The 230,686-nt window shown below is 42.2% G+C and carries 210 protein-coding genes, 3 tRNA genes and 10 pseudogenes (2 of these 223 running past the window's edge); 73 read left to right on the forward strand and 150 right to left on the reverse strand.

Going from position 1 to position 230,686, the window contains the following annotated elements:
• Positions 1 to 1,657, reverse strand: the 5' portion of a protein-coding gene (locus tag N8A86_RS09965; RefSeq protein WP_430682188.1) for a 1-deoxy-D-xylulose-5-phosphate synthase. It extends 122 nt beyond the left edge of the window; only the first 1,657 of its 1,779 coding nucleotides appear in the window; it begins with the start codon at positions 1,655 to 1,657; the stop codon falls past the left edge of the window.
• 153 nt (positions 1,658 to 1,810) lie between these two features.
• Between N8A86_RS09965 and N8A86_RS09970 the strand changes: the two genes are divergently transcribed.
• Positions 1,811 to 2,887, forward strand: a complete 1,077-nt coding sequence (locus tag N8A86_RS09970; RefSeq protein WP_273568934.1) for a hypothetical protein — start codon at positions 1,811 to 1,813, stop codon at positions 2,885 to 2,887.
• Positions 2,888 to 2,986: 99 nt separating this feature from the next.
• Positions 2,987 to 3,436, forward strand: coding sequence for a nucleoside deaminase (locus N8A86_RS09975; protein ID WP_273568935.1), 450 nt, complete (start codon positions 2,987 to 2,989; stop codon positions 3,434 to 3,436).
• 73 nt (positions 3,437 to 3,509) lie between these two features.
• On the opposite strand, the gene N8A86_RS09980 is transcribed toward N8A86_RS09975, so the two are convergent.
• The 13 genes and pseudogenes from N8A86_RS09980 to N8A86_RS10040 form a co-directional block, all read right to left on the reverse strand.
• Positions 3,510 to 3,704: a cold-shock protein gene (locus N8A86_RS09980; protein WP_273568936.1), complete on the reverse strand. Its 195-nt coding sequence runs from the start codon at positions 3,702 to 3,704 to the stop codon at positions 3,510 to 3,512.
• Positions 3,705 to 3,869: 165 nt separating this feature from the next.
• Positions 3,870 to 4,046: a hypothetical protein gene (locus N8A86_RS09985; protein ID WP_273568937.1), complete on the reverse strand. Its 177-nt coding sequence runs from the start codon at positions 4,044 to 4,046 to the stop codon at positions 3,870 to 3,872.
• A 163-nt stretch (positions 4,047 to 4,209) separates the two neighbouring features.
• Positions 4,210 to 5,992, reverse strand: a pseudogene (locus N8A86_RS09990) (chloride channel protein).
• A 29-nt stretch (positions 5,993 to 6,021) separates the two neighbouring features.
• Entirely contained in the window at positions 6,022 to 6,879 is an 858-nt protein-coding gene (locus N8A86_RS09995; RefSeq protein WP_273568938.1) for a tetratricopeptide repeat protein, read from the reverse strand.
• Positions 6,851 to 7,039, reverse strand: a complete 189-nt coding sequence (locus tag N8A86_RS10000) for a hypothetical protein (protein WP_273568939.1) — start codon at positions 7,037 to 7,039, stop codon at positions 6,851 to 6,853. The genes N8A86_RS09995 and N8A86_RS10000 overlap by 29 nt, the downstream gene beginning before the upstream one ends.
• A 155-nt stretch (positions 7,040 to 7,194) precedes the next feature.
• The gene (locus N8A86_RS10005; protein WP_273568940.1) at positions 7,195 to 7,404 is read right to left on the reverse strand and encodes a hypothetical protein; all 210 of its coding nucleotides are present in this window, start codon (positions 7,402 to 7,404) and stop codon (positions 7,195 to 7,197) included.
• An 83-nt stretch (positions 7,405 to 7,487) separates the two neighbouring features.
• A complete protein-coding gene (gene aspS, locus N8A86_RS10010) occupies positions 7,488 to 9,236 on the reverse strand; it encodes an aspartate--tRNA ligase (protein WP_273568941.1) in 1,749 nt (582 codons plus the stop codon).
• A 120-nt stretch (positions 9,237 to 9,356) separates the two neighbouring features.
• Positions 9,357 to 12,863 (reverse strand): efflux RND transporter permease subunit, encoded by a 3,507-nt coding sequence (locus tag N8A86_RS10015; protein WP_273568942.1) that lies wholly within the window; start codon positions 12,861 to 12,863, stop codon positions 9,357 to 9,359.
• Complete coding sequence (locus N8A86_RS10020; protein ID WP_273568943.1) at positions 12,856 to 14,040, reverse strand: efflux RND transporter periplasmic adaptor subunit; 1,185 nt, start codon at positions 14,038 to 14,040, stop codon at positions 12,856 to 12,858. The genes N8A86_RS10015 and N8A86_RS10020 overlap by 8 nt, the downstream gene beginning before the upstream one ends.
• 34 nt (positions 14,041 to 14,074) lie before the next feature.
• Positions 14,075 to 15,421: a TolC family protein gene (locus tag N8A86_RS10025; RefSeq protein WP_273568944.1), complete on the reverse strand. Its 1,347-nt coding sequence runs from the start codon at positions 15,419 to 15,421 to the stop codon at positions 14,075 to 14,077.
• The gene (locus N8A86_RS10030) at positions 15,421 to 16,026 is read right to left on the reverse strand and encodes a TetR/AcrR family transcriptional regulator (RefSeq protein WP_273568945.1); all 606 of its coding nucleotides are present in this window, start codon (positions 16,024 to 16,026) and stop codon (positions 15,421 to 15,423) included. Before N8A86_RS10030 ends, N8A86_RS10025 begins: the two co-directional genes overlap by 1 nt.
• Positions 16,027 to 16,396: 370 nt before the next feature.
• Entirely contained in the window at positions 16,397 to 16,702 is a 306-nt protein-coding gene (locus tag N8A86_RS10035) for a hypothetical protein (RefSeq protein WP_273568946.1), read from the reverse strand.
• A gap of 11 nt (positions 16,703 to 16,713) precedes the next feature.
• Complete coding sequence (locus tag N8A86_RS10040; protein WP_273568947.1) at positions 16,714 to 17,271, reverse strand: RNA polymerase sigma factor; 558 nt, start codon at positions 17,269 to 17,271, stop codon at positions 16,714 to 16,716.
• Positions 17,272 to 17,415: 144 nt separating this feature from the next.
• Between N8A86_RS10040 and N8A86_RS10045 the strand changes: the two genes are divergently transcribed.
• A complete protein-coding gene (locus tag N8A86_RS10045; RefSeq protein WP_273568948.1) occupies positions 17,416 to 18,390 on the forward strand; it encodes a polyprenyl synthetase family protein in 975 nt (324 codons plus the stop codon).
• Here the strand turns inward: N8A86_RS10045 and N8A86_RS10050 are convergent.
• On the reverse strand, positions 18,387 to 19,538 hold the full coding sequence (locus tag N8A86_RS10050) for a lycopene cyclase family protein (protein ID WP_273568949.1): 1,152 nt from the start codon (positions 19,536 to 19,538) through the stop codon (positions 18,387 to 18,389). The two genes, N8A86_RS10045 and N8A86_RS10050, sit on opposite strands and share 4 nt — an antisense overlap.
• 43 nt (positions 19,539 to 19,581) lie before the next feature.
• The gene (locus N8A86_RS10055; protein ID WP_430682199.1) at positions 19,582 to 21,861 is read right to left on the reverse strand and encodes a TonB-dependent receptor; all 2,280 of its coding nucleotides are present in this window, start codon (positions 21,859 to 21,861) and stop codon (positions 19,582 to 19,584) included.
• Between the two features lie 93 nt (positions 21,862 to 21,954).
• On the opposite strand from N8A86_RS10055, the gene N8A86_RS10060 reads away from it, so the two are divergent.
• From N8A86_RS10060 to N8A86_RS10080, 6 genes are all read left to right on the forward strand, one after another.
• Positions 21,955 to 22,611 (forward strand): metal-dependent transcriptional regulator, encoded by a 657-nt coding sequence (locus N8A86_RS10060; RefSeq protein WP_273568950.1) that lies wholly within the window; start codon positions 21,955 to 21,957, stop codon positions 22,609 to 22,611.
• A 2-nt stretch (positions 22,612 to 22,613) separates the two neighbouring features.
• The gene (locus tag N8A86_RS10065; protein WP_273568951.1) at positions 22,614 to 23,435 is read left to right on the forward strand and encodes a ZIP family metal transporter; all 822 of its coding nucleotides are present in this window, start codon (positions 22,614 to 22,616) and stop codon (positions 23,433 to 23,435) included.
• Positions 23,436 to 23,564: 129 nt separating this feature from the next.
• On the forward strand, positions 23,565 to 23,858 hold the full coding sequence (locus N8A86_RS21560) for a serine hydrolase (protein WP_337251789.1): 294 nt from the start codon (positions 23,565 to 23,567) through the stop codon (positions 23,856 to 23,858).
• Positions 23,809 to 24,666, forward strand: coding sequence for a serine hydrolase domain-containing protein (locus N8A86_RS10070; protein ID WP_337251790.1), 858 nt, complete (start codon positions 23,809 to 23,811; stop codon positions 24,664 to 24,666). Before N8A86_RS21560 ends, N8A86_RS10070 begins: the two co-directional genes overlap by 50 nt.
• A gap of 55 nt (positions 24,667 to 24,721) precedes the next feature.
• Positions 24,722 to 25,729 (forward strand): sensor histidine kinase, encoded by a 1,008-nt coding sequence (locus N8A86_RS10075; protein WP_273568952.1) that lies wholly within the window; start codon positions 24,722 to 24,724, stop codon positions 25,727 to 25,729.
• 9 nt (positions 25,730 to 25,738) lie between these two features.
• Positions 25,739 to 26,494: a LytR/AlgR family response regulator transcription factor gene (locus tag N8A86_RS10080; protein WP_273568953.1), complete on the forward strand. Its 756-nt coding sequence runs from the start codon at positions 25,739 to 25,741 to the stop codon at positions 26,492 to 26,494.
• A 79-nt stretch (positions 26,495 to 26,573) separates the two neighbouring features.
• On the opposite strand, the gene N8A86_RS10085 is transcribed toward N8A86_RS10080, so the two are convergent.
• Genes N8A86_RS10085 through N8A86_RS10095 form a run of 3 tightly spaced genes read right to left on the reverse strand, consistent with a single transcriptional unit; the run spans position 26,574 to position 29,163 of the window.
• A complete protein-coding gene (locus N8A86_RS10085; RefSeq protein WP_273568954.1) occupies positions 26,574 to 27,719 on the reverse strand; it encodes a hypothetical protein in 1,146 nt (381 codons plus the stop codon).
• Positions 27,716 to 27,943 (reverse strand): hypothetical protein, encoded by a 228-nt coding sequence (locus N8A86_RS10090; RefSeq protein WP_273568955.1) that lies wholly within the window; start codon positions 27,941 to 27,943, stop codon positions 27,716 to 27,718. The genes N8A86_RS10085 and N8A86_RS10090 overlap by 4 nt, the downstream gene beginning before the upstream one ends.
• 41 nt (positions 27,944 to 27,984) lie before the next feature.
• Positions 27,985 to 29,163, reverse strand: a complete 1,179-nt coding sequence (locus N8A86_RS10095; protein ID WP_273568956.1) for a hypothetical protein — start codon at positions 29,161 to 29,163, stop codon at positions 27,985 to 27,987.
• 173 nt (positions 29,164 to 29,336) lie between these two features.
• Between N8A86_RS10095 and N8A86_RS10100 the strand changes: the two genes are divergently transcribed.
• The 3 genes from N8A86_RS10100 (at position 29,337) to N8A86_RS10110 (ending at position 33,613) form a co-directional block, all read left to right on the forward strand.
• Positions 29,337 to 30,584: a hypothetical protein gene (locus N8A86_RS10100; RefSeq protein WP_273568957.1), complete on the forward strand. Its 1,248-nt coding sequence runs from the start codon at positions 29,337 to 29,339 to the stop codon at positions 30,582 to 30,584.
• A 560-nt stretch (positions 30,585 to 31,144) separates the two neighbouring features.
• Positions 31,145 to 31,789 carry a helix-turn-helix domain-containing protein gene (locus N8A86_RS10105; protein ID WP_273568958.1) on the forward strand — a complete coding sequence of 215 codons (645 nt, stop codon included), beginning with the start codon at positions 31,145 to 31,147 and terminating at the stop codon, positions 31,787 to 31,789.
• A gap of 105 nt (positions 31,790 to 31,894) precedes the next feature.
• Positions 31,895 to 33,613, forward strand: a complete 1,719-nt coding sequence (locus tag N8A86_RS10110) for a S41 family peptidase (RefSeq protein WP_273568959.1) — start codon at positions 31,895 to 31,897, stop codon at positions 33,611 to 33,613.
• Between the two features lie 211 nt (positions 33,614 to 33,824).
• On the opposite strand, the gene N8A86_RS10115 is transcribed toward N8A86_RS10110, so the two are convergent.
• The 8 genes and pseudogenes from N8A86_RS10115 to N8A86_RS10150 form a co-directional block, all read right to left on the reverse strand.
• Positions 33,825 to 35,132, reverse strand: coding sequence for a DUF3570 domain-containing protein (locus N8A86_RS10115; RefSeq protein ID WP_273569051.1), 1,308 nt, complete (start codon positions 35,130 to 35,132; stop codon positions 33,825 to 33,827).
• A 16-nt stretch (positions 35,133 to 35,148) separates the two neighbouring features.
• A complete protein-coding gene (locus N8A86_RS10120) occupies positions 35,149 to 35,361 on the reverse strand; it encodes a DUF4266 domain-containing protein (RefSeq protein ID WP_273568960.1) in 213 nt (70 codons plus the stop codon).
• Positions 35,358 to 36,313, reverse strand: a pseudogene (locus N8A86_RS10125) (FAD:protein FMN transferase). The gene N8A86_RS10120 and the pseudogene N8A86_RS10125 overlap by 4 nt, the downstream one beginning before the upstream one ends.
• A 25-nt stretch (positions 36,314 to 36,338) precedes the next feature.
• Positions 36,339 to 36,779: a thioredoxin family protein gene (locus N8A86_RS10130; RefSeq protein WP_273568961.1), complete on the reverse strand. Its 441-nt coding sequence runs from the start codon at positions 36,777 to 36,779 to the stop codon at positions 36,339 to 36,341.
• Positions 36,780 to 36,855: 76 nt separating this feature from the next.
• Positions 36,856 to 37,710 carry an efflux RND transporter periplasmic adaptor subunit gene (locus N8A86_RS10135; RefSeq protein ID WP_273568962.1) on the reverse strand — a complete coding sequence of 285 codons (855 nt, stop codon included), beginning with the start codon at positions 37,708 to 37,710 and terminating at the stop codon, positions 36,856 to 36,858.
• On the reverse strand, positions 37,707 to 38,000 hold the full coding sequence (locus N8A86_RS10140; RefSeq protein WP_273568963.1) for a hypothetical protein: 294 nt from the start codon (positions 37,998 to 38,000) through the stop codon (positions 37,707 to 37,709). The genes N8A86_RS10135 and N8A86_RS10140 overlap by 4 nt, the downstream gene beginning before the upstream one ends.
• A 10-nt stretch (positions 38,001 to 38,010) precedes the next feature.
• Positions 38,011 to 42,346, reverse strand: a pseudogene (locus tag N8A86_RS10145) (CusA/CzcA family heavy metal efflux RND transporter).
• A gap of 72 nt (positions 42,347 to 42,418) precedes the next feature.
• The gene (locus tag N8A86_RS10150; RefSeq protein ID WP_273568964.1) at positions 42,419 to 42,817 is read right to left on the reverse strand and encodes a hypothetical protein; all 399 of its coding nucleotides are present in this window, start codon (positions 42,815 to 42,817) and stop codon (positions 42,419 to 42,421) included.
• A 176-nt stretch (positions 42,818 to 42,993) separates the two neighbouring features.
• On the opposite strand from N8A86_RS10150, the gene N8A86_RS10155 reads away from it, so the two are divergent.
• The 4 genes from N8A86_RS10155 to N8A86_RS10170 all read left to right on the forward strand — a co-directional run bounded on the left by N8A86_RS10155 (position 42,994) and on the right by N8A86_RS10170 (position 44,905).
• Positions 42,994 to 43,437 (forward strand): hypothetical protein, encoded by a 444-nt coding sequence (locus N8A86_RS10155; RefSeq protein ID WP_273568965.1) that lies wholly within the window; start codon positions 42,994 to 42,996, stop codon positions 43,435 to 43,437.
• Positions 43,424 to 43,861: a DUF2141 domain-containing protein gene (locus tag N8A86_RS10160; RefSeq protein ID WP_273568966.1), complete on the forward strand. Its 438-nt coding sequence runs from the start codon at positions 43,424 to 43,426 to the stop codon at positions 43,859 to 43,861. Before N8A86_RS10155 ends, N8A86_RS10160 begins: the two co-directional genes overlap by 14 nt.
• 96 nt (positions 43,862 to 43,957) lie before the next feature.
• Positions 43,958 to 44,326, forward strand: a complete 369-nt coding sequence (locus tag N8A86_RS10165) for a nuclear transport factor 2 family protein (RefSeq protein ID WP_273568967.1) — start codon at positions 43,958 to 43,960, stop codon at positions 44,324 to 44,326.
• Positions 44,327 to 44,518: 192 nt separating this feature from the next.
• Entirely contained in the window at positions 44,519 to 44,905 is a 387-nt protein-coding gene (locus tag N8A86_RS10170) for a DUF423 domain-containing protein (RefSeq protein ID WP_273568968.1), read from the forward strand.
• A gap of 90 nt (positions 44,906 to 44,995) precedes the next feature.
• Here N8A86_RS10170 and N8A86_RS10175 read toward each other — a convergent pair whose 3' ends face one another.
• The 9 genes from N8A86_RS10175 to N8A86_RS10215 all read right to left on the reverse strand — a co-directional run bounded on the left by N8A86_RS10175 (position 44,996) and on the right by N8A86_RS10215 (position 53,223).
• Positions 44,996 to 45,706, reverse strand: a complete 711-nt coding sequence (locus N8A86_RS10175; protein WP_273568969.1) for a DUF4097 family beta strand repeat-containing protein — start codon at positions 45,704 to 45,706, stop codon at positions 44,996 to 44,998.
• Positions 45,707 to 45,732: 26 nt separating this feature from the next.
• Positions 45,733 to 46,119 carry a DUF4097 family beta strand repeat-containing protein gene (locus N8A86_RS10180; protein ID WP_337251805.1) on the reverse strand — a complete coding sequence of 129 codons (387 nt, stop codon included), beginning with the start codon at positions 46,117 to 46,119 and terminating at the stop codon, positions 45,733 to 45,735.
• On the reverse strand, positions 46,110 to 46,487 hold the full coding sequence (locus N8A86_RS10185; RefSeq protein ID WP_273568970.1) for a hypothetical protein: 378 nt from the start codon (positions 46,485 to 46,487) through the stop codon (positions 46,110 to 46,112). Before N8A86_RS10185 ends, N8A86_RS10180 begins: the two co-directional genes overlap by 10 nt.
• A gap of 110 nt (positions 46,488 to 46,597) precedes the next feature.
• The gene (locus tag N8A86_RS10190; RefSeq protein ID WP_273568971.1) at positions 46,598 to 47,401 is read right to left on the reverse strand and encodes a HEAT repeat domain-containing protein; all 804 of its coding nucleotides are present in this window, start codon (positions 47,399 to 47,401) and stop codon (positions 46,598 to 46,600) included.
• The gene (locus N8A86_RS10195; protein WP_273568972.1) at positions 47,398 to 47,922 is read right to left on the reverse strand and encodes an RNA polymerase sigma factor; all 525 of its coding nucleotides are present in this window, start codon (positions 47,920 to 47,922) and stop codon (positions 47,398 to 47,400) included. Before N8A86_RS10195 ends, N8A86_RS10190 begins: the two co-directional genes overlap by 4 nt.
• A 136-nt stretch (positions 47,923 to 48,058) precedes the next feature.
• Positions 48,059 to 49,594: a carboxypeptidase-like regulatory domain-containing protein gene (locus tag N8A86_RS10200; RefSeq protein ID WP_273568973.1), complete on the reverse strand. Its 1,536-nt coding sequence runs from the start codon at positions 49,592 to 49,594 to the stop codon at positions 48,059 to 48,061.
• Between the two features lie 345 nt (positions 49,595 to 49,939).
• On the reverse strand, positions 49,940 to 52,183 hold the full coding sequence (gene feoB / locus N8A86_RS10205) for a ferrous iron transport protein B (RefSeq protein ID WP_273568974.1): 2,244 nt from the start codon (positions 52,181 to 52,183) through the stop codon (positions 49,940 to 49,942).
• Entirely contained in the window at positions 52,180 to 52,425 is a 246-nt protein-coding gene (locus N8A86_RS10210; RefSeq protein ID WP_273568975.1) for a FeoA family protein, read from the reverse strand. The genes feoB and N8A86_RS10210 overlap by 4 nt, the downstream gene beginning before the upstream one ends.
• Before the next feature lie 123 nt (positions 52,426 to 52,548).
• On the reverse strand, positions 52,549 to 53,223 hold the full coding sequence (locus N8A86_RS10215) for an SCO family protein (RefSeq protein WP_273568976.1): 675 nt from the start codon (positions 53,221 to 53,223) through the stop codon (positions 52,549 to 52,551).
• A 162-nt stretch (positions 53,224 to 53,385) separates the two neighbouring features.
• On the opposite strand from N8A86_RS10215, the gene rseP reads away from it, so the two are divergent.
• The 3 genes from rseP (at position 53,386) to N8A86_RS10230 (ending at position 56,589) form a co-directional block, all read left to right on the forward strand.
• Entirely contained in the window at positions 53,386 to 54,702 is a 1,317-nt protein-coding gene (gene rseP / locus N8A86_RS10220; protein ID WP_273568977.1) for an RIP metalloprotease RseP, read from the forward strand.
• Between the two features lie 107 nt (positions 54,703 to 54,809).
• Positions 54,810 to 54,883 (forward strand) — tRNA-Asn (locus N8A86_RS10225).
• Between the two features lie 341 nt (positions 54,884 to 55,224).
• Positions 55,225 to 56,589, forward strand: coding sequence for an aldehyde dehydrogenase (locus N8A86_RS10230; RefSeq protein ID WP_273568978.1), 1,365 nt, complete (start codon positions 55,225 to 55,227; stop codon positions 56,587 to 56,589).
• A 71-nt stretch (positions 56,590 to 56,660) separates the two neighbouring features.
• Here N8A86_RS10230 and N8A86_RS10235 read toward each other — a convergent pair whose 3' ends face one another.
• A complete protein-coding gene (locus N8A86_RS10235) occupies positions 56,661 to 57,314 on the reverse strand; it encodes a 3-keto-disaccharide hydrolase (RefSeq protein WP_273568979.1) in 654 nt (217 codons plus the stop codon).
• Between the two features lie 151 nt (positions 57,315 to 57,465).
• On the opposite strand from N8A86_RS10235, the gene N8A86_RS10240 reads away from it, so the two are divergent.
• The 6 genes from N8A86_RS10240 to N8A86_RS10265 all read left to right on the forward strand — a co-directional run bounded on the left by N8A86_RS10240 (position 57,466) and on the right by N8A86_RS10265 (position 63,694).
• A complete protein-coding gene (locus N8A86_RS10240; protein WP_273568980.1) occupies positions 57,466 to 58,956 on the forward strand; it encodes a glycoside 3-dehydrogenase in 1,491 nt (496 codons plus the stop codon).
• A gap of 105 nt (positions 58,957 to 59,061) precedes the next feature.
• Positions 59,062 to 60,714 (forward strand): UxaA family hydrolase, encoded by a 1,653-nt coding sequence (locus N8A86_RS10245; protein WP_273568981.1) that lies wholly within the window; start codon positions 59,062 to 59,064, stop codon positions 60,712 to 60,714.
• A gap of 45 nt (positions 60,715 to 60,759) precedes the next feature.
• Positions 60,760 to 61,593, forward strand: a complete 834-nt coding sequence (locus N8A86_RS10250) for an amidohydrolase family protein (protein ID WP_273568982.1) — start codon at positions 60,760 to 60,762, stop codon at positions 61,591 to 61,593.
• A 48-nt stretch (positions 61,594 to 61,641) separates the two neighbouring features.
• Positions 61,642 to 62,934, forward strand: coding sequence for an amidohydrolase/deacetylase family metallohydrolase (locus N8A86_RS10255; RefSeq protein WP_273568983.1), 1,293 nt, complete (start codon positions 61,642 to 61,644; stop codon positions 62,932 to 62,934).
• A gap of 41 nt (positions 62,935 to 62,975) precedes the next feature.
• Positions 62,976 to 63,557: a RidA family protein gene (locus tag N8A86_RS10260; RefSeq protein ID WP_273568984.1), complete on the forward strand. Its 582-nt coding sequence runs from the start codon at positions 62,976 to 62,978 to the stop codon at positions 63,555 to 63,557.
• A gap of 65 nt (positions 63,558 to 63,622) precedes the next feature.
• Positions 63,623 to 63,694: transfer RNA gene (locus N8A86_RS10265), tRNA-Arg, on the forward strand.
• Here the strand turns inward: N8A86_RS10265 and N8A86_RS22005 are convergent.
• The 12 genes and pseudogenes from N8A86_RS22005 to N8A86_RS10320 all read right to left on the reverse strand — a co-directional run bounded on the left by N8A86_RS22005 (position 63,664) and on the right by N8A86_RS10320 (position 76,556).
• On the reverse strand, positions 63,664 to 64,011 hold the full coding sequence (locus N8A86_RS22005; RefSeq protein ID WP_430682200.1) for a leucine-rich repeat domain-containing protein: 348 nt from the start codon (positions 64,009 to 64,011) through the stop codon (positions 63,664 to 63,666). The genes N8A86_RS10265 and N8A86_RS22005 overlap by 31 nt on opposite strands.
• A 141-nt stretch (positions 64,012 to 64,152) precedes the next feature.
• The gene (locus tag N8A86_RS10270) at positions 64,153 to 64,917 is read right to left on the reverse strand and encodes a glucosamine-6-phosphate deaminase (protein WP_273568985.1); all 765 of its coding nucleotides are present in this window, start codon (positions 64,915 to 64,917) and stop codon (positions 64,153 to 64,155) included.
• A 10-nt stretch (positions 64,918 to 64,927) separates the two neighbouring features.
• Positions 64,928 to 66,168 (reverse strand): annotated as a pseudogene (locus N8A86_RS10275) (Nramp family divalent metal transporter).
• Between the two features lie 4 nt (positions 66,169 to 66,172).
• Positions 66,173 to 66,457, reverse strand: coding sequence for an amidohydrolase family protein (locus N8A86_RS10280; RefSeq protein WP_273568986.1), 285 nt, complete (start codon positions 66,455 to 66,457; stop codon positions 66,173 to 66,175).
• Positions 66,387 to 67,382, reverse strand: a complete 996-nt coding sequence (locus N8A86_RS10285) for an N-acetylglucosamine-6-phosphate deacetylase (RefSeq protein WP_273568987.1) — start codon at positions 67,380 to 67,382, stop codon at positions 66,387 to 66,389. The genes N8A86_RS10280 and N8A86_RS10285 overlap by 71 nt, the downstream gene beginning before the upstream one ends.
• A gap of 17 nt (positions 67,383 to 67,399) precedes the next feature.
• On the reverse strand, positions 67,400 to 67,525 hold the full coding sequence (locus N8A86_RS10290; RefSeq protein ID WP_273568988.1) for a hypothetical protein: 126 nt from the start codon (positions 67,523 to 67,525) through the stop codon (positions 67,400 to 67,402).
• A 24-nt stretch (positions 67,526 to 67,549) separates the two neighbouring features.
• Positions 67,550 to 68,269 carry a Gfo/Idh/MocA family protein gene (locus N8A86_RS10295; protein WP_273568989.1) on the reverse strand — a complete coding sequence of 240 codons (720 nt, stop codon included), beginning with the start codon at positions 68,267 to 68,269 and terminating at the stop codon, positions 67,550 to 67,552.
• 124 nt (positions 68,270 to 68,393) lie between these two features.
• Complete coding sequence (locus N8A86_RS10300; protein WP_273568990.1) at positions 68,394 to 69,737, reverse strand: Gfo/Idh/MocA family protein; 1,344 nt, start codon at positions 69,735 to 69,737, stop codon at positions 68,394 to 68,396.
• A 96-nt stretch (positions 69,738 to 69,833) separates the two neighbouring features.
• Positions 69,834 to 71,255 carry a c-type cytochrome domain-containing protein gene (locus N8A86_RS10305; RefSeq protein ID WP_273565304.1) on the reverse strand — a complete coding sequence of 474 codons (1,422 nt, stop codon included), beginning with the start codon at positions 71,253 to 71,255 and terminating at the stop codon, positions 69,834 to 69,836.
• Between the two features lie 6 nt (positions 71,256 to 71,261).
• Entirely contained in the window at positions 71,262 to 72,179 is a 918-nt protein-coding gene (locus N8A86_RS10310; RefSeq protein WP_273565305.1) for a beta-propeller domain-containing protein, read from the reverse strand.
• Positions 72,180 to 72,189: 10 nt separating this feature from the next.
• A complete protein-coding gene (locus N8A86_RS10315; protein ID WP_273565306.1) occupies positions 72,190 to 73,614 on the reverse strand; it encodes a DUF1501 domain-containing protein in 1,425 nt (474 codons plus the stop codon).
• A 20-nt stretch (positions 73,615 to 73,634) separates the two neighbouring features.
• Positions 73,635 to 76,556, reverse strand: coding sequence for a PSD1 and planctomycete cytochrome C domain-containing protein (locus N8A86_RS10320; protein WP_273565307.1), 2,922 nt, complete (start codon positions 76,554 to 76,556; stop codon positions 73,635 to 73,637).
• Positions 76,557 to 76,676: 120 nt separating this feature from the next.
• On the opposite strand from N8A86_RS10320, the gene iolG reads away from it, so the two are divergent.
• Together iolG and N8A86_RS22010 are read left to right on the forward strand one after the other, a co-directional pair.
• On the forward strand, positions 76,677 to 77,447 hold the full coding sequence (gene iolG, locus N8A86_RS10325) for an inositol 2-dehydrogenase (protein WP_273565308.1): 771 nt from the start codon (positions 76,677 to 76,679) through the stop codon (positions 77,445 to 77,447).
• An 8-nt stretch (positions 77,448 to 77,455) separates the two neighbouring features.
• On the forward strand, positions 77,456 to 77,677 hold the full coding sequence (locus N8A86_RS22010) for a Gfo/Idh/MocA family oxidoreductase (protein WP_430682144.1): 222 nt from the start codon (positions 77,456 to 77,458) through the stop codon (positions 77,675 to 77,677).
• Positions 77,678 to 77,715: 38 nt separating this feature from the next.
• On the opposite strand, the gene N8A86_RS10330 is transcribed toward N8A86_RS22010, so the two are convergent.
• Positions 77,716 to 78,450, reverse strand: coding sequence for a hypothetical protein (locus N8A86_RS10330; protein WP_273565309.1), 735 nt, complete (start codon positions 78,448 to 78,450; stop codon positions 77,716 to 77,718).
• 296 nt (positions 78,451 to 78,746) lie between these two features.
• Here N8A86_RS10330 and N8A86_RS10335 point away from each other — a divergent pair, with 296 nt between their 5' ends.
• The 7 genes from N8A86_RS10335 (at position 78,747) to rimK (ending at position 85,889) form a co-directional block, all read left to right on the forward strand.
• The gene (locus tag N8A86_RS10335) at positions 78,747 to 80,147 is read left to right on the forward strand and encodes a type III PLP-dependent enzyme domain-containing protein (protein ID WP_273565310.1); all 1,401 of its coding nucleotides are present in this window, start codon (positions 78,747 to 78,749) and stop codon (positions 80,145 to 80,147) included.
• Entirely contained in the window at positions 80,134 to 81,075 is a 942-nt protein-coding gene (gene speB / locus N8A86_RS10340) for an agmatinase (RefSeq protein WP_273565311.1), read from the forward strand. The genes N8A86_RS10335 and speB overlap by 14 nt, the downstream gene beginning before the upstream one ends.
• Positions 81,062 to 82,039, forward strand: coding sequence for a deoxyhypusine synthase family protein (locus tag N8A86_RS10345; RefSeq protein ID WP_273565312.1), 978 nt, complete (start codon positions 81,062 to 81,064; stop codon positions 82,037 to 82,039). The genes speB and N8A86_RS10345 overlap by 14 nt, the downstream gene beginning before the upstream one ends.
• Positions 82,036 to 82,368, forward strand: coding sequence for a hypothetical protein (locus tag N8A86_RS10350; protein ID WP_273565313.1), 333 nt, complete (start codon positions 82,036 to 82,038; stop codon positions 82,366 to 82,368). Before N8A86_RS10345 ends, N8A86_RS10350 begins: the two co-directional genes overlap by 4 nt.
• A gap of 104 nt (positions 82,369 to 82,472) precedes the next feature.
• Complete coding sequence (locus N8A86_RS10355; protein ID WP_273569053.1) at positions 82,473 to 83,999, forward strand: bifunctional GNAT family N-acetyltransferase/carbon-nitrogen hydrolase family protein; 1,527 nt, start codon at positions 82,473 to 82,475, stop codon at positions 83,997 to 83,999.
• A gap of 29 nt (positions 84,000 to 84,028) precedes the next feature.
• Positions 84,029 to 84,445, forward strand: coding sequence for a VOC family protein (locus N8A86_RS10360; protein WP_273565314.1), 417 nt, complete (start codon positions 84,029 to 84,031; stop codon positions 84,443 to 84,445).
• Between the two features lie 73 nt (positions 84,446 to 84,518).
• Positions 84,519 to 85,889: a 30S ribosomal protein S6--L-glutamate ligase gene (gene rimK, locus N8A86_RS10365; RefSeq protein ID WP_273569054.1), complete on the forward strand. Its 1,371-nt coding sequence runs from the start codon at positions 84,519 to 84,521 to the stop codon at positions 85,887 to 85,889.
• A 7-nt stretch (positions 85,890 to 85,896) separates the two neighbouring features.
• Here rimK and N8A86_RS10370 read toward each other — a convergent pair.
• A pseudogene (locus tag N8A86_RS10370) lies at positions 85,897 to 86,834 on the reverse strand (NAD-dependent epimerase/dehydratase family protein).
• 62 nt (positions 86,835 to 86,896) lie between these two features.
• Here N8A86_RS10370 and N8A86_RS10375 point away from each other — a divergent pair.
• Complete coding sequence (locus tag N8A86_RS10375) at positions 86,897 to 87,250, forward strand: hypothetical protein (protein ID WP_273565315.1); 354 nt, start codon at positions 86,897 to 86,899, stop codon at positions 87,248 to 87,250.
• Positions 87,247 to 87,390: a hypothetical protein gene (locus N8A86_RS10380; RefSeq protein WP_273565316.1), complete on the forward strand. Its 144-nt coding sequence runs from the start codon at positions 87,247 to 87,249 to the stop codon at positions 87,388 to 87,390. Before N8A86_RS10375 ends, N8A86_RS10380 begins: the two co-directional genes overlap by 4 nt.
• Positions 87,391 to 87,658: 268 nt before the next feature.
• Here the strand turns inward: N8A86_RS10380 and N8A86_RS10385 are convergent, their stop codons facing one another.
• The 3 genes from N8A86_RS10385 to N8A86_RS10395 all read right to left on the reverse strand — a co-directional run bounded on the left by N8A86_RS10385 (position 87,659) and on the right by N8A86_RS10395 (position 89,800).
• Positions 87,659 to 88,363: a tetratricopeptide repeat protein gene (locus N8A86_RS10385; RefSeq protein ID WP_273565317.1), complete on the reverse strand. Its 705-nt coding sequence runs from the start codon at positions 88,361 to 88,363 to the stop codon at positions 87,659 to 87,661.
• A gap of 244 nt (positions 88,364 to 88,607) precedes the next feature.
• Positions 88,608 to 88,868: a hypothetical protein gene (locus tag N8A86_RS10390; protein ID WP_273565318.1), complete on the reverse strand. Its 261-nt coding sequence runs from the start codon at positions 88,866 to 88,868 to the stop codon at positions 88,608 to 88,610.
• 122 nt (positions 88,869 to 88,990) lie between these two features.
• Positions 88,991 to 89,800 (reverse strand): SDR family oxidoreductase, encoded by an 810-nt coding sequence (locus N8A86_RS10395; protein WP_273565319.1) that lies wholly within the window; start codon positions 89,798 to 89,800, stop codon positions 88,991 to 88,993.
• A gap of 301 nt (positions 89,801 to 90,101) precedes the next feature.
• Between N8A86_RS10395 and N8A86_RS10400 the strand changes: the two genes are divergently transcribed.
• Positions 90,102 to 90,566: a CBS domain-containing protein gene (locus N8A86_RS10400; RefSeq protein ID WP_273565320.1), complete on the forward strand. Its 465-nt coding sequence runs from the start codon at positions 90,102 to 90,104 to the stop codon at positions 90,564 to 90,566.
• A gap of 111 nt (positions 90,567 to 90,677) precedes the next feature.
• Here N8A86_RS10400 and N8A86_RS10405 read toward each other — a convergent pair whose 3' ends face one another.
• From N8A86_RS10405 to flxA, 44 genes and pseudogenes are all read right to left on the reverse strand, one after another.
• Positions 90,678 to 91,034 (reverse strand): hypothetical protein, encoded by a 357-nt coding sequence (locus tag N8A86_RS10405; RefSeq protein WP_273565321.1) that lies wholly within the window; start codon positions 91,032 to 91,034, stop codon positions 90,678 to 90,680.
• On the reverse strand, positions 91,031 to 91,522 hold the full coding sequence (locus tag N8A86_RS10410) for a DUF6265 family protein (RefSeq protein ID WP_273565322.1): 492 nt from the start codon (positions 91,520 to 91,522) through the stop codon (positions 91,031 to 91,033). The genes N8A86_RS10405 and N8A86_RS10410 overlap by 4 nt, the downstream gene beginning before the upstream one ends.
• A gap of 104 nt (positions 91,523 to 91,626) precedes the next feature.
• Positions 91,627 to 92,193 (reverse strand): pentapeptide repeat-containing protein, encoded by a 567-nt coding sequence (locus N8A86_RS10415; RefSeq protein ID WP_273565323.1) that lies wholly within the window; start codon positions 92,191 to 92,193, stop codon positions 91,627 to 91,629.
• A 181-nt stretch (positions 92,194 to 92,374) separates the two neighbouring features.
• Positions 92,375 to 95,524 (reverse strand): VPS10 domain-containing protein, encoded by a 3,150-nt coding sequence (locus N8A86_RS10420; protein WP_273565324.1) that lies wholly within the window; start codon positions 95,522 to 95,524, stop codon positions 92,375 to 92,377.
• Between the two features lie 24 nt (positions 95,525 to 95,548).
• On the reverse strand, positions 95,549 to 96,838 hold the full coding sequence (locus N8A86_RS10425) for a Zn-dependent hydrolase (RefSeq protein WP_273565325.1): 1,290 nt from the start codon (positions 96,836 to 96,838) through the stop codon (positions 95,549 to 95,551).
• Positions 96,839 to 96,848: 10 nt separating this feature from the next.
• Positions 96,849 to 97,844, reverse strand: coding sequence for an aromatic ring-hydroxylating oxygenase subunit alpha (locus tag N8A86_RS10430; protein ID WP_273565326.1), 996 nt, complete (start codon positions 97,842 to 97,844; stop codon positions 96,849 to 96,851).
• 10 nt (positions 97,845 to 97,854) lie between these two features.
• A complete protein-coding gene (locus tag N8A86_RS10435) occupies positions 97,855 to 99,333 on the reverse strand; it encodes an amidohydrolase family protein (RefSeq protein WP_273565327.1) in 1,479 nt (492 codons plus the stop codon).
• A gap of 11 nt (positions 99,334 to 99,344) precedes the next feature.
• A complete protein-coding gene (locus N8A86_RS10440) occupies positions 99,345 to 100,898 on the reverse strand; it encodes a M20/M25/M40 family metallo-hydrolase (protein WP_273565328.1) in 1,554 nt (517 codons plus the stop codon).
• A 101-nt stretch (positions 100,899 to 100,999) separates the two neighbouring features.
• Positions 101,000 to 101,488: a hypothetical protein gene (locus N8A86_RS10445; RefSeq protein ID WP_273565329.1), complete on the reverse strand. Its 489-nt coding sequence runs from the start codon at positions 101,486 to 101,488 to the stop codon at positions 101,000 to 101,002.
• A gap of 9 nt (positions 101,489 to 101,497) precedes the next feature.
• Positions 101,498 to 102,790, reverse strand: a complete 1,293-nt coding sequence (gene flxY / locus N8A86_RS10450) for a flexirubin biosynthesis putative acyl-CoA ligase FlxY (RefSeq protein WP_273565330.1) — start codon at positions 102,788 to 102,790, stop codon at positions 101,498 to 101,500.
• Positions 102,790 to 103,389 carry a hypothetical protein gene (locus N8A86_RS21565; RefSeq protein WP_337251581.1) on the reverse strand — a complete coding sequence of 200 codons (600 nt, stop codon included), beginning with the start codon at positions 103,387 to 103,389 and terminating at the stop codon, positions 102,790 to 102,792. The genes flxY and N8A86_RS21565 overlap by 1 nt, the downstream gene beginning before the upstream one ends.
• A complete protein-coding gene (locus N8A86_RS10455; RefSeq protein WP_337251582.1) occupies positions 103,356 to 104,471 on the reverse strand; it encodes a C45 family autoproteolytic acyltransferase/hydrolase in 1,116 nt (371 codons plus the stop codon). The genes N8A86_RS21565 and N8A86_RS10455 overlap by 34 nt, the downstream gene beginning before the upstream one ends.
• A gap of 75 nt (positions 104,472 to 104,546) precedes the next feature.
• A complete protein-coding gene (locus N8A86_RS10460) occupies positions 104,547 to 106,085 on the reverse strand; it encodes a phytoene desaturase family protein (protein ID WP_273565331.1) in 1,539 nt (512 codons plus the stop codon).
• A complete protein-coding gene (locus tag N8A86_RS10465) occupies positions 106,082 to 106,531 on the reverse strand; it encodes a hypothetical protein (protein ID WP_273565332.1) in 450 nt (149 codons plus the stop codon). Before N8A86_RS10465 ends, N8A86_RS10460 begins: the two co-directional genes overlap by 4 nt.
• Positions 106,532 to 106,535: 4 nt before the next feature.
• Positions 106,536 to 108,482, reverse strand: a complete 1,947-nt coding sequence (locus N8A86_RS10470; RefSeq protein WP_273565333.1) for a 1-acyl-sn-glycerol-3-phosphate acyltransferase — start codon at positions 108,480 to 108,482, stop codon at positions 106,536 to 106,538.
• Complete coding sequence (locus N8A86_RS10475) at positions 108,466 to 110,220, reverse strand: MMPL family transporter (RefSeq protein WP_273565334.1); 1,755 nt, start codon at positions 110,218 to 110,220, stop codon at positions 108,466 to 108,468. Before N8A86_RS10475 ends, N8A86_RS10470 begins: the two co-directional genes overlap by 17 nt.
• Positions 110,213 to 111,379: a DUF2062 domain-containing protein gene (locus tag N8A86_RS10480; protein ID WP_273569055.1), complete on the reverse strand. Its 1,167-nt coding sequence runs from the start codon at positions 111,377 to 111,379 to the stop codon at positions 110,213 to 110,215. Before N8A86_RS10480 ends, N8A86_RS10475 begins: the two co-directional genes overlap by 8 nt.
• A gap of 219 nt (positions 111,380 to 111,598) precedes the next feature.
• Positions 111,599 to 112,087 (reverse strand): hypothetical protein, encoded by a 489-nt coding sequence (locus N8A86_RS10485; RefSeq protein WP_273565335.1) that lies wholly within the window; start codon positions 112,085 to 112,087, stop codon positions 111,599 to 111,601.
• Positions 112,088 to 112,456: an ApeI family dehydratase gene (locus tag N8A86_RS10490; protein WP_273565336.1), complete on the reverse strand. Its 369-nt coding sequence runs from the start codon at positions 112,454 to 112,456 to the stop codon at positions 112,088 to 112,090.
• 4 nt (positions 112,457 to 112,460) lie between these two features.
• Positions 112,461 to 113,048 (reverse strand): porin family protein, encoded by a 588-nt coding sequence (locus N8A86_RS10495; protein ID WP_273565337.1) that lies wholly within the window; start codon positions 113,046 to 113,048, stop codon positions 112,461 to 112,463.
• Complete coding sequence (gene lolB2 / locus N8A86_RS10500) at positions 113,048 to 113,656, reverse strand: flexirubin biosynthesis protein LolB2 (RefSeq protein ID WP_273565338.1); 609 nt, start codon at positions 113,654 to 113,656, stop codon at positions 113,048 to 113,050. Before lolB2 ends, N8A86_RS10495 begins: the two co-directional genes overlap by 1 nt.
• Positions 113,637 to 114,218: a flexirubin biosynthesis/transport protein LolA2 gene (lolA2, locus tag N8A86_RS10505; protein WP_488226205.1), complete on the reverse strand. Its 582-nt coding sequence runs from the start codon at positions 114,216 to 114,218 to the stop codon at positions 113,637 to 113,639. The genes lolB2 and lolA2 overlap by 20 nt, the downstream gene beginning before the upstream one ends.
• 76 nt (positions 114,219 to 114,294) lie before the next feature.
• A complete protein-coding gene (locus N8A86_RS10510) occupies positions 114,295 to 115,071 on the reverse strand; it encodes a polysaccharide deacetylase family protein (protein WP_273565340.1) in 777 nt (258 codons plus the stop codon).
• Positions 115,065 to 116,138, reverse strand: a complete 1,074-nt coding sequence (locus tag N8A86_RS10515) for a beta-ketoacyl synthase N-terminal-like domain-containing protein (protein WP_273565341.1) — start codon at positions 116,136 to 116,138, stop codon at positions 115,065 to 115,067. Before N8A86_RS10515 ends, N8A86_RS10510 begins: the two co-directional genes overlap by 7 nt.
• Complete coding sequence (locus N8A86_RS10520) at positions 116,135 to 117,334, reverse strand: beta-ketoacyl-[acyl-carrier-protein] synthase family protein (protein WP_273565342.1); 1,200 nt, start codon at positions 117,332 to 117,334, stop codon at positions 116,135 to 116,137. The genes N8A86_RS10515 and N8A86_RS10520 overlap by 4 nt, the downstream gene beginning before the upstream one ends.
• 35 nt (positions 117,335 to 117,369) lie before the next feature.
• On the reverse strand, positions 117,370 to 117,627 hold the full coding sequence (locus N8A86_RS10525) for a phosphopantetheine-binding protein (protein ID WP_273565343.1): 258 nt from the start codon (positions 117,625 to 117,627) through the stop codon (positions 117,370 to 117,372).
• Positions 117,627 to 118,241: a 3-oxoacyl-ACP synthase gene (locus tag N8A86_RS10530; protein WP_273565344.1), complete on the reverse strand. Its 615-nt coding sequence runs from the start codon at positions 118,239 to 118,241 to the stop codon at positions 117,627 to 117,629. The genes N8A86_RS10525 and N8A86_RS10530 overlap by 1 nt, the downstream gene beginning before the upstream one ends.
• A 49-nt stretch (positions 118,242 to 118,290) precedes the next feature.
• Positions 118,291 to 119,361: a methyltransferase gene (locus N8A86_RS10535; protein ID WP_273565345.1), complete on the reverse strand. Its 1,071-nt coding sequence runs from the start codon at positions 119,359 to 119,361 to the stop codon at positions 118,291 to 118,293.
• 128 nt (positions 119,362 to 119,489) lie between these two features.
• On the reverse strand, positions 119,490 to 120,641 hold the full coding sequence (locus N8A86_RS10540; RefSeq protein ID WP_273565346.1) for a beta-ketoacyl synthase N-terminal-like domain-containing protein: 1,152 nt from the start codon (positions 120,639 to 120,641) through the stop codon (positions 119,490 to 119,492).
• A complete protein-coding gene (locus tag N8A86_RS10545) occupies positions 120,634 to 121,083 on the reverse strand; it encodes an acyl-CoA thioesterase (RefSeq protein WP_273565347.1) in 450 nt (149 codons plus the stop codon). The genes N8A86_RS10540 and N8A86_RS10545 overlap by 8 nt, the downstream gene beginning before the upstream one ends.
• A complete protein-coding gene (locus N8A86_RS10550) occupies positions 121,061 to 122,329 on the reverse strand; it encodes an ABC transporter permease (RefSeq protein ID WP_273565348.1) in 1,269 nt (422 codons plus the stop codon). Before N8A86_RS10550 ends, N8A86_RS10545 begins: the two co-directional genes overlap by 23 nt.
• A complete protein-coding gene (locus N8A86_RS10555) occupies positions 122,322 to 123,065 on the reverse strand; it encodes an ABC transporter ATP-binding protein (protein ID WP_273565349.1) in 744 nt (247 codons plus the stop codon). Before N8A86_RS10555 ends, N8A86_RS10550 begins: the two co-directional genes overlap by 8 nt.
• 164 nt (positions 123,066 to 123,229) lie before the next feature.
• Positions 123,230 to 124,237: a BtrH-related acyltransferase DarH gene (gene darH, locus N8A86_RS10560; protein WP_273565350.1), complete on the reverse strand. Its 1,008-nt coding sequence runs from the start codon at positions 124,235 to 124,237 to the stop codon at positions 123,230 to 123,232.
• A complete protein-coding gene (DarG, locus tag N8A86_RS10565) occupies positions 124,227 to 124,631 on the reverse strand; it encodes a flexirubin biosynthesis protein DarG (protein ID WP_273565351.1) in 405 nt (134 codons plus the stop codon). The genes darH and DarG overlap by 11 nt, the downstream gene beginning before the upstream one ends.
• Positions 124,628 to 125,089, reverse strand: coding sequence for a hotdog family protein (locus N8A86_RS10570; protein ID WP_273565352.1), 462 nt, complete (start codon positions 125,087 to 125,089; stop codon positions 124,628 to 124,630). Before N8A86_RS10570 ends, DarG begins: the two co-directional genes overlap by 4 nt.
• 114 nt (positions 125,090 to 125,203) lie before the next feature.
• Positions 125,204 to 125,641 (reverse strand): hotdog family protein, encoded by a 438-nt coding sequence (locus N8A86_RS10575; protein ID WP_273565353.1) that lies wholly within the window; start codon positions 125,639 to 125,641, stop codon positions 125,204 to 125,206.
• A complete protein-coding gene (gene darB / locus N8A86_RS10580) occupies positions 125,641 to 126,774 on the reverse strand; it encodes a dialkylresorcinol biosynthesis protein DarB (RefSeq protein ID WP_273565354.1) in 1,134 nt (377 codons plus the stop codon). Before darB ends, N8A86_RS10575 begins: the two co-directional genes overlap by 1 nt.
• Entirely contained in the window at positions 126,774 to 127,700 is a 927-nt protein-coding gene (locus N8A86_RS10585) for a dialkylrecorsinol condensing enzyme DarA (RefSeq protein ID WP_273565355.1), read from the reverse strand. The genes darB and N8A86_RS10585 overlap by 1 nt, the downstream gene beginning before the upstream one ends.
• 126 nt (positions 127,701 to 127,826) lie before the next feature.
• Positions 127,827 to 128,744 (reverse strand): lysophospholipid acyltransferase family protein, encoded by a 918-nt coding sequence (locus tag N8A86_RS10590; RefSeq protein ID WP_273565356.1) that lies wholly within the window; start codon positions 128,742 to 128,744, stop codon positions 127,827 to 127,829.
• Positions 128,745 to 128,764: 20 nt separating this feature from the next.
• Positions 128,765 to 129,007 (reverse strand): phosphopantetheine-binding protein, encoded by a 243-nt coding sequence (locus tag N8A86_RS10595; RefSeq protein ID WP_273569056.1) that lies wholly within the window; start codon positions 129,005 to 129,007, stop codon positions 128,765 to 128,767.
• On the reverse strand, positions 128,985 to 130,235 hold the full coding sequence (locus N8A86_RS10600; protein WP_273565357.1) for a beta-ketoacyl-[acyl-carrier-protein] synthase family protein: 1,251 nt from the start codon (positions 130,233 to 130,235) through the stop codon (positions 128,985 to 128,987). The genes N8A86_RS10595 and N8A86_RS10600 overlap by 23 nt, the downstream gene beginning before the upstream one ends.
• Before the next feature lie 141 nt (positions 130,236 to 130,376).
• Positions 130,377 to 131,129 carry a flexirubin biosynthesis SDR family reductase FlxB gene (gene flxB / locus N8A86_RS10605; RefSeq protein ID WP_273565358.1) on the reverse strand — a complete coding sequence of 251 codons (753 nt, stop codon included), beginning with the start codon at positions 131,127 to 131,129 and terminating at the stop codon, positions 130,377 to 130,379.
• Between the two features lie 24 nt (positions 131,130 to 131,153).
• Positions 131,154 to 132,284 carry a WG repeat-containing protein gene (locus N8A86_RS10610; protein ID WP_273565359.1) on the reverse strand — a complete coding sequence of 377 codons (1,131 nt, stop codon included), beginning with the start codon at positions 132,282 to 132,284 and terminating at the stop codon, positions 131,154 to 131,156.
• Positions 132,285 to 132,392: 108 nt separating this feature from the next.
• Positions 132,393 to 133,924 (reverse strand): annotated as a pseudogene (gene flxA / locus N8A86_RS10615) (flexirubin biosynthesis tyrosine ammonia-lyase FlxA).
• Positions 133,925 to 134,115: 191 nt separating this feature from the next.
• Here flxA and N8A86_RS10620 point away from each other — a divergent pair.
• Entirely contained in the window at positions 134,116 to 135,354 is a 1,239-nt protein-coding gene (locus tag N8A86_RS10620; RefSeq protein WP_273565360.1) for an NAD(P)/FAD-dependent oxidoreductase, read from the forward strand.
• 128 nt (positions 135,355 to 135,482) lie between these two features.
• On the opposite strand, the gene N8A86_RS10625 is transcribed toward N8A86_RS10620, so the two are convergent.
• From N8A86_RS10625 to N8A86_RS10635, 3 genes are all read right to left on the reverse strand, one after another.
• Positions 135,483 to 136,088, reverse strand: coding sequence for a hypothetical protein (locus N8A86_RS10625; RefSeq protein WP_273565361.1), 606 nt, complete (start codon positions 136,086 to 136,088; stop codon positions 135,483 to 135,485).
• A 197-nt stretch (positions 136,089 to 136,285) separates the two neighbouring features.
• Entirely contained in the window at positions 136,286 to 137,578 is a 1,293-nt protein-coding gene (locus N8A86_RS10630) for a serine hydrolase domain-containing protein (protein WP_273565362.1), read from the reverse strand.
• Positions 137,579 to 137,599: 21 nt separating this feature from the next.
• A complete protein-coding gene (locus N8A86_RS10635) occupies positions 137,600 to 138,130 on the reverse strand; it encodes a hypothetical protein (RefSeq protein WP_273565363.1) in 531 nt (176 codons plus the stop codon).
• Positions 138,131 to 138,365: 235 nt separating this feature from the next.
• Here N8A86_RS10635 and N8A86_RS10640 point away from each other — a divergent pair, with 235 nt between their 5' ends.
• The 4 genes from N8A86_RS10640 to recQ all read left to right on the forward strand — a co-directional run bounded on the left by N8A86_RS10640 (position 138,366) and on the right by recQ (position 141,432).
• Positions 138,366 to 138,698 (forward strand): single-stranded DNA-binding protein, encoded by a 333-nt coding sequence (locus N8A86_RS10640; protein ID WP_273565364.1) that lies wholly within the window; start codon positions 138,366 to 138,368, stop codon positions 138,696 to 138,698.
• Positions 138,699 to 138,767: 69 nt separating this feature from the next.
• A complete protein-coding gene (locus N8A86_RS10645; RefSeq protein ID WP_273565365.1) occupies positions 138,768 to 138,917 on the forward strand; it encodes an ORF6N domain-containing protein in 150 nt (49 codons plus the stop codon).
• Between the two features lie 28 nt (positions 138,918 to 138,945).
• Positions 138,946 to 139,299, forward strand: a complete 354-nt coding sequence (locus tag N8A86_RS10650) for an ORF6N domain-containing protein (protein WP_273565366.1) — start codon at positions 138,946 to 138,948, stop codon at positions 139,297 to 139,299.
• Positions 139,300 to 139,323: 24 nt separating this feature from the next.
• Positions 139,324 to 141,432, forward strand: coding sequence for a DNA helicase RecQ (gene recQ / locus N8A86_RS10655; RefSeq protein ID WP_273565367.1), 2,109 nt, complete (start codon positions 139,324 to 139,326; stop codon positions 141,430 to 141,432).
• A gap of 155 nt (positions 141,433 to 141,587) precedes the next feature.
• Here the strand turns inward: recQ and N8A86_RS10660 are convergent, their stop codons facing one another.
• Positions 141,588 to 142,604: a GntR family transcriptional regulator gene (locus N8A86_RS10660; protein WP_273565368.1), complete on the reverse strand. Its 1,017-nt coding sequence runs from the start codon at positions 142,602 to 142,604 to the stop codon at positions 141,588 to 141,590.
• A 329-nt stretch (positions 142,605 to 142,933) separates the two neighbouring features.
• Here N8A86_RS10660 and N8A86_RS10665 point away from each other — a divergent pair, with 329 nt between their 5' ends.
• From N8A86_RS10665 to N8A86_RS10685, 5 genes are all read left to right on the forward strand, one after another.
• On the forward strand, positions 142,934 to 146,110 hold the full coding sequence (locus tag N8A86_RS10665; protein ID WP_273565369.1) for a SusC/RagA family TonB-linked outer membrane protein: 3,177 nt from the start codon (positions 142,934 to 142,936) through the stop codon (positions 146,108 to 146,110).
• A 9-nt stretch (positions 146,111 to 146,119) separates the two neighbouring features.
• A complete protein-coding gene (locus tag N8A86_RS10670; RefSeq protein WP_273565370.1) occupies positions 146,120 to 147,997 on the forward strand; it encodes a RagB/SusD family nutrient uptake outer membrane protein in 1,878 nt (625 codons plus the stop codon).
• Positions 147,998 to 148,097: 100 nt separating this feature from the next.
• Positions 148,098 to 148,358 (forward strand): hypothetical protein, encoded by a 261-nt coding sequence (locus N8A86_RS10675; RefSeq protein WP_273565371.1) that lies wholly within the window; start codon positions 148,098 to 148,100, stop codon positions 148,356 to 148,358.
• A 2-nt stretch (positions 148,359 to 148,360) separates the two neighbouring features.
• A complete protein-coding gene (locus N8A86_RS10680; RefSeq protein WP_273565372.1) occupies positions 148,361 to 151,147 on the forward strand; it encodes a CRTAC1 family protein in 2,787 nt (928 codons plus the stop codon).
• Positions 151,114 to 151,416: a hypothetical protein gene (locus tag N8A86_RS10685; RefSeq protein ID WP_273565373.1), complete on the forward strand. Its 303-nt coding sequence runs from the start codon at positions 151,114 to 151,116 to the stop codon at positions 151,414 to 151,416. Before N8A86_RS10680 ends, N8A86_RS10685 begins: the two co-directional genes overlap by 34 nt.
• Before the next feature lie 6 nt (positions 151,417 to 151,422).
• On the opposite strand, the gene N8A86_RS10690 is transcribed toward N8A86_RS10685, so the two are convergent.
• Positions 151,423 to 152,613 carry a multiheme c-type cytochrome gene (locus N8A86_RS10690; RefSeq protein WP_273565374.1) on the reverse strand — a complete coding sequence of 397 codons (1,191 nt, stop codon included), beginning with the start codon at positions 152,611 to 152,613 and terminating at the stop codon, positions 151,423 to 151,425.
• A 427-nt stretch (positions 152,614 to 153,040) separates the two neighbouring features.
• On the opposite strand from N8A86_RS10690, the gene N8A86_RS10695 reads away from it, so the two are divergent.
• Genes N8A86_RS10695 through N8A86_RS10705 form a run of 3 tightly spaced genes read left to right on the forward strand, consistent with a single transcriptional unit; the run spans position 153,041 to position 157,055 of the window.
• Positions 153,041 to 154,816 carry a glycoside hydrolase family 36 protein gene (locus tag N8A86_RS10695; RefSeq protein ID WP_273565375.1) on the forward strand — a complete coding sequence of 592 codons (1,776 nt, stop codon included), beginning with the start codon at positions 153,041 to 153,043 and terminating at the stop codon, positions 154,814 to 154,816.
• Positions 154,816 to 155,373: a sugar O-acetyltransferase gene (locus N8A86_RS10700; protein ID WP_337251583.1), complete on the forward strand. Its 558-nt coding sequence runs from the start codon at positions 154,816 to 154,818 to the stop codon at positions 155,371 to 155,373. The genes N8A86_RS10695 and N8A86_RS10700 overlap by 1 nt, the downstream gene beginning before the upstream one ends.
• Before the next feature lie 26 nt (positions 155,374 to 155,399).
• Entirely contained in the window at positions 155,400 to 157,055 is a 1,656-nt protein-coding gene (locus N8A86_RS10705) for a solute:sodium symporter family transporter (protein ID WP_273565377.1), read from the forward strand.
• On the opposite strand, the gene N8A86_RS10710 is transcribed toward N8A86_RS10705, so the two are convergent.
• The 6 genes from N8A86_RS10710 to N8A86_RS10735 form a co-directional block, all read right to left on the reverse strand.
• Positions 157,052 to 157,891, reverse strand: coding sequence for a phosphatase PAP2 family protein (locus N8A86_RS10710; protein WP_273565378.1), 840 nt, complete (start codon positions 157,889 to 157,891; stop codon positions 157,052 to 157,054). The genes N8A86_RS10705 and N8A86_RS10710 overlap by 4 nt on opposite strands.
• 89 nt (positions 157,892 to 157,980) lie before the next feature.
• A complete protein-coding gene (locus tag N8A86_RS10715; protein ID WP_273565379.1) occupies positions 157,981 to 159,039 on the reverse strand; it encodes a nucleoside hydrolase in 1,059 nt (352 codons plus the stop codon).
• A 77-nt stretch (positions 159,040 to 159,116) separates the two neighbouring features.
• Positions 159,117 to 160,019 (reverse strand): histone deacetylase family protein, encoded by a 903-nt coding sequence (locus N8A86_RS10720; RefSeq protein WP_273565380.1) that lies wholly within the window; start codon positions 160,017 to 160,019, stop codon positions 159,117 to 159,119.
• A 5-nt stretch (positions 160,020 to 160,024) separates the two neighbouring features.
• Positions 160,025 to 162,124 (reverse strand): methionine--tRNA ligase, encoded by a 2,100-nt coding sequence (gene metG / locus N8A86_RS10725; protein WP_273565381.1) that lies wholly within the window; start codon positions 162,122 to 162,124, stop codon positions 160,025 to 160,027.
• Between the two features lie 314 nt (positions 162,125 to 162,438).
• Positions 162,439 to 164,145, reverse strand: coding sequence for a DUF1501 domain-containing protein (locus N8A86_RS10730; RefSeq protein ID WP_273565382.1), 1,707 nt, complete (start codon positions 164,143 to 164,145; stop codon positions 162,439 to 162,441).
• An 11-nt stretch (positions 164,146 to 164,156) separates the two neighbouring features.
• Positions 164,157 to 165,692, reverse strand: coding sequence for a DUF1800 domain-containing protein (locus N8A86_RS10735; protein WP_273565383.1), 1,536 nt, complete (start codon positions 165,690 to 165,692; stop codon positions 164,157 to 164,159).
• A gap of 194 nt (positions 165,693 to 165,886) precedes the next feature.
• Between N8A86_RS10735 and N8A86_RS10740 the strand changes: the two genes are divergently transcribed.
• Together N8A86_RS10740 and N8A86_RS10745 are read left to right on the forward strand one after the other, a co-directional pair.
• Positions 165,887 to 166,246, forward strand: a complete 360-nt coding sequence (locus N8A86_RS10740) for a YraN family protein (RefSeq protein ID WP_273565384.1) — start codon at positions 165,887 to 165,889, stop codon at positions 166,244 to 166,246.
• A gap of 83 nt (positions 166,247 to 166,329) precedes the next feature.
• Entirely contained in the window at positions 166,330 to 166,989 is a 660-nt protein-coding gene (locus N8A86_RS10745) for an aspartate kinase (RefSeq protein WP_273565385.1), read from the forward strand.
• Positions 166,990 to 167,113: 124 nt separating this feature from the next.
• Here the strand turns inward: N8A86_RS10745 and N8A86_RS10750 are convergent, their stop codons facing one another.
• From N8A86_RS10750 to N8A86_RS10760, 3 genes are all read right to left on the reverse strand, one after another.
• Entirely contained in the window at positions 167,114 to 168,439 is a 1,326-nt protein-coding gene (locus N8A86_RS10750) for a TlpA disulfide reductase family protein (protein ID WP_273565386.1), read from the reverse strand.
• Between the two features lie 59 nt (positions 168,440 to 168,498).
• The gene (locus N8A86_RS10755) at positions 168,499 to 169,797 is read right to left on the reverse strand and encodes a serine hydrolase domain-containing protein (protein WP_273565387.1); all 1,299 of its coding nucleotides are present in this window, start codon (positions 169,795 to 169,797) and stop codon (positions 168,499 to 168,501) included.
• A gap of 210 nt (positions 169,798 to 170,007) precedes the next feature.
• The gene (locus tag N8A86_RS10760; protein ID WP_273565388.1) at positions 170,008 to 171,297 is read right to left on the reverse strand and encodes a Gfo/Idh/MocA family protein; all 1,290 of its coding nucleotides are present in this window, start codon (positions 171,295 to 171,297) and stop codon (positions 170,008 to 170,010) included.
• 147 nt (positions 171,298 to 171,444) lie between these two features.
• On the opposite strand from N8A86_RS10760, the gene N8A86_RS10765 reads away from it, so the two are divergent.
• Positions 171,445 to 172,368, forward strand: coding sequence for an aldo/keto reductase (locus tag N8A86_RS10765; RefSeq protein ID WP_273565389.1), 924 nt, complete (start codon positions 171,445 to 171,447; stop codon positions 172,366 to 172,368).
• Between the two features lie 122 nt (positions 172,369 to 172,490).
• Here the strand turns inward: N8A86_RS10765 and N8A86_RS10770 are convergent, their stop codons facing one another.
• From N8A86_RS10770 to N8A86_RS21575, 6 genes are all read right to left on the reverse strand, one after another.
• Entirely contained in the window at positions 172,491 to 172,838 is a 348-nt protein-coding gene (locus tag N8A86_RS10770) for a tellurite resistance TerB family protein (protein ID WP_273565390.1), read from the reverse strand.
• 145 nt (positions 172,839 to 172,983) lie between these two features.
• Positions 172,984 to 173,760, reverse strand: a complete 777-nt coding sequence (locus N8A86_RS22015) for a TRCF domain-containing protein (protein WP_430682146.1) — start codon at positions 173,758 to 173,760, stop codon at positions 172,984 to 172,986.
• A complete protein-coding gene (gene mfd / locus N8A86_RS10775) occupies positions 173,730 to 176,396 on the reverse strand; it encodes a transcription-repair coupling factor (protein ID WP_430682147.1) in 2,667 nt (888 codons plus the stop codon). The genes N8A86_RS22015 and mfd overlap by 31 nt, the downstream gene beginning before the upstream one ends.
• An 87-nt stretch (positions 176,397 to 176,483) precedes the next feature.
• Positions 176,484 to 177,269 (reverse strand): tryptophan-rich sensory protein, encoded by a 786-nt coding sequence (locus N8A86_RS10780; RefSeq protein ID WP_273565391.1) that lies wholly within the window; start codon positions 177,267 to 177,269, stop codon positions 176,484 to 176,486.
• Between the two features lie 50 nt (positions 177,270 to 177,319).
• Positions 177,320 to 177,472, reverse strand: coding sequence for a hypothetical protein (locus tag N8A86_RS21570; protein WP_337251584.1), 153 nt, complete (start codon positions 177,470 to 177,472; stop codon positions 177,320 to 177,322).
• Between the two features lie 56 nt (positions 177,473 to 177,528).
• Positions 177,529 to 177,960 carry a metallophosphoesterase gene (locus N8A86_RS21575; RefSeq protein ID WP_337251585.1) on the reverse strand — a complete coding sequence of 144 codons (432 nt, stop codon included), beginning with the start codon at positions 177,958 to 177,960 and terminating at the stop codon, positions 177,529 to 177,531.
• A 122-nt stretch (positions 177,961 to 178,082) separates the two neighbouring features.
• Between N8A86_RS21575 and rbsK the strand changes: the two genes are divergently transcribed.
• Both rbsK and N8A86_RS10795 read left to right on the forward strand, forming a co-directional pair.
• Complete coding sequence (rbsK, locus tag N8A86_RS10790; RefSeq protein WP_273565392.1) at positions 178,083 to 178,991, forward strand: ribokinase; 909 nt, start codon at positions 178,083 to 178,085, stop codon at positions 178,989 to 178,991.
• Position 178,992: 1 nt separating this feature from the next.
• Positions 178,993 to 179,988 (forward strand): GRP family sugar transporter, encoded by a 996-nt coding sequence (locus tag N8A86_RS10795; protein WP_273565393.1) that lies wholly within the window; start codon positions 178,993 to 178,995, stop codon positions 179,986 to 179,988.
• 2 nt (positions 179,989 to 179,990) lie between these two features.
• On the opposite strand, the gene N8A86_RS10800 is transcribed toward N8A86_RS10795, so the two are convergent.
• Genes N8A86_RS10800 through N8A86_RS10810 form a run of 3 tightly spaced genes read right to left on the reverse strand, consistent with a single transcriptional unit; the run spans position 179,991 to position 185,178 of the window.
• Positions 179,991 to 182,459 (reverse strand): ligase-associated DNA damage response DEXH box helicase, encoded by a 2,469-nt coding sequence (locus N8A86_RS10800; protein ID WP_273565394.1) that lies wholly within the window; start codon positions 182,457 to 182,459, stop codon positions 179,991 to 179,993.
• A 9-nt stretch (positions 182,460 to 182,468) separates the two neighbouring features.
• Positions 182,469 to 184,103, reverse strand: a complete 1,635-nt coding sequence (locus N8A86_RS10805; protein ID WP_273565395.1) for an ATP-dependent DNA ligase — start codon at positions 184,101 to 184,103, stop codon at positions 182,469 to 182,471.
• A gap of 46 nt (positions 184,104 to 184,149) precedes the next feature.
• Positions 184,150 to 185,178, reverse strand: a complete 1,029-nt coding sequence (locus N8A86_RS10810; RefSeq protein ID WP_273565396.1) for a ligase-associated DNA damage response exonuclease — start codon at positions 185,176 to 185,178, stop codon at positions 184,150 to 184,152.
• Between the two features lie 99 nt (positions 185,179 to 185,277).
• Between N8A86_RS10810 and N8A86_RS10815 the strand changes: the two genes are divergently transcribed.
• Positions 185,278 to 185,625, forward strand: a complete 348-nt coding sequence (locus N8A86_RS10815; RefSeq protein ID WP_273565397.1) for a tellurite resistance TerB family protein — start codon at positions 185,278 to 185,280, stop codon at positions 185,623 to 185,625.
• Positions 185,626 to 185,753: 128 nt separating this feature from the next.
• Here N8A86_RS10815 and fbp read toward each other — a convergent pair whose 3' ends face one another.
• Positions 185,754 to 186,761 carry a class 1 fructose-bisphosphatase gene (gene fbp, locus N8A86_RS10820; RefSeq protein ID WP_273569057.1) on the reverse strand — a complete coding sequence of 336 codons (1,008 nt, stop codon included), beginning with the start codon at positions 186,759 to 186,761 and terminating at the stop codon, positions 185,754 to 185,756.
• Positions 186,762 to 186,871: 110 nt separating this feature from the next.
• Between fbp and N8A86_RS10825 the strand changes: the two genes are divergently transcribed.
• The 3 genes from N8A86_RS10825 (at position 186,872) to N8A86_RS10835 (ending at position 190,498) form a co-directional block, all read left to right on the forward strand.
• Complete coding sequence (locus N8A86_RS10825; RefSeq protein ID WP_430682148.1) at positions 186,872 to 187,354, forward strand: GNAT family N-acetyltransferase; 483 nt, start codon at positions 186,872 to 186,874, stop codon at positions 187,352 to 187,354.
• Positions 187,351 to 188,601, forward strand: a complete 1,251-nt coding sequence (locus tag N8A86_RS10830) for an aspartate kinase (protein ID WP_273565398.1) — start codon at positions 187,351 to 187,353, stop codon at positions 188,599 to 188,601. The genes N8A86_RS10825 and N8A86_RS10830 overlap by 4 nt, the downstream gene beginning before the upstream one ends.
• 79 nt (positions 188,602 to 188,680) lie before the next feature.
• Complete coding sequence (locus tag N8A86_RS10835) at positions 188,681 to 190,498, forward strand: lysophospholipid acyltransferase family protein (protein ID WP_273565399.1); 1,818 nt, start codon at positions 188,681 to 188,683, stop codon at positions 190,496 to 190,498.
• A gap of 57 nt (positions 190,499 to 190,555) precedes the next feature.
• Here the strand turns inward: N8A86_RS10835 and N8A86_RS10840 are convergent, their stop codons facing one another.
• From N8A86_RS10840 to N8A86_RS10940, 21 genes and pseudogenes are all read right to left on the reverse strand, one after another.
• Positions 190,556 to 190,915: an arsenate reductase ArsC gene (locus N8A86_RS10840; RefSeq protein ID WP_337251586.1), complete on the reverse strand. Its 360-nt coding sequence runs from the start codon at positions 190,913 to 190,915 to the stop codon at positions 190,556 to 190,558.
• A 28-nt stretch (positions 190,916 to 190,943) separates the two neighbouring features.
• Positions 190,944 to 191,438: a GNAT family N-acetyltransferase gene (locus tag N8A86_RS10845; protein WP_273565400.1), complete on the reverse strand. Its 495-nt coding sequence runs from the start codon at positions 191,436 to 191,438 to the stop codon at positions 190,944 to 190,946.
• A 13-nt stretch (positions 191,439 to 191,451) separates the two neighbouring features.
• Positions 191,452 to 192,024, reverse strand: coding sequence for a hypothetical protein (locus N8A86_RS10850; protein ID WP_273565401.1), 573 nt, complete (start codon positions 192,022 to 192,024; stop codon positions 191,452 to 191,454).
• 12 nt (positions 192,025 to 192,036) lie between these two features.
• Positions 192,037 to 192,528 (reverse strand): DUF6428 family protein, encoded by a 492-nt coding sequence (locus N8A86_RS10855; protein WP_273565402.1) that lies wholly within the window; start codon positions 192,526 to 192,528, stop codon positions 192,037 to 192,039.
• An 11-nt stretch (positions 192,529 to 192,539) separates the two neighbouring features.
• On the reverse strand, positions 192,540 to 192,863 hold the full coding sequence (locus N8A86_RS10860; RefSeq protein WP_273565403.1) for an ArsR/SmtB family transcription factor: 324 nt from the start codon (positions 192,861 to 192,863) through the stop codon (positions 192,540 to 192,542).
• Between the two features lie 199 nt (positions 192,864 to 193,062).
• Positions 193,063 to 193,533, reverse strand: a complete 471-nt coding sequence (locus N8A86_RS21580) for an NINE protein (protein ID WP_337251587.1) — start codon at positions 193,531 to 193,533, stop codon at positions 193,063 to 193,065.
• Positions 193,534 to 193,588: 55 nt separating this feature from the next.
• The gene (locus N8A86_RS10870) at positions 193,589 to 193,975 is read right to left on the reverse strand and encodes a VOC family protein (RefSeq protein WP_273565404.1); all 387 of its coding nucleotides are present in this window, start codon (positions 193,973 to 193,975) and stop codon (positions 193,589 to 193,591) included.
• 99 nt (positions 193,976 to 194,074) lie between these two features.
• Positions 194,075 to 194,527: a DUF1801 domain-containing protein gene (locus tag N8A86_RS10875; protein WP_273565405.1), complete on the reverse strand. Its 453-nt coding sequence runs from the start codon at positions 194,525 to 194,527 to the stop codon at positions 194,075 to 194,077.
• Between the two features lie 5 nt (positions 194,528 to 194,532).
• Positions 194,533 to 195,039 carry a DUF4199 domain-containing protein gene (locus N8A86_RS10880; RefSeq protein WP_273565406.1) on the reverse strand — a complete coding sequence of 169 codons (507 nt, stop codon included), beginning with the start codon at positions 195,037 to 195,039 and terminating at the stop codon, positions 194,533 to 194,535.
• Positions 195,040 to 195,139: 100 nt separating this feature from the next.
• Entirely contained in the window at positions 195,140 to 195,550 is a 411-nt protein-coding gene (locus N8A86_RS10885; RefSeq protein WP_273565407.1) for a response regulator transcription factor, read from the reverse strand.
• 9 nt (positions 195,551 to 195,559) lie between these two features.
• A complete protein-coding gene (locus tag N8A86_RS10890; protein WP_273565408.1) occupies positions 195,560 to 196,501 on the reverse strand; it encodes a 2-hydroxyacid dehydrogenase in 942 nt (313 codons plus the stop codon).
• A gap of 2 nt (positions 196,502 to 196,503) precedes the next feature.
• The gene (locus N8A86_RS10895) at positions 196,504 to 196,869 is read right to left on the reverse strand and encodes a cupin domain-containing protein (protein ID WP_273565409.1); all 366 of its coding nucleotides are present in this window, start codon (positions 196,867 to 196,869) and stop codon (positions 196,504 to 196,506) included.
• Between the two features lie 10 nt (positions 196,870 to 196,879).
• Complete coding sequence (locus tag N8A86_RS10900) at positions 196,880 to 197,800, reverse strand: carbon-nitrogen hydrolase family protein (RefSeq protein ID WP_273565410.1); 921 nt, start codon at positions 197,798 to 197,800, stop codon at positions 196,880 to 196,882.
• A gap of 79 nt (positions 197,801 to 197,879) precedes the next feature.
• Positions 197,880 to 199,232: a magnesium transporter gene (gene mgtE / locus N8A86_RS10905; RefSeq protein ID WP_273565411.1), complete on the reverse strand. Its 1,353-nt coding sequence runs from the start codon at positions 199,230 to 199,232 to the stop codon at positions 197,880 to 197,882.
• On the reverse strand, positions 199,219 to 200,082 hold the full coding sequence (gene rsmA / locus N8A86_RS10910) for a 16S rRNA (adenine(1518)-N(6)/adenine(1519)-N(6))-dimethyltransferase RsmA (RefSeq protein ID WP_273565412.1): 864 nt from the start codon (positions 200,080 to 200,082) through the stop codon (positions 199,219 to 199,221). The genes mgtE and rsmA overlap by 14 nt, the downstream gene beginning before the upstream one ends.
• Before the next feature lie 90 nt (positions 200,083 to 200,172).
• The gene (locus N8A86_RS10915) at positions 200,173 to 200,538 is read right to left on the reverse strand and encodes a gamma-glutamylcyclotransferase family protein (protein ID WP_273569059.1); all 366 of its coding nucleotides are present in this window, start codon (positions 200,536 to 200,538) and stop codon (positions 200,173 to 200,175) included.
• Positions 200,518 to 200,826: pseudogene (locus N8A86_RS10920) on the reverse strand (DUF4286 family protein); the annotation flags it as partial. The pseudogene N8A86_RS10920 and the gene N8A86_RS10915, both read right to left, overlap by 21 nt.
• Positions 200,827 to 200,905: 79 nt before the next feature.
• Positions 200,906 to 202,693 (reverse strand): annotated as a pseudogene (locus tag N8A86_RS10925) (tetratricopeptide repeat protein).
• A 45-nt stretch (positions 202,694 to 202,738) separates the two neighbouring features.
• Positions 202,739 to 204,010 carry a serine--tRNA ligase gene (gene serS, locus N8A86_RS10930; RefSeq protein ID WP_273565413.1) on the reverse strand — a complete coding sequence of 424 codons (1,272 nt, stop codon included), beginning with the start codon at positions 204,008 to 204,010 and terminating at the stop codon, positions 202,739 to 202,741.
• Between the two features lie 70 nt (positions 204,011 to 204,080).
• Positions 204,081 to 205,412, reverse strand: coding sequence for an HTTM domain-containing protein (locus N8A86_RS10935; protein WP_273565414.1), 1,332 nt, complete (start codon positions 205,410 to 205,412; stop codon positions 204,081 to 204,083).
• Complete coding sequence (locus N8A86_RS10940; RefSeq protein WP_273565415.1) at positions 205,412 to 206,338, reverse strand: bifunctional riboflavin kinase/FAD synthetase; 927 nt, start codon at positions 206,336 to 206,338, stop codon at positions 205,412 to 205,414. Before N8A86_RS10940 ends, N8A86_RS10935 begins: the two co-directional genes overlap by 1 nt.
• A gap of 53 nt (positions 206,339 to 206,391) precedes the next feature.
• On the opposite strand from N8A86_RS10940, the gene N8A86_RS10945 reads away from it, so the two are divergent.
• Together N8A86_RS10945 and N8A86_RS10950 are read left to right on the forward strand one after the other, a co-directional pair.
• A complete protein-coding gene (locus N8A86_RS10945) occupies positions 206,392 to 210,171 on the forward strand; it encodes a reprolysin-like metallopeptidase (RefSeq protein ID WP_273565416.1) in 3,780 nt (1,259 codons plus the stop codon).
• Positions 210,168 to 210,848, forward strand: coding sequence for a hypothetical protein (locus tag N8A86_RS10950; protein WP_273565417.1), 681 nt, complete (start codon positions 210,168 to 210,170; stop codon positions 210,846 to 210,848). The genes N8A86_RS10945 and N8A86_RS10950 overlap by 4 nt, the downstream gene beginning before the upstream one ends.
• A gap of 2 nt (positions 210,849 to 210,850) precedes the next feature.
• On the opposite strand, the gene pth is transcribed toward N8A86_RS10950, so the two are convergent.
• The 3 genes from pth to N8A86_RS10965 form a co-directional block, all read right to left on the reverse strand.
• On the reverse strand, positions 210,851 to 211,480 hold the full coding sequence (gene pth, locus N8A86_RS10955) for an aminoacyl-tRNA hydrolase (RefSeq protein ID WP_273565418.1): 630 nt from the start codon (positions 211,478 to 211,480) through the stop codon (positions 210,851 to 210,853).
• 77 nt (positions 211,481 to 211,557) lie between these two features.
• On the reverse strand, positions 211,558 to 212,241 hold the full coding sequence (locus N8A86_RS10960) for a 50S ribosomal protein L25/general stress protein Ctc (protein WP_273565419.1): 684 nt from the start codon (positions 212,239 to 212,241) through the stop codon (positions 211,558 to 211,560).
• A 79-nt stretch (positions 212,242 to 212,320) separates the two neighbouring features.
• A complete protein-coding gene (locus N8A86_RS10965; protein ID WP_273565420.1) occupies positions 212,321 to 213,262 on the reverse strand; it encodes a ribose-phosphate pyrophosphokinase in 942 nt (313 codons plus the stop codon).
• A gap of 148 nt (positions 213,263 to 213,410) precedes the next feature.
• On the opposite strand from N8A86_RS10965, the gene N8A86_RS10970 reads away from it, so the two are divergent.
• From N8A86_RS10970 to N8A86_RS10985, 4 genes are all read left to right on the forward strand, one after another.
• A tRNA-Leu gene (locus tag N8A86_RS10970) sits at positions 213,411 to 213,491 on the forward strand.
• Between the two features lie 105 nt (positions 213,492 to 213,596).
• Positions 213,597 to 214,706, forward strand: coding sequence for a Gfo/Idh/MocA family protein (locus N8A86_RS10975; protein WP_273565421.1), 1,110 nt, complete (start codon positions 213,597 to 213,599; stop codon positions 214,704 to 214,706).
• A 19-nt stretch (positions 214,707 to 214,725) separates the two neighbouring features.
• Positions 214,726 to 215,667, forward strand: coding sequence for a pyridoxal-phosphate dependent enzyme (locus N8A86_RS10980; protein WP_273565422.1), 942 nt, complete (start codon positions 214,726 to 214,728; stop codon positions 215,665 to 215,667).
• A 13-nt stretch (positions 215,668 to 215,680) separates the two neighbouring features.
• Entirely contained in the window at positions 215,681 to 217,084 is a 1,404-nt protein-coding gene (locus N8A86_RS10985; RefSeq protein WP_273565423.1) for an ADP-ribosylglycohydrolase family protein, read from the forward strand.
• Positions 217,085 to 217,105: 21 nt separating this feature from the next.
• On the opposite strand, the gene N8A86_RS10990 is transcribed toward N8A86_RS10985, so the two are convergent.
• Positions 217,106 to 217,741 carry a response regulator gene (locus N8A86_RS10990; RefSeq protein WP_273565424.1) on the reverse strand — a complete coding sequence of 212 codons (636 nt, stop codon included), beginning with the start codon at positions 217,739 to 217,741 and terminating at the stop codon, positions 217,106 to 217,108.
• Positions 217,731 to 219,746: a tetratricopeptide repeat-containing sensor histidine kinase gene (locus tag N8A86_RS10995; protein WP_273565425.1), complete on the reverse strand. Its 2,016-nt coding sequence runs from the start codon at positions 219,744 to 219,746 to the stop codon at positions 217,731 to 217,733. Before N8A86_RS10995 ends, N8A86_RS10990 begins: the two co-directional genes overlap by 11 nt.
• Positions 219,747 to 219,939: 193 nt before the next feature.
• Here N8A86_RS10995 and N8A86_RS11000 point away from each other — a divergent pair, with 193 nt between their 5' ends.
• The 6 genes from N8A86_RS11000 to N8A86_RS11025 all read left to right on the forward strand — a co-directional run bounded on the left by N8A86_RS11000 (position 219,940) and on the right by N8A86_RS11025 (position 227,922).
• Positions 219,940 to 220,563, forward strand: a complete 624-nt coding sequence (locus N8A86_RS11000) for a porin family protein (protein WP_273565426.1) — start codon at positions 219,940 to 219,942, stop codon at positions 220,561 to 220,563.
• Between the two features lie 119 nt (positions 220,564 to 220,682).
• Entirely contained in the window at positions 220,683 to 221,114 is a 432-nt protein-coding gene (locus N8A86_RS11005) for a hypothetical protein (protein ID WP_273565427.1), read from the forward strand.
• Between the two features lie 44 nt (positions 221,115 to 221,158).
• Positions 221,159 to 225,106 carry a M4 family metallopeptidase gene (locus N8A86_RS11010; RefSeq protein ID WP_273565428.1) on the forward strand — a complete coding sequence of 1,316 codons (3,948 nt, stop codon included), beginning with the start codon at positions 221,159 to 221,161 and terminating at the stop codon, positions 225,104 to 225,106.
• Positions 225,103 to 225,822, forward strand: coding sequence for a hypothetical protein (locus N8A86_RS11015; RefSeq protein ID WP_273565429.1), 720 nt, complete (start codon positions 225,103 to 225,105; stop codon positions 225,820 to 225,822). The genes N8A86_RS11010 and N8A86_RS11015 overlap by 4 nt, the downstream gene beginning before the upstream one ends.
• A gap of 359 nt (positions 225,823 to 226,181) precedes the next feature.
• Positions 226,182 to 226,349 carry a DUF6747 family protein gene (locus N8A86_RS11020; RefSeq protein ID WP_273565430.1) on the forward strand — a complete coding sequence of 56 codons (168 nt, stop codon included), beginning with the start codon at positions 226,182 to 226,184 and terminating at the stop codon, positions 226,347 to 226,349.
• Between the two features lie 115 nt (positions 226,350 to 226,464).
• Positions 226,465 to 227,922: a sodium:solute symporter family protein gene (locus N8A86_RS11025; protein WP_273565431.1), complete on the forward strand. Its 1,458-nt coding sequence runs from the start codon at positions 226,465 to 226,467 to the stop codon at positions 227,920 to 227,922.
• 30 nt (positions 227,923 to 227,952) lie between these two features.
• Here the strand turns inward: N8A86_RS11025 and N8A86_RS11030 are convergent, their stop codons facing one another.
• Together N8A86_RS11030 and N8A86_RS22020 are read right to left on the reverse strand one after the other, a co-directional pair.
• Positions 227,953 to 228,093, reverse strand: a complete 141-nt coding sequence (locus N8A86_RS11030; RefSeq protein ID WP_273565432.1) for a hypothetical protein — start codon at positions 228,091 to 228,093, stop codon at positions 227,953 to 227,955.
• A gap of 69 nt (positions 228,094 to 228,162) precedes the next feature.
• A pseudogene (locus N8A86_RS22020) lies at positions 228,163 to 228,986 on the reverse strand (SOS response-associated peptidase).
• Positions 228,987 to 229,113: 127 nt separating this feature from the next.
• Between N8A86_RS22020 and dinB the strand changes: the two are divergent.
• Together dinB and N8A86_RS11050 are read left to right on the forward strand one after the other, a co-directional pair.
• Positions 229,114 to 230,327, forward strand: a pseudogene (gene dinB / locus N8A86_RS11045) (DNA polymerase IV).
• A gap of 159 nt (positions 230,328 to 230,486) precedes the next feature.
• Positions 230,487 to 230,686, forward strand: the 5' portion of a protein-coding gene (locus N8A86_RS11050) for a DNA polymerase III subunit alpha (RefSeq protein WP_273569061.1). Its footprint extends 2,857 nt past the window's final position; only the first 200 of its 3,057 coding nucleotides appear in the window; the start codon lies at positions 230,487 to 230,489; its stop codon lies off the right edge, out of view.

Below are 230,686 nucleotides of genomic sequence, written 5' to 3' on the forward strand. Positions count from 1 at the left end.
TAATAGGTTTCTTTACACCGATTTTGTTGGCGAATTCTAGAACGGCACTTCCAAATCCACCGATTTCGCATCCATCTTCAATCGTTATGATATGCTCATATGTTATAAAAATATCTCGGAGAATTTTGGTGTCCAATGGTTTTACGAACCGCATATTATAATGACTGATTTGAATTTTATTTTTCCGTTTTTCCAATAATTCAGAAATCATATTGCCTATATGACCTACGGATAGAATGGCAATTTTAGATCCTTTTCTTACCAATTGTCCCTTGCCGATTTCTATTTCCTCAAAAGGTAATCTCCACTTTATGGTCGTTCCCCTCCCTCTCGGATATCGTATTGCAATCGGATGTTTCAGCCCCAATTGTGCGGTGTACATGATATTGCGGAGTTCAATTTCGTTTAAGGGCGCAAAAATAATAAGGTTGGGAATACAGCGCAAATAAGCCAGATCATAGACCCCATGATGGGTAGCACCATCTTGACCGACCAGTCCCGAACGGTCGAGGCAAAAAATAACGGGTAGGTCTTGCAGGGCTACGTCGTGTATGACCTGATCGTAGGCGCGTTGCAGAAAGGTAGAATAGATATTGCAAAAAGGAACGAGGCCCTCAACGGTCATTCCTGCGGCCATAGTGACCGCATGTTGTTCGGCGATACCCACATCGAATGCCCTTTCGGGAATTTCATCCATCATAAATTTTAAGGAACTTCCCGTTGGCATGGCCGGGGTAATACCTACGATTTTTTCGTTTTGAAGCGCAAGCTCGACTAGGGTATGGCCAAAGACATCTTGATATTTCGGGGGCTCGCTTAATGTAGGTTTTTTAACCAATTCTCCAGTGGCCTTGTCAAATTTCCCTGGGGCGTGATAGACCACTTGGTTCTCTTCCGCTTTTTTCAGTCCTTTTCCCTTGGTAGTAATTACGTGAAGTAATTTTGGACCTTTGACCGATTTCAATCTTTCGAGCTCCGTTACTAGGCTCAGCAGGTCATGACCGTCAACCGGCCCAGAATAATCAAAATTGAGGCACTCGAATATATTCTCGTCTTTTGCCGTTCCCTTTTTTACATTGGTCAAGTATTTTTTGAGGGCTCCCACGCTGGGATCGATTCCGATTGCATTGTCGTTTAATACTATTAGGACATTTGCATCCGTCACTCCCATATGGTTGAGGCCTTCAAAAGCCATTCCGCTAGCTATGGAAGCATCGCCTATAACGGCAATATGATGTTTGTCGTTTTCTCCGTTCAATTTCGATGCGATCGCCATTCCCAATATGGCGGAAATAGAAGTAGAACTATGGCCGGTTCCAAAAGGGTCATATTCACTTTCGCTTCGTTTAGGAAAACCACTAATACCGCCCAACTGTCGATTGGTATCAAAAATCTCTTTTCGACCGGTCAGTATTTTATGTCCGTAGGCTTGGTGACCGACATCCCAAATGAGTTTGTCGTTCGGGGTATCGAAAATATAATGTAATGCGATGGTCAGTTCGACCACACCGAGGCTCGCACCTAAATGTCCTTCTTTGGTCGCTACGATATCGATGATAAAGTCTCGGAGTTCTTGGGCAAGTTGGGGCAAATCGGCCAATTTAAGTGAGCGAAGGTCTTCGGGGAAATTGATATTTTCTAAGATGTTCTTTGACACCGAGAGAGATTTGAGCATACAAAGCTAAGGTTTTTCAGTGTTTGATAACAGTATTTTGGACGTTCACAACATACTCTCCTTAATATGTAATATCCGTGTGGAAATGGTCGTTTGAATTTCTCATTAAATAATCAATTTTAAATAACCACAAACATGAAAATTATTTTAAGAACAGCCGCCTTGGCGGCATTAATTATCGCCATTTCTTGTGGAAAAGACGATGCAGTAGTGCCAGATGGGAAAGCGGACGAAATAGCGGAGCAATTGGAGCAGACTCCTTTGGAAGCCAACACAGTGTCTGAAAATGTAGTCATCAAAGGGGGCGCCAAAAAAGAGGGGATGCCTCCAACACCCAATGAGGCCATCACCTTAGATGTTTCAAATACTTCGAAAATGGCATTGTTGGGCGAGGGCTTTGAAGTTTCGCTCAATTCAGATGCTGAGATAGTCGGAGCTTATATTCAATTTAAGTCAAATGATGGTACTATGGCCGATAGCTATTACGACATAGATTTGTTCGAAAATACTATTAGCGATAAGAAATCCATCAAAACCGATAAGAAGGGGCTGAGTAACTCCTTAACGGCCAAGGTAGATGCCGATGCCAACATAGATATAGATTTTAATACGCAGATTGAACCTGGAACTTTTTGTTACGATGTCTGCGTATATGATGCCGACGGAAATATTAGTCTACCTCAAGAAGTTTGCGTTACCGTCGAAAGTTGGGGAGGTAATAGCGCGTTGGTCGCCAAATGGAACTTGACCAAGGAAGAATATGATGAGAATGGCGAAATCGATGTGGATATTACAGGAGAAGAGGAATGTGCAACAGATACACAAGAATGTTCAGATGGAGGTTCTTTTGAGTATACGGAGTGTTATGTATCAGAGTTTGGTTATATCGAATTCAAACAAGACGGAACTTTTACTCTAGAATCTAAAGGAGGTGAAGAGTATCTTGATTATAATAATTCACTGGAAAATTGTGAGGCGACCTACAAGGAATATATTTATCATTTTACAGGTTCGGGTAATTGGGCATATAGTTCGGTCGACAAACAGTTGAGTCTCGTTCTATATAGTTCTGTGGATAAAGGAACTGACGGCGAAGGTACACAGACTAACGAACCGGGCGAAGGAGAGCTTATTTTCTCTGGAAAAGCGGAAATAAACGGCAATACACTTGTCATTATTGAAGAAGATTATACATCTTACTTTGAGAAGTAGATAAGTAAATTTTAAAATATAGACCCTCTAATAATTGTATTAGAGGGTTTTTTTGTTTCAAAAAGCTTTATTCGCTACTATTGCGAATCAAACTCTATTATGGTACTTCCTTTTGACGATGCATATTTTATGAAAAAAGCCCTACAGGAGGCCGAGACCGCTTTTGAAAAAGGCGAGGTGCCGATTGGCGCTATAGTCGTCGTTCAGGACCGCATCATTGCCCGATCCCATAATCTGACAGAGCAGTTGAACGACGTAACGGCCCACGCCGAGATGCAGGCCATTACGGCAGCGGCCAATTTTCTGGGGGGAAAGTACCTTAAAAATTGTACGTTGTACGTGACCTTAGAACCTTGTCAGATGTGTGCGGGAGCCTTATATTGGAGCCAAATTTCTAAAATAGTCTATGCGACCGAAGACCCTCAAAGGGGTTGTGGTGCGATGGGGTCAAAACTACACCCCAAGACCAAAATAGTGGGTGGGGTTTTGGAAGAAGAGGCTTCTCAGTTGTTAAAAAAGTTCTTCATACAAAAGCGAAACTTGAATTAAGCAAAATTTTTTCCAAATGAAAATCCCCGGCAATACACCGAGGATTTTGAACTCTTTCAAAATAAGATACTCTTTATCCGATTACCTGCACTTGGGCAGCTACGATCCCCTTTCGTCCTTCTTCTTCTGCGTATTCTACTTTGTCGCCTTCTTTAAGTTCAGTTCCGTTCAATGCAGTGGCATGTACGAAAATGTCCTTACCTGTGTCGTCGTTGGTAATGAACCCATAACCTTTGGATTCATTGAAAAATTTTACAGTTCCAGTCATTCCAATAAAAATTAAATATTAATTAGGTACTACTAATTTATAATTTTTTGTTGAAAATTGGTAAGAAAAGTAACAGGAAATACTATTGACTTCATTGATTTTCAGGCTTTTCGGTATTTTTTCCTTGCATTTTCCGAATATTTTCCTCGGTCATCATATAGTCCTTCATTTTCTTTCCTTTGCTGTATTTGAAGAGAAAAGTGGCATGGCCACCAAGAAAAGGCCGACTGTTCCTGCACCGATATATTTATCGGCAAGGGTCACTTTCGCTTCGGGTAGCGAGAATCCATATCCGATGGAGGCGAACGATCCGACGATTATGAGTAGTATGAGGTACTTCATAGGTTCAAAAATAGTAAACTGTTGACAGTAAACAGCATTTAGTGGGCAGTTGCGGTAAGCAGTATGTATTCGTGTTAAAAAAAGTTTATGGGCTTATTTGTTTATGAGTTTATATTGATTTTTTTAACCTGTCACACTGAGCTTGTCGAAGTACGAAACCGAACTATTTGGTAAAATTAATCAGCTCTCTCCGATAGGCGGTCAACAGTTTTGATTTGGAAACGAAACCGAGATATTTTCCATTTTTGATGACAGGAAGGTTCCAGGCGCCGCTACTCTGAAATTTTTGCATGACCTTTTGCATGCTATCCTGTCCATAGAGAATGACCTCTGGGGGTTGGTGCATAAAGGTTGAAACTGTAGTCGTGCCATAGAGCGCTGTATCGAACATGAATTCGCGGATGTCGTCCAATAAAACCACACCTACCAAAATATCATCTTGATTTACTACCGGATAGAGATTACGCGTAGATTTCGACACCGATTCATGCAACATTTCCCAAGAAACATTGTTGGGCGTACCGTTTTAAAATCTTGCTCTATGACGTCGTCGAGCTGCATCACCGTTAGCACATTTTTATCTTTGTCATGGGTCAACAAGGCTCCCTTTTCGGCAAGTTCACGGGTATAAATGGTATGGTCTATGGCATTTTTTGTAATCAGATATGATATGGCCGCCGTTATCATTAAAGGAACAAAAAGTTCATAGCCTCCGGTAATCTCAGCGATTAAAAATATAGCGGTTAAAGGAGCATGAAGCACACCCGCAATCAATCCGGCCATACCGATAAGCGTAAAATTGCTTTCTGAGACGGCAAAGCCCAACCCAGAATTGTTGATGACCTTGGCCACGACATTTCCCAAGGCACTGCCCATGACCATCGTGGGAATAAAGATTCCACCTGCTCCACCCGCGGCGAAGGTGGTGGTCATTGCCACCGCCTTGAAAATGGTCAATCCGAATAATAGAGCGATGACGACCCAAATATTGTCGATATAGGCGTCAAAAGGGGTTGTTCCTAGCGCTGCCGAGTGGTTTCCTTCCAATAAATTATTGATGAAACCGAACCCTTCCCCATACAAAGGCGGAATAAAGTAGAGCATGATTCCGATGGCAAGTCCGCCCACCAACAATCTATATTTCGGACTCTTTAAAGGCTCGAACAGTTTTAAGATTCCAAAGTACATCTTGGTAAAGTAGATGGAGGCAAAAGCAGTACCTACGCCCAATAGTACATAGAACAGCGTATCTTTTATCTCGAAGTTGTCCGCTAAGGAAAAATTAAAAAGTACTTCGTTCCCTAAAAAGAAATAAGAGGTAAGCACCCCCGATATCGAAGCCAGCAAAAGCGGTAGCATGGAAAGCATTGTAAAGTCCATACTAAATACCTCAACGGCAAAAATAATGGCTGCAATGGGCGATTGAAAAATGGATGCCACGGCACCCGCCGAAGCGCAGGCGATCAATAAAGAACGGGTTTTGGCATTAATATGTAAAAGTCTGCCCAAATTCGAACTGATGGCTGAACCGGATGCCACTGCCGGACCTAACAATCCAACCGAACCACCAAACCCAACAGTTAGGGGAGCCGTAATCAACGGAGTATATATTTTTTAAGGGGAATGATTCCTTTTTTCTTTGACAGCGCAAAGAGAATGGAAGATACAGCATGCTCCAACTTCTCTTTGTGAACGAATTTTACATAGAGGTACACGAGTGTAAGTCCGATAATCGGAAGTACGAAGTATAACTGGTTACTTGAGAAAACGATACCATCCTCCAAAGATGATTCGATAAAATAGGTCAGGTTCTTTAAAGTGACCGAGGCGAGACCGGCAAGCAACCCCACAACGACCGCCATAAGTTGGGTAAAGGTTTTGTTGGAGATGTTTTTATATCGCCATTTTACGAACTTGGTAAAAAGTATTTGTTGTCGGGTGGGCATTTTACGGGCAAATGATTGCCCAAAGGTATTTAATTCCCTTGAAGAATTTCTTTTTTTAGGTCTTCCAAATCCTCTAGGTAGATTTGACGCAGGGCTTCGACATAGTCTCGGTTGTTAAAAAAGCCTGCTTTGAAGTCGACCATGGCATCCTCGAGCATTCGTATTGCTTCTTCCGAATTTCCTTGTTCGTTTAAAATAAGTGCCTTGTAAAATTTGGCATCTGCTGTTTGTTTGAAATAGTGTATGGCTTTATCGAAGTCTTCCAAAGCTTTATCAAAATTTCCAGATTCGTAGTAGGCGATGCCCCGATACAGAAAAGCTTCGAGTTCGACCCAATCTTCACCACTTTCCTCGGTTTCCCGTTTTATGTGTTTATCCCAATAGGAAATGGAATTCTTATAATCCTTCAATCCCAAATAAGCGATACCCCGCCAAAAATCGACACTATGCCCTTGTGGATGGTCAATATAATCGGTCAAGGTGTCGGATGCATCGAAATCGGCGATGGCCTTTTTATAGTTGCGGTAGAATATGAGATACAGATAGCCCCGCATGGGCTGCCACGTTTTAGCATCGTGATAAACTGCTTTGTTTATTAAGGGTTTCCATTGATGCGGCATTCCGCGTTTGAGATAGGGAATCGAGATTTCCCGCCAAGCAGCTGCATTCGTCGTGTCGAGTTTCAAAATGGAATCCAACATGGTCATGGAAGCCGGACTACCCTGAATTGGTTTTAAGTGATCGTGTGTGCCAAACTCTTCTTTAAAAAGTTCTTCGGATAGTTGTTTGTTAGTTTCTAACCGGCCCGTTTCCAAAGATTTTTCGCAAGATGTAATTGAAACACATAACATGAATACACTAAGGCAATATTTCAGTAATCGCTCCATTTTCGATTTTATAGATTAAATACATATAAGTGTCTCTAGGCTCATCGAGATCCATTATATGCCAATGCTTTTTTTGTACGCTAAGGTCTATAATTTGATCTATTAGATTCGTATCCAATGTGGTGCGTTCGAAGTTCATATCGAGTTCGTTCACTTCCATATCGCCGATTTCCCGTTTACAGTTGATAAGGAAGCGAAGGTTTAAGAATCCTGTGTCGGAATAATTCTCATTTTTAAAATTATTTAGGATAAATTTTTGAAACGTTCTTTTACCGCCTTTATAGACGCCATATCTTGTAGCGCTATCGAAAAATCCTATTGGTTTTTTTCGCTACAGCGTTCGAAATTCTCGGAAAAGTCTTTGTTTTCTGGGGATAAGTGTCCAATTTGATGCGGAAATTTTTCTTTATCCACTTCATATCTTCCCCGGTATTGGTAATAGAAGTAACCGCCTATGGAACCTATTAGCAACAATAGGCAGAGTAATGTATAGAGGCTTATTTTACCTACTTTTTTCCAGTTCACTTGCTAAATTTAGGCATAAAATTAGTTGGTTGACCAACTTCTGATTTGCCGTACTGGACGGAATGACAAAAGTAGTATCCAAATCAAAGATCCAACTTCAAATGCAATTCCTTCAACTGCTCGTCATCAATCGGTGCAGGCGCATCGATCATCACATCGCGGCCGCTGTTGTTTTTTGGGAAGGCGATAAAATCACGGATTGTTTCTTGTCCGCCAAGAATGGCTACAAGTCTATCTAATCCGAAGGCGATTCCGCCATGGGGCGGCGCGCCGTATTGAAAAGCGTCCATCAAAAATCCGAATTGCGCTTTTGCTTCTTCGGGCGTAAAACCCAAATGTTTGAACATGGTGCTTTGCACTTCCTTATCATGTATACGAATAGAACCTCCGCCGATTTCATTGCCGTTCAGAACCAAATCGTAGGCGTTGGCACGAACAGCCCCTGGATCGGTTTCCAACAATTCCAATTGACCTGGTTTTGGAGATGTAAACGGGTGGTGCATGGCATGGTAGTTTCCGGTTTCTTCGTCCAACTCCAATAATGGAAAATCGACTACCCACAATGGCGCAAACTCATTTGACTTTCTCAGTCCGAGACGCGTGGCCATTTCCATACGGAGAGCACTAAGTTGCGTACGCACTTTATTGGTATCGCCGGAAAGCACGCATATTAAATCGCCTGTTTTGGCCCCGGTAACTTCCGCCCATTTTGCCAAATCGTCTTGGTCGTAGAATTTATCCACCGAAGATTTAAAACTCCCATCTTCATTGCAGCGACAATATACCATGCCCAGAGCGCCAACTTGTGGTCGTTTTACCCAATCGGTCAAGGCATCGATTTCTTTACGGGTATAGGAATTCGCTCCGGGAACGGCAATACCGACTACCAATTCGGCTGAATTAAAAACATTGAAATCTTTATGTTGGGCTACTTCGTTCATCTCGCCAAACTCCATTCCGAAACGGATGTCGGGCTTGTCGTTACCATATTTTTTCATGGCCTCGTCAAAGGTCATCCTTGGGAATTTTTCGATTTCCACACCATTGATTTCCTTCAAAAGATGTTTAGTCAAACCCTCGAAAGCATTCAGAATATCCTCTTGTTCGACAAAGGCCATTTCACAATCGATCTGTGTAAATTCGGGTTGTCTGTCGGCCCGTAGATCTTCATCACGAAAACATTTAACGATTTGAAAATATTTATCCAATCCACCGACCATCAATAACTGTTTAAAGGTTTGGGGGGATTGGGGCAGCGCATAAAACTGTCCTTCGTTCATGCGGCTTGGTACCACAAAATCACGGGCACCTTCAGGAGTCGATTTTATCAAATACGGAGTCTCCACTTCGATAAAGCCTTCCTCCGAAAGATATTTTCGAACGGCCATCGTAACCTTACTGCGAAAGATAAGGTTGTTTTTAACGGGATTTCTACGGATGTCCAAATAGCGATATTTCATGCGCAGGTCTTCGCCGCCATCGGTTTCGTTTTCGATGGTAAAAGGAGGCGTTTTCGATTCGTTCAAAATCGCCAGATTTTCAACCAAAACCTCGATATTCCCAGTGGGAATATTGGGGTTTTTAGAAGCTCTTTCGATAACGGTTCCTTCAATATGTATCACAAATTCTCGACCAAGATTTCTCGCCTGTTCCAACAATACGGAAGAAGATCTGTCTTCGTCAAAAACCAATTGCGTAATGCCGTAACGATCCCGGAGATCGACCCAAGTTACAAATCCTTTGTCACGGATCTTGTGCACCCAACCAGATAAGTTTACTTTTTGATCGATATGTGATTCGCGCAATTCGCCGCAAGTATGGCTTCTGTACATGATAGCTATTTAGAACCGCAAATTTAAGAAGTATTGGCAAGTACGGTACATTTTACGCGATATTTCAATAAAAAAGTCCTGACCGAACGGTTAGGACTTTCAGTTCATAAATTTTAATGATCATGCAGCGGTTTCCAAAACCTCTTGCTCTTCTTCTTTTGATTCTTTCTTTCTGCCCCTTCTGAACCAAATTTTCATCCGATACGTAATATTGAACAATACGGGAACGATGATCAAGGTCAAAAAGGTCGCCACGATCAGTCCGAAAATAACTGTCCAAGCCAATGGCCCCCAGAAAATCACATTGTCCCCGCCCATATAGATTTTTGGGTTGAATTCGGTAAATAACGAAAAGAAGTCGATGTTAAGTCCGATGGCCAAAGGAATCAAACCCAACACGGTGGTAATAGCGGTCAAGATTACAGGGCGTAACCTTGCTTTACCTGCTTTGGTAATCACTTCGGTGACCTGTGGCATAGTTAGTAGGTCTTTGTCGTCTTGGTTTAGGGCCACTTTTTTACGGTCGATCAATATTTGTGTATAATCAAGCAACACCACACCATTGTTCACCACGATTCCCGCTAACGAAATAATTCCCATCATGGTCATCATGATTACGAACGACCAGCCCGTTAGCATCAGCCCGCCAAATACCCCTATAAAGCTCAAGAAGATGGCGATCATTATGATAAAGGGTTTGGAGATGCCTCCGAATTGGAATATTAAAATCAAGAATATCAAACCAAGGCCGGAGAAAAATGCCCCGACCAAAAATTGCATTTGTTTGTTCTGTTCTTCGATTTGGCCTGTAAAGTCGATTTTTATGTCCGCCGGGAGGCCTTTGTATTCCTCCATTTCCTTTTGGATTTCAGAAACGATGGCACCGGCATCACTAAACCCGGGCTTCAGTTGCGAATAAACCGTAACCACTCTTTTTGCATCGCGATGTTTGATGGCGCTAAATCCTGACGAATTCTTTTGCGAGGCGACCGCCGAAACGGGTATCTCTTTTATCTTTCCGCTCGCTTGATCTCTAAAAATAATGTTCTGGTTGAACAACGCACTTTTGTTATAACGTATGTCTTCGTTGAAACGGATATTGATATCATAATCTTCGCCACCAACCTTATATACACCCGCTTTTTCTCCAAAAACGGATCGGCGCAATTGTTGCCCGACTTGACCTACGGACACGCCTAATTCGCCTGCTTTTTCACGATCTACGACCACTTGCATAGACGGCTTGCCTTTATTCACATCGATTTTCAACTCTTCGATACCCGCGATGTTTTTGGTATTGATAAAGTTTCGAATATCCTCGGCGGTGTTGATTAGTTCGGTATAATCTTTCCCCTCGAGTTCGATATTTATAGGATACCCCGCCGGAGGCCCATTTGCCTCTTTTTCAACGGAAATCGCCACTCCGGGATATATTCCGGTCAGTGCTTCTTGGATTTCGGCCCGAAGATCTTCAGTATCCAAATCATTTCTGTATTTGTACTCGCGCATCGATAGGGTGACTTTGCCACGATGCGGCATTTCGGCGGCCGAACCTCCATCGGTCATCGGGTTTCCTGCTCCTTCACCTACTTGTGATACGGCTGATTCAACAAGATAATTATGTTCTCCATTAGTGTATTTATCCTGATTGGCTACGGCATAAACCCTTTTTTCGATGGTCTCGGTAAGTTCATTGGTCTTTTCAATAGATGTGCCCTGAGGATATTCGATATAAGCGTAAATCTCGTTGGGTTTGTTATCGGGAAAGAACTCGATTTTTGTCCGACCGCTTCCGATCGACATTCCGAAGAGCATAAAAACTGCGATGAGCAAAGAGAATGTAATTCCGAAATACCAATAGACGTTGCTTCCCCTAAGCGCATGCTTGATTCGTTTTTCATACCAATTTTCAAAACGGACCATGGCATTGTTCTGAAAGCTTGTCGCCCATTTTTTTAAGGCATATTTATAAATCCAGAATAGTATCGTTGTTACTATCATGACCGAGCCCAATCCTTTCATGGCCCCACCGAAAATCAAGATAAAAATTCCGAAACCTCCGAGAATGATGCTCAAACGTATCAACTGCTTCTTGGTCAGTTCTTTTTCGCCGATTTCCATAAATTGGGAGACCAGCATGGAGTTCATAAAAATCGCTACAAAGAGCGAAGACCCCAATACTACAGAAAGTGTAATGGGAAAATATTTCATGAACTGACCAAAAATACCGGGCCAAAGTCCTAGAGGAACGAAGGCTGCTACAGTGGTAAGTGTCGAAATAATTATAGGAAATGCGATTTCCCCTATTCCTTTTTTTGCGGCCTCCGTTCTTGACATGCCCTCACTCATCAAGCGATACACATTTTCGACGACCACGATTCCGTTATCGACCAACATTCCGAGACCCATGATCATTCCGAACAGGATCATGGTATTTAAGGTGTATCCCAATAAGTTCAGGATCATAAACGACATGAACATTGACATGGGAATTGCAAAACCGACAAACAGCGCATTTCGAAATCCTAAAAAGAACATCAATACGGTAACCACGAGTATGATACCGAAGATAATGTTGTTGACCAGGTCATCGACTTGGTTCAACGTTCTTCCTGAAGAATCGTTGGCAATGGTAATATTGAGGTCGGCAGGGTAGTAGTTTTCTTGGGCTTCCTTTACCAATTCCCTAACCTTGGTCGTCGCCTCTATCATGTTCTTGCCCGATCGTTTTTTGATATCGAGCATGACCACACTTTCGCCAAATTCACGGGCGTAGGTCGTTTTTTCTTCTTCATCGAAGGTCACCTTGGCGATATCCTTCAGATATACCGCCCCATTTTCAGATTTGACCACAAAATCGTTGAGTTGCTTTGGGTCTTGGATTTCGCCCAAGACGCGAATGGTACGACGCTGTCCGCCTGATTCGATGTTGCCTGCCGACATGGTCATGTTGCCGTTGCTTATTGCACCTAGAACATCTTGAAAACTGACCTTGGCCGCCATCATTTTATAAACGTCTACGGCAACTTCGACTTCTTTTTCCTGGGCACCTCGAATGCTTACCTCCTTGATCTGTGATAGGTCTTCGATTTCATCTTGCATGTACTCTGCGTACTCCTTCAGTTTTTCCACAGGATAATCCCCCGTGAAATTCACGTTCATGATCGGGAAGGATTCCGAAAGGTTCAGGTCGAAAATGTTGGGCTCGACTTTGGCGTTGTTAAAAGTGGGCCAATCTTCGCTGGCTTTTTCACCATCGACTTCGTCCTTGACCTTTAATTTTGCCGATTCGACCGAGATTTCTTCGTCGAACTCCACTGTAATAATGGAGTAATCTTCTTGGGAGGTAGAAGTCACCTCGACCACGTTACTTACATTCTTTAGGCGTTCCTCCAAGGGGTCGGTAATCAATCGCTCAACGTCCTCAGCTGTGTTTCCGGGATAGGGAGTACTAATATATACTTTGGTTTCTACGATTTCGGGGAAATCTTCCCTTGGCATTGCTTGATATCCCTGAAAACCGATCCATAGAAAAATCGCGATCATCACATAAATGACCGAAGGGTTGTCTATCGCCCATGAGGATAGCCCAAATTCTTTATCAGCGTTTTTCTTTTGTCTACTCATTGGTCTTGTTGTTTAGAATTTGAACCTTCTGGCCATCTTTGACACTCCGTGCTCCTTCCTGAATCAATTCAGCGCCATCCGAAACACCTGTAAGTACTTCGACCATGCTACCTTGTGTCTTTCCTGTGGTTATAATCTGTCGGTTCACAACAGCTTCATTTTCTGCATCCGATTTGGTGGCAATGTAAACGTATTGCTCCCCGTCGGCGTTTTCGGAAATAATACTCTGTGGGATAACGATTGCCCCATCCTTGGAATAATCATTCAAGCTGACCTTGGCCGTTAGGTTCGGCTTGACATTTCCTTTTTTATTGGGAACCGGAATCTCGACAGTGAAGGCACGATTATCGGGATTGATAAAATTACCGGTCTGACGAATTTTTGTGTGAACCGTATCTCCCAAGACCGGAAAATATACGATAGCCTCTTTGCCCTTTTCTATTCCTCCTAAATAGGTTTCGGGAACGTCAACTTCTATATACATATCGGATAAATTCACAATCCGGAAAACCTCTGAACCTGGCCCTGGGGATACCACTGTACCCTGATCTTTTATGACATCATCGATGATTCCTGAAAACGGGGCCCTGATGGTAGATTTACCTAATTGGCTCTCTGCTTGCTTAACGGCACTTTCGGTTGCTTCATATTGGCTCTTCGTTTGTAGGTATTGAATCTCGGAACCTATTTTTTGTTCCCAAAGACGCTTCTGGCGTTCAAAAGTTGTCTTGGCTAAATCGGCCTGGGTTTTTAGTTGGGCCAACTGACTGCCCATTCCTCCATCGTCAATCGATGCCAGAAGTTGTCCTTTGCCAACCCGTTGACCTTCCTTTACGTAGACACGTTGCAAAGTCCCCGCCATCTCAGGATACACCAAAACATTCTGCTTGGTCTGTACATTGCCCTGCAGTTCCAAAAAGTGTTCAAATTTCTGTGACGAGGTAGTAATGGTGGTCACAAGGGGTAGTTTTTCGTCCCCTGACTTGGTGGCGATAGCAGAATCGAGCATTTTGATATCGACTTCGATAAGTTTTTGTTGCGCGGAAATTTCCGATTTTTTGGCGCGCAATGCTTCCAGGTCACCTTGTGCTACTAAGACTTCGACCGATTGTTCTTGCTTTCCTCCGCAAGAGAGAACCGCGAACGTAACGATTAAGAGGTAGATTATTTTTTTCATTTCGATAGTTTTATAGACTGCTGTTGTTTGTTGATTATTCATTATTAAGAATCGTTTCCAAATTCGTTTTCTTATTGATGACCTCCACCATCGATTGAAGGTATCCCTTTTGAGCATCATATAGTTGTGTCTGTGCTTGACGTAGTTCAAAACTACTAGCGATACCTTCTGAATATTTGATTTGGTTTTTGTTTTCAATACGTTCGGCCAGACCAAGATTCTCTTGGGAGGTTTGATACTGTTCTATGGCCAAAATATAGTCGCTTTTGGCACTCTCCAATTGCAGACGAATCTGCTCTTCAGCTTCCAATTTTTGAGTCTTGGCTTTTTCCAAGGCAATTTTGGCCCTGGCAGTACTGGCACTTCTTTTTCCTGAACTAAATATGGGAATGCTAAGGTCAAACCCCAAAATAGAGGAGTCGAACCATTGCTGGTCACTATTCAGAAAGTTAAAAGTGTCCGCAAAAGCGGAAGAGCCATAGTTGATGAAGGCATTTAAAGTTGGCAATGCCCTACTTTTTGCCAACTTATGTTCAAAGTAGCGTTGTTGGTTCAAATTCTCTACTAATTTAAAATCCACATTATTTTCAATATTGAATTCCGCTTCCAATAATTGAAGGTCAATCTGTTTTTGGGCCAAATCGTTCAAGTCTTCGGAAAGTTTTGTGGGTGAGTCAACCGAAATACCCATATTGAGGTTCAACATTTGTAGTGTAATATCTTGTAACCGAATTGCGTTTTTTAATTGATTTTCTATTGAAGACAGGGTAATCTGTAATTGTTCTACGCTTTCTTCATCGCCTAATCCGTTTTCATATATTTTTTCGGTCTCGAAAAGATTTTTCTCTAGATTGGCCTTGTTTTTTTCAAGTATAGCAACACTTTCTTGAGCCAGCAAAACATTACCGTATGATTCGGTTACGGCCTTGCGCACCTCAATATCAGTCTTTTCCTTATTGTTGGCGCTATATTGCAAAAATGCCTTTGTGGCCTGAACCCCAACAATATAAGAACCGTCAAAAATTTGCTGGCTCAATGTGGCCGTGGCGTTGACAGTTTGGGGTTGTCCGAATACCACCTCTACAAAAGTACCGGGTTCGCCCCCAAATATTTCTGCCGGAATCACACTTACAGGCTGTTTCAACTGGTTCTGATAACTGACAGATCCGTTTATTTGTGGTAGCCCTGTGGCAATGGTTTCCCATTTCTGCTTTTGGGCATCGACGATATCGCGATTGGCGTTGATGGCCTTATAGTTATTTTCAAGGGCAAAGGTTATGGCTTCATCTAAAGTGAAGCTTGAAGATTGGGCCATCTCTTCCTGGGAAAAGCCTAAGGCCACCATAAAAATCGCAACGAATGCTATGAAATGATTTCTCATTATTCTTGGTTTGAGTTGATAATCGAATTCAATATTTTTCTTCCTTTTGGGGTGACGATGCCCCTGAGGTGATATTCCAAATAATTGTCCATAAGTTCCGCCATGGGAAATTTATCGACAGGAAATAATGTATGGTCCTTTATACTGGTTACTCCCGTAAAATAAATCCTGCTGACAAAATCGATATCGAGATTTTCCCGATAAATACCCTGATCGATACCTTTTTTAATATTATCGACAACACAATCTTGCATCACTTCATATTGCCGTGCCCGCATTGAACCATATATTTTAGGATAATATTTCTGCAATTGATATTGAGGAGACGATTTTTCATCTTTCAAATGGACCATTACGAACTTTTTTATTTCATAAAGTTCTTCGATAGGGTTTTTGTTCAACGAACATATGTAGTCTATTCCGTCAGAAATGTTACAAAATAAATGTGATGTGCTTTCATCTACAAGATGGGTCTTGTTCTCGAAATGGGAATAGATCGTCTTCTTCGAAATACCCATCTCATTCGCAAGATCATCCATAGTGACACTCTTAAACCCCAGGTTTAAGAACATATCCGTCGCTTTTTCGAGTATTTTTTCTTTCATAATCGGGCGACAAATATAAATCGGAAACTTTAAAAACATAAAAAGTTTCCTAAGTTTTACATTTATTTAACATTGCTTATGACCAATGTCATTGTTTTTGTTCATGGTGTTAGACAGTATGAGCTACAAGCGCCTGTTCTCCTTTTTATCTTCACAATCTGGATCTTCAGATTTCTTGGTGACCGCACTATTTAAATTCCAGAAAAAAACCTTGTGATGATAATTATACTTTCGTTTAGAGATGCTTTTTTTGTTTTGGGCCATCAGTCTTCTTTTTTTGGTTCAATTTTTTCGAGATATTCTTTGTAGGCCTGCTCGCCTTCTTCTTTCCAAAATTGATCGTAGTGTTTCCAATCGGAGAAATCCTTTCTCATTGAGCCATATTTTTTTGACGAATCGGTTTTTTTGGATTTTGAGCTACCGCCAGGGCCGTCGCCACCACCAAAACCAAAAAGATCTTTGCCAAAATAAGTAGGCCTACGGCTTGCCAGTATCCAATTTCTTGTAGGCCAAAAAGTTCAGGCATTAACCAGTTCCATAATCGCATAACGATGTACCCTACTAAAAGGGCAATACCCAGCCCGAGTATGATAAAGAATATCACTTTGACCACTTTGGTTACGAAGTATTTCGTTTTTTGTTCCATCTGTCTTTCAATGTTTTCTGTATAGTCCATAATTTTGTTTTTTAGTTTTCTTTTTTTGTCGTGCCCGTTGGCGGGCCGGTTTCTAAGTTTTTCAGGAGTATTGACATGGCGCGGTGTCTTCGCGACATCAGGGTGCCTGCCGGTATTCCTGTTTCCTCGGCTATTTCCCTATAGGTATATCCTTCAAAATCTACCGCTAGTATGATGTCGCGATAGGCCGGTTTTAGTTCCATAATCGCTGTTTTTAGATTGTTCTTCAATTGATCCGGATACTCATCTGCCGTGCCATCGTAAAACATTTGGGTAAATTCCGTCCATAAGTGCTCTAAGGTTTTTTCATCGTATATCCGCTCCTTTTTTGTGCGCATCAGGTCAATAATTCTGTTTTTAATGGCATTGTAAACGAAACCTCCGATGTTTTTAATGGGTAATGCATCCGTAGGTCTTGACAATATCCGTAAGGCCACGTCTTGAATAATGTCTTCGGCATCACTCTCGGTAGTATGGGCGATTTTAGAACGCACATAACCTTTGAGCGAGCTATATTCTTCTTTGAAGAAAGTGTTTAAATTATTGTTCGGTTGTTTTTCTGAAACCATCAAAGGTTTTTCTAAGGGTCTTCATGATTAAAGACGAAGCTTTTCAAAGCTATTGCATTATTTGACATATTTTTTTTGCAATTGTTACCCTTTTGGGAAAAGCCGTTTGTTAAATAGGATGTATTTTTACCAAAAATTGCCCTTATGCATTCCATTGAAGCGTATCGCGAGGAGTTCATTTCCTATCTGGAATCAAAAACCGCGACCAAGGAGCCCAAAAACCTTTACGAACCCATTGCTTATATTTTAAGTCTTGGCGGAAAGCGTTTGCGACCCGTGCTGACTTTAATGGCGACGGATATTTTTGGAACCGATTATAAAAAAGCCCTAGATGCGGCCTTGGCCATAGAGGTATTTCACAACTTTTCTTTGGTACATGATGATATTATGGATGCCGCTCCGTTGCGAAGGGGCAAGGCAACCGTTCACGAAAAATGGGATATCAATACGGGAATTCTCTCCGGCGACGCCATGCTCATCAATGCATACCAACTATTCGAGAACTATAGAGGTGAAACGTTTCGTTACTTAGCTCAATTATTCAGCAAAACGGCCATCGAAGTATGCGAGGGGCAACAATACGATGTCGATTTCGAGACCCGTGATGATGTTACGATTCCCGAATATCTGAAAATGATAGAATACAAAACAGCAGTTCTGGTTGCCGCCGCATTGAAGATGGGCGGAATTATCGCCGGAGCATCTGAAAGCTCTCAAAATAATATTTACGATTTTGGATTAAATCTTGGTCTCGCCTTTCAATTGCAAGACGATTATCTCGATGCCTATGGTGATCCAATGACTTTTGGCAAACAGGTAGGAGGTGACATTATCGGCAACAAAAAAACCTTTTTATACCTTAAAGCGCTTGAGTTGGGAAATTCGGCCCAACGAAAAGAACTTCAAGATCTGTTTTCCATCCAACCTAAAAATCCTATCGATAAAATAGAAAGTATCAAGATGATTTTTAAAGAAAGTGGTGCCGCCGAACATACGCAGAAGGAAATCGAAAGTTATACCCAAAAAGCTTTTGAAGTTCTTAAAAATTTGGATGTTTCAGAGGATAAGAAAGAATTGCTCCAAAAATTCGGAGAGAACCTAATGCGGCGCAACGTTTAAAAAATCCTCTTGAGCAATGCCCTGATAAAGGGTATTTTTGGGCATCCCCAGATATATTTAATGTCTTCCAAAAATGAGGTTTGCTCATCCAAGAATTTAAAGATCAACTGTGGATTCCTGTTCTTAAACAGTGATTCGAATATTTGATGTCCGTCGGCATTATCTTTTTTCAGCACATCTAGAAACAATAAATCGTAAAACCAGAACTTGTTCTTGAAGTTAAGTTTGTTGAGGGGCTTTCCGGTTTTGATATAGTCCACAAGTACTGGCACTTTTTTAGAAGTACTCATAAACGTATAGCCCGTACTGGGTTTGGCCCAACCCCCAGCGGTACCGATATAGCGAATATTTGCAGTGTGGTGTTCTTGAAAATCATAACAGGTCATGGGTATGCTACCTTGTTCGGTTTCTAAAATCTCGAACTCGGTACAATTGAGGTCGTCTTTCAAATACCTTTTGATGGCGGTTTCATAGTCCTTTTTCGGGAGTAATTCTTCGGAAAACAAGGTACATTCCACCAAGGCCTCGGTTTCCGAATACGGCAGAACGTACATAAAACGTGTATTCCCTTTTTGGGGGATGGAGAAGTCCATATAAGTGGCCTGGTCGGTATCAAAAACAGGAGCCGAGGTTTTTACGACCCAGCCTACAAAATGCTGCTGCAATACCGGATATTCGGTCTGGTGGGTTGCCATGTGGTAGTGGAAGATGCTATTGAAAACCTGGGAAGCGGAATATTGGTTTTTATCCGTGGATACGATTACCGCTGTTCCATTATCTGTCACCTGCGAAACATTTGCCTGTCGAAACGAAATGTTGGGATAGGCTTTAATTCGTTCCAGATAGGAATCATAAAAGTCAATACCCCGAACCATCTTATAGGTATAGGGATGTATCTCAAAACGATTTGAAAATTGCTTCCCGCTAAAATAGATGTGGTTCCATTCTTTGTGGATGATTTTGTCAAATTTTCCTTGTCCTTTTTCCCAAAAGCACCAAGTGCGATCGTTGTTCTTTTTTGCATCCTTATCTAACAATAAAATAGATTTGTCCTTGAAAAAAGAATCTTTTCCCATGGTATCGGCTAGCATTAGGCCAGCGGCACCTGCGCCGATGATGATATAATCGAATTGAGAAGGATAGTCCAAAAAACGGGATTAAAATAACCCGTCAAAAATAAGTATTAAAAACTTAGTTCAATTGATAACGCACACCGAAGAATCCACGAATTCCTTGGTTGGGGCCGTAAACGTAGGAGGGGTCAAACGTCAGTGCATTTGGGTTGTTCGGAGTTGCCACCACATTTCCATCAGTATCAAAAGTGACATTCTTATCAAAAGGATCATTGGCTCGTGCTATAATAAACGGATTTCCACGATTGGGTGTCCAGTCCAATAGGTTTTTGATGCCTCCGTAGAATTCAAAATTGTCTAGCCCTTTATATGTGAATTGAATGTTTTGAATACTCCAAACAGGGGAGAAATCGCTTCTTGGGTCGTTTTCGCCTAGCGTGGGCAATCGCATAGGGCCATATAGGTTTCCGGTGTAATCGACCTTAAGTTTCAGGCGACGAAAGTTGTAGCCTACATTCCAGGTCCCGGTGTAGTTTTCGGTCAGTATTTGTCTTGATGAAACTCCATTTTCGGTTTGGCGTACATCTTGAAAAGTAGCTCCGACCAAAAATTTGAATCCCGAAGGAAAAACCACATCTATGTTGGCACTGACTCCTTGGGAAACTGATTTTCCATCTAAATTATCGTAGATAATCTGATTTGGATCGATATCATAGTCAGGAAGAATAGCATTGCTAAAGTTCGTGTAAAATAGGGACGCGTCAATAGTAGCAAAGGTGCCATTGTCGGTATAGATCTTTTTTTGATAATTCAGGTTTACGTTGAACGAACGCTCTGGTTCAAGCTCTTCGGTAACAATGACATTGCGTGCTCCGGTAAGGGCGGCATGTTCTTCGGTAAAGAGATTAACGACTCGAAAACCGGTGCCTGCATTAAGACGTAAAATATCATTGCCGGACATTTTCCATCGGTAGGCAGTTCTTGGCGTGAAGATATTACCATGCCTTTTATCATAATCATAGCGTATACCGAGCAAGAGCGAATGCTTCTTTGCCAAACTGATTTCGTCTTGAACGAACAAACTGGGTATAATCACCTCATCTGCTATAACGGTAGCCGTCGTGTTATCGTCGTAGTAATTATATCGCAATGCACTACCCAACAATACATCATGGTTTCCCACTTTTTTATCCCAGGTCAACTGTGTAAAACCGATACGTTGGTCGGCGATGTATGGAATATAACCGTAAGCCGAGTTCTGAGCGTGGTCGTTGTAAGAGAAAGACAGTAGTAACTTCTCTTTTACTGGAAGTTGGTACTTGCCCAAAACTTCCCAACGTCTCGTGTAAATACTTTCGCCATAAATTTCATCACCTCCTCGGAATTCGGGAGTCCATTGCAGTTCGCCACCCCATCTATCCTCATAAAAGAACCGTCCGGCCACTGAAAGAATACGCTCGTCCTTTCGTTGGAAATTCCATTTTTGGAAGACCGAAATTCGATCTTGAAGTGTTAAATCAGTGAAATTATCACCATTGTTATCAATGAGCTCATCGTAGTTGAAGTAGTTCACACCAAGTAATACATCAGTTTTTTCACTAATATAAATCTTGGCACCTATGTCTAGATTATATTCTCCCCAGCCCGTCAGAAATGCATCTGCGGCAAAATCGGGAGCTTCCAAAGTATTTTTCGTAATGATGTTTATGAGTCCGCCAACGGCCTCACTACCATATAAACTTGATGCGGGACCCTTGACAATTTCAATTTGTTCGATAAGGGAGTTCGGAATGCCCGATAATCCATAAACCGTTCCTAAACCACTGACGATGGGCATCCCGTCAATCAGTACTAGCGTGTACGGGCCTTCTAGGCCATTGATATGAATGTCGCCCGTATTACAAACATTACAATTGATTTGTGGCCGTACTCCGTTTACATTCTGGAGCGCCTCGAAAATACTGGCCGTGGGATTCTGTTTTAAAAAAGTCGGACTATAAACTTCGACCGGTACCGGACTTTCAGACCGTTTTACCGCTTTTAGGGTGCCAGTTACCACCGTTTCCTCCAATTGCTCTGTCGATACTACCAATCTGATAGTCAGTTTCATTGTTTCTGATGACCTGAGTTCTATGACTTTGGAAAAAGTCTTATACCCTATCATTGAAACCATCAAGTTATGCGAACCCATAGGAATATCTTGCAAAGAAAAAACCCCTTCTTTATCGCTGTAAGTCCCTAGTGTTGTGTTCTTTAAATAGATGTTCGCAAAGGGCACAGGTATTCCGTCATCGGTGACGATGCCTTCTAATTTAGCATATTGCGCATATCCATCGGCAAGGCTGAAAAACAGCAATAGCACCAAAAGCAAGCTAAAATGAGTACTAATGAATTTTATTTTTTTCAAATCTAAAAAATAATATTTAGACAAATCTAAAAATTTGTTTTTACATATAAAAATGTATTTTTGTATAGCTATAAATATTTTTGGATGACATTATCGGAAGAAGATTACATTAAGGCCATTTACCATTTAGGTAAGGGGGAGAGTACGGCCATATCCACGAATGCCATTTCCGAACAAATGGAGACGAAACCCTCATCGGTAACCGATATGGTACGTAAACTTTCTGACAAGGGTCTCATCAACTATAAAAAATACAAAGGGGTCTCCTTGACCGAAATCGGAAAAAAAACAGCTTTGGGCCTAGTGCGAAAACATCGATTGTGGGAAGTTTTTTTGGTAGATAAGCTTGATTTTTCATGGGACGAGGTGCACGAGGTGGCGGAGCAATTGGAGCACATCAAGAGCGAGAAGCTGATCGATCAGATGGACAAGCTCTTGGGATTTCCGCAGGTAGATCCGCACGGGGACCCTATTCCCTCTAAAAATGGGGAATTCAAAAAGGCCATAAAAAAATTGTTGAACGAAGTACCTGTTGGAACCCAGGGTATTTGTGTTGGTGTCAGGGATTCTTCGGCCCCTTTTCTGAAATTTTTAGATAAAAACAACATCGCCTTGGGCGATTCCATTTCGGTCATCGATAGGGAAGAATTTGATGGCTCGCTACATATCAAGATCAAGGAAAATGACATTCATATCTCCAATCAAATCGCTTCGAACCTCTATTTAACCATAACGGAATAACCATGCAACAAGTAATCGATTATTTCGAATCTATCGACCCAATTTTGGCCGCATTTTACGCCACACTATTCACATGGGGACTCACCGCCGCGGGAGCAGCACTGGTCTTTTTGTTCAAAAGCACGAATAGAGCCGTAATGGACGGAATGCTCGGCTTTACGGGAGGAGTCATGGTAGCCGCCAGTTTTTGGAGTTTATTGGCGCCTGGAATTGAAATGAGTCCTGGCGAGGGATTCGTAAAGGTAATTCCCGCTGCAACAGGTTTTTTATTGGGAGCACTTTTTCTCTTCGGATTGGATAAGGTACTGCCCCATTTACATATCAATTTCAAGGAAAGTGAGGCGGAAGGTGTGAAGACCCCGTGGCATAAAACCACACTCTTGACCTTGGCGATTACCATGCATAACATACCTGAAGGCTTGGCAGTTGGGGTGCTTTTTGGAGGTGTCGCGGCAGGTTTTGATGGCGCCACTATTGGTGGAGCCGTTGCGTTAGCATTGGGTATCGGTCTTCAAAATTTTCCAGAAGGTTTTGCGGTTTCCATGCCATTACGAAGACAAGGGCTTTCAAGAGGAAGAAGTTTTATGTATGGTCAGGCTTCGGCCTTGGTCGAGCCTATAGCGGCTGTTTTAGGTGCTTGGGCTGTTTTAACCTTTCAACCTATTTTGCCCTATGCGCTAGCTTTCGCCGCCGGTGCGATGATTTTTGTTGTGGTTGAAGAGGTAATTCCTGAAACACAGCAAGACAAACATTCCGATGTTGCCGTGATGGGGTTTATCGGAGGTTTTATCGTGATGATGACTTTGGACGTTGGTTTGGGCTAAGACTAGGTTGGTATCCTTGTCCCTTTTTTACACGTATTCGTCTGTGTAAAAACCCTTTTCTGCTTTTTCCTGTTTCCATACTGTTTTGATATGTGCATCTTCGTCATCAATAATCAAAAAACGAACAGTATGCTACTCATCACAAGAAAAATCATTCCAATTATTATCACTTTAGCTATGCAAATGTCATGCAAAACAATTGTAGGGCAGGATTCATCGCAAAGTAAAACAGTAACGAACCTAGTCGGGAAAGAAATAGCAACAGATTCGCTAAACATCTTTTTGAAAAACCAAATGAAAGCTTTGGAAGTGCCAGGAGTTTCAGTGGCCATAATCAATAATGGAAAAGTGGTTTACCATACGGCTAAAGGGTATGCCGATATTGAAGCAAAAAAAGAAAGTAACCGCCCAGACCATTTTTGAGGGTGCTTCATTATCAAAGCCTTTGTTCGCCTATTTTGTCATGGGATTCGTAGAAGAAGGCAAGCTGGATTTAGACAAACCACTCATTGAATACTTGGCCTATGAAGATATTGCATATGACGACCGCTACAAAAAAATCACGGCGAGAATGGTGCTTTCCCATACTACGGGATTTCCCAACTGGAGGTCAGACTTTGAAGATAAAAAATTGTTCATCAAATTTGAACCAGGTAGCTCCTTTGAGTACTCAGGGGAAGGATACCAATATTTGGCCAAGGTGTTGGCCCACATACTTAAAACAGATGATGCTGGGCTGGAAGCCATCTTTCAAGAGCGAATTGCTCGCCCTTTGAAGTTACATGTCACCAAATACCTTCAAGACAAAAGGAACATGAAGCATAAGGCAAAAGGGTATGTCGAGGGAGTCGCAGTAGAAGAAGACGATGACCCCTCTATTTTTGGATCCGCATTTTCAATACATTCGGAAGCGTTGGATTTTTCAAAATGGGTAATAGCCCTTATGAACAACAAAGGATTGTCAAAAGAAAGCTACGAAGAACTTTTTAAGTCACAGGTTGTGCTGCCCGAAGGTCACATTCAAAGACAAGAGGGAATCACGGATTGGACCTTAGGATTTGCAAAAGCTACACTTCCTTTTGGATCAGCCTATGGGCATGGCGGTAATAATCCCGGTTATGCCAGCATCTTTATAGTTTCCCCAGAAACCAAATGGGGATATGTGATGTTTACCAACGCCAATCAGTCCCAATTGCCCATGGTATTTTTACAATATTTGATGGCACCTTGAAACCCGATTATAAATTCAATTATCTTATACTAACTTGGTACATTAACTTCTTTGAATGAACGGTTTTAAATTCAACAAATCCGATTATAGGTTTATCCTAGTTTATTTTATTGGTGCCTCTATTTGGTTGTTGTATCGGTGGAATATTGAAGAATATTCTTTTTTTGAAATAATCACGGGTCTGTCAGGGTTCATTATCAAGAACCTGCTATTACTATTTATTTTTAGATGGTTGATAAACAAATACTTGGTTGTCAGGAAAAACTATGTAGTTTTTATTTTGTTGGCATTTATAGCTTGGGAAGCTGTTGGTTTTCTAGATATGTGGCGAGACTATTATACTGCGAACCATCCTTGGGAGTTACCTTCTGTCGGTGTAATGCTGGTTCAAAATTTTTACCGGGCCGCCACTGACTCGGTTATGTTGATTGGTCTGATACTCGGTAAAAAGTATTACGAAAACAAACTTGATTACGTCAAGCTACAAAGTGCTCAAAAAGAGTTGGAACTTAAAATTTTGCGTTCGCAATACGACCCACATTTTCTGTATAACAGTTTAAATACCATAGATGCGCTTGTTGACTATTCCCCCAAAGAAAAAGTCAAGCAGTACATCGCCCATCTCGCCGCCCTTTATCGGCATCTTATCCATACCAAAGACGAGGACATTGTGACCTTAAAGGACGAACTTGATTTGGCCGGTAATTATTTCTATTTAATCGAAACCCGTTTTGAGAATGATTATAGTTTTGAAATTGTCAATAACGTCGCACCCAAATTGAATTATTTACCTAATGGCGCCATCTTGACCGTCCTTGAAAATGTAGTCAAGCATAACAAAGCTTTAGATGGCAAAACGATTGAAACAAGAATCATCATCGAAGAGAAAGCGGTCTTGGTAACGAACACAAAAGCAACTGGTCGAACCAAAAATGAGTCGCTGGGTACGGGTTTGCAAAACCTATCCAAGAGATACCAGTTGTTGAGTGACCAAACCATTAAGGTTGAGGAAACCGAAAACACATTCACTATCCGATTACCTTTGTTAAGGGTTTTGGATTAAACAGAGATTATGCATGTTCTGATTTTGGAGGATGAAATTCCGGCGCACAAAAAATTGGTTTCCTACCTATCCGATTTTTTCATGGATTCTTTTACTATGGATAGTACAAGAACCGTAGCGGAAGGCAGGGTACTATTGCAACAAAACACCTATGATTTAATACTGTCGGACATCAAACTATTGGACGGTAGTTCTTTTGAAGTTTTTTCAAAAGTGGAAACGACGACTCCGATCATCTTTTGTACGGCATACGATGCTCATTTGTTGGAAGCCTTTCAAACCAATGGCATTGCCTATATTCTTAAACCCTACCTAAAGGAAGACTTTGACAAAGCGCTAAAAAAATTCCAGGCTCTTTTTGAGACAAAATCGTTGGAAAAGGATATTTTCAAAAAACTCAACAATGTACTTGATGCCCGTAATGAAAGCTATAAAAAACGATTTGCCATTAAAAAACGAGAAGGCATAAAATTGTTGGATGCATCGGAGATTTCCTTGATTCAAGCCAATGGAGATTTTTGTAAGATCATTGATTCCCAAGGCCAACTTCATGGTATTTCACAGAGTATAGGTTCACTGATCAAAGAGCTGAATCCCAAGAATTTCTATAAGATCAATCGAAGTCAAATTGTGAATATTGAACACATTGAGAAAATTGAATCGTATGCAAAGAACCGGCTCGCCCTAAAAATTCGAGGATTCAAGGAATATGCAATAACAAGCTCCACCGCAACCAAGGAGTTCCGAAATTGGTTGGAGCAATGATTTTTTTTGTTTGAACTTTTTGACCCGCATGGTAGGAGTGTTTATTTTGAGACAAAAACTATTGATTCAAGAATAAAACCTATTCAATGGTAATCCCATCCAAACTTTCTAATTGCGCAATAAACCCCCAATTGAATTTTTGACGATTATCTGCCGAAAGCATGAAAATCAATTGATTTTTGCCTTCCTTCAAATTCAGTTCAACACTTTCATCTTCTACAAAAACCCTTCCTTGTTCTCCTTTTCCAGCTGGAGATTCAAAGTTCATTCCCTCATCAAACAGAATCTCTGAATTCAAAAGCATTACTAGGTGATCGGCATAATCAAAATTCAATTTAACAGTTTTGTCAACTTCCGATTCAAGGGTACATCTTAAGGCAACGGTTTTGGTCATGTCATCATTGAAACGACTAATATCAAGTAAACCGTCATCATCGGCTTCGATGGATTTAAATACCGCCTTGTTGAGAAACAGTGAATCTATTTGTTCTTTAAAATTGACCGAATCTTTGGTAAACATTTCAGAAACTTCCCATTTGGTCAAATACTTATTCGATAACTTTTCTTTGGATGGTTTGCTTTTGAGTTCTTCTTGTTCTTCTTGCAATTGAGTAATCGAAACATCGGCGAAATATACGCCACCTCCATCGCCAATCAGACTTATCCCCCCTTCGACTGCATTGCGCTTTAAATTTTCGACGACAAGCACGGGTGTTTTCATGTCCTCGACATAAAATGAAGCACTATCCCCAACAACCTCGACCTTGATATGAATCCAGGTTCGAGGATCTAAAACCACTATTTCATCTTCGACTTCTTCGAAAAGCACTGCTTTCATTTCTTCTGGGTCGAAAATATAGCGCATGGTCTCATCCGCAATTGCCACTTCAGATTTTTCAGAAAAAGAAAAACCCTTCTCCGATAAAAAGTTCTTCAATTTTTCGCTTGCCTTTCCCTCAACTAAATCATCTTTTAAATCAGATATCAAAGTGGCTACTTTTTCTCTCGGAAACATGGCCTGCCCCTCATATTTCGGATAATTATACAATTGCCAAGGCAGATTGCCATTATGAATGGGCACGTATTGCATGGCATCTTTTTTACCACTCACACCCAGTCTAAGATATAGGTAATCGAAGTTTTTCTTGTCTTCTATCCGAAATCCAAATCCCGGGCCCGATAAGGCATTACAATAAAATTCAAGCACAAAATTTTTGAACTTCATTTCTGTAAATATGCTTTTTGATTGGCTTCCAGTTTTATTGACGATTTGCCTTTGAAGTCCAAAATTTTGATTTCAACTGCTGTCTCGTCCTCACTTTCGAGAGTCCAGTTTTCCGCAGTAAAAGGAAATTCTTGAGCCTCTTTATTTTCTTTGTTCGTTTGCCCACAAGCAAGTTGCAAAGCGAAAACACTTAAAACTAAAAATCTTCTAAAATTTATTGTCATGGTTAAATTATATTTCGGAGTGAATATCTCCATTTGTGATTTTAGTTAAATTTCAGGCCATCGGTATTTTCCAATCGAGCGATAATTCCCCATCCATAGAAATAATTGGTCAAACCTATTAAAATTTCATTTTCTCCTTTTTGCAAGGGTAGCTGAAATGAGGTATTCTCAATAGTGCATCTTCCGCGAGGTGATTTCATGCTAGGAGAACCATAATAGTTTCTATCGGTATGTAAAGGTTGTCCGTTTATAAATACCCAGACTTCATCGCTAAAGCCGAGATCAACCCTTTTCTCTTGATCTCTTTCTGAAGAAATAACAGTCTTTATCCACGCCAATTTTCGCGGACCGATATCTGATCCGCCATATTCTTTGGTCAGATTCACGAAAGCACGATGACCTGCTTTTATCGGTTTCCAAATGGCAGTGCTATCCAGATATGCAGGGTCTATAGCTACGCCGGGGTTACTTTGAATACCCATAAAAACATCCTTTCCAAATGGAAAATCCAAGGGTTGGGTCACTTCCCAATTGCGCAAATAGCGCGAATCACTATAAGTAGGGTCGTAGCCTTCTTCTGAGGGTAAGCCCTCTGTGACATTTGGACGGACTATAAAACTAGCATAGATTACATTTCCAGTTAATGAGATTCCACCGGATTTAGTGATGCCCTCCAAGGCAGGAACATGCAAAGCGGCACGTTGCGTATCATTCACATATACCTTCATTTGCCTTCCATGAATTACCAGTTTTACGTGGTTCCACTTTTCTTCATAAATGGTTGCTGCCGCTTGGTACTCATCGGTAACATCCCACATATTTACGCCATCTAAAACAGCCGCATATTGCAATGCTGTTCTCCTCAAGTTATCTGGAGTCCCAAAATAACGGATGTAGAATTTCTCCGAATTCAGCGTATCCTTGTCAACCCTAAAATCGATTCCGGGAAAGCCGCTTCCCTTGAACTCAACATCGAATTCGATAGTTCCATCGGTAAATTCAAAATCCCTGAGCATAATACCAATATCATTTTCGTTGGCACTTTGAACCGCGGGAACCGATTTGTAATTCAGGAATTCTACATTGTCCGTTACCGCATCCCAATGCTTTTCGTTCATCGGAAACTCGATAACCTTGTTTTTCTTTTGTTTCTTTTTTTGTCCGTGGGTCAGATTTACCACTAATAAAAGGGTAAGTCCTAGAAATACTTTTTTCATCATGATGTTCGATTTTGATACTATTCGTATATTAAAAACTAAATTTGATTAGCATTAAAATTACTCACGAGCGAAGGGATTTATCATACCCGACCTTGTTCAATCTTGTTTAATCCTGTTCAAAGTCGCTCGCGCGATATGCCCTTTTTACTTTTATGGACAAATCGACTTTATACATGAAAGACCATTTGGTACGATGTATCGAAACCAACTTAGGATGGGGTTCGGGGGATACATGGAGCAATAAAGATTTTGAGGAATTAAGCGAGCGCATTTTCAACACCACGAACAAAAGATTAAGTGTCACGACCCTAAAAAGAATTTGGGGCCGTGCGGAATGGGTTGCCAACCCCAGCGTGGCGACATTGGATATTCTATCGGAATTTTTAGGTCATAAAGATTGGAGGGAATTTGTGAGCGCTAATAAGCAAGAACTGCCAGAACAGAAAATTTCTAAAAAGTCAAAACCATCCAAAATTTGGATTCTAGTCTTATCCTTGGTACTAATAGGTTCTTTTTTCGCATTTTTTTGGAGGACTGATTCCAACGATGATAAGGAAGCCTCTGTTTATACGTCCGAAGACTTTGCCTTTAACGGCGAATCGGTCACTACCGGATTGCCAAATTCCGTAGTTTTTACATATGATGCCTCCGTTGCAAATGAAAAAGCCAAAATCGAGATACAACAAGATTGGGACGAACGAAAACGCGTGGTGGTTGATAAAGAAGATAGCGTTTCGACAAGTATTTACTATTGGCCCGGATACTTCAAGTCCAAATTAGTGGTTGACGATTCAATTGTCAAGGAAAAGGATCTTTTGATCCCTTCTCCTGATTGGTTGGGAACCATTGAAACGGATTCTTTGCCTATTTATCTGGATAAGGAAGACTACCGAAATGAAAATGGACTTACGATAGAATCCGAAGCACTAAAAAAATATGGTATTGACCCCCGTACCAAAAGAACTGCCGTTGGATTATATCAGGTCAGGGATTTTGGAGAATTGTACACCAACGATTTTGAAATGACCACCACTTTGCGAAACGATTTTAAATCAGGTAAAAGCCTTTGTCAAGTCGCCCAAGTGATGATAATGCATGAAGATGGCCCCGTTGTTTTAACGCTTGCGGATAAAGGTTGTATTTCGGATATTTCGCTCTATGCCTTTGAGAAATCTATTGATGGTAAAAAAACCGACTTATCGGGATTTGGAGTAGACTTTGCTGATTTTGTCAAATTGAAATGTGTTTCAAAAAATCAAAAGCTGGATATTTTAATAAATAACAAAGTCATCTTCTCGTTTGATGTGCCGAAGACTCCGAAAAAGATTATTGGAATAAATTTTCATTTTGAAGGTGGCGGTTCGGTTCAGAATGTTGAATTCAAAAATGATGGTGGAGTTGTCTATACTTCTGGATTTTAGAATTTCTTAATCCTAGTAAATTGTCCCGGACAATATTGGTTTAATGGAATACAAAGACTAAGACTTTATTAACCATATATTTATCTTGACTATGCGGGACATAGGTGATCAAACTAGCTCGGTTCTTAGCGAACGATTGTTATATTTGAGTTGTCAATCGATTTATGGGTTATACCGCTCAAATATTATTTTTCTTTGGCGCTATCGGTGTCTTCAACAGTATTTTGATAAGTCTGTATTTCATATTTTTCAATATTCCTGTACATTTTTCCAATAGGTTATTCGGGTTTTTCCTTCTATTCCTAAGTGAACGCGCATTGCGCTCATTGATTTACTTTTTTAGTGATACTACACCGAATGCGTATTCCACTTTTGGTCCGATAACTTTTATTTTCATAGGTCCCTTTTTGTTTTTTTATGTGATTTCGGTCCTTAGAAAAGATAGTAAGACTATTAGCTATTGGAAATATCATATCCTATTTTGGATTGTGATCGCCCTCGGAATTCACTTCATCTATCCTTTTAGGGCCGACCCTATATTTTGGAAAAGAAACATCTTGGTGGCTATTAATATTCAATGGTTATGTTATCTGTTGGCATCGATTTATGTATTGTTCAAAACCAAAGAAAGAGAAAAAGAGAAAACCGACTACTTTTCAGAAGTTAGATTATGGATTTTGTGCCTCCTTTCAGGTACCCTGATTCTATGGACGATATTCTTCTTTGTTGATTTATCCTTTTTCATAATTGGGTCGATTACTTTTTCGGTGCTGTTTTATTCTTTTTTCCTGTATTTCTTTTTTCGTAAAAAGCAGGTTTCATCGATATTTCAAAATGACATAAAATATGCGGATAAAAAGATTGACGACAACAAAGCAAATACTTTACTTGAACAGCTATATGTATACATGCGAGACCAAAAGCCTTATAGAAACCCGACATTAAAATCCTTGGATGTGGCAGCACAGCTTAATATCTCGACCCACCAACTATCACAAGTTTTAAACGATAATCTAGGGAAAAGCTTCACCTCTTTTGTCAACGAGTATAGAATCGAGGAGGCAAAACGAATTATTCGGGACGATACAAAATATACCCTGGAAGCAATAGGTAATGAATCAGGTTTTAACTCAAAATCAACCTTTTACACTACTTTCAAAAGGATGGTTGGCAAGACACCGGCCAAGTACAAAGAACAGTTTTAAGTTCATTTTTATAAATCCGAACCCAAACCCCCTTCATTCATGGGGACTTCTTTCAAAAAAGGATTTTCTTTACGCTAAACGCATTACATTAATTTTCTTTTCAGAATGAAAAAAAAGCTACTAATCTTGGTAGGGACGATTTTGACCTTGGCTTGCCAAAGTGCTAAAACCATTACAGGCAGCAAGTCCAAATCCGAACCTACCGCATCCGCAAGAAAGTCAATTGGGAATGTACTAATGGAAACGAAAAGTGATAGTATTGGTGAGACTATCAACTATTACCATCAACTTAAAAGAGAAAATCCTGAAACTTATAATTTCGATGACGAGAGTGAATTGAACGATTTCGGATACAAACTTTTAGAGGAGGATAAAATAAAGGATGCCATTAAGATTTTCGAACTATTGGTCTCGGAATTTCCAAACGCCGCAAATCCCTATGACAGCCTTGGTGAAGCGTATCATATCGATGGAAATGATTCTCTGGCGGTAAAATATTACGAAAAATCACTGGAGCTGGACCCTAAAAATATAAATGCCGAGGATTGGATCAACCGTATCAAGTATGCCGAATATGACAAATCAAGATTCAGCAAGGTCTATTCTGTCAAAGCGTATAAAGATGATTTGGATGAATTGGGAAATCGTCTTACGGAGGTAAATCCGAATGCTTATAAGTTTATATCCAAAGAAGATTTTTGGAAGGCTATCGAGGAGAAGAAAAACTTGATAAACGAACATACCACGTTTAGTGAGTTCATTTGGCTTTGTAGTGAAATTATCGCCAATATTAGTTGTAGCCATACTTCCATGGGGTATTTCTATCAAGAGCGTGAGATGATACCCATGGCTCTACGTTTTCCCATAGAAGCCCGATTGATAAATGGCACGTTCTATATTTTGGATCCATTGGTAAATAAAAATATCGTACGGGCCAAAGATGAGATTATCGCAATCAATGGTATACCCTTTGAAACCATTAAAAAAGAAATCTATAAACATATATCTTCCCAAGGCGATATTGAGACCTATAAAAAGAACTTTCTGAACGCCTTTACCACTGCTGTGATTCCTTATGCCATGGGTTTCCCAAAATCTTATGAGATTAGCGTGAAGGGTAGGGATAAACCCGTTCGTTTGCTGCCTTTGACCGAATATGAAAATAAGTTTCAGGAAGTTCCAAAATATTTGTGTGAAGAACCTCTATGCCTAGATTTCTTGGAAGACGGCAAGTCGGCAAAAATGACCATACGTACTTTCGCCTATTACGGTAATCGATTTCCAGAGTATAAAAAGTTCATAGATGAAAGTTTCAAGGAACTGGAGTCCAAGGAAATCAAGAATCTAATAATCGATATTCGTAGTAATGGTGGTGGCCCATCCGATGCGGGAATCTTTCTACTCAGGTATCTTACGAAAGAGCCATTTACCTATTTTTCAAACGCCCAGTTCGATGAGAGTGAGGAACCGGTAATTCCTTTCGACAATGCTTTCAATGGAAAGTTATATTTTATTATGGATGGTAATGGAGGTTCTACGACAGGTCATTTTATGTCAATCGTAAAAGACCTGAACTTGGCCGTTCTTATTGGGGAAGAGTTAGGTTCCAACCAATTTTGTACTGGTGGCCAAAAAAGATTAAGGCTACCCAATACGGATATTAATTATGCAGTAGGTAGAAATACCTATGTTACCACCGCCACTTCGTTGCCTGACAATAGGGGTATTATACCGGATCATGAAATAGTTCAAAATATCGATGACCATTTAAACGGGGTTGATACGATTATGGAATATACCTTGGGTATAATAGGAAAGGACTAGTATACTCTCCTTTAATTGGTATACTGAGGAGAGAGGAAGCTCCATAAAATGGCCTTTTCATAGAATAGTTTTTCTCGAATAAGAAGTTTTTTGAGGTGTCCCAAACACGGTCTCTTTTTGTAGTCCTGTTAATTGACCTTTTACGGCACTAAAATTGAATGGGATTAAGAGAGTTGCAGCTTTTCGGTTTCCTATGGTTTTTAATAGGCCCTCAGTCCATAACAAACTTAACCCCCAACGTAGCGATGTTATATTGCAACGAAGTATTTCGATTATAATGAAAGACCTTCAAATCGATACTTTTCATTCCGAATTTCCAAAGATGAAACTTGGTAAAGATGTCGGTATACGAAGCCCCGAACCCGAATTGGTTCGCCGAGTATTTTGACAAATCGAAATCTGAAGTGTAGAATATATTGGTCGATAAATGAACCTCGTAAGGCGCAAAATAATCCGCTGCGGTCTGGTTATAGAACCGGTAGGAGGGGTAAAGCGTAAATGTATCACTTAGCTTAACAGGAATCTCCAAACTGGCGGTATGTGAATTGATTCCCCAATCGTCAAAATAATAACGATAATAGGTTCTTAACGACAAACTTGCGTTTAGATACCAGTTCAGACGACCTCCGATGGCTATTTTAAATCTTGAATCGGGTAGTCGTTCTATGTCATCCGCCAATTGAAAATCGTCAATAAAGGAATCTATAATGTCACTAAAATATACTCTTTGGAAAGGAGTAGATAGAAGTCCCTTTTGGTTCACAAAATCCAGTGACAAAGATCCTTGAACATTTTTGTGCAGTATTTGCGAGAACCCGAGCCCCAAAGAATAGGAATTCCGCCCTTCGCTATCAAATTCCGTAAAATCGGGATTGTAATTGGTGTTGCCAGTTATTTCATCCGGCCTGAAAAATCCGATTCCACCAGTTCCGAATGGGCGAAGTTCAATGGGGTAGATGGCATTCCAAGTATCCAAATACACATTGGCATCGATACTCAGCTCGGTGTTCTTTTCGTTGAACAATTTGGCATAGCTGCCACCAAATCCGATGGAGAAATAATCATACTCGCTAGAAACCGAAAGTTTAGCCGACCAGATATCGTTCCGATCATCCGAACTATGGCTATAATTGCCTGTTAGGTTGACCCAAGTATCGGCCCTGGAAGCGCCCGAACTTGCCACAAAAGGATCCGCCGGCCCATCATCAAACGGATTCACATTGCTCGATGAGGCCGATGTATAGGCCGAAACCCCGGCGTCGATGGTCAGTACATCGTCATCGCTCATGGGAATGGAGATAACAAAAGTACCCGTAACATCGGTCAGTTCTTCGGTACCAAGCCCACCGCTCACGGCAGCATTCTCCCCATCCTGTACATAATAATTGCTCAAGAAATCGACTTCGGTGGTTTCCAAGACACGCTTTTTATAGGTGTTTTGGGCATCCTCGGTTTGGGCGAAACCAATCAAGCTTCCCAAAAAGAAAATAGAATAGAATGTATATTTAAATCCGTTCATTATAGATTCTAAGGCATCAGTTGCATCCACACCCTCCACCAGTTTTTCCGCCATTTGCGCCCACAGCAGCTTCCCGATAGGAATGGGCGATGGTCACATTTCGGTCGCACAATTTTTCCGAAAGCTCCATATCGGGGTCGTTCAGGTTCACTTTTTCGTATTCCTTGACGACCACACAGCTATTGAGAAAGCAGGCAATACCCAACAGCGTTAAAAATCGATTCCTCATATTTTGTTGATTTCAATGTTCTTTGAAGTCGTAATGTTTCCCGCTTCATCGATAATTATACATTCTATATTCGGTAATTGGTTAATCCTGTCCAATCCCGTTTCTTTACCCATGACAAAAACCGATGTGGCTAGTGCATCTGCCAATTCGGCTTTTGGCGCAAAAACCGTCACACTGATGATACCACTTGAAGGATATCCCGTTCTAGGATCTATAATATGGGAATACCGCCTTCCATTAAAATTGACGAATTTCTCGTAATTGCCGGATGTGACCACCGCCCCTTGTTCTATAGGAAGCAACGCAAAAGCCTTATTCTTGTCCATCGGGTTGGTAATTGCCACTTTCCACGGGTCGCCATTAGGTTGTTTCCCCATGTATTCATATCTCCGGAAGCATTGATAATGCCTGCCTCAACTCCATTTTTTATGAGCAATGCTTTTGCCTTGTCCGCCGCATAGCCCTTGCCAATGGCGCCGAAGCCTATTTTCATTCCTTCGAGTTTCAGAAATACAGTACTGTTTTCTATATCAAGAATAATATTTTGGTACCCTACTTTTTCCACGGAAGCTTTTATCGATTCTTCCGAGGGCATTTCGGTCATGCTGCCATCAAATTTCCAAATCTTGTCCATAGAGGCATAGCTGATATCAAAAGCACCATCGGTCAATTTAGAAATTCCGATGGCCCTTTCGATGAGCTGAAAGAGTTCAACATCAACCTTGACAGCTCGTATTCCTGCATTTTTATTTATTTCGGAAGTCTGGGAATTCGGGTCCCATGACGAAATCAAACGCTCGATACGCTCGATTTCTTTAATCGCGGTATCAATATGCGAATTAGCCGAGAAGGAATCTTTATCGACCACAGTAATCTCAAAACGACTGCCCATCAGCTTGAGCGTTCGTTTATGAGGCTGCTGCGAAAGGCAGAAAACCGACGTTATGAGCATTAAAAAGACCGTAATGTGTTTCAAACTATCCGCTAAATGAGGTTAATAATTTGATGTATTCTTCTGGTGTCGCTTTTTGATAACTGGTTTCACCCAAAACGTTTCCCTCTTTGTCCATAACGACCACAAAAGGAAAAATACCTCGTTTGTTATACTGTTCCGCCAGTTTTTTATTCGCGGCCTGCTGTTCTTCCGAGAGGTCGTTTTTCTTTTTTCGGGGAAAATCGGCCTGTACCATCACAAAGTGGTCTTTTGCATATTCTTTGAAGGTATTGGTACTCCATACTTCGCGATCCAATTTAATACAAGGCGCACACCAATCGGATCCTTGAAAGACCAAAACAATGGTCTTATCCTCTTCGGCCGCCAATTTTTTGGCGGTTGAAAAATCGGTTCGCCAATTCTGGGCCACTAGGCCAGTGGTGGTCATACATCCAAAAATCAGGGTCAAAATTAGTCTTTTCATATTCTGGTTCTTAGTCTATAATGATTACTATTACTATCAACGGGATAACACTTTTTATGTTATATGTATCCCGCATTTATTCGCCGATCAAATCGAACGCCCCCTTTACCAAAAATTGACTATTGGGTTGAAATTTGTCAGTTGGGTCAACGGCGGTAAATCCATCGAAAACAGTGCCGATCTTAACTTCTACCTGATTAAAGTACATGTTGCCATTTTCTTCCTTGTTCAATAAAAGCACATAAGCCCTATCATCAAGGGTTACCACAGCTTCAGAGGGTAAGGCTTTTGCTTGGGCCGATTCCGTTATGATTTCTGCATCGACGAACATTCCCGTCAAAAAATTATGCTTTGATTCGTCATGTAGGTGCCCATGGACTTTTATGGTCCGATTTTCTCCGATGGACGTACCAATCAGATGCACTTCGGCCTCATAGGTTTCATCAGAAGCTTCGGGAATCGTAAACCGGATGGGCTGTCCCTTCTTGATTTTCATGATATTCTTTTCAAAAACGGAAAGTTCGAGATGAATATGGTCGTTGTCGATGATTTCAAGGATAGGTGTAGCTGGCGAGACATAAGATCCCTTGCTAACGTTGACTTTGGTAATACTACCATTGATCGGGGCAAAGATGGTGGCGATGCTGCTAATGTTGCCTTTTTCAACTTCGGAAGGCGAGATATTGAGCATTTGCAATTGTTTTTTGAGTCCGTTATAGCGTGCGTTGGCCGTTTGGAATTCGCTTTCGGCTTTCAGGTAGTTTTTTTGGGAGGTTATGTTTTCGTCCATCAAGGTTTTTTGTCGGTCGTATTCCGATTTTAGGTAGCCGAGTTGTTGTTTGATTTCCATATATTCTTGTTGAAGGGTAACGAATTCAGGATTTTCTATAGTAACCAATAATTGACCTCTCTTGACAGCGTCGCCTATCAAAAGCGGAGTCCTTTAATATAGCCGCCCATAGTGGCGTTGACTACGGCTCTATTTTCTGGCGGCACGTCTATCATGCCATTGGTTTGGACCAGAATTGGAAAGGATTTTTCCGCTAAACCTCCCAAAAGCATACCGCTGTTGTCAAACTGTTCTTGGGTCACTTGAATCAGTTCATTGGTGGCTTCTGCTTCTCCAACACCTGCTTCTACAGTTTTGTTAGTGGCATCGCCACAGCTCCATAAGCCTAGAAGTGAAATAGCTGCAAAATAAATATATATTGAACGTTGCATAACGATGATTTTAAAGGGTTAGATAGTTGAGATTGATAACGGTCTGGTTGTATCGATAGAGATTATCCAAATAGTCAAGCTTGATTTCATAGGCATTTTGAAGGCTTTGGATGTATTGGAAAAAATCGATTTCCCCATTTTTAAAGCTGATAGTGGCGGTTTTCAGAATCTCTTCGGAAAGTTGGGTGCCCTCGGTTTCGTAATATGTCAAAGCTTTATCATATTTATCCAATTGTGCTTGTAGTTCCGAACGTCTGGCATTTAAACGCACTTCGTAATCCTTTGATTCTTCCTCAGCGATTTTTTCTGAAATTTTCGAGGCCTTTATCTGTGAAGCTTTCCCTCCGAACAACAGGGGAATTTTGAGTCCGGCCTGATAGCCGTACAAACTACCATCCAAGGCACTATTGGTGCCCTGAAAATAGTTCAAACTAAGATCCGGCAATAGCTTTTGCACCTCTAGTTGCCGTTTTGCTTTGGTCAAGAATTGGTTGTTTCTATAATATTGCATTTCAATGGATTCCTTAGTATTTATTACATCTATGAGAATTCGACCAATCGGTATATCAATAATATTTATACTGTCCGGTATCTGTGTTATTCTTACTATTTCGGTCTTCGCGATCGTAGCATCTTGTTTTGCCTGTTCCAAAGCGATCTGCACTTGCCTTTGTTTCGAGGAAGCGGTAATCTTTTCCAGATAATTGGTCTCGCCCAGTTCAAATCTGCGATTGGCCATATGCGCGAAGTTTTGATAAAGACTATCAAGATGGTCATAAATAGCTTCCTTTTGCTTCGTGTATTGGTATTGGTAAAAAGCGGCCGTAACATCACGTTCCAAAACCTTTTTTCGTATAGCGTATGCGCTGGAAGTCATTTCGTAGGTGGCTTTGTTAACCTTTCGCCCCGCAAAATATACGGTTGGGAAAAGAAAATCCTGTTGTACGCCCAATACGTTGAGCGGTAAGTTGCCAACGCTTAGGTTATTTTGGTCATAATGATAATATACCTGCGTTTTATCAAAATTGAAAGCACTACCTATCAAGGCATCGGACTGTTGCACATTCAAGTCCGCAGCTTTTAATCCTGCATTGTTTTCAAAAGCCATGGGAATCAGTTTTTCAAGGTCCAAAGGCTTTTCTTGTGCATTTCCAAGGGAGGAAAAGGATAGTGCAACAAGCACGAGGAGTACCGTCAAATTAGGGTTTGCCGTTTTTTTCCGCAACGAATCTTTTTTATCAAAGATCGAATACAATACCGGAAGTACTACCAATGTTAAAAGGGTAGCCGTAATTAAACCCCCGATAACTACCGTTGCCAAAGGGCGTTGTACCTCGGCCCCCGCATTCGTTGAGATGGCCATAGGCAAAAAGCCCAGTGCCGCTGCCGAAGCGGTCAACAAAACGGCCCGCAATCGGTCTTTTGTGCCCTGTTTGATAAGTGCTTCCATAGAGTCAAAAGATTGTTTTTTGAGTTCCTTAAAATGTTCGATCAGAACGATTCCGTTAAGTACGGCTATTCCGAAAAGTGCTATAAAGCCAACTCCGGCCGAAATGCTAAAAGGCATGCCACGAATCCATAACAATAAAACTCCGCCTATAGCTGCAAGGGGAATGGCCGAGTAGATCAAAAGGGCTTCCCGAACCGAATTAAAAGCGAAATATAAGAGGATAAAAATCAACAAAAGGGCAATCGGAACGGCCACCCATAATCGAGCTTTGGCACTTTGCAGATTTTCAAACTGGCCGCCATAGGTAATCGAATAGCCAATGGGCAGGTTAATGTTATCATTAATCAATTCTTGCACATCATCCACCACGGATTGCGAGATCTCGGTCACGTACATTGATGCCCACTACGATCCTTCGACGTGTATCGTCCCGCGCTATTTTGGCCGCCCCTTTTTGGTAGCTGATCTCGGCCAACTCGCTTAGCGGGATTTTTCCTCCCGAAGGAACGTCAACATATAGATTTTTAAGGTTGTCAATGTCCTTTCGATTTTTTTGGTCAAGTCGCACCACCAAATCGAAATGTTTTTCTCCTTCGTAAATACTTCCGACCGCTCGGCCCGAAAAACCCATAGAGACCATTTCGTTGAGGTCTTGAATGTTGAGTCCGTAGCGGGCGATTTTCGCTCGGTCGTATGTCACGTTCATTTGTGGTAGTCCCACAATCTTTTCGACCGTAACATCCGCTGCTCCTTTTATATTTTCTATAAGATTTTTGATCTCGTTTCCTTTTTTACTAAGAATATCGAGGTCTTCACCAAAAATCTTGATGGCAATATCGGCGCGAACGCCGGTAATCAGTTCATTAAATCGCATTTCAATGGGTTGTGTAAACTCGACTTCCATTCCAGGAATAATAGCAAGGGCTTCCTTGAATTTATTGGCGAGTTCATCTTTTGATTTAGCCGATACCCATTCTTTTTTTGGCGCCAGAATGATGATGACATCGCTCTCTTCCATCGACATGGGATCCGTGGGAACTTCCGCAGCGCCTATGCGGGTAACGACTTGTTTCACTTCAGGGAAATTATCCAACAAAATCTTTTCGATACGTGTTGTCGTCCCGATGGTCTTGCTGAGCGACGTTCCCGTTTTGAGCACGGGTTGGATTACGAAATCGCCTTCGTCGAGGGTGGGAACGAATTCTCCTCCCACGCGCGAAAATATGAACACCATAACCACCAAGAGCAGTACCGCTATACCCAAAACCGTTTTTTTGCTTTGCAGGGCCCAATGGATGGTAGGCTCGTAATGCTGATTCAGCCATCGCATCAATCGTACTGAAATATTATTTTTCGATACTTTTGCTGGTTTCAGGAATAGCGAAGCCGCCACAGGCACATACGTAAAGCAAAAGATCATAGCTCCGATCAACGCAAAGCTAAAAGTTAGTGCCATGGGCTTGAACATCTTGCCCTCCACACCGGTCAAAGAGAGAATCGGGATAAGAACGATCAAGATGATCAACTGCCCAAAAATGGCGGAATTCATCATTTTCGAGGCACTGTTCAGGGTAATGGTATCTTTTCTGTTCTGTAAATCGGTCTTCGAAAGCGAGACCAATTCAGCACTTTTTGCCGTAATCTGAAAGGCGATGAATTCTACGATGATAACCGCCCCGTCGATAATGATTCCGAAATCGATGGCTCCCAAACTCATTAAATTTGCATCTACGCCGAAGATATACATTAGTGAAAGTGCGAATAGCAGACATAATGGAATGACGGAGGCGACAACGAGACCTGAACGGAAATTCCCCAGTAACAAGACCACCACAAAAATCACGATCAAACAGCCCAAAATCAGGTTTTCGGCTACGGTAAAGGTCGTTTTGGCAATGAGTTCGCTGCGGTCTAAAAACGCATTTATGTAAACCCCTTCCGGAAGGGATTTTGAAATTTCGTCCACCCGAGTTTTAACAGCATCGATAACCTGCTTTGAGTTCGCATCTTTGAGCATCATGACCTGCCCGAGCACTTTTTCGCCCTCTCCGTTTCCGGTGATGGCTCCGAAGCGTGTTGCGCTTCCGTAGCCGACTTCGGCAACATCCTTTATCAAAACAGGAATACCATCATTAGTTTTTATGACGATATTTTCAATATCCTTCAAGTCTTCGACCAATCCTTCCCCACGGATAAAATAAGCCTGGTTCACTTTTTCGATATAGCCACCACCGGCTACGCTATTGTTCTTCTCCAAGGCCGTAAAAACATCTTGAGCCGTGATGTTCATGGCATTGAGCTTCCCTGTATTGATGGCGACTTCATATTGTTTTAGATAACCACCCCAAGTATTCACTTCGACCACGCCGGGAATACCCGATAACTGCCTTTTTACGATCCAATCTTGAATGGTGCGGAGTTCAGTCGCATCATACCGATCTTCGTAACCGGGTTTTACATCGAGTATGTATTGGTAGATTTCACCAAGACCTGTAGTTATTGGACCCATTGTAGGGACACCGAAACCTTCCGGTATTTTTTCGCTGGCGGACTTTATTTTTTCGGCAATCAATTGGCGCGGCAGATAAGTGCCGAGATCATCGTCGAAAACAATGGTAACGACCGATAGTCCGAATTTGGTTATAGAGCGGATTTCGACCACGCCAGGCAGATTGGCCATTTCGAGCTCTACAGGATAGGTAATGAACTGCTCCATATCCTGCGTCGAAAGGTTGCGCGAAGTGGTTATAACCTGCACCTGATTATTGGTCACATCGGGTACCGCCCCAATAGGAATTTGAGTAAGGGAGTACAAGCCGAAACCAATAATAAAGGCCGTAAACAAGAGTACGATAAACTTGTTACGAATGCTGAAATTGATGATATGTGATAGCATAATCCATAAATGAAAAGTGTCGCAAACTATCCGAAAACGGTTTGCCGAGAAATGATTAAAATCAGTAAGGGATTATACTAGCCGGGGTGGCTGAAAAAGGCCTTCTTGGGCCAAAGAATGATATGAAGCTTGATAAAAATAATTGGCATCATGATGAACAACCGTTTCAGGGGACAACGGATAGTCAGATATGTTGTTCAATACAAAAGCTGAAAGTGATGTCGACTGGTATTGGTGCTGAAAAGGAAGTTGTTCATGATCTTCTTTCTCTTCTTGATGTTGTTGATTGTGTTCTGCTTTTAACTCGCCATAATGTTTTGAAATGAACACAAAGAAATTATCCCCATATTCCTCTGAATGGAAGTTGGCATGCTCGATCAGCTCGTCCAACTCTACAATATCATCGAAATGGATGTTGAAGCTCTGCACGAGAATGAGCAAAGAAATCGCTATGGAAACCAGTTTTGTCATAAAAAATGTATCATAAAGATACGGTTTTTACAAAAACTTCCGTTACGACAGTAGAATCTTTAGCTTTGCGTCTATAAATTGGATGGATTAAAAGGGAACATGAGGCCTTGGGGTTCTTACATACTTTATAAACATTTTATGTAAAACGAGTTAAACATAATTTTTGAAGGATATACATGGCAGTTAAAAAACGGCATTGGTTTTGGAACCTAGTGGCGATTATTACGGTAATAGTATGCCTACTTGCGCTTTTGGCCCACTATAAAAATTGGACAAAAATTAAAGCGGATAGTATCCGTATTTTATCCGGCTTCTACTACAAGGATTTGAAATATTCTGATTTGGATAGTGTGCTTATGGTTGAACGGATTCCGCCTATGGAACGGTTGAATGGCTTCTCAGCTTTAGAAAAAGAGAAAGGTATTTTTAGGGAGTTCAAAGATTCGTTGACCGATAAAAAAGTCAATGTTTACGTAGATAATCTATCACAGCACAAAATCAAGATCGTCTATCAAGATTCATCGAAACTCTATTTTAATTATAAGGATAGTCTTGAAACCGAACAACTTTATACCCTACTACTAAATAAATTAAAGTCGAATGTCGATGTCCCGAACTAAATCGGAAATAGCCATGAAGAAAGTGTTCGCCTTGCTTTTATGGGTAACACCGCTATGGGCCATGTCACAAAACAAACTAACCGTTTCCGTAGTGGGTGTGCCAGCTTCGATAGGAAATGTAAGTGCAGGAGTCTACAATTCTGAAGTCGGATTTTTGAAAATAGATCATGTCATTGCTGGCAAGTTCGTTCAGGCTGTCAGAGGGACTACAAGGATAGAATTGGATAATCTGCCCAACGGTACCTATGCCGTTGCTATTTTCTATGACGAAAATGGAAATGAAAAGCTGGATACCAATTTTTTGGGAATTCCAAAAGAGAAAGTCGCATTCTCAAATGCGAAAATGAAAACGTTCGGGCCTCCCGGTTTTGATGAATGCTCATTCAAAGTTATAGGAGATCAAGAAATGAAGATTTCATTTTGATTTCCTCTTAAAATTTACGCTCCTTTTTTGTCAAGCAGTTGTATTTAAAATGCATAATTTGTATTTTGATTCACTAATCAATTAAAAACAACAATCATGGAAACAAATGAAATTGCCAACAAGTTGGTCGCATGGTGCAAACAAGGAGATTTTGAAAAGCCTTATCAAGAATTGTACAGCCCTAAAATCGTCAGTATAGAGAATGACGGAACAAGTGAAGGTGGGCGCGTAGAAGGTTTTGAAGGGATACAACAAAAAGGAGAGTGGTGGAAAGAGAATTTCGAGGTGCACGAAACAAGTGTATCGGACCCGATAGTCGCCGATAACTGGTTTTCGGTAAAATTTGATATGGACACGACCCACAAACCTTCAGGGCATCGTTCAACGATGTCCGAAATAGCTGTCTATGAAGTTAAGGATGGCAAAATCGTAAAAGAGCAGTTCTTTTATGATGAACAGAAATAGGTACTATTGCCGAACCTTTACGTCATTGAGAGGAGCATTTTAGCGACTAAGCAATCTGTTAAATCTTATCTACAAGTTTAACAGATTGTTTCGCTTTGTCTGCCAAAAAGGGGCACACAAGCTCGCAATGACATTTGGGTTTAACTTTTTTAGAGAAATTTTTTCCTGACCGATTTCCTGTATCTTAGGGGCATGGTTCTTTTAGCTCACGTTGTTGGTGCCTTGTTCGGTCTCTTGGCCATTATTTTAGGTGCATTCGGCGCACATGCCCTGAAAAAAAACTTTTCGGAAGCACAACTCAAAAGTTTCGAAACAGGCGTCAAATATCAAATGTACCATGCCATACTTTTGATCATACTGGGCTTCAACCTAAACTTGGAATCATTGCTCGAAAAAAATATGATTTACTGTTTTATAATCGGTACTTTTCTTTTCTCGTTCAGTATCTATGGCCTGACATTTAGGGCCTCCAAAGGAAAAAAATGGAAATTTCTTGGTCCGGTTACGCCTATTGGAGGATTGTTTCTGGTAGCAGGTTGGGCGATGCTACTCTATTCTTTCATCCGCAATCTGATTTAGTCTAAAGCAGGATGTTTCATGGAAAATATCTCCTTCAGTTAAGATACTTTTTCCCAACCAAAATAATTGGATATAAGAATTCTAAGAAGCTTACAGCCTCAAATACATATTTCCATTAATGGTATTCAATCGCAACCTATTTTTGCCGTCGGCGGTGCGCCCTGATATTTTTTGACCTACATGGCGATCTGTAGAATCGAATTTCAAATTTTCGTCAGCGTAAATATTACCATGGATAGTTTCAGCCACCAAGTCGGCGTTGATCATTTTCAGATCTATTTCGCCGTTAATGGTATTCAGGTCTAAATTGCCTGAATATTTTGAGATTGCAATATTGCCATTGATGAGATCCGCCGTAAAATTACCTTCTATGATTTCCGATTGTAGGCTTCCGTTGATACTACTGACTTTAACTCGTGAATTTTTTGGGACGTACAAGACATAATCGAATTCGTATTCATCGCCAGTGGAAAAATAACGCTTTCTTTTCCCGTACTTTTTTTCATAATCGTCCCAAATTTGTTTGAAGACTTTTTCAGAATTCGAACCAATACTTATTTGGTTGGTTCCCTGATCTATATCTAACTCAAACATATCCATATATTTTTCCTCTTCCATTGAAATAGCGGCCTTGATATAGATAGATGATTTGTCCCATGTCTTTATTTCGATATCCGAAGCAAATTTTAGCTCGATATCGATATATTGGTCGTTGTAAGGAATATCTTTTTCAATTACCTTTTGGGCGCTTAGTGAAAGGCTGATGAGGCCTACTATGAGAGTTGTTGCTAGATTCTTCATGACTGTTCGTTTTCTTTTATATATTTTTAATTCTTTCTTAAATAGATATTTCCATTGGTAGATTTTAACGTGATATCGACACCGCCACCATTTATAGCTCCTTTTATTTCCCTCCCAGAAATTGATTTGAGTCCATCTTTGTCGGGCCTGCTTAGGTCAAAATTGGTGTAGATATCACCGTTCCATGAACTTAATTCCAGGTTGGCCGATGTATTTCCAGGTAAGGTCACGTCTATCTCACCGTTCGTCGTCCGTAAAACAATCGGCGAATCTTGATTGATTTCCTTGAACTCCACACGTATGCCTTCATTCAATGAATAAGCTGTTACCGGCCCCGATAAGTTGGTCAATCTCAGACCACCGTTCAAATTGGCGTTGGCCTCTACTTCGCCCGTAAAACCTTCTATGTTAATATCTCCGTGCCATGAATTTGTAACGGAGACATTTTGTGATTTTGGAGAAGATAGATTTCGGCACCTCCCGACTTTCTTACGTCTTGTACGATCAAATTATTCCCTGTCTGCACCACATTAAAGCCAACATCTGTATTGTCTTCACCACCTACTCCGACTAGCTTGAGTCCTTTTGCCTTTTCGGGTACAGGTTCTAGATTGAATGCTTTTATCAATAATTCATTTTTGTCGTGTGTCTTTAGAATGATTTCTGATTTAGATTCGATTTTCACCCATTCGATTCCGTCTAGGGCCTTGGTGTAATCCGATTGTGAATGCAGGTTAGCGACAAGTGTGCATGTAAATAAGAATACTATTAGTTTTTTCATAATTGTTTGTTTTAAATGACTGTTCGTTTTTGATGATTTCTCGTTTATCGATACTTTGACAAACCTGTCTGCGGGCGTGCAGCCTTAGTGTGACAGCTAAGCATAGAGGTTTATGTTATATCGGGTAAAAATGATTTGATTTGTTCTTTTACAAAGGGTTGTGTATCTTCTTTTTCCATTAATTCTTGCATAGGTGCTGCAGCCTTTTTCTCTTGCATTTGCCCTAAAATTTGAATGATCGCAATTTGAATGCTAGGGTCTTTTTCTGTTCCCAAAGCTTTGATAAACGTATTTTTCACGGTTTCAGAGTCTCTAAAATCGGCCAATACATCAAGGGCCGCTGCCCGCACATTGGTATTTTCGTCATATAGCATTCGGTCTGTCAGTGCCTGTATTATTGACTCCTCAGGATTCGAAATTTCCTCCATATAATTGACGCCCCGAATACGCTTACTTGCCGATTCACTTTCCATCATGGATAGCATTGCTGTTTGTTTAATTTCCATTTTTTCAACGGTCAACGCGGCAATTTCCTTACTTGAATTTTCGTTGGAATAATATTTTCCGGCGAGAAAGGCCCCGACTAAGAGCAGAACACTAGCAGCAATTTTCAGGAAGTTGTTCGCCCATTGATTTCTTTCGTGGGATGTCTTCGAATCAATTTGAACGACCTTATTTAGCGATTTCTTCTCCTCTTCAAGCTGCTCAAGAAATTTCAGTTTTAGCGCAGGAGGAGGTGTCGCTTCTTCTTCTGAATCGATTGCTCGGAACAATTCCTCTAAATCCGATAATTCTTTAGCACATGCTACACATTGCGTCAAGTGTGCTTCTACCATTTTCTTCTGATTCCCATCTAAGAGATTATCCAGATAATCTGGAAGCAATTTACTGATATGTTTATCTTCTTTGTTCATATTTTTTCAAAATAAACTTTCCTTAATTTTTTTAGTGCACGACTCACTTTGGTCTTCACCGCGCCAGGGGTACTCCCTATAATTTCTGCCAGTTCTGCATATTTTATTTCTTGAAAACGATTCAAGATCAACAGTTCGCGGTCAGAAGCATCCAATTTGTTCAATGCGATTTGCAAATGCGAATAGTCCTCTTCCTTTTCATCATTGCTTTCCGTCAATTGATATTCCAGAATACCTAGATCATCATGGTCTGTTGCATTTCTTCTATAGTGGGTTTTCAGATTGTTCCTTGCGATAGTAAACATCCATGAAACAAAACTTCCGCCATTATATGAGTTTCTATATTTCATCAACTTGTAAAAAACGTCTTGTGCAATATCTTCGCTCAACATTTTATCCCTAGACATTTTATAAAGAAAGTTGTACACATGCACATGGTGCCTTTCGAACAGAACCTTGAGATTATCAAGATTTCCGTTGGAAACTTCCACCATAAGGCTTTCATCTGTGCGCTCTTTCAAAAAGGTATTTTTAGTCGGTGTTCAAAATTATATAGTCAGGAAATTACAAAAGGTTACACCAAGGATTAAAAAAAATCGCTTCAAAATGTTTTGAAGCGATTCCACTTTTGAACTATCTAATACTTAGGTGCCTGTTTCAATTATCAGGGTCAACCTGTGAAGTGAATTCTTTTATCGCGGTATTGGGTTCAATGATATTATACCCTTTCCAGAACTCGGGATCGTAGTTGGGCATATAGGTCGGCAATATCGTGTTATTTTCTTTGAACGCTTCGAAATCAGGATTGCTAATGGAGGAAGTCTCAAAGACCACTACTTCCTTTTTTTCAATATTTGTGAGTGCTAGATCCACTTTGCCCGAGAGTTCGTTCTGCTTGTTTCTACCCTTTACCCGTTTGTTCATTTCAATTATTTTTAGTGGTCTTTTAATTCCTATACGATTACCGCTTTCCGATTCAAAGTACCGAAGACTGTATGAATTATCGATTCCCCTAGAAAAGATTATTTTCCCCCTTGAGAGATGTTCGTTCATTGAAATGCCTAAAAGTTTAAAGGTTTTCAATGATTTTACATTTTCATAGTCAGCGCGAATCAATGCAAAATCATCTGAATTAATGTAAAGTGTGCCCTTGTAATCAGCCGATCGTTTGGGTTTAAAATCGATTACATAGACTGCATTTTCGCCTAAATAGGTAAAGTCTTGAAGTGTAAATTCATATTTGCGTGATTTAGATATGAAATTGAGGTCTGAGTCTTCATGTATGGGTAGGTAATTCAATATTGCACCTAACATTTTTCTTCGGTAGGTTGCAAAATTCTTTTTTTCCTCTTCTTCATTTTTCTTTTTTTCCTCAAGTTCTTTGTTCAGGGTTGCTACATCGGTAGAGTCCACTTCACTTTCAAAAAGTTCATCGGCATCGACTTTCGTACCGAATAGACCTGATTTGATTTTAAAATAAGAATCGGTCTTGACGTTTTCTTTGATAATTGTATTGAATTTTTCTTCTAATCTTTCAAAGTCAAGTTCCATGCTTTTGTCATAAAGCTTTGATGCCTTTATGAGATTCAGTTTTTGTTTTTCACTGTCGTAATTTCCATAAAGGTCCCCAAGCACCTCGGTATAATAGCTATTGGATTTTGGCACGGTTCGAATAATGCTATCTATGAATTTTTTATTGAAAGCTGCTATGGTAGACTTTTTAAGAGAATAGTTCAGTTTGTTCATGCGCTGAAAGGATGAATTTCTATAAAACAACCTTTTTTTGGTCAGGTTTGAACTATAGTTTTTTTCGAGATTGTCTTGCACAAGTTCAATAATTTCATCTGCCGAATATTGCTTGTTGGAAACAATGACGTTTTTGAGCTCAATGGCCTTAGGTCTTAAAACAATTGTCTTTTCGGTGAACTGACCCAAGGGCTTTCCAATAGATTCGTAACCGATACATGATATGAAGAGGGAGTCTGTCGCTGCGACACTTTTATCCAATAAAAAAGTAAACCTACCTTCTTCATTGGTAATCATTCCTTTATTTTTCAACTGCACGGTCACATAAGGAATCGGTTTTTGGGTGGCAGAATCAAGAATGACAGAGGTCAGCGTTTGAGCGTGGGATACACTCGAAAAAAAGAAATAAAGTAAATAGAGTTTGTAAAACTTTGAGCATATATGCAATGGTTAGTTCAAGGAAGCAAAAAAAGCAATAGTATTTAATCCAAGCTTTGCTTTTTTGTTTTTATTAATATCGATTTATCCTTTTTTTAACGAAAAATGGGCCTGGGGCAATTAGACTGAAGACGCCTTTATTGAGAAATTGTTACTTGACAGGCAGAAAACTATTCGGGTTGGGCCTAGAAATAAAAGAATTAATGGCACCCGCAGTCATCTTGGCCACAAGATCTGGAATTGCTCTTTTTCGTGGCGAAAAGTGAACGGGGCAAGAAAAATTTAAACACAATATAACCCACAGCTAGTGCTAAGGTCATATAGGCTAGAATAGGTTGTATTAGACTCACAGGATTATTTTAAGATCTGATAGGCAATCAATGACACAATATACGCAAAAAGGCTCATAAATACCAATTGTGCCGCAGGCCATTTCCAACTATTGGTTTCCCGTTTCACTATGGCGAGGGTGCTCATACATTGCATGGCGAAGGCATAGAACAATAAAAGTGATATGCCCGAGGCCAGGTTGAACAAAGGCTTTCCCGTTCGGGGATTTATCTCTGCTTCCATACGTTGTTTGATGGTGGTGGTATCCTCTTCATCGCTTCCCACACTATAAATGGTGGCCAAGGTGCCTACGAAAACCTCGCGAGCTGCAAAAGAAGTCAATACGGCTATACCTATTTTCCAGTCATATCCCAAAGGTCTGACAATGGGCTCTATTGCTTTTCCGATGTTGCCGATATACGAATTCTCTTTTTTATAACTCGATATTTCTTGGCTGGTCGCTTTTGCCGTAAGAGCGGCCCTTCGAAGACCAAGGGAATCATTTATTTCGGCCAGGTCGATATTGTACCTTTTTTTGGCGATACTATCTTGAAGGGCATTTTGGTACGCGCTAAGTTCTTCTGCTATACTGGTCTGGTTAAAGGTTGACAACCCTTCGGTCTCGATTCGTTTCTGAACTATATCTTCGGCATTCCTGAATTTTTCGGAATATCCGTTAGACCCCAAAAACCAGAGAACGACCGAAATGGCCAATATGATTTTTCCTGCCCCAAAAACGAAACTTTTGGTTTTTTCCCAAACGGTGTAGGCCACATTCTTAAAAAGCGGAAGCTTGTAATTTGGCATTTCCACAACGAAAAAGGTCCGGCTCTTTATTTTCAGAATTTTATTCAAAATCATGGCCGAAAGTATCGCCGCAGCAAAACCGATAAGGTACAATAGCATCAAGGTCAAGGCCTGGTACCCTAACCCTAGAAAACGACCTTCGGGAATGACCAATGAGATAATGATCAAATAAATGGGCAAGCGTGCCGAACAGGTGGTAAAGGGGGTTACCAGAATGGTAATCAGACGCTCCTTCCAATTTTCGATAGTCCGCGTTGCCATGACGGCAGGAATGGCACAGGCGGTACCTGAAATCAAGGGCACCACACTTTTTCCACTGAGTCCGAAGGGGCGCATCAACCGGTCCATCAAAAAGACCACGCGGCTCATATAGCCCGACTCTTCCAATAATGAGATGAAGAGGAACAAAAAGGCGATTTGCGGAATGAATATGACGATGCCGCTGATACCTGCTAGGATACCTTCCGCCAATAAATCCGTAAAAACCCCGGCAGGAAGCGTGTTCTTTACCCATTCGCTTGCCGATGCGAACATTTGGTCTATAAAGTCCATCGGATATTCACTCCAATCGTAAATGGCCTGAAAAATGGTCAACAAAATGACAAAGAAAATAAGATACCCAAAGACCTTATGGGTCAAGATTTTGTCGATCGATGCCCTAAACCCCTTGGCGGCATTCGAATCGACCTTATAGGTTTCCTTCAAGATACCGTTAATGAACTGATAGCGTAGAATGGTTTCTTTTTGTTGCAGCCGTTTGAGTTCCGACTTTGTCTTTGTGGCAAACGAAGACGCATCTTTTATAAGTTTTTTCTCGATGGGCATAAAATTGACGTCCTGCGTAATGACCAGCCAAAGTTTATAGAGGTCTTGCTTGGGAAAGGTGGTCTTCAGCCGTTCGAAATAGTTGGGTTCGATTACCGTGATATCAACATTCTGTGTGGAAGAAAGATTCTTATAATCTGCTATGAGCTCTTTTAATCTTTCGATTCCCGTTCCTTTTCGTGTACTTACCAGTGCGATCTTGGTGTTCAGTTTTTCTTCCAACAGGGGTATGTCCAAAGAAATTCCTTTTTTAGACATTCTATCGGCCATGTTGATGACCAGGATCGCAGGAATCTTCAAATCCTTTATCTGGGTAAATAGCAAAAGGTTTCGTTTGAGGTTTTCCACATCTGAAATGACCACCGCCACATCAGGATGATTCTTGTCGTTTTTGTTCAAAAGAAGTTCAACGGCGACACTCTCGTCCAACGAAGTGGTGTTGAGGCTATACGTACCGGGCAGATCTAGAATATGTGCCTTGACACCCCTATCCAACTTGCAGATACCTTCTTTTTTTTCTACGGTAATACCCGGGTAATTGCCAACTTTTTGTTTGAGACCGGTAAGTTGGTTGAAGACCGAGGTCTTTCCCGTGTTGGGGTTTCCTATGAGGGCCACATTGATCTGCTTGCTCATAGTCCGATAGGATCTTCAATTAGTTCCAATTCGATTTGAAGTGCGACCGCTCGTCGAATGGCGATATGTGAACCATTAACGTTAATATAGATGGGGTCGTTGAGCGGAGCGACTTGTATAAGTTCGATTTCGTTGCCAGGCAGACAGCCCAATTCCAACAATTTTATGGGAAGGATATCATCGACGAATTCCTTAATGATTCCTCTTTGACCTCTTCTTAATTGTGCAACGGTAACTATCAATTTTTATTTAGATTGATTCTAGGTAAGGACAAAAATAGGATAAAAAATCCTATAAATCCCAATAAATAAATACCAAATTCCAAATACGTCTGATTTGGAAATTGTTGCTTGGGTTTTGGAATTTTAGATTTTATAAGAAGCTTTCAGAATAGCAAGATCCTCCATCAACCTATCCATTTCTTCTTCTTTGGTACCGTCATAAAAGCCTCTGATACGTCTTTCTTTATCCACCAGAATAAAATTTTCGGTGTGGATCATATCGAACGGACCTCCATCTCCGTCATTCTTTACCGCCAAATATGATTTTCTCGCCAGCTCATAAATTTGTTTTTTATCGCCTGTGACCAAATTCCATTTCGAATCGTTTACACCTTTTTCAAGCGCATATTTTTTTAATTGGGCGACCGAATCGATTTCAGGAGTGACTGAGTGGGAAAGCAACATCACCTCTTCGTCGTTCAAAATATGACCTTGGATATCGGCCATGTTGTTTGTCATGATGGGGCATATTGTTGGACAAGTGGTAAAGAAAAAGTCGGCGATATAGATTTTATCCTGATAGTCTTTTTGAGTGATTTCCTTTCCGTTCTGGTTGGTCAAAGAAAAATCGCCGATGGAGTGGTATTTTCTTTTGAATTGTAGGGTACTATCGACCAATTCGGGGTTGACCATCGAGGGTTGATAGATAGGTAGCATTTTCTTGGGCTGCAAGGCATTATAAAATAGATAGATGATTACCGCCGAGAGCAGCAATAGCACCGCTAAGAACAATCGATATTTGGCAAAAAGTGTTTTCATGGTAGCTGATGCAAAGATACGGCGGTCTCGTGTGGCTTTCAAATAGTACGGCCCAGCATCGCTGCTAAAACTTTCATAAAAAAATAGGGGTGGCGATACTTTCTTTTTATAAGAGATGTTAAAGGTGTACTTTTGTGCGTTTTTAAAGCTTAAAAAGTCCAGATGACATTAACAATACAAATCGTTCAGTTTGTCGTTATCATATCCATTTTGGTAATACTGCACGAATTCGGCCATTTTTTACCGGCCAGATATTTTAAGACCAAGGTAGAGAAGTTCTACCTCTTTTTTGATTGGAAATTTTCATTGTTCAAAAAGAAGATCGGTGAGACCGAATACGGAATCGGATGGTTGCCCTTGGGCGGATATGTTAAAATTGCCGGTATGGTCGACGAAAGCATGGACACCGAGCAGTTGAGCAAACCGCCAGAGCCATGGGAGTTCAGAAGCAAGCCTGCATGGCAACGTCTTATTATTATGTTGGGCGGGGTGACCGTAAACTTTTTTCTGGCATGGATTATCTATTCTTTGATGCTTTTTAGCAATGGTGACACGTATATTCCGGCTGATAGTTTGAAATATGGCATCCTCGTAGATTCTGTCGGGCAACAATTAGGGTTGCAAACCGGGGATAAAATTTTAGCCGTAGATGGCAAGAAAACAAAAAAATTCTCCGATGCGGTACTACAGATGATATTGGGTGATGAGGTGACTGTAGAAAGAAACGGAGAACAAATCGTCGTTCCCTTATCCGATGAAGGTAAGAAGACAGTATTTGAACAGCAGGGAAGAAATTTTGTGAGTTATCGTTCAAAACCGATTATAGAGGAAGTGACAGAACAGACCGTTGCCAGTAAGGGGGGAATGCTCCCAGGCGATGAAATAGTAGGAGTAAACAATCAAAAAATTGAATATTGGGACGAGTTTCGGGAGAAAATCGGTAATTCGTCGGGAGAGAATATCGAGGTTAAAGTGTTGCGAAACGGGAAAATTGAAAATTTGTCAATGAAAGTTCCCGAAGAAGGCGCTATCGGTGTGAGGCTAAATGTCGAAGATTTAAGGGTGACCGATACCTACGGCTTTTTTGCTTCGATACCTGCAGGATTCAATAAAACAATTAAAGTACTTACTGATCAAGTACGTCAATTTAAAGTAATCTTTAACGCGAAAACCGAGGCCTACAAACAGGTCAAAGGCCCTATAGGTATCGTTGAGATGATGTCGCCTACATGGGACTGGACGTTCTTTTGGAATTTTCTGGCCATGTTCTCCGTTTGGTTGGCGTTCGTAAACTTGTTGCCAATTCCTGCACTTGACGGGGGGCATGTCATGTTCTTGTTATATGAAATAGTATCGGGCAGGCCGCCGAGTCAAAAGGTACTTGAAACAGGTCAGATAATCGGCTTTATCTTTTTGTTGGCGCTGATGGCCATAATATTCGGAAACGATATCTGGAATATTGTAAAAAGGTTTTTATAGACCTTGATAAGATTGGAATGAAGAAATCAAAACCACTTTTTTTTGTTGGGGGTTTTGAAAAAACATTTATATTTGCACCCGCTTTGGTAACGCAGAGCGGATTATTTTCCTCCTTAGCTCAGCTGGTTAGAGCATCTGACTGTTAATCAGAGGGTCCTTGGTTCGAGCCCAAGAGGGGGAGCTTTAAGAAGAGAAAACCTTGTCCGAAACGACAGGGTTTTTTATTTATTTCAAGTTTCTGGGCGAGAAGTTTATCCCGAGCGCAGTCGAAGGGAATCCAAGAGGTGGGCCTATATCTTAAGACTTCGGAGCCTTTTTCATTTGGGCAAAATTTGCGGGCAAATGGTTTTGACGATGGAACTAAGAAATTTTTAATCATTAGGGTTCTGTTGAATAAATGATTTTTTAAGTCCGAACAGCATTGGTTTTTATTTCATAGAAAGGAAACCATTGAAAGGCATTGCACAAATGCTTAAGTTTGGGAATCTTCTTTTGTAAATTGCCAATTTCAATTCTCTTGATATGGAATTATTAAAAAAGCAACGTGATTTTTTTGCAACAGGAAAGACCAAAGAAGTTTCCTTTCGAAAAAAAGCGCTGAAACGTTTGCAAAAAGAAATCATCTTGAAAGAAGATGCCATTTGTGATGCGATTTATACGGATTTTAAAAAGCCTCGCTTTGAAACCTTGGCCACGGAAACCCAATTTGTTTTGGCGGACATCAAGCATACGTTGAAAAAAATCAACTATTGGGCGCAGCCTGAGCGCGTTTCTTCGACTTTGATGAACTGGCCTTCTTCTGATTATATTTATAATGAACCCTATGGAACGGTATTGATCATCGCCCCATGGAACTACCCTTTTCAGCTCGCCATCGCCCCGATAATCGGTGCCATTTCAGCAGGAAATACGGCGATCATAAAACCCTCGGAGCTTACCCCGAATACCTCGAAAATAGTTGCTGAAATCATAAAAAAGGTCTTTGGACCTGAATACGTTTCCGTGGTCGAAGGCGGGGTGGAAATCGCTCAACAACTATTGTCCGAAAAATGGGATTATATATTTTTTACCGGAAGTACAAGAGTAGGTCAAATCGTTTATGAAAGTGCTGCCAAACATTTGACTCCCGTTACTTTGGAATTGGGGGGTAAGAATCCGTGTATCGTTGATGAAACGGCAGCTATCGAAATAGCTGCCAAAAGGATTGCTTGGGGAAAATTCTTGAATGCAGGGCAGACCTGTATCGCAACGGATTATATTTTGGTCCATAATTCCGTAAAGGAAAAACTGGTCGACGCACTAAAAGAAAGTATCACGAGTTTTTATGGCGAAAATGTGGAAAACTCGACAGATTATGCTAGAACAGTCAACAAAAAACACTATTCGGGATTAAAAGAAATGCTGAAAGGCGAGGAAATACTGTTCGGAGGCCAATACAACGACGCCGACAACTACCTCGCCCCCACCTTGGTTAACGAACCCAAAATGGATGGCAAGTTAATGGAGGGGGAAATATTTGGCCCGATACTTCCCATTATTTCCTACGGAAAGGAGGCCGATATAGATCGGCACATCAAGAACCATGGCAAGCCCTTGGCTACTTATGTTTTTTCAAAGCGAAAATCCTTCCAAAAAAACATCATCAACAAATACAGCTTTGGAGGTGGTGCCATTAACGATACTGTCATTCAGATTACGAACAAAAATTTACCTTTCGGAGGGGTAGGTGGCAGCGGTATTGGCGCCTACCATGGAAAAACCAGTTTTGAGCTTTTCTCGCACCAAAAAGCGATTATCAAAAAAGGCACCTGGTTCGACCCACCGCTAAGATATCCACCCTACAACTTGCCGATGAGGTTTGTAAAAATGGTAAAGAACCTTTTTTAAAAGGATGTGAATTTTTCCGAATTGACTCTTAGATCAGTTGAATGCTTGACCGCATTGTTATTGCAGGAAATTCACTTCAAGGGCTTTATCATTATATCTTTATAAAACACCGTACTCCCAGGGTCATGGCCTTGTAGGGCGAAAGTTCCTTCATTTAAGATTCTATCGCCTTCACCTTTTCCTCTTTGCGGATTGTCGGGCTCGGTGTAATCGACAACAACGATATCATTTATTTTCACAACGACCCGCTTACCTTCTACCTTAATATATTCGGTGTACCATTCATAATCTGATACATACGTTTCCCTAACGTTGACGATGTTATAGAGACTTCCGGTTCGTTTCCAGTCCTCTTGTGAATTGTTGACCTGGACCTCATACCCGTACTTTGGCCATCCGCCTTCTTGATATTGGGTGTGAAAATAGATGCCGGAATTAGACCCAGGTTTAGTCATTACCGAGGCTTTGAATTCAAAATTTGTAAAGGAGTGATTACCAACATCGCCATCATAGAATAAGTGTGCTACATTTCCATTGACCTTAATGGCGCCGTCCTCTATCGAAAAGGTTTCGGCATTTTTACCGACTTTCCAGCCTTCTAGATCTTTCCCATTGAATAATGAAACCCATCCGTCTTCGATAATCTCTGGGGACACTTGGCCAAAACTTGTTGTCAATAATAAACATCCTGTAATGAGTAGTAAACTATAAAGTATCCGTGCCATATAACTGTTTTTAAAATCCTAATACAATGTAAGCATTATTGCCCATTAATCGAGCAACTCCATTATCAAAATAGATCTGTGGAATTCTAACGCAATAGTGTTTTTTCATTATCTTTCTTTTCCCTAGTATTTATGCATTAAAGCTACAGTCATGACACCGAAGAACTCCCGAAGAAAATTTATAAAAAAAACTACTGCTGCGGGATTGGGAATATCTATCGTGCCGAGCAACGTAATTAGTGGTCTTGGCCACAAAGCGCCCAGTGATACCTTGAATATAGTTGGAATAGGTGTTGGCGGCAAAGGGTATCATAACCTCAATGCGATGAGTACCGAGAATATTATCGGGTTGTGCGACATTGATTGGAACTATAGCCAAAAGTGTTTTGATGCCTTCCCAAAAGCAAAAAAGTATTATGATTGGCGAAAAATGTTCGATGAACTGGCCGATACTATGGATGCCGTTATGGTGGCCACCGCAGATCACACGCACGCAGCGATAGCTGCCACTGCACTGACTATGGACAAACATGTGTATTGTCAAAAACCCTTGACGCACTCGGTTTACGAATCACGTCTGTTGACCAAGTTGGCAGAAAAACACAAAGGTGCCACTCAAATGGGAAACCAGGGAAATTCAGGGGATGGGGTACGCCAACTCTGCGAATGGGTCTGGAAAGGTGAAATAGGAGAGGTGGTAGAGGCCCATGCATGGACCGACCGACCTATCTGGCCCCAAGGTCTTGAACGGCCAAAAAACACGATGGAAATACCCAAGAATTTTGATTGGGATTTGTTCATCGGGCCCGCCCCAAAGCGTCCTTACCATGAAATGTACACACCATGGAATTGGCGCGGATTCTGGAATTTCGGTACCGGAGCTTTTGGCGATATGGCTTGCCATGTCATGGATCCAATTTATAGGGCGTTGCAATTAAAGTACCCTGAAGCTATTTCAGGAAGTTCGACTACCGCAAATACCGAAAGCGCCCCCAATGCCGAAAAGGTGCGTTTTGATTTTCCGGCAAGGGAGCCTATGGAAAAAGTGAAGATGCCACCTGTGCAGGTACATTGGTACGATGGAGGTTTTTTGCCTGACCGCCCCAAACTGCTCGAAGAAGGTGTTCCTCTAATAAAAGATGGCTTGGGAGGATGTTTATTAGTCGGCACCAAAGATACCTTGATCAGCGATTGCGGGGGGTTCAATCCGCGATTGCTTTCGGGAAGGGTGCCCGAAATAAAACCTCATTTGCGAAGAATACCGGGCGCTGTAGGCTATATCGATGGGCCGCATGAGCAAGATTGGATTCGTGCCTGCAAAGAATCCCCCGAGAATAGAATAAACGGTTCGGCTAGTTTTGATTATTCCGGTCCTTTTAATGAGACCGTTTTGTTGGGCGTATTGGCCGTCAGGCTTCAGGGATTGAACAAAATTTTAAAATGGGATGGTGAAAATATGGAGTTCACCAACATCGATGCGAATGAAATCATGAACGTGGTAGAAACCTTCGGATTCGAAATGATAAACGGTTCACCCACCTGGAATGTGGAACATAAGGAATTCAACGCCTTGCAATCTGCAAACGAATTCATAAAACATACGTATCAAAACGGATGGACATTACCGGATATGCCCTCTTGAGATTGGGATCATGCCTTTCTCAAAAATATTGGTAAAAGATAATTACTTTAGAGGCTCATTTTATACGGGCCAAAACCCCCAGAAACCTGGAATTCTATTTATCCTATGTCAAAAAATTTTTTACAGATACATCCCCAAGATAACGTTCTAGCCGCACTAAAGGATTTGCCAAAAGGTACGCCTATCGATTTCAACGGTTCGCATTTTGAGCTGTCCACAGCGGTAGCGGCCAAACACAAGTTCACGGTATCAGAGCTTTCCGAAGGTGATGAAATCATCATGTACGGTGCGTTGGTCGGCAAGGCCACGAAGCCGATAGACCAAGGGGAATCTTTGACCACTGAAAACGTGGTTCATGCTTCTTCTGAATATGCGGTTGGAAACCAAAATTCGAATTGGTCCGCCCCCGATATTACGCCATGGAAAGACAGAACGTTCAAGGGCTATCATAGAGCGGACGGCAGTGTGGGTACGGCCAACTACTGGCTTGTAATCCCCATGGTTTTTTGCGAGAACAGAAATGTCGAAGTGATGAAATCGGCCCTGTTGGATACTTTAGGTTATACCACGACCACCGATTTCGTGGTGGATACCGAGGCCTTGGTACGGCAGTATAAAAGCGGTTCTACAGAAGAAGAGTTGCTAAGTGCCAAGATTGTTCAAAGTCCGGAAGAGGTTAAGCAAAATAGGGTATTCTCCAATGTAGACGGCATAAAATTTTTGACCCATGAAGGCGGTTGTGGCGGTTTCCGTTTGGATTCGGAGACACTTTGCAATCTGCTCGCAGGTTATATTACCAACCCGAATGTCGCAGGGGCTACGGTTTTAAGTCTGGGATGTCAAAATGCCGAAGTAAAAAACTTGCTTTCCGGGATTAAAGAACGCGATTCCGATTTTTCAAAGCCGCTTTATATCCTCGAACAACAAAAAAGCGAGAGCGAACGCCATTTTATTGAAGATGCAGTAAAGCAGACCTTTTTAGGGTTGATTGAGGCGAATAAAATAAAAAGGGCGCCCGCACCCTTGCATCATTTGACCTTGGGACTTGAATGTGGCGGCTCCGATGGTTTCTCGGGAATTTCGGCAAACCCCGCTTTGGGATACGCCTCAGATTTATTGGTAGCCCTAGGCGGAACAACTATTTTATCGGAATTTCCCGAACTTAATGGTGTAGAACAAGAATTAATCAATCGCTGCAATACCGAAGAGGAGGCCAAAAAGTTCGCCGACCTCATGGATGCGTATTCTGCGCGAGCCGTGGCCTTGGGTTCTGCCTTTGCCAATAACCCCTCACCGGGAAACATAAAGGACGGACTGATTACCGATGCCATAAAATCCGCAGGAGCGGCGAAAAAAGGAGGTGCCTCTCCCGTCACGCAAGTGTTGGACTACACCGAAAAATCAACTCGGAAAGGACTAAATTTATTATGTACCCCGGGCAACGATGTCGAAAGCACCACAGGTCTTGCCGGTTCGGGATGTAATGTCATTGCCTTTACCACAGGCTTGGGCACACCCACGGGAAATCCAATAGCGCAGGTCATCAAGATTTCGAGCAACAACACCTTGGCGGAACGTATGAAAGATATTATCGACTTCAATACAGGAAGCATCATCACCGGCGAGGATACCATTGAGACCATGGGTGAACAATTGTTGGAATATATTATTCAGGTGGCAAGTGGAGAAGTGACCCCAGCGGCCGTACGCTTGGGACAGGAAGATTTTATTCCGTGGAAGAGGGGAATCTCATTATAATTATGTAAAATCTGCTACAAATGATTTTTTTAAATTAGGAACACAATGAAAATCGATTCGCACCAACATTTGTGGAATTATGAACCTAAAAAACATTCGTGGATTGATGACAACATGGCTGTGATTCGACGCGACTTTTTACCCTCCGACTTGAAAAAGGTCTATGAAGCAAACGATATCGATGGCTGCGTGGCCGTTCAAGCGGATCAGACCTTGGCTGAAACCGATTTCCTTCTAAAACTGGCCCATGAAAATGATTTTATTAAGGGAGTAGTTGGCTGGGCTGATTTACGCTCTCCGGGTGTCGATGAAGATTTGGAAGAATATTCTTCCAGGGAAAAATTAAAAGGTTGGCGCCACGTAGTTCAGGGTGAACCCGATCATAATTTTTTGATGCGACCCAACTTTTTAAGGGGAATTTCCTATTTGGAAAAATATGGATATACCTATGACATCCTCATATTTCCGCATCAATTGGGGGCGACTTTGGAATTCGTAAAGCAATTCCCCCATCAGAAATTTGTAATCGACCATATTGCCAAACCCTATATCAAAGATGGCTTTTTTGATGGCTGGGCGGTTTTGATGAAAGAAATTGCCAAGCATGAAAACGTATTTTGCAAAGTATCCGGTATGATCACAGAAGCCGATTATAATGTTTGGACCGCCCCACAGATTATCCCGTATATGGATTTGGTGTTCAATGCTTTCGGTCCGGAACGCATCATGTTCGGTTCTGATTGGCCTGTCTGTCTGGTCGCAGGAAATTATGCACAGGTAGAAAAATTGGTGACCGACTTTATCAGAACATTAAGCGATCATGAGCGAAAAGCAATTATGGGCCAGAACGCGATTGCATTTTATAATCTTAAAATCTAAAATTATTTCCATAAGTTGTACATTGAAAAACTATTGATTTTAGAATTCATGCCTCAAGCAACATTTCTTAGAATATTGAAACTCAAAGCCATTCCTTATATGTTTATTTCAAGAATAATTGTAATACTGACCCTATTGGCCACAACCTCGATATCGGCCCAAGAATATGACATGCTGATAAAAAACGGCCATCTGATAGATGCTAAGAATAGCATTGATAAACTCATGGATGTTGCGATAAAAGATGGAAAAGTCGCCGAAGTGGCTAGTAATATTCCATCAAAATCGGCCAAGACGCTTATCGATGCAAAAGGGTTATATGTCGTTCCTGGAATTATTGACATCCACAGCCATAATTTTTTCGGAACCGAACAAGATGCCTATTTGAGCAATAGTTTTGAAGCTGTTCCTCCTGACGCATTTAGTTTTCGTAGCGGAGTGACGACCTTGGTCGATGTTGGAGGCTCAGGATGGCGAAACTTCAAAACGTTCAAGGCACAGACCATTGACAATTCAAAAACAAGGGTGCTATCTTTTTTGAACGTTGTGGGTTCGGGTATGAAAGGCGGGGCCATAGAGCAGAATGTGAACGATATGGATGCCAAACTAACAGCGATGGTCGCCAAACAGTATCCTGAATATATCGTTGGTGTAAAATTGGCGCATTACGAAGGGTTCGATTGGACACCTGCCGAAAGGGCCGTTGAAGCGGGGAATATAGCTGATGTGCCTGTTATGATTGATTTTGGGGGTAGTGAACCAGAACTTTCCCTGGAAAAATTGTTTATGGAAATATTGCGACCTGGCGATATTTTTACCCATACCTATGCGCACGTCAATGGAAGAACACCCTTAGTAGATGAAAAGGGAAAAGTAGAAGATTTTGCATGGAAAGCCCAAAAAAGAGGAATCGTCTTCGATGTCGGCCATGGCGGTGGTAGCTTTCTATTTGCACAGGCAGTGCCCGCTATGCAACAAGGATTCAGACCCAATACCATAAGTACTGATTTACACACCGGAAGCATGAACAGTGGTATGAAGGATATTGTAAATGTGATGTCCAAATTTTTGAATATGGGAATGTCTGTTCAAGAAGTAGTACAAGCGACCACTTGGATTCCCGCCCAAACAATAAAACGAAAAGAATTGGGAAATTTATCCGTAGGCACTGTGGCCGATATCACGCTTTTGAACTTGCGCAATGGTGATTTCGGATTTATCGATACCGAAGGAAAAAGAATGAATGGCGATAAGAAGTTGGAATGTGAATTGACCCTTAGAAACGGGGAAGTGGTGTATGACCTAAACGGTTTGGCCGCTTCCGCTTGGGACGAGCGCTAAATCTTTAACTAATTTCAATAATCGAATCAAAAACTTTCAAAATGAGAAATATCGGGATAATACTTTTGGTAGTGATATTCAGTGCCTGTAACACCAACATTGATCGAGAAAAACAAGAAACGGCCGAGCCTGAGAAAAAGGAACAAATCGAGGCGGGCTATAATCCCGAATCCAATTTAGAAAAATTGGGCATTACTTTGAATACCCCGTCGGCACCTGTTGCAAACTATGTAAATGCCGTTCGTGTGGGGAATCTTATTTTTCTATCAGGGAAGGGTCCTCGAAAGGCGGATGGTGAAAACATTTCCGGCAAGCTAGGGGCCGACTTGACCATAGAACAGGGGTACGAAGCTGCTCGAATTGTAGGTATCAATCAACTGTCCGTGTTGAAGGCCGAGCTAGGAAATCTCAATAAGGTAAAACGATGTGTCAAGGTTTTGGGTATGGTCAATTCAACACCTGATTTTACAGACCAACCGAAGGTAATCAACGGGTATTCCGATTTAATGGTCGAGGTCTTCGGCGACCGCGGCAAACATGCGCGTGCTGCCGTGGGAATGGGATCTTTACCAAGTAATATAGCGGTTGAGGTCGAGATGATTGTTGAAGTTATTGGCGACTAGACAATCTTCTTCATTTGGCTTTAGTATAATCTAGCAAAACTATTTATTTTTGCCATCCTTACATTGGCCTCATAGTTCAACGGATAGAATAGAAGTTTCCTAAACTTTAGATCCAGGTTCGATTCCTGGTGAGGCTACTTTTTTTAATCGATAGGTTCTCTCCCTGAAGCTTGGCAACAATGGAGTCGTTGATTTTCGTTTCCCATAAAAAGACTTTTTGCAGTCGGCTAAGTTTTGGAATCACCTTCAACAATACCTCAGAAACATACGTGTTATAAAGATTTAGAGACTCCAAATTCGTCAACTTTTCAAGATGTTGAATTCTGATGTCGGAGATATCATTCTCGCTTAGGTCAAGTTTAACAAGGTTTTCGAGCTGGCCGATTTTTTCGAGATGTGCATTTTGTTGGCAACAACATTGACCCAACCGGACTGGGCGAACCGACTTTTCCACCCATTTTTGCCGCACTTGCCAATGTTATGTACCAAGCAACTGGCGAAAGGTATTATCATCAGCCTCTTCTTTCGAAAAAAGTGTAGTGGGTTAGTATGGTCTTAAGTCGAATGTGACAAAATAATTTGATTTATTGTATAACTAATTTTGAATTTTCAATGCTGAAGCTTGATCCAAAAATAACTTTGTTGAAGGGTGAGTTCTTAAAATAGTGGCCGGACAATGCGTGCTGATTTCTTTATATAAGGTTTCGTAAATGACATTCGCCTTTCGGGCATCGGGCACGACACAACTGATGGTTTTACAGCTCATTATGGCTGGTATCGTAAGTGACAAGGCCTGTTTTGGCACATCTTCAAGCGTGGGAAACCACCCTTCGCCTAATTGCTGTTTTCTACAATCCTCGTCCAAATCAACCACTTTTACCAGTTTAGGGTCATTAAAATCGGCGACCGGTGGGTCGTTGAACGCGATATGTCCGTTTTCCCCAATGCCGATACAGGCAATATCGATGGGATGTTTTTTCAGTTGTTCGGCGTAGTTGGTCATTACTTTTTCGAGGTCTTCGTCATCTCCGTTTAGGAAATAGATTTTTTTCGGAGCGACTTCATTCAATATTCTTTCTTTGAGATATTTTCTAAAGCTTGCAGGGTGCTGGTCTGAAATGCCCTTGTATTCATCTAAATGAAAAACGGTTATTTTTTGCCAGTCGATTTGCTTGTTTTTCAACGCTTCCAAAAATGTAAATTGAGAAGCTCCGGTGGCTAAAATGAGGTTGGCGGATCCTTTTTCTTCTATCGTTTTGTTCAGGGTTTCCGCTACAAAATCGGCCGCTGCCGTTCCCATGGATTTCGGGTTGTCGTAAACCGATATTTTTAGATGATCAACTTCTAGTGTTCGCGTCATGTATTTTGTTTTAGAGAAATTCTGAAATAGCCAGCCAAGTCGTTATCAAAGAAAACAGTATGACGGCCGCGATGCCCAAATTCAAGCTGTTGCTTGCTTTATATTTATGCATCAATTTTTTTCGATTGATTAGAATGAATATAGGAATGGCCACGGCTGGAAGAATACAGGCCTGAAAAGCTTGTGAAAAAATCATCAATGCGGGAGGCCGTTCTTCGAGAAAAACCGTTCCGAAGGCGAACAACAGGGCTAGGAATATCAACCAGCGCGATTGGGTAGAATGAATGTTTCGAACTGTTCCGCGATAGTCGGAAACCAACCAAGGCGCTATTAAAACTATTGGAAAAATAGTGGAGAGTCCTGCACCGGCAATGCCGATAATCAAGACAAATGCGGCCAACTTTCCACCGAGCGGTTCGAAAAGGTCGATCATTTCAACCGTATTGTCAAGTCTAAGACCTGAGACGTGAAGCGTTCCGGCAGCGACCGCCATGATAACCCCACTTAACAATAGCATCATCGTCGCGGAAACGAACGAATCTTTTTTTCGGTCTTTAGGTCATTGATGCCCCAACCCTTTTCAGCGACCACAGTACTTCGCATGATAAAAACCGCTGCGGAACAGGTGGTGCCGGCAATGGCGGCAATCAATCCGAATGCACCAGGAGTATTAGGAATACTGGGGACAATACCTTCCACCAAAGCCGAAAAACTAGGTTTTACCATAAAAAAGACCACCAAAAAAGATAATCCCATTACGATGACCAACACGGTCAATATTTTTTCGAATACTTGGTAGCGCCCAAACCAAAGTAGCGCATACAAAATGATACTAAAGAACAGGATGATCCAAAATGTTTGTACGACCAATCCGTCAAAAGCTAGGCGAATACCTTCTTGCACAAGGTCGGCGACAATGCCCATCACGCCCATCAGGGCGAGCAGTTCTCCTATGATCAGGGCGATGATGATGTAGAGTGAAAGAACCCAACCCCATTTGAATTCCGTTTTAATATTGAATAAGGCGGTTTTACCACTGACCAAAGTCACCTTTCCGTAAGCGACCATTAAAATGTAGGTAAAAATGCAAGAAAGCACCAATGCCCAAAAAAGCCCCATGCCATGTTCCGCTCCTGTTTTCGTCATGGTCGTGACGCTACCTGTGCCGATATTGTAACCGATTAGAAACAAACCGGGACCTACAGCACTTAATCCAATCAGTATTTTTTTATATAGGGACGTGTTTTTCATTGGGTTAATCCTGAGAGTGCACAAGCGACCCGTTCACGTAGGTTTTTAAAATGTTCATTCGATTGTTTTCCATCGTAAATTGAATCAAATCACCACGCTTACCAATTTCGATTTCGCCCAATTCGTTAAGCGAAAATAGTTTGGCCGGATTGGTACTCGCCATTCGGATGGCATTTTTGAGTCCACATTCGGTATACTCCATGACCACGCCCACGCATTTACTGATCGGAGAGGCGGCACCTGCCAGCACATTTTCTTTGGGAAGCTTTACGACATCGGGAGTTAGCAACAAAGTGCGTTCTCCACGGGTGTACTCGCCAGGGGAGTCCCGCCAGATCAAGCGCATCAGATACGAGTATTGTATTTTCAACACCTTTTGCCTTATAGAAGGTCTGGACTTCCTCACGGTTCAAATGAAAGCCATCGGCAATGATACTGGCCGTGATGGCATCGTTCGATAACTGCGGCCAAAGGGGATTGTTGTGGCGGTTGATTTCGTTGGCACAACCGTTGCCCAAGTGCGTCGCCATTTTAGCGCCCGCTTCTACCGCTGACTGCACATCAGTGGCAGATCCGTTATGGTGTCCTAACGAAACGGTAACCCCGCTAGCGACACATTTCTCGATAAACGGTATGGCACCTTCCAACTCGGGTGCCATGGTCAATAAAATGATTCCGTTGTTGGCAGCTTTTTGGAATTCCTGAAATTCTTTCCAATCTGGGGCTTTTATGTATTTTTCCAAATGCGCTCCACGAAATCCCGCTATGGGAGAAATATAAGGGCCTTCCAAATGGAATCCGGGAATGGATTTTCCTATTTCCGGGTCTTTTCTCGCCTCGGCCAAAATGGCGAAGTTCTTTTTGATAAGTTCGATATCGCTTGTAATAACAGTTGGAAAATAGGAAGTAACTCCAGCCTTCCAAAGTGCTTTTGTAGCTTTTTTAACTCCTTCGACCGTTAAATCTGGGCCTGAAAAATCGACGCCCATATAGCCGTTGATCTGTACGTCGATCAATCCTGGAGCAATATAAACTTCGGGGGTAGTTTGAGGTTTATTCGGCTTCTCAAGCTTCGAAATTTTTCCATTTTCTATGGTGATGGAAATAAAACCTTCATCCGAATAAAGCATGCCTTGGACACTATTTTTTTCGCTGGGTATGGATGTGGTTGAAAGAAGAATTATAGCCAATAGGATTCCAGTTAGTGTTTTCATAGGTTGTTTTTTTGTGGTTAGGAACGTACTTCTTCCCATTGACCGCTTGCCACTGATTTTTCAAGTGCTTCCAATACGGCCACACCGTGCAGTATGCTTTCGTGGCTTCTAGGTTCTTTGCCCGTTTTGAACATTTCCACCATATCGACATAGTTTTTATCGGGCTTTTATTCTTCCACTCTTGATTTTAGTGGAACAATACCTTCCTCAGTTTCGATATAGGTACTCCATCCATATTTCTTGGTGGTAAAAACTAAGGTTGCCAACATGCCATCCTTAAAAATAAGACTGGCACTGCTGTTCTTGCGGTTTTGGTGTACCTGCACCTTTTGAACGTTGTCTCCGAATAAATAGAGCAAGGGTTGAACGATATGTGCTCCGTAGAAAAAAATTCCGCCGTATTCCGATTCCAGATCTACAGGGCCATAGCGAACGACCTGGTTGATGTCCTTTACCTCTTTCAGTTGTTCTTTGATGTCAAAAGTTTCATGGCTATGTGCGATTGAACTAAAGGAAGTGACCGGTGTGCCATGCTTTCGGGCCAATTCTAGAAAAGCCTTGCCTTCTTCCGCCCGATAGCAGAAAGGTTTGTCGATGAAAGTTGGAATACCTGCTTCTATAAATGGAATAGCTGGTTCTAAATGGAACTTTCCATGGCGATGGTTAACGATCAGTCCGTCGATTTTGCCGAGCATATCATTTGAGTCTTTGACCATTTCAGGAATACTCCCTCTTTCCATGGCGGTTTTGGCGAATTCCTCGGTCTCTCCCCAAACATATTTTACTTCCATTCCCGGAAAGGCCTTGTTGATGTTGAACAACTTTCCAAAACCAGCGGTATGCGAATTCTCCGCTCCGATGATGCCGATTTTAAAGGGTTTTTCCATGCGCTTGGATTTTGCGGTTAACTGTGAAACTAAAGGAAAAGGGGTAGCCAAAGCCAAAGCCGATAATGCGGAGCCTTTGCCTACCTTATTTAAAAAGATCGTCTTGATTCCATAAACTTCTGCCTTATAATTTCATTTCCCAGTCCGACTCATAAGAGCGACTCCATAATTTTTGGGCATCGGCATTGTTCAAAATGTGTCCGTTCGATGCATCGATATCCAATGACTGACCGACTCGTTGGGCAATGTTACCCAGTTGAACGAGTAGTGTACTTTTATGTCCGGAATCCACTCCTGCATGTAAGTCACTTCCATTTCGAATGGCATCGAACATATTCTGTATGTGAAAAGCATCCAGTTTTTCTGCTGGATTTGATTTGTTGCGGGCGTCGATAACTTCGGTGTGTTTTACTTCTTTTACCACTTTACTTTCCAAATCGAACACGGTGTAACTATTTCCTCCGGGGATAAGCATACTGCCGTTTTCTCCATAAAAAACCACTCCGACCGAACTACCTTCGATATTCTTGCCGTTGCAGCTTCTGCCTTCCCAAGACATGGTCATGCCATTGTCGAAATCGAGATTGATAACCTGGGTATCAGGAGTTTCCCAATCATCTTGGTAGCGGTATCGACCTCCGTTCGAACTGACCTTGGTCGGATAATCTACCTCCATGCCCCAACGCAAAAGGTCGATCATGTGCGTGCCATTATTTAAAGCCTCGCCAGTACCCCAATGCCAATGCCAGTGCCAATTGTAATGAATGAGATTGTCCTTAAAATTTTTTCGGGGAGCCGGGCCCTGCCAGAGTTCCCAGTCCAACCAATCGGGTACTGCAGTTTCCTTGCCGATTCCGATTGATGGTCTGTTGTTCGAGTACCAACCCTTACCAAAATATACATTACCAATGGCTCCGTTTTTCAATGCCTCGATACCTTCAACGACATTCGGCCAAGACCGTCGTTGATTCCCCATTTGGACAATTTTTCCGTATTTCTCAGCTGCCTTGACCAGAATTTCGCCTTCGTTCGGGTTGTGGCTACAAGGTTTTTCGACGTATACATGTTTGCCCGCTTGCATGGCCAATAGTGAGGCAGGGGCGTGCCAATGGTCCGGAGCGGCTATGACCAGGGCATCGACATCTTTGCTTTCCAATGACTTTCGAAAATCGGGATATGCCTTCGCTTCTATGGTCTGACGGTTTTTTAGGTTGGTCAGGCATTTGGTAATTGCTCTCCTATCGACATCACAAATATGAATGACATCGCAATTGTCCTGGGCCGCAAAATTCTGGGCCAGGGCATCGCCACGACTGTTCACTCCCATGACGGATACCTGTATTCTTTCATTAGAACCAATGATACGAGCATAACTTTTTGCGCTGAAGTGGGGTAGAAGGCTTCCTGCAACAGCAGCCATTGTACCTTTTTTAATAAAATTTCTTCGGGAGTTGGCAGTCTTTTTCATTGGGTCGGCTATAGACGGGTTGTGTAACTACAATATAATGAATTAGTTAGTGCAATGGATAGCCCCGATAACTATCGGGACTTGCCGAGGCTACATTTATTGATCAATTGGTTCTTCTCGGTTGTAGTTAATCTTCAGCGATTTATTTTCTTCCTGGAGCCTGAGGGCAATGGAATCATTGATTTTTGTTTTCCAGAGATAAACTCTTTGAAGTCGCGTAAGTTTTGGGATTACGCGCAAAAGGCCATCCGAAACATTCGTTTGGTAAAGATTAAGGGATTCAAGGTTCGTCAACTTTTCGAGCTGTTGAATGCCATTGTCGGAAATGTCGTTTCCGTTGAGGTCAAGCTTGACGAGGTTTTCCAATTGCCCGATTTTTTCAAGATGTTCGTCTTTTACTCCTGAATTGCTGAGGTCGAGCCAAATCAATTGCTCTTTTAAGTTTTGAAGTAAAATTAAATCGGAATCTATTAGTTCCCTTTCGCTCAAGCTAAAATTTGCATCCAGAAAATAATTGTCTTTCATCAAGCGGTTGATGATAAAACCTTGATTGCGCAGTGAATCAATAATTGAAATATCTGGGGGAGGAATTTCTTTATTGAAAATATCGTTCTTGTCAAGTCCCAAATAATTGTTGACCACGGGGATTATCTTTTTCTCGGAATCCAATTCCGTAACACGGCCTTCAGAAGGGGCGCCGGAAGCGATCCACCATTCGATAATAGCAACTTCTTGTTCAGTCAACGGTCTTTTTCCTTCGGAAGGCATAAAGTCATCATGTTCCTCAGGCAAGGTTATGCGTCTGAAAAGTTCACTAGCCTCTATATCCCCAGGGATAATTACCTCTCCATTTTCGCCTCCTCTCAGCATATTTGAATAAGAGGTCAGCACTAAGTCCCCCTTCTTTTTTCCATCATTATGGCAGCTAGTACATTTGCTATGCATCATTAGCGAGATTAAATCAAGGTACACTTCGGCAGAATCTAAGACAGTCACTTTCGGTCGCGGTTCTGTTTTTGGGGGAAGTCCCGCCATACTTCTTACAGGATTAGGGGCGTACTCTAATAAATAGGTTTGGCCATGCGTAAGGTTTCCACCTAAATGCCCTGTATAAATCATGGTACCGGTTGCCAGAATTATGAGTGCCCATTTTGAAATATCGGAAGTATCAGGCCTCCTTTTTGAAATAAAATAACAGGCCGCTGAGAATATCAAAACGGCGCCGCCGCTCCATTTGTGCCAAAACAAAGTATTTGCGTCATAATCTCCCAAAAGAGATAAAAGATACCCAAACAAAACCGCCAAAGCCGCACTAATCGCTCCCAGGCCCCATAAATATTTTAGAAATGGTCTTAGGGGATGGAATTTGATTTTTCTGGTCGCCAATTGGGCAATGACCGCCAACAGCAAAAACCCAATCGGAAGATGCACGACCAAAGGATGAAATCGGCCCAAAAATTTTAAAAAGTCAGGAGGGTTATCCAAAAAACCGTTAGCAAGAAAAAAGGTCAACTCCATTTGGCATTATTTGAGGGGAGTCCCTTTTAGCGGTTTGCCGTTAGTAGTCAAGATTTGAAAGTGGTGTACGTTGTGCCCGGAATAACTCCAAACTATATTTTTATCACGATCAACTTCGAATAATTTGACACCCTCTTTTTGCCCGTAGCTAGCAATAACCGTGTTGTCATTTGGAAGTCTTTGTGCACCGCATGGATCTGCCAAAGGGTCTCCTTCAAAATCGGAATTTGAAATCATCCAAACGATATTTCCATCAGAATCCAACTCGACAACCCGATTGCCATTGGTAAGCGTTACCAAGGTATTTCCGCTTTCCAAACGTATTGCGGTAAAGGGCCACGTTTTGGCCTCACGTCCTCCAAAATCTTCAAAATCGGTGCTGAACGAATTAACAATTTTCCCTTCTGGAGTGTATTCCTTTACGGCAAAAGCCAACAAGTGCGGAACGAGATAATTACCGTTTTCGAGCTTGCGCGCCATACGAGTTTGCATATGAATATTATCAGTCTTGGGAACAAGAGGAATGCTTTTTACAACCTCTCCTTTCGTATCGACCTCCACGATTCTAGGTTCGGTGCCTGATTCGGTAATCATGGTATTTCCATTTTCCAAACGAACTGCTGTACCCAATTCCATGGATTCTTCGGCTCGTTTATAAGAGAAGATAATTTCCTTTTTCGAATCAAATTCCTTTGCCTCATCGGCCCAACAGATTAAAATGTTTCCGTTTTCTAGAACGTATCCATCCCTTGCTTTAGGTTTTCCGGAATCCCAAATTTCTTCTCCGGCTTCGCCGATGATTCCCGTAAATTGAGGTCCAGCGATAAAAAAGGAATGTTTTATTTCCGAGGTATCTTGTCCAAATAATGCAAATGGTAGAAACGTCAAAAGGCATATTTCCAGAACAATTAAATTCTTTTTCATACTATTTATTTCAAGCTAAAATATTCTTTACAACATGACCGTGCACATCGGTTAGCCGAATGTCTCTTCCCCCAAAACGGAAGGTCAATAATTCATGATTGATTCCCAAAAGGTGCATGATAGTAGCATGAAGGTCGTGAACGGTCACTTCGTTCTCAATAACGCGATAACCGTAGTCATCGGTGCGTCCAAAGATCGTTCCTCCTTTGATTCCTGCACCGGCCATCCACATGCTTGCGGCTGAAGGGTTATGATCACGTCCGTTGGTACCCTGGGCGAAAGGAGTTCTTCCGAATTCTCCTGTCCAAACAACTAAGGTTTCCTCTAACATTCCTCGCGATTTCAGATCTTTCAGCAATCCCGAAATCGGTTGATCAACCGCGTGGGCATTCGCTTCATGTCCTTCTTTGAGGTTATTATGTTGGTCCCAGCGATCGGCACCCACATTGGGGCAGGTCAATTCTATAAACCGAACTCCTCTCTCGACCAATCGCCTCGCCAACAAACATTGCGCAGCATAACCACGAGTGTGCGGGTCGTCTGAATCCATTCCATAAAGCTTTTTGGTCGCTTTTGATTCCTTGGAGAATTCACTTAGCTCAGGAATCGACGATTGCATCTTATACGCCAACTCGTAATTGGAAATGGCGGATTCCACAGCATCTACCTCACCCATTTTCCCCATAAGGCTATTGTCCATTTTTTTAATGAATCGCAATTTTTCCTCCTGTAGGTTTGCAATTCCTTCTCTTGGAGTAATGTTGGCGACAGGTTCTGCACCTGCCTTCAAGATGGATGCTTGATAGGAGGCCGGCAAAAATCCATTTTTGAAATTGTCTAGTCCGCCCGGGGGAATTAATCCACCATCCAAAACCACATAACCCGGAATGTTTTTGTTTTCACTACCCAATCCGTAGGTCATCCAAGAACCCATACTTGGCCGCCCTTGAATGCCACTACCTGTATGTAAAAAATAATTGGCATTCGTGTGTTCGGGAAATTTAGACGTTAACGAACGAATCAATGCAATATCGTCTACGCAAGTCGCAATATGTGGAAATAATTCACTGACGGGCATTCCGCATTCGCCATACTGTTTGAACTCCCAAGGACTTTTCAAAATCGTACCCACGTTATCGAACTGGGTGGCGTCGACCTTGAATTTTTTCCTGGGATCTTCGCCATTTTCTTTGGTGAGACGCGGTTTCGGGTCAAAAGAATCGACCTGAGATACCCCGCCATCCATATACAAGAAAATTACATTTTTAGCCTTTGGCAAATAATGTGGCCCCAGATACAAATCATTACCTGCTATAATATTTTTAGGACGATCACAGCTGAGAGGCAACGCTCCGAATAGGCTGGTAAAGGCAAGTGCCCCGAAACCACCTTTACAAATGCCAAGCATTTCCCGTCGTGACAGGGGTCGTCGCATAAAGTTGTGATATTTGCTCATCAGATTAGGTAAATAAATTCCTTTAAGTTAAAAATACTATGACAATATTGTTTCCAATGCTCCAATTCTTTGTGTGATTCATATTTGGAGGAAGTTTCCAAATTTTGAAGCATCGCCATAAATTCTTTGGCCTTCGTTAATTCTTCGGCCGTAGGGTTTCGTGCGAAAGACCGCATATAGATCCAAGATACTTTTTCGTCAAAAGACAGATTTTCAATGGATAAAAGTTTTTGTGCCATAATCTCCGCCTGCCGGGCGACAAAAGGATCGTTCATGATGATCAGCGATTGGGAAGGAACATTGGTCACATCACGTTTTCCAAACGTACTAAACGGAATAGGCCTATCAAAAGTGGTCATCATCGGTTCTAGAAAATTTCGGCGTACCTCCAAATAAATACTGCGACGTGCATTGCCATTGAGTGGTCCCGATTTTGAAGGACGGCCCCGGCCTTGCATAAAATCTGTCAAATAGGTATGTACGGGCGGCCCGTACAGACTGTCATTCAGACTTTCAGATGCGACCAAGATGCCATCTCGAATGGCTTCGGCCTCAAGTCGTCTGATCGGGAACGATGCCAAATAAATATTTGTGGGGTCGGATTCCAGAAGTTCGTCCCTTCTCGATGTACTTCTTTTAAAGGCCTCGGTCATTACGATCGAACGGACCATTTTTTTAATCGACCAGTTTTCGTTTTGAAATTTGATGGCCAAATAATCTAAAAGCTCGGGATGGCTGGGAAGTTTTCCTTGCAATCCAAAATTATCCACAGTTTCAACGATTCCACGACCAAATAAATGATGCCAAATACGATTGACCATAACACGAGCCGTAAGTGGATTTTCATTCGCTAAGACCGCCTCTGCAAATTCCATTCTGCCACTTCCTTTTGATTTAAAGGGAACTCCTCCCTTTGGCAAGGCTGATAAAAAACTACGTGGTACTTTTTCTTCGGAGAGTTCTTGATGATTACCCCGGATAAAGACCGGGCTATCAATTCCGAATCCATCAGCTACCCCATAGAAAATAGATTGGCTCGCCAAGTTTTTGGCGATTAGTAAACTACTATCAACAGCGGATTTCAGTTCAGGAAATTGTGATGTTAAATTGCCATTTTTAAGTTGGGCATTGCGTTGTTGGATTTTTTTGAAGGATTCATTTTGATCTTGCACTTCAGAAGGCCATTCCGAATTATACGCGAGGGCATATTTTGCTTCCACATAAGCATCTTCAGGAAGTTGGTATTTATGCCTTTGATATTCTCCAGGCAAAATTTCGATGTAAGCTTTATGACCTTTCCATGGACTAACGTCAACGATAAAATTGCCCCATTGCTCGTTGTCTACTTTCATTTCCAATTCTCCGTAAATCGGGTCTTGGATCAATTGAAAATTATCGATAACAATTCGGATGGTGCTGTTTTTACCTCTCGCCCGAACTCCTATAAAATCCTTTTCCAAGAGAAAATTCTGGGATTGTAGCGAACCGAAAATTCCGGTGCTGAAAAGCTTGCTTGAAGCTCGACCTTCATCCAATTTTATTAATCTTCCCGAAGACCTATCTATTATAGGGTCGCCTAAAGTAGTTCTTTGACCAAAGGCCGTTCCGATACTTTTCCATCCATCCAAATCCTTATTTCCGAAATCCCCGATCATGTGATATGTTGTGCCGCTTGAAACCCTTTTTTCGGATGGCATGTTGTCGGCAATAATTTTTTCATCCCATTTTTCGGATATCATTTTCCGCATATAGGTTTTGATATCTTCAATCTCCTTTGCTGACTTTTTCGTTTCGATGGATTGCTCAGCAATTACAAGCGTAAAGCGGGTACTTTCCATCATTCCATACATAGAATAATAATCGGCTGTTAAAATAGGATCAAATTTATGATCATGGCACCTTGCACAGGAAACTGTTAACCCTTGAAATGTTTTCGAAGTAACGTCGATTATGTTGTCGATGCGGTCCGCCTCGTCCTTTTTAAGGTCAACAGGACTGTGGGTGCCCTCCGCCATGGTAAAGAATGCGGTGCCGAGTTGTGACTCAGCAATTCCCAATTCATCATTATAGCGCATAGAATCTAATAGATCTCCCGCTATATGTTCCTTTACCAATTCGTCATAAGGTACGTCTTCGTTGAACGCCCTGATCAAATAATCACGATAATGCCAGGCTCCGACGATTTCGTAATCGAATTCATGACCTTTAGTCTCGGCATAACGCACAAGGTCCATCCAATGTCGTGCCCAGCGTTCGCCGTACGCCGAAGAATTCAAATACCCATCGACCATTTTTTCATAGGCTTCAGGAGAATCATCTGATATAAAATATTGGACGTCCGAAGGAGAAGGCGGAAGGCCTGTCAGCAAATATGATACCCTGCGAATGAGGGAATTTTTATTGGCTTCGGGAGATTTGGCTAATTGCTTTTGCTCAAGCTGCATATCTATCAGGGAATCAATGGCATTTGTATTTGTCGCCGAAATCGAAGTTTCCGGTTTGATAAAGGCCCAATGCGCTTTCCATTCCGCACCTTGGTCGACCCATTTTTCCAATAAGGCTTTTTCGCGTTCCGTCAATTTGTAATTTGATTCAGGGGGAGGCATGACTTGATCTTCTTCCTCATGGTAAATGCGATAAATCAGTTGGCTTTTAGAGGGCTTACCGGGTACTATGGCATGTCCACCTTCCTTTAAAGCGGCAGTTGCCCCTTCGTAGATGTCCAATCGCAATTCGGCCTTTCGTCCACTGGGATCAGGGCCATGGCATAAATAACAATTCTGCACCAAAATGGGCCTAACATGAAAATTGAAGTCCACCGTTTCAGGTAACGGTTCCGAGAAATTATGGTCGTTGCCACACGAATACGTTGCCGCCAACGCCACAGTCGAAAGGACAATATTTCTTAGTTTTTGAAACACTTCGTTGAAATTGGACAAGTATAAATATAAGGATTAATATTCGCGCATACTTCCTGTTTAAAAACTTCGATTAGCATATATGGTCTTGGAATAATGGACCGCGATAACTACATTTAGTAAATGAAGAAAATTAAGGCCGGAATCATTGGCATGGGCCGCATCGGAAAGATCCATTTGGAAAATTTATGCACAAAAATCGACGGGGTGGAAGTTGTAGCTGTTGTAAATCCCTCCATAAAAGGGCAGGAGTATGCCACTAAATTTGGGGTGCGACAATTGTCTGACGATGCAGATATTATTTTCAATAATCCGGAAATCGACGCCGTATTGATTTGTTCACCTAGTGATACCCATGCGGATTATGCGATAAGAGCAGCTGAATCGGGGAAGGCTTTATTTTGTGAAAAGCCCATCGATATGTCTTTGGAACGGGCTACAGAAGTCGTGACAAAGGTTAAAGAAAATAATGTGCCCATGATGGTTGCGTTCAATAGAAGGTTTGATCCTGATTTTGCGAAAGTCCGGAAATTACTTGCTGAAGGAAAAATAGGAACTATTCATAGTCTTCATATTATCAGTAGAGACCCAGGTCCGCCGCCCATTGATTACATCAAACAATCTGGTGGATTATTCAAAGACATGACCATTCACGATTTTGATATGGCCCGATTTATTATGGGATGCGAGGTAACGGAAGTTTTCGCGACCGGAAGTTGTCAGGTAGATAAAGAAATTGGCGAAGTGGGAGACATTGATACGGCCATGATTCTATTGCGCTTTGAAAATGGTGCAACAGCAGTGATCGAGAACAGCCGAAAAGCGGTTTACGGGTATGATCAACGGCTTGAGGTATTTGGTTCAAAAGGATTATTGAAAATCGAAAACCCCTAAAAACAAATGTGTCTTGCTCCGATGAAGACGGATCTCATTCGGATGTCAATCTGAACTTTTTTATTGATAGGTACGAGACATCTTATTTTTTGGAAATGCGAGCTTTCATTGATGCTCTGATCAATAAAATGGAAATGCCAGTGGGCGGCAAAGATGGAATAAATGCAGTTTTAATAGCCGATGCGGCTTATTCTTCTCTAAGAGAGAATCGTCCAATCAAGCTTGGGTAACTATGGTCGTGTTTTAAGTGTATGTCAAAGTGCAAAGTTTACATTTGACTACTGACCCGCCTCGCCCAAATCTCATACATTGGCTCGCCCTTGCTGTTCTTCCCTTTATGGTGCCAATCGCCTTTTTTGATTTGATAGGTAAAGTCTAAAGTTGCGCCGACTCGTGAATCGTCTCTCGAAAAATATTCGATATTTTCGGTATAGGTTCCGTTTTTCGACGTGAATGCACCACCTCCAGTGCCGAAAAATTCCATGGTATCGGTGTTGTAAGCGATCCATTGAAAGTGACCGTCCTGTAGAAATTTCAATGTCTTTCTGGTATTCTCGTCGCCACGACGCTCTTGGCCTTTGTCGGGGCCGCGGGTGGCAAAGAGCCATGTACCGTCCAAATCTTGTTGAAGAAATTCCTTTTTTACGAATTCGAGTTCTCCATCCATCGGTAAGGTCAATTTTTCATCCGCTATGATAATGGGAAGGGCCAGTTCTGTCAGACCGTTTGTTTCATGGGCAGAATTGAATTCCAGTTCAATTTTTAGGATGTTATTGTCCACGGTATAAAATCCACCAACGGTTTTAATGAATTTGGCAGGTGCTATTTGATACGCAGAATGCGTGATATAATTATCAGTAATCTTTAGCTCGTGACGTATGTTTTTGACATCCGTAATGTATACACCGGAATGAATTTGGGCATTGGATATTTCTACTTGTCCTGTAATAAACAAGAGACTTAACCATAACATAATGTGCGAACCATAGTTTTTAAAGGCCATATCAAAAAAATTTAGAACTAAAGATAGAAATTAATACGCTAAAAATGAACGGAGTATATACATTGTTAAGTTAAAAAGTAGATTGCAAAAACTTTTTTCTATGATTTAGCGTAATTTCCTTCCAAGGCCTTGTTTTTTAATAATTTTTGTTTTCATTTGTTCTATTAATAATAAGGGATTTTTAGCTTTTATCGTACCTCAAATATAATTAAGGGATTGGACCATTTTTTTATCATTTTTATCATGGGTTTTCGACAATCCTGTTCTATACTGCAACCTATCTTATACCTCATTAAATGAATACCAAATACATTGATCTCATTGATCAAACCTACTATTTTCCTCAAGAGGAATTTACCTTGGATGGAGAATATCTTCGATTTCACGGTATTGCCTTAAATGAATTGGTAGCCGAATATGGCAGCCCCTTAAAGTTTACGTACCTCCCCAAGATTTCCGAAAACATTGCCAGGGCAAAAAACTGGTTCGCCAATGCCATAGAAAAGCATGAATATAAGGGCAGATATCAATATTGCTATTGTACAAAAAGCTCTCACTTTCAGCATGTATTGGACGAGGCGTTGAAGAACGATATTCATATTGAGACTTCTTCCGCCTTTGATATCGATATTGTTGAAAAATTAAAGAAAAAAGGAAAGATTAAAGATGACACCTATGTACTTTGCAACGGTTTTAAACGAGACCAGTATATTGAAAATATCGCTCGTTTAATCAATCAAGGGCATCGCAACTGTATTCCTATCATAGATAATTATGAAGAAATAGAGTTGCTTTCAGACGCAATTGAAGATGACTTCGAGGTGGGTATACGCATCGCATCTGAAGAAGAGCCAAAGTTCGAGTTCTATACTTCAAGACTTGGGATCGGGTACAAAAACATTGTTCCGTTCTATGACAACCAAATCAAGGACAATGATAAGGTTACCTTGCGAATGCTCCATTTTTTTATCAATACGGGAATACGTGACAATGCCTATTATTGGAACGAACTGGTCAAATGTCTGAAAGTTTATGTACGACTGAAAAAAATCTGTCCTTCTTTAGATAGCCTTAACATCGGGGGAGGCTTTCCGATCAAGAATTCATTGGCGTTTGAATACGACTACCAGTATATGATCGATGAGATCATTAACCAGATTAATATCGCCTGTAAGGAAGCCGATGTGCCAGTGCCTCACATTTTTACGGAATTTGGTAGCTTTACTGTCGGTGAGAGCGGTGGCGCGATTTATGAGATTTTGTATCAAAAACAACAGAACGATCGTGAAAAATGGAATATGATCGATTCGTCTTTTATTACAACCTTACCAGATACATGGGCCATCAACAAACGTTTTATCATGTTGCCCGTGAACCGTTGGAACGATGAATACGAACGGGTGCTTTTGGGTGGTTTGACCTGCGACAGCGATGACTACTACAATAGCGAACAGAACATGAACGCCATTTATTTGCCCAAATATAGAAAGGACAAACCCCTTTACATTGGTTTCTTCAATACGGGAGCGTACCAAGAGACCATCGGTGGTTTTGGCGGTCTACAACACTGTTTGATTCCCCAGCCAAAGCATATCTTGATCGATAGGGATGCCCAGGGAAATATAACGACCGAACTTTTTAACGAACAACAAAAAGCAGAAGACCTTCTTAAAATTTTAGGATATGAGTACAACTAAGAATTATGCCGGTATACCGGATGAATTCGCACAATTGGAAACAGCGAAAGTAGTCTTGATTCCCGTGCCATATGATGGCACAAGTACTTGGGGGAAAGGAGCTGATAAAGGCCCCAAGGCATTTTTAGAGGCATCCGAAAATATGGAACTCTACGACATCGAGACCGGTACCGAAGTGTATGAACAGGGAATCTATTTAACGGAACCGATTACGGAGAATAAATCTCCTGAAGCTATGGTCGATGCCGTTCACAAGGTAACCAAGGAATATATCAAACGAAACAAGTTCGTCACCCTTTTTGGAGGAGAGCATTCTATATCGATAGGAACAATTCGAGCATTCAATGAATGTTTCGATAATTTAACGGTTTTGCACATCGATGCCCATGCAGACCTTCGAAAATCGTACGACGGTACGAAATACAATCATGCCTGCGCAGTACATGAGGCGAGTCAAACAACCAATTTGATTCAAGTAGGAATCCGATCAATGGATAGTATCGAAAGAACTTTTATGGATGACGATAAAACGTTTTTTGCTCATGACATGGTCAATGATGAATATTGGATGGACAAGGTTGTTGAATCCCTTACCGACAATGTGTTCATTACCTTTGATCTAGATGCTCTAGATCCTTCGATTTTACCGGCGACAGGCACACCCGAACCAGGCGGATTGTTCTATTATGAAACTTTAGAATTCTTGAAACAAATCTTTGAAGATAAGAACGTGGTCGGTTTCGATATCGTAGAGTTATGCCCGAACGAACATGATAAGTCTTCCGATTTTTTGGCCGCAAAGTTGTACTACAAGATGTTAAGTTATAAATTTAAGGGAGAGGCAGTTGATGAAGAGTACGACAATACCTATGATGTAGATTATAAAGCAGGCAATAATATTTCAAAATTCGAGGATGACGAAGACTAAAGGAAGCATTTCTAATTTTATAGAAAAGTATTATCTACATTTTAATGCCGCTGCATTGGTCGATGCCGCCAAAGGGTACGAAGACCAACTGAACAAGGGTGCAAAAATGTTGGTGTCTTTGGCTGGGGCCATGTCGACCGCGGAATTGGGCAAGATTTTTGCCGAGATCATTCGACAAGACAAGGTGCATATCGTTTCTTGCACCGGGGCCAATTTGGAGGAAGACATCATGAATCTAGTGGCGCATTCGCATTATAAACGTGTTCCCAATTACCGTGATTTGACACCCCAAGAAGAATGGGATTTGTTGGAAAAAGGGCTTAACCGCGTAACGGATACCTGCATACCAGAAGAGGAAGCCTTCCGTAGATTGCAAAAACATATTTTTAAAATCTGGAAAGATGCCGAAGAAAAGGGGGAGCGATACCTACCCCATGAATTTATGTACAAAATGTTACTTTCTGGTGTATTGGAAGAACATTATGAAATCGATTTGAAAGATTCGTGGATGTACGCCGCTGCCGAAAAGAACTTGCCGATCATTTGCCCTGGTTGGGAAGATAGTACCATGGGCAACATTTTTGCATCCTATGTATTAAAAGGTGAATTGAAGGCCAGCACCATGAAATCGGGTATTGAATACATGACCTTTCTTGCAGATTGGTACACCGACAATTCCGAAAAAGGTATTGGATTCTTTCAGATCGGTGGCGGCATTGCAGGCGATTTTCCGATTTGTGTCGTACCGATGCTCTATCAAGATATGGAACGTACTGACACCCCGTTTTGGAGCTATTTCTGCCAAATCAGTGATTCGACCACAAGCTACGGGTCGTATTCCGGAGCGGTGCCCAATGAGAAAATCACCTGGGGCAAGTTGGATATAGGCACCCCGAAGTATATCATCGAGAGTGATGCGACTATTGTCGCGCCCCTAATTTTTGCTTATCTTTTGGACTTATGAACAAAGACAACAACTCAAATCTAAAACGGGTCATTGTGGACTTCAAAAAACTGACTCCCGAAGTACTCAAACTTCTGGTGGAGCGATATCCCGATGGGTATGATGACCGAAATATTATTTCCTTCAGAAATGCACAAGGTGAGCGTATCGAAGCTGTTGAGGTCTTGACCGACGACACCAAATATTTGGTTAAGATCAGTGCTAAGTTGGAGTATACCATGGAAAATTACGACGAAGACGACTATGATGATTTTGACGACGATGATCCAACGGCTGTAGTAGAGCCAGATTCAGAAGATATGGCTGCCGAAAGTGAGGATGAAGACTAGTAGACGGTAAGTAGAGCTTGTCCCTTATCATGTAGCCTTCTACCACTTTCAATTCTTAAGAAAGTATGTCCCAACCGGGACAGCATCACTTTATTGATTTACCGATGAAAATAAAAGAAATAGAAAATATTGAATTAAAGTTCTTGGATCTTGAGGATTATAAGGAGCTTAAGGCGGCCATGCTTTCTTCGTATACGAACATGCCCGGATCCTATTGGAAAGAAGAACAGATCGAGAGTTTGGTGGACAAGTTTCCCGAAGGCCAGGTCGTGATAAAAATCAACGGCCAACTAGCAGGTTGTGCGCTATCCATTATTGTCGATTACGATGATTTTGAAGACAATCATACCTATGAGGAGATAACAGGAAAATATTCATTCGATACACATACTAACGATGGCGACGTGCTATATGGAATCGATGTCTTCATAAAGCCTGAATTCCGTGGATTGCGATTGGGGCGTAGGTTATATGACTACAGAAAGGAGCTTTGCGAGAAATTGAATTTGAAAAGTATTGTGTTTGGAGGTAGAATTCCCAATTTTCACAAATTTGCCGACAAACTGACCCCTAAAGAATACATAGCGAAAGTTCGCATAAAGGAAATTCATGATCCGGTGCTCAATTTTCAGATATCGAACGATTTTCATCCGGCGAAGGTTATGAAAGGATATCTTGAAGGTGACGAGGCTTCTAACGAGTTTGCGGTTTTGATGGAATGGGATAATATCTACTATCAAAAACCTTCCAAAAAAGCGGCTACAAAAAAAACCATCATCCGTTTGGGATTGATCCAATGGCAAATGCGCCCGTACAAAGACTTAGAAGAGCTTTTGCAACAAGCGGAGTATTTTATTGATGCCGTTTCGGGGTATCGATCGGATTTTGCATTGTTCCCAGAATTTTTCAATGCCCCATTGATGGCCAAAGATAATCATCTATCCACGCCAGAAGCCATTCGTGAACTGGCGAAACACACTTCGGCAATCGTTCAAAAGTTCTCCGAGTTTTCGATTTCATATAACATCAACATCATTACCGGAAGTTTTCCTGAAGTAATCGATGGCAGGTTGTATAACGTAGGATATCTCTGTAGAAGGGATGGGAGCATGGAGCGCTATGAAAAATTGCATGTTACTCCTGACGAAGCCAAGGTCTGGGGTATGCAGGGCGGTACCCAATTTAAGGCTTTCGATACGGATTGTGGTAAAATAGGCGTACTGATCTGCTACGATTCGGAATTTCCCGAACTGAGTCGACTTTTAGCAGATGAAGGTATGGATATCCTTTTCATTCCATTTTTGACGGACACCCAGAACGGGTATTCACGTGTACGCAATTGTGCTCAGGCACGAGCCATTGAGAACGAATGCTATGTGGCTATCGCGGGAAGTGTGGGCAATTTACCCAACGTACAGAATATGGATATTCAGTTTGCGCAATCCATGGTTTTTACACCTTGTGATTTTTCGTTCCCCACTAACGGCATAAAGGCCGAGGCGACTCCGAATACCGAAATGATACTGATTGCTGATGTGGACATTGACTTGCTTCGCGAATTGAACCAATTCGGAGCGGTCCGTAATTTAAAGGATCGAAGAACCGATATTTTTGAACTCCGTAAGAAATAGAATCTGAAATATCTTTAAATATACAACTCATGAAAAAAGCACCTTTTCATATGTCTTTGCCCTGTACCAGCATTTCAAAGACTGAAGATTTTTATGTTGGTGTGATTGGAGCCCGATTGGGTAGACATTCCTCAAGATGGTTGGACATCGACCTGTTTGGCAATCAGATAACCTTTACAAAATCAGGTGATTTTAATTTTGCCTACCGTTCGTACAAATTCGAGGATTCTGTTTTGCCTGCTTTTCATTTTGGGGTAATCGTAGATAGGGAAACATGGGGAACACTTTATAATCGATTAAGCGATTCAGAATACGAAATAACGACAGAGGTTACTTTTTTAAAAGGTAAGACAGGTGAACATGTCTCCTTCTTCATTCAAGACCCCAACGGTCATATGGCAGAATTCAAAAGTTTTCGAGATCAGAAAGAAATGTTTGGTCAGTAGTTATGACTTTCATTCCTTTGCCATCTTTTTAGATTAACTATAGCCCCATTTCACATTGGAAAAGAAAAAAAATTTGAACGACCTGAATATAATTGGCAGTGAAGAATGGTGTGTATTTGAAGAATTGGGCATTCCCGCGATAAAGGCAAGGGTCGATTCAGGGGCCAAAACATCATCGATTCAAGCGACGAACATTAAATTATATAATAGAGGGTCTCAAGAATGGGTCCGTTTTGAGGTAAACCCAATTCAGGAAAACCGTAGTATAGCTATTGAATGTAAGGCGAAGTTGGTCGATAGGCGCACCGTTAAAAGTTCGTCCGGTATTTCGGAAGAGCGTTTGGTGGTCAAAACACCGGTCAAACTCGGAGATTCAAGTTTTGACATTGAATTGACGCTCGCCAGTCGTGATACCATGGAGTTCAGAATGCTCTTGGGTCGAGAAGCATTGAGTGACCGCTACATTGTAAACCCGGCTCAGAGCTATAATATTCAAAGTTTCACAGACGAAGAGATCGCCAAGAAATTTGCTCCTTTTATCAAGGAAAAATCAGGTTTAAAAATTGCACTTTTGGCCAGTAATCCAGAATTGTACAGTAACAAAAGGTTGATGGAAGCCGCTACCGCCCGCGGTCATGAAATCGTTTTTTTGAATGTAGAACTGGCCTATATGAAGTTGGATGCGCATTCGCCTGAAATCAGGTATCGTGGAGGCAATATATTGAACGAGTTCGATGCAGTAATCCCTAGAATAAAACCTTCGGTGACTTTTTATGGCTGTGCACTAATTCGTCAATTTGATAATTTGGGTGTGTATTGCCAAAATTCGGCGGAGGCCATTGCGCAATCACGTGATAAGTTGTTCGCCTCACAATTGTTTTCAAAAAATGACATCCATATTCCAATCACGGGCTTTGCCAAATCTCCAATGGACACCAAAGATTTGATCCGTATGGTCAACGGAGCCCCTTTGATAATCAAACTTTTGGAAAGTACCCAAGGTAAAGGGGTTGTATTGGCGGAGACCAACAAAGCGGCCGAAAGCGTAATCAATGCTTTTAAAAGTGTCAATACCAACATTTTAGTACAAGAATTTATCAAGGAAGCCAATGGACAGGATATTCGTTGTTTCGTCGTAAATGGAAAAGTGGTGGCCTCGATGCAACGTCAGGCAGAAAAAGGAGAATTTCGCGCCAACATTCATCAAGGCGGTAAAGCTTCTATTATAAAAATCACCCCTGAAGAGAAAAGATTGGCATTAAAAGCGGCCAAAGTATTGAATCTTGCTGTTGCTGGGGTGGACATTATCCGCTCGAACAAAGGTCCTCTATTACTTGAAGTCAATTCCTCGCCTGGATTGGAAGGCATTGAAAATGCCACAGGAAAAGATATTGCCAATACCATGATTATGGCTGTTGAAAAGAAATTGCGGTTTAGTGTTTAAAGTAGCCTTATTTAAGATTTTTCAACATTTCGGCAGTAGTTCTTGTCAAATCAAACTCCGCTTTCCAGCCCCAATCTCCTCGTGCTTTTGAATCATCGATACTACTTGGCCATGAATCGGCAATGGCCTGACGAAAATCAGGTTCATAGTATATTTCGAAGTGGGGAATTTGCTTTTCAATACTTTTGGCAATTTCTTTTGGGGTAAAACTCATCGCCGCCAAATTATAGGAAGAACGTACTTTGATATTCGCTGAATCACTTTCCATAATGCTCAAAGTGGCACGAATGGCATCGTCCATAAACATCATGGGCAGTTTACTGTCCTCTTTTAAGAAACAAGAATATTTTTTATCAGATAGGGCTTTGTGATAGATTTCTACGGCATAATCGGTGGTTCCACCACCGGGAAGGGTTTTCCAACTTATGAGTCCAGGGTAGCGGATGCTCCGTACATCGACACCGAATTTTTTAAAATAATACTCGCACCAACGTTCTCCCGATTGTTTACTTATACCGTAAACGGTGCTGGGTTCCATAATTGTATTTTGAGGTGTGTTTTCCTTAGGGGTGTTCGGGCCAAAAACGGCGATGCTCGAAGGCCAGAAAATTTTACTGATTTTTTTCTCCTTCCCAAGATTTAAAACATTAAAGAGGAGTTTATATTCAAGTTCCACGCCCGCATGGGAAATTTCTCTGCCGTGGCACTTAGCATTGCCGCCATCAGATACACCTCATCGATTTCATAATGCATCACCACATCTTCAATGGCTCCGTAGTTCGTAGCATCCAAAATTTCGAAAGGTCCGGAAGCCATAATCTCTTCACTTCCTTCTCGAATATCACTGGCGACCACATTTTCACTTCCATATTTTTCCCGTAGTGCGAAAGTAAGTTCCGTGCCGATTTGGCCACAGGCACCTAAAATCAAGATAGATTTTTGCATTAAATAGCGTTAAAGAAATTGAAGGTAAATATACCGTTTCTAAAAATTTGTACATTCGTCAGATGAATAAATTCTTGTTTTCGGCCCTGCTTGCTTTGATGTTGGTGTCGTGCAACTCAAACAATGGCAACGGTCAACCGGAGGACACCTACGATAGTACGATTTCAACTGAAAAATGGCCTAAAAAAAACAGTATCGGTGCCAAGGCCTTGTCGATAATAAGTGATTGGCCCGAGTATGGTGCTATGGATATCAGTTTTGATGCGCTTTATACGGTTGAAAATCGAGAAGATTTGGCCTTGGTCGTTGAAGATTTGATAGAAAAGCAGAAACTTTTGGAAGCTTCTAAATATCCTGAGGCCTTCGATATACCACAAATAAAAAGCCGACAGAAGGTATTCAAGACCTTTTTTTGAAAATAAAAGGAAATCTCGAATACCGTCTGGATACGGAAGAACCCGTTCTTGAAACTATAACCGCGTATAATGCTTTAAGAGACCAGTTCAACAGTATTTCAAATAATACCTTGGATACCAAAATGATTTTTGAACAATAAAGAGACTCCTGCTTCAGTCTATTCACTACAAAACAAGTAACAATTTATTGAACGGAGCTTTGATACTGGTTTTGTAGATTCGGTAGATAACTATGTATTCATCAAATGAATGATTCTAAAGTCAACTACTTAGGGGCAAACCCGCGAGGTATTAAAAGGAAATAACCGTTCACTATTTCGAAGCAAACTTCGGGGTATTAAACCCACTGGTGGGAATAAAAATGCGGACCCATGGGTCCGCATTTTTAATATTGTTCATAATACACGTCTAATCTTTTTTCTCAGCTGCCGCAGGCGGATTCTTTCTTGCTTCAAGCGCCTGCTTGCTCAAACTGGCCAAATTGAAATTCGGGTCGATGGCCAAAGCCTCATCGATAAGAGCTATAGCCGCATCAAGATTGTCCTTGTCCTTGTTATATTGCACAAGAGCCTTTAAATGTACAAAAGCCGCCTTTAATGGAACTTCGTAGGGTTGTTGCCGCTCATAAAAAGCATATTTCATATCATCCTTGGCATTGGTAATGCCATATTCAATATTGCTTGCCGCCCCATCGTTATCACCGGTCTGAATTTTAAGGTCGGCCAGTTCGTAGGCGAGGTAGGCGGTAGGAGTTCTGGCGTATAATACTTCGAATTGTTCAAGGGCCCTTTTAGGTTGGTTCAATGCTTTTAGCGAAATAGCCTTTACTTGGACGGCCAAATCGGAATCCGTAGCAATTTTTTCAATTCCAATGGTATTCAAGGCCTGCAAGTGTTGCCCGTCATTGGCATAGATAAAGGCGAGTGTATCCCTGCGCTCTACAGAAGGGGTAATAACGTTCAAATGGGTCATGGCATTGATAACGCCGTCGACATCGCCTTGTAGTCGCATTTGCTTATAAAATGCCTCATAATGCTTTTGAAGGTCGGTATTTGTTTGAGCCATTCCTGCAAACCCAATGGTACAGACGAGTAAGAAAATGATTTTTTTCATTTTGTTGATTTTTGGTGCGCTAAACTATAAAAATTATTCTTAGCAAGCTGTTAAGGAAACCCTTAAAGATATGACCATAAAAAAAGGACGCTTTAGGCGTCCTTTGCATGTTTATATAAATCTTTTGGCTCAAACCACGGTTAATGGCACATCGCTCTTTGTGAACGAACGCAGGAGACCGGCATAAAAACCGATACTTTTCGCATCTTTTTCAATACAAGATTTCAAAAAGTCCTTCAAGTTCTTAAAAAGTAGATTTGCGTGCAAGGTAGGTATGTAGGTATTTACCTTTTTTTGGATTGTAATACGCATCGTCAATTACAATGTCCATTTCTACCCTTTTTCTATGATAATCAATGGTAATATCGGCCGCATTGTAATACTTTTTGAGTATCGCTTCATGCAGGGATTTAAATTGGTCGGTCGATTTTTGGTTGGTACAACTTTTGGAAATCAAGCTTTCGATTTCCGCCGTAATTTTCTTTTTTATTGTTGAATTTTCCATGGCAATCGATTTTAATTATTTACTTAAAGTTATGCATTTCATCGATAAATAGCTTAAAATCAACGATGTAATTAACAGAAATGTGCGGTATTTGTTGTGAAAACACTTTTACTTGTGGTGTATTAGCTAACTATAGAGGTCTTGAAATGGTATTTTTTAACATTTAAGAGGTTATATGGGCGCACAATCTTACCTTTTTTGAGACTTTCATTACCATAATCGGGCAAAGGAAGCCCTCTTTTCTGTGCTTCTTGGGAATAATATTGCCTTTTTAAAGGATACAATGGATAAACGGCATTAAAAATTTCGCCCCACCAATCATTTTCTATGATAGCCAGAATAATACCGATACAATCATCTTTATGAATGAGGTTTACTGGCGAATTACCGTTCGACAATCCGGTTTTACCGGATAACATCGAAATAGGATGTCTGTCGGCTCCTATGAGTCCTCCAAAGCGTAATATGGTAGTTTTCAATTCAGCATTATCGATAAAGATATGTTCAGAGGCCAATAATTGCTTGCCTGATTCCGTACTGGGCGCGGGAATCGCTTCTTCGGTAATTTCGCCCTCCATGTCACCATAAACCGAGGTGCTACTTACAAATATCAATTTTTGAACAGTTGATTTTTTAAGGGTCGCATGCAATAGTTCCATTTTCCCGATAAAGTTCTCCTTGGGGTTTCTCCGAAGTTTTGGGGGCACATTGATTACCAATGAATCTATGTTTTTAAGAAAATCCGTAATGTTGCCGTTTATGCTATTTTCTTGCAATTGAATTAAAAATGGAGCAATGCCCATATTTTCAAGCGTTCTCAGTTTTTCTTTGGATGTAGTACTGCCATGAACACGATATCCTTTTGCAATACATGATTTGGCTAGAGAAAATCCCAACCAACCGCAACCTAAGATGCCTATCGTTTTTTTCAAAGTACTTCGTTTTTAGAATGGGGTAAATGGCTATGGGCGAAGTTACGATAAGAATTATAACGAGCTATTGGAAGCTCAAAATCAAGATAAAGGATTAGAAATGTTAAAACTAGGTATGGCAATCGGTACGTATTTTCTCATGAATTCCAAGCTACCTTAAAGGTATAAAACTCCAAAAAGAAGCGGCATTTTGACTGAAAAATTTAGATAATTCCGCAGAAATGACTATATTTAAGATTGACTCTTCTCGTAATAACAGCCCCATTATCGAGAAGAGTTTCTAACCTAAAACTGAAATACTATGGGAATCAAGAGCTTTCAAGGCATTCGAAAGGCCTTTAAAAAAGAATTCGATGCTCCTATTTTGGTGTCTGATTATATGACTAAAAAGTTAGTCACCTTTTCTCCGGAACAATCCATTCTAGAGGTCATGGAACAATTTACGAAATACAACATTTCAGGTGGCCCGGTACTTAACGATGATGGCTTTTTAGTGGGAATCATCTCGGAAGCCGATTGCATGAAGCAGATTTCCGAAAGCCGGTATTTCAATCAGCCGATTTTGGATAAGAGCGTTGAGAAGTATATGACTAAAGAGGTTGAAACGATTCCCCATGACATCAGTATTTTCGATGCCGCAGGAATTTTCGATAAACATAACCGTCGTAGATTGCCCGTCATGAAAGATGGGCTTTTAGTAGGCCAGATTAGTAGAAAGGATATCGTGGTCGCTGCGCTGCGGCTCAGTGGACATAATTGGAAATAAAGCCTCTAGCCCCCGAAGGGGGAACTCTCGCACGAATGAAAAAATGAATGCTTTCCAGAGGAAAGCATTTTTTATGCGCAGAAGTAAAAGTTCTCCTTTTGATGGATGGCCCTATTCCCTTTTCACGATCATATAATAATCGTTGTCCAAAGGCAGATAACCCAAATCATAGACAAAGTAATACGTCGTACCTTTTTTGGTGGTATATAGATTTGTAATGTAGTCAAAGTCGAAATTTTTATCGAGGAGACGGGTTTTAGTGGTTCGGGTCTTGCCGTCGGTCAATTTAAAACTATCCAGCACTTTATAATTCTTTTTTAGACGATTGTTTATATTGCGGATGAGGTTCTTGCTTTCCGGTTTTACGCGGTTGTGATAGGCATTTCTACAACCGTCGGAACAGAATTTTTTATCGACTCGGCCCATGATTTCCGCACCGCATTCCAGACATTTTTTCTTTGTGCTCATTGGCGTTTGTAGTTGAAGGTTACTTCTTCGGAACTTCCATCTTCATTACCTATCAGTCCGTAAATATTGATTTCGTCATTACTGACGTTTTCGAAAGTGAATCCGTCGAAATAGGCACGATTTCCTTCTATCTTGATGAGCCTAAAGGCCTGTACCTCGTCTTTCTCTTCCCAACCTTTTAAGTCACCGCCAAAATGTTTCAGTTCGAAAACCAAGGATTCATCAAGTTCTCGAATATGACCAATTTCGTAAAAACTGACTTTGCCCTCGTTTACCAATTTAAATACGAACATCATGGAACCGCCCAACGGTGGACCCCAAATTTCTTCGGTAATTCCGCCAAAGGCTTCACCTTTCCAATGGCCTTCCATCCAAGCGACTTGCGATAGGTCTGCTTTGGGCGAAGTGCTTCCTTCTTCAAAGGATAACGTGTTTTGGGCTTTACAGTTAAAAGCTATCAGAAAAATCAAGAAGAATATTCTTTTCATTAAGATCGGTTTTAAGTAAAACAAGATACAAATTATCCGTTTACAAACGACTTATTATCCAAACCAGCCCCCAAAGGTCTCAAAGACCTTTGGGGGCTATCGTCCTATACAATAACAATATTATGTTTCTGTAAAAGCCCATGCAACCCATCCTTAGAAAACTTGGCTTTTTTTAACGGGTTTCGTTCGGGATCGATATTGAAGTGTATGGATGTTGTAAAATCAGCTTTTTCCAGATTGGTCTGGTCAAAAATGGCCCGGGCTAGATTGCAATGCTCAAAAATGGCATTGGTAAGATCAGCTTCGGTAAAATCGATTTCCACCAATTTACAGTCCCTGAAAATCATGTTCTTCAATTGCATTTGATGGAAAGAGGATAGGTTCAGCGTACAATGCTCGAACCGAAAGGCAATCAAAAAATCGTTCAAGTCCTCGAATTGTAGTCCCATCATCTTGCAATGTGAAAATGTAACCTCGTTAAAAATGGTGTGTTTCAAATTTGCATTGCTGAGGTTGCAATCGATGAATTCGCACTCCAAAAAATTCTGGTTATCGAGATAGCCGTTCGAGAAATCACAGCCTTCGAAAATACAGTTTTCGTATTCGCCTTTGGGTAGGCAGGTTTTGGTATAGTCTTGGGCTTTGAAGGTTTGGTCGGCTATGAAACTCATTTTTACTTTTGTTCTTTCTTGATTGTCATTGCGAGGAGCCAAGAACAATGTTTAGACATTTGTCAGGTTTCGGCGACGCGCCAATCCGTAAAACATTGCATAGAGTTGAACAGATTGCCACATCGCATTGACCTTAGTTACTATATGTCATCTTTCATGCTCCTCGCAATGACAGCAACAATTACTCCTTGGACAATATGATCGCCGGAAGCCCCAAAGCCTTATACGCCTCATTATATCCCTGCATCTTCGTATTCACAATGGCATCCCGCTCGGTTTCAAAAGTTGCCCACTGGTTTTTCAAATCTTGTAATCGCTCTTTGGCACCCTTGGTTACTTTGGGTTCTGCGGCATCGGCATAGTCTTTTAGTTCCATGAACTCGGCGTTCAACTGGTTGTGGTAATTGATGACGTCTTGAAAGGTTTTTTGTTTTGGCTGTATCAATTTTGCTTCCCAAGCGTCGATACGCTCAATAAGTGCCTCGCCCTTCTCTAGAAGATCTTTGGCTTGGTCATTATCCTTCAACAACTTGGCATAGGTTTCCAATTGTATTTTTGCGGAACGCATTTGGCTCACTGATTCATGAATTTCGGTAATGGCCCCTTCGACCACGCGCAGGAACTGCTGTTGTTCCGAATAGTCTTGGGCCGAAGCTTCCATATATGGATTTGGAAGCACGGTCACTTCGGACTCGGATACCTCATCATCCAAAGTCAATCGCAAGGTATACGTACCAGGCCCGACTCGTGAACCTTCATAACTGCCATAGGCAAACACCTTATCGACCGCCGGAAGTGTTTCACGTCTAAAATTCCAAGTGAAGCGATTATAGCCTTTTTTGGAAGGAATTACTTCTGGCTTTGATGGGCCACCTGGCCAAGACTTAAACTCTTTATCTTTTTTGTTGGTATAACTTCGAATGACCTGGCCGTTTTTGAGAACTTCCAATTTCAAGTCGAGGCTATCGGCATTCTTATCCAAATAATAATCCATGATGACGCCACTTTTTGGATTTTCGCCCAAGCCCGGAACCGGTTTATCGGTACTTCCCCCAAAAAAGAGATAGGTGTTCTTCGGCTTAAAGATTTCAACCAATTTCTTAGGATTTCCCAAACTCTGAACGGCACCGACATCATCCAGAATCCAAAAGGAACGTCCTGCCGTGGCCGCCACGAGATCATTGGTCTGAAATTTAAGATCGTTGATCGGTACCACCGGAAGATTCAGTTGAAAAGATTGCCAGTTCAGGCCATCATCCAAAGAAATAAAAAGTCCGGTCTCGGTACCCGCGTACAACAGACCCTTGCGTTTCGGGTCTTCACGCACCACGCGAACAAAGGTATGGTCGCCTGTGATGCCATTGACAATACTCGTCCATGTAGCACCATAATCGGAAGTCTTGAAAATATACGGCTTCAAATCCATCTGTTTGTAACGCATGACTGCTACATATGCCGTTGCGGGATCATGGGGAGAAACCTCGATACTGTTTACTATTCCCTCGGACAAATTTGGCGGCGTTACATTTCCCCAGTTTTGTCCTCCATCCTTCGTGATATGGATAAGTCCATCATCCGATCCGGCCCAGAGCACGCCCTTTTCATGGGGCGATTCTACCAAGTACATTAACGTATTATAATTTTCGCCTCCTGCGGCCTCATTGGTATAAGGGCCACCACCGGGGCCTTGTTTGCTTTTATCGTTTCGTGTCAGATCAGGACTGACCACCTCCCAACTATTTCCGGCATCGGTAGTCTTGAAAACAACATTGCCAGCGTGGTAGATTGTATTTCGGTCATGTGGAGAGCTGATAATGGGCGCGTTCCAATTAAACCGGAATTTAAAATCTTTGGGTACATTGCCCAATGCCAGTTCAGGATATTCTTTGATAGCTTTCCCAGATCGCGTCGCTCGCACCCATTTTTCGATGATACCTTGATAACATCCACCAAAAATAAATTCAGGATTATCGGGGTCAAAAGCGGCATAGGCACTCTCACAACCTGCGACTGAATACCAGTCTTTCCAATCGATACCGCGACCATTGGTTCGACTGGCAATGGCAATCGCTGAATTATCCTGTTGCCCGCCGTAAACATTATAAGGCACCAGATTGTCTGTATTTACACGATAGAACTGAGCCGTAGGCTGTTCTTGCTGTGAACTCCAGCTTTTCCCACTATTGTTCGATATGTTTGCCCCACCGTCATTCGAGTTTATCATTTTCTGATTATCGTGCGGATTGATCCATAAATGATGGTTGTCGCCATGTGGAACAGCCAAAGGGCCAAATGTCTTGCCTCCGTCAATCGATTTTGTCACCGGTGCGTTCAACACGTACACGATATTCTCGTTCTGTGGATCGGCGAAGATTTCCATATAGTACCAAGAACGGGTCACGTTTATGCGGTCTTTATTGACCTGTTTCCATTTTTTGCCCGCATCTTCGGAGCGGTACACTCCCGCTTTTTCTCCTTCCGCTTCGATTACGGCGAAAACTAGTTCGTTATTTGCTCTTGAAACGGAAATTCCCGCTTTACCAAATTCTTCGGGAAGGCCCTCTTTTAGTTTTTCCCAAGTAGTGCCACCATCCGATGATTTGTATAGCGCCGAACCCTTTCCGCCGGATTCCATCGTCCAAGGATACCGTTGATGTTCCCACATGGCCGCATAAAGGATCAATGGGTTTTTCATATCCATGGATAAGGCAGAGGCCCCGGTTTTTTCGTTTACAAAAAGCACTTTTTCCCAATTGGCGCCACCATCCGTTGAACGATAGATTCCACGTTCGGAAGTCGGGCCATATTGTGCACCTTGGACAGCCACAAAAAGGATATCTGGATTTGTTGGATGTATGATAACATCCGAAATATGTCTCGTATTATCCAATCCGATATGCTTCCAAGATTTTCCGGCATCAGTCGATTTATACACCCCATCGCCCATGGAAGTCATCACACCCCGTGCCGCATGCTCGCCCATTCCGGCTATCACGATATTCGGATTGCTTTCGGAAACGGCAATGGCACCTACGGTTCCGGTCTTCAGAAATCCATCGGAAACGTTTTTCCAAGTAATGCCGTCATCAACGGTTTTCCAGATACCACCGCCAGTAGAACCGAAGTAATACGTCATGGGTTGACCAACGACCCCCGAGGAAGCAACACTACGCCCTCCTCGAAACGGACCGATATTCCGCCATTTGAGTCCGTGGAACATCGAGTCTTGGACAATCGTTGTCGGTTGAGTATTTTTCTTTTTTCTTTTTTGGGATTGTGCTGCAAGGGGAATAATTAGCAACGCGATCAGTACAAGTCGGATGGTTTTCATTTTGTTGGTATTTATGTTATTATCTCAATCTAGTTTTTTGTCCAAGTTCAATATAGTATTCAACAGGACATTTGCTCCGTTCGCCATATCTTCGGCCGAGGTAAATTCTTTGGGCGAATGGCTGATACCGTCTTTGCTGGGCACGAAAATCATTCCCGTGGGAGCGATGGTTGCCATATCTTGAGCGTCATGACCAGCACCGCTGGGCATTTTATTAGTAGTCAACCCTAATTTTTCAGTAGATTTTTTGATTTCTTCCTGAATGGAAACATCCGTCAAGGCAGGTGCCGCAGTAGTATCCAAGGGTCGAAACTCGATCTGCACATCGGAAGTCTTTGCGATTTCCTCGCCTTTTTGCTTAATGGCCTGATAGACCTTTTCGATGACATCGGCGGATAGGTCACGAATTTCCAAACTGGTCACGACTTTTCCGGGAATGACATTGGGCGCACCCGGTTCGGCACTGATCCGTCCAACGGTTGCTACTTGGCTCCCATCAAAACTGTTGACGGTTTCATTGACGGTAACGATAAATTTGGCAGCGGCCAAAAGTGCATCTTGTCTTGCATCCATCGGAGTGGTGCCGGCGTGATTGGCGAAGCCCGTGAATTCCACATCCCACCATTTTAGGCCTACGATACCCTCGACGATTCCGATATCGAGATTTTCCTTATCAAGAATTTCGCCTTGTTCGATATGAAGCTCCAAGAAGGCGGTCATATCGCCTTTTTCGCGTTTCACTGCGGAGATTTTGGTCGTATCCCCGCCCAATCTCATAATACCCTCGCCCATAGTATAGCCAGTCGTATTGACCACTTCAAAAGCCTTTTCGGATAAATGTCCGCTCATGGCGCGACTTCCCATTACGCCACCTTCTTCATTCGAAAAGATGATCAACTCAATTGGATGTCTCGTTTTGATATTGTTCTCGTTCAAGGTCTGGATGATTTCCAAAGCGGCCATCGAGCCAACACAGCCATCATAATTACCACCATTCGGTACCCGGTCGATATGTGAACCAAAGGAAATCGGTTTCAGACCGGATTTCTTGCCCTCACGAATTCCTATAATATTTCCCGCAAAATCAATGGAAGTTTTCAGGCCCATTTTTTCCAGTTCGCCAATGACCCATTTTCGGGCTTCGATATCGGCATCGCTAAAGGCGACACGTTCTGTCTCGCCATTTTCCTGAATGCCGAATTTGGCCAAATCGAAAATTCGGGCTTCGAGACGATTTTGATTAACCTTTGTTTGCGAATTTGCGGCAATAACGAAAAAAATAAGTCCAGATAGTAGCAAATAGAAATTTTTCATAGTCATTATCTTAATAATCCAACCCCTGCTTTTTCATTGCCCGGCGATAATTCATTGCGACAGCATCGAATTTTAGATGCAGTTCTTCTGTAAAATCAAAGGGCACTTGTTCAGGTCGTTGCGATTCAACGATTCGTTTATCTTGATCAAAAATGACCTGTTCAAAGTTTTGAAGGATGGTATCAGGTTCGTTCAAGTTATAATTGCGTCCAATGATGCAAAAGCCTCTACATTTATTTTTGGAAATAGGCTGTGAGGCAAAAAAGTACACCATGCCCTTCTCGCCACCCCACCCGAGTCGTAAAACTATGGTATATGGTAAATGCAACCTATATGTACTTCGGCGTTCAGGTTTGACCACATCATCATTGGCGAATATGGGAAAATCATCGGTATTGCTGGCCTCAGGTCGTACGACGGAATAATGAAGAACAGCATCCTTAATTTCAACCTTACATTCGGGTACTTCAGGTCGTTCGGGATCACCTAAAAGGCCGGGATGCACCCAAGGGAAATGCCCAAAATCGGTAAAATTTTCGACTTGACGCGAACTATCACTTCTCCAATCGAAAGGGCCGGTATTTACCAATTTCCATGAACCATCTTCGTATTCGGGTATTTCCGGTAATGGATATACGGGATCTTTTAAGGCTACCCAGACCAATCCGAATTTTTCTTGACAGTGATAAACAGGTGTTTTTGCCTTAGCAGGTATTTGCGCCTCGGGCGCTTGGGGAATAAGTACACAATCTCCCTTTTTGTCATATTGCCAGGCATGATACGGGCAGACGAGACAATCATCCTTTATCCAGCCTAAAGAGAGTGCGGTTCCCCTATGGATACATAAATCACGCATGGCATGTACTTTCCCGTCTGATGTACGCCAGACAACCACGGATTGTTCCAGTAGAAAGGTCCCGTAGGGCTGATCTTTTATTTCATGCCCATAACCTACTGGATGCCAACAAGCATACAATTTCTCTGGAAATGTTTTTTGTTCAATCATTTTTGTGATTCTAAAAGGAATCTTTTTTGATTTCAGGATTTCTTGCGCATTGTAAAAGTTTGTCCAAAGCCTTTCTGTCCAAAAATTTTCCTTGCTTGATTACGGCACTTATTCGTCTTGTATTCGCAATATTTTCTAGGGGATTGGCATCTAGAACAACCATATCTGCCCACATATTTTCTTCTATATGCCCTATTTCATTGTCAAGGTCGAAGTATTTAGCGGGATTTATTGTGGCCGTTTTGATGGCTTCCAAAGGGGTCAATCCGACTTCCACTAATAACGCCAATTCTTGGTGAAGGCTTCGCCCAGGGGTCAAAAAGAAAATGGGGGAATCCGTACCTGCCATGATGGGTATATCGGCCTGGTGCATTTTGCCAACGATGTTCAAGAACCATTTAGAATATTGATGTCCTGAACTTGGCACTGGTTCTTTCATGATGATTCCAATCTCATTTTCCCAAGCCGTAGCAATGGTATCCGGCAGTGCGTTAAAACTTTCTTGCCAATCGGCATCGGCAAAATATCGCGTACTGTACGCTTTTGCCAAAGTAAGGGTCGGAATTTGCCAGGTGTCGTTTTTGGCTAATATTTCCAGCACTTCCGAGGCCTTCTTTTCATCGTAATTATCGATGGCCTTGATTCGTTGCATTTGATGAATCTGCGTCCGCAGTGCGGCACCTTCATAATGTTCTTCGTTTTCTAGAATTTTTCGTCTTTCAAGCAAGAGCTCATCAGCATTCGATGCAAATGAAAATTCGACATTGCGAATATGTTCCATGCTGTTCAACCCTGCATTCGAAGCACTTATGACATCCATGCTCAACGGAATGTGACCTGTAACTTTGAGCCCTTTTTCCTTTGCAAGGCGCATAATGGTCATAAACTGTTCAATACTCAGCATCTCGTAGGCCTTTAGAAAATCGATGCCTAGGCTGTCAAGTTCGTTTACCTTTTTTTCGATTTCCGATTCAGAACCCAACCGAACGGAAAGCGGTGGATGCCCAGGGTCCCTACCGTCATATACATTTGGTGTTCCGTCGAGAAGGGGTCCGGCTATCATAACGCGAGGAGCCTCTGTTGGATTTGCCAGTGACGCGTCCTTCCATTTTTTTACGAATTCCATTCGACCCCCAGTATCTCTTACACTGGTAATGCCATAGGCCAAAAATAGGTCGAACATGCTCGGTGCCAACGATTCGATATAGGCAAAATGCATGTGTGCATCCCAAAGACCGGGCATAAGAAATTTTCCGGTGCCATCGATGATTTCGTTCTCAGCAGAAAGTTGTATCTGATTTGATGGAACGACTTTATGAATTTTGCCTTCCTTGACAATCACCGTCTGATTCTCAATAAGGCCCTTTTCAGGGTCGATAATGGAAATGTTTTCGATACAGTAGGCTTCTTCAAAAACTTCTCCCTTAGGGTGACAACTAATAAATATAACAAATATCAAAAAGGTTGAAAGTAATCGGGAGGGCTCCATTGATATCTCGTTTAATTCTGTCCCCCATTACGTTCAGGACTGCGGGGTTCGGGCCAAGTACGCTGTTCCCCGGTTCTCGGATTAATGCCTAATACCGCCTTTTCGCGTGAAGTTTTATTCGGATCTTCGCTAGCCATATAGGCCAAGATTGCGGTCAAGATGGCATTGTTGCGAACATCGTCAAAAACGATTTTATCATAGGTGTCGAGGTTGGTGTGCCAAGTGTAGTTCCAATAACTCCAACTCAAGGAACTCAATGAAAAGCCTGGAGCACCTGCGGCAACGAAAGAAGCGTAGTCGGAACCTCCACCTCCTGGATTGCCCGGGAAATTGGTCTCGATATGTTGTGTAATATCTTTAGGAACTGCCTCAAGCCATTTTCCGACATAATCATAGGCGTGTAAAAATCCCTGACCTGAAATATTGACTACGCGGCCGGTACCATTATCCTGATTAAAAAGGGCTTGTAACCCTTCGACAATATCAGGATGATCTTCCACAAAAGCCCGTGAACCGTTTAATCCCTGTTCCTCACTGCCCCAGTGTCCGACTATGATAGTCCGCTTCGGATTCGGATATACTTTTTTCAGGATACGCGCCGCTTCGAGCATGGTAATGGTACCGGTACCATTATCGGTGGCTCCTGTGGCACCGTCCCATGAGTCGAAATGGGCGGATAGAATAATGTATTCGTTTGGTAGTTCTTTTCCCGGAATTGTCGCAATGGTGTTAAAAGTGGACACCGTACCCAACTCTTTTGATTCGGCCACTACCTTTATCTTCGGATTTTTTCCATGTTCGAGCAAACGATACAACATTCCATAATCTTCCAACGAAATGTCAACGGCAGGTATCTTTTTGGTACCTGCACTAAAGATCTTGTTGGCTCCGAAACCATTCGACCAACGTGATTGTACAATACCTATTGCACCAGCTTTTTCCAAGGCTTCATTAATGTTACGGCTGGTGTAGCCCATATTCCTGAAATTTTGACGCCATGCATCTTCCTTGACCTGTATGTCTTTCTTCATCTTTTCAAAAGATTCTTCGGTAGCGAATTCTTCCCAATTGTAATCGGGTCTTCCTGTGGGTTGTTCCATGGAAACCATAACGAACTTGCCTTTTACATTGGGCAACCATTTGACAAAAGCTAAAGAATCAGAAACGGTGGGCAGCGCAATCAAATTAGCGGTAATTCCTTTCGGACTGGTACCTGGGCTCCATGCCAATTGCATGCCGCTTAATGTTACCACTCTAGGTTCGATCATATCGATATGGGTAATACCACGCTGCCAACCGCGCCATTTGCCCCATTCTTCATTCTTGGCCTCGATGCCCCATTTTTTATAGGTCTCGACCGCCCAATCATTTGCCGCTTTCATTTGTGGCGTACCGACCAAACGTGGACCGACAACATCCATCAATTCGTGAGCAAGTTGTTCCAATTGGGAATTTTCATTGGCTTCTTTTTGGATGGCGGCCACGATTTCTTCAGTAGATTGTGCGGATAAAAATGTTCCACAGATAAAAAGCACGAAAAGCGCGGATAGTAGTTGTTTTTTCATTTTCCTAGAGTTATTTGAATAGCGAAAACTAATATAAGGATAAATAGGATTTTAGCCCCGTTGAGAACGAGGAAAGATGGGTACAAAGGTGAGATTAGTTACTACTGTTTTATCGCAGCGAATTCTTTGAGGCGTTTTTGATACATCGCGATTATCGATTCGGGTTCCCCCTCGTCGTTCTCGGTTTTGCCATGCCCCAAAGAAATATAAGTAGCCAGTTGGCCTTTTTCAAAATAGAATTCGCAGTTCCACGCTACTTGGGTAAAGGAGTCCATAGGCATAAAGTCTCTGGTTTCCTTGGCGTAACGCAGCTTTCCGTCTTCTTCGAAATAGACTTCTTGGTTAAAAGTTTGTTCAGAATGCGATTCGATTTGGAGGATGCGGTTTCCGTTTTCAAAGGTACAGACTTTCCAGAATTCTATTTTGCCATCGGAATTCGTAACGGCATTTTTTTGTTGGACGGAACATTCTTTTTGATTTTCCTGATAAAGGAGGTTGATATGGGTACGGAGTTCGTTTTCATTTTCTGGTGTTTGTGCGAGGGCGAAACCGAAAATGAACAAAATAGCAAGAAAAATTATTTTTTGCATTCGATTTATTTAGTTGTTGCGCATATCAATAACACTGACTGGTTTTCTACCCAATTTCGACATCCGTAGTTTATTTATTTCCTCTTTAGGGCGAAATTCCAGATTGGGTGTTACGCGAAGTTTTGATCTAAAGTGGTCTTTGATATCTTGTAGCAATTCCTCAGAAGGATTTTTGGAAGCTATTTTAATACGGATCTCATCGGTGCCGATGTCATTGTGATAAATTTCAATGACAAAACTATCCACCTCTGGAAAATCGTTCAAGGCATTGTGCATGGCGGGGGGATATAGCGTAGTGCCCTTATATTTGATCATTTGTTTTTTACGACCCACCACGGGACCGAGACGGAGTGTTTTCCTGCCACAGTTACAGGGAGTATCATAAGCAATGACTATATCGCCAGTCTTAAATCGCAACAGTGGCATGGCCTCAACACCTAAAGTAGTAATTACAAGCTCGCCCTCGGTGCCAATGGGAACGGGATTATTGTCGTCATCCAAAATTTCGGTAATGATCAATTCGGGGTGTTGATGTCCGCCTTGCTGTTCAGAACATTCGGTAAAAGCCGTGCTCATTTCCGTACTGGCGTAGGTGGAATAGAGTTCGATATCCCAAGCCGATTTGATCTTCTTTCCCAACGTATTTAACGCAAAGTCTTGATTGCGCAGTGATTCGCCAATACAAATGGCGCCCTTGATACCAGAAGCGTTTAAATCGATGTCATGCTGATGGGCATATTCGATTAATATCAAAAGGAAGGAAGGCACAACGATCAAGTACGTCGGATTGAATTTTTGAATAGTATCCCACTGCAGTTCAGGAATTCCGGCCCCAACTCTGATAATACCTGCGCACAATTTTCGTGCGCCGAGAAAATAAGCCAACCCGGCCATAAAACGGCGATCAATGGTGGTGGTCAATTGTAGAATATCTTCTTCGGTAACGTTGGCACAGGCAAAGGAAATCGATTCGTTATAGGCCAATCGATCGAGATCGGCGTCGGTCAATCCGATAGTTACGGGTTCGCCCAAGGTGCCCGAAGTGGTTACAAAATCGACGATTTTATTTTTCGGAACGCACAAAAAGTCGTCATTGTATTTTTGAAGCTCTTCTTTGGAGGTGGTCGGAATTTTGACCAGATCTTCTAAGGTTCGGAATGCGTCCGGACTTATTTTATGTTTTTTGAACAACCTGCTATAATAGGGTGAACTGGAATTCAAGTATTGAAAAAGTTCTTGGAGCTTTTCTTCTTGAAATGCTTTTATCTCTGCAATGGATGCCTTTTCGATTTCGGGAATCATCAATTCAATCTTCGTTTCAACTTACGAATATAACGCTCTACTTCTTCTTTGTTAGGGATAGTCGTGATTTCTTTGGAGGCGGCCTTTTCAAAAGCCTTCAATGCCACCGCGTCATATCCTTTGTTATAATTATATAGTCCGATTAGGTAATGCACTTCCCAAAATTCGGGATTGCTTTGTTCAAATTCATTGAGCACTTCATTGTCTAAATGTGTTTCTTGAGCAATTGCGTTGCTGACCATTTCTTCTAAATCACGATATTTTTCGTAGTTATGGTATGCTTCCGAATATAAAAAGGAATCTTCCTTGATATTTTGATTTGATTTTGAAAGCGATTTGCTTGTATCGATTTTTCGGTCTTCTGTAAAGATTTCTTTTAAATCGTAAGCGACGAATTCCCCCAATTGATATGGATTGCTAGAAACCCAGACCATCAAATCTTCCGGTTTAAAAACGATACCATGATGTGCCAATAGTTGGTTCAACGCCTTTTCGTTGCCATAGCCAATTTCTGTGTCGCCCAGGCCCTCTTTGTTTCTTAAGATATCGACCGCAATTTCTGGAGTTACTTTTGGACTTTCCTCCAGCAATTCTTCCATTTTTTCATAGCGATATTTTGAATGGCTTTCGAGAATGTGTTTTTGGTTTTTTTATCCCCATCATAGGCCGCACTTTGAAAATGGTTCGAGCAAATAAGCTGATTGGAATTTTCGACTTCATATACTCCGAAATTCTTTGGGGAAACTTCTATGATTGCCGCTCGTTTGTCTTTGGCACTTCCCACAAAAATGGATTCTGAGACAAAGACTTCCCGTTTTTTGGCGATGGCGATGGCCTCCTCAATAGTCGAGGCGTATTGCAATATTTCCCGTGTGACTAATGAAATAGGTGTTTTTGCAATTAAGGGAAAATTTGATTTGCCCGCATTGATGGTCACGGTCAGGCCTTGGTCGTTCATACCGGAGAGTACGCCAATGAATCCGCCCCACGTGACGGACATAAAATTGTGACCCTCCTGCGGTTTTATAAAAGCAATAATCTTATTCTTAGCGAATTCATCACCTGCATAAAAGTCGAAGTTACGGCCGATGATCAGTTTGCCGTCCTCTGTGTGACCTCCCCATGCTGCAAAGGAAGAACAACCGACCAACGCCAAGTCTTGCAATGCATGGCCGATATCGTGCGCCCCGTGAAAATACATGACCCTTGGGTAGGCTTCGGCAATATGATCGAAATCCTTTGAGGCGTATTGTGACATTCCCAAGATTTCTGCTTTATACTGCTCGTCTATGTTGAGATACATTTTACGATTGAACCAGGCCAAGAACTTCCGGAGCAAGTTCTGTTTTCCTTTGGAAGGAACTAGTTCATCGATTTTTTTGATAAAAATATGTTCTTGTTTATTGAAGAGTTCTTGGGTCAGACTTCCGGTCTTGAGTCCGAGTTCGTAGGGGTCGCCATCGACATACAATTCCCATTGGCCTTTACGATTTTTGGTTAGGAAGTTATCCTCTAAAACAAAAGTAGAATCGTTGAGTTTGGTGCGTTCGGGGATTTTGGATTTATAATGCGAGACGTCAGGCATATCGCGTAATGATTTTTTTACACCACAGGAAACCAGAACCAAAAGCAATCCCAATGAGAAAAGAATACTACTTATGCTATATGATTTGTTACGCATCTATTTATGAACGATTTCTATATTTTTCAGATTTCTTTTGTTATTCTTTGCTGCCTTAATAACCCGATAACTACATTAAGCCGTTTCGACCTTTTTATCCCCTTTGGTTATCTTATCCAACAAATATTCCGCACCCAAAATTTCCGAGCATGTAACTACCCCGCTAATAGTAACACCCAAAATACCATGCATGTTGAGACTTTGTCCTGTGAAATATAGGTTGTTGATTTTCGTCCTTGGCGAAATAAATGACTTCAAGGGATTTTGATAATCCTTGACATAACCATACATCGACCCACGATTGCACCCAATATAATCGCGATACGACAATGGTGTCGAGGTATATATCGATTGAACACATTCCCTAATATCTGGAAATTTCTTTTCAAGTTCGTTCAGGAAAATTTCGGTCTTTTTAGCTTTGAACTCCGCATAGGTCTCGCCCCTGTCATTTTTATTGGCGACCGTGTTGAACGTATCGGCCCAAGGGGAAACCTCATCATAGCGCATATAGGCGATGGCGGTTAATTGTTCGCCCCATTCGTCCTGATTTTTGCGTGCGCCCATGGAGACCATATAGCTCAAGGGCCAGTTTTCTTGGGTATAGTTATGACTATTCCAAACCGCATCAAGGTCTTTAGAATGGTAATAGTTGTGGTTCAGGTATTTGAAAGATTTCGGTTTTAAAACGATATGGATGCTAAAGGCCGAAACGGTACTTTCCATTTCTTCGATACGGTGTGTAAATGATTTTCTGAAATGATTCTCTCCGGTCAATTTTAAGGTCAGTTTCGGGTCGATATTCGAGATGAAAAGGTCTCCCTTGATTTCTTCCCCAGTTTTAGTGGTCACGGAAACTACTTTTTTATCCTCGATATTGATATGGACGACTTCTTGATGCTTAAAGGCATCGCAACTGTTTTCTTTTAACCTGCGGACAAGCAATTTGGTAATCTGGCTGCCGCCATCGGCACAGCGGTAAGCGCTTTCGATAAATGAATTGACCGAAAGGGCATGCACATAAAACGGCGTTTTTTCCGGCTCTCCGGCGTACAATAAATTGGAACCTGCCAGCACCGCGCGCAAGCGCTTATTTTTGGTCAAGGAATCTATATAGGATTTTGCACCAAGTTGGAACAAATCGGAATCTTGATGGTACGGTTTGCCCGCTTCCAGATTGTACAGCGGAAATTTTTGGCAAACCTCCTGTAATTTGGCGCAGTAGGTGCGAATCGCTTCCGCTTCCGCCGGAAATATTTGCACCAATGTTTTTTCAAAATTCTCATACCCCTGCGCATGTGGATATTCGGTATCGTCATCATCAAATGTGATGATATCAAAACCGTCTTCATCCAGCTTTTTAAAATGGAGTCCGTCGAGGATATCTAAATAATCGAAATAGCGATAAAGGTTTTGACCCTCTGTAAGTCCGCCTAAGTAATGTACCCCAGTGTCGAAAATGGTTTTTTCGCGTACAAAAGTCTGAAGGTTGCCGCCGAACTGGTTGTTCTTTTCTAGCACACAGACCGATTTCCCCTCGCGCGCCAGAATATTGGCCGCGACCAGGCCGCCCATTCCGCTGCCTATGATTACGATATCGTAATGGGGTTTCATCTTTGCTCTTTTTTAAATTCTTTACTGGTGGCGATCAATGGCAAACCAATTAAAATTAAGGCAACCAAATTAATAATAACAACATTGTGGATGGCGCCATAATACAAGGAGATTCCGGAATCGATTAAAAACCAAGACAATATTCCATACCACATGGCCTTATATGCCCAAAGTTCTTTCTTTTTAAAGGAATTTTCTGAAATCATGATCATTAAGATGTGAAAACCGACGATGGTTCCACCGATAATCCCGAAAAGCCAATTTTTGAAATCCAGTACATCAGACTGAAATTCATTTGATTGAAAGAATACCTCTCTGGTATAATCGTTATGAATATCGAAGAAAATGGAATTTCCCGCAAATGCAACTAGAAGCCCAACCACAACGGTCAAGACATTGGCATAAGTCAACCATTTTTGCCAGAACATGAATTTCTTATCGTCCACAAGTTTATTGATTTGAAGTCAATACTACAAAGTCATTATTTTGATTGTCGATTTTGAAACCATAGGCTTCAAAACTTGACATATCGGATTTGTATCCAGATTTTAACAATATCAAGATACCGATTTCCGCCAACTTTTCCTTTTTGGGGGAGGCCACATCAAAACCTTTCAAATTAACGATCAACACATTTGCATGAATCTCCAAAGCATCATCGGCTGAATCCATAACAGTAATCTTACTATAGTTATGTGTGAGATAATTGTTTTTAAGGATGGCCCTTGCTTCATCATCTTCCAAATAGGAATAAATTTTCCGGTCGTGGGAATCTAAGGCCAATAACAAATCTAATTGCCCAAAATCCTCAGAAAGATGGATGATTGTATCCTTTGCGCCGATGACTTCTAGGATGGTTTTATAGGGGTCTTGATTCGTTTTTAAATCCTTTTTGACCGCTTTATAGAAAGCATCGCCTTTATGTCGGTAATTTTCCAAAAGTAGTTTGTGCCAATAGGTTTTTCCTTCTATTTCGTTGCATAGCCGTCTGAATTCCGACCTAAAATAGTGGCCTATCTCTTTGGGCCGTTGGGCATAGTTTTTTGCAAAACGCGGATCATCAGGGGTAATTCTTGGTAAGATCTCAACGGTAATACTTCCATCGCGGATAATGAAACTGCCTTTGGGTGAAACTTCTGAAGACCCATGGATCAAAACCGGCAAGATGTCAAGACCGAGTTGTTCCGCCAAGTAAAAGGCACCTTTGTGAAAGCGTCTTATTTTATTCGTTTCGGAACGTGATCCTTCGGGGAAGGCGATGATCGAAAAGCCCTGGGCCATTTTTTGGCGCAGATAGGACTCGCCGTTTTCAACACCTCCAGAAACAGGATAGGCTCCGTGCAACCTCGCGGCATAGCCAATGGTCTTTGAATTGTATACATGATCCTTTACAAGATATATCAATTTCGGATGCAACATGCCCATCGCCAGAATATCCAAAAACGAGGCATGGTTGGCAATCAGAATGGCCGGCTTTTCGAAGGTTTCGTTATTGGGATTCCTGATTTCCTTGGTTAAAAAGGGATTGGTGTACAACACCGACTTCATAAACTTCGAGGTTGCTTTATGCAGTCCGGGTTGTGGTTTAAGTCTCGCCTTCGGATTCAATTTCATCACTAACCAAGAATACACGGAAAGCACCAATCCGCCTAAATCAAAATAGGCAAATGACAGAAGGGAATGCAACAAATACCTCGGAGTAATCGGTCTTTTGTTCGTGTCTCCGATAAAAAGCCGGAACAACAAAGGCTGGAGCGTAAACGCCACGAACATCGCGCAGCCAATACCGATTAACGATACGATTGAAATTGTATATAAAACGGGATGTTTGGCAAAAACCAAAACTCCAACACCTGCAATTGTGGTAATTACGGAGAGTATGATTGAGGTTTTATGCGTGACCAACATTTTTTCTCCGGTGCGATATTCGGTCAGCAATCCGTTGGTCGTAAAAATGCTGTAGTCCACCCCGAGGCCGAAAATAAAACTGCAGATGATGATGTTGAAGATGTTGAATTCGATATGAACAAGGCCCATGATACCGACCGTTAAAAACCAAGTCAAGAAAATGGGAATGCTGGTAATCAAGGTCAACGTAATACTTCGATAAAACAGGAACAGGATCAAAAGCACCACGATCAACGAGTAACCGAGCAAGCGGTTGAAATCATTTTTCAGACTTCCCAAAAAGGTCTCGTTGACGTTTTGGCGGTCGATGAAGAGGGTATTCGGAACATCCGCAAATTGTTCGCGGATTTGGGCCGCGTTCGCATCATCAATTTTGACCAGCGAAGTAATCGTGGTACCGTTTTCATCCGTTACCACATAATCGTCCAAAGAGAATGATTTTATTTCATCCAAATCGGATAGTTCCAAAGGCTTAAAATCGGCCTTCAAAAGGAATAGAACTGGGAAAAGGTATTCTCCTTAAACCCCAGTTCAGAACCACTTTCGATAAGGTTTTTTTCAGGGAATCGATTCGATCGGGATTCCAAAATTGCTTCCAAGCTCCGATTTTCTGTTGTTGTGTCCGTTCGGATTTTGCCAAAGTTCCGATAGACCCAAAACTAACAATTTTGACTTCTTCTTTTAGTTGTTCCAGTTGCCGGTGTAGGCTGTCGCTGCGTTGCAAGACATCCTCCAAATTTTCTCCATAGGTGGATAAATAGAGTGATTTTGAACCGATATCCGTCAGTTTTTCGAGGCGGTCGCGAGCATCGAGCAATGCCTGTGTCTCATAATTGAGTTTGGCGATATCCTGATTAAAGATCACTTTGCTATATGTAAAAATGCTGATGACAAAAAGGACGGAAAGTAAACCAATGGCCCATTTGCTTTTGTGCCATTCAAAACTGGCCCAACGGTCAAGAATCATTCTTTTGTCCGTTGAAACTTTTTTACTCTTGTAAACTTGGGGAATAAAAAGCAGCGCAAAAACAGAAGCCCCTAGCACACTTACGGCCGCGAAAATACCTAAATCTTGTAACGCTTGCGAATCCAGAAACAACAAACAAAGAAACGCTGACGCCGTGGTCAGACTGCTCATCAAAACCGCCGGAGCGACCTCTTTATAAAGATTTTTTATATCCTTGCCGTTGCGAATGTGCGTCAAGATATGCAATCCGTAATCCAAGGTTACGCCCAATAAAATTGCACCGATGCCCAAAGAAATCGCTGAGATCTTTTCCCGTATCAGACAGAGAAAGGCGATGGCCAACAAACCTCCAAAAACGGTTGGGGCGAAGAGAATGAATGGGAGAGCCAGTTTTCTGTAGAATACGATAAGTAAGACGATGAGTAGGGTCATCGCGATGCTCACGGTAAACTGAATATCGCGTTTGATCTGGGTCGCATTGGAAACTGCGCTCAACGCCGCGCCAAAATATTCGCTCTGAGCTTTTGCCTCATATTTGGTGTTGAGGGTATCCTGAATACGATATAAAGCCTCTGAGAAAGGTAGGTTTTTGTTCGTTTCTCCCGAGCCGAAGGTGGGGGTAATAAAGAGGAGAATATTTTCTTCCTGTTCATTGAGAACAAATCCTTTTTTGAGTTTAAAACCTTCCCCAAAACCCAGTTGTTGCAATTTTTTTAGAGCGATAAAGGATAGTCCTAATGGGTCTTTTACGATATTTTTTTTGGCGACGATTCCCGTCGGAGAGACCAGCGTCCTATAATTTTCAGCGGTTATTTTGGCAATACTGTCCCTGAAAAGTTTGCGTTGAATGGCCTCATAATCCGAAGCGTCCAGAAACAGCGGCAGGTTTTTATAAACAAGGTCTAAGGTTTTGGGTAAATCTTCGTCATCGATTTTTCCTTGAATGTTCTTTATGAATTCTCCTTGGCTCGCTTCAACGCTATCCAAAAATTCCATCGCATATTTTGTTAGGTCATCAACGGAACCTGTGTCCCCTTTTCGGATATTTACCACGATCTTATCCGTAAAGGCAATGGATTTTAATACTTTTTGTATTCGTTGTGTCTCTTCGTTGGCGGGAATCAAGGAAGAAATATCGTCGTCGAACTGGATTTGGCGCGATATTCCAAGTAGACCGGCAAGTAAAAGTAGCAGGGCCAGAAGTGCCAACCATTTTTTCGAGGCGATGGCCGTGTAGGCTCGAAAGAAAAAGCTACCCATTTTCAACGGCTATTTTTCGTTTGGCCATTTGGATCAGGTATATGTAACCGATGCATCCTGAAATGATGGAAACCGCACTTGCCAAAACAAGAGATCCGATGAAGTAGGTTTTTAGACTTTTTAGAGCCACGGCGACAGTCAGTTCGTCAAAGGAAATAGCTAGCTTTTCTCCGGTAATCCAGATGCCGACCTGAAGACCAAAAAAGAGGATAAATGGGATAAAAGGGGGCAGGCTGATGTTCGAGAACGCAAAGGTAATCGCTTTGTTCAGCTTGAACAATACCACGAGGCCGAACACCAACAAGGTATGCAATCCCCAAAACGGACTCAGCCCTATGAAGACACCCAGGGTAATGGAAAGTGCTTTTTTCTTGGGAGAATCATTGCTTCCCAAAACGTCTTCCATGAAGAATTTTTTTATTCCTTTTTTCTTGACCCTTCGAAAGAAATCTCGCGGTTTGATGTAGAAGACCGTAGCGATGACGAACAGGGTGTTCAACACGCTGATACGTGCAAAATCGGGTACCTTTCGAAAATGGGAAACCCTTTCCGGATCTTCATACGAAATCTTAACCGGAACGTTTTTGACCAAAGTTCCGTTCCAAGCGGCCTTGACGATAACCTCGATTTCGAACTCGAATTTTGGGGTGTACAGGTTCAGCTTTTCGATTTCTTTTAACGGATATAAACGAAACCCGCATTGGGTATCTTGTAACCAAGTGCCTGTCTCGAACCAAAACCAAAAGTTGGAGAAGCGGTTTCCGAAACTACTAGAACCGGGAACGTCGGACTGCCGCATGTTCCGCGAGCCGATATAGAGTACGTTTTTGGTTTCCTCTTTCTGCAATGCTTCCAGAAATACTGAAATGTCCTCGGGAAAATGCTGCCCGTCGGAGTCGATGGTAATCACAAAATCATAACCGAGCTTCAGGGCTTCCTTGAACCCGATTTTTAGGGCATTGCCTTTTCCCTTGTTTTTGGGAAGATGAATTTGATGGACTTGGGGATAGTCTTTTAAAATTTCGGTAGTGCCGTCCGTTGATCCGTCGTTGACGACGATGCTATTTTGAGTCTGTCGTAAAATGCCATCCAGCACCCGCCCCAAAGTCCCCGCATTATTATAGGTCGGAACCAGCACACAGCATTTGAGCTGTTGCATGGTTTCTTGGAGTTGTGGGGTAGGGGTCGGCACTTCTTAGTTCGTTTGAAGCGTACTGTCGGAAGGAACAGGTGTGTCACATTGAGCCTTTCGACTGTGCTCAAGACCGGCTAAAGTCGAAATGGTTTGGTATATGAAAGGTCTTCGACTACGCTCAGACTGACAATTCCGGTCTTCGGCACATACGCTATTGATTTACAAAGATAACGATTGCAAACCCTAAAACAATTGCTTTTCGGCATCTGAAAAGGCATCGGATTGTAGCGAATATCCCTTAACAAATTCCTTGGCACCGGTATCGGTCATGGAAGCGTAGTTATCTAAAATGAATTGTTTGTCCTCTACAATGTTCTTTTTGTAACCCACGATTTTCGGGGCATTTTCCTGAACGCTTAAACGGATACATCGGATTTCAACGCTTTCGGGAACTGTTTCGACGGCAAATTCCAAAAGTTCCCTACCGTCTTTGAAAAAGGTTTTTTTGTCCTTGATGCCTTCCGCATATTTTGACATCATCGTGGTTATGGCTCCTTTGTAGGCCACTAACACCGTTTCGTCATTTTTGCTTACGGAAATTAGGTTGTCGTGAAGTTTTTTGGTCATTTCCTCGCTATTCGAGGCTTCTCGATAATCTGTCCTCACTTTCGAAAGTTCGGGGGCTAAGCTCCAGAACACAGCAAAAAGCAGTAATGAGATCAAGGTTTTCATTTAGCTCATTTGTTTAAAACTTGCGTTCAACTTTAGTGCCAAGGTTTCATCAAAACTTACGGTGTTCTTCACTTTTATTTGGTTTTCGACTTCCGAAAAGTCCAATTTAAATTGAAGCGTTTCGTTATTTTCAGGATTGATGATGGCCATAAACTTGACATTGGAGACCACGGATAGAAATAGCTCTTTCTCAAAAGCTTTCTCCGTAAGTTCCTTGATAATCTGAATAGTACAGACACCGGGCAAAATAGGATTTCCGGGGAAGTGACCTTTGAACACCTCGTGATCTTTGTTTAGTTTTACGGATGCATGAACGCTGCTATCCTCTTGATTAAAATCGATTATGGAATACAGTCCTTCTATGAGCATTTTGTCAAAGTTTGAATTTATAGGCGGCCCCAATCTGAAAAACGCCATTTAGGTTGCTACCCGCTTCTTCATATAAATCGTCGGCACCGAAGAAATCAACGCTAATAGTGCCTTGTTTGTAGCGGGCCTCCAAGCTCAGTCCGAAATCGAATTCGTAGCCGATGCCTCCCATAGCGGCGATATCGATAGGTGATATTTCTCCGTCGATATTCCCGTTTGTAAAACTGACGAAATTATTTTCTAGATTAATATCAAGACAGGCACCGATCATAAAATGGAACCCACCGTTTTTGCTCACATAGAATTTGTTCGGAACGCCAATAGAGAGATAATTGATTTTTATATCTCCGTACTCAGTCGAATTCGAAGCACCACCCTGATTGGAATAAAGTAATTCGGGCTGCAACGCATAATAATCGCCAAAAGGAATTTTCACGAACGCACCTATGTAGAGCCCCGTTTTATTGTCGAGCCTTGTTTTGCTGATATTCGAGCTGTTAAGACCCATTTTGATGCCGGGCCTGGCTTGGGCCATCGCAATGGGTGAGAACGAAAGAAATAGTGCTAAAAATGCCACGATCGACCTTTTCATCAAAGTGCTTTTAAATTGATTTTAAGCTTAACGTTATTGTGCAAAATCTCAATTGCTTCTGCAATGTTATCATTTATTCCCGAAAACAGAAAAGTTACCTTTTCTTTTCCATTGCCCGTTCGTACTATTTTTTGCAAGGTGCCGTCTTCAAAAGTATAATAATGTTTTTTGGATAGTAGAACGGACTCGACCATCGTCTTTTCTTCATTAAAATAGGAATCCAAGCTTTTCGAATTTTTCCGGATTAAGACTAAAAAATCACGTTTTAACACATTTATGAGCAATTTTTTGTCCATTTCGGGCAAAATACGTTTGATTTTCAAACTTTCTCCTTTGAATTCAAAATCAAATATGGTGTTTCCCAATTCGGTCGTAAAAACGATGCGATGGTGTTCACTGGCTATTTTTTTGACGATTAAAATACCCCCAAACGACTTATCAAAAGCATCTATTTTGGTTTTGTACACATAATCTTTATCAGTATCTGAAAAATAGGGATTCAGTACTGTTTTTGGAACGGTTTCCAAGGGAACAAAACCTTGTTTTTTAGGATAGGAAGCACACCCCGCCCACAAAAACAGGCAGAGGCTACTGAGCAAAATCCGCATCGGAAAGGGGTTGGTTCGTTTTTCGATCGCTGAAAACAATATGGGTGTAATCACCTGAAGGTTCTATCATTTTTACTTCGATGACCTCCCCGACTGCATTAAAAGTTAAATGAAATGCCTTGATAAACTCCGCGAACTGGTCATCTTTCGGAAAAAAGTGAACCAAGCTGTTTTCATTGTTCTTAAAATACTCCATATTAAATTGCGCATCGTCGAACAGATCGCCACGAATGCTGGCCGTGATCAATTGGTTGAGCTGCGTAAAAAGTTTGTTTCCCCCGACATCCATATTGCTTTTGTTGCCATCGTCATTGATGTAAAGCGTTTGGCTTCTAAAAATGATGGAATAGGCATAAGGTTGTACATATTCCCATTTTACTAAATCTGGCGACTTAAAGGCCAGTTTCCCTTTTGATTCGATGTCGTTGGAAAGGAAATCCAAGTGTTTGTATTGCGTAAAATTACTGGTAATCGTGTTTGTGGTCTCTGCCTGTTCCTTGACCTTCGTTTTTAGGTGTTCCGCCTCGGCAGAGGTCATTTTGGTCTGGGCGGAGAGGGTCATGGCCCCAAAAAAAAGTAATATAAAGCTATAAAAGATTCCTGCTTTCGCTGAAATGAAAATAAAATGTTGTTTCAACTTACCCATATGCTTCAATTTCCAACAATCGCTCAACAGTAACCGATTCCAAGTTCTTCTCCTTCAAAAATACCAATAACCGTTCCAAAACGGCGACTGTTTTCTCGCTGGTGTCGTGTAGCAATATAATATCGCCCTTGGAAAGTTTCGAAGTTATTCGTTTGAATACCATTTCTTTGGAGCGGGGCGTGGTATCCAATGAACGGATGTTCCATCCGACGGAAGTAAGTCTCAGTTGTTTTACGGCTTTCTCGACCATAGGGTTGGTAACCCCGAATGCCGGACGGAAGAGGTTCATTTCCCGTCCGGTTAAATCTTTAGCAACGGATTTGGTTTTTAGCAATTCGGCTTTCACTTTTTCCAAACCAAAGAAGCCGAAGGTCTTGGAATGGGAATAGGTGTGATTTCCTATGGAATGGCCATTGGCAATTATTTCCTTTAGGATATTGGGGTTTTTTACAATGTTTTCCCCTATACAGAAAAATGTCGCTTGGGCCTCAAAGTGTTTTAGAAGGTCTAAAACTTTGGGAGTGAATGCATGATTCGGCCCATCGTCAAAAGTTATGGCTACCCAATTTTCAGAAATCTTTTTGTTGGAATGAAGGGAAGTCAAATGATAATTCCATCGAATAAAAAACGAACCGAAAAGAGTTGTCAAAAACCATAACAAAACAACAATGGAATAACCCCAAATAGGAATGGCAACGAAAAAATCAAGGGCGATCAACCCCAAAAAAATGAGGATGGCTACGGGATTGATTACCCTTCTTGTCAACATTTACGGAGGAGCGTGAGGCTATGGTTTTCCCCTCTATATTGGTTGTAGATCAATATGGTTTTCGGCGAAGTAGTTTCCACGGAATTCAAACGAACCGCCTTTGGAACGTACTGATGTTTCAATATCTGGTTGGCCAGCCAAAACCCGAATCCCGAGGCGGTATCGAACTCGCCCGACAAGTGTTTGAAATAGGCTTGGCAGGTATTTTTAAAAATTCCTTTCGCCAATTCGTTGTAATAGCCATCAAATTCAACATCGCCATTATTTCCCAAAATAACAACATCGACAGTATCGAGGGTAAACTTATTTTTCGATAGAAATAATGCTACTTTTTCTGAAACTTCATCTTGAGAAAGGGTATTATAAGTCTCCACTGCCAGTAATTCAGCATAGCAAGAAGGTCTTTTCTCGTTGGAAAGCACAAAAAAATGAGCGCCCTCTGAAAAAACAGCTCCTTGGGTGCCTGAAGACAGTACCGCCATCGTTTCGACCGCTTCCTGTTTTATATGTCCGATCAAGCGATGGGTATCCACATGATGGTCGACGAGCTCATCGACTCCACCGACCAGAATATGATTCGCCTCGTCGTTTTCCAGTTGCATTTTTGCATCCAAAACAGCGGATTCAAAGGAAATCACAGAATGCACATACGTAAAATTATGGCCCTTGCAGCCCATACCCAATGCGATTTGTCCCGCAACGGTATTGTGCGAGGACTGTATAAATCGGGTCGGGGTCAAAAATTGTTCGTCATTGTCGATAATATCGATGACGAATTTTTCGGAATCGCCGATACAGCCCAAACCTGTGCCGACAATGATGGCATCGATTTCGTTTTCTTCTAAAGCTGCTTCCGTCATGGCGGTCTTGGCACTGACCGTGCTCATTTTGATGCCTTTAGCCATTCTTCGCGCCGCCGCGGGCGGAATATATTCTCTGTAATCGGGTGCGATGATACTCAGAACCGTATCATTATGGTTAAAGATATCTTCCAAAAAATGTGAATTGTCAAATGTTTTCTGTGCAGAAACCGACCCAACGCTGTTGATATAGACCGATTTTTTCATGCTTCTTTGGAAAATATAAGCGTGGAACAATTCCCTCCAAAGCCAAAAGAATTCGACAAAACATTCCGCAAGGGTTTTTTGGTCACTTGAGTAATCGGAGTCAGATCGAATTCCTTCATTTGGGTTTTATAGTTCAGGTTTGGGAACATGATGTTGTTTTGGAGTGCTAAAACTGAATATACGGCCTCGACCCCTCCAGCGGCGGCCAACGTATGTCCGGTAAAGGCTTTTGTGGAACTGAATTCCGGTACCTTTTCATCGAATAAACGGATCAATGCCCTTCCTTCTGACAAGTCGTTGTTGGGCGTTGCCGTGCCATGAGCATTGACATAATCGATATCGGAAGATTGCATTCCCGCGACTTTCAACGCCTTTTCCATGGCCAGAACCGCACCGTCGCCGTGTTCCGAAGATGCCGTTTGATGATAGGCGTCGTTCGCATTTCCGTAGCCTTTTACATAGGCCAACACCTTTTTGTTTTCTTTCTTGACCATTTCATCCGATTCTAGAACAAGAAAGGCTGCGGCTTCTCCTAAATTAAGCCCCTTGCGATTATCATCAAAGGGTGCGCTATAGGTATCGGATAAAATCAATAGGGTCTTAAAACCGTTGATGGTAAATTTTGAAAGACAGTCCGTACCCCCGACGATGACCCGATCCAATTGACCGGATTTAATCATCCGCGCTCCTAACATAATGGCATTGGCCGCAGAGGAGCAGGCCGTACTGATGGTGGTTACGAAACTTTCTTCCAGACCAAGATGTTTGGCTATTTTTTTGGTGGAATCGCCTGCATGCAGTCCCGTAATATGCTGGCGGACTTCTGGGTGTTCAAAATAATCGTAGAAATACTGTTCGGATTTGTCCATACCGCCGACCGTGGTGCCTGAAATGAGTCCGGTTCGCACATCGTTTATTTTGGTGATTACCGCATTTTTAAGGGCTTCCTCAGCGGCTAGACAACCTATGAGAACCGTGCGGGACCATTGGTTTTCGGAAACATCAAGCCGTTTTTCCAAAACGGGATTGGTATCGGAGATCTCGCCGACCATGATTTCATCTTTATGAACGGTTTCGATTTGGAAAATTTTGGAAATTCCTTTTTTTCCACTGATAAGCGATGCGTAGTTTTCCGCCACATTGTTGCCAATGGCCGAAATGATGCCCATTCCCGTGATTGCTACGCCTTTGTTCATTTTTGAATTTATACGGAAGGGAACCGAGAAAAATGCTATCGACTTCTGTGTTCCGCGATATAGCCGGCCATGGTTTCGACCGACTCGAATATTTTTTTACCTTCCTTGGGATCGGCCAGCTTGATGCCATAGTCCTTATCGAGCATTACGATCAGTTCCAATGCGTCGATGGAATCTAGGCCCAACCCTTCCCCGAAAAGGGGGTCTGTATCCTTGATTTCCTCAATGGCAACATCTTCCAAGTTGAGTTGCTCTATGATTTTTTCCTTCAATTCTTGTTTCAATTCGCTCATCAGGTCAAATATAATCTGGTTATTTCTTCTTTGGTATGTAGATGGCTTCCTTGATGTGATACGATATATAAAAATGCTTCGTACCGACCTTCATCAAAATCGACCCATCCGCAGAGTACTTCGTCCGCTTTTTCCGTGTCCAATAAACTGTCACTATATTCCTTTATATAGTCAGCATTGAACGCATCAAAGATAAAAAAACTATTTTCGGAATGCAGTTTATGCCGTATGCTAATTTCGCCTATACAAATATTGGGCAGCGTGTAAACGAATACTGCCGGACTCGGATAAAAATTGTTTTCGTCCGCTATGGATTCTTGGTATTTTCTATCGGTATCAAGACTCGATGCCCTATTCGATAAAACTATCGCCATATTCCGTTCTTGTTCAGGGGAACTCTTTTCTTGCAAGAGTACCTCCGCTGCCATAAAAGCCAATTTACTCAGATTATCCATTTTGAAAAATTTGGAATAATCCGTCTCAAAATGATGATATGCCGATTTTATGAAGGAAGCGAAATCAGGGGAAATATTTTCATAAACCGCCTTTCCGTTCAATGAAACAATCCCTTCATTGATATGGCAATAGCTTTTTATGTGGTTATTTTTGTTCAAGGAAACTGTTTCAAGTTTTTAAGAATTCCGACCAACTACCGTCTAAAGTCTAACGACTACTATCTTTTCCGCACACGAACATGGTATGGAATTCCCCGACGGGAAGGTCTTCTTTTAAGATCAACCCCGCTTTTTCGATTAACTCCTGAAATTCGGTCGCTTTGTACATTTTGCTGTTTCCGTTTGCCAAGGCCGTGAAATATAAAGATGTCGCTTCCAACGTAAATCTGGCATTGTCGAATTTTTGACGATCGGTATAGGTTTCGATGATGATCAATTCTGCGGAATCATCCATCGACTGTACACAAATTTTCAGGATTTTCAGTATTTCTTCCTTCGAAAAGCAATCTAAAAATTGGCTCATCCAGATTGTGTCGGCACCTTCGTGAATCCTCGGATTTTCGGAAAGCCAGTCGATTTCCTGTCCTGAAATCCTATTTTCAAGTCCGTTCTCCTTGGCATTTTCGAGGGCTTTTGACAATTGCCCGGGAAGATCAAATATCGTTATCTCAACATCTGGATCATAGTTAGCGCAAAGTATGGCAAATTTGCCCGTGTTTCCGCCAATATCAAAAAGTGTTTTCGGTTGATGTCGGAATACCAACGGCAACGCTTCGCCAAAAATTTCATCGGAATAAAAATGGTCGAAAGCGAACCACGATTCTTGAATTTTTGAAGGAAGTTGTGACAACCCTTCATAAACCGTCGGCCATGGACCCAGTTCTTTCAACCCGGCCGGTTTTCCGGTCTGTATGGCCTCGTGCAAATGAAAAAGACCTTGATAGCAAACGTCTTGCGTAAAGTTCAGGTTGGCCTCGGTCATTTTGTTATAGTTCAAAAAATAACCGATTTTGGTCAGTTCATAGCCACTATCCTCATTTGTACTTACGATATCCGAACTTTCGGCGATTTCCAAAAGCACGCTAAGTCCGTATTCACTTATGGAAAGTGCTTTGGAGAGTTCCTCTAATGTAACACCACCATCGGAATCGTTTTCAAAAAGGTAGTCGAAAACGCCCAGTTTGCGCAACGAGACCGTAGTCTGGAATACAAAAGGAGCAAAAGCGATTTTTTGCGCTTCTTCAAGCGCCTTGATAGCTTTTATGGGTTTTTTGGCCATTATGAATTGAAAATCTTTGCAGCGGGCAAATTTAGGGAATGTAGCTTAATTAGGAAACCCGAAAGATAGCTATTCGCTTTGAGAGTCGAAATACTGGAAAAGGAGTATTTTTTGAATATTTTACAGCACTATATAAATTGAATTTTCCTAAAAACGGCTGCCGTATTACTCCCCCCAAACCCTGAAGCCGTTTTTAAAAACGTATGTATCTCTTTTGAAGTAGTTTGTTGGATGATTTTCAAAGGTTCGGAAACCCCCAATTCTCGAAATCCTTTGGACGCAAATAGGGTATTTCGATGTAATGCGTGCATGCCGATGATGGTCTCCAGAAGTCCCGATGCGCCAAGTGTATGGCCGAAATATCCTTTCAAACTGTTCAAAGGTATTTCGCCCAGACCGGCACGGTTAAATGCGATGGACTCCATTTCATCATTGAACATGGTGGCGGTACCATGGGCTGAAATATAATCGATGTTTTTGTGGGATAGACGAGTTTGTTCTAAAGCTTTGGTAACACTTCGGTACAATCCTTCACCTGTTCGGGAGGGTCCTGAAATATGGTTGGCATCGTTGCAGGAAGCTTCGCCCAAAATCTCGACCGATTCCGGCACCAATACATTTTTATCTTTCGTAACCAAAACGCTTGCCGCGACTTCCCCGATATTGATGCCCGAACGGGTTTTGCAATATGGGCGACAAGGTTCTTCGCTCAGTGCCTGAAAAGCGTTAAATCCTGAGATGATGAATTTTGTGACCAAATCTCCCGCTACGACAAAAACATGGTCGAATTTATCTTGATGAATGAGACGTTTTGCTACAGCTATCGCCAATATCCCAGAAACACAGGCATTGGAAAGCACCAAAGGTTCTGTCTTAAATCGAAAATGATTTTTTAGCCGTTGGGCCAATTCACTGAGATAGGCACGTTCTTTTGGAAAAGAGCTTTCTGAATCCAGCACATCGATATTGCCTTTGGTCGTCGAAATAATGAGTCCGACCCGGTCGGTCAATTCAAGTCCCGATGTGCTTAGGGTTTTATCGAGCGAAACTAGCATCATCTTTTCCAATCGTGTATGGCGTTCTTGAATGTCTAGTTTAGTAAACGCTTCTTGTAGGGCATCTGCCGGAATCATGGACGAATAGAAGGGGCGGTCTACTATTTTTGGGTCGTCGACCAATTGCAGTCCAGAGATTTCCTTTGAAATTTTATCTACGACAGTCTCGCTTTCAAAACCTAGTGACGAAATAATATTGTTATGTGAGAGATAGGTGCTATTCATTCAAAAGGCCTACTTTTTGCTTCCATTCTCTAAAAAAATCGGGAAGTACCAGAGACAGTTCCCCGTCCAGTTCGACAAATACCTGAACGGTCTCGCCGGTACAGACCACAGCCCCATCTGGATTCAAGATCTCGTATCTGAAAATCATTTTAGCGGCCGGCGAATCGATATAGGTGGTCTTTATTTTGGCTACATCGCCATAACGTAAAGGCAATTTATGCTCACATTTTGAGGAAACTATCGGTGTCGAAAAATTGTTCGCTTTTTGATCCAGATACGAGATGCCGTGATGGCGACCGAAGGTCTCGCGCCCATCCTCAAAAAACTGGATGTAATTGCCGTGCCAGACAATGCCCAACGGATCACACTCCGAAAAACGTACCCGGACTTCGCTCGTATGGCTGATTTCTTTTTTGATTTTAGACTGCGTTCTTTCGCTCATTATATATAATGGAGATTACTGTGGTTGCAACAAAGAACAAAAATAACAAAGCGATTTCGGGTAGCAGTTCTTTGAGCGCGACATTTCTTAGGAATACGTCGTAGAATGCATTCAAACCCCAATTCATAGGGGAAATATTAGAGAGTACTTGCATGAATTTAGGCATGGCAAACACTGGTACCCAGACCCCGCCCAAAGCGGCCAAAATAACTACAAAGGTTGCCCCGAAAGGAGCGGACTGTTCCTGTGTCTTGGCAATGGTGCCCAATAGAAGACCAAGACCGACCGCGGCCAACCCGGCAAAAAAAGCAACGAAAAAGAGAAGCGGTAGTTTGCCCGAAACATCCAGTTTTGGGAGTCCAATAAGAGGGAAAAGATAAACGCCGACAAGCAGCATCAATGCGAACTGTATCAATGCCACGCTCAAAAAAATGACTGTTTTTCCGCCCAAAACCGTCGTATAGGATACAGGATTCGTCCGTAGACGCACAAGAGTACCTTGGTTTTTCTCCTTGACCATATTGATGGACAATGGCAAAATGATGAAGAAAATGGCGAAGAGGGTCCATGCGGGAATATTATGTTGCGTGGAGTTCGGAATAACCTCTTTTTCAGCTTCCGAAGGCACTATTTCAGTAAAAGTCAAAAAGGGCTCGGTATCGAAAATTTCTTCTGACGGATCGTCGGTCAACTCTTCCTGAAAGGCTTTGTAAATGGTTTGGGTCTCAATTTTGGAGACCATTTGGTCGATGCCGCTTTTGATGGAATTCCGAAATGAGAATTGCGTTGCCGGATCAAAGTAGAGCTTGATTTCCTTGGGTTTCAGTTTTGATTTTACCAATGGGATATTTTCCTCTTTCGCACCGAATTTTTCGAGGATTCCTTCGACGTTTTCCGAGATTTTCAAATTCAGGTCGTTGGATAAGTTTTCAGGGATAATAATGGCCAACTGATACTTTCCCGTCTGCACCAAATTTTTTGCCTCGCCTTCATCGGATTTCAATATTATTTCAAAACGTTCGGAACCCTTTAGATTTTTTTGAATGTTTTCGGATACCTTTCCTTTGTCCTTATCCACCAACAAAATAGAAATCTTGGATTCTATTAGCGTCTTGAACGTACCATCTTGAATAGTGGTAATCGTGATGACCAAAAGTAACGGCATTAGAAACAAGATGGCCAATCCCCCCAAATCACGGGTCAACAACAGAAGTTCCTTGTATGTCGAGGCCCATAGTTTATGCATAGTCCCGTAATGCTTTTCCGGTTTGGGACAAAAAGATCTCTTCGAGATTTTTGGCTCCTTTTTGTTGGGCAATGAGTTCGGCAGGCTTTCCTTTACACACGATTTTTCCTAAATCGATGATGGCGACACGCGTGCAGAAATGTTCCGCTTCGTTTAGGTGGTGCGAAGTGTAGAGAATGGTCGTGCCATCAGTATTCAATTGTTTTAGATAATCGATGATTACGTTTTTCGACTGTACGTCAACGCCCACCGTAGGTTCGTCTAAAAACAACACTTTTGGCTTGTGAAGAATGCTGGCGATCAAATTGATACGCCGTTTCATGCCTCCCGAAAAGTTGGCTATTTTTTTGTGGGTGAACTGTGAGAGTCCCAATGTTTCGAGATGCTGTTGGATGTTTTCTTTCAAGGAATTCCCCTTTAAACCATACATGCTTCCAAAATAATGCAGGTTCTCATAGGCGGTCAACGAAGGATATAGTGCATATTCCTGTGGAACGATACCGATCAATTGTTTAAGTTGGGCATTGTTTTTATGATAGGTCAATCCGTCGATTGAAAAAGAACCTGAAGTGGGTTTGAGCAACGAACTTAACATCGAGATCAGTGTTGTCTTTCCTGCTCCGTTTGGCCCTAGTAATCCGAAAACCTCCTTTTCTTGAATCGCTAGATCTAAGTTATGTACCGAGTAGTCTTCGGCACCTTTGTATTTTTTGGAGAGTTGGGTTATTTGGATCATGGCCCCTTAGCCCCATATGGGGAATTTTACTCGATAATCGAGATTTAAATGCTCCGAGGCTTGCCCGCCTTCATGTTGCCATTTCGGCGGACGAAGGCCTCGAAATCAAAATGTCTTTTCCTTTAAATGCCTCGTGGGCTTTCCCCGAGGTATTTACATATGCATTAAACTGCTTTTTTCAACTTCTTAAAAAAAGCTTCCTCACGTCTGGCAATTTCATAGAGTTGGTCCGCGATTTTGTTATAGCCATCGCTTTCGCCGCTCCGGTTTTTGTAAATCCGGGAAGCATCCAAGGCAAAATCACGCCAAGCATCCCCGATTTCGGTCATTTCTTTGGAGAATTCCTTAAGATTTTCATTGTTCAATACGCCCGAAGCTTCCTGAAGAAATGCGGCATAGATATATCGGAAGCCACCTCCCCCCGTACCGATTTCCTCTTGCATACGTACGATCTGGCCCAAATAGTGATTGGCTTTTTTAGCGCCCAATTGTGCAGGCCATTTACGGATATTCTTTGCCACCCAGCGCATGGCCTTTACCCCGACAATGGGTACAGGGGCCGTCATATCCCTACAGGTGTGTTTTATGCCCTTGACAATCGCTTTTTCAAGTTCCAATTCTTCGGGAAACGAGGTAGGGTAATACATATGTCCTTTGGGTGCAAAGGCTCCTTTGGCAAAACGGACTTTCTCTAATTGTCGGTCCGTCAGCGTAGTAACGCTTTCCATTACGGGATCACTGATGAGATATTCATTTTCGGTCTTACCGTACACTACCATATTGTGCGCATTGAAATGGAACCGGTATTCATCGGGAAAATAAATTAGATTATAAACCCCGACCTGCAGCCCAACGGGGTTATCGTTTCTGAGATTCTCGTCCAGTCGAGCCTTTGCCGTTTTCGGATTGCTGAACTTTTCCCGTTTGATTTTGACCCCGACCCTTTTGGCGAAGCGGCTAAAGACAAGACCGGGAATCACACGATAGGTAAATACAGGTGCGTAATTTACTTTGATAAAGGGAAGGTAGCTGAACAAGAGCCCTGATCCTATACCGAAAACCATGGGTTCACTTACCTCGAATCCGTTATGGCGCATTAGATTGGAAACTACGCCGTTTTCACAATGGGCAGTTTGTTTGTGGGCAAAATCAATCTGTAAGCTATCCTTCATTGATGTTCTTTAGTTGGTCAATCGATATCTCGAAAACATCGGCGTATTTCTGTAGTGTTTTCCCGTTTATTTTTTTAAAGACCGAAGGCTTAAAATGTCGTTTAACACGACATTGCCAAAGTCCGACGTAACTCGCTAATATGGGTAGGTCCATTTTGGCCTTTTCCATATAATATTCTATGGGACTTGTTTCGTTTTTTAAGACACGTTGCCTTGCATCCTCGACCCGTTCCTCGATAACCTTGATGGCATTGTCCAAGGCGATGGTCTTGGGTTCCCAACCTGTGCTTAGTTCGGTCACGTATTCGCCGTTTTCGTCTACGGCATACACCATATCCTTGATTTTGGCCTTTTCAAGTTTGCTCTTGTCTTGCGGGACTTCCTTCTTTTTCATTCTACCTCGTGAATCAAAAAATTGAAAGTACAATCTACGATTAAATCATCATTTCTAAAAGTAGCAGCTTCCACGGTACACATGCTCATCGTACCCGTATCATAACGGGATATCAATTGGGCCTTGGTTACCAAAAGTTCGTTGACACCAGGAAGTTTACGGATTTCAGCTTTTTTAATAGCACTGATATATCCTACAATTTTATTGCTCGCCCCTTCAAGGTCTTCATCATCAAAATAACTTTGGCCTACGATGGCGGTACTTGCTTGGGCGGCATTTTCAATAAGTCCGGTTTCGGAGAGTTTTCCGCTTGAGTTCAAAAAGATACAATCCTCGGTTATTTCAAAATGGGTAACAACGGAATCCTCATCTAAATAGGGAGTCACTGTGGCCATCAACATCGGCTCGCGATGCGGCAGGAAGTTTTTGATGTTGATATTGTAGCGGGCTTTTTTCATTTATGTGGTTCAAAAATCAATTTTACAGTGCTTTTGATTGTCCTCTTTCCCGTTTCTCCCGTAGGAGAAATGAATATGGTCTGTAAAATTGATTTTTGAATATATCATAAAACATTATTGTGCCAAGGCAGTTTTCATTTCACTCGATGCGAGCGTGACTCCCTCACATTCCACTTTGGCCTGTACCAAGGTTACCCCCATGATATCATACAGTATTTCAACTGTGGTAACCAAGGTTTTGGATACTTCGGGCAATTGAAAGATTTCGGCTTTTTTAATAGCTCCGATATAACCCGTTGGTGCCGGTTTTTTTTTTAGATAGTATTTGTAGCCAGTATGCAACGCAACCGTTTGGGCCATGTTTTCAATGAGGCCCAGTGCCGAAAAATGATCTTTTGATACTAAAATATTGTCTTTTGGGATAGTGAAATTCGATACAATGTATTGTTCGGTATAATCGTTCAGGGTATCGACCATAACAAACGGATTTTTTTGGGGAATCAAGGTCTGGAGAAAATCTCCGTCGGCGATTATGTTTCCCGAATCGGTCATCAACAAACAGTCAAATAAGCATACATATAGGAGAAACGGGCACTTTCAGGAACATGAAAGAGAATCTTATCGCCCTTTTTTAGCTTTCCGGAGGCCACCAATTCTTCCAGCATCACATAAATGGAGGCCGCTCCGATATTGCCTACATTTTCAAGATTCAAAAACCATTTTTCCCATGGCATTTCCACACCTTGTTTTTTCATTTCGTCGTACAATCCCTGTTTGAAATAGTACGATGAAATATGCGGTAGATAATAATCCACATCATCAGGGCCGATGTTATGTTTTTGATAGACCTGTTTTAAACTGTCCACTCCTTTTTGAAGGATATTGTCTCCTAGAAGTCGGGTGTCCTGTTTCATGGCAAAAAGGGCTTTTTTGCCCCATTGTTCTGCAGGAAATTCGCTCCAGGGTCTTAAATGTCCATCGGCTTCCTTGTCGGCACCGGCGTACATACAGGTTTCCATTTCATGTGCATATGAATAGCCATCAATCCATTCTATTTTTAAAGGGGTTTCCCCTTTGGCTTCGTTTTCCAGTAAAAATGCACCGGCACCGTCGGAGAGCATCCAACGTAAAAATTCTTTGTTAAAGGCTAAAATTGGACTTTCCTCCAATTTCTTTAGGTGTTCCACTTCGTTTGAGAATACATCTGCCTTCATCCATGTAGAAGTGCGTTCAGAACCTGCACAGGCCGCATTTTTTGATTGGCCCGCCTTTACCGAAAGAAACCCATATTTTAATGCGTTCATGCCAGAACAACATGCCCCAGAGGCCGAATTGATTTCCATATTCCGGTTTTTTAGAAATCCGTGGACCATACTGGTATGGGAAGGTAAAATTTGATCGGGGCTAGAAGTGCCGCAAGATAACAGTTCGATATCTTGGGTGGTAAAATTGGCATCGCAAAGTGCTTCCACCGCTGCAGCGGTCAGTTGGGCATTATTGTGCGTGACCTTGCCGTTTTCGTCGATGGCGTAGTACCGGTTCTTTATTTTATTGTTACGCAAGACAATGCGCCGTGCTTTGGAAGCCTTCCCGTCAATAACACCGAGCTTTTCTTCCATCTGCTCGTTATCAACAGGTTTATTAGGCAAAAATTTGGCAATTCGTGTTATATAAACATCCTTCATCAATTCTCCTTTAACGACACCGAAGAATAGTACTTTTTCTCCCTATTCCGCTTCGGGGTCATGGGCAAATAAGTCAGCAAAAATACGATAAAAACTATTGGTGCTATGACCCAGATGGCAAATTGCAAATAATATTTGAAGAAACCAATCCATTTTACACGCTCCGGGTTTTGCGGACCGCCCTTTTTGATAATATGGTTGGCCCATTTCGAGAAGATGACGTTGCCCCTTTCATCGGTACGCACCAAAAATGGATTTACGCGCACGGCATCCAATTTTAGAAGGTTTTCCTGAAGGCTCGAAAAGTCGTCGGAAATGAGGGATTCTCTAATAGGAATGCCAAATTTGGAAGCCTCTTTGATGTCTTTATCGGAAACCCCGGGCTTGGGGAGAATGCCCAAATACCGTTCTTTTTTACCGGTCATCATCCAATAGTGAATGGTTAAGACGCTAATATGGTTGATGTTACGATCGACCAAGGAAATATGGCCGACAAGTCTCGCATCGATTGCCGCCAATATCCTCTTCATTTTTTCCTGTGCCTGGATCCACATATTACGGCACGCCACCACAGTTACTACGGGAGTATCTTTTAGGATTTTTTTTGCAAAGTCGGATTTTAGAAAGGAATTGATAGGAATAGATGGCGTCAAGAACCAGACCTGGTACCCTAAGATCACCAAATCATATTTTTTGTTCAGGAGGTCTTCCTCGGGAGGATGAAACCCCTGCGGAATCTGAAGGAAGCTTTCGGGAAACGAATCGTAAAAATTTTCGGGCTTCCAAGGAAATTCATAATCAGGGTCGGGAACGATTTCAAATCGTGAAATATTAATATTGTTACTAATTAAAGTACTGGCGATGTTATCGAGAATGGTTGTTAGCTGCCCGGTTTGGGAATAGTGTATGATCAGTATTTCCTTCATTTTCGTTTATTCACTTTTTCTCTGTGTGACTCTGTGGCCATCCGTGCAACTCTTTGGTATAGCTATTTCACGGAGTTTCACAGAAAAAAAGAGTTTCGCAGAGACAATATGGACCACGAATTAGTATTAATTTCCCTTCGTATTTCGTACCTCGTATTTCGTACTTCCCCTGTCTTTCCAAAAATCAAAATAATTGAACCATTGCAAGGGATATTTTTTTAGGATCCATTCCATGCTTTCGGTGTATTCTTTCAAAAGTCCCTGTGCGTCCCGGGCCTTGAATTCTGCTGTGCGGGCATAAAGGTCATAATGTCGTTTGGCACCCTTCATGAAATATACGAACAATACGGGCATGTTCAGTCGAGACGCTAACAGATAGGGCCCTATGGGAAAATCTGCTTCCTTGCCCAAAAATGTCTCGGTCAACGTTTTGGCGCCGGGCAGGTAGCGGTCTCCGGTAAAAACCACCAATCCGCCGTCATCGATGGCTTTGTGTATCTCGAAGATATGTGACATATCTTCTTTGACCACAATGAATTTCAGGTGTGATTTAACGGAAATTCGATCCATATACTCTTGAATGTTCTGGTGCTCGGCGTGGGTGGTAACCATACTAATTTTTGAGATGGAATACCGGTCTTCCAAAAAATAGTGTGAAATCTCGAAATTGCCCACATGGCCACTGATTAAAATACCACCTTGGTTCTTTTTGAGGAGGTTGTCGATATGCTCGATACCGTCATGGGTATAGGTGAACTTTTCACGGAGTCCGGTCGAAATAGCCACTTTGTCGGTCAATGTTTTTCCGAAGGTATAATAGCTTTTATAGACGTTCAAAAGGCTTTTTCCTTTGGAAAATCCTTGTCTTTTTCGAAAATAGGTGTAAATATCGCGATTGCTTTTTGGGGAAAATAACACGTAGTAGCAAATCACGAAAAGGAGGAGAAAGTAGGCCGCCCCGATGCCGAAATTCTTAAGAAAGAAAATGTAGATTTTATATCCTAAAAGGGTTCCCCTGGATTTTCCTTCCCATTCCGTGGCCATTTTTTTGATTTTGTAAGCGATTAGCCCAGCTTTCTTTCGATGAGGTCGTAAAAGTTCTGAAGGGTATGTACGTTTACGAAATCTTCGCCTACCAATTTTATACCGAAGTTGCTCTCGACCGCAACTACTAGGTCGACAAAATCCAAGCTGTCCAAATCCAAGGCATCCTTTAAATGGGCTTCTGGCAATAGTGCTTCTTCCTCTACCTCAAACTCGTCGATGAGAAAGGCATCGATTTTCTCAATAATAACCTCCTTTGTCATTATCATTTTCGCTAGCATTTTTTATGATCAAAGCGGAATTGGTTCCCCCAAACCCAAATGAATTGGACAAAAATACATCAATTTTTTTATTTAGGGTTTTTGCTACGAGGTTTAATTTTTGGGAATCTTCATCCGGATTTTCCAAGTTTATATTGGGCGCGATAAAGGAATGTTGCATCATCAATAGGGAATAAATGACCTCGCTAGCACCCGCCATCCAACACTCGTGGCCTGTCATCGATTTGGTCGAACTTACATAAGGATTAGTTTCCCCAAAAACCTCAAAAATGGCTTTGGCCTCGTTCGCATCGCCCACCGGGGTCGAAGTCGCATGGGCGTTCACGTATTCTATGGCCGAAGCGGGTAAATTGGCATCCTCCAAAGCACGTTTCATCGCCCGCGAAGGTCCCTCAACGTTAGGAGTAGAAATATGATCTCCGTTGGATGAAAACCCATAGCCCACGATTTCGCCCAAAATCGGTGCACCACGTTTTACGGCCGATTCATAACTTTCGATGATAAGACTAGCACCGCCACCGCTGGGTACGAGTCCGTTTCTATCCCTATCAAAAGGCCGAGAAGCTTTTTCTGGATGTTCGGGGTTCATGGCAAAAACACCAAGGCCGTCGAAACTGCCCATGGCCAGGTGGTTGATTTCTTGCGCGCCGCCGGCGATTATGCAATCTTGCAATCCGCTTTTGATCAAATGGTAGGCGAGGCCTATGGAATGCGAACCGCTCGCACAGGCTGCGCTTACGGTCAAATTGATACCCCGGAGTTTGAAGATGGTGGAAAGGTTCATCGTAACGGTGGAGTTCATCGCTTTAAAGATCGCTCCGGAACCTACCAAGGTCGTATCGCCTTTTTCGCGCATAATATCTACTGATTCCACGGTCGATTTCGCCGTGCTGTCATTTCCAAAAAGGATACCTACTTCATGGGCATCCAAAAAATCTTGATCTATTTTGGCATTTTCAAGGGCTTCGATAGTTGCCATATAGGCGTATTGCGCTTCTTCGCCCATACTGATCCGTTGCCGTCTTGACAATAGGGATTTAAGATCCGGTTCATCGACCCAGCCCGTTATAGGGGAGCGAAAACCGAATTCATCGCGTTTCGGGTCAAATACGATGCCCGATTTTCCTTCGTACAACGAATTTTTGACTTCCTCCAGATTCTTGCCGATGCACGAATAGATGCCCATGCCCGTTAGTACAACTCTCCTCATTCTCGCTTTGTAGGTTTTGGTGTGCTATCTAATATAATAAAGTTCTGGAAGCTAACGGTTCTTTGGATTGAAAATTGTGGATGATGGGAAGGCAGTTGACCATGATTGTATAAGAATCTAACACCTGAAACTACCAAGGGCCTAGGAATAAATACCCCCATTAATATTAATAACTTCCCCCGTAATGTAAGATGATTTGTTCGAGGCCAAAAAAGATACGATATGCGCCACTTCCTCTGCGGTACCGAAACGGTTAGCGGGAATCATTTTTTTCAGTTCCTGTTCGTTCAATTCCTCGGTCATATCGGTTTTGATAAAACCCGGTGCCACGGCGTTTACGGTTACATTTCTTTTGGCGACTTCTTGCGCCAGCGCCTTGGTCGCTCCGATGACCGCCCCTTTTGCAGCGGAATAGTTGGTCTGTCCGGGCGTACCTTTCAATCCCGATACGGAGACCATATTGATGATGCGTCCGTATTTGTTGACTAACAGTTTTTGAATCAGGGCGTTGGTTACGTTGTAAAACCCATTGAGGCTGGTGTCGATGACCGAGGACCAGTCTTCGGGCGGCATCCACATAAAAAGTCCGTCTTTGGTTATGCCTGCGTTGTTTATGATGACTTCTATTACGGCGTTCTTATGGTCTTCGTGCCACTTTTCGAAAACGGACTTGACCACTTCGGCATCGGTCACATTGAATTGGAGGAGTTCGCCTTTTCCGCCTTCGGCTTCCACCAATTTTAAGGTTTCTTCCGCGGCCTTTCGGTTGCCGTTATAATTGATCAGGATCTGGTAATCGAGGTCTTGGGCCAATTGTACACAAACTGCCCTGCCGATGCCGCGGGAACCACCTGTTACCAGAGCGTATTTTTGCTTCTCTATTTTCTCTTCCATTTTTTCCTTCCCAGGATAATTAACTTATTTGGTCGAGGCAAATGGTTCCGCATTCTCAAACCATTTATCACCCAACAATTTTCCGTTCTTATCCAAAAAACCCCAGCCTTGTTTGGTCTTTACCCTGGCAAGATCCCCGATAAATCCTTTAGAGTCTTTCCCTGATAGAAAAGCCAGTCCGGCAGTAATGTCGTATTCCATGGGGATGACCAATTTTCCGGAGGTATCAATAAAGCCCCACTGCTTTTCTTTTACAGGTGCCATCCCGTTTTCCGCAAAAACCTCGGCATCCCTAAATTGTGGTTCGATAACCATTTCGCCATTTTCGTTGATATAGCCCCATGTCTTTCCGCTAGAGACCGGTGCTAGGCCATTTGAAAATCCCCGTGCCTTATCGAACTGTGGTTCGATGACCCATTTGCCAGTACTATCTACAAAACCGATTTTTTTATTGCTGCGGGCATAGGTCAACCCTGAATCGCCATAAAAACCCCATACCTTATCGGCACCGTCGATGACATTGAAGGTGCCGTTATGAACGATACCGAAAGCACCGTCTTTCTTGCCCTCTACCCCGGCGGGATTATACTCATTGCCGATTTCTTCATATTCCACGGGAATGACCACTTTACCGGTATTGTCGATCATGCCCCAAAGTTCTCCTTGCCTTACTTTTGCATGTCTATCCTTGAATTTTTTGATTTCGTCGAAAGTCGGTTCCAATACCACTTTGCCATCGGTTCCCAGCAGGCCGATTTTGTCGTTTTGTTTGAAAAGGGCAACGCCATCCTCAAAATCATAGTATTTTTCGGCGGAGGGCACGTCCAAAACTTTTCCCGAAGTGTCGATGTAGTGCCATTGGTCATCTTTCAAGACCACGGCATAGCCCGAATCGAAATACTTAACTTTATCATATTGCGGTTCAATGGCCCATTTTCCTGAAGGGTCTATAAATCCCCATTTTTTGTCTTGCACGGCTGCGGCTAGGCCGTTAGAAAATGTTTTTGCGTTCTCGAACTGTGGTTCGATGACATAGTTCGCCGATTTATCGATATAGCCGAATTTACCGCCCTCGCGGACCAAGGCCAATTCTTGAGCGTAGGATGCCAGTACACCAAAGGTCAGCATCAGAAGTAGTGTAATCTTTGTTCTCATACTATTGAATTTTAGGTCTTAATAATTGGAAATAAGAGGCAAGAGTCAAGAATCAAGACCAAAATTAAGTGTCCTGTTTTTTGTTTCAACATTCTTACGTCCTATGTTTCACTTGTTCTTATGGTTCGTGATAAAATCTTTCACTTGGTTAACATACGGATACATAATAATATCCTCTTTGAACGGGGGACGATCTTTCGAACGGCATCGTACATGCTTTTGGTCTTGGAGGAAACTTTTTCTTGAACTCCTAGATATTCGATGGCCTGTACGACCGTAATCATCTCTATAGCAATAACCTCAAAGGCGTTTTCAATTACCTTTTTGGTGATCAGGGCGGCGTTGGTTCCCATGCTCACAATGTCTTGGTTGTCATTGTTATTGGGAATGCTGTGTACGTACATCGGGTTGCTCAGCATCTGGTTTTCGGCCGTTGTGGAAGTCGCAGTAAACTGTACCCCCTGCATGCCAAAATTGAGTCCCAATGTGCCTAAATTTACGAAAGGGGGAAGAATATCGTTCAATTTGGAATTCAAAAGATAGTTCAGTTGGCGTTCAGCGAGCATGCTCATTTTGGTAACGACGATTTTGAGTTTGTCCATTTCCAATGAAACGTAATCACCGTGAAAATTGCCACCGTGGTACACATTTTTCTTTTCTACATCGACAATGGGGTTATCATTGGCCGAGTTGACCTCTTCGATCAATATGCGCTCCACATCGTTCAACGTATCTAGTATCGGCCCGAGGATTTGTGGTACACATCGAATGGAATAATATTCCTGTACCTTTTCCTCAAAGACCGAGACGCCTCCGTTGGTATCGGTATATAAATGGTGCTCACGTTTTCGGGTCAAGGAGCTATCTTTTAAATGACTGCGCATCGAGCGCGCAATTTCCCGTTGGCCCATATGTTTTTTGGTCAGGTTAAGGGCTTCTGACAAATGATCGTCATAAGCCTGCATGATTTCATTGATGGCCGAGGAACAGGCAATCATCCATTCGAGCAATCGTCTGGTATAGATGGTGTTCACGACCCCGATTCCCGTCATGACCGAGGTGCCATTGATAAGGCCAAGCCCCTCACGAAGTTCTACCTGAATGGGTTTAATGCCTTCCTGTTCAAAAACTTCGGCCGTATTTTTTCGTTCTCCTTTATAAAAAACTTCGCCTTCCCCTATCAAGACTAAGGCCAAGTGCGCCAATTGCACCAAGTCGCCGCTTGCACCGACCCCTCCATGTTCATAAATCAATGGGGTAATATCTTTATTGATTAATGTGGTCATTGTTTCGATGACGGAAACATGCACGCCCGAATTACCCAAACTCAGGGTGTTCAGCCGAGCCAACATGGCCGATTTAACGTATTGTGGTGGAATCGGATTTCCGGTACCCGAGGCATGGCTTCGAATCAGATTGTATTGTAGTTGAACGGTCTGCGAATCCTTTATTTTGTACTGCGCCATGGGGCCAAAGCCCGTATTCACGCCATAGATGATCTTGTTCTTTGAAAATTCCTTTAGAAAATCGAAGCTATTCTGAACCGTATTGATGACTTCATCGGCTACCGAAATGTGCTTCCCGTCAAATAGTACGCTGTAAAACTCGGCTATTCCTAACTTTCCCTTTATTTCTGGCATTTGTGGTCGGTTCTATCGCAATGATTTCTGTAAACAGGGGGTAAAAATAGGGATTTTGAAGGGTAAATTAATAATAAATAGGGAAGGATTATCGTATTTTTACTTGGGATTAAAGGGAAGTACGAAACTTCGGATATTAATTTTTGTGGATTTCAGATACCTAAAGAATTCTGTTTTTTAAAATTGCTAGAATGGAAAATGAAAATGTAGACGTTCTGATTATCGGTGCCGGTCCATCGGGAGCGGTATCGGCCGCATATCTTCACAAACAGGGCTTAAAGGTTAAAGTGGTTGAAAAAAGCAAATTCCCTAGGTTCGTCATCGGAGAAAGTCTTTTGCCCCGCTGTATGGACCATTTTGAGGAAGTCGGGCTATTAGAAGCACTAAAAGCAAAAAACTTCGAGGTCAAAGGAGGTGCCCGATTTATGCGCGGCGAGAAAATCTGTAATTTCGATTTCAGCAAAAAATATACCGAAGGATGGGATTGGACCTGGCAAGTACCCCGTGCTGATTTCGATAAGACCTTAACGGATGAATTGACCAAATGGGGTGTCGATATCGCTTTTGAACAAGAAGTGGTTGCCGTTGAATTTGTGGGAAGCGATTCGACTACGACTATCAAGGATGCTGAGGGAAATCTTTCAACGGTTTCCGCAAAACACATCGTCGATTCTAGCGGTCATGGTAGGGTTTTGCCACGCTTGTTGGATTTGGACAAACCTTCTGAAATTCCCAAACATTCCTCCATCTTTACCCATGTAAAAGATACGAAACGGCCCGAAGGTCGAGAAGGTACTATCATAACCTTTGATATCGTTAGTCTTGAGACTTGGTTATGGGTCATTCCGTTTTCCAATGGATATACTAGTATCGGCTATGTTGGTCCCACAGAATATCTAGAATCGTTTGAGGGCAACAAAACCCAGAAGTTACAGGAAATGATGAAGTTGTCGGACTACTATTACAATCGCTTCGAAGGATTGGAATATGAATTCGAGCCCAAAATCATAAAAAACATCGCGAAATCCGTGAAAAAACTCTACGGAGACGGATTTGTTTTAACAGGAAATAGTGCGGAATTTCTCGACCCGGTTTTTTCATCGGGCGTAACCTTTGCGACGGAGTCTTCTTTGGTCGCCGCCAAATTGATTGCCAAGCAATTGAAAGGCGAAACGGTTGATTGGGAAAGCGATTATGCGAAACACATGAAAAAAGGTGTCGAAGTTTTTTCCACCTATGTAAAAGAATGGTATACCGGAAACCTACAGACTATCTTCTTCGATAGCAATGAGAACCCCGTCATAAAATCACAGATTTGTGCTGTTTTGGCCGGTTATGTTTGGGATCAATCAAACCCATTTGTAAAGAACCATCATCGCTTGGTCAAAACCGTGGCGCATATTGCCGAGATGGAGAAAGAGGGTAGTTAAAAAACGGCATTGTGAGCGAAGCGCGGCAATCTGTCAAACTTTTTCGGAATGTTCGGCAGATTACCGCGTCGCTATAAACTTTTCTATTTAATTGAGATTTTTCGTATGCTCCTCGCAATGACGTGTTCCTAAAAAGCCTTCTTCTCGATCAATTTTGCAAAAGACTTGCCGGTTTTGGCATAGCCTTCGCCCAAACGGTCTTCGTTACTAAAACTGCTTCCCCATTGGTCGCCCGGAGCGTTTGCACTAGTAACCTCCGCCAAAACGGTGTCACGGTTCGCGGTTTCCACGAATTTTAGATTGGTCGTAACTTTGGCAGGTTGCTTCATCACACCTGCATCCCATCCCGGATAGAGCCAAACGGTTTCAACAATCAACGTGTATTTCGCATCGGAAAGTCCTTCCTTAAAAGCCATACCATGGTCTTCGTAGAAATAGCGGTTCATCAGTTCCAAGAATTTGGGTTGCCGGATCAATTCACGTGCGGCGGCCCAGCTTTTTTTCCAAGTTTCGCCTTTTCCGGGGGACTTTTCTTCCATCTCGGCGGCGTGTTCTTCCACGTATTGCGCTTCGGGAAGGTTCTTTTTCAAGAGCTGCATATTGTCATACACAAATTCTACATTGACTTCTTTTTGACCTTTTAGGAAATCAAAACCGCCATCGACGATTTTCATTTTTTGGGCAAAAGTGGCTGTGCAAACAAAGAGCACAAGAAGGAAAATGTTTGTTTTCATTTTTTGGATTTTTAAAGGATTAGCGTCCATTTATGTTTTACGATGGGGAAAGTTAACACAAAAGTTTGGTTTTTGCTTCGTCATTGCGAGCGAAGCGCGGCAATCTGATAAACATTCTGAAGCGGTTCAACAGATTGCCGCGTCGCCTAATCCATTACTAAATATTGAATTTTTTGGGAAGGCTCCTCGCAAAGACGTTACTTATCAACAGCAGCAAAAACCATTTGGCGAAACTTCCATCCGGTCTGGTCATCGACATCGCCTTGGGTCTGCTTCATCAAGATGCCAATGATGTTTTCTTCTGGGTCGGCAAAGTATTGAGTGTTAAAATAACCGCCCCATTCAAAAGTTCCCATACTTCCTTCTCCACCCAAATCTTGGCCTCTTGAAGTAAGTATTCCAAAAGCCAGGCCGTAGTCTTTGGCATCGCCCCCGAACAAATCTCCTGATTGATTCCCCATAATGCTCCTCACAGTGGTACGACTCAGGATTCGCGTTCCATTGAGTTCGCCGTTGTTGAGGTACATCTGTAGAAAAGTTGCATAGTCTTTTGCGGTACTTGAAAGTCCTGCCCCGCCTGAGAAAAAACTTTTTGCCCCTTTGATGGGGTAGTCGGTATCATAGAAGGTAACAGGATATTTTTGCCATTTCCCATCGGTTTTTTGCTGAACCGAAACAAGTCTATCGTGTTTTTCTTTCGGAAGATAGAACCAAGTATCGTCCATACCCAAAGGACTAAAGATTCTAGTTCTTAGAAACTGATTGAAAGGCATTCCTGAGATAACTTCGATAAAATAACCGAGCACATCCAATCCTTCGCTATAGACATAAGCCGTGCCCGGGTCATGATGCAATGGAAGTTTTGCCAATTTCTTGACACTTTGCCCGATGGAAATACTTTCAGTTGTGTACAAATCAGTAATGCCTGCTTTCTTATAGATGTTCTGAAACCGCTCATCACCATCGATGACCCCGTATCCAAGTCCAGATGTATGGGTCAACAAATGCCGTATCGTAATCTCGTTTTCGGCGGGTTTAGTCGTATAAGTACCATCGGCCTCATTAAAAGCATCGAGAATTTGGGGATTCTCGAATTCGGGAATGTATTTCGAGATGGGGTCGTCGAGCTTGAATCTGCCTTCCTCCCAGAGCATCATCACAGCAGTTGATGTAATGGCCTTGGTCTGGCTGGCAATTCTAAAAATAGTATTCTTTTCCATTGTTTTTTTGGAGGCGTTATCTGACATGCCATAGGCATTATGAAAAACGATTTTGCCGTTTCTAGCGATTAGGGCAACGGCCCCGGGAAGCTTATCTTCTTGGATTGCCTTTTTGAACATGGCATCGATTTTTGCCAAGCGCTCGGGCGACATGCCAACGGACTCGGGTTGCGCTTCGGAAAGCGGGGGTGAGGTTTGGACTGATTTGGTTTGGGCGGTTGCCGAAAAGGTCAATAGGGTTAGGAGGAAGAGGGTTGTTAGGTTTTTCATTTTTATAGATTGAAATTTGTTTTACAGTTTAGATAAGTTGCCATTGACAATGGCATCAATTTTTTTATCAAATGAATGAAAGTCTTTAGAGCCCCAATTGGGATAATCACCATCTTCAAGTGTTGTGATGAATTCCTCAACCTGGTCTCCGCTAAATTCATCGGATAGAATAGGATTCTTCCCATTTTTAATGCCGAGCGCAAAAACTGCTTTTTCTTTTTTATGAAAAGCAAATTTGGTTTTTAGACTTGTGCCGTAAAAATTAGCACAAAATTTTCCATTTGGTTCCAACTCGACGGGAAATTTAAGAAACAACGAGCTGGAATAATAACAAAAATTTTGCTCTTCATTTGTTGTTATCCTTGGATAAATATTTTCTATTATCAAATGTCTATTTAGATTATTGGTAACTCCCAGTCTCACGCCTACATTTCTTACCACACTTCGAAACTCATCACAATCATATTCACCTTGACTAAATAGGTTTAGTTCGAGTTTAACACCGTCATCATTTGTGTCAATTTGATTCGGAATCTCTCGGATAGTTTTCATGATATAACACTATAATTGTTTAAAAATAGGTATTTAAATCTAAAAAAAGGACAAATTCAAATATTCATTAATATATTAATAATCAACACTATAAAAGTTTACAAACGAAAACAAACGTTTACAAACGAAAGTAATTATTTATCAACCGAATAAAATTTGGAGTCCGTTCTAAGTTTGCCCTGTCGAATGATAAGAGTTCGATAGTATTAACTGTTTAACGCAAAAATTAGAAATTATGAACACACTTAAAAACAAAGTACAGTTGATCGGTAACTTGGGCCAAGACCCAGAAATCGTAACCTTGGAAAATGGCAACAAGCTCGCCAAATTTTCCATCGCCACGAGCGATTCGTACAAGAACGCCCAAGGCGAAAAAGTAGAGGACACCCAATGGCACAATATCGTGGCCTGGGGCAAGCTTGCCGAGATCGTCGAGAGCTTTTTGGCCAAAGGCAAACAAGTGGCCGTAGAGGGCAAATTGACCCATCGCTCATACGAGACCAAGGAAGGAGAAAAAAGGTACGTCACCGAGGTTCGCTGCAACGAACTTTTGATGTTGGGGAAATAGATTTTTTGAAACCCCCGTCTCCCAAGACTGGGATTTTCATTTTACACTTTTACGATAACACCGACAAAAATGAACCAAGAAATCACAATTTCCGAAGAGATCAGCACGGATAAAATTTATCACATCAGAGGGCAAAAGACAATGCTCGATAGGGATCTGGCCCAACTTTACGGGGTTGCAACCAAAGCATTGAAACAGGCCCGTTCGAAGAAACCATAAAAGGTTTCCCGAAGACTTTATGTTCGAGATGTCCAAAGATGAACTTGAACATTGGAGGTCACAAATTGTGACCTCCAATTCAGACCGGATGGGTTTGCGGTATGCGCCGTTCTGTTTTACGGAACAGGGTGTGACCATGCTATCGTGCATTTTGAACAGCGATCGGGCCATAGCCATGAATATCCCGATTATTCGAGTCTTCACAAAAATGAGGGAAGTACTGAACGAAACAGTGAACCTAAAACTCGAAATCGAACAAATCAAAAAGAAGCTCTCTGATCATGGTAGAAACATCGAACTGGTCTTTGACTATTTGGATGAACTCATCCGAAAAAAGGAAAATAAAGAACCCAGAAAAAAGATTGGCTATAGAAAAGACTGAACACGAATCCTTATTTTTACAACTATGACACCCACCACCACCCAAGAACGACTTCTCTCTCTATTAAAAACCCATTTCGGCTATGACTCCTTTTTGCCGAACCAATTGGCGGTTATCAAAGATGTATTGGGAAAAAAGGATGTGCTGACCATCATGCCCACGGGAGGGGGAAAATCATTATGCTTTCAACTGCCAGCCTTGACGATGGAAGGTACGGCGATTGTCATTTCTCCGTTGATTGCGTTGATGAAAGACCAAGTGGATGTCTTGCGGGCCAACGGCATCGTCGCGGCCTATTACAACAGTTCGCAATCTCCCGAAACACAACAGGAAATTTTCCAACAGCTAAAACAGGGCGAGCTAAAACTCTTCTATGTCGCCCCGGAAAGTTTGGGTTCGTTCGGTAGCCTGTTCAACGATATTCAGATCAGCCTTTTCGCCATCGACGAGGCGCATTGTATCTCATCGTGGGGGCATGATTTCCGTCCCGCTTATACGCAATTGGGGAGTTTGAAAGGGCGATTTCCCGATGTGCCGGTAATGGCTTTAACCGCCACGGCGGACAAGACTACCCAAGATGATATTGTAGATCAATTGGTCGTTCCCGACGCGAAACGGCATTTGGCTTCGTTCAATCGGCCGAATTTGTTTTTGGAAGTCCGCCCGGCACAAAACCGCATCAAACAGATTTTGGATTTTATCGCCCAGCGTCCTGATGAAAGTGGTATCGTCTACTGCCTGAGCCGAAAAAGCACGGAAAAAATCGCGGAACGTTTACAAACTTCCGGATTCAAAGCCAAGGCATACCATGCGGGCATGTCAGCCCAAGAACGTTCCCAAACCCAAGAAGATTTTATCAACGATCGGGTACCGATCATCTGTGCTACGATCGCTTTTGGTATGGGCATCGATAAGAGCAACGTGCGTTGGGTGATCCATTATAACCTACCCAAGAACGTAGAGGGCTACTATCAGGAAATCGGCCGTAGCGGTCGCGACGGACTCCCTGCACATACGCTCCTTTTTTACAGTTTTGGAGATGTGGCACAGTTGCGAAAGTTTATTGCGGAAAGTGACAATGCAGAAGTCGAATATGCCAAATTGGAACGGATGCAACAATTCGCCGAGGCCCTAAGCTGCCGCCGTATTGCCTTGCTCAATTATTTCGGTGAACATTTGACCGAAAATTGTGGCAATTGTGATATTTGCAATCGTCCGCCCGAATATTTTGACGGTACGATGCTGACCCAAAAAATCTGTTCGGCCGTCGCGCGTATGAAAGAAAGTGAACCGATGGGCACTTTGGTCGATTTACTGCGCGGTGCACAAAATGCCAATATTTATGAAAAGGGACTCCAAAATCTCAAAACCTACGGAGCGGTCAAGGATGTTTCTTGGCAAGACCTGCAACAATATGTCATTCAACTGTTGAACCAAGGAGTATTGGAAATCAATTTTAGGGAAGGTGCCCGTATCGGCCTTACACCCCTGGCCAAACAAATATTGTTCGAAGGCAAAAAAGTACAGCTTGCCATTCTGGTCAAGGAAAAACCAAAGACCCGGAAAGAGCGTAGCGTTACTGCCGAGCCCACGGGACTTTTCGAAAAGCTCCGCTTACTCCGCCAGCAAATTGCTTCCGAAGAAGGTGTGCCCGCCTATATCGTTTTCAGCGATGCCAGTTTAAAGGATATGGAAGCAAAGCTTCCCACGAACGAAGAGAAATTTATGGAAGTTTCCGGGGTGGGGCAGGCGAAATTGGAAAAATATGCTACCATCTTCCTGAAAGCCATAGCGGAACATCAGGCTTCCTTAAAGCCAAAATTAGCGACGCAAGAGCTGACCTATAATTTGTTCAAGGAAGGATTGTCCATCGCAGAAATTGCCGAAAAACGAGAGCTGACAGAAAACACCATTTATTCCCATGTATTAAAAATGCATTCCGAAGGAAAGGATATCGATCTACATCAATTTATTACTTCCGAAGAAATCGAGAACATCAAAAAGGCGCAAAACGCTTTGCCTGAAGCCGAAGGGTTAAAACCGTATTTCGAGTATTTTGATGAAAAGGTTCCGTATTGGAAAATAAAAATGGGACTTTATTTTATTGAAAAAGGCATCATGGCTCAGGCTTAATGTAGTGATGTAAACAATGTCTATAGACCTCTTAGGTGATTGCATCATAGAAATCGTACAGGTTGATTCAGGGTTGAAATGACCAACGATTTTTAAGCAAATACCACAATGTGATAGCCACAAAATATGCAAAGAGCGGGGAGGGTCTGAATTATTTAAACCGAATTGCGTTTTATCAGCTTGACCGGAATTATAGTTTGACTCTTTAACCCATGCTTTACATGATTCGCTGCCATTTTGGCCATTTCGATAAAGTCCGTAGAAAGCGTTGAAATGCCGCCAAAGACTATTTGTTTGGCTATACTGTCGTCAAATGAAAGTATTCCGACATCTTGGCCAATCGCCAATTCTTTCTCCAAACAGTTTTTGAGAAAGGGCCACAAGGTTGAATCATCTTTAATAAAATATAACGTACCCTTTTTGACATCCTGTGGTACATATTCATTTAAAATAGTTCCCTCTATTTGATAGTCGGTCAAAAATTTTTGAAAGGCCTTTGAAATACCCTTTGGGGAATAATCGTCCTTTTCATTAAAGAACAATATAAATCTATCATACTTTTTGATGGATTCAAGTAGTTCGATCAACATGGCGTAAATCGATTTTTCGAATTCTTGGGAAATAAATGAATAGTCAGACCCTAAGTTTACGTATCGATCGACCAACAATAATTTTTGAGCAGGTATCACTTTTAACAATGGCAAAACGGAAGTATTTTGTATAGGGGCTACGACATACATGCCATACTTACCTTTTATATTCGATAATATGGTCTCGAAAATAGTAGTGTTGTTATGATGAAAAAAGACGTTGATCTGAAATCTGCTACCAAGCTCGTTCCTAAAAGTGTTGTAGAATTCTTCCTGAAAACTTTGAAAAGCGAATAATAATAAGGCGACTTTAAGGGTGATGTTGGTCTCTTCACTGATTACATAGAATCCTTTTAATCTTCTAGATTCTATAAGTCCTTTATGTTTTAGTTCCTCATAGGCTTTGACGATGGTCTTTCGCGCATAGCCTATTTCACTTGCCATTGCATTGATCGAAGGCAGTTTGTCACCAACTGTCAATGAACCATTCTCAATCGATGCTAGAACACCTTCTACAAGACGTTCGTGCTTTGATAGGTTGTGGTTTTTTTTTAGAACATTTACCTGCTCGATTAACGACATACAGCATTTTTTCAAAATATAATCGAACAATATACAATATAAAGAAGTATATCGGTGAACGGCTTAATAATGAAATCAACCACTGTGGTTCAAATGAGTTGCTTCCTGTTAATTTATCAATCATATTGTATGGTATTTGTGAAATACTTACATTTATCACTAATTTGTTTGTTATTTGACATCATATCATTATTTTTAACCCAAGTAGCATAGAGTATCATAGAATACGATATTCTCTGCCACCTTTAATAATTAACTAACAACCTAGAGCTATTATGAACAACCAACCGAATTTTAGAAGGAGCGGTGTGTTTCGAAAGAGCACCTGCATGATGTTTTTCTTACTTTTATGTGGAACGTTATGGTCCACGGCCATTGCACAGTCATCGGTCACCGGTACGGTCACCGATCAAACGGGCACTCCGTTGCCCGGGGTCAGTGTCGTTGTCGATGGCACTACGCAAGGGGTCTCGACCGATTTCGACGGAATTTACTCCATCGATGTAGAAAGTCCTGATGCGGTTCTGGTCTATTCCTATATTGGTTTTTTGACCCAAAAAATCGAAAGGAGCGGCAGAAATGCAATCGATGTACAGATGCAGGAAGATGTTCAAAATCTTGACGAAGTAGTGGTCGTAGGGTACGGTACCCAGAAGAAAGCGACTTTGACCGGTGCGGTATCTTCTGTCGGTGGCGATGATTTGGAACAGGCCAATTCGGCCAACCTTGGTGCCGCGCTTGGCGGTAGAGTTCCTGGTCTTTATATAGATACGGGCCAAGCGATTCCGGGCGCAGATACGCCTGCAATTCGAGTTCGGGGTACGAATACCTTCAACAATTCTGGAGCCCTGGTCGTTATCGATGGTATTCCGGATCGTGAGGGAGGTATTGCAAGAATCAATCCTGCCGATATAGAAAGTATTTCGGTATTGAAGGATGCTTCGGCGGCCATTTATGGGGCCAGAGCTGCGAATGGTGTTATTTTGGTAACTACGAAACGCGGTAAAGTAGGAGCGCCCACTGTAAAATTCACCTCCACGGTTGGTACCCAAACCTTTACCAGAACGCCGGAGATGCTCGATGGTGCGGAATATATGGATCTCGTTAATGTATTGAATGTATACAAATTACCCGTAGAAGAATGGGATACGGCCCACGCAGGTAGGGGCGCGCCATATACCCGAATAGATAATGGAGAGGTGGTAAACCCGACCTTTACAAACGACAGAATTGCCAATACGGCGGCAGGTAACGATCCTTGGTTATATCCCGATACGGATTGGTTCGATGCCATAACAACGACTGGAGCTATTATCTCACGCCAGAATTTACAAGTTTCCGGAGGTACCGAAAGTGTACGTTATTTGGCCTCTTTGGGATATTTGTCTCAAGATATCAACTTCAAAAACGCTCCTAAACCGTACCAGCAATTTGATTTGCGACTTAACTTAGATGCCAAAATCAGTGAATCTTTGAGTCTAGATGTAGGGCTTTATTCAAGACAAGAGAATCGATATAGCAATACACGTGGCGAAGCTGGAATTTTTGCCGATGCTATACGACAATACCCTTGGTTTCCAGCTTTTTGGCCCACTGGAGAGCTAGGACCGGATATTGAGAACGGTAATAACCCTGCGGTAAGGGTTACCGACGGACCAGGTTATAATGATGCGGCCAACAATTTTGTACAGAGTAATATCGGACTTACCTATAAGGTACCCTTTGTACAAGGTTTAGAATTTAAAGGGCTTATCTCCTATGATAAAGTGAATCGAGAGTTTAAACAATGGAACCGCCCTTGGACACTTTTTACTTGGGATGGGGTTAATAGAAATTCCTCAGGGCTAACAGCCGCACAAAGAGGGCCTGGGGATCCAAGTCTACGGCAACAGCACACGACGAAAACGGATTTTACCGCGACCTTGACCGGATCTTATGAAAAGGAATTCGGCGACCATAGTTTTAAACTGCTTGGAGGGGTCACCCGAGAAGAAAGTGAACAACAGTTTTTTGGGGCATTTCGAAGGTTCTTCCTTTCAAGTGAGTTGGCGCAGTTGGATTTAGGGGGCAACGAAGGCCAGAGTAGTGAGGGGCGTGGTTTTGAAGTCGCCCGTTTGAACTATTTCGGACGTTTGAATTATGATTTTAAGGACAAGTATCTGTTGGAATTTCTCTTCCGATATGACGGTTCTTACCTTTTTCCCGAAGAAAATCGCTTCGGTTTTTTCCCAGGGGTTTCTGCGGGCTGGATCTTAAGCGAAGAATCCTTTTTCAAAGAGGCCTTGCCGTTTTTCGATTACTTTAAGCTGCGTGGATCATATGGCGAATTGGGTAACGACCAAGTGGATGCCTTTCAGTATCTGAATGCCTATGAGCTATCCCAGACTGGCCTTGAGACAATCGTGACCACGGCCTACGAAAGCAATGTGGCGAACCCCGACATTACTTGGGAGACTGCAATTTCGCAAAATGTTGGTGTTGATTTGCGAATGTTGAACAATAAACTATCCCTTAGTTTCGATCTCTTTAAAAACTCAAGGGAAAATATTTTGACCGTACCGTTACTCACTTTGCCTGAATATAGCGGTATTAATGCCCCACCAATTAACATCGGTGAGTTTCAAAATACGGGTTATGAAATCACTTTTGGTCTTAATGGAGGCAACGATGATTTCAATTACAACGTGACCTTCAACTATAGTGCCACGAACAATAAATTGGTATTCTTTGACGAACCAAACTTAGAAGATCGCCCATGGCAGCGCCAAACAGGTGGTCAAATAGGGCGACCTTTGCTTTATAAATACGCAGGTGTTTTCCGCTCACAGTCCGAAATAGACTCCGAATCCTTGGATTATAGTGGTGTTACACCGCTGCTCAAGCCTGGGGATGCAAGGGTAGTCGATATTAGCGGTGATGGACGCATCGGACCTGAGGATAGAACGCGCACGGGGGGCAGCCCTTTTGCCGACACTCAATTTGGTTGGAACACGTCTATCAATTATAAGAACCTCGATTTTACTATGTATTGGATGGGTGCCGCTGGAGGGTACGGTCGATACGAATGGAGCTTTATGTCAGGTACCTTGGCGAACGTACAGCGTGATGTGCGTGACAGGGCTTGGTCTTTGGACAACCCGGATGCCTATGGTCCACGTTTGGCCGATAGGGGTGACCAGTGGTATTCCAACCAGACGGATGCTTATTTGATCACCAGGGACTTTTTCCGATTGAAAAATCTTGAAATCGGATATACCTTTGACAAAGGGATTATAGAACAATTAGGGGCCGAGAATTTGCGTATTTCATTGTCAGGTACTAACTTAATCACTTTTACGGATTACCCTTTTGACCCTGAAGTATTACAGATCAGTAATGACGACCTATCGAACAATGACCCGAATGATGATGATGGCGTAGTTGGTGTCAGTGGTGGCCGCCAGGTTAATGGGGGTATTTATCCCTTACTTACAACGTTTAATTTTGGATTGCAGATAACTTTTTAAAAATTAACTATGATGAGAAAAAAAGGATTAAAAATTGCAGTCTTGATGGCCTTTGGCCTCTTGATTGTAGGATGTAACGACGATTTTTTGGAGACCACTCCATTAAGTCAGGCTTCCGACCAAAGTGTATGGTCGGATAAAAAATTGGCTGAAGCAGCCGTTTTAGACCTGTACCAAGCCACATGGGCCGGTACTTTGACCCGTGAAGAAACCACCGATGCCTTTACGGATCAGGCGGTATTCACACACCCTGGGCGGGGCGTCGATGGCTATACCGAAGGTAAGATGAACCCCTCAGGCAGTTTTATGGATATGCAGTGGTTCAGTTGGCCACAGTTGTACCCGTTTATCCGTAATGCGAATATCGCCATTGTGAGATTACAGGAGAACGAGGCCGAATTAGATGAAGTAACCAAAAATCAATTATTGGGAGAGGCCTATTTCTTGAGAGCATACTACTATACGCAATTGATGCGTCAATTTGGTGGTGTTGTGTTGCTCACAGAACCTTTGGAGCTTGATAGCGAAGCGAACAACCCAAGGGGAACTTTTGAAGAAACGATAAACTTGATCGTATCCGACATTGACCAAGCGATCGTACTTTTGGAAGATGCCCCGGCCAGCAAGGCACGTGTTCACAAGATTACGGCTTTGGCCTTAAAATCGAGAGTGCTGACCCATGCGGCCAGCGACTTGTACGAGCCATCCAAGGCATCTAGTGTTCCTACGATTGCATCGTATAGTAATCCCGAGTTGATCGGGTATACCGGTGGTTCGCAAACTTCAAGATGGGAAGCTGCTAAAGCAGCTTCAAAAGCATTGTTGGATGCCACAACAGGATATAAATTGGACTATTCAGCTCCTGCTTCACAAGAAGAAGCCATTCAGAACTATGAGGATATTTGGTTGCAAGGTGGCGGTAACCAAGATTTCATTTGGGGAAGACTGGTCCAAGAATTCGGATTCGGTTCTAGAACATACCCTGGTGGCGATGGTTGGTCTCAAGGTCCCGGTATGGTGGCCTTATATCATGGCCCTAACGGATACCACGAATGGGCCGGAACGACTCCAACAGAAGCATTGGTAAGCAAGTACACTTTTGCCGATGGTACAGAATTTGATTGGAACAATCCTGTTCACGCGGCGGCACCCTATGAAAATCGAGAAGCTCGTTTTTATTCAACGTTTTTATTCGACGGGGCCCCATGGAAACCAAGAACAGATGATGTTGTCAAATTCGATAAGTACAATGAACTACAAACAGGTTTTTATACCTTTTCCGATGGAACGATTGTAAATGGTGTAGATACACGTCAAGGTCCTGTTGAGGATTGGAACGGTTCTAGAACAGGGTATTATTTCAGAAAATTTGCCGATCCCACTATACCAGCTTCATGGCCTAACAACCTTCAGAAAGTAGATGCCCCTTACATACGTTATACTGAAGTTTTATTGAATTATGTTGAAGCAAGTATCAATAGCGGAGATGAAGGCGAAGCTAGATCTTGGCTGAACAAGTTACGCTTTAGAAACGGTTTGCCGGCAGTTACTTCCGCAGGTTCCGAACTGCTTGAGATTTATAAGCGCGAACGGGATAAGGAGCTAGTAAACGAAGATGCACGTTTGTTCGACATGAAACGTTGGCTAGAAGGTCCGCAATCGTTGAACCAACAAGTGCAGCAGGTCGTAGTTCAGGCTACCCAAAAACCGGGTACTTCGGTAACACCGGAAGATTACAGAAAAGATACCGCACTGTTCGACTATACCTATACGCCGACAAATATCGTTTTTGAAAATAGAATATGGCAAGACCATGTATATTTCATGCCTATAAAACAGGAAGAAATCGATAAGGATCCTTCGCTTATACAAAATCCGGGATACTAGTATTTTATCTAGGTTTTAACACTTTATTTGAATAACCCTTAGCGCGAATGTGCGGGGTTATTCTTATTTTAGGCATGTTTTGATTTTGAATTCATTTGCTATGAATAAGTATATATTTTTTCTTTTTTTGATAGTGTTTTTCTTCTCATGTAAAAAAGAGCCCACGACCCTTTTTTCTAAGTTGGATTTCACTGATACGGGTATCTCTTTTAAAAATGAACTGACTGAGACCCATACCTATAATTATTTTACCTACCCGTATATGTATTTGGGCGGAGGGGTATCAACAGGGGACATCAACAATGATGGTCTAGAGGATATTTTTTTACCGGAAATATGGTGCCCAATAAACTGTATTTGAATATGGGCAATTTGGAATTTGAGGATATTTCACAAAGTGCAGGTATCGAAGGAGACGATCGATGGTATTCGGGCACGACTTTTGTCGATATCAACCAAGATGGATATTTGGATATCTACTGTTCGGTTAGTGGTAAAAACCCTCCCCACAATAATGTACTCTACATCAACAATCAAGACAATACCTTTTCTGAAAAAGCGGCCGAATATGGTATTGACTGTAACGGGTACAACATGCAATCTACTTTTTTCGACTATGACAAAGATGGGGATCTGGATTTATATGTTACCAACTATCCACCGACCAGTTTTGTGGCACCCGTCGCCTATTACAGTTATATGCTCGACAATCATGCCCCTGAAGATTCAGATAAATTGTATCGAAACGACAATGGTAAATTTACCGATGTAACGGAAGAAGCAGGTCTGCGCTCTTTTGGATTGAGCCTTGGCGTGGTCGCTTCCGATGTCAATAACGATGGGTATATTGATATTTTTGTTTCCAATGATTTTAATGCCCCCGATTTCCTGTTTATAAATAACCAAGACGGAACCTTTTCGAATCAAATCGATACCAGCCTACAACAGACATCGTTCTTCGGCATGGGTGCCGATATTGCCGATTTTAACAATGACGGCTATATGGATATTTTTCAGCTTGATATGTCGGCCGAAGATAATTTTCGTTCAAAAGCGAACATGTCAGCCATGGATCCGGCGGCTTTTTATGAATCAGTAGATTCTGGATTGCACCATCAATATATGCAAAATTCGTTGCAGTTGAACAATGGCAATGAATCGGATAAGTTGCCCGTATTTAGTAATGTAGCCCGTTTGGCAGGTGTTTCTTCCACAGATTGGAGCTGGGGCGGATTGCTTGCCGATTTCGATAACGATGGGTGGAAAGACCTTTTTGTTACCAACGGCATTCGCAGGGATGTCAACAATAAGGATTTTTACGGCAAGTACCGTGAGTTTTTCAATAAGATGGAAAACGATCCCAACTATAAGAACAAGGAAGAGGAAGTGGGGCTCTTGAAATACCTCGAGGAATTGCCTTCCGAGAAATTGAGTAACTATATGTTCAAGAACAATGGTGACCTGACCTTTTCCAAAAAAACCAAGGATTGGGGTTTTGAAGAAAAAACATTCTCCAATGGAGTAGCCTATTCCGACTTGGACAATGATGGCGATTTAGATCTGGTCATCAACAATTTGGAGGATATTGCAAGTGTCTACAGAAACAACACCACGAATAAAAACCAGTTGACCCTTGATTTGAAAGGCAAGGACAAAGTGCTTCCCAACGGAAGTAAGGTTGCCATCTATTCCCCTTCGGGAGCTCAGGTGCAAGAATACAATACCGTACGAGGATATTTATCCTCCGTATCTCCCCTACTTCATTTTGGTCTAGGAGACGAAAAACAAGCTGACAGTATATTGGTTACATGGCCCAATGGAAGGGTTACGAAGATGACCGATGTTAAGGGTGACCAGAGATTGACCATAGCCTATAACGAAAGCAAGACTTCGAACAAGAGTAGTTCGAAATCGATTGATGCCTTTAAAAAACGATTTCAGACGGTGGCATTGGATACTATCGGGCTGTTTAAGCACCAAGAGAATCCGTTTAACGATTTTGAGGTTGAAGTGCTATTGCCACATAAAAACTCAACATTGGGGCCGTCTTTGGCAGTAGGCGACCTGAATGGAGACGGCATCGATGATTACATTGTAGGAGCTGCCGTTGGGCAGCCCGCGGTGGCTTATGTTCAGAATGAGGCGGGTGATTTTGAGCAACTGCTCATACTAGATTTGGATGAGGACAAATACTATGAAGACCTTGGCATTCTTATTTTCGATGCCGATAAGGATGGCGACAACGATTTTTATATCGCTTCGGGGGGCAACGAATTCAAGCCCGGGTCTTTGGGATATGAGGATCGATTCTATGAAAATATGGGATCCAATACATTCAGAAGAAATAAAGAAGCCATTCCTGATACAAAGACAAGCGGCCAGAACGTGTCCGCGGCCGATTATGACCACGACGGAGACTTAGACCTGTTTGTGGGCGGAAGATTGATTCCGAAAAAATATCCATATCCTGCTGATTCTCAAATTTTGGAAAATATAAGTGATTCGTCCGGCCCCAAATTCGTTGAAGTGACACAAAAGATATTGCCAGATTTAAGTGCTTTGGGCTTGGTTACGGCATCTAGCTGGATAGATTTCGACAACGATGGTTGGGAAGACCTCGTGGTCGTAGGCGAATGGATGCCCATAAAATTTTTCAAGAACAAAGGCGGAACCTCCTTTGAGGATGTCTCTGAAAAAATGTTGCAGGGCAAGACTTCGGGTTGGTGGTTCGATATCCAAAAGGGAGATTTTGACAACGACGGTGACGAAGATTTGGTAGTAGGTAATCTGGGCAAGAACTACAAGTACCAAGCGAGTGAAAAATCACCGTTCAAGGTGTATCTCAACGATTTTGACAGTAATGAAACTTCCGATATTGTTTTGAGCTACAAAAAGGGGGAGACCGAGTTTCCGGTTCGCGGTCGGCAATGTTCATCGCAGCAAATGCCGGCGATAAAGGCAAAATTTCAGGATTATAATTCTTTTGCCAGTGCCTCATTGAAACAGATTTATACAACCGAAATGTTGGAGAATGCCTTAAGCTATGAAATCACTTCGTTCGCGAGTGTATATCTTGAAAACAATAATGGAACCTTTAAAGCAAAACCACTTCCCAAATGGCCCAAGTCTCGAGCATTAACAAATTCGTAGTTGAAGATTTTAATGATGATGGCAACCTCGATGTGGTCTTGGCCGGGAACCTTTATAATGCCGAAGTAGAAACGCCAAGAAACGATGCCAGTTTTGGCCTCTATTTGGAAGGGGATGGTTCAGGTGCTTTCGATGCCAAGACCATGATGGAATCAGGCCTCAAAATAGTGGGTGATGTTCGTGGTATGGAGCTAATTACGAAAAATGGAGCGCAACATATTCTAGTAGCCAAAAATGATGATTGGACACAACTCATAAAAGTTAATTGAGACCAACTACTCAGGGTAAACCCCGATTAGGTGTGTTCGTATGTAAAAAGAGGTTTCCAAACTATCTTTTTTCAGTTGAGCCATCATAGTTTTAGAAGGGGTTATTGGCATATGACAGGCTATGCAATTGTTGCCCATGGCTTGTACTTTTGAATTGTCCTCTGTACAGACCACCGTGTTAAGTGAGTGGCACCCTATGCATTTTTTATTGAAATAAGAGGCGTTGTCACGTTGGTTTTTATGGGGGTCGTGACAGGTCATGCAATCCATGTTCGCCGATTGCTTAAAACATTCGCTCTGGGTCAAAAGTCCGTACTGGTTACCATGCACATCTAGTGTAGCGTTGGTTTCTTCATTGACATTTCGTGAATATTCGTTAAGGTTCTCTCCAGGAAGAAACGAAAAAGATTTTCCTTTTATTAGCTCACTACGGAGCCCCGAATGGCATTGGGCACAAACGTCAAGTCGTTGTAGTCGTGAAAGGGTATCGAATTGCATCACGAATTTGGGGGTTTCGACCTTATTGTTCTTATGATAACTCACATGCTTCTCTAAAGGGCCATGACATTTTTCACAATCTACGCCGTATACGATTTGCTCCTTGCTATATTCGTTTCCCTGCCCTGAGAAATCTTTGTTTTCTGCGAAAGTCACATGACACTTTAAGCACGCATCGCGTATAGGTCTCTCCAAATAATACGATGGGTACCCGGGGCTGTTTATCCAATTGTCGCTGGGCGTATGGTATGAAGGTTGTAACTGAAAAAGCTTATCATCCTTCCAAGTTAGATAGGTTTGTCCACGTACGCCTGAACCGATGACAATATCGAATTTAGCAGGGGGTATTTGAACATTTCTATTCTTTATTGTGGTATGCTGGTATAAAGCCCCACTTTCTTGCACCATCTCAAAAATCACATCATTAAGGTCCAATGTATTTAATCCCTTTTCAAAACTACCTTTAACGGTTGCTGAGTCGGCAAGTGCCGATGTGTTGTAATGTGCCGTTTCGATATGGGTTTTATAAATGTCCGCATGACACTCGATGCAAGTGTTTGAACCCACAAACTGCGCTCCGTTATAATGCGTTGCCAATATGGGCGGACTGTAGTAATCAGCTTCCATATCGAAGTATTTGAAATACAAAATAAATGACACCACCAGCAGAACTGCTGAAAATACGATGCTTTTTACCAAGAATTTTTTTTCATTGTGGTATTACAAAGTCTTTTTGTTCAAAGATGCGTCTGATTTAATAGTATGATATATTGATAGCTCCGCGATAATGAGTTCCCATCAAAAATAAAGAATATTGGTCAACGGTCGGGACAATACAGATACAACCTCTATATACGCTGTTTTTAAAGTTTGATGATTCGCTTTAGTATTAGCTACTTGCGTAGTATATTTATGATTTTGCTTTTACATTTTACTCGATAATCGAGATTTAAATGCTCCGACGCTGGCCTGCCCGTCCGGCAGGCGGGGGTCGAAATCTAAATTTAAGTTTCCTTTCAATGCCTCGGGCTTGCCCCGAGGTAGTTTACTAGTACAGTTTCTTTCTATAGTATTTCAGGAAGAGCACATTGAGATTACAATGTTAGAAATCATCAAGAATTAATATATGGGAGGCAAAGCTAACAGACCAATACCCGAAGTTAATGTCTTTTGCAAAGAAGACTACGAATCTATGGCTTTTCAAGAGATTAGTTCCGTAGACGGTATCCACCTTCATGATTTTCAAATACGTTATTCGGAGGCAATCTTTCCTAAGTCCGTAAGCTTACAATGGAAAATACCCGCACATAATGTAAAAGGCATGTGGCAGCCCACTACTGACTTTAATAAACGCACGCATTATGATTGGGAACAAAGGTTCATGGAATCTCGAATTTCCATAGATGCCCCGGTCATTTGCCTTTTTGGCCATGATGACACAAATATTCTCACTTTCGCCTGTAGCGATGCGATAAGCACTACTTTATTTGACGCATGTATTCGAGAAGAAGACGACCATTATCATTGCCATATCACCTTTTTTACGGAGCAAGAAATGGCATTGACTCATTATGCGGCCCAATTGCGTATCGATACTCGGTCTGTCCATTTTTCCGAAAGCTTGAAGGATGTTTCATCATGGTGGGAAACTTTCGAAAATCTAAAACCGATACCCGTACCGGACATCGCCAAACATCCTGTGTATTCCACGTGGTACCAGTTTCATCAAAACCTGAATGAAGATGTGTTGTTGGCGGAGTGCAAAATAGCTTCTGAATTAGGATACAAATCGATTATCATCGATGATGGCTGGCAGACCCAAGATTCAAACCGGGGGTATGATTATACAGGAGATTGGCAGCCCGACCGTATTCCGAAAATGAGTCAATTTATATCGAAAATCCATGACGTGGGTATGAAAGCGGCCTTATGGTATTCGGTTCCGTTTTGTGGTAAAAAATCAAAAGCGTATCAAAAGTTCAAGGGCAAGTTCTTAACTGAAGACCATCGCTGGGCGCCTGTTTTTGACCCGAGATACCCAGAGGTTCGACAACATCTCATCGGTTTATATACAAGTGCTTTGCAGGATTGGAAACTCGACGGGTTCAAATTGGACTTTATAGATGATTTTCATTTATACAAAGACACTCCTCTAGGAAAAAAAGACGGTCGTGATTATGGTTCCATCAATGAGGCGGTGGATCGTTTGATGACTGATGTAATCAATGAATTGCGAGCTATAAATTCCGATGTATTTGTGGAATTCCGTCAAAAATATACAGGCCCGGCTATGCGTAAATATGGTAATATGTTCCGTGCTTTTGACTGTCCGGGCGATGCGACGATGAACCGGGTACGCATTGCGGATATTAAAATGTTGTGTGGAGAAACGGCCGTACATTCCGATATGATTACATGGCATTTTGACGAACGAGTTGAGGTGGCAGCCCTACAATTGATGAACACGATGTTCGGTGTGCCTCAATTATCGGTACTATTAAAAGATACGCCACCAGAGCATCTTGAGATGATTCGTTTCTATACGGATTACTGGAACCAAAATCAAGACGTACTCATGAACGGTAATTTCGTTCCCTCTAAACCGTTGGCGAATTATCCGATTCAGAAAGCAGTACAAGATCATTTTACGATTATCGGTGTACATGATGATTTTGTGATATCTCTGGATAGTGTTACTGAGAATCTACATATTTTAAATGCTCAACTTACTACCGAAATTGTAATCAAATCTTCTGATGACTTCGGAAGTTTTCAAGGAATTATTTTCGATTGTCAAGGAAATAGAGTTTCTAAAAGTGAAATAGAACTTTCTAAAGGAGCTACAGTAGTCGAAGTTCCACCTTGTGGAATGGTTCAGCTAAAGAACCTAAAAAGAGCGTGATGACAGAAAAGGAAAAGATGACCCAGGGTCTTCCGTATGATCCATTTGATAAGGAACTCATAGCGGGCAGATTAAGAGCCCGAAGGCTGGTCAAGGAAATTTCGGAAATCCCCATGGATAAAGAGAAACAACGCAGACATTTGTTCAAAGAACTCTTGGGAAGTACTGGAAAAGGATTTTATGTAGAAAATCCTTTCATATGCGATTATGGCTATAATATTCACTGGGGAGAAAACTCATATGCCAACTTCGGATGCATTATCTTGGATGCCGCACCTGTACATATCGGTAAAAATGTGATGCTGGCACCAGCGGTCAAAATCTTTACGGCGACACATCCGTTGGAATATGAAGCGCGCAATTCTGGCATCGAATCTGCTAAACCTGTCGTAATCGGAGATAATGTATGGATCGGTGGAGGTGCGATTCTCAATCCGGGTGTGAGCATCGGAAACAATTCTGTTATTGGATCTGGAAGCGTTGTTACAAAAGACATTCCTGAGAATGTGGTCGCGGCGGGCAATCCCTGCAAGGTGATAAAACCAATCGAAAACTAAACAATAAACCAAAAAAATACTACACAATGGGTTCTTTTTCAATTATATCATTCATAGGTTTCACGGCATTGGTAGCTTTTATCGCTTGGTGGGCCACGCGTGGCACAAATGAAAAATCGGCCGATGGGTTTTATTTAGGAGGGCGTACTTTGGGAGCGGTAACCATTGCTGGCTCTTTGCTGTTGACCAACCTCTCTGCAGAACAAATCGTAGGGCTCAATGGGCAAGCCTTTACCGAAGGTATTCTGGTCATGGCATGGGAAACCTTGGCCGCGATAGCTCTGGTATTGACCGCCGTAGTACTCTTGCCCAAATATATGAAGGGCGGTATTACAACGATCCCACAATTTATCGAAAGCAGGTTCGATGCCCAGACGAAGTCCATATTGTCCATTTTGTTTCTATTCGCCTATGGTCTGGTTTTGCTTCCGACCATTTTATATTCGGGATCGTTGGCCTTTAGTTCAATGTTCGATCTTCCAAGCCTCTTGGGGGTTAGTCAGCAGGCCACCATCTATTTATGTGTGTGGAGTATCGGTATCATCGGTTCCATTTATGCGATTTTCGGGGGATTAAAAGCCGTGGCGGTTTCGGATTTGATCAATGCGGTCGGCCTACTTGTCGGGGGTATATTGATTCCATATTTTGGATTGAAATTGGTCGGTGATGGAAGTATCGGGGAAGGGATTAATGTGTTATGGGAAAACCACCCGGATAAATTCGAATTACAGGGCGAGGTGGATTCCTCGATTCCGTTCGGGACCATTTTTACGGGTATGATATTGGCACAGGTGTACTATTGGGGCACCAATCAGTCCATTTTACAAAGGGTGTTCGGCGCCAAAAGCTTAAAGGAAGGCCAGAAAGGGGTTATGTTGGCGGCCTTGGTCAAATTCTTGATTCCGGTAATCGTTGTGCTTCCCGGAGTAATAGCCTGGCACGTTTTTAAAGGGGATCTGACAAATCCTGATTTGGCATATCCTGAACTAGTCCGCAAAGTGTTGCCACCCTCTTTATTGGGCTTTTTCGCCGCGGTCTTGTTCGGGGCGGTACTCAGCTCTTTCAATAGCCTACTGAACAGTAGTGCTACCTTGTTCGGTTTCGATTTGTACAAACAGTTTTTCAAAAAAGATGCGACGGAAGAGCAGACCGTAAAAGCAGGAAAGGCCTTTGGGTTGTGCCTTGCTCTGGTCTCCTTGTTAATAGCCCCTTTTATTGCCTCGGCACCGGACGGATTGTTCGCCTATATTCAAGAATCTTTAGGAAGTTTAAGTGTTCCTATTTTAGCGGTGGTGGTCATAGGAATCTATACGCGAAGAGTGCCCGCTTTTGCCGCAAAAATTGTATTGACCGTTGGTGTTCTTATGTATTTGGTAAGCCAGTTCGTAGTCAGTCCGATGATGGTCGACAGTGCATTGGCCGAAGCGGCGACAAACGGAATAACCGACCCTAAAGCTCTGAGTATCATCAAGGCCGAGGCATATCCGCATTTTCTTCATATTATGGGCATTCTATTTGTATTCAATGTTGGTTTTATGCTGCTGATGGGCAAACTAAAACCGCAAACACATGAATACAAAGAGCTTGTGACCGATGAAATCGATACCACACCATGGAAATATGCCTTGTTAACGGGTGCGATTATCACCGTAATGGTACTGAGCACATATTTTATATTTTAAAAATGGATAGCGATACCTAGGGTCCCCGGGCCAAAATTGAGGTTCCAGCTTACCTTTTTTTCAAGGGTATTATATTTCTCATCGTACTTTTTGTCGAGATAGCGGTCTATGGATTCTACCGTGGCCACACTAATAGCGATGGCGAATACGAAATCGCTCAACCAGTGCTGTCCGTCCCATATTCTTGAAATTCCGGGAATGGCCCCGATCGTATAAATTCCGGCTTTTATCCATGGACTTTTAAATTGCTTTCCTATGGCGTAGGCATTGGTAAAGGCCAAAAGCGCATGCCCAGAGGGAAAGGAGTGAAAATTACGGCTACTATTGAAAGGGTCAAAAGTGTCTTTACCAAGATTGGCCAAGGGTCTCGCACGACCCACCACCGATTTGAGTAACTGTTGTAGCACTCCCGCCGAAGTAGCCGAAGAGATTAGGAGTACTCCTGTTCGCCGTAATTTTTCGTTTTTTGTGATCAATCCCGCTAAATAGACTCCCGTCGTTGCCAAATAGTTGTTTTCGGGATTTCCGTACAGTTCCCCATAATCACGTATCCATTGTGGAACACTCTCTTGTTGTCTTCTGATAAATGCTGATGTATCGTCGTCGATGAGATAGATGGCCCCTGTTCCGGCGACAACGCCCCCGAATTGTGCCCATTGTTTTCTCTTCCAATGAAAAGGACGTATGTAAGAATATCCTACTCCCTTGAATATGTTGGCGGCATCATAAGTCAACATTTTCCAACGCGTATCAACAGAGTCGTTGGATATGTTTTGGGCTTTTGCCCCACAGGCCATTAAAAAAATAAGGATAGCAAAAGAAATACGGTACCGCATACAGGAATTTTTTAACGAATCTATATAAATAGCATCTGAAGCACGGATGGATCCCCGTTGAATTTTAACACAATCGAAAGGGAAAGGTGTCAGTGATTCGGAGAAATGGGTTTTGGGTTTTGCATCGTTCTATAGAAATCCTCTAGAATGTTTTCCCTATCGAAGTTTTCCCAAAGAATTATTTTACGGTCATTGGTCGGTCGTTCCGCCCATTGATTATTTATCAAAATCGGGCATGGAATTTCCCGGGTTTCTCCCCAATCGTCATTCTTTAAAATCGCAAGGGCCGCCATATCGAAAAGAGGTCTTGATGGTGTTACCTCCGAAGTGCCCATATGGTCGAAAATATGCTCAAAAAGATTTACGGCGTAATCGCCAAAAGTCTCGAAAGTGCCACCGTGGCGACCGACGATCGGTTCGGTAGCTTTAGGGCCGAGACCTGCCATTTTTTGATTAACCTCGGTTTTGGTTACAGCGACGGCATCGGTGCCTGAAGGTTTTCCATAACGAACCGTGACCATCTCGAAAGGAATTTTACTGTTCAGCACATAGTTCATCGCAATGGTATCGTTATCTTGATTATACTCACCAGGTTCGGGATAGTTGCTTCCCAGCCAAACAATTTTTGTACGCTCGGCGAAACTCGGGTCTTTCTTCAAGGCTAGGGCAATATTGGTCAGTTTGCCGACCGCAACTACGATTACGGAATCTTTTTTAGTTTCTTCCAAGATGAAATTGACACCATCTTGTCCGTCATAATTGGTAGGGTCGAAGTTTTCCGAAATTTCCTTGAAATTGCCCTCGGCCCCTTTTAAAAGTGGGGTTGCCCCTTTTAAGTTGCACAATTGCATGATTCGTTCTGCTTCGTCGTAGTGGCCTTGAACATCAGGGTCATTTCTTGTTGCGTTTACGGTAATTCCCTTTACATTGAACACATCCCCGTTGAATAACATATAGGCGATGGCGAATTGATCGTCAAGCTCGTTATTGGCATCGGTATCGAAAATTACTTTTAGTTTTTGGGAAGCATCTTTCACATCACTATTCCCAATCGGATTTTCTTTAGCCTGTTTTGCCTTTTCTTCTTTGCAGGAAGAAACTAAGAACAAAATAGGCGACAAGAGCAAGAGCATTATTTTCAATTTCATGGGTGGATGTTTTTAGTTGGAAACGGAAATTACGAAAAAATGGGATTGTCTTTGCGAGCGTAGCGAAGCAATGTAAATTAAAAGAAAATTTTTTGGGCCGCCCGAAACGTATTTGCATGTGCCTCAACGATAATTTTAATGTCAGGGGAATAACCACCACCCATGCTGCACTGAACAGGTATTTGATTTTTATGACAGGTTTCGAGCACAAATTCATCCCGTTGTTTGCAGCCGGTAATGGTCATTGACAATGTACCGAGTTTATCGGTTGCGATAACATCGACTCCAGAGAGGTAGAAGATAAAATCAGGACTTACGGTATCGATAAGTTTGGGAAGATTCTCTTTCAATATGGAAAGATATTCTGAATCTTTTGTTCCTTTTTTTAAAGGAATATCCAAATCGGATTGTTCTTTTTTAAAGGGATAATTTCCCTCCCCGTGTATGGAAAAGGTAAATACGGAAGCATCGTTTTGAAAGATTTCCGCTGTACCATTACCTTGGTGAACATCTAAATCTATAATCAAAACTTTCTTTGCCAAACCTATGGCCTGAAGATATCGTGCACCTATGGCCTGATCGTTTAGCATGCAAAAAGCTTCGCCCCGATCGGTATAGGCGTGATGTGTGCCTCCGGCAACATTCATGGCGACACCATGTTCCATGGCAAATTCACAGGCTTTTATCGTGCCATCGGCAATAATACGTTCACGTTCTACCAAAACCTCGGATAATGGAAAACCGATTTTTCGAGCCTCCTTTGGTGGAATTTTGATGTTCAATAAATCATAGTAGTACTCCGGATCATGGACCGCAACGATATACTTGTCATTGGGTATTTCAGGCTTGAAAAAATTGTCGGACTCACATGTGCCTTCATGGAGCAATTGCTTGGGCAACAACTCGTATTTCAACATCGGAAAGCGATGGCCCTCAGGCAATGGGTGTTTGTAAATGGGGTGGTAGGCTATTTTGAGCACCGTTATTAACTGATTATCCCCCCATCCCCAACACTATCCTCATCAGGGTTGACAAAAACCAATTTGCCATCTGCGCCTTCGGCCAATAAAATCATGCCCTGACTTTCCGTGCCGCGCAATTTTCTCGGGGCCAAATTGATAAGTACGGTAACTTTTCTACCAATCAGTTCTTCGGCTGTAAAGTGTTCGGCGATGCCCGAAACTATAGTTCGGGTATCCAGTCCCGTATCGACTTTCATGACCATCAACTTATCTGTTTTCGGCATTTTTTCGGCCTCTAAAATGGTACCGACGCGCATGTCGAGTTTAGAAAAGTCTTCGTAAGTAATCGTATCTTTTTGTGGCATAAGGGTTTTGCTTTCGTTCTCGCCTGTGCCGAGCGCAGCCGAAGTATTAGATTTTTTGGTGGCTTCTAGCTTATCGAGTTGGGCTTGAATTTCTTCATCCTCTACTTTTCTGAAAAGGAGTTCGGCCTTTCCGATTTGGTGGCTGGAGGGGAGGAGGGGTTCATTAGACGATACGTTCTCCCAAGAGGTCTCGACTGCGCTCGACCGGACAGCAAGCATTTTTTTCAGCTTGTCAGAGGTAAACGGCAAAAACGGTTCGCTCAAAACGGCAAGTGCGGTTGCGATTTGAAGGGCGACGAACATGATGGTCTTGACTCTTTCTTCGTCTTCTTTGATAACCTTCCAAGGTTCTTCGTCGGCGAGATATTTATTTCCCAAACGGGCCAAGTTCATCAGTTCTTGACTAGCTTCCCTGAATCGATACCGTTCAATGGAACTTGAGATAATTTCCGGGTATTTTCGTAATTGATCCAACGTCTCTTGGTCGACATCCGAAAATTTTCCAGGAATAGGCACCTTTCCATCATAATACTTATCGGTCAAAACGACCACCCGATTGATAAAGTTCCCGAAAATCGCTACGAGTTCATTGTTATTGCGTGCCTGAAAGTCCTTCCATGTAAAATCATTGTCCTTAGTCTCGGGTGCATTGGCGGTCAATGTGTATCGAAGAACATCCTGCATATCAGGGAATTCCTGTAAATATTCATGCAACCATACCGCCCAGTTTTTTGAGGTAGAGAGTTTGTTTCCCTCCAAATTCAAAAACTCATTGGCAGGTACGTTTTCCGGAAGAATAAAATCTCCGTGAGACTTCAAAATCGCAGGGAAAATAATACAATGGAAAACGATATTGTCCTTACCGATAAAATGGACCAGTTTGGTGTCCTTATCTTTCCAATAGGGTTCCCAATCCTTTCCTTCCCGTTCGGCCCATTCTTTGGTTGACGAAATATATCCGATGGGCGCATCGAACCAAACGTACAAAACTTTTCCTTCGCCGCCCTCCACCGGAACGGGTATGCCCCAATCCAAATCACGTGTTACGGCACGAGGTTCGAGGCCGCCATCGATCCATGATTTGCACTGGCCATAGACGTTGGGTTTCCAATCGTTTTTATGTCCTTCTAGAATCCATTCCCTAAGAAATTCTTCGTACCGATCTAAAGGCAGAAACCAATGCTTGGTCTCTTTTGTTGTGGGTACACTACCAGTAATGGTCGATTTTGGATTGATAAGATCCGTGGCATTCAGTGATGAGCCACAATTTTCACACTGATCGCCGTACGCTTCTTCGTGACCGCATTTCGGACATGTGCCTACTACAAAGCGGTCCGCTAAAAATTGTTTTGCTTCCTCGTCATATAACTGTGCGGTGGTCTCTTCGATAAAATCACCTTGGTCATATAATTTTATGAAAAAATCAGAAGCGGTTTTATGGTGAACTTCCCGTGAGGTACGCGAATAATTGTCAAAGGTAATCCCGAAATCTTGAAAGGACTTTCGTATGATACCGTCATATTTGTCGATGACCTCTTTTGGGGTAATGCCCTCCTTTTTGGCTTTCATAGAAATAGCGACCCCATGCTCATCGCTTCCGCAGACAAAGACGATATCGTTACCGGTCAGGCGCAAGTATCGTGCATAGATATCCGCAGGAACATAAACTCCCGCCAGATGTCCAATATGAATGGGGCCATTGGTATAGGGCAGAGCGGCAGTAATCGTGTATCGTTTCGGATTTGCTTCTTGAGGCATCGAGAATAAAATTAAGCCCCAAAAATACAGATTTTTGCGAGTGGAATACCTAGAAAACCCCAAGAATATAATCGTAACGGGACTTAGAGACTGTTTTGAAATATGTCGGTTATTTTGTTATGCCCCTTTTTGCGCCATTTTAGACAAAATTTTATACCGTAGCTATGGCTATGCTATAAAATTTTGTCTAAAATGGAATCAAAAATGACCTATAATAATTCTAATCACACATTTCAAAACAGTCTCTTAAAACACAAAACCCTCGGAGTGTCCGAAGACACCGCCGAAGGTTAAGTTACATAGTGGGGGTCTTGTTAAGCGACCATAACCGATTTACTCATTTTCTGGTCCTGCACCTGTATTCTATAAATATATTTACCGGCCGCGAGATGTTGTGGCATACGTTCGCGAATATTGATTTCGGTCGAACCTTCGGTCATCATCTCATTGAAGATGGTGCCTACCTGTTGCCCTAGAATATTGAACAACTTGATATCGACGTGTGCGGTAAAAGCCATTTCAAGATAAATATGGGGCATACTGTCCGTTGGATAAAATGGCTTGTGTACGATGGCATCAAGCAATGCAGGTGTTGGCTCCGTAGGTTCTTGTGATGGTATGGTAGGTTCACCATCGCTGTACGCAATATCCGGGAAATCGACACCACTACAATTGAACCCGAGATTTACCGGTGCGTATGTATGTTGCAACAAATGCTGTTCTACCAAAGGAATATCGACGCACAACCATTCGGCCAAGACCGTGGCATAGAGGTCTCTAAAATCCATAGTGAATTCAAGGTTTCCGCGTCCATCAGGATTTTCCAATGTAGGATGTTCGCCAACAAATGCACTCCCATTGAGTCCCGAACCGAAGAACAGGGTCGGGGCCGCCTTGCCATGATCCGTGCCATTGGAACCGTTCTCAAAAATTCGTCTACCGAATTCGGAGAAAGTCATACTCAAAACTTTTTCATCTTGTTGGGTACATGCCAAATCTTCATAGAAATTGTCAATCGCTATTGATAAATTGCTCATCAATCTTTCATGGGCCAAAGGCTGATTACCATGCGTATCGAAACCACCCATTGAAATCATGTATACCTTTGTACCTAAGTTTCCTTTTATCAAATTCGCCAGTAGCGCTAGTTGCTTAGCGAAGTTATTGTCTTGATATTCAACACCACATTGCAATTCTAAACCTCGCATGTATGCCGCATGTATTTTACCGGCATACTCATTCGTTACGTTCGAGACGCCTCGTAAATATTTGATTTGATCGCCATACATACAAGTGTCATCTACTTCGTCGACCGAATACGGAAAGCCTGTTTCGGCAATTTGCTGTAACTGCTCTACATTATTTGTCACGAAGGCATAATTGGTTTCCTCGCCTTCGAAGACCAAACTACCATAATTTCCTATTTGGATGGCAGCGGGTCCTTCGGGTCGACTACCCGGAAAATCAGATAGGTAATCGGGATACAGATGTTCGAAGTGTCGCCCCATCCATCCGGTATCAAGTCCTGAAAAACCAGTCGTCTGTAAATCGGTATTCGCGAAAATATCGGATCCCGTAAAATGCGATAGACTCTGATTTTGATAACCTACACCGTGAACGGCTTTGAACTTACCCTCGGCCCACATGGGCTGCAATGCATTCATATAGGAAGGGATACCGAATTCATCCGTCAATTTTAAGACTTTACTTTCGGGGATATAGATATTCGGCCTTGCGTTGGCATAGGCGTCATATTGTTCTATAGGTATAACGGTACTTAGACCGTCATTACCACCTGATAGCCGAATGAGAATCAAAATATTGTCAGTTTCAGCGGCGGCAATGGCCGAAGTTAAAGGAGAAGGTGCTGAAGCAGTCAAAAAATTACTGCCCAGCATCATCGATCCAGAACCGGCGATGCCCAAGGCCTGTAAAAAGGAACGTCGGCTCCAGTTTTTATGTTCGTCGTCGTGGCCATCATGTTGTAGGCCTTTATATGGGGTGTTGAGTTTATTGCACATAATCGTAGGTTTTATTTGAGTTGAAATTCTGGTTGTCTTGAGAGATGTTTTAACAATTCTCTCACCTGCATGGGTACGGCTTGGCTAACTGCAAGTATCCATTGGCTAGTACCATCCTGTATATAATCATCAGAATAATAGATTTCAGGGACCTCTTCTATCTTAAAGGCCGACATACAATTCTCGAACTCTTGTGGCGTGTACATGCCTTTGGGTGTAATTTTATTCACGATGGCCTGTACCACTATTTCTGGGTTACTAGTATTCATTTGAGCACTACCGACGGCAGCCAGTGCAAAGGCCCTAAACTGTTCGTCATCGGAATCATAGAATCCATCAATAAGAGTGACCATCGTCAACCAACGCCCAATTATAAAATTGGTATTGATCCATTGGCGGTCTCTTTGCCAACCGGCCACATCGACAGGATCAAATAGTTCTTGGCCCAACAAACCACTGTAATTGATCATAGTTTCGATCGTGGTATTGTTGTAGCTGAAATTAGTTTCCGTGAGAAAGTTGAAATAAATATCGTACGGACTCTTAATAATGACCCCAATAGCCTCATCATCAAAAAAGTGTTGGCTCTTAAAAAGTTGGGATAATACCGGTGCGATTTCAAAATTATTGGCCACAAAGGTATCTGCCAATCCGTTTATGATTGCCTGTGGATGTCCTGTTGGATAGGTGCCTCCGACATTGATATCTTCCTGTTTTGAATCGGGATGTACGAAGAACTCATAGAACTTGGTACAGATAAATCTTCCGATTTCAGTAGCACGTTGCTCAAAAAGTATATTGATAACATCATCATAACCCCAATTCCCGGTCTGGCCGAATATCGTCTTGGGGCCGGTATCATGTTTGGTCGGGTCAAAGGTAACGGCCTCACAGCCTAGTTCACCGCGTTCTACATATCCGGTAATGGCTTTGGCCGTTTCGATGATATCATTCTCATCATAACCGTTACCGTCACCTAACGTGAAAAGCTCATAGAGCTCACGGGCATAATTTTCATTGGGATTGTTGCCGTTGTTGAAAACACCATCTAAATAATACAGCATGGCATCTGTCAGACCGATTTCACTTACGAAAGTCTTAAAATTGGCAATGGCATTACGCTGAAGACAGTTGATGTATTTGTAAAGAAATGCATTACATTCATATACATCCAGTTCTGTCACAAAATGGTTGCTCCAGAAAAAGCTCAAGCGATCTCTAAGATTATTGGTGAACAGGTCGTTGCCGTAGGTCAGTTGCCACTCTGCACGTTGTTGGTTCCTCAGCTGGTTCGCCGCATCATCGTCTGCGGGGTAATTACTGTTGTTCCAATTCGCCCAGGCAGGTGCCGGAGAAGGGGCTTTCCCTACAGCTTCACTTATCAGCGCATCTACTAAGGCACCAGCTTGTCCATTTTCTGCGGAGTCGATGGTGCTTACAGAGGCACTAAAGCCAAGTCTTCTGTACAAATGCGCCGCCCTATATTTATCCAAAGGGGTTGTGTAAGGCGCTAATGTAGAGGTATTACAATTAACGAAATATTCCATAGTTTTAAGGTTAAGAACAGTTCATGTGCGTAGGGGGCAGTTTCTTAACGCTTCAATGGTTTGGATAGTATCTTAATCCAAGTTTTTTCGTTGAATGGTTTGCCAATTTATGAACTTACGAGAGAATATGCCGTTCAAGTACGCATATTTTCGATGAAATACACGTTTTTGATACACTAAAGCAAGTACTGGTAATGGGAAAACATAATGAGTTTGGCAAGGAGGGCGAACAGATTGCTGTTGATTATTTAATAAAAAAAGGTTATAAAATCAAATACCGGAATTACCGCTATCTGAAATCTGAAATCGATATCATCGCTCAAAAGGAAAATGTGCTTGCCATCGTTGAGGTACGGGCCAGGAGCAATGATCAAATTATAAACATCGCGGATACCATCACCCCGAAGAAAATCAAACTGCTGGTCATGGGCGCCGACCATTATGTCACCGGACAAAACTTGGATGTTGAGGTACGTTTTGATATCATCGCCATTCTAAAAAACAAGAGAATCTTCAAAATAGACCATTTAGAGAGTGCCTTCTATCATTTTTGAACATGTTCTAAATGGAATGATTTGTTTTATTTATAACATTTTGTTATTTTTGATTTGAATTCATCCAATCAAATCAGTGAAATATGAAAACTATTTCTTCTGTCGTCGAGCAGTACATTAAAAAGAAACCCTTTCTGCAAAGTGCTTTGGCACAAGGCATCATCAACCTTACGTCATTATCGCGCATTGTAAAGCCCGAAATTGAAAACGAATTGGGAAAGGATATTCGCAACGGGGCTATCGTTATGGCGTTGAAACGACTCTCCGACGATCTTGAATTTCGTGCGACCCATAAGATAATCAAGGTTCTGAAAAATATTGGCGAAATTACCGTACGTTCTTCCCTTACCGATTTTACCTTTCTGGTCTCCGATACCATTTTGGAAAACCAAACGCAACTGCTGAAAGAAGTAAATAAGAACAAAGATGTTTTTTATACCTCTTCACGTGGTGTGAACGAACTCAATATCGTAGTCAGTAACATTTTAGATCGCACGGTAGAAGCACTTTTTGAAAATGAGCGATGCACCCAAAAAGCTGAAGAATTATCGTCTATCACCGTGAAACTTCCTGCGGAGAATGTTTCCGTACCCGGAATTTATTATTTCATTTTTCAACGTCTGGCTTGGGAAGGTATTGTATTGTACGAAGTCATTTCAACCACTAACGAGTTTACGATTCTGGTCGATGACAATCAGGTCGATATTGCCTTCAAGACCATTAAGGATTTAAAGACGCTTTAATATACGCATTCGCGATCTCGATTTATCGGGAGAAGCGATCTGTTGAATTTTATCGGAGGATTCAATTGTCTTTTCGATAATAGAAAAGACAGATTACTTCGTCGCTTGCTCCTCGTAATTGCGTCTAATTATTCAAAAAATCCACTACTTCTTTATCGGTTTGGGGGTTAGCGATAATACGTTTCTCCTTGTCCAAAATAAAATAGGTGGGTGTACGCTGAATGGCATAGGCCTTGGCATATTCGCTCTCCCATTTACCCAGGGCGATGACATGTTCGAAATGATCCAACTTTGCAGATTCGATTTTCCAGTTTGCTTCATTGGCCTCCAATCCTACGGCCAGAACCTTAACATCATCGTTCGACGTCAATTTTTTATGCAAAGGTGGAAGCTCTTTGAGGCAATGCGAACAGGTGCTGCTCCAAAAAATAACGACGTAGCACTCCGCGTCTTCCCATTCGCTTAATTTTTTGGTGGTATTTCCATCTTTCCAAGTGATTTCAGGAGCTTTTGCACCATTACGTATGCGATTGTTTACTTCGATATCCGCAATGATTTTTTGATTGTCCGTGATTTGGGCAAGATTTTTTAAATAGGTAGTGAAGACAAAATCGGCAGTATCGTTAAAACCGCTTGCATTCGCGATATTCCATATTTTATGAAAAATATGCATCTGATAGGAGGAACCCGTGTCTTTTAGTTTTTCGTGTATGGTCCTTATATTTTCTTGTAAGGTCTTTTCGGTTTCTGTCTTTGAGATTCTTTCTGTGCTAATCGGGGTGAAGACATAGTTGGTCAATTTATCGGTAAGAAAACCCGAGGCCTGTAATATTGGATTCTTAACATCGAGATGTTTAAAGAACTGATCTTTCTTATGTTGCCAATAGGTTTCCGTAGTTTCATACTCCGAAGGAATATAAGGTCGGTTGGCCTTTACAAAGTCGTGCACCATCATATTCTTGGTGCTTTGCTCGTAGGCGGTCTGTATATCTTCCAGTTTTTCGCCTAGTTTCTTATAGGCCTCCTTGTCCGTATCTGTTTTCCCGCTGGCATAAAAGTCCATAAATTCTTGTTTGACCCCGGTAATTTCCCTGAAGTAAGCGTTGAAGATTTTGTTCTCTTCCGAGGAAACGAATGAAATTCCCTTTTGGGCATCGAAATTGAATTGAATATTTTCCTTTCCGTTATATAGAACATCAAAATAGAACTCCTCTTGTGGTATGCCGTAGACCAGACGATACATTCCCGCAGGTGCGTTCGGGGGAATCTGCATGCTGAACTTTCCGTCATTTATAGCAGTATCGGCTACATATCCTTGGGTGCCGGGCTGCAGCCCGTATGCGATTAACCAAGTGTAATCCTTGGTGGGAGAAAAGGTGCCCGAAATAGTATATTGGGCACGTACGGAAAAGGCCATGGTCAGGACCAAAACAAAAAGTAGTTGTTTCATAACAGAATTTGAATTAAATATAGGTACAAATGGAGGCTTACTATTTGATTTTTTGTTCTTCATTGCCCCTTTGTTGTAAGGTTTTGGTCGTTCGCCCAGTTCCCGTACACAGCATCACGGAAGCTTTTGTGTAGTCCGATACCATCATAGGGGAATAGTTGCACGAATAGCACGGCGGTCAAATCGTTTACGGGGTCTACCCAAAAGAGTGTACTTGCGGCTCCGTCCCAAAAAAACTCACCGACTACGCCCATATTTTCTTCAGCATTGATAGGAGGCGCTACGCGAACGGCAAAATCGATACCGAAACCGACTTGCCCTTTGCTGGGTAGAAAGTGTCGTTTGATCACGCTGTCGGCCAGTTGGTTGGTGGCCATTAATTTTACGGTTTCGGGTTTAAGGATCGTGACGGAGTCCAACCTACCTTTATTGACCAACATTTGGGCAAATTTCATATAATCGTCGAGGGTCGAGGTGAGTCCCGAGCCACCTCGGGTCAAGGGCCATTTTTTGATATAATTTTCATAGGTGATGGTATCTCGTTCCAATTGTCCTTCTCCCGTTCTTCGGTAGAGTGCTGCAAACTGGTCGTGGTCTTCTTCGGGAATAAAATAGCGGGTCTTGTCCATACCCATCGGATCCAATACATGCTCACGTACATAATCACTATAGGGTTGTCCTGAAATACGCTCCACTAAAAAAGCCTGTACATCCACCGAAGAACCATACAGCCATTCCTCCCCTGGGTGAAATGTCAAAGGCGTCTGGCCCATAATTTCAGCCATCTGCATCAAGGTGTTTTCACGGTTGAGGGCATCGACTTCGGAAACTATTTTTCCCAAACCGGAAGTGCCTCCACTGCCAAAACCTGCCGTATGCCGGGTAATGTCACGAATAGTAATTTCACGGTTTACATCTTCCAAGATGGGGTTGCCCTGTGCGTCTTCACCCACGTACACTTTCATGTTTTCGAACTCAGGAGCGTATTTTGAAAGCGGGTCGTCGAGGTCGAATTTCCCTGCTTCGTAGAGGGTCATCAAAGCTGTACCGGTAACAGGTTTGGTCATCGAATAGATCTGAACAATGGTATTGCGATCCATTTTTTTACTGGCTTCGCGATCGGCATACCCGAAAGCGTTATAGTATACTTCTTGGCCTTTTTCAAAGATCAGGGCGGAGACGCCTGCGATGTTTTTAGAATCAACGAAAGCATTTAGAGTTGAATCGATACTGGTTTTTGTAGTTTCGGTAATTATTTTTGCTTCGTTTTCAACGATAGATTCTTGCTTTGGAGTTTCCTTGCAGGTGGAGAAAAGTAGTACTGTCAGTGATAGAAAAACTATGAGTTTGTATTTCATTGGATATGATTTTTTTGAAGGCCGTTATTGAGCGGTTTGAAGATACGGAAAACTGTTTTCAAAAATGGTGTTCATATTAATCGAGCCATTATTAAATCATAAATTAAAATGAAATAACTTTTGATGAACTATAAAATAGTGACAGACTATCTTCAAAAAGGTTTTTCTAAAATACCGCCGCAACTATGTAACTTAAAAACACAAAATCTTTTACTTTGTCAATCTCCATTTCGCACGCGGCTTCCTCGATAATAGTGCATTGGCCTCAGAATCTCCGATGAATCTTTCTTTCTTGGAGTTCCACTGAAGTTTTCTTTTCAATCGGTACGAGATGAGGCCTAGATGCATGGGTAGGGTCATCTCACGGGCATAGGCTAAATTTGATTCGGGTTGGGTCCGTGACTTTACTGCATCTACAAAATTCTGTTGGTGGCCCGGGGAGCGTAAGATACTTTGGGGTGTTTCGGGAATATCGGTCACCGTTTCACCATTGATGGTAATTTCACGGGTGCTATAATCGCAAATCAAGGTACCCTTGTCACCTTCAAAATAAGCTCCAATACCTCGCTCTGCCGCACCCGGTACATTGGGCGGTTCGGTAGTCCAATAGAGGTTTAGCCCGTCGAATTCATAATCGATATCGATCCATTTGGGAGTGTCGGCGATACCTGCCGCTTCTTCCCCGCGCGCTGAAATACTTCGTAAGCCCTTGGGTTCCATAGCCCAGAAAGCCACATCGGCAATATGGCACCAAAAATCCGCAAAGAAGCCTCCGGAGTAATCTAAAAAATATCGGTACGTAAAGTGACATTTCTCAGGTACATAATCTACATAGGGTGCCGGCCCCAGCCACATGTCCCAATTCAACCCCTTGGGCACGGCCACAGGTTTTGGGTTGCCCAAATCAGGCGGAGCTCCTGTTTTCCATAAGCGAACCGTATGTACGTTGCCAATGGCCCCTGACTTGATAATCTCCACTACACGGTGGTAGTTATCGGTGGCATGTATCTGGGTGCCCATTTGAAAAATGCGGTTGTGCTTTTCCAAGTGTTTTAGCATCATTTGCCCCTCTTTGACATCGTAGGAAAGTGGTTTTTCACCGTATACATCCTTTCCGGCCTGAAAAGCCATGGCCGCAATCTGGGCATGCCAATGGTCGGGTGTGGCACAGGTAATGGCGTCAATATCTTGACGATCTAAGATTTGTCTAAAATCACCATACCCTTTGACCTTTTTTCCAGGTTGTAAGGTCTCCATGGTTTTTAGGCTGCTAGCCAGGTGACCTTCATCGACATCACAAAGGGCTACGACATCCACCTCTGGTAATCCGGTGAACCATTTCATATGGTTGTTTCCCATGCCGCCCACACCGATATGCGCCACCTGTAGGCGATCGCTTGCGGCGAACTTGCCGTATGCCGAGGGTAAAAGGGTAAGGCCTAAGAGCCCTAGGCCCGTTTGTTTTATAAATTCTCTACGCGGTTGGTCTTTTGATTGCATATGCCTAGTTTTTGGTTCACTTAAATATAGGGAAACCAAAAGACAAAACCTTAGTTGCGTTCAACAGCATAATCTCATTTCACAAACACTTAACAAATCGCTATTAAAAAATGCGTAAATTCATAGATCACTTTTGTAATTACCGTGATGCATTATTCTCGAAATGAATTTTTAAAAGTTTCCGGTGCTGCGGGCCTGGGGCTTTTGACGGCACCTTCTTTATTTGCTTTTGAGAATCAAGAAAGTATGCGATTGCGAGCGATACCATCAACAGGGCAAAAAATACCGGTGGTCGGTTTGGGCACATGGCAGACCTTTGATGCCAAGGGAAATCAAGCAACGTTGGAGACTTTAAAACAAGTGCTTATCGAAACGAATCGACTTGGGGGTGTGGTAATCGACTCCTCGCCCATGTACGGCAGTTCGGAGGCTACGGTGGGCCAGTTGACGGCAGCACTCCCCAGCCAAAATGATTTCTTTTATGCCACCAAGGTCTGGACTTCTGGCAAACAGGCAGGCATCAATCAGATGAACAGTTCTTTTGAAAAAATGCGACGAAAAACCATGGATCTTATGCAGATCCATAATCTGGTCGATTGGGAGACCCACGTTAAAACCCTGAAAGCTTGGAAAGAGGAGGGAAAGATTACCTATTGGGGGCTTACCCATTATGTCGATTCGGCCCATGCGACGCTAGAAAAGATTATCCGTCAAGAAAAACCCGATTTTGTACAGTTCAATTATTCCATTCGCTCGCGAAATGCCGAAAAATCCCTGTTCGATACCTGCCAAAAGAATGAAACGGCGGTCATTATCAACCAGCCCTTCGAAAGTGGAACGCTTTTTCGAACGGTAAAAGGAAAGGCACTCCCAGATTGGGCCGCGGACTATGATATTACTTCTTGGGGGCAGTATTTTCTAAAGTTTATTCTATCCCATAAAACGGTGACCTGCGTAATTCCCGGTACTTCAAAACCAAGACATGCCATTGACAATATGGGCGCAGGCTACGGTACATTTCCCGATATCAAGGGTAGGGAGAAAATGGTGACTTTTTTAAAATCTTTATGATTCGGTCCTAGGTAAAATACTCTTAAGATTGAGGCGGGCGTCACTTGCAAGTTGAAGTTTTGTCTATCGGTCTTAAAAAACACTCAAAAAGTGTTAGGGTAAAATTGGAAAGTCTATTTTAATCAATAATTCGAGGTGGCACCAATCCCCATGGAATCAAAAATTGTTTCCATCAGAGTAGTTTCCTTTTCATGTACAAAGCCATCTGAGACGGCCACTTCTTCTAAAATGTCTATCAAAGCCAATTTTTTGGGCCTTGGCATTTCGCGAAGAATTCTTAGGACTTGTTCTCGGGAAAAGTTACGAGCCTGTAAGATAAAGTTGCTGTCAAAATCGATGCGGTGCATCAATCGGTTCAGGGCGCTGATTTCTGCCTTATGAATAGTGCCGTCTGCAAGAATAACAGAATCAACAGCACGTACAATAGCTAGCTTTTCAACTACGTTAAAGTCTTCTGTGGTTGGTACCATGATTTCTAATTGTGGGTTAGAAAGCGACGAAGTTAGACAAAAATATGGTTGTACTTAATCGTTGCGGTGAGTATTTATTAAGAAGTTTTTAACAGTTTTTTGATCAACGTAAAAGGCTAATGGGTGGATGTTTGGCTAGCATTAATCAGTCGATGATTGACTCGACCGATTTCCTAAATTCAAATAGAGCTAAGGCTTCTAAGGCCTTTTCGACGGAGATAACACCTTCAAAAACCAACAACAAGCGCAGCCCGTTCCGGGTTTGTTTCTCCTTCATTTTACACTGTTGGGGATGACTTTGCACAAATTGCAAAACTTTGGTAAAAGCTGCACTTTGGTAAAATTCGGATTGTTGGTCGGCGATAAAGTAACCAATCAATTTACCTTTTTTCATAACGACTCTTTCCAATCCGATACTGTTGGCGATCCATTTGATGCGAACGGAATTTAATAAATCCTCGGCCTGAGAAGGAAGTTCTCCAAAGCGATCGATCAGTTGCGCTTCGAATTTTTGTAACCCTTCTTCGTTTTTTACCTGATTAAGTTCCGTGTAAAGATTCAGGCGTTCGGTAATGTTGTTGATGTAATCATCGGGAAACTGCAATTGAAAATCAGAGTCGATTTGGGTCTCTTTGACAAAGACCTTTTCTTTATGCCCTTCCACTTCGTCATAAAGTTCTTTGAATTCAGTTTCCTTGAGTTCATCAATGGCTTCGGCCAAAATTTTCTGATAGGTTTCAAAACCAATTTCATTGATGAATCCGCTTTGTTCGCCGCCCAACAGATCTCCTGCTCCACGAATTTCAAGATCTTTCATGGCGATATTGAAGCCGCTGCCCAATGCGGTAAATTGCTCCAAAGCCTCGATGCGTTTTCGCGCATCGGTGGTCATTACATCGTAGGGGGAGTAATAAAATAGCAAAAAGCCTTTTTATTACTACGGCCCACGCGACCGCGCATTTGATGCAAATCGCTTAGTCCGAAATTGTTGGCGTTGTTGATAAAAATAGTATTGGCATTGGTTACATCGAGTCCGCTTTCAACGATGGTGGTCGAAACCAGAACATCGAACTCCCCGTTCATAAAGGCCAACATCAAGGTCTCCAATCTCTTGCCCTCCATTTGACCATGACCAATACCAACTTTTGCATCGGGAACGAGGCGCTGGATCATTCCGGCAACTTCCTTGATGTTCTCAATGCGATTATGGATAAAGAAAACTTGTCCACCGCGCTGGATTTCATAACTGATAGCATCGCGAATGGTTTCCTCGGTAAACCGAATAACGCGACTTTCGATGGGATATCGGTTTGGTGGAGGCGTATTAATGACAGACAAATCCCGGGCAGCCATCAAACTGAATTGCAGGGTTCTCGGAATAGGCGTTGCCGTCAACGTTAATACATCAACATTCTCTTTGATGGCCTTTAACTTGTCTTTTACCGATACCCCGAATTTTTGTTCCTCATCAACAATTAGTAATCCCAAATCTTTGAACTTTACATTTTTGTTGACCAATTGGTGGGTTCCGATAATGATATCGACTTTTCCGGAAGCTAGATTTTCCAGAGTTTCCCGACGTTCTTTGGCGGTACGAAAGCGGTTGAGGTAATCAACGGTCACAGGCATTTCCTTCAAGCGTTCTTTAAATGTACGATTATGTTGGAAGGCCAAAATAGTAGTCGGCACGAGTACAGCGACCTGTTTGCCGTTATCAACGGCCTTAAAAGCGGCCCGAATGGCAACCTCGGTTTTTCCAAAACCTACATCGCCGCAGATGAGGCGATCCATAGGGCGTTCACTTTCCATGTCGCGTTTTACATCTTCAGTGGCCGTGCTCTGGTCGGGGGTATCCTCATAGATAAAAGAAGCTTCGAGTTCATTCTGGAAATAACTGTCAGGATCGTATTGAAAACCTTTTTCCAAGCGGCGTTTGGCGTAGACTTTTATTAGGTCGAAAGCAATTTTCTTGACCCGTGTTTTGGTCTTTTGTTTAAGTTTCTTCCAAGCTGCGGAACCAAGTTTGTAAATTTTAGGAACGGCACCATCCTTACCGTTGAATTTTGAGATTTTATGTAATGAATGAATACTAACGTAAAGTGTATCACGGTCGCCGTACATCAATTTGATTGCTTCCTGCTTTTTGCCTTCGACATCGATTTTTTGGAGTCCTCCGAATTTACCGATCCCATGATCGATATGGGTAACGTAATCGCCAATTTCCAATTTGGTGAGCTCTTTGAGGGTAATGGCCTGTTTTTTGGCATAGCCATTTTTTAGATGGAATTTATGGTAACGCTCAAAAACCTGATGGTCGGTATAACAGACAATTTTTTGATCATCATCAATAAAACCCTGGTATAACGGAAAAACCAATGTTTGATAATGTACGTGCTCGTTAGCATCCTCAAAAATGGCGTGGAACCGTTTCGCCTGTTGCTCGCTGGCACAGAAAATATAGTTGGTATAACCTTTTGCTTTGAACTGGTTGAGGTTTTCAATAAGTAGATCGAACTTTTTGTTGAACGAGGGTTGGGGCTTGGTCCGAAACGCGATTTCGGAACCCTGAACTTCTTTCAGGGTCTCTTTACCCCTAGAAAGTGTAATCAATCCAAACCCTTCCAATTGCTTCCTAAAACTTTCGGAGTTCATAAAAAGTTCCTCGGGTTCGGCATGTTTGATCTCCTTGGAGAGCTTTTCAAAGGCTTCTATTGCCTTCCCGAAGAAATCATCCAAACGGTCAAAAAGTAAATCGGTATTCTTGGCAAAAATGATGGTTTCAGAGGAATTATAGTTCAGGAAACTTTCCCTTTTTTCTTCTAAAAGTTTATTAGCCACATTGGGAATGATACTGATTTTCTTGACCTTTTCGGTAGATAGCTGCGTCTCCACATCGAACGTTCGAATGCTCTCCACTTCGTCCCCAAAAAATTCGATACGATAGGGTTCGTCATGCGAGAAGGAAAAAACATCGACAATACCCCCACGAACAGAAAACTCGCCCGGTTCCGTAACGAAATCGACCCTTTTGAACTGGTATTCGAAGAGCACCTCGTTCAGAAAGTCGAGCGAAAGTGAATCTTCCAATTTTATTTTCAGGGTGTTTTTTTCAAGTTCCCTGCGGGTAACCACCTTTTCAAAAAGCGCATCGGGATAGGTTACGATGACTGCTGGTTTTTTGCGGGAGTTGATGCGATTTAAAACTTCCGCTCGCAATAAGACATTGGCGTTATCGGTTTCCTTGATTTGGTAAGGTCGGCGGTAACTTCCAGGGTAGAACAACACGTCTTTTTCGCCGATCAGTTGCTCAAGATCGTTGAGGTAATAGGCCGCTTCTTCCTTGTCGTCGAAAATCAGGAGAAAAGGTTTGTCTGCCTCTTTGAATACATCCGAAAGGACAAAAGATAAGGAGGAGCCGGTTAAGCCTTTTAATTGAATTTTGGTCCTAGCGAGAGACCCCTCGACTGCGCTCGGGGTGATATTTTCGGCAATAGCATCCCGCAGTTTCCTTGTTTTTGGAGACTGTGAAAACACTTCCTGAATGCTAACCTTCGACAAAAAATACTAAAATTTGAGGAGCAAAGATAACCCTTACTGTCGCATCGTACCAAGAGTTTGTGGAGAAAAGGCCAAACATCCCATAATTCAGTTGCTAAAAGGAAAAAACGGATTGCTCTTCCGATTCTTAAATCCGTACCAAGCCGCAATTAAAAAGATGACGATGCTGGCCCTCAGGGCGGTATAGGCGATGCTTTCGATGGAATCCTTATGACGTATAAAAATAGCGAACAATGCCCAAATACCGACCGCTGCAAATTCGCGCATGTTCCTATTGAAAATCATAAAAACGTTGAGTGCGGCCGCGATAAGAATCATGATGATCGTCCAACTTATTTCGGAAAGAAAACCGCCCTCCCAACCTAATTTTGACAAGTAGGCCGAAATATTGGCGATGGTGGCCACCGCGATCCACCCGCTGTAAATGCAAATGGGCCACCAAACAAAGGCGATGATTGCCTTTGGGGCGTGCCAACGTTCCATATTCGTGTTCAAGATGACCTTGATGAGCGAGAAAAGAATGCCTAACATGATCAAAACCGATAATCCCGTATAATCAAAAGTGAAGGCAAACACCCACGTACAATTAAGCACGTTCGCGCTAATGAACCAATAGCTGGTTTGCTCGATGAACTCACTTTTTTCAGTAGTGAAATAGGCGCGGCGAACCTGAAAAATTCCATAGGCGAGTAAAGCCAAGAATATGAGTCCCCAGATGGCAAAGGCGTATCCAGCAGGAGTAAATAAGTTGTAGTATTTGTTGCTGATTTCGCCTATCGTGGTCTCATTGATGCGAATCGCTTGAGATGCATAGTTGATGGCAATCACCAAAATCACCGATAGCAGATTTAAAAGGGACAGCGTTTTTTTCATAGCAACTAAAAATAAGCATTTTGCAGGTTTGTCGGCGTGCTCTAATGAATTTAAACCGAGCTACTTTGAATAGCGCCTTTTTTCTTGACTTCTTTCAGATTTACGGGCAGTACGGTATCGCCCAACAACGCAAAAACTTCGGAATCCTTTTCAGGTTCCATGGTGAACGAACCTGTGAACTCCCCGAAAGCCGGTAACAGCATTTGTGTTTCTGATTTAAAAAAGCACTTTAACCGAACGGATTGCCTTCCTAGTCCCGTCAAACGAATCGCGGGATGGATATGACCACAGAAGTTGAAAAAATCCCCCGTTCCTCTGGATGGTGGGTCAACAGAAAACCATTTGACTGAATTTCGGAAACTATGTCAATGCCCAAATCTTCATATTTTAATGGGGAAATGATGTCGTGATTCCCCACCACTAAAATCATTTTTGAACTGATCGTGGCAGTCCATTTTTCAAAAAGTTGCCATTCTTTATTTAGGGAGGAATGAAATAGATCACCCATAAAAACAACAGTCTTTGGTTGAAAAAATGCGATGACTTCATCGAGCACGTCAAAGTTTTTTTGAATCGCCTTTTGGGGTACGGCCGCCCCGGACTTGCGAAAATGGGAAACCTTTCCCAAGTGAACATCACTAATCAGTAGCATTGATTTTTCCTCCCAAAAAAGCACTCCGAGCGGGTGCATGATAAATGCATGATTTTTTATTCGAATAGATTGGGTGTTCATGGAAATCAAAGGTACTAAATGACCGTTTGTTTTTATAGTGCCGAATCGCTACTTTGTAGCAACAATTCCAACCAGAAAAAATGGCTAAGATTATTGTTGTCGGAAGTTCGAATACCGATATGGTTGTAAAGACCCAACGGTTTCCCGAACCCGGAGAAACTATATTGGGAGGAAATTTTTTTATGTTCCCCGGTGGGAAAGGTGCCAATCAGGCCGTTGCAGCTGCGCGTGCGGGTGGCGAAGTCACCTTTATCTGTGCTGTTGGTGATGATGTTTTCGGACAAAACGCCTTGGAAGGTTATCGTGAGGAAGGCATTCACGTTGATTTTGCTAAGGTGATTAAGGATGCCGCATCAGGGGTGGCTTTGATTACCGTGAATGGGGAAGGTGAAAATGAAATCGTCGTGGCCTCCGGAACGAACGCTAAACTCTCGCCCATCTATGTTTCAGAGGTAATGGAGGAAATGGATAACGACGGAATGTTCCTGACTCAATTGGAAACTCCTGTTGAGACCATCGAATATTTGGCGCGTTACAGTAAATTGACCGATCAGCCCTTAATCATTAATCCGGCCCCTGCCCAAGAATTATCGGATGCTATTTTGGACGGACTTTTTTTGATTACACCCAATGAAACGGAGGCCAAAATACTGACTGGAATTTCGGTCGAAGACGACCCATCAATGGAGGCTGCTGCACAAGCACTATTGGATAGTGGGGTACAAAATGTTATTATCACTTTAGGAAGTCGTGGCGCTTTTTTCATGAACTGTGAAGAAAAATTCTTAGTTCCGTCCCATCAAGTAAAGGCAATTGACACGACTGCGGCAGGAGACGTTTTTAATGGTGTTTTGACCGTTTGCCTTTCGCAAGAAATGGGTTGGCGCGAAAGTATTGCTTACGCCAATAAGGCGGCAGCATTGTCCGTCACGAAAATGGGAGCCCAAGGATCTGCCCCGTACAAAGAGGAAATCAACAAATTCAACTGATATGTTCATTATTGAAACCTATACTCTGGCCGTGATTTTCTGCGTGATTACGATGTTCGCATGGGGTTCTTGGGCGAATACCCAAAAATTGGCGGCAAAAGATTGGCGCTTTGAACTGTTTTATTGGGATTATGTCCTCGGAATCGTATTGTTTTCATTGCTTTTTGCGCTTACTGCAGGAAGTATGGGCGAGGGTGGTAGACCTTTTCTTGAAGACCTTTCACAAGCCGACAACGATAACATTTGGTCGGCTGTTTTAGGGGGAATACTTTTTAACGCCGCCAACATCCTTTTGGTAGCGGCCATTACCTTGGCTGGAATGTCCGTGGCTTTTCCGGTAGGAATCGGATTGGCATTGGTCATCGGGGTAATCGTCAATTACATAGATGCTCCGGTAGGGAATTCGACTTTGCTTTTCGGTGGGGTAGCCTTGATTGTTTTAGCCATTTTATTGAATGCAAATGCCTATCGGAAGCTTTCTGCACAGCAGCAAAAAGTACCGACTAAGGGATTGGTCTTGGCGGTGGTTGCCGGACTATTAATGGGACTATTCTACAAATACGTTGCCAATTCCATGTTCCCTGATTTTGCGAATCCGATTGTGGGGAAATTAAGTCCGTATACAGCGGTTTTCTTATTTTCCTTGGGAATTCTAGCCAGCAATTTTATTTTCAATGCGGTCTTGATGAAAAAGCCTTTTGAAGGTGCCCCCGTCAGTTTCAAGGATTATTTTTCGGGAAGCTCGAAAAGTCATTTGATGGGTATTATCGGCGGAATCATTTGGTGTATCGGTATGTCTTTTAGCATTCTTGCTTCGGATAAAGCTGGCCCCGCAATCTCTTATGGATTAGGCCAAGGAGCAACTGTGGTAGCCGCACTTTGGGGCATCGTCGTTTGGAAGGAATTCAAAGGTGCTCCCAAAGGAGTAGGGGGTATGTTGAATGCCATGTTGCTGCTTTATATTATAGGGTTGGGGTTGATTATTGCGGCGCGATGAATTTACTTCTTCATCAACAGAGCCGCCATCCGTTTCACCCGATCCTCCCATTTCTCGCTGGAAAGTTTTTCACGACTTAGCCTATCCGTAATTAAAGGAAAGGCAAAGGGAGTAGCTTTTTCGCACTGTTTCCAAACGACTTCTTGGGTGGCGATGCGTTCCATGGAAAGTCGCAAACGACCCTCTTCCAATTGGTGTTGAAAGGTTTCGGTAAAGGCTTGTTGAAACAACAGGTTTTCGGGTTCGTAATCGCGAAAGACTTCGAACAATAGTTGCGAATTGCTTTGCAGGTGCTTCATTTTAATTCCTTTGTTCGGGTAGCCCGTAAAGACCATCCCACTTATAATGGCAATATCACGGAATTTCCGTCGTGCCATTTCGGTAGCGTTCAGACTTTTTTGTAAATCATCGAGAAGATAATCCGTAGTAAATAAATCGTTATCTAAGACTTGTTGCATATCGATTGGCTTGTCGGAAAGCAATTCGAATCCGTAGTCGTTAAAGGCTAACGAAAATGTAATGGGAGATAGTAGGCTTATTCGATACCCTAGTAAACTTCCCATAGCTTCGTGGACAAACCGCCCCTCAAAGGGATAAAAAATATGGTGGTAGCCATCTCGTGTTTTAAAGGTTTCGATTAGAAATTCATTCGGTTTGGGTACAATGCTTTCCCGTCGTTGGCGCTCAAATATATGGGCCAAGGACCTGATTTCGGGCGATTGATTCTTTGGTTCTTCATAGGAGGAATAGAGTTCCTCTCTAAGTAGTTTTGACATTTGCGCCGAGAGGGTTAGGCGACTTCCCATCCAACTGGAAATTTTGTTCGTTCGTTTGGTGGAATTCCGAACATGCACTTGCATATCCTTGATACGGATGAATTCCAAATTACGTCCGGCAAAAGTAAAGACATCGCCCTTGTTCAATTTGGAAATAAAATACTCCTCGATCGAACCGATATAGCCTCCTTTTTGATAGCGAACCGTCAAGTTTACATCGCCAACGATAGTGCCTATTTGAAAACGGTGACGCATGGCTACGCCCCGATCGTTGACCTTGAATTTTCCGTCATCCTCAACCTCCACTTTTTTGTATTCGTCATACGATTGCAAGCTCTGACTACCCATCACTAAAAAATTCAACAGCCATTGCCATTGGTCTTTGGTCAGGGTTTGGTAACAAAACGTTTGCCGGACTTCTTCGTAGAGCTCATCGGGATAAAATCCTTCGGAAATGGCTAAAGTGGTCAAATATTGCAACAAAACGTCGTAACTGTTGAGATACGGAATACGATCTTCCACTGTATTCTCCTTGACCGCTTTTTGCAATGCCGAGGCCTCGATTAGTTCTATGGCGTGGGTGGGCATAAAATAGATGACGCTTTCCTTACCCGGGCGGTGGCCACTTCGACCCGCACGTTGCAAAAATCGCGCTACCCCTTTCGGACCTCCGATTTGTACCACGGTTTCCACAGGTGCAAAATCGACACCCAAATCCAAACTAGAAGTGCAGACCACGGCCTTAAGACTTTCATTGCGAATCGCTTGTTCGACCCAATTGCGGGTTTCTTTATTTATGCTACCGTGGTGCATTGCAATTTCTCCCGCATACTCCGGATGTTTTTCCAATATTTTCTGAAACCAGATTTCACATTGACTTCGGGTATTGGTGAAGAGCAAGGTTGTTTTGCTATTGTTGATAATGGGTACGACTTCTTCCAGCAATCGAATTCCGAGATGTCCTCGCCATGGAAAAGTCTCCATTTCTTTGGGTATGATGCTGCGGACCGTGATTTTCTTTTTGATATTGGCCTTGATCATCACGGAATTTTGGAGTGCGTCCGTTTCTGGCCCCAGTAATACATCTCTTGCCTGTTCTAGATTCCCTATGGTGGCTGAAATTCCCCAAATCCGAAGTTGTTTTGAAACGGTTCTTAGTCTTGATAAGGCAAGTTCCATTTGCACCCCTCGTTTGGTTCCTAAAAGTTCATGCCATTCGTCAACAACGATTGCCGTACAGTCTTTGAATATTTTATCGTACCCTTTGGTAGCCAAAAGCAACTGCAAACTTTCGGGAGTTGTGATTAAAAGATCCGGCATTTGCTTTTTCATGGCCGCCCTAGCTTTGGTCGAAGTATCCCCAGTACGGATTCCTACGGTCATTTGAGTTCCCAAATCTGACGTGACCCGCTCTGCGGACTGCCTGATTTCTTGGGAAAGGGCGCGCAAAGGAGTGATCCAAACTGCCTTTAATCCCTTTTTATGCTTGGTTTTGTAATGAGGATTTTTTTTGATGTAGTTCAAGACAATAGGAAACCATAGTGCATAGGTTTTTCCGCTACCAGTTGGAGCGTTCAGGAGTCCGTGTTTGCCTTGTAGAAAAGCCTTCCAAGTGTCTTTTTGGAATTTGAAGGGTTTCCAGTTTTGTTGTTGGAACCAGTTTTCGGCGATTTCATAAAGTTCGTCTCTGTTCATTAAGGTGGTCTAAGGTATCATTTCCTTTAAATCCGAAAGGCTGTTCGCTTCATGAATGTTCTTGTCCTTCCGCCATCGCAACATTCTCGGAAAACGAGTCGCTACTCCACTTTTGTGCCGTTTTGATAGGGCAATTCCTTCAAAGGCGATTTCAAAAACATGATGCGGGGTAACTGACCGAACCGGACCGAACCGTTCCAAAGTATTTTTTTTGATCCAATTATCAACTTGGCGGAATTCGGCATCGGTCAATCCGGAATATGCTTTGGCGAAAGTGACCAATTCTTTTTCACCTTCTTCATTCTCGTTCCAAAGTGCAAAAGTGTAATCGGTAAAAAGATTGCTTCGCCTACCATGGCCGCGCATGGCATAAGTTAAAACTGCATCAATGGTCAAGGGGTCTACTTTCCATTTCCACCAGTCGCCTTTTTTTCTACCAACTAAATAGGGTGAATTTATTCGCTTCAACATTAAGCCTTCACTATGGACTTCCCGCGAGCGTCCGCGTTCTTTTGAGACTTCTTCCCAAGAATCGAAGTGCATAGTTTCGGAGAGATGAAGTGGTATTTCCAGTGATTTTTCGACTAGTGCTTCGACAGGCTCAGCATGACACACGTTTTTAAATAGATTTTCCAACAAATTTCGGCGCTCTACAAAAGGTTTGCTTCGGATGTCTTCGCCCTGCCATTCCAATAAATCATAAGTTTTTAGAATAACCGGAACTTTTTCAAGTAATGCTTTGGAAACGGTTTTTCTGCCTATTCTAGTTTGTAGGTCATTGAAGGTTCCGATTTGGCCATTGGGGTAGGGGAGAATTTCCCCGTCGATTGCGGTTCCATTCGGAATTGCTCCAATGAAACTTTCAAATTCAGGATATTTATCTGTGACCAATTCCTCACCACGGCTCCAGACAAAAATTTCATTATTTCGGAGGATGACTTGCGAGCGGATTCCATCCCATTTATGCTCGGCCGACCATTCGCTGACATCTCCCAAATCATGCACTTTATCTTCAATGGCATAGGCTAAATAAAACGGATAGGGTTTAGACAGGTAGTCACTTTCGTTTTCCTCCAAGATCAATTCTTGAAAGGTAATTTGATTGGGATCCCAATTGCCCATGAGTTTATAGGCCAGGATATCTTCATCGATTTCAGTGGCCTTAGCGAGCGCACGGGTCATCAATTTTTGACTGACCCCAATTCGAAATCCACCCGTAATCAATTTGGTAAAAACAAAACGCTCATAATAATCCAATACCTTCCAATTTTCAAAAAGATATTCCCGTTTTTCCTCGTCGGATTTCTTTTTCAGGGCAATCATTTCCTCCAAAAACAGGGTCAATGTTTTTTCGGTTGAAGATTTCGAGGAAGGAACGACCAAAGCAATCGTCTCGGCCAAATCACCCACAATATGATAACTTTCCTCAAAAAGCCATAAGGGAATATTGGCCAGTTCAGATGCCCACTCACGTAGCAATGTTGTATTTACAGGTCTTGGAGGACGGCGGTGCGAAAGTATGGCAATGGTCCAAACTTTGTCTTTGTCACTTGCCACAGAAAAATAGTCGGCCAGAGCCTGTACTTTAATGTTGGTCTTGTTAGTGCTATCGAGGGTTTTTATAAGTTGTGCGAAATTCTTCATGTATTCGTCATTGCTATCCCGATAGTTATCGGGAGAAGCAATCTGTTTAATTAACTTCTACGGGTTCTTCCTTACTTGCATTCAATTCTCCCAGCTCACCTTCGTATTGCGTCTCCTCTGTTCGCGCGTCATACCCCTGTTCTCGTAAATAGCGCGAAAAAATCTCCGTATAACCATGCGTACAAATCACTTTTTCAGCACCTGTAGCCTTTATGCTTTCAAGCAAGCCTTGCCAATCACAATGGTCACTAAGAACAAAGCCCTTGTCGATGGCTCGTCGTCTTCTGGCTCCACGAAAGGTCATCCATCCGCTGGCGGATGCTGTTACGTAAGGCACCATTTTACGGATCCATGTGCTTCCATGCGCGCTGGGTGGAGCGAGTACTATGTTTCCCAGTAGTTCTTCCTTTTTGATTTCCCTAGTAATCAAAGTTGTTTCTGGAAAATCAGCTAAGGGCCGCAAGATTTCTGTCATGTTTTCAATGGCTCCGTGGGTGTAGATTTTTCCGATATCGGTGTTCAGATATTTTAAAAGGCGTTGTGCTTTTCCCAAAGAATAACCAAATAGAATAGATGTCTTGTCTTCGGCCTTATTTTCCACCCACCATTGGTTGATATTTTCGAAAACTTCTTTTTGGGGTGTCCATTTAAAAGCAGGTAAACCGAAGGTGCATTCCGTGATGAACGTATGGCACTTTATGGGTTCGAAAGGGGTGGAGATTCCATCATCCTCAGATTTATAGTCCCCGGTAAAAATCCATACCTCCCCTTTACGTTCTACACGAATTTGGGAAGAACCTATGATATGCCCTGCCGGATGCAGACTGAATTTGACATTGTTGATTACAAAGGTTTCGCCCCATTCTTTTCCAGTAACATTGATTTCTCCCAAGCGATGTGAAATAATGGGTACGTTGCGATGATGTGTGATGTATTGTTTATGTCCCCACCGGCTATGGTCGGCATGACCATGTGAAATTATCGCCTTGTCAACGGGCTTCCACGGGTCGATATATACTTTTGCGGCACTACAATAAATTCCTTTGTCGGTAAATTCGAGAATTGGTTTTTTCATAGCATTCGGAAGTTACGAATTCCCCATAAAAATAAATTGTCAAGAGCCAATTAATGACTTCTAAAAAAATTATATTTGCAGCCGATAAAATACCGATATATGTCAGTACGAGATCTTTATAACCGTGATTCTTCAAACAATAATTTGGCCCATTTTGGTAGCATAGCCAGCTTGGCGGGCGTAGATGGTGCAATAGGCGAGTCGGAAATGATTCTTTTAAAAAGATTCGCCCAAAAACTTCAAATTACCGATGAACAATTTAAAGAGGTAATGAAGGAGAAAAATAAATATCTGATTAATCATCAGGTAAGCTATGAAAAAAGGTTAGAGCGTTTTTTTGACTTAATGAAAATGATTTTTGCGGACAATGAAGTCAACGACGACGAAATGGTATTGCTGAAAAAGATATGCCATCGGACTGGGTTTTCCCAACGACGGGGCCGATAAATTGATTGAAAAATCGGTATCTATCTTTAAGGGGAAAATAGATTTTGAAGATTTTATGTATCTGGTTAAAAGATAGTAGTAGCTACTACAGATTGAAATATTAAAAAAGGAGGCGAATGCCCCCTTTTTTAATGGTATTTATCCAAAAATTCTTGAAGTTTCTCTACCATTTTACGACTTCCGCAGAAAAAAGGCACTCTTTGATGTAGTTCAGTGGGTTCTATATCCATAATGCGACTTTTGCCGCCTACTGCAAGACCATTTGCCTGTTCGGCTATAAAGGCCATCGGATTGCATTCGTACAGTAATCTCAGTTTACCACTTGCGGTAATACTGCTTTTCGGGTACATATAAATGCCTCCTTTGATCATGTTTCTATGAAAATCGGAAACCAAAGACCCTATGTATCTCGATGTGTAAGGTCGGTCACCTTCTTCTTGTTGGCAATATTTGATATAGTCTTTTACCCCTTGATGAAAATGAATGTAGTTTCCCTCGTTGACCGAATAAATTTTCCCCGTATCGGGAAATTGCATATTGGGATGGGATAGATAAAAAGTACCGATAGCCGGGTTCAGCGTGAAGCCGTTCACCCCGTCACCTGTGGTATAGACCAACATGGTAGACGTTCCGTAGACAATATATCCGGCAGCAACTTGTTGATGACCTGGTTGCAGGAAATCTTCTAGCGAGACCGGTGTACCTACTGGTGTTAAACGTCGATAAATCGAAAAAATCGTACCTACCGAGACATTAACGTCGATATTGGAAGACCCATCCAAGGGGTCGATTAAAACTACGTATTTGTTCTGATGCTGCTCATCGTTGCTATTGATACTGATAAAATCATCTTCTTCTTCCGAGGCGATTCCGCAAACGATTTCCCTATTTTTCAATGTCTGAATAAACTTGTCATTCGCCAGAACATCTAATTTTTGTTGGTCTTCGCCTTGAATATTGGTATCCCCTGCGGCACCCAGAACATCAACAAGTCCCGCTTTATTGACCTCGTGGTTTACTACTTTTGCAGCGAGGCGAATGGCATTGATTAGTTTGGATAGTTCGCCCGAGGAGTATTGAAAGGAAGATTGATTTTCGATAATGAACTCCCCTAGGGTCTTGTTTTTCTTGTGGATCATGAACTAATTGTTAATTCGAGTACAAATATCGGGTATTTTGTGAAACTATAACGTTTTCGAATCATTTCGGTTTTTTAAATTTATAACTTTGTGTTTTATTTGTAACAATGATTGATTTTAGTATTAGACAAGCAAGAATCGATGATATGCCCCAATTGCTGGGCCTCATTAAAGAATTGGCCGTTTTTGAAAAGGAGTCCAACGCCGTGGAGGTAACGGTCGAAAATCTTAAGAGGGATGGATTTGGAAAACAAAAGCTGTTTCATTGTTTCGTTGCTGAATTCGAAAATAAGATTGTCGGAATGGCATTGGTCTATCCAAGATATTCTACTTGGAAAGGACCTGTCATTCACTTGGAAGATCTCATTGTCTCCGAAAAAATGCGGGGCAGCGGATTAGGGACCGCCCTTTTGAATGAAGTAGTAAAATATGGTGCGGCCCAAGGAGTCAAACGCATCAGTTGGGAAGTACTGGATTGGAACGACCCTGCTATAAAATTCTATGAAAGTAAAGGAGCAAGGGTGATGCGCGATTGGGATGTCGTTCAGTTGGATGAAGCAGGAATCAAAAATTATCTAAGCAAACTATGAGGATTTTTAAATTTGGCGGGGCATCGGTCAAAGATGCTAATAGTGTGAAAAATTTGGCCAAGGTATTGAGCGAGGTTGGTCATGAAAACACGTTACTTGTCATTTCGGCGATGGGTAAAATGACGAACGCCATGGAGGCCGTGGTCGACGCGTATTTTCAAGATAAAAATGACTTGCCATCGGCCATTCAGCAAGTTATAAAATATCATGACGATATTTTAAAAGACCTCTTTGGCAATGGAAATCATCCTATTTTTGGTAAAGTCAAGTCATTGTTCGACGAAGTCCAAGGTTTTCTGGCCTGGAACAAATCGCCGAAATATAATTTTGTCTATGACCAAGTGGTGGGATATGGCGAGTTGATTTCAACGCAAATAGTCAGCGAATATCTTAATGGAACGGGCATTGAGAATACCTTGCTCGATGTCCGTAATTTGATTAAGACAGATAATAGTTATCGTGATACAACGGTCAATTGGGAGAAGACGCAACAGAATGTCCAGAATATCGTCGACCGTAAGAAGCTTAATATTACCCAAGGTTTTTTGGGTAGCGATGAAAATAATTTCACAACGACTTTGGGTCGTGAAGGTTCGGATTATTCAGCTGCGATCTTGGCATATTGTCTCAATGCCGATTCGGTGACTATATGGAAAGATGTTCCTGGCGTACTGAATGCGGATCCAAGATATTTCAAGGAGACCCAGTTGCTCAACAAAATATCATATCTAGAGGCTATTGAATTGGCATTTTACGGAGCATCGGTTATCCATCCGAAAACATTACAGCCTTTACAGCAAAAAGAGATTCCCTTACACGTAAAATCCTTCATCAATCCGAAAGACCCTGGCACAACTGTCGGTAAGGGTATCGGTATCGAACCCGAGGTTCCCTGCTTTATCGTTAAGAAGAACCAAGTGCTGATGAAATTATCGTCACTTGATTTTTCGTTCATTATAGAAGATAGCATTAGCGAACTTTTCAAAATGCTTCATGACCATAAAATGAAGGTGGATCTGATACAGAATTCGGCCATTAGTTTTTCGGTCTGTGTCGATAACAAATTTGGAAGGTTGGATGAATTGTTAAACTTACTCAAGAGTCGCTTCAAAGTAGTGCATCATGAGGGCGTATCGTTATATACCATTCGGCATTTTAATGAAAAGGCCATAGCATCACTTCTTAATGGTCATGATATTCTACTTGAACAGAGGGGAAAGGAGACTTTACAACTAGTGGTCAAATAAAGCCGACAGGTAAATGTTAAAATGACCCTCGGCTCTAGCGTTTTTCCTATCTTAGCCCACATCTAATCAAACGACGCATATGGGTTTAGTGACCGCAAAAGAGGTGGCCAAGGCTATCAATCTTGATAAGTATGGCTTCTTGGGTACCTTTATGTCATGGGTGCTGATGAAGGTCACTAGAATTTCGAGCATCAATTCTTTTTATGATCAAAACAAGCACCTGGAAAAACTAGATTTTCTAGATGCCATATTAAAACATTACGAGATCGATTTTGAAATTCCCGAAGATGATTTTAAACGTTTGCCTAAGGAAGGTCCCTTTATTACGATTTCAAATCATCCCTTGGGAGGAATCGATGGGGTACTACTATTGAAATTACTCGTATCCCATCGCTCTGATTTCAAGATCATCGCCAATTTTCTGTTGCATCGTATAGAGCCCATGGCACCCTATATTATGCCAGTGAATCCGTTTGAAGATCGGAAAGATGTAAAAAGCAGTCTGGCCGGTTTCAAAAATGCCATGTTGCATCTGCGTGACGGGCGTCCCTTAGGTATTTTCCCTGCCGGTGAAGTATCAACCTATAAAGACGGAAAATTAATAGTCGATAAACCTTGGGAGGAAGCTGCCCTTAAGTTGATTCGGAAGGCGGAAGTGCCAGTGGTTCCCATTTATTTTCATGCCAAAAACAGCAAATTTTTTTATTGGCTTTCAAAAATGAACGACATCTTCAGAACGGCCAAATTGCCCTCTGAAGTATATTCGCAAAAAAACCGACCTATAAAAGTTAGGATCGGCCAGCCCATTTCGGTCGCGGCTCAAAAAGAAGAGGAAACCTTGGAAGCGTTCACCGAACTTTTACGTAAAAAGACCTACATACTAGCCAATGCCTATGAAAAAGAACGCCTTATTGATCAGATTCCTACTACCTTGAAAATTCCGAAAACTCCCAGAAAAATAGCTATGGCCGTTCGTACCGAGGTCATTCAAGGAGAAATCGAAAAACTTCGTGAAAAAGATTGTCGTTTGCTGCAGAGTAAGAATTACGAAGTCTTTTTGGCACAGGCGCATGATATGCCCTTTATTTTAAAGGAAATCGGCCGACAGCGCGAGGTTACGTTCAGGGCAATAGGCGAGGGCACTAACAATTCGATAGATTTGGATATTTTCGATGAGTATTACCATCACCTGTTTCTATGGGACGACGAGGAAAAAACAATTGTTGGCGCCTATCGTATGGGTATGGGATCCGAGATTTTTGCCAAATACGGTATCGATGGATTTTATCTACAAGACCTCTTTCGATTCGAGCCCGAACTTTTCCCCATGATGGAAAAATCCATTGAAATGGGTAGGGCCTATATCGTCAAAGAGTACCAACAAAAACCAATGCCGCTATTTTTGCTATGGAAGGGCATTGTACATACCACCCTAAGGCACCCTGAGCATAAGTATTTGATAGGAGGGGTAAGTATCAGCAACCAGTTTTCGAATTTTTCGAAATCGTTGATGATCGAGTTTATGAAATCGAACTATTGGGATCCCTACGTGGCGCAATATGTAAGGCCGAAAAAAGAATTCAAGGTAAAACTTAACGATGCCGATAAGGAATTTGTATTCGATGAGACCGAGGCCGACCTCAATAAGTTCGATCGTTTGATCAATGAAGTAGAACCCGGGGACCTTCGATTGCCCGTTCTCATCAAAAAGTACATCAAACAAAATGCGAAAGTGGTCGCTTTTAACGTAGATCCTTTGTTCAACAACGCTGTGGACGGATTGATGTACATAAAGATCGCAGATTTGCCCGAAAGTACCGTAAAACCTGTAATGGAAGAGTTTCAAGCAGAGCTTGAGCGGAAGTTCATGGAAGCCCAGGATAATGGTAGTGCTTAGGAAAGTTCGCTCTCTACAAAGTCTTCGCAAAAATCCCTGATTTCGTTTCTGGCCTTTTCAAAGGCGGCATGTTTTTTCTTCTTCCCTTCCTGACACTTTAGACGGATCAAAAAAATTATGATGAATTCGTTTTGCATTCTTCGATGGTATGAACGGACAATTTTCTTTGGCGTGGTCGCAAACCGTGATAATATAGCTCCATTCAATACCTTGGTATTCGTCCACATGATTCGAAGTATGCGACGTGATATCGATACCATCTTCGGCCATGATGGATACTGCACCGGGGTTAAGCCCGTGGGTTTCGATACCTGCACTATAGATTTTGGCCTTACCCTTAGCTAATCGTTCCAAATAACCATGGGCCATTTGACTTCGGCATGAGTTTCCGGTACAGAGTACGAGTATGTTTTTCATATATTTTGGTTAAGCGTTATGGAGTTCTTTATATGCCCACTACTTTACTTCGTCTTTCAAAAAGCAGGTTGTCTTTCCAAATGCCATCTAGGTTACCGACGCGCTCCCGTTTTCCGATGTATCGAAAACCGACCTTTTCATGAAGTTGGATGCTTCCTATATTTTCTGGGAAAATCCCCGATTGTAAGGTCCAAATTCCTTCTTTTTCGCTCTCGGCTATCAAGCTTTCCATTAATATTTTGCCTACTCCCATTCCACGACTGTTTTGTCCAATGTAAACGCTGACTTCTCCAACTCCCCCATATACACAGCGGCTTGAAACAGGCGAAAGAGCTGCCCAACCTAAAATGGAGTCATCTTTTTCAGCTATCAATCGGCAGACTTTCATATGTGCAAAATCCCAAGTTTCATATGAAGGAATATCTTGCTCAAATGTTGCGAAACCTGTCTCTATACCTTCTTTATAGATTTCCGAAACAGAGGCCCAATCCTCAGCTTCCATTGGTCTTATTATTATGTTCATGGTCTCACCCATTCTAGCAACAAGTTATTTTTGTTCGGTATGAATTCCAAATTGCACGCGGCTTTTTGAGCATTAAGATAAAATGCAAAAGGGCCAATATAATGGCGCCCGGAATAACATTTACACTAACGAAAGTAAATATTTCATGGGCCGTTGAAGGTGGAATGTTATTGACAAAAACAATATTGGACCCTATTATTTCCAATTTTAAAGCGAGCACAAGAACTATCGCGGAAAAGTGAAAGGCATTTGAAAACAGATGAATGATATATTCCCATCTAGGTAGCCCACCCATGAAACTTCGGCTATCTTTTTCAGAATACGCATCTATGACCAGTACAATTAAGTCCAATCCTACGAGTGCAATTCCTATCAAAAATCTAATAAAGCTGGTCTCGTTGATAAACAGGAACCATACGATCAGGGGAAACAAAATCGCCCGAACCGTATGTGTTTTGTGCTCAAAAATGCTTTCATCTCTATTAAAAAGTCCGAACTTGAAAATATGGAGGTATAGGCCATCATACGTGGCCAAGACCATAAAAAGTAACAGACACAATGTGGCTAAATAGAACAATATTTCCATAATTGGTTTGATTTATGAGCAGCATCCGCCTTCAGGTGAACAACAAGCTTCCTCATTTATATTTGTTTCCACGGGTACACCACAGGTTTCTTTAGCCTTACAGTCCGTTTTTTCTATACCGAGTTTCAACAGTAATCTTTCCTCATGGATTTCATAGTCGTTTACGAACAATTGCGCTGTGTGAAAATCGGCATTGCTGTACTCGAACTTGACTTCTACCTCTTTTTCCATCGGTTTAAGTTTGTCTACTTTGTTCAAAATGCCCAGTGCTTTGAAAGCGGACATATATTCACGCTTGTCCTTCTCATCAGGACTCTCCCATAATTGTATGATGGTCTCTTTCCAAAAATCGGTTCTCGCACCACAATCGACCGAATCAACGGTGATGTTCTTCACTTCGGTAATATGATAATTTGCTCCCACGGTTTGCCCGTTTCGATACTCGAAAACGAGACTTTTATTGGGATGATTTTTTAATAGGGATAGAAATTCTTGTGTTTGCATGATTCAGTTATTTAGCAACAGTTAAATTTTGTTTTGTTAAAAAAGGCGTTCAACAATTCTTGTATCTCCTTCCATTTGGCAAGGTTGATACAATAGCAGATTTTTTTGCCCTCGATTTCACCTTCGATGAGATCGATACTTTTGAGTTCTTTTAAATGTTGGGAAATAGTGGGTTGGGCGAGGCCGATTTCTTCTACAATATCATTGCATATACAAGAGGGCTGTGTACTTACATACTGTAGTATGGCAATACGTGCCGGATGAGCCAATACCTTAAAAATCGTGGCTAGCTGGTTTTGTTTCGTATTGAACATCTGTGTTTTGGTAATCCCCATTACATATCTATATATTGCAATATTACGATAATAAAATTATATAAAAAAGCTGAATCGTTTAAAATTCAGCTTTTAGATTTTTAGAACCAGGGTTTTCTACCCACTTGATAGGTGTTATAAAACTCCGCATCGGATTTTGTTAAGTAGATAATACCTTCAATAAGACCAATCAGGCCGGGAATCCAGACGAATAGTAGGCCTAAACCAAAAAGCACATCAATAGATAGGAAGCTACTGTAATACCCAGTAATATGAACCCCTCTTTTTGGTAGCCTAAAATAAATTTGTGGACCCCTAATGCTCCTAGTATAATGGCCAATATACCTGCCAATATTTTTTTGTTCTCCCCGCCAGCGCCATCAAAAGCATCTTTGACACCTTCTGTAAATTCGTTGGCCGTTTTCTTGGCTTCATCGGCAAATTCACTCGCTTTTTCTTTAGCATCTTCTGCAAACTCACTTGCTTTTTCTTTGGCGTCTTCAGCAAATTCTATGGTAGCTTCTTTGGCATCCTCGAATTTCTCACTTGCCTTGTCGCCTAAATCTTTGGCTTTGTCTTTTGCACTATCAAAAGCATCCTCGGCTTTATCGCCCAGATTTTCTGCCCCTTCTTTTGCGCCGTCCATAGCATCTTCTGCCATATCGTCTAAATCTTTATTTTCATCTGACATTTTTGTTGTTTTTTGGTGGTTAATACAAGTACTAAATGTAACAAATATTTAGATATCAAAGAAAGGCTTTGTCAATCGGTTCCCAAAGTTCTAACTTGTTGCCTTCTGGGTCGAGAATCCATCCGAATTTTCCATAGTCGTATTCTTCGATTTCACCTACTACAGTTACTCCTTCTTCTTTCAATATTTTCAGGAGCTCAACCAAATTTTCTACGCGAAAATTCATCATAAACTGTTTGTCGCTGGGTTTGAAATACTGGGTGTCGTCGGCCATGGGGCTCCATTGTGTGGAGCAATCATTGCCGTCTTTGTCTTTCCACCAGAACGTCCATCCATATTGGTCGGTAGGGATGCCTAGATGATTTTTGTACCACTCTTTTATCGCATCGGGATCTTTTGATTTAAAGAAAAAACCTCCGAGTCCGGTTACTCTCTTCTTCATGGGTTGCTTATTATTAGGTTATTGAGTTGTTTGAATAAATTCTGATAAACCTACTTTGAGGATACCTAACGATACTTGATCGCAGGGATATTTCTATTTCTATTTCACAGCTTTCTCATAAATATCGATCCAATCTTCGGAGGTCATTTTAGAGCAGAGTTCGGCGATGAGGTCGTACGGAATATCGTCCATGGACTTCAACCGGATGCAGCTCTTGCCCATATCCAACTTTCTTTTGCAGTGCTTCGGATATTCGGAAACGAACCAATCATAAAATTTCTGATCTGCGTAGATTCCCGAATGGTAGAGGGCAACGAAGTTCTTTTGTGATGCTAAGTTGATAAAGGGCAGGGGAAGTTTCGGGTCACAATGATACCCATCTGGGTATCGCGAATGTGGCACTACCCACCCTAACATACCATAGCTCATCTGTTCTTTAAAACCTTTTGGAATGTTTTTGTTAATGATATCCCGAATTCTCGTGACGACTTTTTTTCTTTCTTCAGGAAGCTGCTCGATGTATTCCTTTGGTGTATCCGCTTTGTATTGCATAGCTATTAATTTTTACGTTGAAGGATCAATGCCGAAAGCAACGATATTATAAAACCTATCACAAACACCATCATCGACATAATAAAAAAGTGCATAAACGGATTCGAGAACATTTCTTTTTCTGATTCGAGCTCCGTCTTTCGAATTTCAAATTCCTCAGCCGGTAATGACCGGGCCTGTTCAAACATTCTATCGTAGTAATCTGTCATGAACTCGGGGTTTACGAATTTCACGTAAATGATATCCAATATACCGAAAGCTATGGAGGCCATTAAGCTAATAAGAACACCTATTAATAGGGCCTTTCCGAAACTTACGCCACCGTTGTTCTCTTTATCGCGAAAGTGTTTAATGCCAAAAAAGACAAATAGCAATGAAACGACCATTGATGAATAGCCGATAATCTCACCCATACCGTCATCTGTGACTCCTATGAGCGCCCAGATCAGAAAGGATAAAAGACAGATAGTTATTGTGCTATAAAGCCCGAATCGTAGGATTGTACGTTTCATATTATTTAATTTAGACGATTGGACACAAATATAATTTTGTGTACAAAAAAGGGCTTCATACTAAAGTACCAAATTGATTATTCACTCATAGAAGATGTACTTAAATGAGTTGCATTTCTTTGGCTTTTTGAATGGCCTGTGTCCTTCGCTTGGCATTCAATTTAACGAAAAGGTTAGACACGTGTGTCTTAATAGTACTTTCGGATAGAAATAATCGTTCTCCGATTTCTTTGTTGGATAGGCCCGAGACGATGCCGTCCAGAACTTCAAATTCCCTTTTGCTGAGCCCCAATTCCTTCAATTTCTTGGGAGCTAAAGGTGGCTTTTCCGGCATATTTTTCTGGAGACCGTTCTTGTTAAGGTAAAGCCCTATCAAAAAGAAAACTATTGCGATTAGGGCAATAATCGGTTCGATGGAAGAATCACCATATGCATAGGCGTAAGTACTTAGCTTAAATAGACCAAGTAAGGCAATAATCAGGGTCGTAAAAATGAAAAGGGTACGCTTCACAGCATAAATTTAGCAAAATTTGGCCTTTATCTTGTCTACAATGGTCTGGGCCAGTTTCACTTTACTTTCAACCGTCCAGCCAGCCACATGCGGAGTGAGCAATACGTTTTCAGCTTCTATCAAATATTTGAAGGTCTCGGGAAGTTCGTTATCTGTGAACATATGTTCAAAAGATGATTTTTCGTATTCCAGTACATCCAATCCAGCACCTAAGACTTTACCAGATTTTAGTGCTCCTACTAAATCTTCAGTCAGCACACATTTCCCACGGGCAGTATTCAACAACCAAATGGGGTTATGGAATTTCTCAATAAATTCGGAATTGATCATTCCTTTCGTCATGATAGTTTGTGGAATGTGAAGACTTAATACATCGGTTTTCTGATGGAGTTCCATGATACCGACCTGACGTGCGTTCTCATCTTCGATACCTCCCTTGATGTCATGAAAAATAACCTCGTCAACATCAAAACCCCGAAGTTTTTTGGCAAAGGCTTTGCCCATATTGCCATAGCCGATGATGCCTACGGTCTTTCCTTCGAGTTCCACGCCCCGATTGCCCTCACGATCCCATTTTCCGGACCGCACCTCATGGTCGGCCTTGTTCAATTTGTTGAATAAAGAAAGTAGCATTCCCAGTGTATGTTCCCCAACGGCATTTCGGTTTCCTTCGGGGGCAGCGGCAAGAAAAATACCTTGGGATTTTGCTTGATCGATATCGATATTTTCCAATCCTGCGCCAACACGGCCTATAAACTTGAGGTTCGTCGCTTTTTCCAGAAAAGTTTGGTCAATGGAAAAACGACTGCGGATGATCAGTCCGTCGTATTCATGGATCTTCTTTTCAATTTCTTCTTTGGAGGAAGTATAATCTTCATGGTTCTCGAAACCAATTGCGGCGAACTGCTCAACAATCAAAGGATGGTTCGTATCGACGTGTAGTACCTTCATATTTAAATCTTCGGATAGTGGGATTGGGTCATTTCATGTTTGACATCGCCCGTATGTGCGGTATTTTGTTTCTCAAAAAGCAAAAGATGCACTTCTTCACCATTTTTGGTCATCGGATTGTGTTCGACCCCTTTCGGAACAACAATAATTTCTCCCTCATTGACAACTTCGGTTCGGTCGCGGAATTGCATGTAGTGTGTTCCCTTAAGCACTTGAAAAAGTTCATCTTCGTTTTCATGGACGTGCCAAACGAACTCCCCTTGTATTTTGGCAAGTATTACCTGCATATCATCTACGGTCGCAATCTGGTGCGGATGCCATTGTTTGCTGAAAAGAGTATGTTTTTCGTTAAGGTTGATGGGTTTCATGATCTTGATTTTATTCTTTTTTGATTTCCGGTTGATTCTTTACCATAAATTCAAAAATATCGTTTCTTGCATAATGCCCAATGACATCAAAGTCAAGTTTACTTTGATTGATTTCATCTAGGTCAAGTTCTGCAACCAGAACTCCTGATTCGTTCGATAAAGGTCCCGCGAGTATTTTCCCCATGGGGGATATGATAACGCTTCCGCCCGGACAAATATCTTCTGGTTCATCGACCAATAATTTTTGATATTTTTCAGGATACATCGATTTGGTAAAATACTGGTTACAACCTAGTACAAAACATCTACCCTCTAGAGCGATATGCCGCATGGTCGCCAACCAAGTCTCCCTAGAATCGGCTGTTGGGGCAATGTAGATTTCTACCCCTTTTTGAAACATCGCCATACGCGCAAAGGGCATATAATTTTCCCAGCAGATAAGTCCGCCCAACCTTCCGATCTTGGTTTGAAAGGTTGTGAGCGACTCTCCGGAAGCTTCCGCCCAGATCACGCGTTCCGTTCCGGTAGGTTTTATTTTTCTATGAATACCCAATAGTCCTTTTTCCGGAGATATATAGAGCATGGAACAATAGAGACTTCCATGGCCAGCTAATTTTTCCGTGGCACCTATGACCAAATAAGTATTGGTTGTTTGGGCCAGCTTTTCCAAGAATTTCAAATCATCACTTTCGACATCGATACTATTCTCGTGGAATTCCTGATATAGTTTTCTTCCCTCATCGGTGCGACTGCCAACTTTGGCCCCGAAAGAAAATCCGCGAGGGTAACCGGGAATAAACGATTCGGGAAAGACAAGTAATTCACATCCTTCTTGGGCATATTTTTGGGTCAGGTCCGCAATTTTTTCCAAGGTCTTCTTCTTGTCAAAGAATACAGGACTGTCTTGGATTACGCCTACTTTTACTTTCATTGCTTACAACTATTTGGGCTTGGAATGATTAGGTAGCCAATTTTCTAAGATAGCGCAAATTTTCAAAAGGATGCTCGGGCTAGATGCCCAAAACTATCTTGGCGATCCAAAAATAGATAAGGATACCAAAAATATCATTGCTCGTAGTGATGAACGGTCCAGTGGCAATAGCGGGATCAATACCTTTTTTGTGAAGAAAAAGTGGAATGAAGGTGCCAATGATACCTGCTACGATGATGACTACCACGAGCGAAATCGAAATGGCCAGCGCGGTCAAGAAATTTCCTTTCCAGGCCCAAGTGAACAAAAGAAGTACTGCGGCTAAAATCAATCCGTTCAAAGTAGCCAATAGCATCTCTTTGACCAATCGTTTTTCAATACTTCCCTTTAAATCGTCATTGGCAAGTCCTTGTACGATAATGGCACTTGACTGAACTCCGACATTTCCGGCCATCGCCGCGATCAATGGGGTAAAATAGAAGAGAATGGCATGTTTGCTGATCATTTCTTCAAAGCCGCCCATAATGGCCGCTGCTCCGACCCCTCCTATCAGACCTAAAAAGAGCCAAGGCAGTCTTGCACGGGTCAGGTCCCAAATACTATCATCTGCCTCTACATCTTTTGAAATACCCGCTGCGAGCTGGTAATCTTTTTCGGCTTCTTCACGAATAACGTCCACAATATCATCAATGGTAATGCGGCCGACCAATCTTCCGATTTCGTCGACTACGGGGATGGCTTCCAAATCATATTTGCTCATGATCTTGGCCACTTCCTCTGGCTTTTCATTGACGTTTACAGAATCCACTTTGGGAATATAGACTTCACTAATATGGGTCTTTGTAGAGGTGGTCAATAAGTCTTTCAACGATAATCTACCCTTTAGTTTATCTTCATCATCGACCACATAGATGGAATGTACCCGGGTCACATTCTCGGCTTGGGCGCGCATCTCTTTTACGCATTTGAGTACGTCCCAATTTTCGTTTACCCGTACCAACTCTTTGGCCATCAGGCCCCCCGCTGAATTTTCGTCATAACGGAGTAGGTCTACGATATCTTTCGCATGTTCCCTATCCTCGATTTCGGAGATGACCTCTTGTACGATTTCTTGGGGCAGTTCGGCAACGATATCGGCCGCGTCATCAGTATCTAATTCTTCAAGTTCCCCTGCAATTTCTTTGGCCGAAAGATTGTTCAAAATGGCCTCGCGAACATCTTCATCAAGCTCGGTCAATATATCGGAAGTCTTATCGCTATCCAATAGTTTTATAAGATAGGTGGCCTCATCGACATTCAACTCATCGATAATCTCGGCGACATCGGCAAAGTGCACCTCTTCCATCAGCGAAACCAATTTGGTATCGCTTCGGTTTTCGATCAGCTGTTCGATTTCAGCTATGAGCTCGTCTGTAAGTTTAAACGGTGTCATCTGCTATCTTCTTCGTAAGAGCAATAAAATCGGCTACGGCCAATTGCTCTGGGCGAAGGTCAAAGATAGCATCTTCTTTGAGATTATCGGAAAGCTCCATTATTTTTAGACTGTTGCGAAGGGTCTTGCGACGTTGGTTGAACGCGGTTTTGACCACCTTGAAAAATAGACTTTCATTACAATTTAGGGCGACCTCCTTTTTTCGTGTAAGACGCAGTACACCCGAGTTTACTTTTGGGGCGGGGTCGAAAACCGTAGGTGGTACGGTGAACAAATATTCCGCCTCATAAAATGCCTGTACCAGAACGGAGAGGATACCATAGGTTTTGTTGCCGGAGGATGAACAGATACGTTCGGCCACCTCCTTTTGGAACATTCCTGAGAATTCTGGAACCAGATGCCGATACTCCAACATCTTAAAAACGATTTGGGTGGATATATTATACGGAAAATTCCCTGTGATAGCGAATTGTTCCTCACCAAAAAGAGTGGGCAGATCATAATTCAAAAAATCAGCCTCAATAACGCGTAACGAGTTAATGTTTTTTAGTACTTCCGGATGTTCCAATGGAAAACTATGGTTGAGATAGGTAATCGATTCGGTATCGAGATCCATCGCTATCAAATTCAAATCACGCAGCAAAAGATATTTTGTAAGTACGCCCGTACCTGGGCCGATTTCTATAACATTGCGGTATCCTTTTAAAGAGAGGGTCTCGGCAATTTGTTGGGCAATACCCTCATCTTTTAAAAAATGCTGGCCCAGATATTTTTTTGCCTTTACAGGGCCTTCGCGATGACGCTGACCTTGATGTGATTTTCTGAACGGTTTTTTCTTTCTTTTGGACATTTACTCGATAATCGAGATTAAAAAGGAGGCTTGCCTCGAAATTAAAATGTTTGCTTTTTTAAATGCCTCGCGGGCTTGCCCCGAGGTAGTTTACTTTTCTTGGGAATTTTTGGTTTTGCCGAGATAGACCCAAGCTTTTTTTCCGGATGCCAGGCGTACTTGTTTTCTAGTATATTCTTGGCCCTCGTAAAAATCTATCGCTAAAAGTTCATCGGGCGTTAAAACGTAACATATTCCGGTAATGGTGTCTTCCTCTTTTTCCGTAGGGATGATAATCGGATAGGCATTTGCAATTTTTAGTTCCGAAATTTTATGACAAGCGAGTGTATCTTTTGTGCCATCAAGTGTTCTGCCTAAATGGGCCTTTTGTACCGATTCGTCCTGTAAGGTTCCATAGGTAAAAAGGTATTGAGTGGCACTGCCATTTTCATTCCGGTGCTCGCTGACAACCTCCATTTCTGTACGAAAGGAAACGAATTTACCTGCAAACAGTCGATGCGCATCTTTTCTAAGTGTAGGCGCATCTTCTAGATAATATCGTTCCAACATTTTTTTATCGGAAGTGGTAAACTGAATGGAATAGGTGATACCACCCATTTCTTCTTCCACCAAGACTTTACTCATCTTGGCATTCAAGAATTTACCCGTCGCCAAGACATCGGGGATATGGATTTCCTGCATCCATTTCACCCATTCTTCATGAACGGATTCTTCGATATTGGTGGTTACGTTGTAGATGTACATTTTGCCTGTTCATACGCAGTCGAGAACTACCTGTGCCAATAGGTCTCGACTGCGCTCGACCTGACAGGTAAATAATTATCTAGTTTATCGAATCTCCTCTCAACATTCTAAAAGTTTTCCGAGCCTGTGGAAAATAATAGCTATCCTGATAATTATAGATAATCTTTTCGTAGTGTTCCTTTGCTTTTTCAGGTTCGTTGAGCACCTTTCGATAAAGTTCGGCGAGGGCAAAATGGGCATCGTCGGCCAAGATGCCGTTTCCGTAGAATTCGGTTATTTTTTGATAATTGAACTTGGCCGCGTCGTAATCTTTTATGGTTTCCAGCAGTTCGCCCTGCTTTAAGAGTGCTTCATCCTCTATTTTTTCGCCTTTGTGTTCTTGAAGAATGGTTTCCAACTCGGCTATGGCGTCTTTCGTCTTGTTTTGATAGGCCAACAGATCGGCACGTGCGTATTTTTTTAATGCGGTCTGCGTAGAATCTTCAAGAGAATTATCCGATATCAAAAGACTTAACTGCATAGCATCGTTCGCAATCAATTGGGAAGTTGATCCCCGAAGCACTTTGAGCTGCGTCAAGGCCCAATCGAAATCTCCTTTGTAGAAACTTGTCTGTGCCACTTTGTATCGGGCGTTTTGGCCCATGACGTCATTTTTGAGTTTTTTTGGATTTGGGAAAAATAAATCAGGGCCTCATTAAATTTTTTGTCGAATACCAAGATATCGCCCAAGGCCAATTTGATATAGGCAAGGCCCCGTTCGTTCAGGGGAAGTTCCAAACTTTTTTTGAGCATATCGATTGCCGGTTCTGGCGTATCTTTTTCTAAAGGTCAAAAAGTTCGCATAGGCCACTTGAAGCTGTAAAGTTTGACTTTTGTAGCCATGAATGTTCATGAGTTCTTCGTATCGTTTTTGAATGACGTCCAACTTTTTGTTATCGGCATTGAGCAGTTGAATATCGATAAGGTTCAGTTCGGCATCAAGTTGGGTCACTTCGTTGTTCGTATTGGCAATGATGTACTCATAGATTTCAGTTGCCGTCGGTATGGCATCATTTTCAAAAGCCATATCGGCTAACCCTTCAAGACGCTGTACAGAACTTCCATCGGTTCGTTTATAGATGGCCTTTTCTTGTCGGAATGCACTATCGTACTGCCGTTGTTGAACAAAGAGCCAGCTCAAAAGTTCGTTCCATAAGATTTTTGGGTTCTTTTGGGCATTCTGAAGCAGTATGCGTTTTAGTTTGATGTTGTTTTCATTTTCCGGATCACTTGAAATGAAATCGTCGATTCCCCTCAGAATATTTGATTTTGATGCCTTCCCTTCACCAATCAAGGTTAGGTATGCCTCGTACATTTTTTCAATATCGCCTTGTTCCCCATAGATGCGGGCCTTTTGGTAATTATAATCGAGTTGCGGATTGAGTTCCATGGCCTTTGAGTACGCTTTCAACGCATAATCGAGCAAGGCATATTGTTGGAATTTGAATCCGAGGCCGTAACCGAAATTAGGATTTTCGTTGATTTTCAAAATGGCCCTATCGTAATACGTGGTGGCCTTTACAGGTTCGTCTTGAAGCGTATAATTGTAGCCCAGTTCTACAAAAAGGGTAGGGTAGGGATTGCCCTCATCTATTTTTTTTAGCAGGAAATCCTCAGCGTCAGTATAACGTTCCAATTGTTGGTAACAAGCGACCAGCCCTTCGGCATAATCGGTTCTACGGGGGTCTCTATCGACCAGTTTTTCATAAAAGACGACCGCTTTTTCGAAATCGCCGTCGGCAAAATATTGTTTTGCTAAGAAATCGTCTTGAGCAAAAGTGGAGGTTAGAAGTACGAGGTACGCAATTAAAAGTATTAGTTTTCGCATATATCAAAGATACGCAGATTGCGGAAAGATGGTGTTAAGAGCGTCTTAATCAATCATCTCAAATCCACAGTATGGAACCAGTGCTTCTGGAATCTGAATTCCATCAGCGGTCTGATAATTTTCTAAAATTCCTGCCAAAACCCTGGGCAGTGCCAAAGAACTTCCATTGAGGGTATGTGCCAATTGATTTTTCCCGTTTTCGTCTTTATAACGCAATCTTAAGCGATTCGCCTGATAGGTCTCAAAATTGGAGACCGAACTGATTTCTAGCCAACGGTCCTGTGCCGTGCTGAAGACTTCGAAATCATAGGTCAGGGCAGATGTAAATCCGAGATCGCCGCCGCAGAGCCTTAGTATGCGATAGGGTAATTTTAGTTCACGAAGAATGTTTTTTACATGTTCCACCATGCCATCCAAGGCTTTATATGAATTGTCGGGATGTTCTACCCGTACAATTTCAACCTTGTCGAATTGATGAAGACGATTGAGTCCGCGTACGTGAGCACCATAACTTCCTGCTTCCCTTCGAAAGCAAGGGGTGTGCCCCGTATAACAAATCGGGAAATCGCTTTCGTTTAAGATAACATCCCTAAAAATATTGGTAACGGGCACTTCTGCGGTAGGAATCAAATACAGGTTATCTTCTCCCACATGATACATTTGGCCTTCCTTATCGGGCAATTGGCCCGTGCCAAAACCAGAGGCCTCATTGACCAAATGTGGTACCTGAATTTCGGTATAGCCCGCTACGGTGTTCTTGTCAAGAAAATAAGAAATTAAGGCTCGCTGCAGGCGTGCGCCTTTTCCTTTATACACAGGAAATCCCGCACCGGTTATTTTTACGCCCAATTCAAAATCGATGATATCGTATTTTTTTGCCAGTTCCCAATGGGGAAGGGCATCGGTATTCAAAACGGGAATTTCTCCTTCTTTAAAGACTTCTATGTTATCTTCTTCTGAACTTCCGGCAGGTACCAAGTCGTTCGGCACATTCGGAATTTGATACAGGACATTTTGAAGTTCTTCGGCCGTACTGTTCAGAACCTCGCCCAACTGTTTCGATTCCTCCTTCAAGGCTCCGGTCTTTTCTTTAAGGGTATTGGCTTCTTGAGCTTTTCCGCTTTTGAAAAGTTCACCAATCTCTTTGGAGAGTTTGTTGCTTTCGGCAAGTACGTTGTCAAGTTGTGTCTGGGTAGCACGACGTTTTTCATCCAACTCGATAACACCTTCGATCAAGGGAGCGGCATCGATGTTCCGTTTTTTGAGTGCGGTTATGATTTCATTCTTCGTATCTCGAATTGCCTGTAATTGCAACATTCTTCTATTGTTTTATGGAACAAATTTAAGGTAATCCGATGATTTCGGACCCAAAATAATAGGCAAAAACCTAGAGTCTGTTTTTATCCTCAAGTCTTGAGGGCAAAATCCATTCGTGGTGGGTAAAATACTGCCATGGGGTATTGGCCAAATCAACTTTAGAATCGATGAACGTGTGTAATGGCCTCCCGTTCACGCTTATTTTCGAGTTCACAAATATGGAAACTTCCTGCCCTTTTTTCGCATATTCCTTTTTTAAACGTTGTGCGAATTGCCAAATAAAGTCTGGGTAGGCCGCAATTCTTCTTTTTTGTTTTTTGGTGAGATATTCATCAAGGTCTATAATTTTTGAAACTCCTGTCTTTATATCCAAAACTGTAAACTCAATGTTCCCGGCCCGGCTTCGCAGCATCATACGCCAACTGAGGCGATGGCCCTCTTCCGTCCATAATACATTATCTTTAATAAAATGGTGGCGAAGCGGCAAGGCGAATTGAATCAGAAAATAAACTCCACCTAACCCTAGTATGACATTTTTATAGGATGGGGTTTGAATTTCACCACCCGCGTAGGGTTCTTTTTTCTTGAAGAATATCTTCCTGATAACTTCAGGCTCGAAAAAGAACACGGTGAAGGCCAATGACAAATAGGGGAATATTCCGATTTGAAAAACTATCGAATTGAAAAGGTGAAAGAAAATGGAAATGATAAAAGCGACCTTGCGGGTCGGTTTCCATAATAATGCCGGAATAATTAGAAAATCGAACAAAATCCCGAAAACACCAACGACTTTATGAACCCATGCCTCTTGTAACAAAGCACCGATAACTGGGTAATCGGCCTTGTCGAGCATTAATATTCTAACAATTCCGAAATCGAGCCAATCTCCGTACAATTTGGCTATTGAGGCATAAGTATAAACGATAAAAAGTTGTAACACAATAGCCCATTTTACATAACTATACATATAATCGCATTTCAGCAAAGGGTTTTGTCTTGAATCCACAGCGTAGCCTCGGTGCGCCGGAAAAAAGCACATGAACAACGAAATCAAAATCAACAGATAATAATGATTGTTGTACGATGATTTCTGCATCAGGTAAACGGCGGTCCATAATATCGTGAACGAGATGATACTGAACCGATATTTGTATCCCAGGGCAATGCATACCCCTAAGGTCCCCATAATAAAAAAATAGAAATACATGCCGTTTCCGGGTAGGGGCTGTAACCATTCAAAACCGATAAATGAGAAGGTGAACTGGGGTTCTACCAAGGTTCTTCTGATCCAACCCGTGACTATGGCGCCGTAACATTCTAGGGCTACCAAAATTCCGAAGAAAATCCTGAAAATCAGTAAGGGTGAGTTATTGATTTTTGTAAAAAGAAAACGATTCAGCATCACCTCAAAATTAAGTCGAACGAGGTTTTCTTATCGTTCAGTAATTGATTCTTTAGTGCGTCGATCGAATCGAATTTGACCTCGTCACGAAGTCTATGCATGATATTTATCTGGATTTCCTTTTCGTAAAGATCTTGGTCAAAATCGAAAAAATGGACCTCTATACTTTGCTCGGTACCTTCAACGGTGGGATTGAACCCGATATTCATCATGCCATGAACGGTCGATGACCCAATTTTACTTCTTACCACGTAAACACCATTTTTAGGAATAAGTTTATAACGCTCTTTAATGTGGATATTCGCTGTGGGGAAGCCTAGTTGTTTTCCGAGTCCTTTGCCTTTTATGACCTTTCCGGTCAGCATATAGTCGTAGCCTAAATATTTGTTGGCAATTTCTATAGCCCCCTCGCCCAAGGCCTTCCTTATTTTGGTGGAACTTACCGAGACATCATCCACCTCCTGTGCCGTTATCTCTTCGACCTCAAAATCAAAAGTGCTTCCAAAAGCTCTTAAATCGGCAATATTGGCATTTCTATTCCGCCCAAATCGATGGTCGTAACCAATGATTATCTTCTTCATTTTCAAGGTATTGACCAAATTATCGCGTACAAATTCCGTAGCTGTCAACCGCGAGAAGTCTTTGGTAAAAGGGTGGATGATAAGATATTCCAGTCCCAGGTGCTTCAGAATCTGTGATTTTTCATCAATGGTATTTAACAATTTGATTTCTGCATCTTTTTGCAGCACCATTCTTGGATGTGGAAAGAACGTGAGTACGGTCGATTTCAAATTGAGTTCTTGAGCTGACCGAATTACACGTTGCAAAATTTTACGGTGGCCCACATGAACTCCATCAAAGGTTCCAATGGTAAGGACCGTAGGGTGTTCTTCATCGAATTTAGATATACTTTGAACTGTTAGCACTTAAGTAGGAAAATAAAAAAGAGTTATATTTGATTTTGGCTAAAAACCCCTTGATGGCTACTAAATTACGTCTTGTTTTTTCAATTACCATAGCATTTCTATCCTTTTACGGTCACGCACAAAATAGGTATTGGAAGCAGGAGTCTTCGCAAAATAAAGTTCAAAAAGGGTTTGCCGAGCGTTTTGACATTCAAAAAGGAACGGTTTTCACGTTTGACGAGGCCAATTTTAAAAAGGAACTTACCACTGTTGCTAAAGCTCGTAAGAATTCCAAGGTTCTGTATTTTCCAAATGTTGAGGGCCAACTTATTCCCTTTTCGGTTTCGGAATCTCCCGTTATGTCCCCTGAACTAGCTGCAAAATTCCCGGAAATAAAATCTTTCATGGGTTACGGACTTAACGATAAGGGGTTGAAAATTCGATTTAGTGTATCCCCTAAAGGCGTACAGAGTATGATAATCGATTCACGGTCCAAGGGCACGATATTTATGCAAAAAGATGGGAATGGGAAGTACGTTGTCTATAATCGAGATGGTCTAACCTCAAATACCGATTTCATTTGTGAAACAAAATCGTTTCTGGAAAAAAATATGGGTGTAAGTACCCAAAAATTGCCTGAAAATAGGGTTCTTCGAAAGTTTCGGTTGGCTGTTTCTGCTTCTGGGGAATATACGGCTTATCATAGTTTACCGGGTAGTCCGAATGTTGCGGATGCCATGGCGGCCATCAATGCTACGGTGACCCGTGTTAACGAAGTTTATGAAACCGATTTCGGGGTTTCGCTTGAACTCATTGCCAACAACGAAGATGTCGTCTTTACCAACGCGGCGAATGATCCCTATACTGGAAACTTGAATTCGCAGGTTCAAAACGCTTTGAACACCACTATTGGGCCTGAAAATTATGATATCGGTCATTTGTTTCACAAAGATCAAAATGGGGGTAATGCAGGGTTTATCGGCTCGGTCTGTCGAGATAACAGAAAAGGGAGCGCATATTCTTCTGGCGAGAATCCCGAAGGAGATCTATTCGATATTGATTTTGTTTCACACGAGATGGGGCATCAATTTGGTGCCAATCACACATGGTCTTTTGAACCTGAAGGCACAGAGGTGCAAGTCGAACCGGCCAGTGGCACGACAATTATGGGATATGCCGGAATAACCGGTAACAATAACGTAGCACCCAATGGCGATGATTATTTCCATTATCTGACCATCGAACAAGTCTCCGAGTATCTGGCTACCGTCAGTTGTGGTGCAATAGTCGAAAATTTATCGAATACCGGCCCTGAAGTGGTCGACGTCGGTGATTTTGTTATCCCAAAATCTACGGCCTTTGTCCTTGAGGGATCGGCCACCGATGCCGATATCGACGATGTGCTGACCTATACTTGGGAGCAAATCGACAATGGCATAGTAACCCGTGAGACTTTTGGGCCTACCAATTCGGCGGGAGCCAATTTTAGATCGTTAAAACCTTCGTTGTCGCCGATTCGCTATTTTCCGAAATTGGCGAGCGTAGTTCAAGGGAATTTGACACAGGTGAATCCACCTATAAATTCTGCATGGGAGACAGTCTCTGATATAGAACGTGATTTGAACTTTGCTTTTACGGTCAGGGACAATGCCGAAGGTGGCGGGCAGGTAGCCTCCGATGAGGTGAAAGTATCCGTGGTCAATAGTGCAGGCCCTTTTAAAGTGACTTCACAGGCTGATAACGGGTCGTTTGCGGCGGGGTCGGTACAAGAAATCGTTTGGGATGTAGCAAATACGGAAAAGGCTCCGGTGAATGCAGCCAATGTTGATATATTTCTTTCCATAAACGGAGGTTTGACCTTTGTTGATACTTTGGCGCTGAATACACTCAATGATGGAAGCCACAAAGTGGTTCTTCCTGGTAAGCCTACCACTAATGCACGAATCATGGTAAAGGCAAGCAATAATATTTTTTATGCTGTCAATACATCGGATTTTACAATAGTGGCATCCGAAATCGTATTGAACTTTTCAGAACTCGAATATGGCATATGTCAACCAGATAGTCTTGTGGTTCCTTTTTCCTATGAAACGTTTCTCGGCTTTAACGAGGAAGTTGCGTTAAGCGCAATTTTTCCACCACCCGGTTTGGATATTGCTTTTTCACCGACTACGGTGACGAATGATACCCTTGTCAACATTACATTCTCGGGCACCGAGAATTTGACGGAAGGCGATTATACCGTTAGAATCTTGGCGACCGGCACCACTAAATCGCGTGAGGTAGAATTGAATCTGAGCATATTTGATACTGATTTCGAAGATGTTGTATTGGTATCTCCTGTCGACGGTTTGGTAGATTCATCCCTTAAAGTAATGCTGGAATGGCAAGAAGTAGCTTCCGCAATTTCTTACGATGTTGAAGTGGCCACAGACTTGGCTTTTACCAATATAGTTGATTCGACTAATTTAATCGCGAATACCTACGGACCTAGTGGATTAGATCACGAAACTTCTTATTATTGGAGAGTAAAACCGAAAAATACATGTGGCGAAGGTGCTTTTGGCACTCCTTTTAGCTTTACGACCATTGCGTTCAGTTGTGAAACAAAGTTGGGGGATAATCTGCCGTTGAGCATATCTTCAACTGGTACGCCTAAAGGTATTTCAAAGGTTACCTTTCGTGAAGACCTTATATTGTCGGATATTAATGTCAATCTCGATATAGAACATTCGTATGTGTCCGATTTATCAATAACGTTAACTTCACCATCGGGTACTACCGTGGCATTGGTCTCGAGTTCTTGTGGAGATTTGAAAGATATCAACGCTACTTTTGATGATGATGGAGATCCGTTCGCATGCTCCGGAAATCCGGCGATTACTGGTACTGTAAAACCCTTGGGTTCTCTAAGGGCTTTTGAAGGAGAATCTATATTAGGAGAATGGATCTTAGAGGTTTCCGATAACGCACCCTCCGATGGTGGCTCGGTCAATAATTTTTCCCTAGAGGTATGTATCGAAGGTGAGTTCAGGCCTGATGAAGACAACGACGGCGTTTTTGATGATGGAGATGACCTATGTCTTGGTACTCCCGAAGGAGCCGAAGTTGATTCAACAGGTTGTCAGATATTCCGATTTCCGGCCGATAATTTTGCCATTGAGATTCAGAGTGAATCGTGTCGTAATGGCAATGACGGAACCATTGATATAACAGCTACGTTGCCCCTGAACTATGAAATTACCGTTACGGGCAATGCTACCGATGTATCACAGAGCTTTACGGACTCTTTTGGACTATCTAATTTGGCTGCAGGTTCATATGAAATATGTGTTACGGCCATGGAAGGTGAAATTGAATATGAACCCAACTGTTTTACTGTGGTCGTAACCGAACCTGATGTACTCTCGGTGAGTTCGAAAGCCGATTTGGATGGAAGGCTGATTACGTTGAATTTGGAAGGAGCCGCAAATTATTTCATTGAATTGAACGGTGAGATTATACAGACGGGAGCGAATGAAATTACCCTTAATCTAAAAAATGGTGGAAACAGCCTGAAAGTTTCTACTGGATTGCCCTGTCAAGGAACCTACGAGGAAGAACTGTTCGTTTCGGATACACCTTTGATATATCCTAATCCCTTTGTTGATGTTACCAGGGCATTTTTGCCTACGGGCTTAAAAGATATTACCGTCGGCATTTTTTCGGCTAACGGCCAGTTCATCAAGAGTAGAACCTATGTCACTGAGGATACCGAATTGGAATTGGATTTCTTAGGTCTGCCTTCGGGAATGTATTATGTAAAGTTTGAAGGACCCCGCATAAAAGCCGCGCTAAAAGTGATTAAGAAATGAGAATTATATCGTTCATATTGATAGGTGTTCTTTTGGTGGGATGCAAAAAAAAGGACCCTCCGAAACTGCCACAAATTGCTCAATTGGTCGCCCCACAGACAAATTCTGAATGTACTACAGGTGAAAGCTTGAACGAGACGACCAGTCGAGTGGAATTTCAATGGATGGCCGCTGACTTTGTAGAAACCTATGAACTGAGGGTAACCAATCTAAATACGAATGTTACCCAAACGATAAGCACACTAGGACTTTCCGCCAAATTGCCCTTGGAAAAAGGGGCCCCATTCTCTTGGTTCGTCAATACGAAAAATTCACAGGCGGCCCAAATAACGGCAAGTGAGACATGGAGGTTCTACAATGCAGGTTCCGAAACTACCTACCCGCCTTTTCCACCAGAAATACTGGCTCCTAAATCGTCAGAGTCCGTATTCAAGGATGTTAACAATGAAGTGGTCCTCGATTGGAAAGGGTCTGATATAGATAATGACATTGTGGGATATGAGGTGTATTTTTCGACCGAGACCCCACCTTCTACATTAATTGCCTCTCCGTCGGCCGGTGATACCGTACACAAGGTCAGTGTAGTTTCTGGAACGGTATATTACTGGAGAGTTATTGCCAAAGATGGCGAAGACAATACCGCCGATTCTGGCATATTCAGCTTTAAGGTACTTTGAACTTAGGTGTTATTGAATTCATTCATCGTATTTTTTACTCCCGATAGAACGAATGTCTTAATTAATTTTGAAGATCTTTCAAATCGCTCTTTAAGTGCCGATTTTTCTTCTTCGTTCCATTCGCCTAAAACATAATCGACCTGTCTTCCTTTCCCAAAATCCGAGCCCACTCCGAAACGTAACCTATTGTACGTAGTGGTTTGTAGTGTTTGCTGAATATCTTTGAGGCCGTTGTGCCCTCCGTCACTTCCCTTGATTTTCAAGCGCAATGTTCCAAAGGGTAAATTGATATCATCGGTAATGACCAATAGGTTTTCCATTGGAATTTTTTCTTTTTCAAGCCAATATTTCAATGCCTTGCCGCTAAGGTTCATGAAAGTGGATGGCTTTAGACATAGAATGGTTCTTCCCTTGATCTTGAAACTTCCGATATCACCGAGACGTGATGTTTCAAATATGAAATTTTCGTGGGCTGCCAAGGCATCCAATATTTTGAATCCTACATTATGTCTCGTTTCGGAATATTCCGAACCGATATTGCCCAAGCCTATGATTAAAAATTTCTTCATGGGATCAGATTCTTCGGCAATGGATTTAGAACCGTTGAAAAGAGATTTAAGAAATTCGAACATGATTGTATATCCATTTGTATAAAAATACAAAAGCATCCCGCAATTGCGGGATGCTTTTTTTTATAAATCGAAGGAAATTATTCCTTACTTTCTCCCTCAGAAGATCCTTCAGACAGCGCATCGCCACCTTCAGAAGCACCCTCGGTTCCTTCAGCAGTTGCTCCTTCTTCTCCTTCAACTCCTTCTAGTTCTTCCTCATCTGTCAATTCAACTATTGCGGCACGTTGCGTCTTGACTTGTACTACCACCGTACTTTCGGGGTGTAGAATAGCAAAATCATCGTTTAATAATGATTCAACGAGAATATTATCACCGATTTTCAATTTTGAAATATCGATATCAAAGAAATCCGGCAAATTATCCGGTAAAGCCTTGATGGCCAATTTTCTTTTTCTAAATAACAAACGACCACCGTTTCGAACCCCAGGAGAATTTCCTATTAGTTGAACAGGAATGTTCATGGTAACTTCTTTGTCATCAAAAAGCTGATAAAAATCAATATGCAAAATTTTATCCGTTACCGGATGAAACTGAATGTCTTGCATGATTGCCTTAACTTTCCCTTCACCTAAATCAACCTTTACAGTATGCGCTGCTCCAGTGTACACTAAATCTCTGAACGCTAGTTCATCTGCCGAAAAAGTGTAATGGTTTTCCCCTCCGTATACCACGCAAGGAACCTTTCCAGCATTACGTAGGGCTTTCGTTGCCTTCTTGCCCACGCTTTCTCTTTCTGATCCTTTAATTGTAATTGATTTCATTGTGTTTGTTATATATTACTCATTATTAATTATTCATTTGTTTGTGGTGTCTGAGCATGACCGAAGACACAGATGATCGTTACATCAAAAATTTGGATGCAATCGAAGTATTGTGATGTACCCGATGCATAACGTCTGCAAACAAGGGAGCACAAGTCAATACCTTTACTTTATCACTATCTTTTTTTGAGGGAATAGAATCGGTGATGATCAGTTCCAACAATTTAGATTTTTGTATTTTTTCATAGGCCTTGCCCGATAAAAGTCCGTGCGTGGTGATGGCTCTTACACTTAGTGCTCCTCTTTCCATCATCAAGTCGGCAGCCTTGGTGAGGGTTCCGGCGGTGTCTACCATATCATCGACCAAAACCACATTCTTTCCATTCACATCACCTATGAGTTCCATGTGGGAAATCACATTGGCCTTTGCCCGTTGTTTGTAACAGATGACCACGTCACATTCCAGCGCCTTTGAATAAGCGTATGCCCTTTTTGAACCGCCCATATCGGGTGATGCGATAGTCAGGTTGTCCAAATTTAATTTTTTCAAGTAGGGCAAAAACAGGGTCGATGCGAAAAGGTGGTCTACGGGCCTTTCAAAAAAGCCTTGAATCTGATCCGCGTGCAAATCCATGGTTATGATTCTTGTCGCACCGGCAGCCTCTAACATCTTTGCTACCAATTTGGCCGCAATCGGCACTCTTGGCTTATCTTTTCTATCTTGCCTGGCCCATCCGAAATAAGGCATAACAGCCGTAATATGTCGAGCCGATGCCCGTTTGGCGGCATCTAGCATCAATAGCATTTCCATAAGATTTTCGGAACTCGGATTAGTCGATCCGATTATGAAAACCCTTGCGCCACGTACAGACTCTTCGAAAGAAGGTTGAAATTCACCATCGCTATATCTAGAGAAGATAACTTTACCCAATTCGGTGCCATAAGCTTTGGCAATATTCTCGGCCAAAACCATACTTTGGGTACAGGCAAAAATCTTGGGCTCTGGTACAGTGTAAGACATGGTTAACGTATTGTACTTTAGTTTCTTGTCCCTTTTTTCTAAAGGAGGTGCAAATTTAGAAATTTATTTGTGTTGCTGAAGGAATAATGTGGATATTTTAGTTCATCAATTGAAAATATTTTTTAGTTTTGCAGTCCCGTTTTAGTTTGCTCGAGTGGCGGAACTGGTAGACGCGCTGGATTCAAAATCCAGTTCCTTTGGAGTGTGGGTTCGATTCCCACCTCGAGTACTTAATCAAACCTTCCTTTTTTGGGAAGGTTTTTTGTTTTCGTCACCAGAATATTGCCCAAATCTTTAATAAACTGTATTTTTAGTATCCATCAAAACTGCAACAATGGGTACACGAAGAAATTTTATAGAAAAGCTTACCGTTTCGGCAATCGGACTGCCTTTAATAACTAATCCGTCAAACCTGTTCGCGGCTTCAGAAGAGCCCTATCAAGGTCGCATTCTTAAAGTAGCCATTATGGGGCTGGGCAGTTATGGCACGCGGGTAGCGGAAGCCATGAAAGATTGTAAAAAAGCCAAATTGGTTGGGGTCATTAGTGGTACACCTTCTAAAATAGTTGATTGGCAGGCGAAATACGGTATCCCAGAAAAGAACTGCTACAATTATGAAGATTTTGATGCGATAAAGGATAATCCAGATATCGATGCGGTTTATGTTATCACCCCAAACGGATTGCATTGCGAGCAGACCAAAAGGGTCGCTAAGGCTGGCAAACATGTTATTTGCGAAAAGCCGATGGGCATCAATGCCAAAGAAGGGCAAGAAATGGTCGATGCCTGTAAGACGGCCAATGTAAAATTGTTGATCGGTTATCGTATGCATTATGAGCCGAAGACGGTCGAGGTAATTCGAATGCGTCAAGAAGGCGAGTTCGGTCAACCTAAATTTTTTCAAGGCCAATCTGGTTTCGTCATCGGCGATCCCACCCAATGGCGATTGAACAAAGAACTGGCCGGAGGTGGTGCTATGATGGATATAGGCATTTATTCTATCAACGGTGCTAGATACATGCTCGGCGAAGAACCGATTTGGGTAACGGCACAGGAGACGAAAACCGACCCTGTAAAGTTTAAGGAGGGGGTCGATGAAACCATACAGTTTCAAATGGGTTTCCCAAGCGGGGCGGTGGCCAATTGTCTGTCGACCTATGCCATGAACAATTTAGATCGATTTTATATGACCGGCAGCGATGGCTATGTTGAAATGCGACCGTCTACGGGCTATGGCCCGATCAAGGGCCGCACACATAAAGGAGAATTAAATCAACCACACATAACACACCAGACCCTGCAAATGGATGGCATGGCCGAGCTAATTTTTGAAGGAAAACAACCTATAGTTCCTGTAAACGGTGAAGAAGGTGTCAAGGACATGAAAATCATTGATGCCATTTTCAAGGCGGTAAAAACAGATGGTAAGGTAACATTAGCATAATCAAAATGAAATGGCAGTGATGCAGAACGCGAAAGAGTCATTGATCAAGTGCCATCAGCGAATAAAACCGTACATTCATAATACTCCTGTGCTGACCTCCCATTTGATTGACGAAAAAGCAGGTTGCTCCCTATTTTTCAAATGCGAGAATTTTCAGCGAATGGGTGCCTATAAAATGCGGGGAGCTACCAATGCCATTTTGCAACTGACCGAAGAACAAAAGAATAATGGAGTGGTCACCCATTCCTCAGGAAATTTCGCCCAAGCCTTATCCCTAGCCGCTAAACGACTTGGTGTCAAAGCCTACATTGTAATGCCCAGTTCTGCACCGCAGGTCAAAAAAGATGCCGTAGCTGGGTATGGAGGTCAAATTATAGAATGTGAACCTACTTTGGAGGCTAGAAATACAGCGGCTCAAAAAATCCAAAACGAGACATCTGCCACTTTTATTCATCCTTCGAACGATGAAGATGTAATCATCGGACAGGGCACGGCTTGCCTAGAACTTTTACAAGAATATTCGGATCTTGATTTTGTGGTCGCCCCAATTGGAGGTGGGGGGCTCATTGCCGGATCGGCCTTAGCGGCATATTACTTTGGCAATGATTGCAAGGTTTTTGGAGGAGAACCCTATAAAGCAGATGATGCATACCGTTCGTTAAAAAGCGGAAAAATAGAATCGAATACAACTACGAATACGATTGCCGATGGGCTTAGGACACAATTGGGAGACAAAAATTTTCCGATTATTCAAAAGTATATTGAGGGTATTATCCGAGTGGAAGAGCAGGAAATTATCGATGCCATGCGCCTGGTGTGGGAGCGTATGAAAATCATTATAGAACCTTCAAGTGCGGTGGCCTTGGCGGCAGTATTCGCCAACAAAGAACATTTTCAAGGCAAAAAAACCGGAATTATAATTTCCGGAGGTAATGTAGATTTAAAGAATCTTCCTTTTTAAAATATTCTCAATTATGCTTAAAATTTCCTTCTTGAAAATCAACATTGGGGTACTCCTTATAGGATTAATTTCAATATCGTGCAAAGAAACTTCGTCGGCCCAAACCCAAAAAATTGACAATCCCTTGACCGATTCGCTTTTGGTATATGAGGACTATATTCCGAAGGAAACCGACATGGTGATTTCACGTTCCGAATACGCCGATAGACTATACGGATTTTGGCTTGCCCAATGTATCGCCAATTGGACGGGCTTGGTCACTGAAATGGATAAAATAGGAATCCCGACCAAAGATGGAAAAGGAGCAGGTTTTTACACCCGTGAAGATTGGGGCAAGCCTGACCAACCCAATCTGTGGGGGTCGAACAATTATTCAGAGACCATAGATTTTCTTTTCGCCGCCGAGGATAGTATCTGGGGCGCCGATGACGACACCGATATTGAGTATATCTACCAAAATCTGTTGTACAATAATAAAACCAGTGTTTTGACCGGGGAACAAATTCGGAAAGGTTGGCTAAAACACATCAAAACAGAGGAAGAGAACTTTCTTTGGGTATCGAACCAGACAGCTCTGGACTTAATGCAAGAAGGAATGATTCCACCAGCGACAAGTGCTCCCGAAAATAATGCCGATTATGAAATGATCGACGCACAATTGACCACCGAGATTTTTGGATTCTTCGCTCCCGGTAGACCCGGCGTAGCTTTGAAAATGGCCCATTTGCCGATTCAAACCGTAGCACGTGAAAATGCGGAATGGATTTCAGAATTCAATGTAATCATGTACGCTTTGGCCCCTTTGGCGGATGAAAACAAATCAATGAATGAAAATTTAGATTGGATGGCTTCCGAGGCTCGAAAAAGACTTCCGGATGATTCCTATTCCGCAAAAATGTATGATTTTGTAAAAGTTAAATATGAATCGGGTGCTACTTGGGAAGAAGCCCGTGATGCCCTTCATGAAAAATATCAGATACGACAAGAAGATGGTTACGAATGGGCAACAAAAGATAAAGTCTGTAATGGCTGTTTCGCCGCCGGAATCAATTTTGGGGCAAGTATCGTAAGTCTGATGTATGGTGAAGGCGATCTAAAAGAAACCATAAAAATCGGTGCACTATGCGGATGGGATTCCGACAACCCCACGGCCACTTGGGGCGGACTTTTAGGCTTTATGCTCGGCAAGGAAGGTGTTGAAAAAGCGTTTGATCGAAGATTTGCGGAAAAGTTCAACATCCATAGAACACGAATCGGTTTTCCGAACGAGGGAATCGACACTTTTGAAAATATGGCCAAGCAAGGTGTCTATGTCATCGATAGGGCAGTGCAAGAACAAATGGGTGGAGGTGTTGATTTGGAGGAAGATGTTTGGTATGTTCCCAATAAAGAGATAAAAATTCAGGAAGGTAAATAGAAACTTGTTATATAGAAATTGTCAGATCAATTTATACTCCACCGCAATCTTGATTAACGAGGCGGCATTCGATACTTCCATTTTTTGCATGAGATTACGTCTATGGGTCTCTACGGTAAGCGGACTTATAAAAAGTTCTTCGGCGATGGTATTCGTGGTCTTCCCTTCAGCGATCAATCGCAGAATATGGGTTTCCCTACGGGTGAGTTTTGGTAGATCCTTGCTCTCCTGTGATACGGAATCGGCCAGTATTTTCTGCACCTCGCTCCCGAAGTAAAAATTACCTTGGTGCACTTGTGAAATGGCACTGACCAGTTCGTCTGCAGTTGCATTTTTGAGCAGATAACCGTTAACTCCGTTTTTGATCATTTGATTGATGATGCTTGGTTCACTGTATGTGCTCAGGCCAAGAATACTGATTGTGGCACGTTTGTCTAAAATCAATTTTACCATTTCGACCCCGTTGATGTCCGGCAGATTGACATCTAAAAGAATAACATCAACGATTTCCTTTTCTAGATATTCGAGCGTGTCTTTCCCATTGGTAAAAAAGGTTTTTACTTCAACCCGTTCGTCATCGCTCAAAAGGGTTTTTAGGCCTTCGATGACCATCGGGTGGTCGTCAACGATCAATATACTTATCGGTTTATGCTGCATCTGAATCTATGGTGATATGTACATTGACTGTAGTTCCTTCATTTTCTTCAGACTGGAAATCTAGATTTCCTTTTAAGTACGCTACTCGCGTGCGCAGGTTCGAAAGACCCATGCCTCTGTTTTCATCGGTGGTTGCGTCTTTTGAAAATCCGACTCCATTGTCTTCAACAGTGATGTCCACGTTATTTCCTTCTCGCATATATTGTACCAATACTTCTGTGGCCTCCGCATGTTTTATAGCGTTGTTGATGAGTTCTTGAATAACACGGTACATGGTGACTTGTTGGTTTAGGTCGATGCCCTTGTCCGTTCCGTAAAACTGTAGCGTAACTTTGGTGTCTTTACCGGTCATACTGCTGCAATAATCTTTTAGTGCCGCTTGAAGTCCGAACTTGACCAAGGTTTCAGGCATCATATTACGGGCGATGGTTCGTAGTTCGGTTAACGAATCATCGAGGTCTTTCATTACCTTTTGCAATTGTTTTTTGGGATACTCCTTGGGTTCATCCTTATCCAATTTCGAGAGGTTTAAGCTGATGCCGGAAAGTCTGCCACCCAAACCGTCATGCAAATCAATGGCCAAGCGCTTGCGTTCTTTTTCCTGCCCTTCGATCATGGCGGAGTATATCTTGTTCTGTTGTTCTTGTTTCAACAGTTGTACTTCGGCTTCTTGCATACGTTCCTTTTTTCTGGCCTTTCTCAATTTTTGATTGTATCCGTAGTACCCTCCAAAAAGTAAGAGAGCTAAAATGCTCGCTATCGCACCCAAAAGATAAGCTTGAGATTTTTTCTCTTCGTTGTTAACTTCTAATGCCAAAATTTCTTTTTCCTTCTCGGCAGTCTCATATTTCAGATTCAATTCTTCAAGTTTTGCCAACGTGTTTATAGTTTCAAGGCTGTCATAAATGTCAACGGCCTTCAAAAGGTCTTCGTAGCCATTTTTATAATTTCCTGCCGATGCATGATATTGGGATCGTTTGTATAGTCCTTGAAACCAGCTTATACCTTTATCTATTTTTTTTGAATTGGTAATATATTCTGTCGTATAATTGATGGCATTCTCAAAATCTTTAAGAGCTTCATAAGCTCGGGCATACCGTTGCACTACCATACCATACTGCACGGAACTTTTGTCATTCTCCACCATGCCAATTATACTGTCAAGTGCTTTCAGAGCCGCTCTTGGCTGTTTGCTGCGAAGAAAGTATTGGCTATTTTGTATAACATAATTAAAAAGGTCGAAGTCGTTAGGATGTTTTTTTAGCATCTTTCTTGATTCTTCCAAATAAACTTTCATTTGACCCAATGAATCAAGGCTCTCACAAGCCATGGCCAATTGGGTCAGGTTGAAGGTGGTTTCTTTAGGGTCTTTGAGTAATCGATAAATGGTTCGACCTTTGAGCAAACTTTGATAGGCATCTTTAAAACTTGAAAGGTTGAGATGCTTGACACCGAGGTTTGTGTAAATGTTGGCCAAAAATAGGCTATCTCCCAACTTTTCGACCACAGGTATTACCTTCTCGGTAAATTCAAGTTCTTTTTCATTTTTCCCAAGATAGCCATAGGTAAGTCCAAGATTATAAGTGCAAATGGCCCAAAGACCCATGAGAGTCTCACTAGAATCACCTTCGATAAGGTTTTCGAACTGTTCGTTCCCTTTTTCAAGATAGACAAGTGCTTTTACTGGGTCAATATACATCAATGCCCTGCCAAGGGTAAAATTGGCATCGGCGAATCCTTTGGCATATCCTGTGCGCTCACTTGTTTCCAACGCCTCTTGCACAAGGGAAAAGGTTTTGGTCGAATCAATACCGTCATATTCCCTAGACAATAAACAGAGTATGTCGACTTTTTGGATTTCGGTTTCAGTATTTCGTTGTTCTTTTTCTAGATTTTGAATCTTATTCAGAATACTTTCCAAACTATCGACGCGCGCTTCACTACCCGTTTGGGCATGACAGCATACTGCTGTGAAAACTAAAAAAAAGAATAATAGCGAGCGCACTGTCAACAATAGGTTTATGATTTCTTAAGAGCCAATATACTATAACTATATGGCACTATAAATACCTTACAATCAATATACTGGAAAACCAGTAGAAAAAAATACAACGTTCAAGGTATTTCATAAACTAAAGGTTTCGGATAACTTGCTATCATCAAACAACATCAAATTTTGAAACAATAAATTTTGAATTATGAAAAAAATAAAAATTGTAATCATAACAATCGTCTTTGGTCTTTTAAGCTTTAATTCATTCGCCCAGTTTGGGGTAAAAGCCGGATTAGGAGTTTCAAACTGGACACTAAAAGATCGAGATGTGAATGCATCTCAAGAGTTGGTCAATGCCGGTTTCGCATTTCAAACAGGTTTTGGTTTCGAAATAGATTTTGGTGATATGGTCTCTTTGGAACCGGCTTTGCTCTTCTCGCAAAAAAGTTTTAGCATTGAAAGTACCGATGCTTTCGATTTCACCAAAGTCAAAACGTTATTTGTCGAAATGCCGGTGAACGTTAAAGTTTATGTAGTGAGCCTTGGTAATTCCGCAAGATTATATGCACTCGGTGGAGGCTATGTGGCCTATATGGTTTCTGGAAAATTGAATGGGGAGAAAATCGATATTGGCAGTAAAAGTACCGATGATTTTAAAGCTATGGACGGCGGCGTTAATGTAGGGGTCGGCGCGCAGCTATTCGATGCGCTGAACGTCGATATTTCTGGGGGGATAGGAATCGCCAACCTATCGAATGATCAGACTAACGGACTGACCAGTAGACTTAGTGTGGTTAGGCTTACGGTCACCTACCAATTTGGGGGCTAAACGAAATTCTATATGTAAACCTGTAGAAAAATAAGCTGTAGCATATTTTTTATAGGCAAGCATTTATACATACATTGTCATGTTATTTTGTATGCTTTAAAATTTAACCGAGACCTTTTATGAAACCAACCTTTTGTTTGACAGCTCTTTTGATTTTCTCTTTTTTAGGATGTAAATCGCAGCACTATTCTTTTGAAGAATTGCCTCCGGAAAGGATTGTCTTTGGAAACGGAGGCGGCATAACAGGTGCTTCGGATACCTATGTTTTACTTGAAAACGGGCAACTTTTCCATACAAATTCCTTGACCAAGGAAACTATCGAATTAGAAAAAATAAGCAAGAAGGAAGCTAAAAAGTGTTTTTCGAAAATAGATTCCCTGAACCTTTCGAAAATGGAGTTCGAGCATCCCGGCAATCGATATTACTTTATTGAGGAAATACATGGAGACGAAAAGGTCAAGGTTACTTGGGGGTCCAACGACCATGAAATCGATGAAGGCTGTAAGGAATTTTATAAGGAATTAATGACCACCATACAGTATAACGATTAAGAGATTCCCTCCTTCGAGGGAATGGAAAATAAATAACCTAAGTTATGAAAAGAACACTACTTATTAATCTTGCCATAGGGTGTTTTTTGGGAATGGTTTCCCTATCCGCACAAGACACCTTCGATGACAAGCGACACCCGAACACGGGTACTGTAAAGTCGACGGCCGTCCCAAAATTCAATACCAAAGTACTGAACATCAAAAGGGAAAAATCCATTACCGCAAAGTCGGGCCGTACCCAATTTCAGATGCCATCCGTCTTTAACCTGTCTGCTTCACCTTCCCTTTACACACATAAAATAGTGAGTAAATCTGAAGCAGGGCTTCCTCTTTTTATCGAGAGCAAGGCTAAGGCCGAAACTGCTAAATTGGTACAGCGACAGTCGTTGGAGGCGATAACTTCCGATTATTTGATGGACGTTAAGGGGTTGCTGCGCATCAACGACCCATCCTCAGAGTTCAAGGTCATTGCCAATACCAAGGATAAGTTGGGGCAGACACATATTAAAATGCAACAGGTTTTCAAAGGAGTAAAGGTTTATGGTAGTGAAGTAATCCTCCATTTAGACAAAAAACAGCAGGTACGAGGGCTTAACGGTAGAAACAGACCGACCCCGATCTTTGAGAATACGACCCCGAAACTATCCGTAGCGAATGCGCTTGCCGTAATCGAAAATGATTTGGGCAAGAAACTACCGAAAGCGACTGCCGCTAAGAATAATTCCCCTTTAAATCTTCCCGAACTCGAGGAAGAATTATTGATTTACCACTTTGAAGGAAAGGATGCACTGGCAAGGCACCTGACCGTCTACCCAAATATCATGGATCGATGGGAATATTTCATCGATGCCCAAACGGGAAAGATTTTAGATAAGTATTACCATACCTGTACTTTCCATTTTAATTTAAATAAAGAAGACAAACATTATAAAACAACAACGGTACCGCCGGAAAATGGAAACGGCAATGACCTGAACGGGGTAAACCGTCAATTGAATACCTATAGTGTCAATGGCACCAATTACATGGTCGATACCTCAAAACCTATGTTCAATGCCGCACAATCTGAGTTGCCGGATAATCCGGTCGGGGCCATAATGACCTTAGACCTAAGAAATGAGGCTCCCGAAGAAGGTGTAGAAATCTTTCATGTCACCTCGAACAGCAATACTTGGAACAATGCTACAGGGGTATCGGCCCATTATAATGCCGATGTCTCGTACGAATACTTTAGAAATACGTTCAATCGAAACTCCATCAATGGGCAGGGTGGTACGATTATTTCCTTTATAAATGTCGCCGACCCCGAGGACGGTGGAAGTCTTGAAAACGCATTTTGGAACGGTAAAGCTATGTTCTACGGCAATGGTAGGGTCGCTTTTGAACCTTTTGCAGGGGCTTTGGATGTCGGTGGTCATGAAATGTCACATGGCGTCATTCAGAATACCGCCAATTTGGAATATCGCTATCAGTCGGGAGCCATTAACGAATCGTACGCCGATATTTTTGGGGTCATGATCGATCGCGATGATTGGCAATTGGCCGAAGATATCGTAAATACCCAATATTTTCCTTCAGGAGCGATGCGCGATATGCAGAACCCGAACAATGGGCGAACCCAATTGGGCGAAAATGGTTGGCAGCCCAAAGACATGACCGAATATTATACGGGCGACCAAGACAATGGAGGGGTCCATATTAACAGTGGCATACCGAACAGGGCCTTTTATCTGGTCGCCACGGATATCGGAAAAGAGAAAGCCGAACAGATCTATTACCGGGCCTTGGATAATTATCTGACCGTTTCATCGCAATTTATCGACTTACGTTTGGCGATTATCAGGTCGGCAACGGACCTTCACGGTGAGAATTCTCTAGAGGTAACAGCTGTAATGAACGCCTTCGATACGGTTGGTATTACTGATGGGGCACCGACCGACACTGATAATGACATTCCGACGGCATCGGGAGATGAGTTTATTTTGAGCGCCGATGTGAATGCCAACGACCCCAATACGCTCTATATTTCAGATACCCAAGGGCAGAACTTTGTGCCGATGTCCACAACTGGTATATTTCGCAAGCCTAGTGTTGCAGATGACGGCAGTCTTACCATCTTCGTTACCGACAACAATACAGTAAATGCTGTAGTGTTGGATCCTAATAATCCGGAAGAATCGGTGCTTTCAGAGGAGCAAATATGGGCTGCGGTCTCTCTATCGAAAGATGGCAGTAAGCTTGCTTCGGTACGTAACGATCAGTCGAATATTATCTACATCTCAGATTTGGTATCCGGAGATTCAAGGGCCTATGAGCTCTATAATCCGACCTCGGCCGATGGGGTGACAACGGGCGAAGTTTTGTACCCGGATGCATTGGAGTGGGACTATTCAGGCCAATATTTGATTTACGATGCCCTGAACCGACTTCAAAATGGCACTGGGCAGGATATTGAATATTGGGATGTAGGTGCGTTAAAAGTTTGGGACAATCAAAGCAACACCTTTGGCGATGGTAATATTCAAAAAATATTTTCCAATCTACCCGAAGGTGTAAGTATCGGAAACCCATCCTTCTCCAAAACATCGGGAAATATTTTGGCCTTCGACTATTTTGATTCAGTAAACAATGAATATCGCGTATTTACGGCCAACATCGAGACCGGGGAGAACACCATTGTATATCAAAACAATAAATTGGGTTTTCCGAACTTTTCTAAGAATGACGATAAACTGATTTTCGATAGCACTAACAATGGTAGCGAGGTGATAGCCGTCATCGATTTGGCGAACGATAAGATGAGTCCGTCGGGCAATGCCACCGAATTGATAGTTGATGCGCAATGGGGCATTTGGTATACCGTGGGGGAGCGAAGCACCTTGAGTAACGAAAAGGAAATAACCGATTTTAGGTTTAATGTTACGGATCCTGCTTCCATTGGTGTTATAAGCGGAAGTGAAATAAATGTTTCCATTCCGGGCAATATCAATCCCGCGGCTCTGGTGGCGACTTTTTCCCATTCTGCAAATGCGACCGTTACGGTAGGTAACACAGTTCAACAGAGTGGGGTGAACGCCAATGATTTTACAAATCCTGTGGTGTATACCGTGACCGCCGAGGACAGTTCCATGAAGAGTTTTACAGTAACCTTGGGAGGAGGGTCAGAACCAGACCCGAACGATACCGACAATGATGGTGTGCCAAACGATTCGGACCAATGCCCGAATACGCCCTTGGGCACCGTTGTCGACGTAACGGGCTGCGAAATTTTTTCACTGCCTTCCGATAATTTTAGGGTACGGTCGAAAGGAGAGTCTTGTGCCGATAGCAATAACGGCAGTATTACAGTCGAAGCTGCAGCGAACTATAATTATACCGCTAACATAACAGGCAATGGACTCAATGAATCTGTCAACTTTACACAATCAGTGCTTGCTGAAAACCTCGAAGCAGGTACTTATACGATATGCATCACGGTCCAAGGGCAGACCGGTTATGAAAATTGCTTTGATGTTACGGTCGTAGAGCCGGAAGCACTTTCGGTCGCTTCCAAAGTAGATACGACGGGAAAGACGGTGACTTTGCAACTATCCGGTGGGGAAAGTTATTCCATTTCGATGAACGATGAGATACTAACCACAACGGAATCTGAAGTTACGGTTTCCCTAAAATCATCCTCAACAAAATTGATTGTAAAGACCGATAAAGATTGCCAAGGGGTCTATGAGGAAATCATCGATTTGACCGATAAAATCGTGATATATCCGAATCCGATAAAGAACGGCGAGATCACCATAGAGCTGGCAAGCACTTCCGAACAACCTATGAAAATACAACTGAATAGTTTTGACGGAAGGGCCGTATTACAAAAGACGGTCGAACCGAATACGACAACCATACAACTTGATGCCGATAGTTTGACATCGGGAGTGTATATGTTATCGGTACAAATCGATAGAAGAATAGAAACCTACAAAATCGTAAAACAATGAGAATCTTAAAAACAATTTTAGCGGCTTCGGCAATGATATTGTTGACCGCTTGCCCGGGGAGTAAGGATGGGGACTCAGAGATCGATTTTCCAAAATTACCGGGAGAAGGAGGAGATCCAGGCAGCGTTACCCTGGTATTCCCCGAAAACAATTCGGAATGTACCGAAGGTGTCACAGCGAACAATTTGCAAAGCACCATAACCTTTCAATGGGAAGCTTCAGAGAATACCGATAGTTACGAAGTAAATATCAAGAATTTGGAATCTAACGAAACCATCAAGACCGATTCGAATGTCAATGATGTCGAGATTACCTTGGATCATAATACCCCGTATGAATGGTTCGTAATCTCCAAAAAAGAAGGCTCAGAAGCGCAACCGGAAAGTGCGAAATGGAAATTTTATAACGCCGGTGCCGGTGTCGAAAATTATGCGCCTTTCCCAGCGGATGCAATTGCCCCGACACGTGGCCAGACGATTGGGACTACTACTTCGGTCGATTTACAATGGGAAGGTAACGATGTGGACAATGACATTGAAGGGTTCGAGGTTTTTTTCGGTACCAACGACAACCCTACCACGAGTTTGGGTACAACTCCTCAGAGTAGTATGAATGCCAATGTAAATTCTGGGCAGACTTATTATTGGCGTGTGACCACCAAAGACAAAGCAGGCAACAGCGCACAATCTGAGGTTTTTGATTTTAGGGTTCAATAGGTAAATGCGATGGGTCGATCGCGATTTGGCCCGTCGTAATGGTTATTTCTATTGTCCTCGCTCATAATGGAGTATTCGGCGCCATATTGTCGCCGATAATAAATTAAAATTTGTTTCAAGCCTGCATGCTGCATGCAGGTTTGAGTTAGTTTGGTTGAGGCCCTACATCGTCCCGATAATTATCGGGATACGGTGTAGGGCTTATCACTTTTATGAAAGTATTTCAATGGATTAAAAGGCTGAATTTTGAACGTTTTATCTATTTTTTTGATTATTTGAACTAGTATTTCGACCTTTTCTTGATCGTAGCATGGCCTTTGTACTCTAAGGAATATGTGTAACGATAAAATGATGATATTATGAAAACAACACTACTTATCAAGGAGATTTATTTGGAAGGTTTCAAAAACCTAGGAAATTATATCCTAAAGAACTATTTGAAGATTTTTGCATGGTTCAGTTTCTTTCTGATTTCAATAGGATTATATGCATTGATCTTTAGAATGTTTACAGGATTTGCCTTCTGATTCAATTAGATAGATTATATTTCACGGAAGCCCTCAATATCATTTGAGGGCTTTTTTTGTTATCAGAGTTTGTCGGTATCTTTCCTGTATTTTAGTAACGCCGAGATATTTTTGGATGGAGACAACAACGATAATACTTATTTGCATAGCGGTTTATATGTTATTGTTGATAGCGTTGGGACTGTATGCGAATAAAAAAAGGACTTCCAATTCGCTTAAAGATTTTTACTTGGCTGGCGGAGGTTTAGGCCCTTTTGTTTTACTGCTTACGCTATACGCTACCCAATATAGTTCCAATACCATGCTTATCGTTCCGGCCGAAGTAGTGAACCAAGGCATGGGCATGATTTTGGTTTTGGGGTACATGACTGCTATCGTAGTCCTCTATCTGACCTTTGCGCCCCAACTTTTCAAGATTTCAAAACAACATGATTTCATTACCCCGGGCGATTGGTTCGACAAACGTTTTAAAATGCCTTCGTTGACCTTGGTCGCCAATTTGATTTTGGTCATTGTCTCCGTCAATTTTTTATTGTCCCAGTTGATCGCCAGGGGCCATATCGCCACTGGTATTACTGACGGACAGATACCCTATTGGGCCGGAGTGGTTTTTTTGGCGTTCATTGTTATCATCTATGAGACGTTAGGAGGAATGCGTGCGGTAGCTTGGACGGATGTTATCCAAGGCCTGATGCTTTTGATCGGCTTGGGTGGATTGTTTTTCATAGTGGTTCCCGATGTCGACGAACTCACGGAAATCAGTAATTGGCTCATTGAGAACGAACCGGAAAAGATAGGGGTGCCCAGCTTCGATTTCAGGATGTATTGGGCGAGTACGGTCTTGATGATAGGACTCGGTGGGGCGGTATATCCACAGGTTATTCAGCGGATCTATGCGGCCAAGACCGTCAAGGTACTGAAGCAATCGTTGGGTGCCATGGTATTTATGCCCCTGATCACGGTATTGATCTTGTTCTTATTAGGCGTAATCAGTATTCCACATTTTATCGAGGTGTCAGATGCATCACAAGATACCGCACTGCCACAAATGCTTCAGGTATGGGGCCAAGAATCACTTTTGGCATTTGTGCTGATGATCGTTGTGGTGTTGGGGTTGCTTGCCGTCATCATGTCTTCTGCGGACTCTATTTTGTTAAGTCTATCGTCTATTATTTCAAAGGATATTCTCGGAAAGTCGATTTTAAAAAATAGCTCCGACCAGCAACTTGCAAAAACCGGAAAGATGATCTCTTGGGTCATCATGTTCTTGATCGTGTTGGTCGCACTCCAGCCCAAAATTACGCTATGGGGTCTGATCGAGTTGAAAATGCAGATTATGGTTCAGATTGCGCCGCTATTTATTTTGGGCGTTCACAGTAAAAGGGTTATTTCCGCAGGGATGATGGCCGGTCTGATCATCGGATTCCTATTTTCGATAACCACATTTTTTATGGGATATAAGACGTTGGCGGGCATTCAGTCAGGTTTGATTGGCTTGCTATTGAACGTAATCGCATGTTTTGTTTTTTCCCATTTTTTCAGAAATAAGTTAAACGCTGGTTATGAAGATTAAAAAAGTTTTTCCGTTTTGGGTTTGGATTGTTTATGCAGCTCTTTTTGCATTGTCCATTCCGTGGTATCTCCCCAAAAATGTGGAAATGAATTTGGTCATGGGGTTACCATTGTGGTTGATCAGCTGTATTCTGGCTGTTTTTCTTACTGCCTGTTTTACCATTTTCATCATAAATATATTTTGGAGATAGTCTTTTCAAAAGGGAGTATAAAGACATTGAGTGAATAGTGAGTTTAAAAATCAACCGAACAAATCCGTTGGTGGCTTTCCCTCATAGTCTATCGCCACTTCTTGATAATGGATGACCTCTGAAATATCCGGACGGTTTGAATCTGCTTTTGGGCTATATAAATCTTTACTTATTGGATAGGCGCTTATGTTTTCATCGGGCATATCGCCCGCTATTAGGTTTTCGATATCGTTCCTTTGGGCTGAATTGTCCAACCACCCATCAATCTGTCCATCATGTAGTATAACCGGCCTTCGTTTCTTGGTATTGTGTATTTTCTCGAACAGTGGTGTGGCGGGCTTCGTCAAAATCGCAAAGGTAGCATGGCCGTCATTTGTAAACCCGTATATCCCGGCCAGATTGATGATCTCTTTATCCTTCCTCTCAAAAAAAATGGCACTTTGAAAGGCTTTCCCTTTACTTTTACAGGGGTTGTGTGCGGTTCGAAAAAACCTGTTACCGGAACGATGCATCGTCTCTGCAACGCACTGTCCTTGTACATTTGCGAACTGAACAGTTTTTCACTCGTGGCGTTGAGTCCCGAACCGTACATAATGGTCTTTTTGTAGTATTCTGAAGCATCCTCGCCCGATTCCCAAGAGGGGATCAGACCCCACATGAGCGGGACGAGAAATTTCCTGTTCTCTTGTGGCAGTACTAGCATTATGGGATGCGGGGCTTCTTTCTTGCCACCTTTTATCAAATGTTTTGCAAATCCGTTGATATGGTACCGTTGAAGATCGTCTTCGTCAAGATATTCAGGCATTTTGGCGATAGCGTCAAACCGTTTTTCGAGTTCCGATTTTGGTTTACCTTGTTGGGTCGAATAGCACATTTTGACTGTATTGGGTATTTCTAATTTAAATGAAATTATGGGAAGAATAAAAAGAAATTGTTTTTATTGGAAATAATCCAATAAAATGGAAATATTCCATATATTAGCATACCTTTTTTAGTATGCAATGAACAAAACCATTCTACATCTTGATCTCGACACCTTTTTTGTATCCGTGGAACGCAAATTGGATAGTCGTTTAAAGGGAAAACCTATACTTGTTGGTGGTCTAAGCGACCGCGGAGTCGTTGCTGCCTGCAGTTATGAAACTAGGGGGTATGGTATTCACTCGGGCATGCCCATGAAAATGGCCAAGGAACTATGCCCTGAAGCGATACGGATCAAAGGCAATGCGGGCACCTATAGCAAACACTCCGATGAGGTTACCGCAATCATCAAAGAACATGTACCACTTTTCGAAAAGTCAAGTATCGATGAATTCTATGCAGACCTTTCGGGGATGGACCGCTTTTTTGGCTCCTATAAATACGCATCCGAACTACGTCAGAAAATTATCAGCGAAACCGGTCTGCCCATTTCATTCGGGCTATCGGTCAATAAAGTGGTCTCGAAAGTCGCCACCAATGAAGCAAAGCCCAACAACCAATTAAAAATCGATTACGGACTCGAAAAAACTTTTTTGGCACCGCTGTCGATTAAAAAGATTCCTATGGTGGGCGACAAGACCTACCAAACACTTCGAAACTTGGGTTTGAGAAAAGTAGGCACCGTACAAGAAATGCCCATGGATGTCATGCAACGCGTACTGGGTAAAAACGGAACCGTGATTTGGAAACGTGCCAATGGTATCGACCATACACCGGTCATTCCATTTTGGGAAAGAAAATCTATTTCTAATGAACGCACTTTTGATAAAGATACCATTGACGTAATAAAGTTAAGAGGCCTATTGATTGCCATGACCGAGAATCTTGCCTATCAGTTGCGAAGGGGTGAAAAGTTGACCGCTTGTATCGCGGTCAAAATCCGGTATTCCGATTTTAATACCTATTCGAAGCAAATGCGTATACCGTATACCAGTGCCGATCATATTCTGATTCCAAAGATTTTGGAGATGTTCAAGACCCTTTACAATCGAAGATTGTTAGTGCGATTGATAGGTATCAGATTCAGTCATTTGGTCAGTGGAAATTATCAGATCAACCTTTTGAAGATACTGAAGAAGCACTAAATCTGTATCAGGCAATGGACCATATTCGAAATCGATATGGCGATAAGAGTGTAGTGCGTGCATCGGCAATGGGCAAAAATACCATCGGGCGAATGCACAATCCGTTCAATGGGCAACCGCCGATTGTGCTTGCACATCGTAAACAGTGAATAGAAGTACGAGGTACGAAGTTAGAATTACGAAGTACAGAATTGAAGTATAGTATAAAGTAATTCCCCCTTTGAAGGGGGCTAGGGGGATGTTCTCGCAAGTAGAATTTTAAATCAAATATTAAAATCAAGCTCTCAATCTAAAATCTAACGTCTAACATCTATCTCAACTGCCACACATACTACAGCCTTCGCTTCGGAACTTTTTCCGAAAAAGAACTCCTGCGCCTTGCCCAAAAGAACCATGTGACCCAATTGGTACTGACGGATATCAACAATACTTCGGGTGGACTCAATTTTGTGCGATTAGCTCCCGAATATAATGTGAGGCCAGTACTCGGCATCGATTTTAGAAATGG

The sequence above is a fragment of the Maribacter halichondriae genome, assembly GCF_027474825.1.
GTDB lineage: Bacteria > Bacteroidota > Bacteroidia > Flavobacteriales > Flavobacteriaceae > Meishania > Meishania halichondriae.

Excerpts from the sequence above, each read along its gene's own strand:
- N8A86_RS10405 (WP_273565321.1), bottom strand. The coding sequence starts at position 91,034 with ATGAGCACAAAGAAAAAATGTCTGGAATGCGGTGCGGAAATCATGGGC.
- N8A86_RS10110 (WP_273568959.1), top strand. The coding sequence starts at position 31,895 with ATGAAAAAAAAGCTACTAATCTTGGTAGGGACGATTTTGACCTTGGCT.
- N8A86_RS10795 (WP_273565393.1), top strand. The coding sequence starts at position 178,993 with ATGTTCATTATTGAAACCTATACTCTGGCCGTGATTTTCTGCGTGATT.
- N8A86_RS10670 (WP_273565370.1), top strand. The coding sequence starts at position 146,120 with ATGATGAGAAAAAAAGGATTAAAAATTGCAGTCTTGATGGCCTTTGGC.
- rbsK (WP_273565392.1), top strand. The coding sequence starts at position 178,083 with ATGGCTAAGATTATTGTTGTCGGAAGTTCGAATACCGATATGGTTGTA.
- N8A86_RS10825 (WP_430682148.1), top strand. The coding sequence starts at position 186,872 with ATGATTGATTTTAGTATTAGACAAGCAAGAATCGATGATATGCCCCAA.
- metG (WP_273565381.1), bottom strand. The coding sequence starts at position 162,124 with ATGCCTCAAGAAGCAAATCCGAAACGATACACGATTACTGCCGCTCTG.
- N8A86_RS10850 (WP_273565401.1), bottom strand. The coding sequence starts at position 192,024 with ATGGAAATATTGTTCTATTTAGCCACATTGTGTCTGTTACTTTTTATG.
- N8A86_RS10515 (WP_273565341.1), bottom strand. The coding sequence starts at position 116,138 with ATGAAAAAATCGGTCTATATCAACAGCGTTGGGTCGGTTTCTGCACAG.
- N8A86_RS10740 (WP_273565384.1), top strand. The coding sequence starts at position 165,887 with ATGGGAAAACATAATGAGTTTGGCAAGGAGGGCGAACAGATTGCTGTT.
- N8A86_RS10440 (WP_273565328.1), bottom strand. The coding sequence starts at position 100,898 with ATGAAAAAACAACTACTATCCGCGCTTTTCGTGCTTTTTATCTGTGGA.
- N8A86_RS10160 (WP_273568966.1), top strand. The coding sequence starts at position 43,424 with ATGTCCCGAACTAAATCGGAAATAGCCATGAAGAAAGTGTTCGCCTTG.
- N8A86_RS10990 (WP_273565424.1), bottom strand. The coding sequence starts at position 217,741 with ATGCAGCATAAACCGATAAGTATATTGATCGTTGACGACCACCCGATG.
- N8A86_RS10115 (WP_273569051.1), bottom strand. The coding sequence starts at position 35,132 with ATGAACGGATTTAAATATACATTCTATTCTATTTTCTTTTTGGGAAGC.
- N8A86_RS10215 (WP_273568976.1), bottom strand. The coding sequence starts at position 53,223 with ATGAAAACACTTTTTGCCAAATATCGATTGTTCTTAGCGGTGCTATTG.
- N8A86_RS10460 (WP_273565331.1), bottom strand. The coding sequence starts at position 106,085 with ATGAAACCCCATTACGATATCGTAATCATAGGCAGCGGAATGGGCGGC.
- N8A86_RS10965 (WP_273565420.1), bottom strand. The coding sequence starts at position 213,262 with ATGTCTTACACTGTACCAGAGCCCAAGATTTTTGCCTGTACCCAAAGT.
- N8A86_RS10770 (WP_273565390.1), bottom strand. The coding sequence starts at position 172,838 with ATGGTACCAACCACAGAAGACTTTAACGTAGTTGAAAAGCTAGCTATT.
- N8A86_RS10595 (WP_273569056.1), bottom strand. The coding sequence starts at position 129,007 with ATGACAAAGGAGGTTATTATTGAGAAAATCGATGCCTTTCTCATCGAC.
- N8A86_RS10745 (WP_273565385.1), top strand. The coding sequence starts at position 166,330 with ATGAAAACTATTTCTTCTGTCGTCGAGCAGTACATTAAAAAGAAACCC.
- N8A86_RS10760 (WP_273565388.1), bottom strand. The coding sequence starts at position 171,297 with ATGCAATCAAAAGACCAACCGCGTAGAGAATTTATAAAACAAACGGGC.
- N8A86_RS10675 (WP_273565371.1), top strand. The coding sequence starts at position 148,098 with ATGAATAAGTATATATTTTTTCTTTTTTTGATAGTGTTTTTCTTCTCA.
- N8A86_RS10815 (WP_273565397.1), top strand. The coding sequence starts at position 185,278 with ATGTCAGTACGAGATCTTTATAACCGTGATTCTTCAAACAATAATTTG.
- N8A86_RS10390 (WP_273565318.1), bottom strand. The coding sequence starts at position 88,868 with ATGGAAAATTCAACAATAAAAAAGAAAATTACGGCGGAAATCGAAAGC.
- N8A86_RS10645 (WP_273565365.1), top strand. The coding sequence starts at position 138,768 with ATGAACCAAGAAATCACAATTTCCGAAGAGATCAGCACGGATAAAATT.
- N8A86_RS10000 (WP_273568939.1), bottom strand. The coding sequence starts at position 7,039 with ATGGAAGTGAACGAACTCGATATGAACTTCGAACGCACCACATTGGAT.
- N8A86_RS10430 (WP_273565326.1), bottom strand. The coding sequence starts at position 97,844 with ATGATTGAACAAAAAACATTTCCAGAGAAATTGTATGCTTGTTGGCAT.
- N8A86_RS10535 (WP_273565345.1), bottom strand. The coding sequence starts at position 119,361 with ATGGCCAAAAAACCCATAAAAGCTATCAAGGCGCTTGAAGAAGCGCAA.
- N8A86_RS10175 (WP_273568969.1), bottom strand. The coding sequence starts at position 45,706 with ATGAAGAATCTAGCAACAACTCTCATAGTAGGCCTCATCAGCCTTTCA.
- N8A86_RS10030 (WP_273568945.1), bottom strand. The coding sequence starts at position 16,026 with ATGAAAGAAAAAATACTCGAAAAAGCGACGGATATGTTCTTAAACCTG.
- N8A86_RS10700 (WP_337251583.1), top strand. The coding sequence starts at position 154,816 with ATGACAGAAAAGGAAAAGATGACCCAGGGTCTTCCGTATGATCCATTT.
- rseP (WP_273568977.1), top strand. The coding sequence starts at position 53,386 with ATGACATTAACAATACAAATCGTTCAGTTTGTCGTTATCATATCCATT.
- darH (WP_273565350.1), bottom strand. The coding sequence starts at position 124,237 with ATGAAGGATAGCTTACAGATTGATTTTGCCCACAAACAAACTGCCCAT.
- N8A86_RS10610 (WP_273565359.1), bottom strand. The coding sequence starts at position 132,284 with ATGAGAACAAAGATTACACTACTTCTGATGCTGACCTTTGGTGTACTG.
- N8A86_RS10840 (WP_337251586.1), bottom strand. The coding sequence starts at position 190,915 with ATGAAAAACATACTCGTACTCTGTACCGGAAACTCATGCCGAAGTCAA.
- N8A86_RS10685 (WP_273565373.1), top strand. The coding sequence starts at position 151,114 with ATGGCCCAAGTCTCGAGCATTAACAAATTCGTAGTTGAAGATTTTAAT.
- N8A86_RS10335 (WP_273565310.1), top strand. The coding sequence starts at position 78,747 with ATGAATACCAAATACATTGATCTCATTGATCAAACCTACTATTTTCCT.
- N8A86_RS10510 (WP_273565340.1), bottom strand. The coding sequence starts at position 115,071 with ATGTTGACAAGAAGGGTAATCAATCCCGTAGCCATCCTCATTTTTTTG.
- N8A86_RS10245 (WP_273568981.1), top strand. The coding sequence starts at position 59,062 with ATGTCAAAAAATTTTTTACAGATACATCCCCAAGATAACGTTCTAGCC.
- N8A86_RS10080 (WP_273568953.1), top strand. The coding sequence starts at position 25,739 with ATGCATGTTCTGATTTTGGAGGATGAAATTCCGGCGCACAAAAAATTG.
- N8A86_RS10715 (WP_273565379.1), bottom strand. The coding sequence starts at position 159,039 with ATGAAATTGAAAATAATGCTCTTGCTCTTGTCGCCTATTTTGTTCTTA.
- N8A86_RS10975 (WP_273565421.1), top strand. The coding sequence starts at position 213,597 with ATGGGTACACGAAGAAATTTTATAGAAAAGCTTACCGTTTCGGCAATC.
- N8A86_RS21580 (WP_337251587.1), bottom strand. The coding sequence starts at position 193,533 with ATGTCAGATGAAAATAAAGATTTAGACGATATGGCAGAAGATGCTATG.
- N8A86_RS10100 (WP_273568957.1), top strand. The coding sequence starts at position 29,337 with ATGAAAGACCATTTGGTACGATGTATCGAAACCAACTTAGGATGGGGT.
- N8A86_RS10075 (WP_273568952.1), top strand. The coding sequence starts at position 24,722 with ATGAACGGTTTTAAATTCAACAAATCCGATTATAGGTTTATCCTAGTT.
- N8A86_RS10400 (WP_273565320.1), top strand. The coding sequence starts at position 90,102 with ATGGGAATCAAGAGCTTTCAAGGCATTCGAAAGGCCTTTAAAAAAGAA.
- N8A86_RS10480 (WP_273569055.1), bottom strand. The coding sequence starts at position 111,379 with ATGCAACAGCTCAAATGCTGTGTGCTGGTTCCGACCTATAATAATGCG.
- N8A86_RS10385 (WP_273565317.1), bottom strand. The coding sequence starts at position 88,363 with ATGAAAAAAATCATTTTCTTACTCGTCTGTACCATTGGGTTTGCAGGA.
- lolA2 (WP_488226205.1), bottom strand. The coding sequence starts at position 114,218 with ATGACCCTCTCCGCCCAGACCAAAATGACCTCTGCCGAGGCGGAACAC.
- N8A86_RS10330 (WP_273565309.1), bottom strand. The coding sequence starts at position 78,450 with ATGGCCTTTAAAAACTATGGTTCGCACATTATGTTATGGTTAAGTCTC.
- N8A86_RS09970 (WP_273568934.1), top strand. The coding sequence starts at position 1,811 with ATGAAAATTATTTTAAGAACAGCCGCCTTGGCGGCATTAATTATCGCC.
- N8A86_RS10165 (WP_273568967.1), top strand. The coding sequence starts at position 43,958 with ATGGAAACAAATGAAATTGCCAACAAGTTGGTCGCATGGTGCAAACAA.
- N8A86_RS11000 (WP_273565426.1), top strand. The coding sequence starts at position 219,940 with ATGAAAAAAATAAAAATTGTAATCATAACAATCGTCTTTGGTCTTTTA.
- N8A86_RS10355 (WP_273569053.1), top strand. The coding sequence starts at position 82,473 with ATGAAAATAAAAGAAATAGAAAATATTGAATTAAAGTTCTTGGATCTT.
- N8A86_RS10570 (WP_273565352.1), bottom strand. The coding sequence starts at position 125,089 with ATGAAAAAAGCCCGCTACAATATCAACATCAAAAACTTCCTGCCGCAT.
- N8A86_RS10190 (WP_273568971.1), bottom strand. The coding sequence starts at position 47,401 with ATGAACAAAGAAGATAAACATATCAGTAAATTGCTTCCAGATTATCTG.
- pth (WP_273565418.1), bottom strand. The coding sequence starts at position 211,480 with ATGTTCGAATTTCTTAAATCTCTTTTCAACGGTTCTAAATCCATTGCC.
- N8A86_RS10810 (WP_273565396.1), bottom strand. The coding sequence starts at position 185,178 with ATGAAAAAACCAATTCTCGAATTTACCGACAAAGGAATTTATTGTAGT.
- N8A86_RS10555 (WP_273565349.1), bottom strand. The coding sequence starts at position 123,065 with ATGATCCAAATAACCCAACTCTCCAAAAAATACAAAGGTGCCGAAGAC.
- N8A86_RS10625 (WP_273565361.1), bottom strand. The coding sequence starts at position 136,088 with ATGAAAACAAACATTTTCCTTCTTGTGCTCTTTGTTTGCACAGCCACT.
- feoB (WP_273568974.1), bottom strand. The coding sequence starts at position 52,183 with ATGAGCAAGCAGATCAATGTGGCCCTCATAGGAAACCCCAACACGGGA.
- N8A86_RS11010 (WP_273565428.1), top strand. The coding sequence starts at position 221,159 with ATGAAAAGAACACTACTTATTAATCTTGCCATAGGGTGTTTTTTGGGA.
- N8A86_RS10575 (WP_273565353.1), bottom strand. The coding sequence starts at position 125,641 with ATGACCGATTCGGGAAACATAATCGCCGACGGAGATTTTCTCCAGACC.
- N8A86_RS10860 (WP_273565403.1), bottom strand. The coding sequence starts at position 192,863 with ATGGGGATTACCAAAACACAGATGTTCAATACGAAACAAAACCAGCTA.
- N8A86_RS10360 (WP_273565314.1), top strand. The coding sequence starts at position 84,029 with ATGAAAAAAGCACCTTTTCATATGTCTTTGCCCTGTACCAGCATTTCA.
- N8A86_RS10590 (WP_273565356.1), bottom strand. The coding sequence starts at position 128,744 with ATGGCCACGGAATGGGAAGGAAAATCCAGGGGAACCCTTTTAGGATAT.
- N8A86_RS10800 (WP_273565394.1), bottom strand. The coding sequence starts at position 182,459 with ATGAACAGAGACGAACTTTATGAAATCGCCGAAAACTGGTTCCAACAA.
- N8A86_RS21575 (WP_337251585.1), bottom strand. The coding sequence starts at position 177,960 with ATGCACCCGCTCGGAGTGCTTTTTTGGGAGGAAAAATCAATGCTACTG.
- N8A86_RS10475 (WP_273565334.1), bottom strand. The coding sequence starts at position 110,220 with ATGGGTAGCTTTTTCTTTCGAGCCTACACGGCCATCGCCTCGAAAAAA.
- N8A86_RS10295 (WP_273568989.1), bottom strand. The coding sequence starts at position 68,269 with ATGGAAAAACCCTTTAAAATCGGCATCATCGGAGCGGAGAATTCGCAT.
- N8A86_RS11020 (WP_273565430.1), top strand. The coding sequence starts at position 226,182 with ATGAAAACAACACTACTTATCAAGGAGATTTATTTGGAAGGTTTCAAA.
- N8A86_RS10985 (WP_273565423.1), top strand. The coding sequence starts at position 215,681 with ATGCTTAAAATTTCCTTCTTGAAAATCAACATTGGGGTACTCCTTATA.
- N8A86_RS10090 (WP_273568955.1), bottom strand. The coding sequence starts at position 27,943 with ATGACAATAAATTTTAGAAGATTTTTAGTTTTAAGTGTTTTCGCTTTG.
- N8A86_RS10660 (WP_273565368.1), bottom strand. The coding sequence starts at position 142,604 with ATGTCGTTAATCGAGCAGGTAAATGTTCTAAAAAAAAACCACAACCTA.
- flxB (WP_273565358.1), bottom strand. The coding sequence starts at position 131,129 with ATGGAAGAGAAAATAGAGAAGCAAAAATACGCTCTGGTAACAGGTGGT.
- N8A86_RS10525 (WP_273565343.1), bottom strand. The coding sequence starts at position 117,627 with ATGAGCGAATTGAAACAAGAATTGAAGGAAAAAATCATAGAGCAACTC.
- N8A86_RS10255 (WP_273568983.1), top strand. The coding sequence starts at position 61,642 with ATGCCTCAAGCAACATTTCTTAGAATATTGAAACTCAAAGCCATTCCT.
- N8A86_RS10035 (WP_273568946.1), bottom strand. The coding sequence starts at position 16,702 with ATGGACTATACAGAAAACATTGAAAGACAGATGGAACAAAAAACGAAA.
- N8A86_RS10710 (WP_273565378.1), bottom strand. The coding sequence starts at position 157,891 with ATGCGGTACCGTATTTCTTTTGCTATCCTTATTTTTTTAATGGCCTGT.
- N8A86_RS10915 (WP_273569059.1), bottom strand. The coding sequence starts at position 200,538 with ATGGAGGTTGTCAGCGAGCACCGGAATGAAAATGGCAGTGCCACTCAA.
- N8A86_RS10520 (WP_273565342.1), bottom strand. The coding sequence starts at position 117,334 with ATGAACAAAGGCGTAGCAATCACGGGAATGGGCATCATTTCGGCCATT.
- lolB2 (WP_273565338.1), bottom strand. The coding sequence starts at position 113,656 with ATGCGGATTTTGCTCAGTAGCCTCTGCCTGTTTTTGTGGGCGGGGTGT.
- recQ (WP_273565367.1), top strand. The coding sequence starts at position 139,324 with ATGACACCCACCACCACCCAAGAACGACTTCTCTCTCTATTAAAAACC.
- N8A86_RS10260 (WP_273568984.1), top strand. The coding sequence starts at position 62,976 with ATGAGAAATATCGGGATAATACTTTTGGTAGTGATATTCAGTGCCTGT.
- N8A86_RS10060 (WP_273568950.1), top strand. The coding sequence starts at position 21,955 with ATGACATTATCGGAAGAAGATTACATTAAGGCCATTTACCATTTAGGT.
- N8A86_RS10315 (WP_273565306.1), bottom strand. The coding sequence starts at position 73,614 with ATGCGACGACCCCTGTCACGACGGGAAATGCTTGGCATTTGTAAAGGT.
- N8A86_RS10635 (WP_273565363.1), bottom strand. The coding sequence starts at position 138,130 with ATGAAAACTATCCGAGAGATTCCGAATCAAATTGACACAAATGATGAC.
- N8A86_RS21570 (WP_337251584.1), bottom strand. The coding sequence starts at position 177,472 with ATGCTGTTACCGGCTTTCGGGGAGTTCACAGGTTCGTTCACCATGGAA.
- darB (WP_273565354.1), bottom strand. The coding sequence starts at position 126,774 with ATGAAGGATGTTTATATAACACGAATTGCCAAATTTTTGCCTAATAAA.
- N8A86_RS10130 (WP_273568961.1), bottom strand. The coding sequence starts at position 36,779 with ATGAAAAGACTAATTTTGACCCTGATTTTTGGATGTATGACCACCACT.
- N8A86_RS10305 (WP_273565304.1), bottom strand. The coding sequence starts at position 71,255 with ATGGAGTTGACCTTTTTTCTTGCTAACGGTTTTTTGGATAACCCTCCT.
- N8A86_RS10540 (WP_273565346.1), bottom strand. The coding sequence starts at position 120,641 with ATGAATAGCACCTATCTCTCACATAACAATATTATTTCGTCACTAGGT.
- N8A86_RS10065 (WP_273568951.1), top strand. The coding sequence starts at position 22,614 with ATGCAACAAGTAATCGATTATTTCGAATCTATCGACCCAATTTTGGCC.
- rsmA (WP_273565412.1), bottom strand. The coding sequence starts at position 200,082 with ATGTCCAAAAGAAAGAAAAAACCGTTCAGAAAATCACATCAAGGTCAG.
- aspS (WP_273568941.1), bottom strand. The coding sequence starts at position 9,236 with ATGTACAGAAGCCATACTTGCGGCGAATTGCGCGAATCACATATCGAT.
- N8A86_RS10640 (WP_273565364.1), top strand. The coding sequence starts at position 138,366 with ATGAACACACTTAAAAACAAAGTACAGTTGATCGGTAACTTGGGCCAA.
- N8A86_RS10420 (WP_273565324.1), bottom strand. The coding sequence starts at position 95,524 with ATGAAAACCATCCGACTTGTACTGATCGCGTTGCTAATTATTCCCCTT.
- N8A86_RS10950 (WP_273565417.1), top strand. The coding sequence starts at position 210,168 with ATGAGAATTATATCGTTCATATTGATAGGTGTTCTTTTGGTGGGATGC.
- N8A86_RS10630 (WP_273565362.1), bottom strand. The coding sequence starts at position 137,578 with ATGAAAAACCTAACAACCCTCTTCCTCCTAACCCTATTGACCTTTTCG.
- N8A86_RS10980 (WP_273565422.1), top strand. The coding sequence starts at position 214,726 with ATGCAGAACGCGAAAGAGTCATTGATCAAGTGCCATCAGCGAATAAAA.
- N8A86_RS10880 (WP_273565406.1), bottom strand. The coding sequence starts at position 195,039 with ATGAAACGTACAATCCTACGATTCGGGCTTTATAGCACAATAACTATC.
- N8A86_RS10410 (WP_273565322.1), bottom strand. The coding sequence starts at position 91,522 with ATGAAAAGAATATTCTTCTTGATTTTTCTGATAGCTTTTAACTGTAAA.
- N8A86_RS10945 (WP_273565416.1), top strand. The coding sequence starts at position 206,392 with ATGGCTACTAAATTACGTCTTGTTTTTTCAATTACCATAGCATTTCTA.
- N8A86_RS10350 (WP_273565313.1), top strand. The coding sequence starts at position 82,036 with ATGAACAAAGACAACAACTCAAATCTAAAACGGGTCATTGTGGACTTC.
- N8A86_RS10485 (WP_273565335.1), bottom strand. The coding sequence starts at position 112,087 with ATGAAAACCTTGATCTCATTACTGCTTTTTGCTGTGTTCTGGAGCTTA.
- N8A86_RS10855 (WP_273565402.1), bottom strand. The coding sequence starts at position 192,528 with ATGCAAACACAAGAATTTCTATCCCTATTAAAAAATCATCCCAATAAA.
- N8A86_RS10345 (WP_273565312.1), top strand. The coding sequence starts at position 81,062 with ATGACGAAGACTAAAGGAAGCATTTCTAATTTTATAGAAAAGTATTAT.
- N8A86_RS10155 (WP_273568965.1), top strand. The coding sequence starts at position 42,994 with ATGGCAGTTAAAAAACGGCATTGGTTTTGGAACCTAGTGGCGATTATT.
- N8A86_RS10025 (WP_273568944.1), bottom strand. The coding sequence starts at position 15,421 with ATGAGAAATCATTTCATAGCATTCGTTGCGATTTTTATGGTGGCCTTA.
- N8A86_RS10310 (WP_273565305.1), bottom strand. The coding sequence starts at position 72,179 with ATGAAAAAGAATTTAATTGTTCTGGAAATATGCCTTTTGACGTTTCTA.
- N8A86_RS10545 (WP_273565347.1), bottom strand. The coding sequence starts at position 121,083 with ATGAGCGAAAGAACGCAGTCTAAAATCAAAAAAGAAATCAGCCATACG.
- N8A86_RS10755 (WP_273565387.1), bottom strand. The coding sequence starts at position 169,797 with ATGAAATACAAACTCATAGTTTTTCTATCACTGACAGTACTACTTTTC.
- N8A86_RS10040 (WP_273568947.1), bottom strand. The coding sequence starts at position 17,271 with ATGGTTTCAGAAAAACAACCGAACAATAATTTAAACACTTTCTTCAAA.
- N8A86_RS10750 (WP_273565386.1), bottom strand. The coding sequence starts at position 168,439 with ATGAAACAACTACTTTTTGTTTTGGTCCTGACCATGGCCTTTTCCGTA.
- N8A86_RS10015 (WP_273568942.1), bottom strand. The coding sequence starts at position 12,863 with ATGAGTAGACAAAAGAAAAACGCTGATAAAGAATTTGGGCTATCCTCA.
- N8A86_RS10845 (WP_273565400.1), bottom strand. The coding sequence starts at position 191,438 with ATGAACATAATAATAAGACCAATGGAAGCTGAGGATTGGGCCTCTGTT.
- N8A86_RS10045 (WP_273568948.1), top strand. The coding sequence starts at position 17,416 with ATGCATTCCATTGAAGCGTATCGCGAGGAGTTCATTTCCTATCTGGAA.
- N8A86_RS10495 (WP_273565337.1), bottom strand. The coding sequence starts at position 113,048 with ATGAAAAGGTCGATCGTGGCATTTTTAGCACTATTTCTTTCGTTCTCA.
- N8A86_RS10960 (WP_273565419.1), bottom strand. The coding sequence starts at position 212,241 with ATGAAATCAATTACAATTAAAGGATCAGAAAGAGAAAGCGTGGGCAAG.
- N8A86_RS10830 (WP_273565398.1), top strand. The coding sequence starts at position 187,351 with ATGAGGATTTTTAAATTTGGCGGGGCATCGGTCAAAGATGCTAATAGT.
- N8A86_RS10490 (WP_273565336.1), bottom strand. The coding sequence starts at position 112,456 with ATGCTCATAGAAGGACTGTATTCCATAATCGATTTTAATCAAGAGGAT.
- N8A86_RS10020 (WP_273568943.1), bottom strand. The coding sequence starts at position 14,040 with ATGAAAAAAATAATCTACCTCTTAATCGTTACGTTCGCGGTTCTCTCT.
- N8A86_RS10230 (WP_273568978.1), top strand. The coding sequence starts at position 55,225 with ATGGAATTATTAAAAAAGCAACGTGATTTTTTTGCAACAGGAAAGACC.
- N8A86_RS10765 (WP_273565389.1), top strand. The coding sequence starts at position 171,445 with ATGCATTATTCTCGAAATGAATTTTTAAAAGTTTCCGGTGCTGCGGGC.
- N8A86_RS10695 (WP_273565375.1), top strand. The coding sequence starts at position 153,041 with ATGGGAGGCAAAGCTAACAGACCAATACCCGAAGTTAATGTCTTTTGC.
- N8A86_RS10285 (WP_273568987.1), bottom strand. The coding sequence starts at position 67,382 with ATGAAAACACTAACTGGAATCCTATTGGCTATAATTCTTCTTTCAACC.
- N8A86_RS09980 (WP_273568936.1), bottom strand. The coding sequence starts at position 3,704 with ATGACTGGAACTGTAAAATTTTTCAATGAATCCAAAGGTTATGGGTTC.
- speB (WP_273565311.1), top strand. The coding sequence starts at position 80,134 with ATGAGTACAACTAAGAATTATGCCGGTATACCGGATGAATTCGCACAA.
- N8A86_RS10705 (WP_273565377.1), top strand. The coding sequence starts at position 155,400 with ATGGGTTCTTTTTCAATTATATCATTCATAGGTTTCACGGCATTGGTA.
- mgtE (WP_273565411.1), bottom strand. The coding sequence starts at position 199,232 with ATGACACCGTTTAAACTTACAGACGAGCTCATAGCTGAAATCGAACAG.
- N8A86_RS10600 (WP_273565357.1), bottom strand. The coding sequence starts at position 130,235 with ATGAGGAGAGTTGTACTAACGGGCATGGGCATCTATTCGTGCATCGGC.
- N8A86_RS10240 (WP_273568980.1), top strand. The coding sequence starts at position 57,466 with ATGACACCGAAGAACTCCCGAAGAAAATTTATAAAAAAAACTACTGCT.
- N8A86_RS10375 (WP_273565315.1), top strand. The coding sequence starts at position 86,897 with ATGAATAAATTCTTGTTTTCGGCCCTGCTTGCTTTGATGTTGGTGTCG.
- N8A86_RS10935 (WP_273565414.1), bottom strand. The coding sequence starts at position 205,412 with ATGCTGAATCGTTTTCTTTTTACAAAAATCAATAACTCACCCTTACTG.
- N8A86_RS10665 (WP_273565369.1), top strand. The coding sequence starts at position 142,934 with ATGATGTTTTTCTTACTTTTATGTGGAACGTTATGGTCCACGGCCATT.
- N8A86_RS10415 (WP_273565323.1), bottom strand. The coding sequence starts at position 92,193 with ATGAGTTTCATAGCCGACCAAACCTTCAAAGCCCAAGACTATACCAAA.
- N8A86_RS09995 (WP_273568938.1), bottom strand. The coding sequence starts at position 6,879 with ATGGAGCGATTACTGAAATATTGCCTTAGTGTATTCATGTTATGTGTT.
- N8A86_RS11015 (WP_273565429.1), top strand. The coding sequence starts at position 225,103 with ATGAGAATCTTAAAAACAATTTTAGCGGCTTCGGCAATGATATTGTTG.
- N8A86_RS10895 (WP_273565409.1), bottom strand. The coding sequence starts at position 196,869 with ATGAAACCCATCAACCTTAACGAAAAACATACTCTTTTCAGCAAACAA.
- N8A86_RS10585 (WP_273565355.1), bottom strand. The coding sequence starts at position 127,700 with ATGAAGGAAATACTGATCATACACTATTCCCAAACCGGGCAGCTAACA.
- N8A86_RS10235 (WP_273568979.1), bottom strand. The coding sequence starts at position 57,314 with ATGGCACGGATACTTTATAGTTTACTACTCATTACAGGATGTTTATTA.
- N8A86_RS10805 (WP_273565395.1), bottom strand. The coding sequence starts at position 184,103 with ATGAAGAATTTCGCACAACTTATAAAAACCCTCGATAGCACTAACAAG.
- N8A86_RS10095 (WP_273568956.1), bottom strand. The coding sequence starts at position 29,163 with ATGATGAAAAAAGTATTTCTAGGACTTACCCTTTTATTAGTGGTAAAT.
- N8A86_RS21560 (WP_337251789.1), top strand. The coding sequence starts at position 23,565 with ATGCTACTCATCACAAGAAAAATCATTCCAATTATTATCACTTTAGCT.
- N8A86_RS10150 (WP_273568964.1), bottom strand. The coding sequence starts at position 42,817 with ATGACAAAACTGGTTTCCATAGCGATTTCTTTGCTCATTCTCGTGCAG.
- N8A86_RS10730 (WP_273565382.1), bottom strand. The coding sequence starts at position 164,145 with ATGTGCAATAAACTCAACACCCCATATAAAGGCCTACAACATGATGGC.
- N8A86_RS09985 (WP_273568937.1), bottom strand. The coding sequence starts at position 4,046 with ATGAAGTACCTCATACTACTCATAATCGTCGGATCGTTCGCCTCCATC.
- N8A86_RS10300 (WP_273568990.1), bottom strand. The coding sequence starts at position 69,737 with ATGAAAAAGACTGCCAACTCCCGAAGAAATTTTATTAAAAAAGGTACA.
- N8A86_RS11025 (WP_273565431.1), top strand. The coding sequence starts at position 226,465 with ATGGAGACAACAACGATAATACTTATTTGCATAGCGGTTTATATGTTA.
- N8A86_RS21565 (WP_337251581.1), bottom strand. The coding sequence starts at position 103,389 with ATGGAAGAATTGCTGGAGGAAAGTCCAAAAGTAACTCCAGAAATTGCG.
- N8A86_RS10270 (WP_273568985.1), bottom strand. The coding sequence starts at position 64,917 with ATGACGCGAACACTAGAAGTTGATCATCTAAAAATATCGGTTTACGAC.
- N8A86_RS10140 (WP_273568963.1), bottom strand. The coding sequence starts at position 38,000 with ATGCAACGTTCAATATATATTTATTTTGCAGCTATTTCACTTCTAGGC.
- N8A86_RS10735 (WP_273565383.1), bottom strand. The coding sequence starts at position 165,692 with ATGGAATATTTCGTTAATTGTAATACCTCTACATTAGCGCCTTACACA.
- iolG (WP_273565308.1), top strand. The coding sequence starts at position 76,677 with ATGAAGAAAATTAAGGCCGGAATCATTGGCATGGGCCGCATCGGAAAG.
- N8A86_RS10900 (WP_273565410.1), bottom strand. The coding sequence starts at position 197,800 with ATGAAAGTAAAAGTAGGCGTAATCCAAGACAGTCCTGTATTCTTTGAC.
- N8A86_RS10425 (WP_273565325.1), bottom strand. The coding sequence starts at position 96,838 with ATGAAAAATTTCTATTTGCTACTATCTGGACTTATTTTTTTCGTTATT.
- N8A86_RS10085 (WP_273568954.1), bottom strand. The coding sequence starts at position 27,719 with ATGAAGTTCAAAAATTTTGTGCTTGAATTTTATTGTAATGCCTTATCG.
- N8A86_RS10620 (WP_273565360.1), top strand. The coding sequence starts at position 134,116 with ATGGAAAATGAAAATGTAGACGTTCTGATTATCGGTGCCGGTCCATCG.
- N8A86_RS10185 (WP_273568970.1), bottom strand. The coding sequence starts at position 46,487 with ATGAAAAAACTAATAGTATTCTTATTTACATGCACACTTGTCGCTAAC.
- N8A86_RS10120 (WP_273568960.1), bottom strand. The coding sequence starts at position 35,361 with ATGAGGAATCGATTTTTAACGCTGTTGGGTATTGCCTGCTTTCTCAAT.
- N8A86_RS10445 (WP_273565329.1), bottom strand. The coding sequence starts at position 101,488 with ATGCAAAAAATAATTTTTCTTGCTATTTTGTTCATTTTCGGTTTCGCC.
- N8A86_RS10835 (WP_273565399.1), top strand. The coding sequence starts at position 188,681 with ATGGGTTTAGTGACCGCAAAAGAGGTGGCCAAGGCTATCAATCTTGAT.
- DarG (WP_273565351.1), bottom strand. The coding sequence starts at position 124,631 with ATGAAAAAGAAGGAAGTCCCGCAAGACAAGAGCAAACTTGAAAAGGCC.
- N8A86_RS11030 (WP_273565432.1), bottom strand. The coding sequence starts at position 228,093 with ATGATGAAAATGGTAAAACAGGCAGTAAGAAAAACAGCCAGAATACAG.
- N8A86_RS10170 (WP_273568968.1), top strand. The coding sequence starts at position 44,519 with ATGGTTCTTTTAGCTCACGTTGTTGGTGCCTTGTTCGGTCTCTTGGCC.
- N8A86_RS10250 (WP_273568982.1), top strand. The coding sequence starts at position 60,760 with ATGAAAATCGATTCGCACCAACATTTGTGGAATTATGAACCTAAAAAA.
- N8A86_RS10290 (WP_273568988.1), bottom strand. The coding sequence starts at position 67,525 with ATGGTGGAAATGTTCAAAACGGGCAAAGAACCTAGAAGCCACGAAAGC.
- N8A86_RS10890 (WP_273565408.1), bottom strand. The coding sequence starts at position 196,501 with ATGAAGGTACTACACGTCGATACGAACCATCCTTTGATTGTTGAGCAG.
- serS (WP_273565413.1), bottom strand. The coding sequence starts at position 204,010 with ATGTTGCAATTACAGGCAATTCGAGATACGAAGAATGAAATCATAACC.
- N8A86_RS10875 (WP_273565405.1), bottom strand. The coding sequence starts at position 194,527 with ATGCAATACAAAGCGGATACACCAAAGGAATACATCGAGCAGCTTCCT.
- N8A86_RS10070 (WP_337251790.1), top strand. The coding sequence starts at position 23,809 with ATGCCGATATTGAAGCAAAAAAAGAAAGTAACCGCCCAGACCATTTTT.
- N8A86_RS10455 (WP_337251582.1), bottom strand. The coding sequence starts at position 104,471 with ATGCGTAACAAATCATATAGCATAAGTAGTATTCTTTTCTCATTGGGA.
- N8A86_RS10550 (WP_273565348.1), bottom strand. The coding sequence starts at position 122,329 with ATGCATAAACTATGGGCCTCGACATACAAGGAACTTCTGTTGTTGACC.
- N8A86_RS10680 (WP_273565372.1), top strand. The coding sequence starts at position 148,361 with ATGGGCAATTTGGAATTTGAGGATATTTCACAAAGTGCAGGTATCGAA.
- N8A86_RS10870 (WP_273565404.1), bottom strand. The coding sequence starts at position 193,975 with ATGAAGAAGAGAGTAACCGGACTCGGAGGTTTTTTCTTTAAATCAAAA.
- N8A86_RS10435 (WP_273565327.1), bottom strand. The coding sequence starts at position 99,333 with ATGGAGCCCTCCCGATTACTTTCAACCTTTTTGATATTTGTTATATTT.
- N8A86_RS09975 (WP_273568935.1), top strand. The coding sequence starts at position 2,987 with ATGGTACTTCCTTTTGACGATGCATATTTTATGAAAAAAGCCCTACAG.
- flxY (WP_273565330.1), bottom strand. The coding sequence starts at position 102,790 with ATGATTCCCGAAATCGAAAAGGCATCCATTGCAGAGATAAAAGCATTT.
- N8A86_RS11005 (WP_273565427.1), top strand. The coding sequence starts at position 220,683 with ATGAAACCAACCTTTTGTTTGACAGCTCTTTTGATTTTCTCTTTTTTA.
- N8A86_RS10780 (WP_273565391.1), bottom strand. The coding sequence starts at position 177,269 with ATGAAAAAAACGCTGTCCCTTTTAAATCTGCTATCGGTGATTTTGGTG.
- N8A86_RS10650 (WP_273565366.1), top strand. The coding sequence starts at position 138,946 with ATGTCCAAAGATGAACTTGAACATTGGAGGTCACAAATTGTGACCTCC.